Origin of the sequence: Klebsiella sp. 141153 (genome assembly GCF_032601995.1) — a bacterium.
Lineage (GTDB): Bacteria > Pseudomonadota > Gammaproteobacteria > Enterobacterales > Enterobacteriaceae > Klebsiella > Klebsiella aerogenes.
Genome location: NZ_JAQIRJ010000008.1, coordinates 57672 through 250885, shown reverse-complemented (window position 1 = coordinate 250885; position 193214 = coordinate 57672). Strand labels below are relative to the sequence as shown.

Here is a 193214-nt window from a genome sequence, read left to right as displayed (position 1 = left end):
ATTTCGGTCTACAACCTGTCTGCCGGGCTGTCGAACTTCCTCGCGCCGGCGATTGCGGTGGTGCTGCTGCCGCACTTCAGCACCATCGGCGTGGTGGTGGCCTATACCGCACTCTATATTCTCGCCTTCTTCCTGTGCCCGTTTATTCGCGTTGAACAGCCAGGGTTTGCTACCAGCGAAGCGGCTAAACCGCTGACCGTCAGCGCAGCAAAATCATAAAAAAACCCCGGAGACCGGGGTAAGTAAAAGAGTCAATCCGGGCCTCACGCCCGGATTTTTGCCTTATGCGATAGTGACTTTGCCGTCCAGATAGACATCCTGCACCGCATTGATCAGCTTCACGCCTTCGCTCATCGATTTCTTAAACGCTTTACGACCGAGGATCAGCCCCATGCCGCCGGCGCGTTTATTGATCACCGCTGTGCGCACCGCATCGGCGAGATCGGTTTCGCCGCCCGCCGCGCCGCCGGAGTTAATCAACCCGGCACGGCCCATATAGCAGTTTGCCAGCTGATAGCGCACCAGATCGATCGGGTTATCGCTGGTCAGCTTGCTGTAGACGCGATCGTCGGTATAACCGAAGTTCACCGCCTTATAGCCGCCGTTATTCTCGGCCATTTTCTGCTTCACGATATCAGCGCCGATGGTGGCGGCCAGATGGTTGGCCTGGCCGGTCAGGTCAGCGGAAACGTGGTAATCGACGCCATCTTTTTTGAATGCCGGGTTGCGCAGATAGGCCCACAGCACGGTGACCAGGCCGAGCTCATGCGCGCGCTCGAAGGCGGCGGAGATCTCTTCAATCTGCCGACGCGACTGCTCGGAGCCAAAATAGATCGTCGCGCCAACCGCAACCGCGCCCATGTTGAACGCCTGTTCAACGCTGGCGTACAGGGTCTGGTCATACTCGGTCGGGTAGCTCAGGGTTTCGTTATGGTTGAGCTTAACGAGGAATGGAATGCGGTGCGCGTAGCGGCGCGATACCGAGGCCAGTATGCCATAGGTAGAAGCCACGCAGTTACAGCCGGCTTCGATGGCGAGTTCCACGATATTCTTCGGATCGAAGTAGAGCGGGTTGGCGGCGAACGACGCGCCCGCCGAGTGCTCTACGCCCTGGTCGACTGGCAGAATGGAAAGGTACCCTGTTCCCGCCAGACGCCCGGTATTGTAGAGGGTCTGCATATTACGCAGCACCGCAGGCGGGCGGTTGTTATCCACCATCACCCGGTCGACGTAATCCGCGCCCGGTAAATAGAGTTGATCGGCTGGAATAGTCATACAACGGTGCTGTAAAAGGCTGTCGGCATCTTTGCCAAGCAACTGCGTAATATCAGTCATAGCTATCTCCCGTAAGTGCTGGCCGCAGCCAGCATGTTTTATCCCAACCCAAAAATTTTGGGCAGGTTAAGCCTGGTACCGAGTTAGCATATTTTCCAGCCGGGAGCGCATTTTTTCAGTAGATTCTGCTGTCTCGTTTCACTGCCATTTACCACCAGGCGTGGAAATGATGTACCGGGCCGATACCGTGCCCCACTTCCAGCGAATCGGCCTGCGCCAGCGCCGCCGATAGCCAACCCTTCGCTTCGGCGACGGTTTGTCCCCAATCGGCATAGCGAGGACGCAGCGCCGCCAGCGCGGCAGATAACGTACAGCCGGTACCGTGGGTATTTTTGGTCTGCACACGCGGCGCGGTAAAGCGCTGTTCGCCTTCGCGGGTGAACAGCCAGTCCGGGCTTTCGGCGTCGTCCAGATGTCCGCCCTTCATTAATACCGCCCCGCAGCCTAATGCCAACAGCGCCCTGCCCTGTTCCAGCATCTCGCGCTCGCTTTGCGCATGCGGCGCATCGAGCAGCGCCGCGGCCTCCGGCAAATTCGGGGTGATCAGTGAAACCTGCGGCAGCAGGCGCTGGCGCAGCGTCGCAATTGCCGAGTGGGATAACAGCGGATCGCCGCTTTTCGCCAGCATCACGGTATCCAGCACCACGTTGGCAATTTGATAGCGGGCAAGACGTTCCGCCACCGCTTCAACGATATCGGTTTCCGCCAGCATGCCGATTTTCGTAGTATCGATTCGCACGTCGCTAAACACCGAATCCAACTGCGCCGCCACGAAGTCCGGCTCAATGCGGTATACCGACTGCACGCCGCGGGTATTCTGCGCCACCAGCGCGGTGATCACCGAGCAGCCGTAAGCGCCGAGTGCGGAGAATGTTTTGAGGTCGGCCTGGATCCCGGCGCCGCCGCTGGGATCGGTGCCGGCGATGGTTAAGGCGTTAATCCGCTTCATGCCGCCACCTCCGCGTATAACGCGTCGAGGAATGCCGGGATAAAACTGCCGGGACCGCCGTGTCGCGCCGCTTCACCTCCCGCCATTTTCATCAGGCCGCAGGCGGCTGCTACGTTTTGCAGCCGATCGCCGGGCATCGCGGCGCTTGCCGCCACCACCGCGGATAACGCGCAGCCGGTCCCTACCACCCGCGTCATCAGGACATCACCGCCGCTCACGGCAAGCGTGCGCTCGCCGTCGCTGATGTAATCCACCTCGCCCGTCACCGCGACCACGGTATTGAGCTTGCGCGCCAGCACCTGGGCTGCGGGTAACGCCGCAGCTACGCTATCGGTCGTGTCCACGCCGCGCCCACCGCCGCTATTCCCCGCCAGCGCCATGATTTCCGAGGCGTTGCCGCGAATCGCCGCAGGCCGCAGTTCCAGTAGCTCGCGACAAAAATCGGTACGCAGCGTCAGCGCGCCGACGGCAACCGGATCCAGCGTCCAGGGTTTTCCCGCCTGGCGGGCGCTCTGCGCCGCCGCTCGCATCGCGTTGGCGCGCTCAGTGGTTAAGGTCCCGACGTTAATCAATAGCGCATCGGCAATGGCGGCAAACTGCGCGGCTTCCGTAGGATCAATCACCATCGCCGGCGAGGCGCCAATAGCCAGCAGGACGTTAGCGGTGAAAGTCTGGACCACATCGTTGGTCATACAGTGAACAAGCGGCGAAGAGGTGCGGAAAAGCTGCTGCAGGTGCGCGATATGCGCCGGATTTAGCGGTTCATGCATGGTTTGCTCCCGCCAGATGAGGAAGCAGCGCAGACCATGCGGTCTCTGACTTCCCTACGCTGGCATTATCCAGATCAGGTGGTACGGGTATTTCTCAGCCTTCACAAAGAAGGGCACCCCGAGTCATTTGGTACAAAATGGCGACTAACGTTCCGTTAATCTCTCTTCAGGATAGTAATGCCAGCGGTAAGTCTTGTAAACGGTAAAAGCGGTATGTCTCCCGGCGATATGTCCCTTAATCGTACAGCCATTCACCCGCTTTTGCGGACTCTACCAACATTTGTACTGTTAGCGGTTTAAGCGGCTTCTCTGGAGGCATGGAACCTAAAAACTCAGGTTCAAAGTAATAGATAATTTCGAAGCCATTCATTTTTACATTCCATTGTTTGAAATAGTAATCTAAAGTATCTTCTGCATCTTCCCAGATGATATTCAGCCCCCCCTTTGTTAATTCAGTATCTAACGTGACTTCTGGACGATCGCCAAAAAAACAGTATTTCTTATGGCTATGATGAGTATATATATAATCAATAATTTCTTGTTCAATGCTCATTAGAAGTATGTCCATAGTTTCATCATAATGGCTGATTGGCACACCGTCATTACTCGTCATTGTATCATCCCCGTACGCTTGCCACAGAGACGCTCTTTTCACCGCATTGTAAACGATTACACTATTGTTTAGTTATCCGTACGGCGGTTGATGTAGATCACAATTTTCTTAATCACCCTACGACATAGTTACCACGCGTTACGAATTAAGCACGCTAACGATCCCCGGACGATCGCCGCTGTCATGAATGTTCGTCGCATGTATAAAATAATATCTACGATAAGGTCGTTAATGATGAAAGTGAAACACGTCTCGATAATACTGCTGGCACTCAGCGCAGCCATCGCGGCCGGTTGCAGTTCGCCGGCGCAGCGTATGGCCGAGTGTGAAGCCCAGGGGGTCAGTAAAGACGCCTGTTATATTGCGGAACAAAACAAACAGGCTGCGGTGAACGCCGCAGCGGAGAAGCAGGCGCTGGAAAATGCACAGGCTTTATATCCCGTGCAGAAAGCGCAATCCAGCAAAAAAGTGAAGATCTTCAATGGCATGAAGCTGGTCACAAACTCAACCGGGCTGACAGTTGATGGCAAACCCGCGGCTTTAGACGAAAGCAATGCTGACGCGAAAACCTATTCACAGGGTTTATACGTTTTTATTGTCTACCAATCAGGAAAAATCGCCGTCATGCAGGACGGTAAATTTTTAGGCTACGCCAAATAGCGCCTTCCACCTTGTTAAGGTTAAAGCGGTCCCAGGGCCGCTTTTCTCGCCTTCCCCGCAGTAACCGACACGTCTGACACCGCGCTAAACAAGCGACATTAATCCCATTGGATAAATCTCATTTTACCTACGAGTGAGTGGTTTTTTAACTAATGTAGTTTTTTTTGTAACCATAACTTGCCCAATGTAAACAACTGGTTATAGTTCAAATAAGCGTTGCAAGTTGTAACACCACGTCAGATCGGAATTAACGAGTGAATTGCCATCATGGTAAGAGGATTCCAATGAAATTGACCCCCGTAGTGAAAGGTTTAGCCATCGCCGGCTTGCTGTCATCGTTAAGCCTGTCAGCATGGGCGGAAGTCGCCGCAAAAGAAGCGACCGCAGCCACCAAACAAGCCAACGACGCTCTCTATAACCAACTTCCCTTCTCAGATAACACCGATTTCACCAACGCCCACAAAGGTTTTATTGCCGCCCTGCCCACAGAGATCATTAAAGGCGAACAAGGTAACGTAGTATGGGATCCGCAGCAGTACTCCTTCATCAAAGAAGGTGAAAAAGCCCCGGACACCGTCAACCCGAGCCTGTGGCGTCAGTCTCAATTGATCAATATTAGCGGCCTGTTTGAGGTCACCGATGGCGTCTACCAGATCCGCAATCTTGATCTCTCCAATATGACCATCATCGAAGGTAAAGAAGGCATTACCGTCGTGGATCCGCTGGTGTCGGCAGAAACCGCCAAAGTGGGCATGGATCTGTATTACCAAAACCGCGGTAAGAAACCGGTCGTCGCCGTTATCTATACCCACAGCCACGTTGACCACTACGGCGGCGTGCGCGGCGTAGTTGATGAAGCGGATGTAAAATCCGGCAAAGTGAAAATTTACGCACCGTCCGGCTTTATGGAAGCGGCGGTCGCAGAAAACATCATGGCCGGTAACGTCATGAGCCGCCGCGCCAGCTACATGTACGGTAACCTGCTGAAACCATCGGCCACCGGACAGGTCGGCGCCGGCCTTGGCACCACCACCTCGGCGGGTACCGTGACCCTGATTGCGCCGACCAATATCATCGAAAAAGACGGGCAGAAAGAAGTCATTGACGGTCTGACCTATGACTTCATGCTGGCGCCGGGTTCGGAAGCGCCGTCGGAAATGCTGTGGTTCATCGAAGAGAAAAAACTGATTGAATCCGCGGAAGACGTGACACACACCCTGCACAACACCTATTCGCTGCGCGGCGCGAAAATCCGCGAACCGCTGCCGTGGTCGAAGTACATCAACGAAGCAATTGTACGCTGGGGCGACAAGGCCGAAATTATTATGGCTCAACACCACTGGCCGACCTGGGGCAACGAAAACGTGGTTAACCTGCTGAAGAGCCAGCGTGACCTGTATCGTTACATTAACGATCAGACCCTGCGCATGGCCAACGAAGGGCTGACCCGCGATGAAATCGCCGCTAAATTCAAACTGCCGGAGAGCCTTGCCAACACCTGGGCTAACCGCGGTTATTACGGCTCTGTCAGCCACGACGTGAAAGCCACCTACGTGCTGTATCTCGGCTGGTTCGACGGCAACCCGGCGACCCTCGACGAGCTGCCGCCGGAAGAAGCGGCGAAAAAATTCGTCGATTACATGGGCGGCGCCGATGCCATCATGAAGAAAGCGAAAGAGGATTTTGACCAGGGTAACTACCGCTGGGTTGCTCAGGTCGTCAGCAAAATCGTCTTCGCCGATCCGAAAAACCAGGATGCGCGTAATCTTGAAGCGGATGCGCTGGAGCAGTTAGGCTACCAGGCGGAATCAGGCCCGTGGCGTAACTTCTACCTCACCGGCGCGCAGGAACTGCGTAACGGCGTAGTGAAAGGGCCAACCCCGAACACCGCCAGCCCGGATACGGTGCGCGCGATGACCCCGGAAATGTTCTTCGACTATCTGGCGGTACATATCAATGGCGAGAAAGCGGGTAACGCGAAATCGGTGTTTAATATCGATCTCGGCAGCGACGGCGGCAAGTATAAGCTGGAGCTGGAAAACGGCGTACTGAACCATACCGCCAACGCGGAAGCGAAAGATGCCGATACCACTATCGCCCTCAACCGCGCCACCCTGAATAAGATCATCCTCAAAGAGGAGACGCTGAAACAGGCCGTCGATAACGGCGACGCGAAAATCACCGGTAACGCCGATAAGCTCAATGAAATGCTGGGCTATATGGACAAGTTCGAATTCTGGTTCGACATCGTCACACCATAATGCCCTGCTCCCGCGACCATCGGTCGCGGGAGTTTCCTTTCTGCTAGTAAGCTTCCGGCAGCGGTCGGTCGATCGAAACCAGTTTGCCGCGCTTCATCGTGATATAGCCCCCGGCTTTTAGATCCGCCAGTACGCGAAATACATGCGTGCGCGACAGATTAGTGCGCTTAATAATAAACAGCGCCAGGCCTTCATTTTCCCCCTGATGGGTACTCTGGCGATAAAGATAACGAAACAGCATCGGCCTGATGGTCTGGTAGCTGGTCATTTGCCGGCGTTCGTTGTGAAGGTCGATAGTAAAAATCGACATATAGGTCAGAATGGTCGCCAACTCCTGCACGCGTTCAGGACCGCCGCGTAAAAAGATTTGGTCAAAAACATCATAAGTGACTTTGACCAGCTTCACCGCCGCGCTGCCGCTATATTCAAACTTCGCCAGCGGGCAGTACCTTTCCATAAGTCCAATCGGCATATACTCAATGGAATTACCAATATGAAGGCCATTCTCCGGCATTAATATTGAAAGCGAACCTTCAGTGCAAAAATAAATATACCCTGGCTGAATTGCTAATTTTTTATTTGCCGCAACCGTCAGGGGCTCCCCTTGTGCCATTATTTGCGAAAAAAAGGCATCAATGTTGAGTTGCTGATAATAGCTATGGATATCCTGAAAATTCACGCTATACACCTTGCTACGCCGTCTGTTGTGATATCGAGTATAGCAGCGAAGTGATAGCAGATTCGAGGGCGATTATTTCTTTGAGAATGACCAGTCCCATATGGGACTATCAACGCAAAGTATTCGCTTTAAAATGGCCAGTAATTAGTCTGCATTTAAATTACCCGCTGATATTAAACACTGATAGCGGAACAAATAATCTAAGAGGCCATGCAATGAAATTAAATCAGATCGCTAAACATCTGGCTCTGGCCGGTGTTTTAACTTCACTGTCGCTTTCCGCCTTCGCTGCCGCCCAGCAACAGTACGCCACTCCGGCAACTCATCAGGCAAATAACGCGCTCTACAACAAACTGCCGTTTGCCGATAAAACCGATTTCGATAACGCGCATAAAGGCTTTATCGCCGCGCTGCCGCAAACCATGATTAAAGGCGAGCAAGGCAACGTTATCTGGAACCCGGCAAAGTATGACTTCGTCAAAGAAGGTGAAAAAGCCCCGGATACCGTTAACCCAAGCCTGTGGCGCCAGTCGCAGCTGATTAATATCGGCGGCCTGTTTAAAGTCACCGACGGGGTTTATCAGATCCGTAATCTCGATCTCTCCAACATGACTATCATTGAAGGTGAGAAAGGGATAACCGTTATCGACCCGCTGCTGAGCGCCGAGCCGGCGAAAGAAGCGATGGATCTCTATTACGCCAACCGTGGTAAAAAGCCGGTTGTCGCCGTGCTGTTCACCCACAGCCACGTTGATCACTACGGCGGTATCCGCGGCGTGGTTGATGAAGCCGACGTGAAAGCGGGTAAGGTGAAAATCTACGCCCCTGCCGGATTTATGGAAGAAGCGGTTTCCGAGAACATCATGGCCGGTACCGCAATGAGCCGCCGCGCCAGCTACATGTACGGCAACCTGCTGAAGCCTGACGCCAAAGGGCAGGTCGGCGCCGGTCTTGGCACCACCACCTCCGCAGGTACCGTGACGCTTATCCAGCCGACCAACTACATCACCAAAACCGGCCAGCAGGAAGTGATAGATGGTCTGACCTACGACTTCATGATGGCGCCGGGTTCCGAAGCGCCGTCGGAAATGCTGTGGTATGTCAAAGAGAAGAAAATGATTGAAGCGGCAGAGGATGTTACCCATACCCTGCACAATACCTACTCGCTGCGCGGCGCGAAGATCCGCGACCCGCTGGCGTGGTCAAAATACATCAACGCCGCGATCGACCGCTGGGGCAACGATGCTGAAGTCATTATCGCTCAGCACCACTGGCCAACCTGGGGTAACGACAACATTATCAAGCTGATGAAAGGTCAGCGCGACATGTATCGCTACATCAACGACCAGACCCTACGCATGGCCAACGAAGGCCTGACCCGCGATGAAATCGCCGCTAACTTCAAGCTGCCGGAATCGCTGGAGAAACAGTGGTCGAGCCGCGGTTATTACGGCTCCGTCAGCCACGATGTAAAAGCAACTTACGTTTACTACCTCGGCTGGTTCGATGGCAACCCGGCGACCCTCGACGAGCTGCCGCCGCAACAGGCTGCGAAGAAGTTCGTTGAATACATGGGCGGCGCCGATGCCATCATGCAGAAAGCCAAAGCCGACTATCAGCAGGGGAACTACCGCTGGGTGGCGCAGGTGACCAGTAAAATCGTCTTCGCCGACCCGCAGAATACCGATGCGCGTAATCTCGAAGCGGATGCCCTGGAGCAGTTAGGTTACCAGGCGGAAGCCGGTACCTGGCGCAACTTCTACCTGACCGGCGCGCAGGAACTGCGTAACGGCGTACAGAAACTCCCGACGCCAAATACCGCCAGCCCGGATACCGTGCGCGCGATGACCCCGGAGATGTTCTTCGACTATCTGGGCGTACATATCAACGGCCAGAAAGCCGGCGCGGCGAAAGCGGTCTTCAATATCGATCTGGGTACAGATGGCGGGAAGTATAAGCTGGAGCTGGAAAATGGCGTGCTTAACCACACCGCTAATGCGGTAGCAGACAACGCTGACGCCAGTATTACTCTGAACCGCGATACCCTGAACAAGATCATTTTGAAACAGGAAACGCTGAAGCAGGCTGAAGATAAGGGCGACGTCAAGATTAGCGGCAATGGCGCTAAGCTCGATGAAATGCTGAGCTACATGGACAAATTTGAATTCTGGTTCAACATTGTCACCCCGTAAGCGATAATCGCTGACATCCCCCGCACCGCTCTGACCACGGGGGATTTTTTTATCCATTCGACTCGCATGTTCTGATTTGCGTTCCCCTCGCCGCAGGCTCAAAATGAGTTCAGGACTGTTTTATTGCGCGGAGGTATATATGACCGTTTATCACCATGCGCTGGTACTGATTAATAGCAGCCTTGATGGTGTTCCGTTGCTACAACACGCCGCCAGGATGGCGCAGGAAAACGGGATGCGGATTACCATCGCCCACATCAGCACCGACTACCGGGCACTTAATTACGTGTCCGACAGCCTGCAGAATGATGAAGTATCGCAAGAGGTCATTCAGGCCAAAGCCCTGCTCAACGAGCTGGCGACGACCGTCGCCCTGCCGGTACAGACGCTATCGCTGGTGACGACCCGCCGTTTTGCTGATGTCGAAGAGTGCGTACAACAACGCCATATCGATTTAATTATCGCCGGACACCATAACCGGCTGCTGGGGGTGCTGTCCTCGCACTCGCTGGAGTACATCAACCATTTGACGGTGGACGTACTGATAAAACACCTGCCCTAGCGCAATGCGGACTGTAACAGAGAAAAACACTCTTCGATTAACGGTGCAAGCGCCTGCGGCCCACGCATCAGAGCCACAGTCCGCGTGAGCGCCGGCTGCTGCAGTTGCGCCACCTTTAACGCCGGATCGTGCAAATAGGTCGTATACAGCGCCGGGAGAATGGCCACCGCCAGCCGCGAACGTACCAGCCCATAAAGGGTTTCGATATAGTCTACCTGGTAACGCGTCGTTAAGGTCAAACGTTGGCTTTCCACCAGCGCCGCCACCAGCCGCTGAATATTCCCCTTTGAGAAAACGGCAATATCACGGCCTACCAACTGCTTCCACGGTAAATTTGGCTGCGCAGCGAGCGGATCGTCGCGGTGCAGTACCGCCACGAACGGATCCTCGCGTAGCGGATAAACCAGTAGCTCAGCCGGCAGCGAACTGTCGATCGCGCCGATACCAAAATCAATCTCACCGCTTTGCAGCGCCCGCATTAACGCATCGTTGGTCTGGTCATGAAATTCGATGCGCAGACGCGGAAAGGCCTGCGCCAGAGTCTGCGGCAGCAGCGGAAACAGCAGCGAGCTCACCGACGGCACCAGCCCGATACGCACCGTACCATCGCCGCCCGCTTCCACGATCTGCTGCATATCAAAAAAAGAAGCCTGGGCCACGCTCAGTATCCGCTGGGCATGGGGTAAAATCGCCGCCCCCAGTTCCGTCAGAGTCACCGCCGAGGCGGTACGATTGACCAGCTTGCCGCCGATCACACTTTCAATCTGCCGTAGCGCACTGCTGAGCGCCGGTTGGCTAATCGCCAGCCGATTGGCGGTATCGGTAAAATGGCGCAACTGAGCCAGGGTCACAAAATACTGCAGTTGTTTCAGTGAGAGCGCGGGCAGACGTTGCCAGGGTTCGTTCATTGTCAGGTTCGCTACCAATGGTCATACAGAATAACCCGAGCTTATCGGGCGATAAATTTATTCATCTGGGCAAACGTTTGCTGTGCCCCTAGAGTATCCGCATTATCCTTGTGGCGGAGTTGTTATGTCCAGCAATGCTGAAGTCCGTCGTCGCGCCGTACAGGCCGCGCGCGGCGAGTCCCCGTTTGATCTGTTGCTTATCGATGCGCAGATCGTCGATATGGCCACTGGAGAAGTCCGCGACGCTGACGTCGGCATTGTGGGTGAAATGATTGCCAGCGTGCATCCGCGCGGTAGCCGCGCCGACGCCCATGAAGTGCGCTCGCTGCAAGGCGGCTATCTGTCGCCCGGCTTGATGGACACCCACGTACACCTTGAAAGTTCGCATCTACCGCCCGAGCGCTATGCCGAAATCGTCCTGACGCAGGGTACCACCGCGGTATTCTGGGATCCGCATGAGCTGGCCAACGTACTCGGCGTCGATGGCGTGCGCTACGCGGTTGACGCCAGTCGCCACCTGCCGCTACAGGTGATGGTGGCCGCGCCGTCCAGCGTCCCCTCTACGCCAGGTCTCGAAATGTCCGGCGCTGATTTCGCCGGCGCTGAAATGGAAACCATGCTCGGTTGGCCGGAAGTACGCGGCGTGGCGGAAGTGATGGATATGCACGGTGTGCTGAACGGTAGCGAACGGATGCAGGAGATTGTTCAGGCCGGGCTTAACAGCGGCAAACTGATTGAGGGACACGCCCGCGGGCTTAGCGGTGCTGACCTGCAAGCGTACCTCGCCGCCGGCGTCACCTCCGATCATGAGCTGACTTCAGCGGCCGATGCGCTTGAAAAACTGCGCGCCGGGCTGACTATCGAAATTCGCGGCTCACACCCCTATCTGCTGCCCGATATCGTTACGGCGTTAAAAACGCTGCCGCATCTCTCTTCGCAAATCACCGTCTGCACCGATGACGTCCCGCCGGATATGCTGCTGGAGAAAGGTGGCATTATCGCCCTGCTCAACCTGCTGATTGAACACGGTTTGCCAACGGTCGATGTGCTGCGTTTCGCCACCCTCAATGCGGCTATTCGCCTGCAGCGTAACGATCTTGGGCTGATTGCCGCAGGACGGCGCGCGGATCTGGTGGTGTTTGATTCGCTGGAGAAACTCGAGGCTCAGGAGGTCTATGTCGGCGGCAAACTTATCGCTCGTAACGGCCGCCTGCTAACCCCCCTTGTCGCCGCGCCCGGCGTGACGCCACCGCGTGATACCTTGCAGTTAGCCCCCCTCGATGCAGAAGATTTTGTTCTGCGAATTAAGGGCATTCGCCATGGCGTCGCCCGCCTGCGCCACATCAGCGGCGCGCGTTTCACGAAATGGGGTGAAGTAGAAGTACAGATCCGCGACGGCGAAGTACAACTGCCCGCGGGCTTTAGCCTGATTTGGGTGAAACACCGCCATGGCCGCCATCAGGCAACGCCGCAAATCGCCCTGCTCGAAGGCTGGGGCGAGCTGCGTGGCGCCATTGCCACCAGCTACTCGCATGACTCACATAACCTGGTGGTGCTCGGGCGCGATGCGAATGATATGGCGCTGGCGGCAAATCAGTTGATCGCTTCCGGCGGCGGAATGGCGCTAGCGCAACAGGGCGAGCTCCTGGCCCATGTGGCAATGCCGATTGCCGGCATGCTCTCCGATCTTCCCGCCGCCGAGCTGGCGCGGCAGTTCCGCGAGCTGCGAGATTTAAGCAGTAAAGTCGCCGACTGGGAGCCGCCATACCGGGTATTTAAAGCGATTGAAGGCACCTGCCTCGCCTGTAATGCCGGGCCGCATCTAACCGATTTGGGTCTCACCGACGGCGGCAGTCGCCAGATAGTTGACCCGTTGATAGCCTGCCGGGAGACACCGGCGCCAACTCATCACAACAATAATCCTCAGGGAGCCTGAGCATGGCCGATAACACACTTCATACTTCTGCCCGTAGCCACTGGCTGGAGCGCCGCTTTGCGCTGCACTCACGGGGCGGTTCGCTACGCACCGAATGCCTGGCCGGGATCACCGGCTTTCTCGCCGCCGCCTATTTACTGGTGGTCATTCCAGGGCTGCTGGCGATTGGCGGAATGGATAAAGGCGCCGCCACCACCGGCACCATCCTGGTCTTTGTCGCCGGTTCGTTATTAATGGCGTTTTATGCCAACCTGCCGTTTATCGTCGGTCCGGGCATTGGCGGCTCGGTACTGGTGGGGGTGACGCTGGCGGGCAGCGAAGGTATTGGCTGGCAGATTGGCCTCGGGATTGCCTGCTGGTCGGGGATCCTCTTCTTCCTGTTGACCCAATTCGGCCTGCGCGAAGTGGTCACCCGCTCGGTACCGCAGTCAATTAAGCTGGGGCTGACGGCCTCGATCGGGTTGTTCGTCGCGGTGCTCGGCTTTCGCAATGCCGGGCTGGTGTTGGCGAATGCCAAAACCAACGCCCTGATGCTCGGCGATTTTCTTGCCCCCGGCGCGCTGGTGGCGCTGTGTGGCCTGTTTCTGGCGATAGCGTTACAGGCGCGTAAAGTGCCCGGCGCGATACTGTGGGCCATTCTGTTCGCCACCCTGGTGGGTATTCCGTTCGGGGTAACAAAACTGCCGGGCAGCTTTATTGATGTTCCGCACTCGCTGGCTCCGGTGTTCGGGCAAATCGATCTGTTGGGGGCATTAAATATCGCCTTCCTGCCGTTCCTGTTCGTCTTTTTTGCGTCCGAGTTTTTCTCGACCATGGGTACGACCCTGGCGGTCGGCGGCGAGGCGGGCTTACTGGATGAAGAAGGCAACATGCCGCAGATTAATCGCCCGTTTATGGTCGATTCGATTGCCGCCGCGCTGGGCCCGTGGGTCGGTATTCCGGCGGCCACGGCGCTGATTGAATCATCCGCGGCAGCGGAAGCCGGCGGCAAGACCGGCCTCACCGCGCTGGCGGCGGCGGTGATGTTCCTGCTGATGTTGCTGTTTACGCCGGTGGCGCTCATGATCCCTAAAGAGGCCACCGCGCCGGCGTTAATTTTGATAGGCCTGAACATGTTTAGCGGCCTGCGCAAAGTCGATCTGGGGAACTTTACCGACGGACTGCCGGTGTTAATGATGGTGATGATTACGCTCATCGCCAACAGCTTCGGCACCGGTATTGCCGGCGGGCTGCTGTTTTACATTGTCATTAAAGCGATCGCCGGCAAGTGGCGTGAAATTCCGATTGGCCTGTGGGTGCTGGCGATCCCGCTAATCTATTACTTCGCGACCTTAGTTAAGCACTAAGCGCTTCACAATGTGATTTCACCTCTTGATATAACAAACGCACCGCGGCAGAGAGCTGTTTGCGGTGCGGACAAATCATATTCAACGGCGTTAAATCGCCCTGATAGTCCGGCAGCAGCCGCACCAGTCTTCCTTCCCGCAGATCGTCGCTGACATCGAGAAACGATTTATATGCGATCCCCTCCCCGGCTACCGCCAGCCGACGGATCACCTCCGCATCATCGCTCATAATCGCGCCGTTCATCTCCACGGTATGTACTTCATTACCTGAAATCAGCGGCCAGCGGTCAAAAGGCCGGCCGCGTAATACATACAGTAGCGCACTGTGCCGGGATAACTCCTCCAGACTACTGATTTGACCGTGGCGGGCAATCCACTGCGGTGAAGCGACTAACACCCGGCGATTCTCCGGCGCGACCGGCAGCGAGATAAACGAAGCGTCTTCGTGGTAGCCGTAGCGAAAAGCGACATCCACCGGATCTTTAAACACGTCGGTCAGATGATCGGAAAAGTGCAGCCGCAGACTCAGCGCCGGATGACGTTCGCGAAAAGCGCAAAATACCTTGAGCAGCAGGTTGCGCCCAAGGTCGGATGGCACAGCGATTTGCAGCGTGCCGCGCACTTCATCCCCCGGCGCCTGAATTTTCTGTAACCCGGCCTGTAAGGTATCGAGCATCTGAGTGGCGTAGGGCAACCAGGTTTCGCCCTCCGGAGTCAGACGCAGGCTACGGGTCGAACGAGCAAAGAGGCGAATATTAAGCGTCGTTTCCAGTCGTTTGATCGCCGCGCTTACCTGCGCTGGCTGCTGCCCCGCTTCTCGTGCCGCCTCGCTAAAACTGCCTAACGCCGCCGCGCGGACAAATAAGGTCAGATCTTCCAGCCTGAACATGCCAATTCTCCAAAGCTTCAGAATGCTCCCAAAATAGCGATTTACCGCGTAACAACGCAAGCGGCACAAGACTTCAGCCGTGTTTTGCTTACACTTTTTAAAAAACCAGTGCTTGCCATTTCAGCAGCGCTTCAGGAATGATACGAGGCTGCTATTTTGAGTCCAGGTAATATTGAGGAAAATATGCGTAAAACAAAAATGATGCTTCTGGGCGTACTTCTTGCCAGCGCCAGCGCAAGCTGGGCGGCGCCGGCCTCCGGGATTGAACAGTATGCGATGAAAGAATTCACCGCTGATTTTACCCAATTTCATATTGGCGATACCGTGCCGGCGATGTACCTCACTCCTGAGTACAACATCAAGCAGTGGCAATTGCGTAACCTGCCCGCGCCGGATGCCGGCAGCCACTGGACCTACATGGGCGGCAACTATGTTCTGATCACCGACACCGAAGGCAAGATCCTGAAAGTGTATGACGGCGAGATCTTCTATCATCGCTAAGCTCTCACTATCGCCGCAGTTGCGTATTCGTCCTGGCCGCGACAGCGACTACCCTCGCCTGCGTCAGCTGTTTCTTGACGCGCGTCTTGCCTCGTGGACATGGCTTAACGGCGATCAATGGCGGTTGGAAGATTTTGATGCCGTAGTGCAAGACGAACAGCTATGGGTCGCCGAATGCGGCGATGTGCTGGCAGGATTCGCCTCGGTGTGGGTTATCGACAACTTCCTGCATAACCTGTTCGTGGATCCGCAGTGGCAGGGAAAAGGCGTCGGTAGCCTGCTGCTGGAACAGGTTCAGCGCTCATTTAAGCGCAGCGGCACGCTGAAGTGCCTGTCGAGAAATGAAAACGCCCTGCGCTTCTACCAGCATCACGGCTGGAAAGTCGAAGCGCAGGGCGCGTCTCCTGACGGAGATTATTGGCTGATGCGTTACACCCAGCCTTAAACGGCGCGGAAGGCAATCTCGCTCGGGATAACTTCGCCCTGCCAGTACATCTGCGCCGCCACGCGTCCCGCCAGCTGGCGGTAGATATCGGTAAACTCGCTTTCCGGACGCGCAATGACCGTCGGCGTGCCTTTATCCAGGTCTTCACGCAGCGTGATATGCAATGGCAACTGGCCTAGCAACTGGGTGTGATACTTCGCCGCCAGCTTCTCGGCGCCGCCGGTGCCGAAGATAGGCTCGTGGTGGCCACAGTTGCTGCAGATATGCATGCTCATGTTTTCCACGATCCCCACGACCGGCACTTCCACCTTCTCAAACATCACGATGCCTTTTTTGGCGTCGATCAGCGCGATGTCCTGCGGCGTCGTCACCACTACCGCGCCGGTCACCGGAATGTTTTGCGCCAGGGTCAGCTGGATGTCGCCCGTTCCCGGCGGCATATCCAGTACCAGGTAATCCAGATCCGGCCACAGCGTCTCTTGAAGCATCTGCATCAGCGCCTTGCTGGCCATCGGGCCGCGCCACACCATGGCGTTGTCGTCGGTCACCAGATATCCGATGGAGTTAGTCGCCAGGCCATACTTCATGATCGGCGCCATATGGGTGCCGTCCGGCGACGTCGGGCGGCTGTCTTCGGCGCCGAGCATGGTCGGAATCGACGGACCATAGATATCGGCATCGAGAATACCCACTTTGGCCCCTTCCGCCGCCAGCGCCAGCGCGAGGTTCACGGCGGTAGAGGATTTGCCCACCCCGCCTTTACCGGAACTCACGGCGATGATGTTTTTCACGCCATTAATGCCCGGCTGGTTTTTCACTCGCTTCAGGGTGGCGATACTGTGAGAGAGCTTCCAGTCGATGGCCTTCGCGCCGGTAATGCGCAGCAGCTCGGCGCTGCATTGCTCCTTCAACGCCTCAAACGCGCGGGTCCAGACGAACGGCATTTGGATCTCGATATGCACGGTATCGTCAAGCCAGGCAACATGATGCAGCGCCTTTAGCGTGGTGAGGTTATGCTTCAGGGTTGGGTGCTGGAAATTAGCCAGAGTCCCGGCGACCATCGCACGTAGACGTTCGGGGGATTTGGCCTGGGATTGCGAACTCATCCCGACTCCTTTGTTATTGTGAGTTGATTCTTGTCCGTTAAGTTTACCTGAAAGGGAATAATTCCCCCACAATAAGCTTTGGGCTTACCAAATTATTGCCTTTCAGGTAACATCAAAAGCCCTTTTTACAACAGAAGATGTAATGCCCACTATGACTCAAGTCGCGAAAAAAATTCTGGTAACGTGCGCGCTGCCGTACGCCAACGGCTCTATCCACCTCGGCCACATGCTGGAGCACATCCAGGCTGATGTCTGGGTCCGTTACCAGCGAATGCGCGGCCACGAAGTCAACTTCATCTGCGCCGACGACGCCCACGGCACCCCGATTATGCTGAAAGCGCAGCAGCTTGGCATCACCCCGGAGCAGATGATTGGCGAGATGAGTCAGGAGCATCAGACCGATTTTGCCGGTTTCGATATCAGTTACGACAACTACCACTCGACGCACAGCGACGAGAACCGCGAGCTGTCGGAGCTTATCTATACCCGTCTGAAAGAAAACGGTTTTATTAAAAACCGCACTATCTCCCAGCTCTACGACCCGGAAAAGGGCATGTTCCTGCCGGACCGTTTCGTCAAAGGTACCTGTCCGAAGTGTAAATCTCCGGACCAGTACGGCGATAACTGCGAAGTCTGCGGCGCGACCTACAGCCCGACTGAACTCATCGATCCGAAATCCGTGGTGTCCGGCGCGACGCCGGTGATGCGTGAATCTGAGCACTTCTTCTTCGACCTGCCGTCCTTTAGCGAAATGCTGCAGGCGTGGACCCGCAGCGGCGCGCTGCAGGAGCAGGTGGCGAACAAAATGCAGGAGTGGTTCGAATCCGGCCTGCAGCAGTGGGATATTTCCCGTGACGCGCCGTACTTTGGCTTTGAAATTCCGAATGCGCCGGGCAAATACTTCTACGTCTGGCTGGATGCGCCGATCGGTTACATGGGTTCCTTTAAGAATCTGTGCGATAAACGTGGCGACACGACCAGCTTCGATGAATACTGGAAGAAAGATTCCAGCGCCGAGCTATATCACTTCATCGGTAAAGACATCGTTTACTTCCACAGCCTGTTCTGGCCGGCCATGCTGGAAGGCAGCAATTTCCGTAAGCCGACCAACCTGTTCGTTCACGGCTATGTCACGGTAAACGGCGCCAAGATGTCCAAATCTCGCGGCACCTTTATCAAAGCCAGCACCTGGCTGAACCATTTTGATGCCGATAGCCTGCGCTACTACTACACCGCTAAGCTCTCTTCGCGCATCGATGATATCGACCTGAACCTGGAAGACTTTATCCAGCGCGTCAACGCCGACATCGTTAACAAAGTGGTGAACCTGGCTTCGCGTAACGCCGGCTTTATCAATAAGCGCTTCGACGGCATGCTCTCCGCCGAACTGGCTGACCCGGCGCTGTATAAAACCTTCACCGATGCGGCCTCCGCTATCGGCGAAGCGTGGGAAAGCCGCGAGTTCGGTAAAGCCATCCGCGAAATTATGGCGCTGGCCGACGTCGCTAACCGCTATGTCGACGAGCAGGCGCCGTGGGTGGTGGCCAAACAGGAAGGCCGCGACGCCGACCTGCAGGCAATCTGCACCATGGGGCTGAACATGTTCCGCGTGCTGATGACCTGGCTGAAGCCGGTTCTGCCGGGGCTGAGCGCGCGCGCTGAAGCGTTCCTCAACACCGAGCTGAGCTGGGACGCCATCCAGCAGCCGCTGCTGGCGCACAAGGTTAACGCCTTCAAAGCGCTGTACAATCGCATTGAGATGAAACAGGTCGAAGCGCTGGTGGAAGCCTCTAAAGAAGAAGTTAAAGCCGCCGCCGCGCCGGTGACTGGCCCGCTGGCCGATGATCCGATCCAGGAAACTATCTCCTTTGACGATTTCGCCAAGGTGGATATGCGCATCGCGCTGATTGAAAACGCCGAGTTCGTCGACGGTTCCGATAAGCTGTTGCGCCTGACCCTCGATCTCGGCGGCGAGAAGCGCAACGTCTTCTCCGGCATCCGATCCGCCTACCCGGATCCGCAGGCGCTGATTGGCCGTCTGACGGTGATGGTCGCCAACCTGGCGCCGCGTAAAATGCGCTTCGGTATCTCCGAAGGGATGGTGATGGCCGCCGGCCCTGGCGGGAAAGATATTTTCCTGTTAAGCCCTGACAGCGGCGCACAGCCGGGTCAGCAGGTTAAATAACCCTCCGCAAAAGCGCTGCTCCGGCAGCGCTTTTTTTATTCCCTTCACGCCTTCTGTTGCGACAACGTGTAATCGCCATAATAATCATTACTGTCTGCTCCTCTCTGGACGCGCAATACCACTCAACATAGGGAATCGTGATGAAATTTAACCGCAAGATGGCTGGCGTGCTGGCCGTATCCGTTCTGCTGGCGGCCCTCGCCGGCTGCGATAATAAAAAAGAAGAGACTAAAACCTTTGCGCTGAATACCAACGGCGTCGAACTTAGCTTTACCTACCACTATGACGGCGACAAAGTGCTGCGTCAGGATGCCGACAATACCATTCCCTATAAATCGATCGGCGCGGAAAATAAAGAACAGGCGCGGGCGATTATCGAGCCGATCAGCAGCGTCTATCGTAATCTGCAGGGCGTTGAGCAGACCATCGACTATAAAGACTCCTACGCGCTTGAACATCTGACCGTGGATTTCAGCAAAGCGAAAATCAGCGAGCTGTGCAAGCTGCCAGGCTCGATGTTCACCGACTGCTCACAGCAGTTTGTTTCGCTATCAGTATCGACTAAGCTGCTGGAATCGCAGGGTTTTAAAGAAGTGAAGAAGTAAAGAGATACAGGGCCCGGGCGCAGGCCCGGGTCAAGTCAGGCGCTTAGCCTTTGGCGTGCTCGCGCTCGGTAAGACCGCGCAGGAAATAGCGCAAAAACTGATCGCCGCATTCACGGTAGTTTTTATGGTCCGGCGCGCGCATCATGGCGGTAATTTCCGGCATCGACACGCGGAATTTTTGCTGAGTCAGGATCGCCAGAATGTCGTCGGTCTTCAGCGAGAAGGCGATACGCAATTTTTTCAGTACGATATTGTTATTCACCCGGCGCTCGACCGCCAGCGGCGGCGCCGACTCATCTCTGCCGCGCTTGTCGTAAATCAGACCGTTGAGGAAATTCGACAGTACGACATCCGGGCAGCGCGCAAACCCTTCTTCGTCTTCTTTTTTCAGCCAGGGTACCAGTTGTTCCGCGTTCACCGGCGCATCCGCCAGCGCAAAGATACGTACCAGACCGTTATTATTCGTTTTCAGGGTGTAGCGCAGGCTACGTAAAATGTCGTTACTGATCATAATGCCTTCATGATGAAAAATGCTGGCGCTAAGTCTACCACGATTCCGCGTTTTTACAGACCAATCGCCTCTTTCAGGCTTTTCAGATAACGACGGCTGACCGGCACCGTTTGCCCGGCGCGCATCAGTAGCTCCGCCTGGCCGTTCTCCTCAAGGCGGATCTCTTTCAAATGCGCCATGTTAACCAAATACTGACGGTGGCAGCGCAGCAGCGGCGTTCGGCTTTCCAGAGTACGCAGAGTCAGCTCGGTAAAACCTTCTTTGCCTTCGCTATCGGTGACGTAAATACCGCTCATTCGGCTGCTCACAAAAGCCACATCCTCCATTTGCAGTAGCCAGATGCGGCTGTGACCGGTGCAGGGAATGTACTTCAGCGCCTGCTGGGCATCCTCCAACAGTGATACATCCTGCAGACTGCGCTCCTGGCGCAGGCGGCCCAGCGTTTTCTCCAGCCGGACGTTCTCAATAGGCTTGAGGAGATAATCGAAAGCGTGCTCTTCAAACGCCTTCACCGCATATTCATCGAAGGCGGTTAAAAAGACGATATAGGGGCGATGTTCAGGATCGAGCATGCCAACCATCTCCAGCCCACTGATACGCGGCATTTGAATATCCAGAAACAGCACGTCGGGACGCAGCTTATGCACCGCGCCAATCGCTTCGACGGCATTGCCGCATTCGCCAACGATTTCTATATCGCTTTGCTCCTCCAGCAGGATGCGCAGGTTTTCCCGCGCCAGCGGCTCATCATCGACGATTAAAACTTTTAGCATGCATTTTCCTCCACAGGCAGTCGCAGCGTGATGCGGGTAAAATGTTCCGCTTCGCAAGCGACGCTAATTCCGCAGTCGGCGCCGAAGCGCGTGCGCAGTCGTCTGTCCACCAGACTCATCCCAAGCCCGCTGGCATTAGGGTTATCACGGTAAAGCCCGGCATTGTCTTCCACATCCAGCTGTAGCCAACGCTCATGCTGACTGGCACGAATGGTAATTTCGCCCACGCCAAGATGCTGAGAGGTGCCGTGCTTGATCGCGTTTTCGACTATCGGCTGTAACGTAAATGCCGGTAGCTGGAGATGCTCAAGCGACGCTGGCACCTGCATGCGTATCTGCAAATTATCCTGGAATCGCGCCTTCTCAATTTGCAGATAGGCATTCACATGTTCAATTTCGTCCGCCAGGGTGACAATCTCCGTTGGTCGCTTCAGATTTTTGCGAAAGAAGGTCGATAAATACTGCACCAGTTGCCCAGCCTGATCGCTATCACGGCGGATCACTGCCTTCAGCGTGTTCAGGGCGTTGAACAGAAAGTGCGGGTTAACCTGCGCGTGCAGCAGTTTAATTTCCGACTGGGTCAGCAACGCTTTCTGTCGTTCATACTGGCCGGCAAGGATCTGCGCCGACAGCAGTTGCGCTATCCCCTCCCCCAACGTGCGGTTAATCGAGCTGAACAAGCGGTTTTTCGCTTCATATAGCTTAATAGTGCCAATAACCCGTTGATTCTCACCGCGCAGCGGAATGACCAGCGTCGAGCCCAGTTTACAGCCAGGATGAATTGAACAACGGTATGGCACCTCGTTGCCGTCGGCATAAACCACTTCACCGGTATCAATCGCCTTTTGTGTATAGGATGAGGAGATAGGTTTACCTGGCAGATGATGATCGTCGCCGATACCGGTAAACGCCAGCAGCCTTTCGCGATCGGTAATCGCCACGGCGCCGATGTCGAGTTCCTGAATCAGCACCTGAGCGACCTTCATACTGTTCTCTTCGTTGAACCCCTGGCGCAGGATCCCCTCGGTGGAGGCCGCCACCTTTAACGCGGTGGCGGAAAAAGCCGAGGTGTATTTCTCAAACATCGCCCGCTTATCCAGCAGAATGCGCATAAACAGCGCGGCGCCGACGGTATTAGTGACCATCATCGGCGCGGCGATACTCTGCACCAGGTGCAACGCATCCTGGAATGGCCGCGCAATGAGCAGAATTATCAGCATCTGTACCAGTTCAGCGAAAAAGGTAATCGCCCCGGCGGTAAGCGGGCTGAACACTTTATCCGGACGTCCGCGTTTGATCAGAATGCTATGCACCAGGCCGCCGAGCAGCCCTTCGACAATGGTCGACACCATACAGCTTAATGCCGTCATGCCGCCCAGCGAATAGCGATGCAAGCCACCGGTCAACCCCACCAGACCGCCGACCACCGGGCCGCCGAGCAGGCCACCCATCACTGCGCCAATAGCGCGAGTATTAGCAATAGAGTCTTCGATATGCAGACCGAAATAGGTCCCCATAATGCAAAAAATCGAGAAGGTGACATAGCACAGCAGCTTATGCGGTAAACGCACGGTGACCTGCATCAGGGGAATGAACAGCCGCGTTTTACTCATCAGCCAGGCGATAACCAGAAACACGCACATCTGCTGGAGCAGCAGCAAGACCAGATCGAACTCGTACATACCCGCCAACCACACAACCTTTGAAAGCGCGTAACATACACTGCCCGTCCATAACTTTCTTTGAAGCGATACAAGAAAATGATAAATCATGGTGACGATCACACTTCCCACCGTCTCGCCGGCGCCGTAAAGCGCAAAAAATGAACAATTGATAAACCCCTTCTACAGTTAAATGAGGAGCACACGGCGGGAGGGGAAAATGGCGCTGTATACGATAGGCGAAGTGGCTCAGCTTTGTGATATCAATCCCGTGACGCTGCGAGCCTGGCAGCGACGTTATGAACTCATCAAGCCGCAACGCACCGATGGCGGCCATCGTTTATTCAATGACAGTGAAATCGATCGCATCCGCGAAATTAAGCGCTGGATTGATGCCGGCGTTCAGGTCAGCAAAGTAAAAAACCTGCTGCCCGATCGCGAAGCGGATGTCGAAGACGGCTGGCGCGAACAGCAGGAAATCTTGCTCGGTTTTCTGCAGGAAGGTCATTACCAACGCGTGCGGCTATGGCTCAAAGAGCGTAGCCACAGCTATAGCGCACAGATGCTGGTGCATCATCTGCTTAATCCGCTTCGCCACCGCCTGCTAAGCCCTCAGCCGACATTACTGGCGCTGCGTAGCCTGCTCGATGGTATCTTAATCAACCACATCGCCCAATGTCTCGCCCATGCCTGGAAGCGCCCCGGCCATCACGCGGTGGTGGTGGGCTGGAACACCGATGACACCACTCAATTATGGCTGGAAGGTTGGATCGCCTGCGAGCAGGGCTGGCGGGTGGATATCGTCGCGCACTCGCTTAATCAGATCCGCCCGCAGCTATTTCCTGACAGCACCCTGCTGGTGTGGTGCCCCGCGCCGCCGGGTAGCCCGCAGGCAGCGCAGCTCCGCGAATGGGAACAGCGGGAAAATCTGATCTGGCTAAATAGCAATTAATGTTTCATTAACACCTGCGCTTCACCGTATAATCCCTCCGTTAACAAAAGGAGCCTATCATGAAGCCTGCGAAAATCGCGGTCATTACCCTCTTCTTATGCATGGCCATCGGCGGGATCGGCGGCGTCATGCTGGCAGGTTACTCGTTTATTGTTCGCGGCGGTGTCGGCTGATCCACTGGTTCAGCCGTTCAAAAAAGCGGTCGATTATGATCGCGGCGAGCGCCACCAGCAGCGCCCCCTGTAGCACATAAGCGGTATTAAAGCCGCTGAGACCGATTATTATCGGCGTGCCGAGGGTGTTGGCGCCCACCGTTGAGGCAATGGTTGCCGTACCGATATTGACGATGGTCGAGGTGCGGATCCCGGCCAGCATCACCGGCGCCGCCAGCGGCAGCTCCACCTTGCACAACCGCTGCCAGCCGCTCATCCCCATCCCCTCGGCAATATTCAATACCCCAGGCGATATCGAACTTAATCCAGCCAGCGTCCCCTGCAGCACGGGCAATATTCCGTAAAGCGCCAATGCGATAAGCGCCGGCTGCCAGCCGAAGCCCATCACCGGTACCGCGATCGCCAGTACCGCTACCGGCGGAAATGTCTGTCCCATAGCGGCAATGGTTTCCACCAGTGGACGAAACTCTCGCCCGGCGGGTCGGGTGACGATAATCCCTGCCCCCACGCCGATAACCGTCGCGGCAATGCTTGAGAGCGCCACCAGCCAAAAGTGGACCAGCGTCAGCGCCAGAAAACTCTCCTGCTGATAAACCGGGCGCGGCAGCTCCGGAAACAGCCAGCTAAACAGCGGCGCGCTGTGGGGCAATACCAGCAGCAGCGTGATAAACAGCGCTACCAGCCACAGTAGCGGATCGCGAAGCGCCTTCACTTCGTGCCCCTATCGTGTAGCAGGTCTGCAAAGTGCAACGTACCGCACGCTTCGCCCTGTTCATCGACCACCGGCAAAACGTCGCGGCGGTGAGCGACAAACTGCGACAGCGCCTCGCGCAACGTCATCGAGACCTTCAGCGCATCGCCTGCCAGCCGTTCATCCCGGCGCAGGTAATCCCCAACGCCGCGTAGTGAGAGCAGCCGAACGCCCAGTTCGCTACGGCCAAAGAAGGTTTCAACAAAGGCGTTTTTCGGCTGCAGTAGCATCTGCATAGGTTCCCCCTGCTGCACCACTTCGCCACTGTCCATCAGCACCAGGTGATCCGCCAGGCGTAGCGCTTCGTCGATATCATGGGTGACGAGCACGATCGTGCGCCCAAACAGACGATGAATGCGCAGCATCTCCTGCTGCAGCGCTTGGCGGGTGACCGGATCCAGCGCGCCAAATGGCTCATCCATTAACAGCACCTCCGGATTGGCCGCCAGCGCCCGCGCCACGCCAACGCGCTGCTGCTGGCCGCCGGAAAGCTGATGCGGGTAGCGATCGCGTAGCAGAGGTTCCAGGCCAAGTAACGTCATGAGTTCATCAACCCGCTCGGTAATTTTTCCGCGCGGCCACTTTTGCAGCTGCGGCACGGTGGCGATATTCTGCGCCACCGTCCAGTGTGGAAACAGGCCGATAGACTGAATGGCGTACCCCATACGGCGGCGCAGCGCCAGCAGCGGCTGTCGACGGATATCCTCGCCGGCGAAGCGTATCACTCCACTATCCTGTTCCACGAGTTGATTAATCATCTTCAGAGTGGTCGATTTTCCGGAGCCGGAAGTACCAATCAGCACGGAAAACGCGCCTTCGCGCAGATGCAGATTAAGATCCTTCACCGCCGGCTGTCCGGCGAAGGCCTTGTTCACCCCGGCGAATTCAATCATGCGCCTCTCCTTTTAATAACGCGCCCCACAGCGAAAACAGAGCATCCACAACCACCGCCAACGCAATCGTCGGGATGACCCCCAGCAGCACCAAATCCAGCGCGCTGCTGAGGAGCCCCTGAAACACCAAAGCGCCGAAGCCGCCCGCGCCTATCAGCGCCGCCACCACCGCCATACCGACGGTCTGCACGCTGACGACCCGCAGGCTACGCAGCAGAATCGGTAGCGCCAACGGCATTTGGACCTGGCGAAAACGCTGTCCGCCGCTCATTCCCATCGCCATCGCGCTTTCCAGCGCCTCCCGCGGCACCTGCTGTAGTCCGGTCACCACCCCGCGCACCAGCGGCAATAACGCGTACAGCACCAGCGCGATCAGCGCCGGCGCCATCCCGGTTCCAGAAATACCTATATTCCCCAACCACGGAAAATGGCGGGTCAAACCGGCGAGCGGCGCGATCAACAAACCGAATAGCGCCACCGAGGGAATAGTTTGAATCACATTAAGGAAGGTAAATACTGGCGCCTGCCAGTGCGGTCGCCGCCAGAGGGCGAAGCCTATCGATAAACCCAATAATAATCCGGGTAGCAACGTCCCGAACAACAACCATAGATGCTGACGCAGCGCGTCATTAAAGACATCCTCGCGGTTAGCATATTCTTTCAGCAAAGAGAGTTGATCGAGGGCCCCATGCCACAGCAGCAGGCACGGTAGCAACCAAAGCTGCGCATTCAGAAGCCAACGCCATAAAGCGTGCGGAGTCAGTCGGCGGATAGTATCGCTGGCAAGCAGCAGGCATAGCGCGAGAGCAAGCCATAATCCGCTGCCGGGAGAGGTACGCGCCAGCGGGGAGCCCTGTTGCACCAGATGTCGCGCGATGTCTCCGGCGCCCCACATTAGTAGTGGCAGGAGCAAATCGGCAATCAGCAGGCTTCCTAACAGCGCCAGACGGCCAGGGATCCAGCACAATAACAACAGCAGCAGCCCGCCCGCCAGCTGCGCCGCCGCCAGCCACGGCATTTGCGTCCAGAGCCAGCGCGCTTCACCGGAGAGCAGACGATTAGGGGCATAAGTAACAAACGGCAGCGCCGCCACGGCCAACAGCAGTAGCGTGAGCAGCAGCGCCACACGGTTATAACAACGAATAGTCACCAGTCCTTACTTCAGCAGCCCTTTTTGTTGCAGGTAATCGGCGGCAACGCTCTTCGCGTCACGCCCTTCAACGGCAATACTGGCGTTTAGTTTCTGCAATGTTTTTTCATCGAGGCTAGCGAACACCGGCTCCAGCCACTGCGCCATCTGCGGATACGCCTTCAGCACCGCGTCGCGCACCACCGGCGCCGGCGCGTAAATGGGCTGTACGCCTTTTGGATCGCTCAGGGTTTGTAACCCCAGCGCCGCCACCGGCCCATCGGTACCATAGGCCATCGCCGCGTTAACACCGGAGGTTTGCTGTGCCGCCGCCTTAATGGTCACTGCGGTATCGCCGCCCGCCAGCGACAACAGCTGATTCTGATTAAGCTTAAATCCGTAAGCTTTTTCAAATGCCGGCAGGGCATCGGCGCGCTCGATAAACTCCGCGGAAGCCGCCAGTTTAAAGTCGCCGCCCTTCTGTAGATAGGCGCTAAGATCGGCCAATGAAGTAAGATGATTTTGCTCTGCCACTTCCTGTCGCACTGCGATAGTCCAGGTATTATTTGCGGGGGCCGGGGTCAGCCAGATCAGCTTGTTTTTTTCCGCGTCCAGCTTCTTAACTTTTTCATAGCCCTGTTTGGCGTTTTTCCACGCCGGGTCATTTTCATCTTTAAAGAAGAAAGCGCCGTTGCCGGTATATTCCGGATAGATATCCAGCTCGCCGGCGGTAATCGCGCCGCGAACCACCGGCGTGGTGCCGAGCTGGACTTTATTGACCGTTTTCACCCCATGGCTTTCCAGCACCTGCAAAATGATGTTGCCGAGCAGCGCCCCTTCCGTATCGATTTTCGAGCCCACCTTCACCGGTTCCGCCGCCTGCAGCGGCAGGCTAAGCAGGGCTGCAAGCGCCATTACACCTGACCATTTCATTGCCATCATCATCCCGCTTCCCTCATTTTTATACGCTTCGCTTACAGAAGCTTAAGAGAAAAGCGTAGTCCATTTGGCCATTTAACGAAAAAGAAAAGGCCGATTAATCGGCCTTTCAGGTGTAACACCCGGTTTATCCCTTTTTACTGGGCTCGCGACTACAGCAGCTCAAATTCGCTCTGCTTAACGCGGGCGGAATCGACGCCGATAAAGACGTTAAATTTGCCCGGTTCGGCAACGTATTTCATCTGCTGGTTCCAGAACTTCAGCGCTTCAACATCAATCGGGAAGCTGACAGTTTGTGTCTCGCCCGGCTTGAGATTCACCTTCTTAAAGCCGCGTAGCATTTTCACCGGCCGGCTCATCGACGCGGTCACGTCCTGCAGATAAAGCTGGATCACCGTCGCCCCTTCACGTTTGCCGGTGTTGGTCACCTGCACGCTGGCGGTCACGCTGCCGTCTCGCGGCATCGTCGGCGCCGACATTTTGACATCGGAAACGCTAAAGGTGGTGTAGCTCAGGCCATAGCCAAATGGATACAGCGGGCCGTTCGCTTGATCGAAATAACGCGAAGTGTATTTATTCGGTTTTTCCGGATTATACGGACGGCCGGTATTCAGATGGCTGTAGTAGGTCGGGATCTGCCCCACCGAACGGGGGAAGGACATCGGCAGCTTACCGGACGGGTTGTAATCGCCAAACAACACATCGGCGATCGCATGGCCGCCTTCAGTACCGGCAAACCAGGTCTCCAGCAGCGCATCCGCCTGCTGATCCTCTTTCACCAGCGCCAGCGGACGCCCGTTCATCAGCACCAGCACCAGCGGTTTACCGGTCGCTTTCAGCGCGCTAATCAGATCGCGCTGACTTTGCGGCAGGGTGATATCGGTACGGCTGGAAGCCTCATGCGCCATACCCTGCGCTTCGCCCACCACCGCAACGACCACGTCGGACTGTTTCGCCGCCGCCACGGCCTCATCGATCATCTCCTGCGGCGAGCGCGGGTCGACCTGCACCGCTTTCTCATACAGGTTAAGGAAATCGACAATGCCTTTATCGTCAGTAACGTTAGCGCCTTTGGCATAAATCACTTTGCCTTTATCGCCCAGCGCCTCTTTGATGCCGGTCAGCACGGTGACCGACTGGTCGGCCACGCCCGCCGCCGACCAGCTGCCCATCATGTCGCGCTTGCTATCCGCCAGCGCGCCCACCACCGCGATGGTGCCTGATTTTTTCAGCGGCAGCGTATCGAGACGATTTTTCAGCAGCACCAGGCTTTCTCGCGCCACTTCGCGCGCCTCTTTACGATGCAGACGGCTTTCGGCGTTGGTGTCCTGCGGGTCGGACGCTTTCGGCCCCAGATGGCTGTACGGATCGTTGAACAGCCCCATGTCATACTTGACGTTGAGCACGTGGCGGGTAGCGTCATCCAGTTCAGCCATCGTCACCTTGCCGGATTTCACCAGCCCCGGCAGATATTTGCTGTAGTACTCATCGCTCATGCTCATGTTGATACCGGACTTCAGCGCGACGCGCACCGCGTCTTCCGGGTCGGAGGCGACGCCGTGTTTAATCAGCTCTTTGATGGCGCCATGGTCGGAAACGGTGATGCCTTTGAAGCCCCACTGGTCGCGCAGGACGTCTTTCAGCAGCCAGGAATCGGAAGTGGCCGGGGTACCGTTGAGCGAGTTTAGCGCCACCATCACCGCGCCGCTGCCGGCATCGAGACCGGCTTTATACGGTGGCATGTAGTCGTTGAACAGGCGCTGCGGGCTCATATCGACGGTGTTGTACTCTTTACCGCCTTCAACCGCGCCGTAGGCGGCGAAGTGTTTAACGCTGGTCATCACCGAATAGCGGTCTGCCGGGCTCTTGCCCTGCATCGATTCCACCATCGCTTTACCCATCACGGTGGTCAGGTAAGTGTCTTCGCCAAACCCTTCAGAGGCGCGGCCCCAGCGCGGGTCGCGAGAAACGTCGACCATCGGCGCCCAGGTCATATTAAGACCATCGTCAGCCGCTTCGTAGGCCGAGATACGCCCGACGGTATTCACCGCGTCGAGATTAAAAGAGGAGGCCAGGCCGAGGCTTATCGGGAAGACGGTACGCTGGCCGTGCAGCACATCGTAGGCGAAAAACAGCGGGATCTTCAGGCGGCTTAGCTGCATCACCTGATCCTGCATCACGCGGATATCAGGCCGGGTCACGGTATTAAAAATCGCCCCAACCTGACCGTTTTTGATCATTTCCCGGATCGCTTCTTTCGGGTTATCCGGGCCAACGCTGATTAAGCGCAGCTGACCGATTTTTTCATCGACCGTCATTTTTTTCAGCAGTTCGCTAACAAACGCATCTCGCGCCTCAGGCGTCAGCGGATGGTTACCAAACAGTTCATCGGCCAGCGCGGGTTGCAGCGCCAGGCTCACGGCGACGCCAACAGTACACAACCATTTCATTATTATGTATCCCTCTTTGATTCGGTGCTAATAACCCAGCGAAAACGCAGCAAAAACCGCAGTTTGCCATATATATAAACAACGCGCCCGTAGAATGCTAAGGTTCTTATCTGATTTATAGAAACATTCATACACCAAATTGTCATACAAAGCGGTATGCTAACAGCGATATAGCTTTCCTGTGCCCACAAGGAGTGAATCATGTCATCTGCAACAACAATAAATAACCCTCCCTTTTTGGCGGAACTGGCGCGGCTGGTTGGCTCCTCGCATCTGTTAACCGATCCGGCGAAAACCCAGCGTTACCGAAAAGGTTTCCGCTCAGGCCACGGCGATGCGCTGGCGGTGGTGTTCCCCGGTACCCTGCTTGAACTATGGCGGGTGCTCAGCGCCTGCGTACAAGCTGACAAAATTATCCTGATGCAGGCGGCGAATACCGGCTTGACCGAAGGCTCCACCCCGAGCGGCAATGATTACGATCGCGAAATCGTCATTATCAGCACGCTGCGTCTGGACAAGCTGCACCTGCTGGATAAGGGCGAGCAGGTGCTGGCCTACCCTGGTACCACCCTCTATTCACTGGAAAAAGCGCTCAAGCCGCTGGGCCGCGAACCGCACTCGGTGATCGGCTCTTCTTGCATCGGCGCATCGGTTATCGGCGGTATCTGTAACAACTCCGGCGGATCGCTGGTGCAGCGCGGACCGGCCTATACCGAAATGTCGCTGTTTGCGCAGATTGACGCCGACGGCAAACTGAAATTAGTCAACCATCTGGGAATCGATTTAGGCGCGACGCCGGAACAAATCCTGAGCCGCCTCGACGACGATCGTATCACCGATGCCGACGTGCAACACGATGGCCGCCACGCCCACGATCACGATTACGTCACCCGCGTGCGCGATGTCAACGCCGATACTCCGGCTCGCTATAACGCCGACCCGGACCGCCTGTTCGAATCCTCCGGCTGCGCCGGCAAGCTGGCGGTCTTCGCCGTCCGTCTCGATACTTTTCCAGCGGAAAAACGCCAGCAGGTGTTCTATATCGGCACTAACCAGCCGGAAGTGCTCACCGAGATCCGCCGCCACATCCTCGCTGAATTCAATAATCTGCCGGTGGCCGGCGAATATATGCACCGCGATATTTACGATATCGCCGAAAAATATGGCAAAGATACCTTCCTGATGATCGATAAGCTCGGCACCGACAAAATGCCGTTCTTCTTCACCATGAAGGGGCGCACCGACGCGATGCTGGAAAAGGTTTCCCTGTTCAAGCCGCACTTCACCGACCGCTTTATGCAGAAGCTCGGTCATGCCTTCCCGGCGCACCTGCCGGAGCGTATGAAAACCTGGCGCGATAAGTACGAACATCATCTGCTGCTGAAGATGGCCGGCGACGGCATCGAAGAAGCGCAGAAGTGGCTTACGGACTATTTCCATCAGGCTGAAGGCGATTTCTTTGTCTGTACCGCGGAAGAAGGCAGCAAGGCATTCCTGCACCGCTTCGCCGCCGCCGGCGCGGCGATCCGCTATCAGGCGGTACATGCCGACGAAGTGGAAGATATTCTGGCGCTGGACATCGCCCTGCGCCGCAATGACACCGAATGGTTCGAACATCTGCCGGCGGAAATCGACAGCCAGCTGGTCTACAAGCTCTACTATGGCCACTTTATGTGTCACGTCTTCCACCAGGATTACATCGTGAAGAAAGGGGTCGACGCGCACGAACTGAAGGAAAAAATGCTGGATCTGTTGAAAGCGCGCGGTGCGCAGTATCCGGCGGAGCACAACGTCGGCCATCTGTATGAAGCGGCGGAGAGTTTAAAGCGCTTCTATCGCCAGAACGATCCCACCAACAGCATGAATCCGGGTATCGGCAAAACCAGCAAACAAAAATACTGGGGCGAGGCGCAGAAGCCGACGGAAGCACAATAATCGTTAACCAGGACTGTTCAGCCGCGGGGCTTCTGTATTACGCTGCATGCCGGAGAAAAAGACTCTCCGGCCAATTAGCTTGAGGAGCCCCCATGTCCGCCAAGGATAAGTTACAAGACGCCGACTTAGAGATCCGCGAAGCGCTGCCCGATGACGCACATGCGATTGCCGCGCTGTACGTCTGGCACGTGCTTAACGGCCGCGCCTCGTTTGAAGAGATCCCGCCTACCGTCGACGAAATGCGCAAGCGAATTAAAACCGTGCGCGATAACGGGCTTCCGTGGCTGGTAGCGCTGTGGCGCGGCACCATTGTCGGCTACTGCTATGCCACCTTTTACCGCCCTCGCCCGGCCTATCGCTATACGCTGGAAGAGTCGATTTACGTCGAGTCCGGTATGGGCGGGCGCGGCATCGGCAGCGCGCTGCTGACGCGCCTCATCGCGCAGTGTGAACAGGGGCCGTGGCGGCAAATGCTGGCGATTATCGGCGACGGCCACAACAACGCCGGCTCGATTGCCATTCATAAGAAATTTGGCTTTACCGTTGCCGGACAGTTGCGCAGCGTCGGCTATAAGATGGGCGACTGGCGCGATACCCTCATTATGCAGCGCCAGCTTGGCGACGGCGACTGGACGTTACCGGAGTGATATTAGAATTCCCGGATTGCGGCGCAATCCGGGGAAGGACAAATTAATCGTTCTGCGCGGTCTGCGTGCCGCCTTTCAGCATCGCTTCCGCCATCTGCGCTTCGCGCTGCTTTTTATAGCTCAATGCGGAGGCCGGAACCGGCATCACCTTGCCGGTTTCAATCCAGGTCCGTAAACGGCTGGCGTCGGCAAAATGGGTGTATTTGCCAAATGCGTCCATTACCACCAGCGCCACCGGGCGTTGATTAATCACCGTACGCATAATCAGGCAGTGGCCGGCGGCGTTAGTAAAGCCGGTTTTGGTCAGCTGAATATTCCAGTTATCGCGATACACCAGGTGGTTGGTATTGCGGAACGGCAAGGTATAAGCCGGATGCGCAAAGGTGGCGGTATCTTCTTTGGTGGTGCTTAGCTGGCCGATCAGCGGATATTGTTCGCTGGCGATCAGCAGCTTAGTCAGATCGCGCGCCGTGGAGACGTTATGCACCGACAGGCCGGTCGGCTCAACATAGCGTGTATGGGTCATCCCCAGCGCCTGCGCTTTGGCGTTCATCGCGCGGATAAAAGCGTTATAACCGCCAGGATAGTGGTGCGCCAGGCTGGCGGCGGCGCGGTTTTCCGAGGACATCAGCGCCAGCAGCAGCATATTGCGGCGGCTGATTTGGCTGTTAAGACGCACGCGGGAATAGATACCTTTCATCTCCGGCGTCTGGCTGATATCAACGGTCAGCATCTCGTCCAGCGGTAAATGCGCATCCAGCACTACCATAGCGGTCATCACTTTGGTAATAGACGCCATCGGGCGCACCAAATCGGGCTGGCTGGCGTAAATGATTTTCTTGGTCGCCAGATCGACGATCATCGCGCTACCGGAAGCGATATCCGGCTGTGAAGCGGCGGTTACCGCAGTGGTTTTTGCTATCGCCTGGGGCGCAAAAGGCACAGCCAGCAGCAAAGTCAGGCTGAGCAAAGAAATTCGAAAATTCGGCATCATGGGCATTCTGAAAAGTATTTTTGCACGTTATAGAACGTACGCCGCGGCGTAAAGTGGGCTACGCCGCTGGCAAACGCCATCATACCGCGTCATAACACCCTGAGGCCAATAAGAATCGTGAGTAAATGCTGCATTGCCGACATAATTATTCATTTCTGCCGGCAATGCATCTGATTAGAAGAGTCGGTACCCGTAGCCCCACAGCACGACGGTGATCGCCAGCAGCACTTCCAGCACCAGCACCCCGATAGCCAGGGTTGAGCTGGCGAAGCTGAGCCCCTCTTCCTTATTAATACTCAGGAAGGTCGGAATACCCAGATACAGCAGATAACCGGTGTAAAACAGCGCGATGGTGCCTATTAACGCGCACAGCCATACCAGCGGATAGAGCGCCACGATCCCGCTTAAAAACAGCGGCGTCGCGACGTAGCCGGCAAAAACCATACAGCGTTTCAGCGACGGCTGTTGCGGATAGCTCCTGGCCATCCACCAGATCACCCGCCCCATCACCGCCACCCCGGCCAGCATCACGGCATAAAACAGTACCGCTAATACCAACCCGGTCATCAGTGAAAGCTTAATCACCGTGCCGTCGCCGAAGTTCCAGCCGAGCTGCGTCGTACCGATAAAGGCGCAGATAACCGGAACCGCCGCCATCACCAGCACATGGTGGGTATAATGGTGCGAAATGGTTTCATTTTCACTCTTGATCACGCTCATCTCTTGATTAGGATGAGAGAAGAGTCCCCAGACATGGTTCATAGCGTCCCCCTTGTCACGGCTTCGTACAGCACTGATCCAAGTATAATTCACTCTGTAGATTATTTTGTGTACAGCGATAAAAATGCGCTTCAGACCGTTTTAATCATCAGGGTGTATGATTAAGGGACTGGTAATAGTAGGAGTTTATGTTTATATGGATATCAATCACCTGATTTCCCAATACGGCTACGCGGCGCTGGTTATCGGCAGCATCGCAGAAGGTGAAACCATCACCATCCTTGGCGGCGTGGCGGCGCATCAGGGTTTATTGAAGTTTCCTTTGGTGGTCGTTGCCGTAGCCTTAGGCGGCATGATCGGCGATCAGCTACTCTATTTTCTGGGGCGCCAGTTCGGCGGCAAGCTACTGCGTCGCTTCTCGCGGCAGAAGGCGCGGATCCGAAAAGCGCAGCGCCTGATTCAGCGGCATCCCTATCTGTTCGTTATCGGCACCCGCTTTATGTACGGCTTTCGGGTTATCGGCCCGGTCTTGATCGGCGCCAGCCGCTTGCCACCGAAAATTTTTCTGCCGCTGAATATTTTCGGCGCCATCGTTTGGGCGCTGATTTTTACCACCCTCGGCTACCTTGGCGGCGAGGCGATAGGCCCGTGGCTACATCATCTCGATCAGCACATCAAACACTGGGTCTGGCTGATCCTGGTGGTGGCGCTGGTAGTCGGAGCTCATCTGTGGCTGAAACGCCGGGAAGCGAAAAGAAAAGCGCAAGATACAGAGGATGATAATGAATAGCGGCGCCGCGCGCCGCTATTGACGCCGTTATTTCGTCGTCTGGTGATAACCGCCGCCCAGTGCGGAAGTCAGCTGAATGCTGGCGTCCAGCCACTGGCCGTGCAGGCGCAGCGCGGTAATTCGCTCCTGTAGCGCAGGTAGCTTCGCCATGCTCACGCGGGAGCCGGGTAAGATACCGGCGTTCATTCGCGCCTGGGCGAGATTGACCACCCGCTGCGCGTCTTTCTCCACCTGCTGCTGCTGCTGGTTTTTCTCCATCAGCGTCTCTACCTGGCTTGCGGTTTTCGCCACCTGGTTCACCGCATCGACTACGGCTTTGTTGTATTTAGCGATCGACAGGCCGTTCTGCGCGCTGGCGATATCGAGATTAGCGTTCAACCTGCCGCTATCAAAGATAGGCAGCGTCAGCCCGGCGGTCACGCCCATCTGCTGCGCCGAGTGACGGAACAGATCGCTTAAATGCAGCGCATCCTGCTGCAGGAACGCCATCAGGTTGATATCCGGATAAAACGCCGCTTTCGCCGCATCAATTTCGCTCAGCGAGGATTCGATATACCAGTGGGCTTCCTGCAGATCCGGACGGCGGGCCAACAGTTCATAGCCCAGTTCGCTCGGCATCTGCGCGCTGACCGCGGGCAGCGGCGCCGCTCGCAGATTGAGCGACTGGCTTTGGCTGTTGGTTAACGCCATCATCCGCGCCTCAATCTCTTTCATATTACCCGCCACGTCGGCCAGCTGCTGATCGGTTTTGCTGACGTTAATGTCGTTCTCCGCCCCTTCGGCGGAGTTGGTGATGCCACGCTGATAGAGCGCGGTATCGACGCTAACAATATTATTCTGTTCGCTTTTAACCTGCTGCAGCACCGTTTTTACCGCCGCTTCGGTCTGCCACTGCCAGTACAGGCGCGCCACGCTGCTGGCCAGCAGCTCGCGGGTCTGCGCCTCCTCGGCGAGCTGGGCTTTCACTTCGCCGATGCGCGCTTTCACCAGCGCGCGGTTTTTCCCCCACAGGTCCAGATCCCAACCGGCGGTCAGGCCAAAGGTACCGTTGGTATACCAGGGTCCGGTATTGCCGTCGGTGTCGGTGGCGAATGGCCCCATCAGGCCTTCCGCGGACATTTTCTGTCGTTCGATATCGGCGGAGAAATCCATCTCCGGACCGAGATTCGCCTGAGACATTCGCGCCTGCGCTTCGGCCAGCTTGATGCGCTGCGCGGCAATTTGCATATCCGGAGCATTAGCTAACGCGCGCTGAATCAGATTATCCAGTTGGGCATCGTGGTAATCTTTCCACCAGTCGGTATGCGGCCAGCCATTTTTTACGGCGGCGGGCAGATCCATCGAAACGTGAGATGCCGGGGTTTGCTGCTTTAAAGGGCCGCCAATGTCATGCGATGGCGCGCAGCCAGCCAGCGCGATGGCCAGTGGCAGTGCCGCCAGCACGCTTTTGCTCAGTGTAAGATTCATTCTTCGGGTCGGGTTACTTATAAAGGTTGGTCATCATAAATTAATTGAATGACGGTCGTTAAGTAAAGCGTGTGCATTGACAATGAGTCAGCTAAAAATAAACAAAGTTATTATTGGAGTTGCAATGAGTCAGAACATTTATGACGATCCCGGTTTCTTTGCCGGTTACGCCACCCTTGACCGCTCGGTGAAGGGGCTTGACGGCGCGCCGGAGTGGCCGGCAATTCAGCGCCTGCTGCCGGCGTTAGATGGCCTGCGGGTGGTCGATCTCGGCTGCGGATACGGCTGGTTTTGCCGCTGGGCGCAGCAACAGGGAGCAAAACAGATAATCGGTTTCGATCTCTCCAGCCGGATGCTGGAGCGGGCGCGGGAGATGACCACCGGCGAGACTATCGAATATCGCTGCGCCGACCTGCAAACCCTGACGCTGCCCGCGAATAGCTGCGATCTGGTCTACAGTTCGCTGGCGCTGCATTATCTGCCAGACGTCGCGCCGCTGTTCGCCATGCTCTATCAGGCGCTGGTTCCCGGCGGTACGCTGGTCTTTTCCGCCGAACACCCCATCTATACCGCGCCGCTGCAGCAGGGTTGGCAGGTAGATGAACAGGGGCAAAAACGCTGGCCGGTGAGCCACTATCAGCAGGAAGGCGAACGTATCAGCAACTGGTTTGCCGAGGGGGTGATTAAACAGCATCGCAAACTCTCAAGCTGGATTAACGCGCTTATCGCCGCCGGTTTTATGCTGGAGCAGCTTGATGAGTGGGGCCCGAGCGCCGAGCAAATCGCCGCCCAACCGGCGCTCGAGGAAGAGAAAGAGCGTCCGATGATCTTTTTACTGCGCGCCGGTAAACCGGCTTAAACGGCATGCGGCCCGGAAAAAACCGGGCCGCCGAACAGCTTATTCCTGCAGACTACCGCCGTTGCTGGCAATCACCGCCTGATACCAGGCGAAGCTTTTCTTCTTACGCCGTTCGAGCGTCCCCTGTCCGCGATCGTCACGATCGACATAGATAAAACCGTAGCGCTTGGACATCTCGGCCTTCGACGCGCTAACCAGATCGATTGGCCCCCAGCTGGTAAAGCCCATCAGTTCAACGCCGTCATCAATGGCTTCGCGCGCTTGCACCAGATGATCGTTGAGATAGCTGATGCGATAGTCATCGTTGATGCTGCCGTCGGCCTCGATTTTATCCTTCGCCCCCAGACCATTTTCAACGATAAACAACGGCTTCTGATAGCGGTCCCACAGTACGTTCAACAGCGTACGCAGCCCCAGCGGGTCTATCTGCCAGCCCCACTCCGAGCTTGCCAGATGCGGGTTCGGCACCATGCTGAGAATGTTGCCGCGCGCCTGCTGGTTCAGCGCTTCATCGGCGGTGACGCAGCCGGACATATAGTAGCTAAAGGAGATAAAATCGACGGTCTCTTGCAGCGCTTCCCGGTCGTCGTCGGTGATGGTCAGCGTTATATCGTTTTCGCGGAAATAGCGCTGCATGTAGCCCGGATAGGCGCCACGGCACTGCACATCGCCGAAGAACTGCCAGCTGCGGTTTTGCTGCAGCGTTTCAAAGACATCTTCCGGCTTGCAGCTCAGCGGATACATCAGCCCGCCGAGCAGCATATTGCCAATTTTCCCTTGCGGTACCAGTTCATGACAGGCTTTGACCGCCAGCGCGCTGGCCACCAGCTGGTGGTGGATAGCCTGATAGACTTCGCCTTTACTGCTACCGGCCGGCAGGCCGACGCCGGTCATTGGCGCATGCAGCGACATATTAATTTCGTTAAAAGTGAGCCACAGCTTGACCTGATTTTTATAGCGGCTGAATACCGTCCGGGCGTAGCGCTCGAAAAAGCCAATCACCTCGCGGCTGCCCCAGCCGCCATAGTTTTTCACCAGCGCCCACGGCATCTCATAGTGCGATAGCGTCACCAGCGGAGTGATGTTGTGCGCGGCCATCTCGGCAAACAGCTTGTCGTAGAAGGCCAGCCCGGCTTCGTTCGGCTCGGCGTCATCGCCGTTCGGGAAGATACGCGTCCAGGCGATCGAGACCCGCAGACAGTTGAAGCCCATCTCAGCAAACAGCGCGATATCCTGCGGGTAACGATGGTAAAAATCGATCGCCACATCTTTAATACCGCTGTCGCCGGCGACGCGCTCCACGACGTCGCCGAATACCCCCTGCGGCTGCACGTCGGAGGTGGATAAACCTTTGCCATCTTCCAGATATGCGCCTTCGACCTGATTTGCCGCGGTGGCGCCGCCCCATAAAAAGCCCTGCGGGAATGTTTTCATCGCTCTCTCCTGTGATTAATGGCTAACGGACAACAGCGGCTGGCCGGCATCCACGACGCTCGCGGACACAATCTCAACGCTGCGGTAATCATCGCTGTTGCTGATAATAATCGGGGTCGCCAGGTCGTAACCGGCGTCCAGAATGGCCTGACGATCGAACTCCAGCAGCAGATCGCCGGCCTGAACTTTGTCCCCCTCTTTGACATGGGCGGTAAACGGTACGCCGTCGAGTTTGACGGTATCAATGCCGACGTGGATCAATAGTTCAATGCCGCTGTCGCTCAGCAGGCCGATGGCGTGTTTAGTCTGAAACAGTGAGGCGACCTCGCCAGAAAACGGGGCAATGACCTTGCCCACCGCCGGAATAATGGCTACGCCTATGCCCAGCAGGCCGCTGGCGAAGGTGCTATCCGGCACCTGATCGAGGGCCAGTACGCTGCCGGACATCGGCGCCAGAATATCGTTTTCCGCCGCGGGCGCGACGACGACCGCCTGTTCTGCCTGGCTGCGCGGCAAGCCGGCGAAGAAGGTCAATACGCAGGCGAGAATGAAAGCCACGCCGGTGCCAATGAGACCGCCCCACACGCTAAAATCAATGCCGCCGGGCGGTATCATCTGCGCCGGAAAGAAAATGTTCGGCACCCCAAAGGAGTAGGCGTAGCTATTACTGAAGGCGGTAATCGCGCCGCCAATCGCGCCGGCGATACATCCGAAGATAAACGGGCGACGTAACGGCAGCGTCAGGCCATAAATGGCAGGCTCAGTGATGCCAAACAGCCCGGCGGAAAACGCGGAACCGGCCAGCATCCGCTGACGCGAATCGCGCGTGGCCAGCAGTATCCCCAGCACGGCGCCCACCTGGGCTATCACCGCCGGCAGAATGATCGGCAGCATAGAATCATGCCCCAACACGGTCATGTTATTGATCATCAACGGTATCAACCCCCAGTGCAGGCCAAAGATAACGCATACTTGCCATAGCGCGCCCAGCACTGCGCCTGCCAGCCATGGGGCAAAAACGTAGATAACCTGATAGCCATTGGCAATCATGTGGCTCAGCCAGGTCGCCAGCGGGCCTATCACCAGAAAGGTCAGCGGCACTACCACCGCAAGACAGATTGCCGGGGTAAAAAAGTTCTTCATCGCCGACGGCAGCACCGCGTTACTCTTCCGTTCCAGCCAGCAGCAGACCCAGGAGGCGAGAATAATCGGGATCACCGAGGAGCTATAATTGATATAGGTCACCGGTATACCGAGAAAATGCTCCACGGGCGCCCCCGTCTGACTGGCTTCAAAGGCCTGCATCATTAGCGGGTGGGTTAACGCGCCGCCGATCACCATTGAGATAAACGGGTTGCCGCCAAACTTTTTGCCGGCGGTGTAGCCAAGAAACAGCGGGAAGAAAAAGAACAGCGCGTCGCTGGCGGCAAACCAGATTTTATAGGTCCCCTGCTGCGGCGTGAGCCATCCGCAGGTTAGCGCCAGCGCCAGCAATCCTTTCAGCAGACCCGTCGCCGCCATCACGCCAATAAAAGGGGTAAAGATGCCGGAGATGATGTCGATCAGCTGACTTAATACCGAGCTTTTCGCCGCTTTCTCCTGCGGCACCGGTTCGCTGTCGTCACTTAACCCCGCCTGCTGGCGCACTGCCAGCCAGACATCGTGGACATGGTTACCGATGACCACCTGAAACTGGCCGCCGCTTTCGACTACCATGATCACACCAGGGTTCGCCTTCAGCCCTTCGGCATCGGCCTTCGCGTTATCTTTCAATTTGAAACGCAGACGTGTCGCGCAGTGAACCAGACTCACAATATTCTCTTTGCCGCCGACGCGGTGAAGAATATCCTGCGCGAGTGCTTTATATTCCATGCTCTTTTCCTTACTGCCGCTGCCCACAGACAACCGGCGACTGAGTAGTAAAAATAAAAAAACCCGAGAACCACGCCGGTTGGCGTCGCGCTCAGGTTTTGCCTGCATCATGCAGTAACAATCCAGTTTTGTTGGGGGATTAACGCCCCTCTTTTCTTACCCGCTCGATATGAATGGCAAGAAACATAATCTCTTCGGTGGTCAGCGCCCGTTGATAATTCTTTTGCAGGTGCTTCGCCACCGTTTCCGCGCACTTCCACGCTTTGGCGTAGTTATCTTTCACCGCGCTGTGCAGCGTGACGTCGTCATCCTGCACTACCGTTCGCGTTAACATGCGCTGGGCGAAAAACTTCAGATGGGTCACAAAGCGCTGGTAGCTGAGCGACTCTTCATCGTAGTTAAGCTGCAGCTGGTACTTCACCAGTTGCAGGATCTCCTGCATCACCCGCGTTACGTGCATCACTTCCGGCATTTCGCTGTTGAGCTGCGCCGTCACCAGATGCAAAGCGATAAACCCGGCTTCATCCTCGGCAAGCTCGACGTCCAGCCGGCGGGCGATGATGGCCCTCGCCTCCTGACCCAGTTCGAACTCCTTCGGATACAGCCGTTTAATCTCCCACAACAGCACGTTGCGAATCGCGACGCCGTTTTTCTGCCGCTCAATGGCAAAGTGGCAGTGGTCAGTTAAGGTGATGTATAAACTTTCCTGTAACTTTCCCAACCGCCCGCGGGCCAGCTCGATGATACGATCGCAGGTGGTCATCACTTCTAACGGTATCTGACTGAGTAATTCGCCTAAGCGGCCAACCAGTTCATCGCTTTGTAAGGCGAAGACTTTTTCAATTTTACTTTCGTCCAACGAGTCGCCCACGCGCTTTTGAAAGGCCAGCCCTCGCCCCATCACCACCTGTTCGCGCTGCTGCTCGTTGACCACTACCACCACGTTATTATTAAGTACTTTGGCGATTAGCATATGAACCCCAGAAACAAAAAAACCTGACCCCCGACAAATGCCAGGTAATCAGGTTTCGCCTGCCGAAGCAGTAGCAATCCAACTATTGCACTGTATCAACTTCTTGTGACGACTCAAGCGCGAGGGAATAAAAACGTGATACAGCTCGCGTCGTATCGTGCAGGAATAAGGGCTAATTAATAAAGTGCGTACGGAATAACACCGCCTTATCTAATAACGTGCAATCGCTTTCGCTATCTCTGCTGAGGTTTGCAAGGTGCGAATTTCATTAAAGAGGCCAAGCGCTTCCGTGTATTCTTTGCGTAAATAGCCCAGCCACTGCTTAATGCGCGCCACGTGATATAAACCGGTATCCCCCTGCTTTTCCAGCTGGGTATATTTTTTGAGTAACTCAACCACCTGCGGCCACGGCATACGCGGTTCATTGTATTTGATTACCCGGCTGAGATTCGGCACGTTGAGCGCGCCGCGGCCAATCATCACCGAATCACAGCCGGTAGCGGCCATGCACTCCTGCGCGCTTTGCCAGTCCCAGATTTCGCCGTTAGCAACCACCGGAATAGTCAGGCGCTGGCGGATTTCGCCGATGGCCTGCCAGTTGATGCGTTCAGCTTTGTAACCATCCTCTTTGGTGCGGCCATGCACCACCAGCTCGCTGGCGCCCGCCTGCTGTACCGCGTCGGCGATTTCGAAGCGCCGTTCGCCGCTGTCCCAGCCGAGGCGAACTTTCACCGTCACCGGCAGGTGATCGGGAACCGCTTCGCGCATGGCTTTCGCCCCGCGATAGATAAGCTCGGGATCTTTCAGTAACGTTGCGCCGCCGCCGCTGCCGTTCACCAGCTTCGATGGACAACCGCAGTTTAAATCCACGCCCCAAGAGCCAAGCTCCACCGCGCGGGCGGCGTTTTCCGCCAGCCATTGCGGGTATTGCCCCAACAATTGCACGCGCACGCGGGTGCCGGACGGAGTGCGACTTTGATGGTGCAGTTCCGGGCACAGTCTGTAGAACGATTTTACCGGCAGCAGTTGATCCACCACGCGCAGAAATTCGGTGATGCACAGATCGTAATCATTAACCTCGGTCAGCAGCTCGCGCACCAGCGAATCGAGCACGCCTTCCATTGGCGCCAGTAATACACGCATATCGTTACCCGGAAAAAAAAGAGGCGCTATGGTAGCGCCTCTGTGCGTCGGTTTAAAGATCTCAATATCAGACCTTAGCGTGGTGCGAGGCAGTTATCCTCTTTCCAGCCGTAAAGCCACTCGATACCGCGGTAAAATTCATCCTGCGTTTTGCCCTTCCATAGAAGATTACGTACCTGCCGTTCGACCCCCGCCGCGTGATAAATCCGCCCCATTTCACGGGTTGACCAGACAATTCGCGCGGTACGCGGAATACGCACCGACTCGTACAGCGCGAAGGCGCGAGCGGCGTCGCCGTCGCACTGCTGCAGCGCTTTACCTATCGTTACCGCATCCTCCAGCGCCATGCAGGCGCCTTGCGCCATATACTGCGCCACCGGGTGGGCGGCATCGCCGACCAGGGTAATGCGATCGTTACCCCACTTTGCAACCGGCTCGCGGTCGGCGGTAGACCAGCGGCGCCAGGACGTTGGTTTGTCGAGCATTTGCCGCGGGCGGGGATGAATCCCTTTAAAGTAAGAAAGCACCTCTTCTTTGCTTCCGTCGCGCACGCCCCACTCTTCGCTTTCGCGGCTATGGAAGGTGACCACCAGGTTGTACTGTTTGCCGCCGCGCAGCGGATAATGCACCAGATGACAATGCGGCCCGGCCCACAGCACCGGCGCGTTAATCCGCAGGTCTTCCGGCATGTCGGCCGCCTCGATCACCGCGCGGTACACCACGTGGCCGGTGACCCGCGGCGCATCGCCGAGCAGACTCTGGCGCACCACTGACTTCACGCCGTCGCAGCCCAGCAGAATATCGGCAGTCCAGCTATTGCCTTTGTCATCAAAGACCGTCACGTCATCGGCGGTCTGGCGGATATCCACCACCTGAGTTGAAGTCCGGTATTCCACGCCGGGATGGGTCAGCGCGGCTTCCCAGACGGTGGCGTGAATGTCCACCCGATGGATCACCGCATACGGGCCGCCGAAATGGTCACGGAAGGCCTGGCCGGTCTCGATACGCACCACCTCTTCCCCATTCACCGCATCCATCATCGTGATATGGTCGGTAAACACCGCGCGCTGGCGCGCCACTTCGCCGACGCCGAGGCTATCCAGCGCTGAAAACGCATTCGGCCCCAGTTGAATACCGGCGCCGATTTCACCGATTTCATGCGCCTTTTCCAGCAGCATCACTTTGATCCCCTGGCGCGCCAGAGAGAGCGCCGTCGCCGCGCCGCCAATGCCGCCGCCGACGATAATTGCTCGCGTCACTTTCGCCATTTTCCTTCCTCCCTAGGCCGGAATTTTGTCTTGTTGATTTTCCGGCGCGGCGGCAATAAACGCCGGGAGCCGGGTACAGGCGTCGTAAACCGCCTGGCAGCGCGGATAATGGCTCAGATCGCACCCCATTCGCTGCGCGTTGGCCCACTGCGGCACCAGGCAACAGTCGGCGAGCGTTGGTCTATCGCCGACGCAGAAAGCGCCGGATTTCGCCTGCCGCAGCAGTTGCTCCAGCGCGCTGAGCCCCTGCTGGATCCAGTGGGCATACCAGCGTTTTTTGTCCGCTTCGCTGACCTTCAGCTCGTCGCTAAGGTAGCGTAAAACCCGCATGTTATTAATCGGATGAATATCGCAGGCGATGGCGTAGACCATCTCCAGCACCCGCATCCGCGCCGGATCCTCCTGCGGCAGCAGCGGCATTTGTGGGTAGTGGCGGTCAAGCCAGTCAACTATCGCCAGCGACTGGCCCAGCGATTCACCGTCATCGGTGATAAGCGTCGGCACCAGCCCCACCGGATTGAGCCGCCGGTACTCCAGCGCATTCTGCGCCCCGATGCGGATATTCACCCCCACGCTCTGATAGTCGATACCCTTGAGGGCCAGCGCGATGCGCACCCGGTATGAGGCAGAGCTATTAAAAAAACTGTACAGCTTCATTGTTCACCTCACACCACGCGAACGGCGATAGGCGTCAGTCCGTCTACGTTGCCGGTAATCACATCGCCCTTCACCACCGCGCCGACGCCCTCCGGCGTGCCGGTGAAAATCAGATCGCCGGGCTGCAGTTCAAAAAAGCCCGACAGATAGCTGATGGTTTCATTTACTGACCAGATAAGGTGGCGTATATCGCTACGCTGATGATCTTCACCGTTCACCTGCAGCCAGATCCCGGCTTGATTCACCTCGCGCGCCTCGGCGGCTTTATGCAGCGGCGCGACAGGAGCGGAAAGATCGAATGCTTTACCTATTTCCCACGGGCGCCCCATCTGGCGCATCTCCATCTGGCGGTCGCGGCGGGTCATATCGAGTCCGGTGGCATAGCCCCAGATATATTCCTGCGCCTGCTCCAGCGGGATGTCGCGTCCCGCCTTGCCGATAGCGACCACCAGCTCAATCTCGTAGTGATAGTTGTCGGTCTGCGCCGGATACGGCAGATCCAGCGTTTCGCCAGCCGCCACCGGCACAACCGCATCCGCCGGTTTGCAAAAGAAGAACGGCGGTTCGCGATCCGGATCGAAGCCCATTTCACGGGCGTGGGCGGCATAGTTACGGCCTACGCAGTACACGCGGCGCACCGGGAACTGCTCATCGCTGCCAACAACGGGGAGACTAATCGGCGCCTGGGGAGCAAAAACGTATTGAGTCATGATGGTTTTCCTTCTTATTAATAACGCGCTTCGCGGAACAGGCCTAAGGCCTCCTGTACCGGACGGTCCGAGAAGCTAAATAACACGCACTCTTCGCAGGCGTTGAACGATACGCCGTGCCAGGTTGGCGCCACGAAGATGTCTTTCGGCTGGAATGCGAAGGTTTGTTCGCCAATCGTCACCTGGCCGCTACCTTCCACTACGTGGTAGATGGTGCTGTCGGTGGTTTTCGCCACCCGCGACCGGAACCCTTTCGGCAACAGTTGCAGGAAAGCGCCCATCGAGGGCATCGGATAGCCACCGGTGACCGGGTTGACGTAGCGCATCTTGTAGCCGTCCCATTCGTCGGCCTCGCCAAGATGGGTCAGGTCATGCAGCGCCTCGCGGCTACGGTCGTAGCGGTAGTTAAAGATCGGCGAGGAATTTCCCACCTGATGGCGCAGCGGCAACATGTTGGCAGCGTAGCGCGGCAGGTAGTCGCCCTCTTTACGCGTCACCGGCTGCTGCTCCTGCGGATAATCTTCAGCAAAACCGCAGCCGAGATAGTTGACCAGCGGTAAATCGAGACCATCGAGCCAGACCACCGGTTCATCGCCAGGATTGCCGTGATCGTGCCAGCGCCACTGCGGAGTCAGAATAAAATCGCCGGGGCGCATTGGCGTGCGCTCGCCGTCGACGGCGGTAAACGCGCCGTGGCCTTCCACGATAAAGCGCAGCGCCGACTGATTGTGACGGTGGCTCGGCGCCACCTCGCCCGGCATGATGAGCTGCAGGCCGGCATACAGCGACGCGGTAATGGACGACTGGCCGCGCAGCTGCGGGTTCTCCAGCACCAGTACCCGACGTACCGCCTCTTTAGCGCCGATTAACTGCCCGCTTTCCAGCAGCAGCGGGCGAATTTCCTGATAGTTCCAGTACGCCGGGGCGCAGTTGGCATTCGGCGTTTGCGGCACCAGATGGTGCAACGATTCCCACAGCGGCGTCAGATTCTGTCCAGCGATATGCTGATAGAACTGCTGACGATTGCGGTTCGATTGCGGAGTAGATGGCGTCATTATTATTCTCCTCATTTATTCGCGATACCGGCAGAGGGCAGCGCGTCGGGTACAGTTCCAGGGCGGCGAACCGCCAGCATCAGCAGGATGAGCATCACCGCGCCGATCGCCGCCGGTACCGCTATAACGTAAAACAGCGTGTCGAAAGAGAGATTCATCGCCATCATCATGCCGCCGGAGAGCGAACCAACGATGGCGCCGCAGCGGCCGACGGCGTTGGACCAGCTGACACCGGTCGCGCGGCTCTGAGTAGGGTAAAGCGTGGCGGTCAGCGCATTCAGGCCTACCTGCGAACCACTCACGCCGATTCCGGTGCCGAAAATCGCCAGCGCCATCAGCCACAAGCCGTTTTCGCTTAAACCGATCATCACAATGCACAACGCGCCCAGGCAGTAACTCATCGCCAGCACAAGGAAGGGATTGAAACGGTCCATCAGGATGCCGAGCAACAGTGCGCCGAGCGTGCCGCCCACCTGAAACGCGGCGGTCACCCACGAAGCGTGCTGCAAATCGATACCACGATGGTTAAGCAGCGTCGGCATCCAGCTGGAGAGCAAATAGATAATCAGCAGGCTCATAAAGAACACCACCCAGAGCATCAAGGTGATTGTCAACTGGCGGCCGACAAACAGCTGGCTAATGCTGCCTTTCGGCCCGGCCGCCGGTTCATCCAGCCAGAAATGGGTTTCGGAATAGCGCTCGCCGGTGATGGCGCTAACGGTTTTGGCGATGGTCGCCTGCGGCAGTCCGCGGCGAACCTGCCAGCGCGGCGATTCCGGCAGCGCCCACAGCAGCGCGACGGCCAGCAGCAGCGGCAGGATGCCGCCTAAGGCCAGAATGCCGTGCCAGCCGATATGCGCCACCAGTTGGGCGCTCACCACGCCGCCCAGCGCCGAACCCAGCGTGAAGCCGCAGAACATCAAGGTTACTAACGCCCCGCGGCGGCGAGCCGGCAGATATTCCGAAGTCATGGTAATGGTGTTGGGCATCGCCCCGCCCAATCCCAGACCGGTGAGAAAACGCAGGATCACCAGCATTTCAAGATTCGTCGAGAACGCGGAGAGCAGGCTAAATAAGCCAAACAACGCGACACAGAACTCAATCACCCGTTTTCGGCCAAAGCGGTCAGAAAGCGGGCCGCAGAGCAGCGCCCCGGCGGTCAATCCCAATAGTCCGGCGCCAAACAGCGGCGCGAGTTCGCTGGCGCTCAGTTGCCAGTGAACGCGGATATCGGGGGCGATAAAACCAATGGCGGCGGTGTCAAAACCATCAAGCATCACCACCAGAAAACAGCAAATAATCACACGCCACTGCAGGGCGCCAACCGGCGCTGCGTTGAGTAACGTCTGTAGTTCACGTCGTTGAGCCATAATGATGCCTCAGTGCAGGTCAGGGTAGATGTTGTATTTATTTCTTTTATGTTGCGATTTTGTAACCATGGCGATGAAATGTACAATGGCTTTTCGGGCATAGACATAACCTGGAGGTTATCGGCTGATGGCGAACTGGACGCAAAAGTTGAAGCTGCAGCATTTGAAAATGCTGGTGGCGCTGGGTGAGCAAGGCAATCTCACGCAGGTCGCGAAAATGATGAATATTACCCAGCCCGCACTCTCTAAGTGGCTGACGCAATTTGAAGAAGAAGTCGGCATGCCGCTCTTTGAGCGCCACAGTAAGGGCCTGCGCCCTTCGGAAGGTGGCAAACTGCTGCTTCAGCACGCCCAGCGGCTAATCAACGACATGTCGCGCTCGCAGTACGAGATCGAGCGCTTTAAACAAGGCGGGCTGGTCGGCAGCCTGATGATCGGCTGCTCGCCGGTGGCGACAGACTGCGTGGCGCAGGCGATCCTCGCCCTGCTTAAAGAGATGCCGACCCTGCATCTGAATATCGAAGAAAAAGTGATGACGCCACTGCTGCACGACCTGCTCTCCGGCGTGGTCGATGTGGTCGTTGGACGTGTTGGGGGGCGCGCGCTGGAACTGCCGCTCAACTACCGTGTACTCTATACCGAACCGGTATGCTTCGTCGCCCGTCCCGATCATCCGCTGGCCAGCAGGTCCCATCTGAGCTGGGCGGATCTTGCCGCCTGGCGCTGGATCGTCTGGCCTACAGGCACGCCCATTCGTCAGAGTATTGATAACGCGCTGGTCGATAACGGCGTCATGCTGCCGGAGAATACTATCGAGTCGGCCTCAATGAATGTCACCAGCAATTTGCTGCAAAGCAGCGATATGATCTCTATTCTTTCTTTGCGGCTGGCGCAGCATTACGCCGAACATGGGCAACTGGCGATTCTGAATTTGCCGCGTATTGAACAAAAAGGTAGCGTTGGGGTTTTCTGGCGCAAAAGCGAAGTGCCATCGCTGGCGCTCACTCGTTTTCTGCACTACCTCGCAGAATAAGGCCGCTGTTCCCATTTTCTATGCTGACGATGCGTAGAATTCATGATGTGATCGGTAGCACATTTCAGGGTTTAATTGTATGATGAATGGCAGTTCATCAAGGGTTATTACCATGAGTAAGTCGCTGAATATTATCTGGCAGTACGCGCGAGCTTTCGTCCTGATTTACGCCTGCTTGTATGCGGGCATTTTTATCGCCGGGCTACTGCCCATCACAATTCCCGGCAGCATTATCGGCATGCTGATTTTGTTCGTACTGCTGGCGCTGCAAATTATGCCGCCGCAGTGGGTCAACCCCGGCTGTAACATCCTGATTCGCTACATGGCGCTGCTGTTCGTGCCTATCGGCGTCGGCGTAATGCAGTACTGGGATTTGCTGCGCGCGCAGCTGGGGCCGGTGGCGGTCTCCTGCGCCGTCAGTACCTTATTAGTCTTTTTGGTAGTGAGCTGGAGCTCGCATCTGGTCCACGGTGAACGCAAAATCATCGGGCAAAAAGGAAGTAAAAAATGATCCATGAAATGTGGTGGTCGCTCCCGTTAACGCTGATTGTCTTTTTCCTTGCCCGCAAGCTGGCGGCGCGGTTTAAATTTCCGCTGCTCAACCCGCTGCTGGTCGCCATGGTGGTCATTATTCCTTTCCTGCTGGTCACCGGCATTTCTTATGAACGCTATTTTGCCGGCAGCAAAATTCTTAACGATCTGCTGCAGCCGGCGGTGGTTGCGCTGGCCTTTCCGCTGTATGAACAACTGCACCAGATCCGCGCGCGTTGGAAATCCATCATCACCATCTGCTTTATCGGTAGCTGCGTGGCGATGATCACCGGTACCACCGTCGCTCTGCTGATGGGCGCCACCCCGCAAATCGCCGCTTCCATCATGCCAAAATCCGTCACTACGCCGATTGCCATGGCGGTCAGCGGCAGTATTGGCGGTATTCCAGCGATTAGCGCCGTGTGCGTCATTTTCGTTGGCATCCTCGGCGCGGTGTTCGGCCATACGCTGCTTAACGCCATGCGTATTCATACTAAAGCATCCCGCGGCCTGTCGATGGGTACCGCCTCGCACGCCCTCGGCACCGCCCGTTGCGCCGAACTGGACTACCAGGAAGGGGCATTTAGCTCGCTGGCGCTGGTACTGTGCGGAATTATTACCTCGCTGGTCGCGCCTTTTCTGTTCCCGGTGATCGTCGCTGTTGTTGGATAAATGTGATATACATCACACTCATAAATGCAACAAATTAGCGTTGCACAAACAATGAGACTTATGTCACATATAGGGCCCGTACGGGCCCGTACACTAGCTTCCCATTACATTGTTATGAGGCAACGCTATGCACTCTCGTTTTCAAGCTGCTTTGACTAATCTGGCGGCAGACCTGCAGGCGGCCATCGCCCCGATGCTCGCAGACCCGCACTTCCCGGCGCTGCTCGAAGCCGATCAGGTGGCGATGCTACAACAAGCAACAGGTTTGGATGAAGACGCGCTGGCCTTTGCGCTACTGCCGCTTGCCGCCGCCTGCGCCCGTGCCGATCTTTCTCACTTTAACGTTGGCGCTATCGCCCGCGGCGTGAGCGGTCGCTGGTATTTCGGCGGCAACATGGAATTCCTCGGCGCCACCATGCAGCAGACCGTCCACGCGGAACAGAGCGCCATCAGCCACGCCTGGCTGCGCGGCGAAAAATCCCTGCGCGCCATTACCGTCAACTACACGCCTTGCGGCCACTGTCGCCAGTTTATGAACGAACTGAACAGCGGTCTGGCGCTGCGCATTCATCTGCCGGGTCGCGAAGTGCACTCCTTGCAGCACTATCTGCCGGACGCCTTTGGTCCGAAAGATCTGGAGATTAAAACTCTGCTGATGGATGAGCAGGATCACGGCTTCCCCCTCAGCGGCGATGCGCTCACGCAGGCGGCTATTCAGGCGGCGAACCGCTGCCATGCGCCGTACAGCAACTCCCCTTCCGGCGTGGCGCTTGAGCTGAAAGACGGCACCATTTTCTGCGGCAGCTACGCGGAAAACGCGGCGTTCAATCCGACGCTACCGCCGCTGCAGGGCGCGCTGAACCTGCTGAGCCTTAACGGTTACGACTATCCGGATATCCAGCGCGCGCTGTTAGCCGAGAAAGCCGACGCCGCGCTTATCCAGTGGGATGCGACCGTTGCAACCCTGAAAGCGTTGGGCTGTCAGAATATCGACCGCGTGCTGTTAGGTTAACTAGCCAGATAGCCTGAGCAGATTGCCGGATGCGCCTTTGGCTTATCCGGCCTGGATTCGGTAATCTGCCATATTGCTGAAAATCCCCGCAATTAAACGATGGTTTCTTGCGCTTACCCGGCGGGTAAAGTAGCCTGAAGCTTCCCTCGTCCACCATTGAGTCAAGTTCATGTTAAAGCGTGTGTTATACAGCCTGTTAGTCCTGCTCGGCCTGCTGCTGTTGACCGTGCTGGGTCTTGACCGCTGGATGAGCTGGAAAACCGCGCCCTATATTTACGATGAGCTGCAGGATCTCCCCTACCGCCAGGTTGGCGTGGTGTTGGGTACTGCCAAATATTATCGCACCGGCGTGATCAATCAGTATTATCGTTACCGGATCCAGGGCGCGCTCAACGCTTACAATAGCGGTAAGGTCAATTATCTGCTGTTAAGCGGTGACAACGCCCTGCAAAGCTATAACGAACCGATGACCATGCGCCGGGATCTGATCAAAGCCGGCGTCGATCCGGCGGATATCGTGCTGGACTACGCCGGTTTCCGCACCCTCGATTCGATCGTGCGCACCCGCAAAGTGTTCGATACCAACGATTTTATTATTATCACCCAGCGCTTCCACTGCGAGCGCGCGCTGTTTATCGCCCTGCATATGGGGATTCAGGCGCAGTGCTATGCGGTGCCTTCGCCGAAGGATATGTGGACCGTGCGTCTTCGCGAGTTTGGCGCCCGGTTTGGCGCGCTGGCGGATCTCTATATCTTCAAACGCGAACCGCGTTTCCTCGGGCCGCTGATCCCCATCCCGGCGCAGCAGCATGAAGTTCCGGAGGATGCGCAATCCTACCCGGCGGTCACGCCTGAGCAGTTGCTGGAGCTACAGAAAGAAAAATAACCTGCGTCGTTTCGTCAATTTGAGATATAAAAAAACCCGCGCCAGGCGCGGGTTTTGTATGCGTTCAATCTTATTTCTTGCGCGCGTATTTCAGTGAATCCAGCGCCACGGCGAAGATGATAATCGCCCCTTTAATAATGTACTGCCAGTATGGATTGACGCCGATGTAGGTCAGACCGTAGTTGATGACGGTAAAGATAATAACCCCGGTCACCACGCCGAAAACCGTACCCACGCCGCCGCTGAAGGAAACGCCCCCCACCACGCAGGCAGCAATCGCATCCAGTTCGTACATAAAGCCGAGGTTGTTGGTCGCCGAACCGATACGTCCGGCTTCCAGCAGCCCGCCGAAGGCATAAAACACCCCGGATAGGGCATAAATCATCAGCAGGTTCAGCGCCACGTTAACGCCGGAGACACGCGCGGCTTCGGGGTTACCGCCGATAGCGAAGATGTTTTTACCGAAACGGGTTTTATTCCACAGGATCCACACGAAGAAGATAGCGATCAGCGCGTAGAAAGTTATGTACGACAGGCGGAATGAACCTAAAGCGACAAAGCCCTGGGCAAACTGCGAGAAGTGGCTGTCGAAACCGGAAATCGGCGACGCGCCGACGAAGTCGTAGTACAGGGAGTTGATACCGTAAACGATAATCATCGTCCCCAGGGTAGTGATAAACGGCGTCACGTTGAGATAGGCAATGACGATACCGTTAATCAAGCCAATCACCGCGCCAATTGCGCAAACCAGCAGAATAACCAACGGGATCGGCATGGTCGCCATCTCCGGGAACACCTTGTTGGCGTTATCCACCGCCTGCAGCATGGTAGCCGCCACCACCGCCGCCAGACCCACCTGACGTCCGGCGGAAAGGTCGGTCCCTTGAGTAACAATCAGCCCGGCGACGCCGAGCGCGATGATAATACGTACCGAGGATTGCGTCAGGATGTTACTTAAGTTCAGCAGACTTAAGAAGGTCGGGTCCTGGAAAATAATAATGGCCAGCAAGACCAAAAGTACAACGTAAATCCCACCCTCTTTCAGGTAAGTGAGGAAACTCTTTTTATTTAACGCACTCATGGAAAGCCCCTGATCTCAAAGGTGCAATGATGCAAGACGCAGAATTTCATTTTGCGTCGTGGTTTTGGTCTCAACAATTCCGGCAACCAGCCCGTTGCTCATAACCAGAATACGGTCGGTAATTCCCAGCAGCTCCGGCATTTCAGAAGAGATAATAATGATGCCCTTATCTTTTTTAGCCAGTTCGGCAATCAGCTGGTAAATTTCAAATTTCGCGCCGACGTCAATTCCGCGGGTCGGTTCATCAAGCATTAATATTTCCGGTTGGGTTAATAACCAACGGCCGATAATAACCTTCTGCTGATTCCCGCCGGAAAGCGAACCGATTTGCGTTTGATGACCTGGCGTTTTTACACGCATGGAATCGATAACCCATTGGGTATCGCTTTTCATCCGTGAATTGTCCAACAGGCCGACCTTGTTTTTATACTTCTTGATATTTGATATCAGCGAGTTAAAACCAATATCGAGATAAGCATAAATCCCCGTCGAACGACGCTCTTCGGTTACCAGCGCAAAGCCGTGGTTAATCGCTTCGTTAGCGCTATGGTTATTAATTTTTTTACCATGCAGGGTAATAGTGCCGCTGGCCTTTTCGCGGATGCCAAACAGCGTTTCAACGATATCGGTACGCTTCGCGCCTACCAGCCCGGCAATACCGAGAATTTCGCCCTTATGCAGATCGAACGAGACATCGCGAATCGACGGCTGGCGCAGCGAGGTCAGGTTACGAACTTCAAGGATTACTTCGCCCGGTTTGTTTTGTTTATCCGGAAAACGCTGGTTCAGCGAACGGCCAACCATCATCGCAATGATCTTATCCATATCCAGCCCTTCCAGCGGCTGGGTGGCAATCCACTGACCATCGCGCAGGATAGTAATCTCATCGCAGAGCTGGAATATCTCCTCCATTTTATGGGAGATATAAACAATGCCGCAGCCACGCTCTTTCAGCTTGCGGATTATTTTAAACAGGTGATTGACCTCTTTTTCGGTCAGCGATGAGGTAGGCTCATCCATAATGACTATTTTGGCGTCATAGGAGAACGCCTTCGCAATTTCAATCATCTGCATCTGCGATACCGATAACGTCCCCACGCGAGCGCGCGGGTCAATATCAATATCCAGTTCATCAAATATCGCTTTGGTATCGCGATACATTTTATCCTGATCGACAAACATACCTTTGGTGGGGTAACGCCCCAGCCACATGTTGTCCATGACCGAACGTTGTAGAACCAGGTTTAACTCCTGGTGCACCATTGAAATACCGTTCTCCAGGGCTTCTTTCGCCGAATGGAAATCGATCTCTTTTCCCTGAAAAAGAATACTGCCGGAATCTTTTTGATAGATCCCAAATAAGCATTTTAATAATGTCGATTTACCCGCGCCATTCTCCCCCATTAATGCATGGATTGAGTGCGGACGAACCTTCAGGTTGACATTATCAAGAGCTTTCACGCCGGGGAAAGATTTGTTGATGTCGCTCATTTCCAACAAATATTCGCCCGACTGTACGCTATTATTGCTGACCATAGTTATACCTGGCTGCGTTCGTGCCGATCCGCGACGATAAGTTATATCGCAGCAAAATCGGCTTCGGTATCAGGAATAATCGGGCGCGCTGAACGCGCCCGCAATGCATGTAAAACTTATTTACCGATAAACTGGCTGAGGTTGTCTTTATCGACGCCTACGTATGGTACGCGGACAATCTTATTCTCAATTTTCCAGTTGGTGCCAGCAGCAGGCTCTTTGCCGTCAGCCAGGTTCTTCGCCAGATCGAAAGTCGCTTTCGCCTGGTTGTTGGCGTCGTTCAGCACGGTACCGGCCATCGCGCCGGATTTCACCAGCGCCAGCGCTTCAGGCAGAGCATCGACGCCGAACACCGGAATGCTGCTCTTGTTATGCGCTTTCAGCGCTTCTACCGCGCCCATCGCCATCGCATCGTTGTTAGCGATCACCACTTCGATTTTGTTAGCGTTCGGGCCGGAGAGCCAGGCGTCCATTTTATCTTTCGCTTGCGCGGTATCCCACATGGCGGTATCTAACGCCAGCTGCTGAGTTTTAAGACCTTTTTCATTCAGCTCTTTGATAACGTAGGAAGTACGCGCTTCGGCATCCGGGTGGCCCGGCTCGCCTTTCAACAGAACAAACTGAATCTGACCATCTTTATTCAGATCCCAGTTAGGGTTCGCTTTCCAGTGTTTGGCGATAAGATCGCCCTGGATAATCCCGGATTCTTTGGAGTCGGTACCTACATAGTAGGCTTTATCGTAGCTATCCAGCGCCTTGCGCGATGGCTCTTTGTTAAAGAACACCACCGGCACATTTTGCCCGCGCGCTTTGTCGATAACCGTACCCGCCGCCGCCGGGTCAACCAGGTTGATCGCCAGCGCCTTCACCCCTTTCGCCAGCAGCACGTCGATCTGATCGTTCTGTTTGGACTGATCGTTCTGCGAGTCATTCATCAGCAGTTTCACGTCTGGCGCAGATTTGCCGTCTTTTTCGATAGCTTTACGCACGACGGACATAAAGTTGTCGTCATACTTGTAGATCGTAACGCCGATACGGGTATCCGCGGCATGCGCTGCGGCGCCGAAAAGCATACCAGCCATGACGGCGGACAGAGCTAAGACCTTCTTATTCATGGAATCTCCGGTTTTATTATTTTGCATCGTTTTTTTTGGCGTGAAGATAGCTGGCGGGAGTTGTTACATTAGGGTTACCGCACAACGATATTCACAACGTTAATTCTGTCTTCCGTGTAGGGTAACGCTCCAGAAAAACGGCTTCATCAAGTGCCTAACCTATTGTTTAAGATGATGTTTAAACGCATCATCAGCACAGCCTGGTTCGGACTGGTCAACGCTGCCATCATAAACAGCGTAATGTTAATATACTGTGAATTTACTCACAGATTGAAAGCGGTTACATCGATGGATAGATTCAGTTAGTGATCGGCCCCACACTTTGCTTCTGCGTCACAGAATGGCGGCGCACCAGCGTGGGCATAAAACAGTGGCTGGCCTCACTATCGAGTTTTCCTGCCGCCCCTTGTAGCGCCAGTTCAGTAGCCAATTTGGCCATCGACATAATGGGATAGCGCACCGTGGTCAGCTGCGGATCGGTGTAACGGGAAATGGGAATGTCATCAAAGCCAATCAGCGAGAGATGCTGCGGCACAGCAATGCCGTTATCCTTGAGGGTGGTGAGCGCGCCAGCAGCCATACTGTCGTTATAGGCAAACACTGCCGTCAGGCCTAAATTACGCCCAAGCAGTTCCACCATCGCCGCTTCGCCGCCCTGCATATCCGGCGATCCCGAGCCAATCCAACTTTCCGGGGCGATAATACCCTGCTCCTGCAGCGCCTTACTCCACCCTTCACGGCGCAGTTCATCATCCTCAATGCCGTGGTTGGAAGAGAGATAGCCAATCCGCTGATGGCCGTGATTGAGCAGCATCCGCGTAGCCATGAGCGCGCCGCTGACGTTATCGAGACCCACACAGCGGTGCGCGAAGCCGGGTACAATGCGGTTAATCAGCACCATGCCCGGAATATGCTGCATAAAATCGCCGAGTTCGGCATCGCTTAACGCTTTCGAATGCACGATAAGCGCCGAACAGCGCTGGCGAATCAGCACCTCAATGGCGTTGCGCTCTTTTTCAGCTTCATGATAACTGTTGCCGATCAGGACATATTTCTGGTGCTGCTGCGCGACGGTATCCACCGCTTTCACCAGCGCGCCGAAAAAGGCGTCCGACACATCCATCACCACCACGCCGATGGTATCGCTAACCTGGGTCGCCAGCGCCTGGGCATTGGCATTGGGTCGATAGCCCAGCTGCGCGACCGCTTTCATCACCGCTTCCCGCGTATCCGGGCTCACCAGCGCGCTGTTGTTCAGCACCCGTGAGACCGTCGCTACGGAGACCCCCGCCTGACGGGCGACATCACGAATGGTGATCATGGAGACCCACCTTAATAGCATTACAATACGTCACACCCACCTCCTGTGTTCAGCAAGGTGGCTATTCTGGCAGTGACGCGCGCCGCGCTACGTGAGTGAGGTCACACCGCTGGAAACGGTTACATCCATTTTGTTAATGATTGTGATCGAGATCGTTATACGGATGTATCTCTTGTTGTTGTCCCTGAGGCTCTCAGGGTTAACTGACGCCATAGCCACTCAACGGGCCCCTGGCGGAAATGACGCAGCCAAAACTGCGAGAAGAGGAGATTAACCGCCCACACCGCCGGCACAAAGGCCAACAGCTGAAAACGGTCAAATTTCATAAACAGGCCGAGATGATAGAACAGCGTGGTGCAGATCAGGGTTTGCAGTAAATAGTTACTGAGCGCCATCCGCCCAACGCAAGCAATCGCGCCGACCAGACGGAAGCGGCATAATTGCGGCCAGAATCCCCACGCCAGCGCGGCATAGCCGATGGTTTGAAGCGGCGCGCCAAGTTCACGCGGCGCCTGCAGCAGAAAACCACACCAGCGGTAGTCCCATTGCAAGTACCACTGCGCGGCGATGGCCGGCACATTCACCGCCATCCCGGCAATAATCAGCACAAACCCGACGCGGCGGTAGTGACTAAGGCTAAACTGCCCTTTCAACCAGCCGCAGCGCATTAGCGCCGCGCCCATTAGCATCATCCCCGCCAGCTGCCAGCCGTACTGCACGCCCAGCGCCACCAGGTTATCGGACAGCATATCCGCGCGATTGCTCACCGCCTCCATACCGCCTTTGAGCTTCCAGAACTGTTCATACTGCACATTCGCGGCATCGGGCACCCATGACCGGCTGGCGCCGTTGGCGGAAATCAATCCCAGCAATACCAGCACCGCAATACCGATGAGATATAGCACTACGCCGGTATTAAATAGCGATTTAACGTGTTGGGCATCGCGTACCATGCGCCAGGCAATTAGCCCCACCAGCGCATAGGCCAGCAGAATATCGCCATCCCAGAAAAAGAGGCCGTGAATAAAACCAAGTAGGGCAAGCAGGGTTAGCCGTGACTGGATCCAGCGTTTACCGCGTACCAGCAGCATTTGTAATCCGGCGCCGAACAGCAGAGCAAACAGGGTGAGGAATTTCACCTGCGCAAACAGGTCGAGGATTGCCCAGCTCCAGGCGTCGCTCAGCGAAATACTCCCGGCCCATGCCGGATTAAGATAGGCCGCCTTCGGCAAGCCGAAGGCGGTGATATTCAGTAGCAGAATGCCGAGGATGGCGACGCCGCGAACGAAGTCCAGCGTGACGTTTCTCTCCATGCACCCTGCTCCGAATTAATTGTGGTGACGTACGGCGCGCAGGAACTCCTGGCGGGTATTCTGGCTGGATTTAAACAGACCGCCAAGCGAAGTGGTGGTCGTGGCGCTGGTCGCATCGCGGATGCCGCGCGCTTTCACACAGTAATGCACCGCGTCAATGGATACCGCGACGTTACTGGTACCGAGCAGGGTCTGCAACGCAGTGAGGATCTGCTGCGTCAGGCGCTCCTGCACCTGCGGACGCTGGGCAAAGAACTGCACGATGCGGTTAATTTTCGACAGGCCGATTACCGAATCTTTCGGGATATAAGCTACGGTCGCTTTGCCGTCAATCGTCACAAAGTGATGTTCACAGGTACTGGTCAGCGTGATATCGCGAACCGTCACCATCTCGTCAACTTTCATTTTGTTTTCAATAACGGTGATTTTCGGGAATCTGGCATAATCCAGACCGGAGAAAATCTCATCAACGTACATTTTTGCGATGCGATGCGGAGTCTCCATCAGGCTGTCGTCACTGAGATCAAGATTCAGCAGCTGCATAATCTCAGTCATGTGCCCGGCGATCAGACGCTTGCGCGTTTCATTATCAATTTCTTGTACTGGCGGACGCAGCGGCGTCTCCAGCCCACGAGCGACCAGCGCTTCATGAACGAGTATGGCTTCTTTACTCAATGATGACATTTAGGTTCTCCTGCAGGTGTGGCGCTCTTTGCTCTTCTGAGGGCAAAGTTTGCACTCATTGTGCGTGAGGTGGCGCACATAATCCAGTAGCCGTCACGATAATTATTGAAATTGGCGCAACCTTTCATTTTTACCGCTGCGGTTGGACGTTGTCGATGCGCCACGCCAGCGAGCCCCGCCGCTACCGCGCGCAATCATAAGTACTGTAGATGTTCTGAGATGTTCTTTATAACTCGTATTAATGATGCAATAGCTTTGCGCGACGGGAAAGTGAAAGTTGCTCACCGGTTAATGAAATATCTGTATTATTAAGCATTACACATAGATACCCGAGGAGCCCTGCATGGAACTGCTTGAAGAGCATCGCTGTTACGAGGGTCGACAGCAACGCTGGCGTCATCACTCCAGTACCCTGAACTGCGCCATGACGTTTAGCATCTTTTTACCGCCGGCGACGGAAACCGCCCCGCCGCCGGTGCTGTACTGGCTATCCGGTTTGACCTGCAATGACGAAAACTTTACCACTAAGGCCGGCGCTCAGCGGATAGCCGCCGAACTTGGCATTGCGCTGGTGATGCCCGACACCAGCCCGCGCGGCGATGACGTCGCCGATGATGCCGGTTACGATCTCGGTAAAGGCGCAGGTTTTTACCTCAACGCCACTCAGGCGCCGTGGGCGGCGCATTTTCGCATGTACGACTACCTGCGCGATGAGCTGCCGCAGTTAATTAACAACCAGTTTCAGGTCGCCGACCGTTGCGCCATCAGCGGCCACTCGATGGGCGGCCACGGCGCGCTCATCGTGGCGCTGAAAAACCCAGGGCGCTTTACCAGCGTCTCGGCCTTCGCGCCGATCGTCAACCCATGCAAAGTTCCGTGGGGACAAAAAGCGTTCAGCGCCTATCTCGGCGATGATGAGGCGACCTGGCAGGAGTGGGACAGCTGCGCGCTGATGCAGGCAAGCCAGGCCGGGGATGCCATTCCGACTTTAATTGATCAGGGTGACGCCGACCAGTTTCTCGGTACCCAGCTGCAGCCCGCGGTCCTTGCAGAGGTGGCGCGACAGAAACAGTGGCCGCTGAGCCTGCGTATCCAGCCCGGCTACGACCACAGCTACTATTTCATTGCCACCTTTATAGAAGATCATCTGCGCTTCCACGCGAAGCATCTGTTTAAATAGTCCCCCTTCCCCGCCTCGCCGGGCATCCTCCGCTTGCCCGGTTTTTTATCATCGTCAGGAACTACCTTGTCGCTACGGGCGATAATTTGTTATTTAAAACACAATACATATGATTTAGCATATATGTACTCCGATGATAATCTGGTCAACCATGATAAAACCTATCCAGCTGTTTAAAATTCTGGCGGATGAAACCCGTCTAGCCATCATCATGTTGCTACGTGAGTCCGGCGAACTGTGCGTCTGCGATCTGTGTGCCGCCACCGGGCAATCCCAGCCGAAAATATCGCGTCATATGGCGATATTACGTGAGTCCGGACTGGTGCTCGACCGTCGGCAAGGGAAATGGGTCCACTATCGCCTCTCGCCCCATATGCCGGCTTGGGCGGCGGAGATCATTGCCGCATCCTGGCAGAGCATGAGAGAAGATTTTGACGAATGGCGCACGAAATCAGCGTGTAGCACCTGTTGATACATATATATAAACGCATATATTGGAGTAGTGAATGTTGTTGGCAGGTAGTCTCTTTTTATTCACGCTGGTGTTGGTAATCTGGCAGCCCCGGGGCCTCAGCATCGGCTGGAGCGCGAGTATTGGCGCAGTGCTGGCGCTGGTCAGCGGCGTTATTCATCCCAGTGATATTCCTGTGGTCTGGAATATCGTCTGGAACGCAACTGCGACTTTTATCGCGGTAATTATCATCAGCCTGCTGCTCGATGAATCGGGCTTTTTTGAATGGGCCGCGCTGCATGTCTCCCGCTGGGGCAACGGGCGCGGTCGTCTGCTGTTTAGCTGGATTATCCTGTTAGGCGCGACCGTTGCGGCGCTGTTTGCTAACGATGGCGCAGCGCTCATTCTGACTCCCATCGTCATTGCCATGCTGCTCGCTCTGGGGTTCAGCAAAAGGACAACATTGGCCTTTGTCATGGCAGCCGGGTTTATTGCCGATACCGCCAGCCTGCCGCTTATCGTTTCTAATCTGGTAAACATTGTCTCTGCTGACTTCTTCCGGCTTGGTTTTACGCAATACGCCTCTGTAATGGTTCCTGTTGATATTGCTGCCATCGCGGCCACGCTGGGCATGCTGCATCTGTTTTTCCGCCGGGATATTCCGGCAACCTACAACGTCACTTTGCTGAAAACGCCTGCCAGCGCGATTAAAGATCCCGCAACCTTCAAAGCTGGCTGGGTTGTTCTGCTTTTGTTGCTGGTTGGTTTCTTTGTTCTTGAACCGCTGGGGCTGCCCGTTAGCGCTATCGCCGCTGTCGGAGCTGCTGTTCTGTTTGCCGTTGCGAAAAAAGGTCACGCCATCAATACCGGTAAAGTATTACGCGGCGCGCCCTGGCAGATCGTTATTTTCTCGCTGGGTATGTACCTGGTGGTCTACGGTCTGCGCAATGCGGGCTTAACGGAATATCTGTCGGGTGTCCTGAATATGCTGGCGGATAAGGGACTGCTGGCGGCAACGTTTGGCACGGGCTTCCTGACAGCTTTCCTGTCGTCGGTAATGAACAATATGCCAACGGTCCTGGTGGGCGCGCTGTCGATTGAAGGAAGCACCGCTTCTGGCGTTATCAAAGAAGCGATGATCTACGCCAACGTGATTGGGTGCGATTTAGGCCCCAAAATCACGCCAATAGGCAGTCTGGCGACCCTGCTGTGGCTGCACGTACTGTCGCAGAAAAGCATGACCATCAGTTGGGGATATTACTTCCGCACCGGCATCATCATGACGCTACCTGTGCTGTTTGTCACTCTGGCCGCGCTGGCGCTGCGGCTCTCTCTCACTCTATAACGAGACACTTATATGAGTAATATCACCATCTATCACAACCCGGCCTGCGGCACGTCACGTAATACGCTGGAGATGATCCGTAACAGCGGTAATGAACCCACCGTTATTCACTACCTTGAAACCCCGCCAACTCACGATGAGCTGGTTAAACTTATCGCAGAGATGGGGATCGCGGTGCGTACTCTGCTACGCGAGAATGTTGAACCTTATGCCCAGTTGGGACTCGCGGAGGATAAGTTCACCGACGAACAGTTAATAGAATTAATGCTCGCTCATCCCATCCTGATTAATCGCCCTATTGTGGTCACTGAACGGGGAACCCGCTTATGTCGACCTTCTGAAGTGGTACTGGATATCCTGCCCGATCCGCAGCAAGGCGCTTTTAGCAAAGAGGATGGAGAAAAGGTGGTGGATGAAAGAGGCAAGCGGCTGATACCTGGCGGATAGCGGCGTACACGTTTTATCGGGGCTGCCGCCACTGAAGTTACTTCAGCGGCGGCAGACAGTTTATCGCTATCAGAAGCGGTAATCGACGGCCATAAAGTAGCGACGGCCATCTTCGGTGTAGCTGTAATCGTCGCGGTTCAGATCTTTGTCGCCAACGTTAAGCACGCCGGAGCGCAGTTTCACGTTTTTACTGACCTGCCACGCGGCGCCGATATCGAACATGGTATAACCGCCTGGGGTTTTACCCGTCGCGCTTACCGCACGCTGCTCGCCGGTATAGTTGGCCGTGACGTAGAAAGACCAATCCTCCAGCGGTTTCCAGTCGAGGGTACCGTTAGCGGTATGGAACGGCAGCGTCTGCAGCGGTTTATTGCCGCCGTTGCTCAGATCGCGACCATCGTTATAGGTATAGTTGACCGTCAGTTTCCACTCTTCGCCGAACGGAACCTTCACTTCGGTCTCCACGCCTTTAATCCGCGCTTTGTTGACGTTGAAGTAGCGGAATACCGGCACGCGCTTACCGTTCACGGTCTTCCAGCCGACGAAGTTCGGGTAACCCGGCGCCTCGCTGGCGCTGGAGGTGCGCAGGATGTCGATCATATCGTCAACGTTGTTCTGGAAGGCGGTCACGCTGCCTTCAACACCTTCCAGCCAGCCCTCTTCACCGCTGTAATACAGACCAAGCTCAAAGCTTTCGCTGGTTTCAGGCTTCAGATTCGGGTTACCGATAATGCTGCAGCTACCGCGACAGGAGTTGGTGGTCCAGTCCGGGTTCAATTGCAGCAGCGAAGGCGCTTTAAAGGCCGTAGCCCAACCGCCTTTCACAGTCACGGTATCGGTGGCGTTATAGACCAGGTACGCACGCGGGCTCCAGTGATCGCCGTAAGTTTGGTGATCGTCCATACGGATGCCGGTGGTCAGCGCCAGCGGTTCAAAGATCCGCCACTCATCTTCGAGGAACAGCGCGTACTGGCTGGCGGAAGTCGATTTGCCGCCGCTACTCAGGTTTACCGGATCTTTGAGTTTATCGTGGCGCCATTCACCGCCGAGGGTGACGATCTGGTTGATCATACCCAGCGGCATCACATATTTACCATCGACCGCATTACTCTCAGAAGTAATAGTGCCCGCCTGCCCTGGATTTTTGTTATCCACTTTCTCGCCGTAGAATTTCACTTCGCTATTGCCGACATCCCAGCGCCCGTTATGGGTCAAAGAGTAGTTCTGACGTTCGAGGCGGTTTTTGTCGAGCGAGTCTGAATCGCGATCCTGGCGATCGAAACCGTAGCCGGCGGTAATGTCCTGATTCTCCGTTGGCGTCCAGGCGAACTCAACGTTGCCGTCGCGGCTGGTAAAACCTTCAATGCGCGGCGTTTCGCCCGCGGCGTTGCTGGAAGATTGCTGATCGTCTTTACTGCGTTTCGCCAGGCTGCCGTAGGCTTTCATGCCCAACACGCCGTCAATCAGCGGGCCGCTGGTGAAGAACTGGCCGTTATAAGTGTCACCGCGATCGCGGTGTTCCTGAATGGTGGCATCGCTGCTGAGGGTACCGGTCCATTTCTGGCCGATTTTTTTGGTAATGATGTTGACCACGCCGCCGAGCGCGTCGGAACCGTACAGGGAAGACATCGGGCCGCGCACTACTTCAATCCGTTCGATGGAGTCCACCGGGATCCAGTTCAGATCGAAATCGTTATGGCGGAAGACGGCGTTACGCGAGTTGACGCGTTTGCCATCGATCAGGATCAGCGTATAGCTGCTATCCAGACCGCGGATGCTGACACCCTTGCGGTTATCCCCTTCGTTGGTGAGCTGAACGCCAGGCACATCGCGCAACACGTCCTTCAGGTTCTGCACCGGCTTACGCTGCAAGTCCTGTTGGGTAATCACGCTGATACTGGCGGGCGCATCTTTGACGCTCTGTTCAGTCGCCGCGGCGGTGACAACCAGCGTTTCGTCATCATTTGCGGCCAGCGCCGGAAATGCCAATGCTACGACGGACGCGCACAGTCCCGCCCGGGCAAAAGGGTTTAACCTGAACATACCAAATCTCCATGAGGTCAACTACAAATCAAACAAAGGGTGCTGCTTGCACATCCTGTCGACACACGGCTCTGGCGGCCGCGCGCAATTTTTTTACAGTCGATGTGGCTGGTCACCCCTTGCCTTTCATGGTTGAGCGGCAAGATATGGAGATTGGCTTCATCCTGAATTTGCCGAAATGATAAGGATAATGATTACAATTATCAATACAATTATGAAGAAGTGTGTCCGTTTGTAAGTCTTGCAGGCATAAAAAAAGCCCTCTTTAAAAGAGGGCTTTATCGAAAGCGGCAGTGTATGAAGTTAGCCTTTAAAGCGTTCCGGGAACTTCATCTCGCTGTAGCGCACGAAGCGGGTACCTTTCACCAGCTTGTAACCAAACCAGATAACCAGGAACAGCGGAATGCCGATGTAGGTCGCCGCCACGCCGCCCCAATCAATGGTGTCCTTGAGGAAGGCTTCGTAGTTCTGGCCCAGCGTGATGATAAGGCACAGTACGAAAGCGAAGATCGGCCCCAACGGGAAGAAGCCGGAACGGTACGGCAGGTTATTAATATCGTTACCCTGCAATACGTAGCCACGACGGAAACGGTAGTGGCTGATCGCAATCCCCAACCAGGCGATAAAGCCGGTCATCCCGGAGGTGTTCAGCAGCCACAGGTAGACCGTCTGGTTGCCGAACATCGAGGTCAGGAAGCACAGCGCCGCAATCACGGTCGTCGCATACAGCGCATTACGCGGTACGCCACCTCTCGACAGCTTCGAGAAAATGCGCGGCGCTTTGCCGTCGCACGCCAGGGTATACAACATACGCGTAGAGGCGTACATCCCGGAGTTACCCGCCGACAGCACCGCCGTCAGGATAACCGCGTTCATGATAGCCGCCGCAGAGAGCAGACCGGCGTGCTCGAACACCAGGGTGAACGGGCTAACGGAAATATCTTTAACGTCGTTACGCAGCAGGCTCGGATCGGTATACGGGATGATCAGGCTGATAATCAAAATCGCGAAGACATAGAACAGCAGGATACGCCAGAACACCTGACGCACCGCGCGCGGAATGTTCTTCTCCGGATTTTCCGATTCGCCCGCGGCAATACCGATGAGCTCGGTGCCCTGGAAAGAGAAACCGACAATCATCGCCACGCCGATCATCGCCGCAAAGCCGCCGGCAAACGGCGCGTCATCAATGCCCCAGTTGCTCCAGCCCGCCGGCGTCGTGCCTTCGAAAATGCCAAAAATCATCATGATGCCGACGATGATAAAGATAATCACGGTGGCAACTTTAATCAGCGAGAACCAGTACTCCGCTTCGCCGAAGCCGCGTACCGAGATCCAGTTCAACAGGAACATGATACCAAGGAACAGCGCGCTCCAGATCCAGCCGGGGGTATCCGGGAACCAGTAGCTCATCACCAGCTGCGAGGCAACGAGGTCAACGGCGATAGTCACCGCCCAGTTGTACCAGTAGTTCCAGCCCAGCGCGAAACCAAAGCCTTCTTCTACGTAGTTCTGACCGTAGGTCGCAAAGGAGCCTGAAACCGGCATAAACGCCGCCAGCTCGCCGAGACTGGTCATCAGGAAATACACCATCAGACCGATCAGAATGTAGGAAAGCAGCGCGCCACCGGGGCCTGCCTGTGAAATTGTTGCGCCAGAGGCAACGAAAAGACCTGTACCGATGGAACCGCCAATAGCGATCATGGTCAAGTGGCGCGCTTTTAGCTCGCGGCGGAGCGTGGGCGCTTCTGTGGTTTTAGTTTCCGAAACCATGTGAAAATGCTATCCATCCAAAAAATGAGGCGCGATTGTAGCAGACGATCGTCCGTCCATCCGGTACAAATGCAAAGTTATAAGAGAGCTTCATGATCTGACACAAATTATTAGTAAAGCAGTAATCCTGCATTGGCGCATAAAAAAACAGACAAAAAATCGTGGCTTACGCCAGCGCTATACCTCGCAGTAGCGGATAAAACGCTGCAGCGCCTTGGAAACGTGTTTTTGCCGATGGCGAATACGCCACAACGTGCGCGTCAGGCGCGGTAACGGCAGCTTGAGCTCCACCAGCGTTCCAGCCTCCAGCTGCTCGGCAATCACCCGCCGTGACAGGCAGCTGATGCCTAACCCATGACGGACCGCATGTTTAATCGCCTCCGAGTTGCCAAGCTCCATGCCCAGTTGAAATGCGGGCAGATGCGACAACAGCACGTAGTCGACGATTTCCCGCGTGCCGGAGCCATGCTCGCGCAGGATCCACTGCGCTTCCGCCAGCCGTTGCAGCGTCAATTCGCCCTCTAAGAACGGCGAGTCAGGGGCGGCGAACACCACCAGTTCATCTTCAATCCACGGCTCGGCGATAATATCCGCCGCGTGGCACGGCCCTTCTATCAGACCAATATCGACGCGCAGATCGCTGACCGCATTAATCACGTCCTGGCTGTTGCCGACGCTCAGCTCCAGCGGTAGTTCGGGGAAATCGCGGCGGTAGCGGGCGATGATTTCCGGCAGAATATAGTTGCCAATGGTGCTACTGGCATAAACGCGGATAGCGCCATTATCGCCGCGAAACAGCTGTTCTATCTCTCCGGCGCGCTCCAGCAGGGCCAGCGCGCGCGGATAGAGCAAGCGGCCGTGCTCGTTGACCACCAGCCGTTTACCGACTCGGTCAAAAAGCTGAACGCCGAGTTGCCCCTCCAGGTCGGTCAGCGCCGCGCTCACCGCCGACTGCGACAGCGCCAGCATCTGTGACGCCTGAGTCGTCGACCCGCTTTTCAAAACCTCAGCAAAAACTTCCAGTTGCCGTAGCGTGATATGCATAACTCACCTTTGTATTAGCCCAAGCTGGATAACCGTCAACGCTATGTTGACATAAATCAGCAGGGCTGTGGCCTGAAGGATGAAGGGTTTATCACTTATTCCGATAGATTATAAATATATAATCAATTTTATTTTTAAACCAGCCAGTCGTATTCTTTGCCCAGACAAAGGAGAAGGTTATGACAGCACTCACTTTACCCACTAAACATCGCACCCTGTGGCATTTCGTCCCAGGCCTGGCGCTGACCGCCGCGTTGACCGGCGCCGCCCTGTGGGCAGGCAGTTTTCCTGCTATCGCCGGCGCGGGCTTCAGCGCGCTGACGCTGGCTATCTTGTTCGGCATGGTGGTCGGTAACACCGTTTATCCAAAGATTTGGCAGTCCTGCGATGGCGGGGTGATTTTCGCCAAGCAGCATCTGCTGCGCCTGGGGATCATTCTGTACGGTTTTCGTTTGACGTTCGCCCAGATTGCTGACGTCGGCGTCAGCGGGATCCTGATTGACGTACTGACGCTTTCCAGCACCTTCTTTATCGCCTGTTTCCTCGGGCAGAAGGTCTTCGGTCTCGATAAACACACCAGTTGGCTTATCGGCGCCGGTAGCAGCATCTGCGGCGCCGCGGCGGTTCTGGCCACCGAACCGGTCGTCAAAGCTGAAGCCAGTAAAGTGACGGTCGCCGTGGCGACAGTAGTTATCTTTGGTACCATCGCCATCTTCCTCTACCCGGCGATGTATCCGCTGCTGGCGCACTGGTTCACTCCGGAAACCTATGGCATCTATATGGGCTCCACCATGCATGAAGTCGCGCAGGTGGTTGCCGCCGGTCACGCGGTTAGCCCGGACGCCGAAAATGCCGCGGTTATCGCCAAAATGCTGCGCGTGATGATGCTGGCTCCGTTCCTGCTGTTCATCGCCGCTCGTGTGAAACAGCTGGCGCCAGCCGGTAACGGCGAAAAGAGCAAAATCACCATTCCGTGGTTTGCCATCCTGTTTATTCTGGTGGCGGTGTTTAACTCCTTCCACCTGCTGCCGAAAGCCGTCGTCGATATGCTGGTCACGCTTGATACCGTACTGCTGGCAATGGCAATGGCCGCGCTGGGCTTAACAACCCACGTCAGCGCGCTGAAAAAAGCCGGCGCTAAGCCGCTGCTGATGGCGCTGGTACTGTTCGTCTGGCTGATTGTTGGCGGCGGCGCGATTAACTTCGCTATCCACCACCTGATTGGCTAAGCAGTAAGTTTCTCGTCGATATTCATTCATTGCTGTAACTCTCCGGTTAAGCCGCTATCATTACCCTCCCCCCAGCGGCTTAACTGGAGTTTTTTTATGAAATACATTGGAGCGCACGTAAGCGCCTCCGGCGGGCTGGCCAATGCCGCCATCCGCGCCGCCGAAATCGAAGCGACCGCCTTCGCCCTGTTCACCAAAAATCAGCGTCAATGGCGCGCCGCGCCGCTCACCGATGACGCGATTGCCGAATTCAAAGCCGCCTGCGAAAAATATCACTTCGGCCCGGGGCAGATCCTGCCGCACGACAGCTACCTGATTAACCTCGGTCATCCGGTCGAAGAAGCGCTGGAGAAATCCCGCGAGGCGTTTATCGATGAATTAACCCGCTGCCAGCAGTTGGGATTAACGCTGCTCAACTTCCATCCGGGCAGCCACCTGCAGCAGATCCCGGAAGATGAATGCCTGGCGCGTATCGCTGAATCCATCAACATCGCGCTGGCGAAAACCGAAGGCGTGACCGCGGTTATCGAAAATACCGCCGGTCAGGGCAGCAATCTTGGTTTTAAATTTGAACATCTGGCCGCCATCATTGACGGCGTTGAAGACAAATCCCGCGTTGGCGTCTGCATTGATACCTGCCACGCTTTCGCCGCCGGTTATGACCTACGCAGCGCGGAGGAGTGTGAAAAGACCTTTGCCGAATTCGAACGGATCGTCGGCTTCCAGTATCTGCGCGGCATGCACCTCAATGATGCCAAAAGCACTTTTGGCAGCCGCGTCGACCGTCACCATAGCCTCGGTGAAGGCAATATCGGCCATGATGCTTTTCGTTGGATCATGCAGGATAACCGTTTCGATGGTATCCCGCTGATTCTGGAAACCATTAACCCGGATATCTGGGCGGAAGAAATTGCCTGGCTGCGGGCGCAGCAGACCGCCGAAGTGGCCTGAATTCAGGAACAAAAAAAGGGCCGATGAATCGGCCCTTTTCTATTGCGCTGATATTACGCCGCTTTTTCAACTTCCGCTGCCGGCGCTTCCGGGCGCTTCAGCACCGCGTAAGAGAGACCCGCGACCAGCGTACCGGCAATAATCGCCAGCAGATAACCCAGCACCGGAGTGATGGCGCCAGGGATCAGCAGGACGAACAGACCGCCGTGCGGCGCCATCAGTTTCGCGCCTACCGCCATCGAGATAGCGCCGGTCACCGCGCCGCCAACGATACAGCAAGGCAGTACGCGCATCGGGTCACGTGCGGCGAATGGAATCGCCCCTTCGGTGATAAAGCACAGCCCCAGAACCAGCGCCGCTTTACCGCCTTCACGCTGCGATTTATCGAACTTGTTACGAGCAATCAGCGTTGCCAGGCCAAGCGCCAGCGGTGGCACCATACCGGCCGCCATAATCGCCGCCATCGGAGCATAGGTTTGGGTACTCAACAGACCCACACCGAAAGCATAAGCCGCTTTGTTCACCGGGCCGCCCATATCGGTACACATCATACCGCCGAGGATCGCGCCAAGCAGCACCGCGTTCGCCGTCCCCATGGTTTGCAGCCAATGGGTCAGCCAGGCCAGGATACCCGCCACCGGTTTGCCAATCAGGTAGATCATTGCCAGGCCGACAATCAGGCTGGAAATCAGCGGAATGATCAGAATCGGCTTCAACGCTTCCATACTCTGCGGCAGCTTCAGCTTGGTGCTGATTAACTTCGCCACATAACCGGCAAGGAAACCGGCGATAATACCGCCGATAAAGCCGGAGCCGCCGCTGACGGCCAGCATACCGCCGATAAGACCAGGCGTCAGACCCGGACGGTCAGCGATGGAGAAAGCGATAAAGCCCGCCAGTACCGGCACCATCAGCGCAAAGGCTGAACCGCCGCCGATTTGCATCAACGCCGCCGCCATGGTGTCTTTCACTTCAAACGCTTTAATACCAAACGCGAACGACAGCGCAATACACAGCCCGCCCGCGACCACCATCGGCAGCATGTAGGAGACGCCGGTCAGCAGGTGACGATAGGCGCCAGCCGACTCTTTTTTACCTTCACCGGACGCCTGCGGTTTGCCGGATGGCTGGTACGGCTTCGCTTCCGCAACGGCTTTATCCAGCTCCTGCGCGGTTTTCTTCAGCGCCAGGCCGGTGGTGGTGCGATACATCGGTTTACCGGCGAACTTCGCCAGATCGACTTCGATGTCGGCGGCGACGATGACCAGATCCGCCTGCTCCACCTCTTCCGGAGTAATGGCATTACCCGCCCCCACGGAGCCACGGGTTTCCACTTTCACCCACCAGCCGCGTTTTTTGGCTTCGGTTTCGATGGCTTCCGCCGCCATAAAGGTATGAGCAACGCCGGTCGGACAAGCGGTAACGGCGACAATACGTTTCTGCCCCTGAGCGGCGGCCGGAACGGCTACCGCCGCTGGCGCAACGTACGGCTTAGCGTGGTCTTTCGCTTCGCCGAGGAACAATTCCGGATGAGCGACTGCACGGTTAATATCGCCCAGATAGACGTTTTTACCGTTCAGCGCGCTGTCAGCCGGCAGCGCGGTTCCCAGCACGATGGCCAGTTCAGCATCGTTCGGGTTATCAATCAGCTCAAGGTGCGCTTTCTGCGCCGCGGCGCTGAGCAGGGTCTTCGCCATGTAGGCGCGAGCCTGTCCAAGCCCGGCATCAATAATCAGCAGCGTTTTCATTATGCCTCTCCTGCTGTCAATTAAAGGGTTGTAAGTCGACGCGCGCCATCATTGCGGCCAACTGGGTACGATCGGTAATGCCAACGTTGCTCTGGCTGACGGCCAGGGCGGCGACGGCAGTCGCCAGACGCAGGGTATGCTCGCTGGATTCACGCATCAGCAGGCCGTAAATCAGGCCGCCGACCATCGAATCACCGGCGCCTACGGTGCTGACGACCTCGACTGAAGGCGGTTTAGCAATCCATTCGCCGGAGGCGTTGACCCACAGCGCGCCCTCTTCGCCCAGCGAAATCACCACGTGGGCGATACCTTGCTCGCGTAGCGCATGAGCGGCGTCGATGACATCTTTCATCTCCGGCAGCTTGCGGCCAGCCCAGATTTCCAGCTCGCGGCGGTTTGGTTTTACCAGCCACGGCGCGGCTTTCAGTCCGGCGACCAGCGCTTCGCGGCTGCTATCGAAAATAATGCACGGACACTGTCTGCGCAGGCGCGTCATCCAGTCGGTGAAGGCCTCCGGACTTACGCCGGACGGCAGGCTGCCGCTGACGCAAACCATATCGAACTGCCCCAGCCAGCTCAGAGAATCATTAACGAAACGCTCCCAGTCCGCCGGGGTTACTTCAAAACCGGAGAAGTTGAAATCGGTCACTTCGCCGTCTTTTTCCGTCAGCTTGACGTTAATACGGGTACGCCCCTGCACCACCTGGAAGCGGTTGGCGATGCCCAGCTCGCTGAACAGCTGCTGGAAGCCATCCTGGTTATCTTTTCCGAGGAAGCCGCCGACGGTGACGTCGATGCCGAGATCTTTCAGCACTTTCGCCACGTTAATACCTTTACCTGCCGCATGCAGGCCGGTGGTGCGCACGAGGTTCACTTCGCCACGTTCGATTTCCGGGGTGAAGCCCACCAGGTCGTATGCCGGATTTAAAGTAATCGTTGCTACACGTCTGCTCATTTATGCGCCCTCCCCAAGGCCTGCGGCGATCGCTTCGCCAATCGCATCCAGCGCTTGTTGCGCATCTTCACCCTGCGCGGTAAAACGCAGACGGTGACCTTTTTTCACACCCAGCGCTACGACCTTCATCAGGCTGCGGCCATTGGCCGGCGTGCCGGAACCGTCGAGGTTGGTGACGGTAATGTCGCTGGAGAATTGTTTAATCGTATTGACCAACATCGTGCCCGGACGCGCGTGCAGCCCGTGCTCGTTGCGTACTACAAATTCAGCATTCAGCACGTCTTCAGCAATGGCGTCGTCGCTGGTCAGCAGCGCCAGCAGCGTGGCGGCGTCGGCTTTCAGCAGATGCTCCGCTTTTTTATCAATGAGCAGATTGCTCAGGCGATTAAGCACCGCGGTCGGCTGCTCATCGGCCATCGCGACGGTGATCAGCAGCGCCACCGGCTGCCCGTCAGCGGTAAACACGTTGGCGGCGCGACTCACGGCGATAGCGCTACGCAAGTTGCCTTCCGCACAGTCGTTCAACCAGATCCCCTGACCCAGGTTGAGCGGCGCATCGTTAATGGTGCGGCTGACGAAATCGGCGTTTACCGCGCCCGCCTCTTTCAGCCGCGCGGCGTTCAGCGCCTGCAGCGTCAGCAGATCGTTGGCGACCACGTCCAGGCTCAAGGTTTCGTTGTCGAGCTTCAGCGCTTCGCTTTGCTTTTCGCCCATCAGCAGAGCGCGCAGTTCTTCTGCCGTAGTGGCGGTTCTCAGCTGTTCAGCCACCGAGTCGTCGCTCAGAACGTGCGTCAACTGACGCAGCAGACCAAGGTGCTCGTCGGAGCTGGCGGCAATGCCGATCGCCACATAAGCGGTTTGTCCTTCTCCCCAGGTCACGCCCTGCGGGAACTGATACACCTGTACACCCGTTTTCAGAACCTGGTCGCGGGTATCGGTGGTGCCGTGCGGGATGGCGATGCCATTGCCGAGGAAAGTGGAGGTCTGCTGCTCGCGGGCAAGCATACCGTTAACGTAGCCGTCAGCCACATTACCCGCGCTAACCAGCGCGCCAGCAATCTGACGTATTGCCTCTTCTTTATTCGCGGCCTGCTGGCCGGGATGAATATCCTGAACAGATAACTGGAACATAGTTCTCCTCTCCGCTGAAGTGAATCGTTTCAGCTAACATGAGAAAAAATACGCCACCCGATGATTGGATAATACTCTGATGACGCTGAAACGTTTCAATGAGTCTGTACCTTTATTGTGCACTGCGCAAGTAAACTCCGAAGGCTGATAACAGAATTTAGAGATACCGCACATTTTTGCTGAAGCTAATAGTGAAATCCGCCATTGGCTTCAGCATTTTGCTGAACGACATAATTTGAAACGCCTTTTTAATTTTTCGTGCCATACCACTATTTATTTTATGGGTGTCGGCGTAAACTTCGCCTCTTCTGAAACCAACGATATTCCAGCATGCAAAACAGTAGCGCCGCCCTTCCCCGCCGCGGGTTCGACTTAACCTCCTCCGCTTTTCTTATCGTCGCCTTTCTGACGGGGATCGCCGGGGCCTTACAAACCCCGACCCTGAGCCTGTTTTTGACCAATGAGGTGCACGTGCGCCCGGCAATGGTCGGCTTCTTTTTTACCGGCAGCGCGGTCATCGGTATTCTGGTAAGCCAGTTTCTTGCCGGACGTTCCGATCGTAAAGGCGATCGCAAGCAGCTGATTGTCGCCTGCTGCCTGCTGGGGGTGCTGGCCTGCGTGCTGTTCGCCTGGAACCGCAACTACTTTATTCTGCTGTTCGTCGGCGTCTTTCTCAGTAGTTTTGGCTCTACCGCCAACCCGCAAATGTTCGCCCTCGCTCGCGAACACGCGGACAAAACCGGGCGCGAGGCGGTGATGTTCAGCTCCATTCTGCGCGCGCAGGTCTCGCTGGCGTGGGTAATCGGCCCACCGCTGGCCTACGCGCTGGCGATGGGTTTTGGTTTTACCGTGATGTATCTCAGCGCCGCCGTGGCGTTTATTATCTGCGCGCTGATGGTCTGGTTTTTCCTGCCCAGCATGCGTAAAGAGAGCAAAACCGCCGTTGGTCATCTCGAAGCGCCGCGCACCAACCGCCGCGACGCGCTGCTGCTGTTCAGCATCTGTACGTTAATGTGGGGCACCAACAGCCTCTATATCATTAATATGCCGCTGTTTATCATTAATGAACTTCATCTGCCGGAGAAACTGGCCGGGCTGATGATGGGGACCGCCGCCGGGCTGGAAATCCCCACCATGCTGATTGCCGGGTATTACGCGAAACGCTTTGGTAAGCGCTTGCTGATGCGCATTGCCGCGCTTGCAGGGCTGCTGTTTTATATCGGTATACTGACCGTCCATACCCCGGCCCTGCTGCTGGGGATGCAGGCGCTGAACGCGATTTACATCGGGATCCTCGCCGGTATCGGTATGCTCTATTTTCAGGATCTGATGCCGGGCCAGGCGGGCGCGGCGACCACGCTCTATACCAATACCACGCGCGTCGGCTGGATCATCGCCGGCTCGCTAGCGGGCGTCGTCGCGGAAATCTGGAGCTATCACGCGGTATTCTGGATTGCGCTAGTGATGGGAATTATCGCCCAGGTCTGCCTGTGGCGTATTAAAGACGTTTAGGGCGCAGTCAGCGCTTCGAGATGAATGAGATAAGCCATCGCCTGCTGACGCGTGCTGCCGCACATTTCCGCCGTCGGTTGTAAACCCGCGCAGACTTTAGGGCGCAGCGGCGAGGCAAAAATCTTGCAACGCAGATGTTCATCCAGCTGCACGCACGGTGTATTTGCCGGCTTGCCGTCAGGCATTCCGGGAATGGGGCTTGAGATGGACGGCGCGGTGCAACAGGCTCCGCAGTCCGGGCGACATTCCATACCTGACTCCTTAATGAGTGGGAGGCGGACAGTAGCAAAATATCGGCTATCAGGAAAGCTGAAGCTGGCGAAACGGCTTTTTCAGCAGCGCCGATCGAAGATTTGCCAGGAGATAGCAAAAGTCGCGAATTCCGCTTGCCTGAAAGGCCCGGCGCGAGTAGTTTTACGCGATATTTTTGACCCTTTAAGTGACAGGATTACTGCAATGCCAAGAGCGAATGAAATTAAAAAAGGTATGGTGCTGAATTACAACGGCAAACTGCTGATTGTTAAAAATATTGATATTCAGTCGCCAAGCGCCCGTGGCGCAGCAACGCTGTATAAAATGCGTTTTTCCGACGTGCGTACCGGCCTGAAAGTAGAAGAGCGTTTTAAGGGCGACGATATTGTTGATACCGTCACCCTGACCCGTCGTTTCGTTGATTTCTCCTACGTCGATGGCAACGAATATGTATTCATGGATAAAGAAGACTATACCCCGTATACCTTCACCAAAGAGCAGATCGAAGAAGAGCTACAGTTTATCCCGGAAGGCGGCATGCCGGATATGCAGGTTCTGACCTGGGATGGCCAGCTGTTGGCGCTGGAGCTGCCGCAGACCGTTGACCTGGAAATCGTAGAAACCGCACCGGGTATCAAAGGCGCTTCCGCCAGCTCGCGCACCAAACCGGCCACTATGAGCACCGGGCTGGTCATTCAGGTTCCGGAATACCTGACCAGCGGTGAGAAAATCCGCATTCATATCGAAGAGTGCCGCTATATGGGCCGCGCGGACTAACCCCCCTCCTCTGACGGTTGCCCGGCCCCGCGTCGCGCAGGCCGGGTCTGTTCCCGGATGGCGGCGCTGCGCGCCTTATCCGGGCTACAGTTCGTGCCATTGTGAGCTTAAGATCTCTATTTTGTACCCATGGTTACTGAAACTGCCGGTGTTGGTGGCCTCAAAATCGCTGAGACGTTCCCGGAAGGCCGGGGCAGCCCGCATGGATGCGGGCTGAGGGCCGTGTTTTGCAAGGACGCTGCCTCGGCCCGACCCGAAGCCTTCAGGGATAAGTCGAAGGAACCACGAAGTGGCGATTTTGGCGGCCAGAGCCCGGGAGTACAGAGGGCGGCGGCGACTGGCCGCCCTCTGTGCGCTCCCTGCGCCACGGAAAACATATTGCAGAAAAATTAACCGGGAGCGCAAGATACTCTGGAGCGAAACGAGATAAACGCTTTTCTCAAGCTAAAAGTTTGCAAACCGATAACAGTATCTACTCGCTGCCGATATCAGGCACAAAAAAGGACAGCCGTTGGCTGTCCTTTTGCTTTCCCTCACGCCATGATTACAGCAGCTCAGGGTATTTGGTCATCTTCAGCGCCAGCTCAACCCCGCGCACTTCCGCCATGCCTTTCAGACGGCCAATCGCCGAATAACCGGGGTTGGTTTTCTTACGCAGATCGTCAAGCATCTGATGGCCGTGATCCGGACGGAACGGGATCGGGCGCAGATCGCCGGCTTTCTTACGACGCAGCTCTTCGCTCAGGATAGCATTGACCACCGCCACCATATTGACGTCGCCGTTCAGGTGCGCCGCCTCGTGGAAGGTTTTTGGATTTTCTTCACGGCAGGTAGAGCGCAAATGGGTAAAGTGGATACGATCGCCGAAGGTTTCCACCATCTTCACCAGATCGTTATCGGCGCGCACGCCGTAGGATCCGGTACACATGGTAAAGCCGTTATAAATGCTGTCTACCGTCTCTTTCAACCACTGCATATCGTCGATCGTCGACACGATACGCGGCAGGCCGAGGATCGGACGCGGCGGATCGTCCGGGTGAACCGCCAGGCGCACGCCGACTTCTTCGCACACCGGCACAATCGCCCGCAGGAAGTAGGCCATGTTCTCACGCAGCTGCGCTTTATCGATGTGGTCATACTCCGCCAGCCGCGCGCGGAACTGATCGAGGGTATAGCCCTCTTCCGCTCCCGGCAGACCGGCAATGATATTGCGGGTCAGCTTGTCGATATCCGCCGCGCTCATCGCCTTGAAGTAAACGTCAGCCTGCTGCTGCTCTTCAGCGCTGTAGTCAGCTTCGGCGCCCGGGCGTTTAAGGATGTGCAGTTCAAAAGCGGCGAAAGCAATCTGGTCAAAACGCAGCGCTTTGGAGCCATCGGCCAGCTGATATTCCAGATCGGTACGCGTCCAGTCCAGAATCGGCATGAAGTTATAGCACACGGTATCAATACCGCAGGCCGCCAGATTGCGGATGCTCTGCTGGTAGTTGGCAATCCACTTATCATATTGTCCGCTGTGGGTTTTGATATCCTCATGCACCGGGATACTTTCGACCACCGACCAGCTCAGGCCTTTTTCCGCCAGCAGCGCTAAACGCTGTTGAATCTCGTCTACCGGCCAGACCTGGCCATTCGGAATATGATGCAACGCCGTCACGACACCCGTGGCGCCCGCCTGGCGCACATCATCAAGCGATACCGGATCGTTCGGTCCATACCAACGCCAGGTTTGCTCCATCGCAATGCCCTCTTTAAGTTGTTATACCAATAATGTGAAACATCATGACGACTACCATACATGCTTCTGCTGAATGGTCAATTTCGCCCGTAGCATTGATTGATCCAGCTCACACTAAGCGGATAAATTCGGCTTACCAATTTAAATTGCTGTCATATAACTTTACACTGCGTGATGTTAATCATTGGTTAATCAGGTGTATAAAAATGACAACTATCGCTACCGCCGCGCTGCCAGCAGGCGTGCAACTTCCGCAGTACGATCGCCGCCAATTGCGCTCGCGTATCGTGCACCTTGGTTTTGGCGCGTTTCACCGCGCGCATCAGGCGCTGCTAACCGACCGGGTGCTTAACGCCGGCGGCGGCGACTGGGGAATTTGTGAAATCAGCCTGTTCAGCGGCGATAAGCTGATGAGCCAACTGCGTGCGCAGGACCACCTGTTTACGGTGCTGGAAAAAGGCGCTGAGGGTAACCAGCCGATCGTGGTTGGCGCAGTACATGAATGCCTGAACGCCAGACTGGATTCGCTGGCGGCGATTATCGAGAAATTCTGCGAACCGCAGGTGGCTATCGTTTCGCTGACGATCACTGAGAAAGGTTACTGCATCGATCCGGCGACCGGTAAACTGGATCCAACCCAGCCGCGTATCGTTCACGATCTGGAAAACCCGACGCTGCCGCAGTCGGCTCCCGGTATTTTAGTTGAAGCGCTCAATCGTCGCCGCGAACGCGGACTCGCTCCCTTCACCGTACTCTCCTGCGACAATATTCCCGACAATGGTCACGTCGTGAAAAACGCCGTTCTCGGCATGGCTGAGAAACGTAGTCAGGAGCTGGCCGACTGGATTGCTGAACATGTCAGCTTCCCCGGCACTATGGTTGACCGCATCGTACCGGCCGCCACCGAAGAATCGCTGGCGGAGATTGTCTCCGTGCTGGGCGTTGAAGATCCCTGCGCCATCAGCTGCGAACCGTTTATTCAATGGGTGGTGGAAGATAATTTTGTCGCCGGGCGCCCGGCCTGGGAAACGGCGGGCGTACAGATGACCCGCGACGTCCTGCCGTGGGAACAAATGAAACTGCGGATGCTCAACGGTAGCCACTCTTTCCTCGCCTGGCTGGGCTATCTGGCAGGGCACGCGCATGTGAGCGACTGTATGCAGGATGATGTTTTCCGCCATGCCGCACGCCGCCTGATGCTTGATGAACAAGCGCCAACGCTATCGATTACCGGCGTGGATTTAGTTGCCTATGCTGACAGCCTGATAACGCGCTTCGCCAATCCGGCGTTAAAGCATCGTACCTGGCAAATCGCCATGGACGGCAGCCAAAAGCTGCCGCAGCGCATGCTCGATAGTATTCGCGTTCATCTGGCAAACGGCAGCCGCTGGCCGCTGCTGGCGCTGGGCGTGGCTGGCTGGATGCGTTATGTAAGCGGCGTCGACGACGCCGGGCAAGCCATTGATGTGCGCGACCCGCTGGTCGACAAAATCAAACAGTTGGTTGACGCCAGCCAGCAAGAAGAGCGCGTCAGCGCCCTGCTCAGCCTCGAAGAGATATTTGGCAAGGATCTACCGGGCAATCCGCAGTTTGTTGCCGACGTCACTGCAGCCTGGCATCAGTTGGTTAAATCAGGCGCCCGCGAAGCTGTGGCTAAGGCGCTACGCAGTTAACAATTTCTGCTGTTTAGCGGACAGAATGCATTTCTGTCCGCAGTATCCCTTCTCTTTTTCCCCTTTTTTCGTCAGGATAGTCGCAACTGTTACAACATTACATTTCTGTGCTGGAGAAATTGTGACCAAAACTAACCTGATCACGGGCTTTCTCGGCAGCGGCAAGACGACCTCAATTCTTCATCTACTGGCCAATAAACCTGCGGATGAAAAATGGGCCGTGCTGGTCAACGAGTTTGGGGAAGTCGGCATCGACGGCGCCCTGCTGGCGGAAAGCGGCGCGTTGCTAAAAGAGATCCCCGGCGGCTGCATGTGCTGCGTCAACGGTCTGCCGATGCAGGTTGGGCTCAATACGCTGTTGCGCCAGGGAAAACCTGACCGTCTGTTGATTGAGCCTACCGGGCTGGGCCATCCGAAGCAAATTCTCGATATCCTCACCGCCGCCGTCTATGAACCGTGGATCGATCTGCGCGCGACGCTGTGCATTCTCGATCCGCGCCAGCTGTTGGAGGAAAAGATCGTGGCCAATGATAATTTCCGCGATCAGCTGGCCGCAGCCGATGTCATCGTCGCCAATAAAAGCGATCGGGCGACGCCGGAAAGCGATGCCGCTTTTGCCAACTGGTGGCGGCAGTACGCCGGGAAGCGCCTGCAGGTAAACGCCACCCAGGGGAATATCAAGCTCGCGCTGCTGGATCTCCCGCGCCGTAACACCACCCCGCTGCCGGCAAGCCCGGACCACGTGCATAGTCACGGGCAAAAGCAGGGTCTGGCGGCGTTGAATCTACCGGCGCATCAACGCTGGCGTCGCAGTGTTAACAGCGGCCAGGGATACCATGCCTGCGGCTGGATTTTTGATGCTGATACCCAATTTGACACCGTTGGGTTGCTGGAATGGGCGCGCCTGGCGCCGGTTGGCCGGGTGAAAGGCGTGATGCGTATTGCTGAAGGATTGGTGCGTATCAACCGTCAGGGGCTCGATCTACACATCGAAACCCAAAACGCGCCGCCGCCGGATAGCCGCATCGAACTGATTTCCGAGTCAGAAGTTGACTGGAATGCCCTGCAGTCCTCGCTGTTGAAGCTTCGTTTAAGTTAATGCGGCTATGTTTGGCCGCTGTTTAAAAAAATCGCATCTGTTATGACTAAAAACCGTATCCCCCTTATCTTGCTGCTGAACGTCGCGGGCGTAGCCTTATTTTGTTCCTGGTATCTACCGGCAAATCACGGTTTCTGGTTCCCGCTTGACTCGGCTATTTTTCACTTCTTTAACCAGGGCGTCAGCACCAACCGCGCGTATGCCTGGCTGTTAGCCATTATCAACAATCGCGCGTTCGACGCCTGCTCGCTGCTGGCGATGGGCTGTCTGATGCTCAGTTTCTGGATCAAAGCGCAGAGCGCTGAACGCCGTCGCATTATCCTTATGGGGCTGGTGATGTTGCTCGCGGCGGTGATTATCAATCAACTTGCCCAGCATCTGATGCCGGTACAGCGCGCCAGCCCTTCGTTGTTCTTTACGGATATTACGAAAGTCAGCGACGTGGTCTCACTGCCAACTAAAGACGCTTCAAAAGATAGCTTCCCGGGCGACCACGGCATGATGTTGCTCATTTTCGCCTCGTTTATGTGGCGATATTTCGGCCGCCGGGCATTTATCATTGCACTGGTTATTTTTGTGGTTTTTGCTTTCCCGCGAGTGATGATCGGCGCCCATTGGTTCACCGATATTGCCGTAGGGTCGCTCAGCGCGGTGCTGATAGGTGCGCCGTGGGTATTAATGACCTCGCTTTCCGATAAGTTGATCGCCTGGTTTGACCGTTCGCTTCCGGGTGGAATAGCAAAAAAATAAGATCATTTTTACATTTTATTAATATTATCCATAAGGGGTCGTTCTGACCCCTTTTTTTATATTTGCTGATGATTTATTCGCGACATCATCTTCCTGTCACATTAATCATCATTGAAATGAAGATATTGCATATTTTTCAGCCAAAAAAGGCGCTATTTTTCCCTTTGCCGATGATTCACTTTTTGTCGCAAAAATACTTATAAGAAATCGCGCAAAACCGCTCGCCATCCCACGTTTGATAGGGTAATCTCTTTCTCGTTTTGCCCTTCCAGGCAACACAATTCATCATTTGAATAAATTTGTGCGGTACTCCACATTTTTAGGCTTAAGGAATTGTCTCATTGCTTTCTGGAATCTAGGCTCTACCACGTTTGGCATTTTTTATAACGACATTGTCGTTAAGGACAACAAGGGAAAATAAACATAATGGTCAAATCTCAGCCGATTTTGAGATATATCTTGCGGGTCGTCCCCGCGATTGCAGTTGCGGTTCTGCTTTCCGCGTGTAGTTCAACAAGTACCGCCAAGAATATGCATTCTGAGACGCATGCTGTGGGTAGTGGAGATTTATCATCACTGCAAGCCTCTCAGGATGAATTTGAAAAAATGGTCAGCAACCTGGACGTTAAGTCCCGCTTGATGGACCAGTATGCTAGCTGGAAAGGCGTGCGTTACCGCCTTGGCGGCAGCACCCGGAAAGGGATCGATTGCTCGGCGTTCGTGCAGCGTACTTTCCGTGAACAATTTGGTCTGGAGCTGCCGCGCTCAACTTCCGAGCAGCAGGATTCCGGCAAATCGATTTCGCGCACTCAACTGCGTACCGGTGATTTAGTACTGTTCCGTGCGGGCTCTACGGGCCGTCATGTCGGTATCTACATCGGCAACAACCAGTTTGTACATGCCTCTACCAGCAGCGGCGTCACCATCTCAAGCCTGGATGAGCCATACTGGAAAAAGCGCTATAACGAAGCGCGTCGCGTTCTGAGTCGTTCCTGATACCTCTTCTTACCGTCGGTTATCCCTTGGCTGACGGTAAGAAATGAAAAAACACTGCCCCGGCAGTGTTTTTTTGCTTTTCCGCCGATGATCTCCGCAAAATAAGCTATGTCTTTACAAGCTATGCCTTTTAAAGGAAATGGAACCATACTCTTCTGGCACCCCATTGGCATGATTCAATTATACGGACAGATTCTGGCCTATGCTAACCCGCTACTTTTCACCCCGACGTAAAATCTGGCTCACCAGTATTTGCATTGGCGTTGCCGTCGCGCTACTGGCCGGCAGCATCCAGTTTATGGTTATCTACCACAACCGCTCTGAACGTTTCGATCAGATAATCAATAACGTCAGTCACTACCTTAATAGTTATTTCGCCGATTTAAGCGAAACCATCGAGGGCCTGCAGCCTCTGCTCGATCAACCCTGTGAGCATATTGACTCCGGCCTGGCTGCCAGCGCCGCCTTCAGTCCGAACGTACGCGCCTTCCTGCTGGTGAAAAACGGTAAAGCGTTCTGTTCATCCGCCACCGGCGCAATGAACACACCGTTTAAACAATTGATACCGCAGCTTGATATCAATAAACCCCTGGATATGGCCATCCTCCAGGGCACACCGATGATGCCGGACACCGCCGCGTTGGCAATGTGGGTGCAACACCCCGGCGATCGAGACAGCGGCATTTTTGTATCCATCAATGCTAATCTGACGCCTTACATCCTCTATACCGCACGGCAGAATGACTTCAACGGTATTGCGCTGGCCATCGGCCATACTGCGATTTCGACCTTCAGCAGCAAAATTATCGATCCGCTATCATTGCCCAATGAGCCGATACGCCAGATTCAGGTTCCGGGGCTACCGCTAAAAGTGTATCTCTTTTCCAACAGCTGGTTTGGCGAGAATACCCAGTTCGCCCTGCTGCTCGGCGTGGTATGCGGCATGCTTGCCGGCTTACTCAGCTACTACATCCTGACGATCAAATCCGATCCGCGGAAATCGATCCAACTGGGCATCAAAAACAACCAGTTCTACGTGGTCTACCAGCCGGTGGTAAAGGCCGATACCCTGCAGATTAGCGGCGTTGAAGTGCTGATGCGCTGGCGGCATCCGGTGGTGGGTGAAATCCCGCCAGACGTCTTTATTAATCTGGCGGAAACGCAGCAGATGATCGTGCCGCTCACCCATCACCTGTTAATGTTGATTGCCCGCGATGCGCCGACTCTGCAGCGCATTTTGCCGCGCGGCACCAAGCTTGGCCTGAATATCTCCCCCGCCCACCTGCATGCCGCCGAATTTCAGCAAGATATGCGACGTTTTGCTGCCGCGTTACCCGCAAACTACTTCGACGTCGTGCTGGAAATAACCGAGCGTTCGATGATCGATAAAAACCGGTCGATGGCTATTTTTGAGTGGCTGCACCAGCAGGGCTTCGAAATTGCTATTGATGATTTTGGTACCGGCCATAGCGCGCTAATTTATCTTGAGCGCTATAACTTTGATTATCTGAAGATCGATCGTGGTTTTGTGCAGGCGATCGGTACCGAAACCGTCACCTCTCCCGTCCTGGATGCGGTATTAACGCTAAGCCGCCGCCTGCAGTTGAAAACCGTGGCAGAAGGCGTAGAAACACCGGAGCAGGCGGAATGGCTGCGCGCTCACGGCGTGAAATATCTGCAAGGTTACTGCTTCAGCCGGCCGCTGCCGCTGGATAAACTGGTTGCCGCTCATGATGAACCGGCAAATTATTTCACAAGCCGCTAAGGGTCGCTTATGATGCGAAACCATCGGGGTTAATGGTCAGAGGATGATATTCCAACTATGTTTGCGCGCATCGGCCTGCTGCTGCTGGCTTTATTTAGCCTTAGTAGCCAGGCGCAAACCATTAAAGAGAGCGAGGCGTTCGCTATTATCGGCGAGCCAAAGTATGCCGTTGACTTTCATCACTTCGATTACGTCAATCCGGATGCGCCAAAAGGCGGTGGTATTACGCTTGCCGCCATTGGCACCTTCGACAATTTCAATCGCTATGCCCTGCGCGGTAATCCCGGCGTACGCACCGATGCGCTGTATGACACTCTGTTTACCACCTCGGACGATGAACCGGGCAGCTACTACCCGCTGATTGCCGATCGCGCGCGCTTTACCGATGATTTCTCGTGGATGGAAATTACCATCAACCCGCGGGCCCGCTTTCATGACGGTAGCCCGATTACCGCCAGCGACGTTGCTTTCACCTTTCAAAAATTTATGACCGAAGGGGTCCCGCAGTTCCGTCTTATTTATAAAGGGACGACCGTCAAAGCTATCGCCCCGCTGACGGTGCGCATCGAACTGGCCAAGCCGGGCAAAGAGAATATGCTCAGCCTGCTGTCCCTGCCGATAATGCCCGCGTCATTCTGGCGCCATCATAAGCTGAGCGACCCCCTTTCAACGCCGCCGCTCGCCAGTGGCCCCTATCGCATCAGCAGTTGGCGGATGGGGCAATATATTGTCTATTCGCGAGTCGAGAACTACTGGGCCGCCGACCTGCCGGTGAACCGCGGGCGCTGGAACTTCGACACGATTCGCTACGACTACTATCTCGACGATAACGTCGCTTTCGAAGCCTTCAAAGCCGGAGCGGTAGATATGCGCGAGGAGAGTTCGACAAAAAACTGGGCGACGCGCTATATCGGGCGCAACTTTAGCAACGGTTATATAGTGAAAGACGATCGCACGACTACCTCGGCAAAGGATACCCGCTGGCTGGCTTTTAATACTCAGCGCCCGGTCTTTGCCGACCGCCAGGTGCGTGAAGCCATCACCCTTGCATTTGATTTCGAATGGATGAATAAGGCGCTGTTTTACGGCGCCTACAGTCGGCCAAACAGTTACTTTCAGAATACAGAATATGCCGCTCGTGATTACCCGAAGGCCGATGAACTCACTTTGCTGGCGCCGTTGAAAAAAGATTTGCCGCCAGAGGTCTTTACCCGGATTTATCAGCCGCCCGTTTCCAACGGCGATGGGTTTGATCGCGCCAATTTACTTAAAGCAGATGCCCTGTTGAACCAGGCGGGATGGGTGCTAAAAAACCGTCAGCGGGTAAACCGTAAAACCGGCAAACCGCTGCGCTTTGAGCTGCTGCTCGCTTCCGGCGGCAACGTCAGTTGGGTACTACCGTTCCAGCATAATTTACAGCGTTTAGGCGTGACGATGGATATCCGTCAGGTGGATAACTCCCAGGCCACCAGCCGACTGCGGAGCCGCGATTACGACATGATGCCTTCGCTGTGGCGCGCCACCGCCTGGCCAGATACGGGTTTACAGGTTTCGTGGGCCTCGGACTATATTAACTCCAGCTATAACGCGCCGGGAGTGCAGAACCCGGCGGTCGACGCGCTGATTGCGCAGATCGTTCGCTGGCAGGGCAACAAACAGAAACTCCTGCCGCTGGGCCGCGCGCTCGACCGGGTGCTGACCTGGAACTATTACATGCTGCCGATGTGGTATATGGCGCAGGACAGGACGGCTTACTGGAATAAATTTTCCTTCCCGCAAACACGCCCGGCCTACTCCTCCGGTTTTGATGGCTGGTGGTACGATGTTAACAAAGCCGCCAGGCTTCCCGCGGACCGACGTTAAGGATTAAAGATGGGCGCCTACCTGCTCCGCCGACTATTACTGGTGATCCCGACGCTTTGGGCCATCATCACCATCAATTTTTTTATCGTGCAGATTGCGCCAGGCGGTCCGGTCGATCAGGCGATCGCCGCCGTGGAGTTCGGCGACCGCAGCGGGTTGCCCGGCGCAGGAGATAGCGGTATGGGCGCCAGTCATGCGCGTACCGGCGTTGGCAATATCAGTGAAGGTCATTATCGCGGCGGGCGTGGGCTCGATCCGGAAGTGATTGCCGAAATCACCCACCGCTACGGCTTCGATAAACCGATTCACGAACGCTACTTTAAGATGCTCGGCGACTATCTGCGCTTTGATTTTGGCGATAGCCTGTTTCGCAGCGCTTCGGTGCTGCAGTTGATTAAAGACAGCCTGCCGGTGTCTATTACCCTCGGCCTGTGGAGCACGCTGATTATCTACCTGGTGTCGATACCGCTGGGGATCCGTAAAGCCGTCAGTAACGGCAGCCATTTCGACGTCTGGAGCAGCACATTTATCATCATCGGTTACGCCATCCCGGCATTTCTGTTCGCGATATTACTGATCGTGATTTTCGCCGGCGGCAGCTATTTCGATCTTTTTCCGCTGCGCGGCCTGGTCTCCGCTAATTTTGATAGCCTGCCGTGGTATCAGAAGATCGCCGACTATCTCTGGCATATCACCTTACCGGTGCTGGCGACGGTGATCGGCGGTTTCGCCGCCCTGACGATGCTGACTAAAAACAGTTTCCTTGATGAGATCCGCAAACAGTATGTGGTGACGGCCCGCGCCAAAGGCGTCGGGGAAAAACAGATCCTGTGGAAACACGTTTTTCGCAACGCCATGCTGCTGGTGATTGCCGGTTTTCCCGCCACCTTCATTAGCATGTTCTTTACCGGTTCGCTGCTGATTGAGGTGATGTTCTCGCTCAATGGTCTTGGGCTGCTCGGCTACGAAGCCACCGTGTCGCGCGATTACCCGGTGATGTTCGGCACTCTGTATATCTTCACGTTAATCGGCCTGCTATTAAACATTGTCAGCGACATCAGCTATACGCTGGTCGATCCGCGTATCGATTTCGAGGGCCGCTAATGTCATTTCTCTCCCCCGTTAATCAGGCCCGCTGGGCGCGTTTTCGCCACAACCGCCGCGGCTACTGGTCGCTATGGATCTTCCTGGCGCTGTTTATTTGCAGCCTGTGCGCCGAGCTTATCGCCAACGATAAGCCACTGCTGGTGCAGTATCGCGGTAGTTTGTACGTACCGGCGCTGAAAACCTATAGCGAAACGACCTTCGGCGGTGATTTTGCCACCGCCGCCGACTATCAGGATCCCTGGCTGCAAAAACGGCTGGCTGAAAACGGTTGGGTGCTGTGGGCCCCGGTGCGTTTCGGCGCCACCAGCATCAATTTCGCCACCGACAGCCCCTTCCCTTCGCCGCCGTCCAGGCACAACTGGCTGGGTACCGACGCTAACGGCGGCGATGTATTCGCACGGATCCTCTATGGCGCGCGGATTTCATTATTATTCGGTCTGCTGCTGACGCTCTTCTCCAGCGTGCTTGGCGTGCTTGCCGGGGCGCTGCAGGGCTACTACGGCGGTAAGCTCGACCTGTGGGGGCAGCGTTTTATCGAAGTATGGTCCGGAATGCCGACGCTATTTTTAATTATTCTGCTCTCAAGCGTAGTGCAACCTGATTTCTGGTGGCTGCTGGCAATCACCGTTTTATTTGGCTGGATGACGCTGGTCGGGGTGGTTCGCGCCGAATTCCTGCGCACCCGTAACTACGATTATATTCGCGCCGCACAGGCGCTGGGGGTCAGCGATCGCCATATTATCCTGCGCCATATGCTGCCGAATGCGATGGTCGCCACCCTCACCTTCCTGCCGTTTATTTTGTGCAGTTCGATAACCACCCTGACCTCGCTCGATTTTCTCGGCTTTGGCCTGCCGCTAGGCTCGCCGTCGCTGGGCGAACTGCTACTGCAGGGGAAAAATAACCTGCAGGCGCCGTGGCTGGGGATGGCGGCATTTTTGTCGGTGGCGGTGCTGCTGACGTTGCTGATTTTCATTGGCGAAGCGGTCCGCGACGCCTTCGATCCGAGTAAGGCGGTATAACATGAGCCAGCCGTTATTAGACATTGACGACCTCTCTATCGCCTTCCGCCAGCAAGGGGCAAGCCAAACGGTAGTTAGCAACCTGACGCTGCAGATTGCCGCGGGTGAAACGCTGGCGTTGGTCGGCGAATCCGGCTCCGGCAAGAGCGTCTCCGCGCTGTCGGTACTGCGCCTTCTGCCCTCGCCGCCGGTTAGCTATCCCAGCGGCGATATCCGCTTTCACGGCCAGTCGCTGCTGCACGCCGATGAGCGTACCCTGCGCGGGATCCGCGGCAACCGCATCGCGATGATTTTCCAGGAGCCGATGGTCTCGCTCAATCCGCTGCATACGCTGGAGAAACAGCTGTACGAGGTGCTCTCGCTGCACCGCGGCATGCGCAAAGAGGCGGCGCGCGGCGAAATCCTCGACTGTCTGGATCGGGTTGGCATCCGTAACGCTTCACGGCGGCTTGCCGACTATCCGCACCAGCTTTCCGGCGGCGAACGCCAACGGGTGATGATCGCCATGGCGCTGCTGACGCGCCCGGAGCTGCTCATCGCCGATGAACCAACCACCGCGCTGGACGTCTCGGTGCAGGCGCAAATTCTGCAACTGCTGCGCGAACTGAAGCATGAGCTCAACATGGGGATGTTGTTCATCACCCACAATCTAAGTATTGTCCGCCAGCTTGCCGACCGGGTGGCGGTGATGCAAAACGGCCGCTGCGTCGAAGAAAACGGCTGCCGGGAGCTGTTTCAGGCGCCCGCGCATCCGTATACCCGCCGCCTGCTGGATAGCGAACCGACCGGCAAACCGGTGCCGCTATCCGCCGATGCGCCCATCCTGCTGCAGGCCCGCGATCTCAACGTCGCCTTCCCAATCCGCAAAGGGATCCTGCGCCGGGTGGTCGATCACAATCGGGTGGTCAACCATCTGACTTTTACCCTGCGGGCCGGAGAAACGCTGGGGCTGGTGGGAGAATCCGGCTCTGGCAAAAGCACCACCGGGCTGGCGCTGCTGCGGCTGATTAACTCCAGCGGAGAAATGCAGTTTGCCGGCGAGTCGATCCAGGGGCGAAATCGCCGCCAGATGCTGCCGCTGCGCCGACGCATTCAGGTCGTTTTTCAGGATCTGAATTCATCGCTCAACCCGCGCCTGAGCGTCCTGCAGATTATCGAGGAAGGATTACGCGTTCATCAGCCAACGCTGACGCCCGCGGAACGTGAACAGGCGGTGATTCAGGTGATGCAGGAAGTGGGGCTCGACCCCGCGACGCGACAGCGCTATCCGGCGGAATTCTCCGGCGGCCAGCGCCAGCGTATCGCCATTGCCCGGGCGCTGATCGTCAAACCGCAGCTGATTGTGTTAGATGAACCGACTTCATCACTGGATAAAACCGTGCAGGCGCAGATCCTGGCGCTGCTGAAGACGCTACAGCAAAAGCATCAGCTGGCCTATCTGTTTATCAGCCACGATTTACGTGTTGTACGGACGCTCTGTCATCAGGTGATAGTGCTGCGGCAGGGAGAAGTCGTCGAGCAGGGTGAATGCGAGCGCGTATTTACGGCACCGCTTCAGGAGTACACCCGCCAGCTGCTGGCGTTAAGCTGACGGTCAGAAGGGGTTGTTGCCAGAGAAAGGCTCGGCAATGGCCACGCCGAAATTTTTCAGTCGGCAGGTAGCGGCAAACTCATCCTGCATATTAACGAACAGGCACGGCTCGCCTTCACACTCAAGAATGGAACAATCCACTTCAATGTCGCTCAGCGCCTGGCTCAGCGTACGCATCACCGGCCACGCTTTCTCGCCGTCCGGGCTGAGCAGTTTTAATGCCACCAGGCTATTTTCACCCTGCGCGCCGTTTTGCGGAATCGGTTCAACTCTTGAACCCGCAAAACCGGCCAGCCAGCGATAGCTCTGCGGCAGTCGGTGTACGATAGAGAGTTGCTGTGTATTCACTTGGTTTCCCCGGAAGCAAAAGGCTTCACAATAAATTTACATCAATATTAACACATTGTTGACAAATAGTCCTGCAACAGCTTAGAAAACGCTTACACCCGCATCGGGCCAGGGCTAACAGCTTATTATCCAGAACTTTATAGTTGCCTTGCGGAAACAGTTCGCGGCTATATGTACCCGTTTCTGTGATCCAAAACAACTTTTTTATCGCAACATTGCGACTTTTTACACTAATTGATTTTACATAAAAGAAACAAATAGCTAAACAGGGAAGCCGATTTCGGTTGATATGTATCAAAAAAGGGGCGGAAATCGCCCCTGAAAATGTGACTTAATGTGCGACTTTTCGTCGCCGGCTGGCGTACAGATAGAAGAGAATGGAGCTCGCGGCGCAAAAAGCGATAGAAATCAGCATCGGCCAGGCGGTGGTAAAGGTGGCCATCGACAGCAACGCGCCGATAATCGCGCCAATCCCAAAACGAAATGTTCCGGCCAGCGACGATGCGGTTCCCGCCATATGCGGAAACTCGTCGAGGATCACCGCCATGGCGTTAGAGGAGACCATTGATACGCAGCCGACGAACGCCGCCACGCCCACCACCAGCGACCAGAAACCAACATCAAGCAGCGCGCAAACCACCATCCACACCGCCATCGCCAGCTGGATCCACAGCCCGGCGCGGAACATATTCAATGCGCCGACCCGGCGAACAAAGCGGCTATTAATGATGGTCATGATGAACAGGAACACGATATTCAGCGCAAAATAGTAGCCAAAGTGCTGCGGCGACACGTGATTAATGTTGATGTAGACGAATGGACCCGCGCTGAGAAATGAAAACATGCCGGCAAAACTAAAGCCGCTGGCCAACATATAGCTGAGTACCCGCTTGTGGCGGAACAAGGTGGCGAAGTTGCCAAGCGTGGTGCGAATATGAAATTTCTGCCGTCTTTCAACCGGCAGCGTCTCGCTAATAAAGAAAGCGATCATCGCCGACGCCAGCAGCGCCGCCAGCGCCAGGATCCAGAAAATCGCGTGCCAGCTGAACCACACCAGCACCGCGCCGCCGACCATCGGCGCCACCAGCGGCGCAATGGTGGTGACCAGCATGACAAATGACATCATGCGCGAGAACTCTTCTTTCGGGTAAATATCGCGCATCAGGGCGTTGATCACCACGCTGGCCGCCGCGGCCGCCAGGCCGTGGAAGAAACGCATAGTAATCAGCATCTCGATGGTCTGCGATAACGCGCAGGCCACCGCCGCCGCGGCGAAAATCAGCGTCCCGCCGAGGATCACCGGTTTACGGCCAATGCTGTCGGCCATCGGCCCGTACAGCAGCTGGCCCAGCGCAAAGCCCAGAATATAGGTGCTGAGCGTCATTTGCGCGCTGCCGTCCGGCACGTTGAACTGCGACGAGATAACCGGTAGCGCCGGCAGATACATATCAATCGACAGCGGCATTAACATGGCCAACAGGCCAAGAATAAACACAATCCCCAATGAAGAATTCTGCTTTGTCGTCACGTTTTACTCCGTGCTTGTGGGGCGCCAACGCTGGCGATTTCGTCAGCCGTCAGCGGGCGGTATTCGCCGGGCTCCAGCGACGCATCAAGGGTAATATCGCCGATACGTTCGCGATGTAATCCCACGACGTGGTTACCCACCGCCGCGAACATGCGTTTTACCTGGTGGTAGCGGCCTTCGCTGATGGTCAGGCGCACTTCTGTCGGAGTGATGACTTCGAGGACAGCAGGTTTGGTGAGATCTTTTTCATTATGCAGCTGCACGCCTTTGGCAAACTGCTCGGCGACGCCCTCTTCCAGCGGATTTTCCAGCTCCACCAGATAGGTTTTTTCGCAGTGATGGCGCGGCGAAGTAATGCGGTGCGACCACTGCCCATCATCGGTCATCAGTACCAGACCGGTGGTGTCGATATCCAGACGCCCGGCGGCGTGCAGCTTATGGGCAACCGGCTCATCGAGAAAATAAAGCACCGTTGGATGATCGGGATCGTCTGTTGAACAGACATAACCCTGCGGCTTGTTGAGCATAAAGTAACGGGGGCCGTGCTGCTGGGTCAGCGTATTGCCGTCATATTCCACCTCGTGCTCCGGCTGGAGCTTAAAAGAGGCATCTTTCACAATGTCGCCGTCCACGGTAACGCGGCTGCCGCGGATTTCACGCCCGGCAATAGCACGGCTGACGCCAAGCTGCTGAGCGATAAACTTATCAAGTCGCATGAGATTTTTTAGCCTGTAATAATGCTGGAGCGGGCATCTCGCCCGGAAAAGAAGAATTCCATTGGTTAGTATAACGGGCTCTTAACACCACTCAAGGGAAAAGATTCATGGCATACTATTTGCGAGTTAATTAACCCCCGAGAATTGATGACTTTTACACTACGTCCCTACCAAAAAGAGGCGGTCGACGCCACGCTCGCCTGGTTTCGCCGTCACCATGAGCCGGCCGCCATCGTGCTGCCGACCGGCGCCGGCAAAAGCCTGGTGATCGCCGAACTTGCGCGGCTGGCGCGCGGACGCGTATTGGTTCTGGCCCACGTTAAAGAACTGGTGGCGCAGAATCACAGTAAATACTGTGCGCTTGGCCTGGAAGCCGATATTTTCGCCGCCGGTCTGCAGCGTAAAGAGAGCCAGGGCAAAGTGGTCTTCGGCAGCGTGCAGTCGGTGGCGCGCAATCTTGAGCAGTTTCAGAGCGAATTCTCCTTACTGATCGTCGATGAGTGCCACCGTATCAGCGACGATGACGACAGCCAGTATCAGCAAATCATCAGCCACCTGCGGCAGGTGAATCCACAGCTCAGGCTGCTTGGCCTGACCGCGACCCCCTTCCGTCTCGGCAAGGGGTGGATCTATCAGTTCCACTATCACGGTATGGTGCGCGGAGACGAGAAAGCGCTGTTCCGCGACTGCATCTACGAGCTGCCGCTGCGTTATATGATTAAGCACGGCTACCTGACGCCGCCTGAGCGCCTCGATATGCCGGTGGTACAATACGATTTCAGCCGCCTGCAGGCGCAGAGCAATGGCCTGTTCAGCGAAGCCGACCTTAACCATGAGCTGAAAAAACAGCAGCGCATCACGCCGCATATCGTCAGCCAAATCGTTGAGTTTGCCGAAAGCCGTCAAGGCGTGATGATCTTTGCCGCGACCGTCGAGCATGCGCGGGAAATTACTGGCCTGCTGCCGCCCGCGCAGGCGGCGCTGATTACCGGCGAAACGCCGGGGCCGGAGCGCGATCGCATCATCGAAGCTTTTAAAGCGCAGCAGTATCGCTATCTGGTGAATGTCGCGGTACTGACCACCGGCTTTGACGCGCCGCACGTCGATCTTATCGCGATTCTTCGGCCAACCGAATCGGTAAGCCTTTACCAACAAATTGTTGGCCGTGGTCTGCGTCTGGCTCCGGGCAAAACCGACTGCCTGATCCTCGACTATGCCGGTAACCCTCACGACCTGTATGCGCCGGAAGTCGGCACGCCAAAAGGCAAAAGCGATAATGTCCCGGTACAGGTTTTCTGCCCGGCCTGCGGTTTCGCCAATACTTTTTGGGGGAAAACCACCGCCGACGGCACGTTGATTGAGCATTTTGGCCGTCGCTGCCAGGGCTGGTTCGAAGACGATGACGGCCATCGCGAACAGTGCGACTTCCGCTTTCGTTTTAAAAACTGTCCGCAGTGCAACGCCGAGAATGACATTGCCGCCCGCCGCTGTCGCGAGTGCGATACTATTCTGGTCGACCCGGACGACATGCTGAAGGCGGCGCTGAAGCTTAAAGACGCGCTGGTGTTGCGCTGCAGCGGCATGGCGCTGCAGCATGGCAGCGATGAAAAAGGCCCGTGGCTGAAAATCACCTATTACGATGAGGACGGCGCCGATGTGAGTGAGCGCTTCCGTTTACAAACGCCCGCGCAGCGTACCGCCTTTGAGCAGTTGTTTATCCGCCCGCATACCCGTACTCCGGGCGTGCCGCTACGCTGGATAACTCCGGCAGACATCATTGCCCAGCAGGCGCTGCTGCGCCATCCGGACTTTGTCGTCGCCCGGATGAAGGGGCAATACTGGCAGGTGCGGGAAAAAGTGTTCGATTATCAGGGCCGTTTCCGTCGCGCCAATGAGCTGCGTTAATCCGCCAAAAACTGAGGTTTTGATTGCCGCTGTGCCGATAGGCGGCTATAATGCCGCCCGCTTTTGCATTCGCAAAGCAGATAATCTGCCTGCTGCTGGGTCGCCTGTTGCAGGCTTTATATATAGAGAGACATCAATGTTTACTATCAACGCAGAAGTACGTAAAGAGCAGGGTAAGGGTGCGAGCCGCCGCCTGCGCGCAGCTAACAAGTTCCCGGCAATCATCTACGGTGGCGAAGCTGCTCCGGTTGCTATCGAACTGGACCACGACAAACTGTGGAACATGCAGGACAAAGCTGAGTTCTACGGCGAAGTTCTGACCCTGGTTGTCGATGGCAAAGAAGAGAAAGTTAAAGTTCAGGCTGTTCAGCGTCACGCGTTCAAGCCGAAACTGACCCACATCGACTTCGTTCGCGCTTAATCGCCGATAGCAAGTTGTATGGCAAACGCCCTGGTGTCTTCTGACCCGGGGCGTTTTGTTATCTGCACCGCCATAACCCTGGCGCGTCGTCAACAATCTCTCCCAGCGCGCGGTGTTTATTCATTCCCGGCAGCCACAGCATCACCATGGTAACGTTAAGCCCCTGATTACCGACCTCGGTGGCTATTTCAGCAACTCCTTGCCACTCGTCGGGCCGTAAATGGTCGGGTAAAAAACCCCAGCCCTGCCCCTGCTCCATTGCGTGGCGCAACATGGTGATTTCATTCATATACAGCGTATGGCCGGATATCTGCAACCGGCGGGCGATTTGATCGTCGCTGCGCCGGTGCATGACTAACTGCGGGGTGAGCGATAAATTCAGCAACGTCAGCGGCCTTGCGGCATCAGCGAACAACCGCTGCGCGGCGTAAAAGCGTAAATCAACGGTACCCAGCGCCCGCCACTCCATTTCGCTACCCAGCGTACGATTGTTAGCCTGGCAAATGGCCATATCCGCGACGTCATCGCTCAACGCCTGCTCGGCTTCGCGACGCGAAGCGCTCCAGCAGCTTAAACGGATCTGCCGCCGGGCAAGCGTATCGGCCAGCAAACAGAGAAATTCACGCGGCACGAACGGATCGTACACCAGGCGTAACTCCTGCCAGGCCGTTTGCGGCAGCGTTTGCGCAAAAGACTCGAAAGCCTGCGCCTGTCGCAACAACAGGTGCGCCTGGCGAAAAAGCTGCTCTCCCTCGGCCGTTAAAGTCAGGCTACGCCCTTCACGGCTGAATAGCCGGTAGCCCAACGCATCTTCCAGGTAATCCAGCAGATCGCGAAGCGTCGTACGGTCTTTCCCTAAACGGATCGCCGCCCGCGACAGGCTGCCGGTCTCAGCAATCGTCGCGAAGGCTTCAATCTGTGCAAATGAATACTGCAGGGTTTTCATCCTTCTCTCCCTTTCGGGGGAAAATCCCCCATAGAGTGATTTTAGCCGCCGCGCGCCGGTTTATATACTGCGATGCGAATCTATGGCAAACGAGGGAATGAAAATGATAAGAAAACCACTGGCTCTGGCGTTAATTTTGGCGGCGCTGCCGGCGGCGGCAATGGCGCAAAACTGCGGCGGCCTGACGCTGGATGTCTGCCCCACGCCTTACGATCAAACGCTACCCGCGGCCAAAGACATGCTCACCTGGGATCAGGCGTCACGCGTCGTTGGCTTTCGTAATGACTATCGCAACTATGCTGGCGATGTTTTCCGTCACGGCGACTCGGTCCCGCTGGAGCGCGCTAAAAAGCAGCTGACCGATGCCCGCTACACACTCAACGGCCACACCTGGAATTTGCAAGATTACCTGAAGCGCGAAAACGTCAGCGGTATGCTGGTGCTGAAAGATGGCAAAGTCGCCTGGAAATATCTCGCCGAAGGTAATACCGACACCACGCTGTGGACCTCGCGCTCGGTGGGTAAATCGGTCGTCTCGACGCTGGTCGGTATCGCTATTCAACAGGGTAAAATCCACTCCCTTGATGACCTGATTACCGTTTATGAACCCGAACTGAAAGGCACCGCCTGGGATGGCGTGACGCTCAAGCAGCTCATTCAACATACCAGCGGCGTGGAATGGAATGAAGATTACACCAATCCACAGTCGCACTTCGCCCGCCTGACCCAGTGTGAAGCGCAGCCCGGCGCCTATGATTGCGTGCGTAAAATTGTGTCGACGCTGTCGCGCAAACACCCGGCAGGCGAGCAGTGGTCCTACTCTTCCGGCGGCGCCTGGCTGCTGGGCGATGTGCTGGAACGCGCAACCGGTATGTCGCTGGCCGCCTGGCTTGAACAATCACTGTGGCAGCCTGCGGGCATGGCCCACGATGGCGTGTGGCACGCCTACAAAAAAGGACAACATGATGTCGGCGCCCACGGCTTTAACGCCACCCTCGAAGACTGGGGACGCTTTGGCGAGTTTGTCGCCCGCGATGGCCGCCTGAGCAACGGTGAACAGCTGGTGCCTGCAGGCTGGTTCGATCAAGCCGCGAGCTGGACAAAAGCGCTGAACTCGGTTTCAGCAGCGCATCCGGAAGGTATCTACGGCTATCAATGGTGGAATAACGCCATTCCGGCCAATGCGCAAAACGTGCAGCCGACGCCGCAGGAAGGGCTCAAAGGCTCGCTGTGGGCGCTGGGGATCTATGGCCAGGTGATAATGGTCAACCGTGCGGAACATCTGGTGATCGTGCAGTGGTCAACCTGGCCACAGGCGGAACCGTCCTTTAACGCGCAACCGCTGGAAGCGGCGCTGATGTACAGCGCCATTGCCCGCGAATTGCGCTAATCTTGCCGGCTCCTTGCCGCTTAACCGGCAAGGAGCGTGTCGGCATTTAACGCCAGGTGCTGCAGCAGCATAATGGTTTTCGCATCCACGATTTCGCCCTCGCGAATGGCCCGTAACGCCCGCGCCAGCGGCCACTCCAGCACTTCAATATCCTCTCCCTCCGCCGCCAGCCCGCCGCCATCGCCACGGCGATCGTCAGCGGAGTATTCGGCAATAAAGAAGTACAGCTTCTCGGTCACCGACCCCGGGCTCATAAACGCGGTGAATACCGGTTCAATACGGGTGACGCGAAAACCGGTCTCCTCTTCCGCTTCGGCGATAATGCGCTCTTCCGGCGAGGCGTTATCCAGTAACCCCGCGGCAGCCTCGATCAGAAAGCCGTCGTGACCGTTGATCCACACCGGAAAACGAAACTGGCGGATGAGCACCACGCTCTGCTTGTGGCGATTGTAGAGCAGAATAACCGCGCCGTTGCCGCGGTCGTAGGCTTCCCGGCTCTGCTCCTGCCAGCGTCCATCACGACGCAGCAGTTCGAAGGTATATTTTTTCAGCGTGTACCAGTTATCTGACAAGAGCGTTTCGCGAACGTGGCGAACGCGCGGTGCGTCTACATGCATGTTTTTCCCCTTCTAAGGTGACAGCGGGCAACATAACATGCATAATCGTGCATAAACAAGATCAATCGTGAAGTGAACAACATGCTCGCCAGCCAGAGAAAACAGCACATCCTGCAGATCCTTGCCGCAGAAAAACAGGTGATGTCGGGAGAGTTAAGCCAGCGCTTTAAAGTCTCCGAAGACTCCATTCGTCGCGATCTGCGCGAACTGGCGGCGGAAGGTAAACTGCAACGGGTCCACGGCGGCGCGCTGCCTGTATCCGCCGCTATCGCGCCAATCGAAAGCAGAAAAAGCGTGCAGATGGCTTCCAAACAGGCGATAGCCCGCCGGGCGGCGGCGCTTATCCAGCCAGGACAGGTGGTCATCGTCGACGGCGGCACCACCACCACGGCGATGATCGCCGCGCTACCCGCCGACCTTGCTTGTACCGTGGTGACGCACAGTCCAGGGATCGCCATGGCGCTGGTCGAGCATCCGCTGATCGACGTGATCCTGCTCGGCGGCACAATGTTTAAACATTCGGTAGTCACGGTCGGCGCCGAGACGCTGGCGGCGATGTCGCGGATTAATGCCGATCTGTTCTTTATGGGAGTAACGGGTGTGCACCCGCGGGTGGGCTTTACCACCGGTGATTATGAAGAGGCGGGCATCAAGCGCGCGCTGGCGGCCAGAGCCGCAGAAACCGTGGTGATGGCCTCTGCCGAGAAAATCAACTCCGCCTCCGCATTTGCCATCGGCGAGCTTAATCTTGCCAGCACAGTGGTTATCGACAGCGAACTGGATGACACGTTACGCCAGAAGCTTAAACAAAGCGGCGTCGGGATTATTCAGGTAGAAGGTTAACCCGGCGGCATCATGTTCCGCCGGGATAAGCAGCAGGGATTAATTACCGCCAGAAGTACGGCGCTGCAGCTGATCGCGCAGGTTCGGCGGCGTACCTTTGATGGTCAGCGTATCCGTTGCCGGATCCCAGAATACGCGTTCGCCTAACAGCATCGCATCAAAGTTAATGGTCAAACCGCCGCCGCTACCGGCAAATTTGGTCAGCTGGCGCAGCGTACTGCGGTCCGCCGGGAAGCTCTCTTCCAGCTCATAACCCTGTTCAGCGGTAAACTCCTGGAAACTCTTTTCGCTGACGCCGGAGAGCTCTTTAGACAGCGACTCCAGCTCGATCTCTTCGCCCGCCTGCAGCTGTTCGTTACAGTAGGCGTACACCTGCTGGCGCACGTTCTGGCGCTCGGATTTATCCAGCTGCGCGTCAGCGGCGAAATCATCCACCGCCTGCAGCAGACCGCGGTTCTGCGCTTTGGCGTTGAGCCCTTCGCTGGCGCCGAGGAAGTCCATGAAGAAATCAGCGACTTTACGCCCCACCCGCCCTTTCAGGAAGGTCAGGTAACGGGTCGATTCGGGATTGGTTTCCCACTCGGTCAGATCGATACGCGCCACGATGTCGGCATGGTTGATATCGAGGTAATGCGTGGAACTGATATCCAGCTCTTCGTTAACGCGCATGCTGCTCAGATTATTGAGCACCGCCACCAGCAGATACTCGACCGCCAGATAACGATACTGACAGAACAGCACAATGCCGCCTTCGGCAAACGGATACTTCGCCAGCTCATCGCGCAGGCGACCGGTTGCCGCACGGCTGAAAGGAAGAAATTCTTCTTCACCCTGACGCTGTAAACGCAACGCTTGCGCCAGCTCGCTCTCTTCATTAAAGAGGCCATAGGCTTTGCTTTTTGCGCTGTAGACACGATGCAGTTCAGCCATCATTTCCACGACAGTGGCATTTGGTTCCAGCAGCGACTCGCGCAGCACCAGTTCCAGATTCTGTTCATCACGTTTGATCAACTGATGCAGGGCAATCTGGTCGATATCCAGACTCATGTTAAACTCTCCTTTTAGACCGGGCGGTATTCAACCACCACCGGGACGATGACGCAACCGGCAGATGTCTGTTTCACGCTTGGGACTCGCGTTGCTGGGCGCTTTTACGCCGTGGCGAAAAAATGCGGAAAAAATGCTGCTGCTACGGTAATATGTTGCCCTTTCACGAACAAACAGATTTTGAGTTTATGCCACAAATATCCCGCTATAGCGATGAACAGGTCGAGCAGCTGCTCAGCGAGCTGACGAACGTCCTGGAAACACACAAAGCGCCGGTTGACCTGTCACTGATGGTGCTGGGCAATATGGTGACCAACCTGATTAACAGTAGCGTCGCGCCGGCGCAGCGTCAGGCAATCGCCCGTTCTTTCGCCCAGGCGCTGCAATCGTCCATTAACGACGATCCCGCGCACTAAGGATAACGAACAACAGTATATGGTGACTCTACGTCAGCCCTACCGAGAAAAAGTCTCCCAGATGGTCAGCTGGGGACACTGGTTCGCCCTGTTCAACATGTTGTTGGCCATGGCGCTCGGCAGCCGCTATCTTTTTGTCGCCGACTGGCCAACGACGCTTGCCGGGCGGGTTTTCTCGTATGTCAGCCTCGTTGGTCATTTCAGTTTTCTGGTGTTCACCAGCTATGTACTGATTCTCTTCCCGCTGACCTTTATCGTCGGCTCGCAGCGGCTTATGCGCTTCCTGTCGGTCATCTTCGCCACCGCAGGGATGACGCTGCTGCTGATCGATAGCGAAGTCTTCACTCGCTTCCACCTGCACTTAAACCCCGTCGTCTGGGAACTGGTGATTAACCCCGACCAGAACGAGATGGCTCGCGACTGGCAGCTGATGTTTATCAGCGTACCGATCATCTTCCTGATCGAGATGCTCTTCGCCACCTGGAGCTGGCAAAAGCTGCGCAGCCTGACGCGCCGCCGTCACTACGCGCGCCCCGTCGCCTGGTTTTTCTTTATTTCGTTTATCAGCAGCCACCTGATTTATATCTGGGCGGATGCTAATTTCTATCGCCCGATCACCATGCAGCGGGCCAACTTGCCGCTCTCTTATCCGATGACCGCTCGCCGCTTCCTTGAGAAGCATGGCCTGCTCGACGCTCAGGATTACCAGCGCCGTCTGGTTGAACAAGGCGCGCCGGAAGCGGTTTCGGTGCAGTATCCGCTGAGCGATCTACGCTATCGAGACCTCGGCACGGGCTACAACGTGCTGCTCATTACCGTGGATAATCTCAACTATTCACGCTTCGAGAAGAACATGCCGCAGCTGGCTGCTTTTGCAAAAGAGAGCGTCAACTTTAGTCAGCATATGAGCTCCGGTAATAGTACCGATAGCGGAATGTTCGGCCTGTTCTACGGCATATCGCCGGGTTATATGGATGGCGTGCTCTCGGCGCGTATCCCGGCGGCGCTGATTACCGCCCTCAACCAACAGGGTTACCAGTTGGGCCTGTTCTCATCTGACGGTTTCAGCAGTCCGCTCTATCGTCAGGCGCTGCTGTCGGACTTCTCGCTGCCGGCGGCCAAAACGCAAAGTGACGAGCAAACGGCAGACCAATGGATCGGCTGGCTGGATCGCTACGCCCAGGATGAGAACCGCTGGTTCTCGTGGGTATCGCTGAACGGCACTAATATTGATAACAGCCAGCAGCAGAATTTTGCGCGCACCTATGGCCGCGCCGCAGGCGACGTCGATACGCAAATTGGCCGCGTGCTCGACGCGCTGCGCAAAGCGGGCAAACTGGATAATACGGTGGTGATTATTACCGCCGGGCACGGTATGCCGCTGGATAACAAGCAGGGTAAATTCGACTGGTCACGGGGCAATCTGCAGGTGCCGCTGGTTATTCACTGGCCGGGAACCCCAGCGCAGGAGATCGCCACGCTCACGGATAACAAAGACGTGATGACGACGCTGATGCAGCGTCTGCTGCACGTGTCGACGCCAGCGAATGAATATTCGCAGGGCGAAGACCTGTTTAGCCCGGCGCGCCGCCGCAGCTGGGTCACCGCGGCCAATAGCGATACTCTGGCGATTACCACGCCAACGATGACCGTGGTGCTCGACCACAACGGCACCTATCACACCTGGAACAGTAACGGCGAGAAGGTGAAAGACCAAAAACCACAGCTCAGCCTGCTGCTGCAGGTGCTGACGGATGAAAAACGCTTTATCGCTAACTGATTGATTAATTTTGAATCAATCAGTTGTCGGTCGCTTGCATTCGATGGGGGAACGGGTAATATTATCCTCCACGCGTCGGCACGTAGCGCAGCCTGGTAGCGCACCGTCATGGGGTGTCGGGGGTCGGAGGTTCAAATCCTCTCGTGCCGACCAAAAACCTTCGAAAAACCAGCCTCTTATGGCTGGTTTTTTTGTGCCTGTTTTTTGCAGGGGGTGAAACCCCGTCGAAAAACTCGATCCTTCCTTCACTCCAGACCTGAAACGTGTCCCCCTGCCCGGCCTTTCTCTATAGATCATTCACCGCGTAACCGCCGGCTGTAACTACCCCTGCCCATCATGATGAAGCAGGACATCCGCCCCTCGCTCAGCGGAAATTCAACTCAGTAAATATACACTTCTTACTCAACCTGTTTTCCCATATTTGTTATATGACGGCAGGAAACTTATATGGCATAAGAGCAATAAACGCACATCGAAAGGAATGACGTTATGTCGCTTTATGACCTCAGAACCGAAGCGCATGCATTACCTGAAGCCTGGCACTCTCATGTATTAGGCCGTATTGGCACTGCAAATCTTAAAGTTGTACGAATGGATGAACGCTCAGTAGCTGAAGAAGTACATGAGTATGACGAGGGGTTACTGGTCATTAATGGACAACTGGAGCTGAGTGTGAAGGGAGAAAAAATCACTGTATCGTCTGGCCAGCTTTATGTGGCAAAAGCTGGCATTCCTCATACGGTAGATACGGGCAGCTTTGGTATACTGGTTATCATTGATTTACCCGAAACGGACGTTGTCTAAACGTTGATTGCAAGGATGTTAAAGACCGCTTTATGGATATGTTCAAGTTAACACCCTGGCTAAATTGCTGGAATCTCATTCCTGATGGCCCCCCATTTGTCACTCATACGTCACAGTTGTATCCGGTCAAAACAGCAACCCATGGTATTAAAGCCATGTTAAAAGTCACTGATGATCCTGACGAACAAGCCGGTAATGCACTCATGGTATGGTGGGAAGGGAACGGCGCTGCCCATGTGATTGCACATGAAAAGGAAGCTATTCTTCTCTCAAGAGCCACAGGTTCCGCGTCTTTATCAGCAATGTCTCGTGGAGATAGGGATGATATCGCTTGTCGTATTTTATGTATGACTGCGAACCGGCTTCATTCATTCGCCAAAAGACCGTTCCCCCGGCTAACCTCCCTGCGTGAATGGTTTTATCCTCTAAAACCAGCCGCCTTGCAGTATGGCGGTATCCTGACACGTTGCGCAGAAATTTCAGAAGAGTTGCTTTCTTCTCCACGAGATGTGGTTGTATTACATGGCGACTTACATCACGGTAACGTGCTTGATTTTGAAACGTCCGGTTGGTTAGCCATTGACCCCAAAGGGCTGATAGGTGAACGGGGATTCGACTTTGCTAATATTTTTACTAATCCGGATCTTGGTTATCCGGTACCTGCTGTTGCGACTGTACCAGAGACCTTTAAACAGCGTCTAAGCATCGTTACCAGGATGGCAGACATGGATAAAGAGCGCCTGCTCAAATGGATAATTGCGTGGTGCGGTCTTTCAACCGCCTGGTCACTCTCAAGTAACGAAACGACTTCAATAACAATAAAAATTGCCGAACTGGCGATTGCTGAATTGGAATCGTGAGTGGGATATCGCCACTGGGTATGGTGATTTCCTGCACGCCCGCTTCGCGTCAAGAGTAGATACATCAGGAAACAAGCCAACAAGCACCTGAATATGAGTGTTTGCCAGACAGATTTTATCCCTTGGTATAAATATCAGGCCTGGTAATAGTCCAGGCGTAGTTTTCCTGGTTTACTGGCTGGTAGCCGAACTTTTCGTAAAGCCAGGGCGCGGTGGTGGTGAATAACATAATTCTGCGAAGCTGTTCAAATAAAGGATGATTATGCAAACATTCCATCATCCACCTTCCAAGCCCTTCTCCCTGATATTCTTCGAGCACATACACATCACAAAGATAGGCAAATGTAGCAAAATCCGTAATCAGGCGAGCGAAGCCTATCTGAGTATCATGATGATAAATGCCAAAATTAAGGCTGTTTTCAATTGATGTAGCGACAGTGTCAAGATTGATACCCTTGGCCCAGGTCGACCTTGTCAGATACCGATGGATAGCCTTAACATCCAGTTTTTCTCTGTCTGTACTGACCAGGTAGCTATTCTTGCGCCACTCGTAGATCTCGGAAATATTCACTTTCGGCCATACCTCAAATAGTTAGATAAACCCAAGCCTATCACCTGACGAAAAAATGTATGATTTAAATTGCACGGACGGATCGCCACACATGATCATGTCGTCTTGTAGCACATCTTTTTAATGTTTGTACTCCCCTTCCCGCTAAGACTGCGATTATCCTGATGGCAAATTGTTAAATTCCATCTATTATTCGACTGTATTCGTTATCATCTGGAGCGGACCCAATGAGAGTTAAAGGACTTCCCAAAGGATTTTTTATCCTTATTTTACTGATCGTTACCCTGGCCTTTTTTGACGTACTCTCCCCTTACTATTCCGCTATCCTGTGGGCCGCAATCCTGGCGGTGATATTTAATCCGATAAAAAACAATATCCGTACGCGCATCGGTGAACGCAACGGCATCGCGGCGCTCCTGACCGTCGTCATTATCTGTCTTATTGTTTTCACCCCGTTGGCGATTATCATTTCGTCGCTAGCCTTCGAGCTGAACGTGGTCTACACCAAGCTACAGCATAATGACACCCAGTTTCCGACGGTGGTCGCCAACCTGTTTGCCCATCTCCCGAGCTGGGCCAGAAGTTTCCTCTCAGAGCACAATCTCGATAGCGCGGAACAGATTCAGCAGCAACTATCCGATGCCGCCCTGAAAGGCGGACAATATCTGGCCGGTAGCGCCTTCCTGATCGGTAAAGGGACGTTCGGCTTTACCGTCAGCTTCGGCATTATGTTATATCTGCTGTTCTTCTTGCTGAAAGATGGCCCTTATCTGGTGCTGTTAATCCTCGAATCTTTGCCGCTATCCAATTATGTCAAACAGCACCTGTTTGCCAAATTCGCCGCCGTCGCGCGGGCGACGGTTAAAGGTACCGTCGCCGTCGCGCTGGCACAGGGGGCGCTCGGCGGCTTTGCATTCTGGATCGTCGGTCTTGATGGCAGCATTCTATGGGGCGCTTTAATGGCCTTTCTGTCGCTCATCCCGGCGGTGGGCTCCGCCATTATCTGGGTGCCGGCGGCGATTTATCTGTTCGCCACCGGGCAATTGTGGCAAGGGGCGTTTATTGTCGGTTTCTTCGTCATTGTCATCGGCCTGGTGGATAACATTCTGCGTCCGCTGCTGGTGGGAAAAGATACCAAAATGCCGGATTACCTGATCCTGATTGCCACTCTTGGCGGCATGGAAATCTACGGTATCAACGGTTTCGTCATTGGCCCGCTGATTGCCGCCTTGTTTATTGCCTGCTGGAACCTGTTATCGGGGCGTGAACACGCCGGGAACGCCGACTTACTGGACGAAGAGTTTATTGAAGAAGCCAAAAACAGCCGCGATGAATAGCTGGCGCACGCTTCACTTTACTAGTGCATTTCACTATTCATATTGAAAATAATGGTAAATAACTCTTACCATTCAGGGCAATGATGTTAGTCTGTATTGGTTAGTAACGATAATAAAGGATGATCAACCGTGAAAAAAATCGCTACGCTTGCTGTTTCTCTGCTGGCCGTTGCCTGTGTTTCCACCAGCGCGTTAGCCGCTGAGCAGCCGTTGGAGAAAGTCGCCCCCTATCCGAAAGCGGAAAAAGGGATGAAGCGTCAGGTGATTCAGCTGCCGCAGCAGCAGGATGAATCCGCGTTAAAAGTTGAACTGATGATTGGCCAGACGCTGGAAGTCGACTGCAACCATCACCGCCTCGGCGGTCAACTGGAAAGCAAAACGCTGGAAGGCTGGGGCTATGACTACTATGTCTTTGATAAGCTGACGTCCCCGGTTTCCACCATGATGGCCTGCCCGGACGGTAAGAAAGAGAAGAAATTTGTTACCGCGGGTCTCGGCGATGCAGCCATGCTGCGCTACAACAGCAAGCTGCCGATCGTGGTTTATACTCCGGCCAACGTTGAAGTGAAATACCGCATCTGGAAAGCCGAAGAAACTATCGGTAATGCCGTGGAGCGTTAATCGCCAGCGGTAATACAAAACGGCAGCCCTCGGGCTGCCGTTTTTGTTATAGCGCGATATCCGCCATCGGTTTGCCGCCGGTCAGCGGCTTGAGTTCAGCCTGCGGCACGTCGTCTGCCGCGGTCGTCGGCTCGTAGTGTAGCCCCAGCACTTCACTGGTCCACGCCAGCGCCTGCTCAATAGCGGCCGGATTACCATCCAGACGCATGCCGTAGCTCGGCACGATCTCTTTCATCTTCGCCTGCCAGGCCGGCGTCTGTACTTTGTCTTTGAAGACTTTCTCCAACAGCTGCACCATGATCGGCGCCGCCGTCGACGCGCCAGGAGAAGCGCCCAGCAGAGCAGCTACGGTGCCTTCATCATCGCACACCACTTCGGTGCCAAGGCGCAACACGCCGCCCATCTTCTTATCACGCTTGATAATCTGTACACGCTGGCCGGCCTGCCACAGGCGCCAGTCTTCTTTGCGCGCCTCCGGGTAGTACTCGCACAGCGCGGCATGACGATCTTTATCTTTCTGCAATACCTGGCTAATCAGATATTTCACCAGGTCAAAGTTATCCATCCCGACGTTAAGCATCGGCAGAATATTCGAGGTATTGGTCGACGCCAGCAGATCCCAAAGGGAGCCGTTTTTCAGGAAGCGGGTCGAGAAGGTCGCGAACGGCCCGAACAGCACCACGCGTTTGCCGTCGATAATACGGGTGTCGATATGCGGCACCGACATCGGCGGCGCGCCAACTTCCGCCTGGCCATAGACTTTCGCCAGGTGATGATTAACCACTTCCGGGTTCTCACACACCAGGAACTGTCCGCCAACCGGGAAGCCCGCATACTCTTTCGCCTGCGGAATGCCGGTTTCCTGCAGCAGCGTCAGGGCAGCGCCGCCCGCGCCAATAAAGATGAATTTGGTTTTGATCGTCCGCTTCTGGTGACGATTGTTGGCATCCGCCAGCGTCACCGTCCAGCTGTTGTCCGCATTGCGCTTAAAGCGGCGAACGACGGTACCCAACTGGAGAGAGAAGTTATCATGCGTCTGTAGCCCGGCGATCAGCTGGCGAGTGATCTCGCCGTAGTTAACGTCGGTACCCATTTCGGTACGCGTTGCCGCGACTTTTTGCTGCGGATCGCGCCCTTCCATCACCAGCGGCGCCCACTCTTTGATCTGCTGATGATCTTCAGAATAACGAATACCGCGGAACAGTTCGCTCTGCTGCAGCGCCGCGTAGCGCGCGCGCAGGAAGTTAACGTTGTCTTCGCCCCACACAAAGCTCATGTGCGGCACGCTGTTAATAAAGGATTTCGGCTTAGTCAGGATGCCGCGGGTCACCTGGTGGGCCCAAAACTGACGAGAAATATGGAAGGACTCATTGATATCGACCGCTTTGTCGATATTGATCCCATTGGCGGTTTGCGGCGTGTAGTTGAGCTCCATCAACGCCGCATGGCCGGTACCCGCATTGTTCCAGCCGTTCGAGCTTTCCTCGGCAACGCTGGTCATCTGCTCGACCACGGTAATAGACCAATCCGGCTCCAGTTCCTGCAGCCAGGTTCCCAACGTGGCGCTCATGATACCGCCGCCAATCAACAATACATCCGTCTCTTGCTCATGGCGGGTGTTGGTCCGATTTGTATTGGAACCAACCGCCTGTGAGCTGGGTACGGCCATCTTTTTCTTCATCGGATTTGAGCCTTACTTTTACTCGCTTTTTTTATTTAGCGCAGGTGAAACGATTCTCGGGATCAAAGGTACCACCTGTACTCAAAAATTTAAATATTGTTTAAATTTTAAGTTGAGTTTTGAGATCTGTTATAAAAATGTTTAATAAATGTGTACACAAAATCACTTTTTGTACTGGTATGATGGCCCTTTCCGCGCTATCATCTCCCGTTCTGTGATGGAGCGCACGCCAACGGCGGCTTGTCTTCATTCAAATTTTTTATCATCCGCGAACTTTTATGCCCTCAACTTCCCGCACTCTCTCACCGGCGTTGATAACACGCGAGACCCTCGCTGGCGTGCTAACTGCCCTGGCGTTAATCCCTGAAGTCATTTCATTTTCGGTCATTGCCGGCGTGGACCCGCAGGTCAGCCTGATTGCTTCAGTGGTGCTCTGTCTGGCGATGTCGGTTCTCGGCGGGCGTCCGGCGATGGTGACGGCGGCGGCAGGTTCTGTCGCCCTGGTAATTGGCCCGATGGTACATCAGCATGGCGTAGGGTATATTCTGCCTGCTGTCATTCTGGCTGGTATTATTCAAATTTTGTTTGGGGTATGCGGTATGGCGCGGTTAATGCGCTTTATCCCGCCAGCGGTGATGACCGGTTTTGTTAATGCGCTCGGCATTCTTATTTTTTTCGCCCAGGTTCCCCATTTCTGGAGCAGGCAGCCGCTCATCGTTGGCCTGTTCGTTCTGACGCTGCTCATCGTGCTGTGGGCGCCGCGTTTTATCAAAGCCGTGCCGGCGCCGCTTATTGCTATCGTCCTCCTTACCGCTTATACCGTCACCAGCGGACAGTTGCTGCCGACCGTGGGTGATGAAGGCGCCATGGGCGGCGGTCTGCCGGGCTTCAACGCGCTGGCGGTGCCGCTGGATTTAAGCACCTTGAAAATTATCTGGCCCTGCGCCCTGAGTATCGCCTTTGTCGGCCTGATGGAATCGCTGTTGACGGCAAAGCTGGTTGACGATCTCACCCATACGCCGTCAAATAAGTCGCGTGAGAGCGCAGGACTGGGGGTCGCCAATATCCTCGCGGGCTGCTATGGCGGCATCGCCGGGTGCGCGATGATCGGCCAGACTATCGTTAACGTGGAAATGGGCAAGGCGCGTAGCCGCCTATCGACGATAGTGGCCGGTCTGGTACTGCTGCTTCTGGTGACGGCGCTTAGCCAGGTGATGGCCAAAATTCCAATGGCGGTGCTGGCCGGGGTCATGGTGATCGTGGCGGTGAAAACCTTCAGCTGGCAGAGTATTCGCCCAACCGCGCTGGCGCGCAATCCGTGGCCGGAAACGGTAGTCATGGCGGCAACCGTCGTCGTGACGGTCACGACCAGTAATCTGGCGATCGGCGTACTGGCGGGGCTTATCGCAATGGCGCTCATCCCTCGCCGCCTGCGCGTAAAAGCGCAGCTTACATCAGAAACAGCGTCGCCAGACCAAGGAAAATAAAGAACCCGCCGGTGTCGGTAATCGCGGTGATCATCACGCTGGAGCCGACCGCCGGATCGCGCCCCAGCTTGACCATCACCATCGGGATGATAACCCCCATCATCGCCGCCATCAGCAGATTGAGCATCATCGCCAACGTCATCACCCCGCCAAGCTGCGGGTCATCGTATAACCACCAGGTGATAGCCCCCATAATTCCGCCCCATACGAGGCCATTAATCAGCGCCACCCCCATCTCGCGCAGGATCAGGAAGGTAAAACTTCCCGGCTGGATCTTTTGCAGCGCCATCGCACGGACGATCATGGTGATCGTCTGATTGCCGGTATTTCCGCCTATCCCGGCGACGATCGGCATCAGCGAGGCCAGGGCCACCAGTTGAGAAATGGTATGTTCAAAGCCATCGATCACCCGTGAAGCGATAAACGCCGTACAGAGGTTCACCGCCAGCCACGCCCAGCGGGTTTTCACCGCTTTGCTTACCGGCGCAAAAACATCATCATCTTCGCTCAGACCGCCCATCCGGCGCAGATCGTTATCGGTCTCTTCGTACACCACATCGACGATTTCATCGATGGTCAAACGCCCCATCAGCTTGCCGTCGGCATCAATCACCGCAGCACTCAGTAAGTCATCACGTTCGAAGGTACGCGCCACTTTCTCCGCCTCTTCCTGCGGCTGGAAAGTCACCGGATCGCCTTCCATCACCTCGCCAACGCGCTTTTGCGCATCGTTGAGCAGAATAGTCTGCAGCTCCAGCTCGCCGAGCAGCAGTTTATTGCGCGTGGTGACGAACAGTTTATCGGTGTTTTCCGGCATTTTGCCCAACCGGCGCAGATAGCGCTGTACCGCCGCCAGAGTGGCTTCCGGGCGAACGGTAATCACCTCAAACTCCATGATCGCGCCGACGGTGTTATCGGCGTAGCGCATCATCTGGCGAATGCGCGCGCGTTTATCCGGCGGCAGCGTCGCCAGCAGGCGGCCGGTTAAGTCGCGCGGCAGGTGCTGCAACAGGTAAACCTGTTCATCAATATCCAGCGATTGCAGGGCAAATATCAGGTCGTGGTCGCTCATCTTGTCGATGAGATCGCCCCATACGCTCTCTGACGCCTCCAGCAGCACTTCGCCGCGCTTGTCATCGGCAACCAGCCCCCACAGCGCGGTACGCGCGTCATAAGGCAGCGCTTCCAGGGCATCGGCGAGATCCGGCGGCGGCAGATGCGACACCAGCACTTCCACTTCCGCCAGGTCATCGGCCAGCGTCCCTTCATCATAGCGCTCCGCGAGGGTGAGTTTCCCCAGCAGCGCGGAGGTGACGGCTTTATCAGTGCTCAATAGCCAAATCAGGCGGGCGCGTTCTTCATCGCGTAATCGGGCGCTTTTTTTATGCAAAACGGACATCGCTCAGGCAATCCTTGTGAGAATAGAAGTCGACCTGCATGGCCGCAGCCATAAGCATAGCGCGAGGAGGGGGAAATAATAACCGCCAGCAATTTATCTGCTGTAAAAACCAGCAATATGTCCCGAACGGACGAAAACGCCCGATCGGGTAACCAGCAAAAACGTTAAGCAGTACGTGCTACCGCGTCGCGGGTCGCCAGTTCGCGCTCAACGCCGGTGAGCTCGCTCAGCTTGCCGCTGCGCATCTCCAGCAGGCGATCGGCATGCTGGAAATAGTGATCATCGTGGCTGATGGCAAACACGGTTTTCCCCATTTGCTGCATCAGCGGCAATAGCACCTGATAAAACTCGCGCCGGAAATGCGGATCCTGATCCGCGGCCCACTCATCGAGCAAAATGATATCGCGCTCTTCGGCCAGCGCCAGCAGCAGCGCCACACGCTTTTTCTGCCCTTTAGACAGCTTCAGATCGAGGATTTTCCCCTCTTCCAGCTGCAGCTTGTGGTCCATCTTCAGATACGCCAGCCACTTCGCGACCAGCGCCGGATCGGCGCGTTCGCCTTTTGGCCCTAACAGACGATCAAATAGCCAGACATCGGTAAATACCGCCGAGAATAGCTTGCGGTAATCTTCTGGTTTTTCCGTCGCCAGAGGTTGACCATCGAGCAGGATCTGCCCGGAGAGCGGTTGATACAGCCCGGTCAGCAGCATCGCCAGCGTCGACTTGCCGCTGCCATTGCCGCCAATCAGAAACACCAGTTCGCCGCGTTTGAGAGTCAGATTAATCGGCCCGACGGCAAAACTGTTATCCGGGTAGCGGAACGAGACATCGCGCAGCTCCAGAGTCTGCCAGTGCGGATGCGCCTGCGGCTCGGGGAAACCGGGGCGGTAAGGCGCCAGCGCGAACTGATGCAGTTTATTGAATGCCACCTGGGCGCTGAGCAAGGTCGGCAGCGCCCCCACTGCCGACAGCAGCGGCGTACGCAGGAATAGCAGCGTCAGGGAATAGGTCGCCGCCACCGCGGTATTGGCCCACCCGAGGCCATTAGCCATCCAGAACACCAGACCGATGGCGCCAAGCATCATGATATTCGACCAGTTCACCGCGCTCAGGTGGAACGTATCGGCGCGAATGATGTGGTGGCGATAATCGCGGGCATCCGGCAGATACAGCTGATTAAAAACATATTCGGCGCGTTCGCGGTTCAGCGTCAGCTCTTTGCGCCCTTCCAGCACCGTCTGATAATCATGATACAGCTTATCTTCGGTCTCGCGCAGCGTCGCCATATGCTTATAGACGCGCGCCACCAACACAAAGCCGCCCCAGATGGTGACCGCCATCCAGACCGCGGTCACCAGCATCATTTTACCTGACAGAAAAGCCAGGTAGGCGGCGGACCCGAAGGTCAGGATAATCCCCTGCACCAGCTCCGGCAGGCGCACAAAGGCGATGGTAATGTTACGCACGTCGCTGGTTAAGCCCGCCAGCAGCGAAGCGCTGCCGATTTTTTCGATCTTTTCGATTTGGGTGTCGAGAATGCGTTTTATAAATTCGCCGCGCAGGCGATAGACGAAATGGTGGCCAAGGGTGGTTAACGCCAGCTGCGAGCCGAGCGTGACCGCCATCAACAGCAGCAGCAGGCCGAGAAACTCCGGCAGCACGGTGAGCGAGGTATCCACAAGGGAAATCAGGCGCAGGTTAATAAAGGCGATAAGCCCGATACCCAGCGCCGCGCTGAGCAAACTCAGCGCCATGACGGCAATGAACGGCCAGCGGTACTGGCGCCAAACAAGAACAAGTAATTCCATAAGCTACGATCCGGACAAGCAAACAGCCAGCAGTTTAAACGGCTTGCCGACGACAGCAAGAATAATTCTTATTTTTGTTTTTGCCGGCCTCCCGCGAGGCGAAACGTGAGGTTATAACGACAGGCGCCGGTCAGCGGGTGCTCCCCCGGTTTAAGCGGCTGGATGCCGTGGTAAAAGAGCCGTGATTCGCCGCCCCAAACCACCACATCGCCATGCTCCAGCAGCAGCCGACGCAGCGGATCGTTACGTTTCAGCCCGCCAAACTGAAACACTGCCGGCAGTCCCAGCGACACCGAAACGATAGGCGCACGCAAATCCCGCTCGTCTTTATCCTGATGCAGCGACAGCTTCGCGCCCGGCTGGTAGCGGTTAATCAGACAGGCGTCCGGGGAGAAATGCGCATAGCCCGCCTCCTGCGCTGCCTCCGCCGCCAGTTGCTGAAAGAGCGGCGGCATCGGCGGCCAATGTTCGCCGGTCAACGGATCGCCCGGCGCATAGAGATAGCCGTGCATATCGGTCGTCCAGCCGAGTTGGCCACAGTTGGTCATAGCCACCGACATGGTATAACCACCGGGGGTCACCATCTGGCGGAACGGAGAAGCGCTGGCCACTCCGGCGATGGCCTGCAGCAGCGCCGGCGCGCGCTGAACGGCAAAACGGCGTAACATCATCGCCCCGGGGGCCAGCGGCTCCTGCCAGGGTGGCGTATCGGCAAACAGATCGAGCATTATTTCTCCCGTATTTTTGCTTCGCGCGCCAGCAGCAGCGCTTTGCGTTCGCTGCCCCAACGATAGCCGGAAAGCGCCCCGCCCTCACGTACTACTCGATGGCAAGGAATGACTATCGCCAGTTTATTAGCCGCACAGGCCCCGGCAACCGCTCTGACCGCACGCGGTTGACCAATGCTGTGCGCCACCTCGCGGTAGCTGCGGGTTTCGCCTGGCGGGATCTGGCGCAAGGCTTGCCACACCCGTTGCTGGAAAGCGGTACCGCGAATATCCAGCGGCAAATTCACCGCCTGCTGCGGATTATCCAGATGGGCAACCACCTGCGCCACGCGTTCGGTAAACGTGTCATCACCCGGCTGTAATTGGGCGCCGGGAAACAAGCTCGCCAGCTGCGCATATAACGCCTTATCGTCATCGCCCAGCAACACGGCGCATACGCCACGTTCGCTGAACGCCACCAGGCACCGGCCAGAGGCGCTATCGCTGCAAACCCAGCGAATCACCACATCTTCGCCGCCGCGTTTAAACTGGCGGGCGGTCATGCCCAGCGTCTCGTTTGCCTGGCGATAATAGCTGGCGGAATCAGGGAAACCGGCGGCTAATGCCGCGCGGGTGACATTCTCGCCCTGGCTTAATGCTTCGCGTAGACGCCGCGCGCGCCACGCCTGCTGCCAGGCCTTGGGCGTAAGCCCGGTGACGGATTTAAAAATACGATGGAAGTGAAACGGGCTGACCGCCAGCTGCTGCGCCAGCGCCTCAAGGGTGATTGGCGCCTCTTGTTCCAGCAGGCGACAGGCGGCGGCCACCTTCTCGACCCGCTGTTGGTCGGGGTCGAGATTATCCGGCCGACAGCGTTTACAGGGGCGATATCCGGCGGCCTTTGCCGCTTCGACATCAGAATAAAAGCGGACATTCTCCCGTAGCGCGCGCCGTGAACGGCACGAGGGACGGCAGCAGACGCCGGTGGTCAACACGGCGAAGACAAACTGCCCGTCGGCGCTGGCGTCACGTTCGCAGACCGCCTGCCAGCGGCGGTCATCGTTAGTCATATCGGCAATCATCGGTTTCATAGCGGGCTCCTGCTGTAAGTGTATCCTTACTTTGCGCCTTGCTCCGATCTAAAAAACTGCGCTTCTTGCTTTTTAATTCTGCTCGCCGACCAGGAAGGTGCGGAACTGCGGCGACATCCAGGTCTTAAAGCCGTCGCCCTCTTTGACAATCATATAGACCGCCAGCCCCTGCTCGTGTGCCACCTGTTGGGCTTTTTCCGGCCCTAATACCATCAGCCCGGTATCCCAACCGTCGGCTTCCAGCGCCGTCGGCGCAATCACCGTCACCGAAACCAGCTTATGGTTGATGGGGTGCCCGGTTTGCGGATCGATAACGTGAGAAATACGTTTGCCGTCCAGCTCGTAGTAGTTGCGATAGCTGCCGGAGGTGCTGATGCCGTGGCCGTTGATATCGACTATCGCCTGGACGGCGTTTTCGCGGTCGGTTGGTTTTTGAATCGCCACTCGCCAGGGTTTATCGTCGCCGTTCATCCCGCGGCTGACCAGCGCGCCGCCAACCGATACCAGATAGCGGGCAATTCCTTCCTGCTCCATCAGCCGCGCCAGATGATCGGCGGCATAGCCCTCGCCGACCGTGGAAAGATCGACAAATAAATCGGCAATATCTTTTTGCAGATACTGTTGATCGGCGCGGTTAATCACCGTCAGATGCTGCAGCCCGGTACGCGCTTTTGCCGCCGCGATTTGCTGCGCCGTCGGCGTTTTTACCGGTTGCTTATCCGGGCCAAATCCCCATAGATTGACCAGCGGCCCGACGGTAACATCCATCGCTCCGGCGGTTTTTGCGCCAATACGCAGCGACAGAGTGACGATATCCGCCATCGCTTCGTTCACCGGCCACGGTTCGGTAGTGGCGGCATGATTGAAGCGCATCAGCGCGGAGTCGTTTTTCCAGGTCGAAAGCAGCAGATCGTCACCATCGAGCTGCGCCTGAACTTTATGGCGTAAATCTTCGGCTTTCGCCGGATCCAGCCCGACGACGCTAACGCGCCAATAGGTCCCCATCGTTTTGCCATCGAGCACGGTGGCGGCGGATTTTGGCGTGGCCGGGGAGGTCGCGGAATCACAGCCGGTAAGCAGAACGCAGAGGCCGATAAAGGCGGCGCGGAAAAAGGTGGTATCCATGAAAACGGGCTCCTGTTACAAAGGCAGCCAGAGTATACCAGCGAGGTTAAACCGGGCATAAAAAAAGGCGCCCACAGGCGCCTTTTTCAACACTTCAGCTTGCTTAGAACTGGTAAACCAGGCCCAGAGCAACGACGTTGTCGGTAGAGATACCGGCAGCGCGGGTGAAGTCGTTGTCGTCCAGCAGGTTGATTTTGTAATCAACGTAGGTGGACATGTTTTTGTTGAAGTAGTAGGTCGCGCCCAGGTCAACGTATTTCAGGATATCCTGGTCGCCATAGTTGATACCGGTGCCACGAATGGACAGGTCCTTACCTTTAGACTGCAGGTAAGCGATGGACGGACGCAGGCCGAAATCGAACTGGTACTGAGCAACCACTTCGAAGTTCTGCGCTTTGTCAGCAAAACCGATGTCGCCAGTGCGAGTTGCGTTGTAAGTCTGGGTGTACTGAGTCGCCAGGTATACGTTGTTAGCGTCGTATTTCAGGCCACCGGTATAGGTTTCAGCGTCGTCGCCGTGACCCATAACACCATTAACGTTCTGATCGTCAGTACGTTTAGAGTGGGAGTACGCGAAACCAGCGCTGATGCCGTCCCAGATATCATAAGTAACGGAGGTGCCGTAGCCTTCGCCGTTCTGTTTCTGGAAGCCGCGACCGTTGTTGGTCATGTCTTCACCGCTCGTGCTGCCGTTTTTACCCTGGTACTGCAGAGCAAAGTTCAGGCCGTCAACCAGACCGAAGAAGTCAGAGTTACGGTAGGTAGCAACGCCGTTAGCACGGGACTGCAGGAAGTTGTCGGAACCGTAGGTGTCGCCGCCGAATTCCGGCAGAACGTCGGTCCAGGAAGTCACGTCGTATACAACGCCGTAGTTACGACCGTAGTCGAAAGAACCCGCGTCGCCGAATTTCAGACCAGCGAATGCCAGACGGGTCCAGGACTGCTTGTCAGAACCTTCGGTGTTGTTAGCCTGAACGTTGTATTCCCACTGGCCGTAACCGGTCAGCTGGTCGTTGATCTGGGTTTCGCCTTTCACGCCGATACGCATGTAGGTCTGGTCGCCGTCTACGCTCTTGTCGTCAGAGAAGTAGTGCAGACCATCAATTTTACCGTACAGATCTAATTTGTTGCCGTCTTTGTTATAAATTTCAGCCGCATTTGCTGCGCCCGCTACCAGCAGTGCTGGTACCAGGAGGGACAGTACTTTAACTTTCATGTTATTAACCCTCTGTTTGTTATATGCCTTTTATTATTGCCACTGCTTACTGATTACCCTTCTAATCAGTCGGCTGTATTCATTGTGCTGCAAAATGCAGAATAATCCAACAAGAATATGATACGAAAACTTCTAAGGTGTTTCAAAATGCGCACAAGATGTTTCAATTTGTAAATATCAAGGAACTTTTCAGGCACGATAATGGTCGCCAAAATAAGCATCAAAAATCAAAAAAATAATATTTATCTTTAAAATCAAATTATTGAAAGCATGTAAATGTATAGCACTGAATGGTAAAACAAAATCTTCCCCGAAGACTAAAATAATCCTCGCTATCATCATTAACTTTATTTATTACCGTCATTCAGTTCTGAATGTCTGTTTACCCCTATTTCAACCGGATGCCTCGCATCCGGTTTTTTTTACCCTTCTTTACGTATCTTTAATTATGCTGTGCTATCGCATAAAAAAATAACGACTATTAATCAATCAATTCCGAATGAAAGTTAGCCTATTTCGCCAATTTCTTGTTTTTTCGTGCTATTTACCTGCAACAAATGCCAGTTAATTGTACAAGATCAATTCCACTGTACATATTCGTGGTCGCTATGGTTTTGAGACAAATCTCAGCATTAAAAGATCCCTCAGCGTCAATCTGTTGTATGGATTTCCCGTTTTAGCCTTTATACTTCCAGCCAGTATTCGTTGTGCTGCCCGTCACTATGGCGCAACATCTTGTTTACAAACACTACTGAGCAGCTCTGCTACGCGATGACCCAAAAAAAATTCTCCCTGATCCCAGGCAACATCACCCGCTTCTTCATTTTGATGGTTATCGTCTTGCTCGCGACGATGGGCGTGATGATCCAAAGCTCGGTCAATACGTGGCTAAAAGACAGAAGTTACCAGGTGGTTGATATCAGCCACGCGTTGCACAAACGCATCGATACCTGGCGTTACGCCACCTGGCAGATTTACGACAATATCGCAGCCACCAGTTCCAGTACTTCAAGCGATGGGCTGCAGGAAACCCGGCTAAAGCAGGATGTCTACTATCTGGAAAAGCCTCGGCGCAAAACCGAGGCGCTGATTTTCGGATCTCATGACAGCTCGACGCTTGAGATGACGCAGAAAATTTCTAATTACCTCGATATTCTATGGGGCGCGGAAACCATCCCCTGGTCGATGTATTATCTGAACGGGCTGGATAACAGCTTGATTCTGGTCTCGACCCTGCCGCTGAAAGATCTGTCTTCGAGTTTTAAAGAATCGACGATTAGCAGCGTGGTGGAATCCCGCCGCGCCGAAATGCTGCTGCAGGCAAATACGCTGGACGAACGGGAAACCTTTTCTTCGCTGCGCCATTTGACCTGGCAAAATGGCCACTACTTCACGCTGCGTACCACCTTTAACCAACCGGGCCACCTGGCAACGGTGGTGGCCTTCGATTTACCGATTAACGACCTCATCCCCCCGAGCATGTCGTTGGACAGCTTCCGTCTGGAGGCAGATCCGGCGCAGAATGCCGCCAACAGCCCTGATAAAGAAGCCGTTGATAACGTTAGCGTCAGCTTCAATGGCCTGCGTATTGAGATAACTACCGCCATCAATACCACCGGCATGCGGCTGGTGTGGGTCGTGCCGTTCAGCACTTTGCTGATGGAATCCCTGCAGAATATTTTACTGCCGCTGCTCCTCACCATTGGTCTGCTGGCATTAACCCTGTTTGGCTTTACCACATTCCGTCACTATAGCGGTCGCCGTAATCCTGGCAGCGTTAGCGCGGCCCCCGCCGCCAACAGCGAGCTTCGCGCTCAGCGCGCAATTAATGAAGAGATTGTCTCTTTGCTGCCGCTGGGCCTGTTGGTGCACGATCAGGAAGCCAATCGCACTATTATCAGCAACCCGATCGCCGATCATCTGTTGCCTCATCTGAACCTGCAGAACATCACCAACATGGCAGATCAGCATCAAGGGGTCATTCAGGCGACGATCAATAATGAACTTTATGAAATCCGCCAGTACCGTAGCCAGGTTGCTCCTCGCACGCAGATCCTGATTATTCGCGACCAGGACAGAGAAGTACTGGTGAACAAAAAGCTCAAACAGGCCCAGCGTCTGTATGAAAAAAATCAGCAGGGGCGTATCGCCTTTATGCAGAACATCGGCGCCGCGCTGAAAGAACCGGCGCAGGCGCTGGCGCATGAAGCGGCGGCCATCGGCATTAATGAGAGCCGTAAACTGGCGCAGCGCGCGGATGAACTGGTTCATCTGGTCGATGAGATTCAGTTGGCGAACTTACTGGAAAGCGACGCCTGGAAAACTACCCCCGGTTTATTCTCCATTCAGGGCTTAATAGATGAAGTGGTTCCTGAAGTCCTACCGATGGTAAAACGCAAGGGACTTCAGCTGTTAATCAATAACGCGCTGCCGGCCAACGAGCAGCGCTACGGCGATCGCGACGCGCTGCGCCGCACGCTATTACTGCTGATTCAGTACGCGATCACCACTACCTCTATCGGTAAAATCACCCTTGAGGTGAGCAAAGATGAATCTGCCGACGATCGGCTGACTTTCCGTATTCTTGATACCGGCAACGGCGTAAGCGCTAATGAAATCGATAATATGCACTTCCCGTTCCTTAACGAGACGCAAGCCGACCAGTACGGCAAGGCCAATGCCCTCACCTTCTGGTTATGCGACCGTTTAACCCGCAAGCTTGGCGGGCAGCTTAATATTAAGGCGCGAGAATCGCTCGGCACCCGCTACTCGCTACACCTTAAAATGGCGGCAAGCGAGGAAGAGAGCGACTCCGGCGAACACCTGTTAGACGATGTAGTCGTGATGATTGACATTACCGCCAATGAAGTACGCCGCATCGTGACGCGCCAGTTAGAGAGCTGGGGCGCAAGCTGCATCACCCCGGACGAAAGACTCGCAAGTCAAGAGTACGATCTCTTTTTAACTGATAATCCGTCTAATCTTACTGCTTCAGGCTTGCTTTTAAGCGATGATGAGGTTGGGATACGCAAAATTGGCCCTGGTCAGTTGAGCGTCAATTTTAATATCAGCACTGCCATGCAGGAAGCTATCCTGCAGCTGATTGAGCAGCAGCTGGCGCAAGAAGAGATTCAGCCCACCTCCACTGGAAATGAAGGGAATGCTGAACTCCATGCCAGCGGTTATTACGCGCTGTTTGCCGACACTGTTCCGGATGATGTTCAGAGATTGTATACTGAATTAACCATCAGCGATTTCGCTGCGCTGGCGCAGACCGCTCACCGCCTCAAAGGGGCGTTTGCGATGCTTAATCTGATACCCGGCAAGCAGTTATGTGAAGCGCTTGAGCATCTGATTCATGAAAGAGATGCTCAAGGTATAGAAAAATACATCAGCGACATTGACGGTTACGTCAAGAGCTTGCTGTAGCAAGGTAGCCTAATACATGAACAATATGAACGTAATTATTGCCGATGACCATCCGATCGTACTGTTCGGCATTCGTAAGTCACTTGAGCAGATCGAGTGGGTGAATGTTGTTGGCGAATTTGAAGATTCCACAGCTCTGATTAACAATCTTCCTAAACTTGACGCGCACGTCCTGATTACCGACTTGTCGATGCCTGGCGACAAATATGGCGATGGGATCACCCTGATCAAATACATCAAACGTCATTTTCCTGAACTGTCGATTATCGTTCTGACCATGAACAACAACCCGGCTATCCTCAGCGCAGTACTGGATCTCGATATTGAAGGGATCGTACTGAAGCAGGGTGCGCCGACCGATCTGCCGAAAGCGCTGGCCGCGCTGCAGAAAGGCAAAAAGTTTACTCCGGAAAGCGTCTCCCGCCTGCTGGAAAAAATCAGCGCCGGCGGTTATGGCGACAAACGCCTGTCGCCGAAAGAGAGTGAAGTTCTGCGTTTGTTCGCTGAAGGCTTCCTGGTCACCGAGATCGCCAAAAAGCTGAACCGCAGCATTAAAACCATCAGTAGCCAGAAGAAATCGGCAATGATGAAGCTGGGTGTCGAAAATGATATCGCACTGCTGAACTACCTCTCTTCCGTTTCTCTTACCTCAACGGATAAAGAGTAATTCACTTTTCCCGGATGGCGGCCAGCCGCCGTTTCCGGGCCATTCTGAAACTTTATTCCCGCCCCGGAGAGCATCGCGCGCCGGGGAGCTCTCAGCACCATTCCGTGCGGCCTCAGCTTGTTTTTCTGGCTTTACGTACCTGTGCGGCATAGGTGGCCAGCGTGTGCTTAAGGATATCCAGCGTCACCGGTTTTGACAGGCAGCTATCCATTCCCGATTCCAGACAACGCTGTTTTTCTTCCGCCAGCGCGTTAGCCGTCACGCCAATAACCGGCAACGTCATCTCCAGCTGACGGATCCGCTGCGTCAGACGGTAACCATCCATATTGGGCATGTTCACATCGCTGAGAACAATATCAATATGCTGTTTACTGAGGACGTTAAGCGCATCGATGCCATCATTGGCCGTTACGCATTGATAACCCAGCGAGCCAAGCTGATCGGCCAACAGGCGGCGGTTAATCGGATGATCGTCGACCACCAGAATCATCATGTCGTCATTGCTGGCCGTTGGCGCGTCATGGGCCGATAGCGCCGGACCATTCTCTTCCGCCGCCAGCGCCAGATGCAGCAGACGCCCCAGCAAGGGCAGGAGCTCATGCGGCGTGGTAACGCTATGTAGCCACTCTCCCGGCGCGCGCTCAACAGGAATGCCGATATGGCGGCGGCAGAAGATCACCGCAGCGCTTCCCGGCCAACCCTCATAGCCTTCATCATCGGTTAATAAAATATCGTCGGCGGCCGGCGTCTGACCAGCAAATTGACGTACCGTCAGGCCATGATATTGCAGCAGCGATTCGACAAAAAGCGCCAGTGACGTGTTATGAATCGCCAGCCAACAGGTGCTGTTGCTGTGCCGATCGGCCAGCAGCGGCGGCATCGGCTGCATGCCGTATAGCGGAATACGAATTGTGAAACGGCTTCCCATGCCGGGTTCAGTTTCCACGGCAATGTCGCCATCCATCATGCTGATAAGTTTTTCACAGATAGCCAGCCCCAAGCCGGTGCCCTGGAAATTACGCTGCACTCCGGTACCGACCTGGAAGAACGGGTCGAACAGGCGCACAACCTCTTTCGCCGGGATCCCCTCGCCGGTGTCACGTACGCTAATTTGCAGATAGTCGCCGGCGCGCTGGACGTGCAACACGATACAGCCGGTATCGGTAAATTTAATGGCGTTACTCAGCAGGTTGGAAATAACCTGCTGCAGACGCATCGGGTCGCCGATCATCGTTTGCGGGACATCCGGCTCGATGAAACAGTACAGCCCCAGCTGTTTGCGCACCACCAGCGGTAAATAGTTCGCCGAAATATGATTCATGACCTCGCGCGGCGAGAACTCTCGCGGTTCGATTTTTAGCTGCTCTGACTCAATCTTCGAGAAGTCGAGAATATCGCTGATAATCTTCAAGAGCAGGCTGGAGGAGTTATTCATCGCCGTCACCAGCCGATCGACTCCCTTCGGCAACGCTTTGGTCTGCAGCAGATCGAGGTTGCCAATAATGCCGTACAGCGGCGTACGCAACTCGTGGCTAACGGTGGCGAGGAACATCGATTTCGACTGGCTGGCCTGTTCCGCCGCCTGGGCCATCTCCTGCAGCGACTCTTCCATTTTCACACGGGCGGAAACATCCACCAGCACGCATATCGCTACGTTTTCATTACGATAGCGCGAGTGTACAAAGCTAATCTGCAGGTTGGTGTTGTTGCTGGTTAACACGTCGACGAAGTTGACCTGCTGGCCGCAGATAATCTGCGTGAGCCGCTGGCGGTCTTCGTGAGTCAGCATATTCAGATAGTTATGCGCCAGTTCGTTACTCAGTATGTTAGTGCCGTCCTGGGTACGCAGAATACAGATCCCTACCGGCGCGGAGGCGACGATTTTACGGTTGAACTGCTCATGCTCTTCCAGACGCTGGGCGTCGTTTTCCGCCGGAATAAATATCCGCCGTTCATACATGCGCGCCAGCGCGAACAGGATCGCGCCCGTCAGGATATTCAGCACGATAGCGTTGAGGATCAGCATCCTGATGCGCTCGAGCACCTGATCGACGGAAACCGAATAGACAATACTCAGCGATGACGGCAGCAGGCTCTTTTTCAGCACCAGTTCGCGGAAACCAGAGCTGTAGCCAAACCACATCCGCTCCTGCATCCAGCGGGTTTCCGGTTTAATACTGTTATCCGGCCCGGCAAGGGAAATGAGCTGCTGGCCGTTATCATCGAGGATCGTCACGCTCATCGGCAGGCTGCCTGGCGTAAAGAAGCTCTCCATGCGGATAGTCTGCTCGACGCCGAGCATCGCCTGCAGGCGGTTAGCCATATAGATTGGCGTCAGGGCATAGAAATAGCCGACGCCCGGACGCACGCCCTGGCTAATCCAGAACAGGTTATTGCCCCGCTCGTTTTGCGGCGCATCGCGATATTGTTCGATACGTTGATGCAGCACCTTCAGCGCCTGATCGCGCTCCAGCGGCATATCGCGCAGGCCGAAGTTAGCCATACAGAGGTTGTCGCTGCCAATTAAAAAGATACGGTTCAGGTCGTAGGCGGCGGAGAAATTATCGCGCCAGTAGCGCATGAACCACGCCAGCGATTGCAGCGAATTGCGCCAGGCGCCGCTCATTGCGCTGCAGTCGGAATCCGGATACAGCGGTTCAAAATTGGGGATAGTGATATTGCCGCTGTTGGCCAGCGCCGCGCTGCCCTCGCTCCCGGTCGCCGCGCGGTTGCCTGCGACGTACTTCAGCTCTTTAATGACATCCGCAGTCCGCTGGATATAGCGCTGCGCCTGGTCGGCGTTAAGATTCAGCTCCTGACGAATTTCCGATTCCCGTTCATGCAATGCGTTAACGATATAAAACACGGAGACAAAAGCAATCAGCATCCATAGCAGAACCGCCAGCGCTCTGAACAGATAACGAGAAACCTTTAAGGTCGTATGAAACGAGGCAAGATATTTCAATGGGGCAATGCTCGGTCGTCAGGGGCTCAACAGAATGGGGTTAAAGTAGCGGTAAATGGGCTCTGCCGCAATGTTAATGCAAAAAGGGCCGGGATAATACCCGGCCCTTTCAGAACATTTACCTGGGACGATTACTCTTCGTCTTCGGCGATGTCGTCGTCAGCATCGTTTTCCGGCGCGATATCATCATCGCCTTCCGCTACGCTGCCGTCGATGGCATCCAGTTCTTCGTCGTCAACCGGTTCAGCCACGCGCTGCAGGCCAACAACATTTTCATCTTCCGCGGTACGGATCAGAATCACGCCCTGAGTATTACGACCCACGATGCTCACTTCAGAAACGCGAGTACGCACCAGGGTGCCCGCATCGGTGATCATCATGATCTGGTCGCAATCATCGACCTGCACGGCGCCGACCACGGAACCGTTACGTTCGGTGACCTTAATAGAGATAACGCCCTGCGTCGCACGTGACTTGGTCGGATACTCTGCTGCCGCAGTACGCTTGCCGTAACCGTTTTGCGTCACGGTCAGGATAGCGCCTTCGCCGCGAGGAATAATCAGCGACACAACGCTATCTTCGCCCGCCAGCTTGATACCGCGTACGCCGGTTGCGGTACGCCCCATCGCGCGAACGGCGTCTTCTTTAAAGCGCACCACTTTACCAGCGGCGGAGAACAGCATCACTTCGTCCTGGCCAGAAGTCAGATCGACGCCGATCAGTTCGTCGCCTTCGTTCAGATTGACGGCAATGATACCGGCAGAACGCGGACGGCTGAACTCGGTCAATGCCGTTTTCTTCACGGTACCGCTGGCGGTCGCCATAAAGACGTTAACGCCCTCTTCGTACTCGCGAACCGGCAGGATAGCGGTGATACGCTCGTCAGCTTCCAGCGGCAGCAGGTTGACGATCGGCCGACCACGCGCGCCGCGGCTGGCTTCCGGCAGCTGATAAACCTTCATCCAGTACAAACGACCACGGCTGGAGAAGCAGAGGATCGTGTCATGGGTGTTGGCCACCAGCAGGCGGTCGATAAAGTCTTCTTCTTTAATACGCGCTGCCGATTTGCCTTTACCGCCACGACGCTGCGCTTCGTAGTCGGTTAATGGCTGATATTTCACATAGCCCTGGTGCGACAGGGTCACGACAACATCTTCCTGGTTGATCAGGTCTTCGATATTGATATCGGCGCTGTTGGCGGTGATTTCGGTACGACGCGCATCGCCAAACTGTTCTTTAACCAGCTCCAGCTCTTCGCGAATAACTTCCATCAGACGATCGGCGCTACCCAGAATGTGCAGCAGCTCGGCAATCTGATCCAGCAGCTCTTTGTACTCGTCGAGCAGTTTTTCATGCTCCAGACCGGTCAGTTTCTGCAGACGCAGATCCAGAATCGCCTGGGCCTGCTGTTCGGTCAGATAGTACTGGCCGTCACGCACGCCGAACTCTGGCTCCAGCCACTCCGGACGCGCGGCGTTATCGCCGGCGCGCTCCAGCATCGCGGAGACATTGCCCAGATCCCATGAACGCGCGATTAAACCCGCTTTTGCTTCCGCCGGCGTCGGCGCGCGGCGAATCAATTCGATAATCGGATCGATGTTAGCGAGCGCAATCGCCAGCGCTTCAAGGATATGCGCACGGTCGCGCGCTTTGCGCAGTTCGAAAATAGTACGACGAGTGACAACCTCGCGGCGGTGACGAACAAACGCCGCAATGATGTCTTTCAGGTTCATGATCTTCGGCTGACCGTGGTGCAGCGCAACCATGTTGATACCGAAAGAAACCTGCAGTTGGGTCTGGGAGTAGAGGTTGTTAAGAACCACTTCACCCACCGCGTCGCGTTTTACTTCGATAACGATACGCATACCGTCTTTGTCAGACTCGTCGCGCAGCGCGCTGATGCCTTCAACGCGTTTTTCTTTCACCAGCTCGGCGATTTTCTCAATCAGGCGCGCTTTGTTCACCTGATACGGAATTTCGTGCACGATGATGGTTTCACGACCGGTTTTCGCGTCAGCTTCGACTTCCGCGCGCGCGCGAATGTAAACTTTACCGCGACCGGTACGATAGGCCTCTTCAATACCGCGACGGCCGTTAATGATAGCGGCGGTCGGGAAGTCCGGGCCCGGAATGTGTTCCATCAGCCCTTCAATGCTGATGTCTTCGTTATCAACGTACGCCAGGCAGCCGTTGATCACTTCCGTCAGGTTATGCGGCGGAATGTTGGTCGCCATACCTACGGCGATACCGGAAGAACCGTTCACCAGCAGGTTAGGGATTTTTGTCGGCATGACGTCAGGGATTTTCTCCGTGCCGTCATAGTTGTCGACGAAATCAACCGTCTCTTTTTCGAGATCGGCCATCAGCTCATGAGCGATCTTCGACATACGGATTTCCGTATAACGCATCGCTGCGGCGGAGTCGCCATCGACAGAACCAAAGTTACCCTGGCCATCGACCAGCATATAACGCAAGGAGAACGGCTGCGCCATACGTACGATGGTGTCATAAACGGCGGTATCACCATGCGGGTGGTATTTACCGATTACGTCGCCAACGACACGGGCTGATTTTTTATAGGCTTTGTTCCAGTCATTGCCCAATACGTTCATGGCGTATAGTACGCGACGGTGTACCGGCTTCAGGCCATCTCGGACATCCGGCAGCGCACGGCCAACAATGACCGACATCGCATAATCCAGATACGAGCTTTTCAGCTCTTCCTCAATGTTGACCGGTGTAATTTCTCTCGCAAGGTCGCTCATCTAACCGCTATCCCTCTACTGTGTCCCGGATTCAAAGGTCGCAAATTATAACACAGCCGTCGTAATAGAGGTAAAGCAATACGGTTTATTCGTGGCAGTCTGCTGATATACTCGCAGGTCAGAACAGAAAAGGAGTAAAAGCGCCCATGAATGCCGAAAAACCGTCGGTGGCCCCCAACGTTGATCACAATGAAATCGCCAAATTTGAAGCCGTCGCCTCGCGCTGGTGGGATCTAGAAGGCGAGTTCAAACCGCTGCATCGCATCAACCCGTTGCGCCTTGGCTATATTGCCGAACGCTCCGGCGGCCTGTTCGGCAAAAAAGTGCTTGATGTCGGCTGCGGCGGCGGCATCCTCGCCGAAAGCATGGCGCGCGAAGGTGCGACAGTCACCGGTCTGGATATGGGCTTCGAGCCGCTGCAGGTCGCAAAACTGCACGCGCTGGAGAGCGGCGTTCAGGTGGAGTATGTGCAGGAGACCGTCGAAGAGCACGCGGCGAAGCACGCCCAACAGTACGACGTCGTCACCTGTATGGAGATGCTCGAGCACGTCCCTGATCCACAGTCGGTCGTGCATGCCTGCGCGCGACTGGTGAAGCCCGGCGGCCAGGTCTTCTTCTCGACCATTAACCGCAACGGCAAAGCCTGGCTGATGGCCGTGGTCGGCGCAGAATACGTGATGAAAATGGTGCCAAAAGGTACGCATGACGTTAAGAAGTTCATCAAGCCGGCGGAGCTCATCGGCTGGATCGATCAGACTTCTCTGAAAGAGCAGCACATTACCGGCCTGCATTACAATCCGCTCACTAATACCTTCAAGCTGGCGCCGGGGGTTGATGTTAACTATATGTTGCATACAACGGCGAAAAAAGCATAACGTCATACGTTTTTATGATGATGATTGCGCGGCATCAAGCTGCGCAATTTTCCCTTCCGACGAAGAAATCAGCACTCGATCAAATTTTGATTTTTTTTTCTGTTTTATTGACTTCTTCTCCAGGCCTTATACGGCGTGGACTTAGCGATTATTACGCCTGCGCAACCTCAAATTAACGTCAAAATCAACCCTTGTACTCAAAAGAATCCTTACTAAAATAACTCACCATATAGCGTTCTTTTTATCGACAACCCCCTACATATAGTATTTATCCACAGAGTTAGTCACAACGACTTGCTGTGGATAAATGGGGGGATATTTTTTCTCACGGACAGGTAAAAACCACATGAATCAGAGTCTGCTGGTGACAAAGCGCGACGGTAGCACCGAGCGTATCAATCTCGACAAAATCCATCGCGTACTAGATTGGGCGGCAGAAGGACTGAATAACGTTTCGATTTCTCAGGTAGAACTGCGTTCGCATATTCAGTTCTATGACGGCATCAAAACCGCCGACATCCACGAGACCATTATTAAGGCCGCAGCGGACCTGATCTCCCGCGATGCACCGGACTACCAGTACCTCGCCGCGCGACTGGCGATTTTCCACCTGCGCAAAAAAGCGTTTGGCCAGTTTGAACCGCCGGCGCTGTACACCCATGTGGTGAACATGGTCGAAAAAGGTAAATACGATCATCATCTGCTGGAAGACTACACGGAAGAAGAGTTCCAGCAGATGGACGGTTTTATCGACCACTGGCGCGATATGAACTTCTCCTATGCCGCCGTTAAGCAGCTGGAAGGTAAATACCTGGTGCAGAACCGCGTCAGCGGCGAAATCTATGAAAGCGCCCAGTTCCTCTATATTCTGGTCGCGGCTTGCCTGTTCTCTAATTATCCGCGTGAGACCCGTCTGGACTACATCAAGCGTTTCTATGACGCGGTGTCCACCTTTAAAATTTCGCTGCCGACGCCGATCATGTCCGGCGTGCGTACCCCTACTCGTCAGTTCAGCTCCTGCGTGCTGATCGAGTGCGGCGATAGCCTGGATTCGATCAACGCCACCTCCAGCGCGATTGTGAAATACGTTTCCCAGCGCGCCGGTATCGGTATCAACGCCGGCCGCATTCGCGCGCTGGGTAGCCCGATCCGCGGCGGCGAAGCTTTCCACACCGGCTGCATCCCGTTCTATAAGCACTTCCAGACCGCGGTGAAATCCTGCTCACAGGGCGGCGTCCGCGGCGGCGCGGCCACCCTCTTCTATCCAATGTGGCATCTGGAAGTCGAAAGCCTGCTGGTGTTGAAAAACAACCGCGGCACCGACGCCAACCGCGTTCGCCACATGGACTACGGCGTGCAGATCAACAAGCTGATGTACACCCGCCTGCTGAAAGGCGAGGACATCACCCTGTTCAGCCCGTCCGACGTTCCTGGCCTGTACGATGCGTTCTTCGCCGATCAGGACGAGTTCGAACGTCTGTACACTAAATACGAAAAAGACGACAGCATCCGCAAACAGCGTATTAAAGCCGTTGAGCTGTTCTCGCTGATGATGCAGGAACGCGCCTCCACCGGCCGTATCTATATCCAGAACGTTGACCACTGCAACACCCACAGCCCGTTCGACCCGGTTGTCGCGCCGGTGCGTCAGTCTAACCTGTGCCTGGAAATCGCCCTGCCGACCAAACCGCTGGACGATGTGAACGACGAAAACGGCGAAATCGCGCTGTGCACGCTGTCGGCGTTCAACCTTGGCGCCATCGATAGCCTCGATGAGCTGGAAGATCTGGCGGTGCTGGCGGTGCGCGCCCTGGATGCCCTGCTGGATTATCAGGATTACCCAATCCCGGCGGCCAAACGCGGCGCGATGGGTCGTCGTACGCTGGGCATCGGCGTTATCAACTTCGCTTACTATCTGGCGAAACATGGCAAACGCTACTCCGACGGCAGCGCCAACAATCTGACGCACAAAACGTTCGAAGCTATTCAGTATTATCTGCTGAAGGCCTCCAACGAACTGGCTATCGAACAAGGCGCCTGCCCGTGGTTCAACGAAACCACCTACGCGCAGGGTATTCTGCCGATCGATACCTACAAGAAAGACCTGGATGCGATCGTGAGCGAATCCCTGCATTTCGACTGGGAGCAGCTGCGCGAATCCATCAAAACCCACGGCCTGCGTAACTCCACGCTCTCCGCATTGATGCCGTCTGAGACCTCTTCGCAGATCTCCAACGCCACCAACGGCATTGAGCCGCCGCGCGGCCACGTGAGCATCAAAGCGTCGAAAGACGGGATCCTGCGCCAGGTCGTTCCGGATTACGAAAATCTGCAGAACGCCTACGAACTGCTGTGGGAAATGCCGAATAACGACGGCTATCTGCAGCTGGTCGGCATCATGCAGAAGTTTATCGATCAGTCGATTTCCGCCAACACCAACTATGACCCGACGCGTTTCCCGTCCGGAAAAGTGCCGATGCAGCAGTTGCTGAAAGACCTGCTCAACGCCTATAAATTCGGCGTGAAAACGCTGTACTATCACAACACCCGTGATGGCGCGGAAGACGCCCAGGATGACCTGGCGCCGTCAATTCAGGACGACGGCTGCGAAAGCGGCGCATGTAAGATCTAAGGTATTTTTGCCGGGTGGCGCGATGCCTACCCGGCCTACGGTTTTGTAGGCCCGGCAAACGCAGTGTTGCCGGGCGATACAATCTCAACAGGACCCACTCATGGCATACACCACTTTTTCACAGACGAAAAACAATCAACTGCTTGAGCCGATGTTTTTTGGCCAGCCGGTTAACGTGGCCCGCTACGATCAGCAAAAATATGACATCTTTGAAAAGCTGATTGAAAAGCAGCTTTCCTTCTTCTGGCGCCCGGAAGAAGTCGACGTTTCGCGCGATCGCATCGACTATCAGGCGCTGCCGGAACATGAAAAGCATATTTTCATCAGCAACCTGAAATATCAGACGTTGCTCGACTCCATCCAGGGCCGTAGCCCGAACGTCGCGCTGCTGCCGCTGATTTCCATCCCCGAACTGGAAACCTGGGTGGAAACCTGGGCCTTTTCCGAGACGATCCACTCGCGCTCTTACACCCATATTATTCGCAACATCGTCAACGATCCGGCGACGGTGTTCGACGATATCGTGACCAATGAGCAGATCCAGAAACGCGCGGAAGGCATCTCTCACTATTACGATTCGCTGATCGAAATGACCAGCTACTGGCATTTGCTGGGCGAAGGCACCCACACCGTCAACGGCAAAACCGTGACCGTGAATCTGCGCGAGCTGAAAAAGAAACTGTATCTGTGCCTGATGAGCGTCAACGCGCTGGAAGCGATCCGCTTCTACGTTAGCTTCGCCTGCTCCTTCGCCTTTGCCGAACGCAAGCTGATGGAAGGCAACGCCAAGATTATTCGCCTGATCGCCCGTGATGAAGCGCTGCACCTGACCGGCACTCAGCATATGCTGAACCTGCTGCGCTCCGGCAGCGACGATCCGGAAATGGCGGAAATCGCCGAAGAGTGCAAACAGGAGTGCTATGACCTGTTCGTGCTGGCGGCGCAGCAGGAAAAAGAGTGGGCGGACTATCTGTTCCGCGACGGCTCGATGATCGGCCTGAACAAAGATATTCTCTGCCAGTACGTCGAGTACATCACCAATATCCGCATGCAGGCGGTGGGCCTCGATCTACCGTTCCAGACCCGCTCCAACCCGATCCCATGGATCAACACCTGGCTGGTTTCCGACAACGTTCAGGTCGCGCCGCAGGAAGTGGAAGTCAGCTCTTATCTCGTCGGCCAGATCGATTCTGAAGTCGACGCTGACGATCTGAGCAACTTCCAGCTGTAATGAAGCGGATTTTCTTGAGGATTTCTGACACTCGCCTTGAGTGTCAGGATGAACATCCTTCCCTGTTGGCCGCGCTTGAATCGCATAACATCGACGTGGAGTATCAGTGCCGCGAAGGCTATTGCGGTTCCTGCCGCACGCGTCTGGTGTCAGGTCAGGTTGACTGGCTGACCGAACCGCTGGCGTTTATCCAGCCGGGAGAAATTTTGCCCTGCTGCTGCCGGGCGAAAGGCGATATTGAGATCGAGATGTAAGTGTTGTCGATGTGTGCGGCCTGATGCCCTCACCCCGGCCCTCTCCCACAGGGAGAGGGAAAAACATAAAAAAGGGCCTTACGGCCCTTTTGTTTTATTTCGCGTCCAGGAACTGCACCGCTTTATCCGGGAAATCGGTAAACAAGCCGTCGACGCCCGCCTGGTTATACAGCACGTCATAGAGCTGATTAACGTTAGTGGCGTACTCCGGCAACTGATCCGCGCGCACGGTGTACGGATGCACCTGCAGATGGCTGGCGTGCGCCTCTTTTACCATCGCCGTCAGCTTCACCGCGCCCGGCTTCGAGCCTTCCGCTACCAGCATATGGTAATCCGGGCCGATACCGTCGGCGTACTGCGCAATTTGCGTCATCGCCCCCGGCTTGAACATCCAGTCATAGCTGTAGTTCACCCATTTACCATCGGCCTGTTTCTGCTGCGTTTCATTCCAGTCGGTATAGGCGATGAGCTGCACCAGATTGAGATCCATCCCCATCTTCGGCTCCAGCTCATTCTTAATGCGTTTGAGCTCGTTGGCGTCAAAGCACTGCAGATAAACCTTATCCTGCTTGCTGGTGTAGCCATATTCCTTCAGCACTTTCAGCGTGCTGGCGGCAATATCTTTGCCTTCCTGATGGTGGAACCACGGCGCTTTGATTTCCGGGTAGATACCGATATTTTTACCCGTCGAATGGTTTAGCCCCTGTACAAACTCAATCTCTTCTTCAAAGGTATGAATACGGAAATCGGATTTACCCATCGGGAAACGCCCGGGATAGGTTTGCACGTTTTTACCATCTTTCGGCTCAAAACCTTCGGTGAACTTCAGCGACTTAATCTCGGCCAGGGTAAAGTCAATAGCGTAAAAACGACCATCTTTACGCGCCCGCTGCGGGAAACGCTGCGCTACGTCAGTCACCCGATCAAGATAGTGGTCATGCAACACCACCAGCCGGTCGTCTTTGGTCATCACCAGGTCTTGCTCAAGGTAATCCGCCCCCTGAGCGTAAGCCATCGCTTTCGCCGGCAGGGTATGTTCCGGCAGATACCCGCTGGCGCCGCGGTGGGCGATGACAATCTTCTCTGCCGCGACGGCGCTGAAGCACAGCGCCGAACTGGCCAAAATCATTCCGCTCATTAGCGCGGTAAGTTTCATTTTCATCGCCGCTCCTTAGGCTTGTTTCAGTTGTTGATGATGACGACGCTCGCCAAGCATAACGATAATCAGCAGCAGAACCGCCAGTACGCTACCGCCAATCATTACCATGAAGCCGCCGTCCCAGCCGAAGAAATCGACGGTATAGCCAACAATGGCGCTCGCGGCTACGGAACCGCCGAGATAACCGAACAGACCGGTGAAGCCCGCAGCGGTGCCGGCAGCTTTTTTCGGCGCCAGTTCCAGCGCATGCAGACCGATCAGCATCACCGGGCCGTAAATCAGGAAGCCAATGACGATCATACAGGCCATATCGACGCCCGGATTACCCGGCGGGTTCAGCCAGTAAACGACGGTGGCGATGGTCACAAGAGTCATAAAGAACACGCCGGTCGCGCCGCGGTTGCCTTTAAATACTTTGTCCGACATCCAGCCGCACAACAGGGTGCCCGGAATGCCCGCGTACTCATAGAGGAAGTAGGCCCAGGAGGATTTATCCAGCGCGAAGTGTTTGACCTCTTTCAGGTAGGTCGGCGACCAGTCCAGAATGCCGTAGCGCAGCAGATAAACGAAGACGTTAGCGATAGCGATGTACCACAGCAGCTTGTTCGGCAGAATGTACTGCATAAAGATCTGCTTCGCCGTCAGCTCTTCTTCGTGCTTTTCGCTATAGTCATCCGGATAGTCGTTTTTATACTCTTCGATCGGCGGCAGACCGCAGGACTGCGGGGTATCACGCATCATCGCAAAAGCAAAAATGGCCAGCAGAATCGCGCCGAAAGCCGGCATATACAGCGCCGCGTGCCAGTCGTTAAACCACGCCATCCCCAGCAGGAACAGCAGCGGCGGAATACCGCCGCCGACGTTATGCGCGCAGTTCCACACTGAGACAATCCCGCCGCGCTCTTTCTGCGACCACCAGTGCACCATGGTACGACCACACGGCGGCCAGCCCATCCCCTGGAACCATCCGCAAAGGAACAGCAATACGAACATGATCATGATGCTGGAAGTCGCCCACGGCACAAAGCCCATCACCAGCATCACCAGCGCCGCCAGAATTAACCCTGCTGGCAGGAAAATGCGCGGATTCGAGCGGTCGGAGACCGATCCCATGATGAATTTCGAAAATCCGTAGGCGATGGAGATACCCGAAAGCGCGAAACCGAGGTCGCCACGAGAGAACCCCTGCTCAATCAGATAAGGCATCGCCAGCGCAAAGTTCTTACGAACCAGATAGTAAGCGGCATAACCGAAGAAGATGCCAATAAAGATCTGCCAGCGTAATCGACGATACAACGGGTCGATTTCCGCCGCCGGCAAACGCGCTTTATGCGCTGCGGGTTTAAAAATACTTAACATATCAGCCTCCGTGGCCATTGCTGTTTCACTGACATCGACGCAAAAAATATAATTTATTCACGCACTTCTAATTAGGTCGCGATGGTAGGCAAAGCGTAGAACTAATACTGTGAAATATCGCACATTTTGTTACAGATATATGACAAAATTTTCCAATGTGAGCACAAAATCACAGCAAACGCTCGAATTGCGCGCAAATATGCTCGAAATCAAACATTCCACACTGTTGATATGGCTAAATGGTGTAAAACGAAAGTAGAGGGACCGGAAGATGGCCGAGACGCAAGAATTTGATGCGCTGATTATTGGCGGCGGCGCCACCGGCGCGGGAATCGCCCGCGACTGCGCCCTGCGCGGGTTACGCGTAGCGTTGATTGAGCGGCACGATATCGCCACCGGCGCCACCGGCCGTAACCATGGTCTGTTGCACAGCGGCGCACGCTATGCCGTCACCGATGGCGAATCCGCTCGCGAATGCATCAGCGAGAATCGCATTTTACGCCGCATCGCCCGCCACTGCATTGAACCCACCAACGGGCTGTTTATCACCCTACCCGAAGATGACATCGCCTGGCAGCAAACCTTTATCAACGCCTGTCAGCAGGCCGGTATCGATGCCAAACCGCTTACCCCCGCTGAAGCTTTGCGTCTGGAACCCGCGGTCAACCCGACGCTGCTTGGCGCCGTACAGGTACCGGACGGCACCGTCGATCCGTTCCGCCTGACGGCCGCTAATATGCTCGACGCCCGCGAACACGGCGCGCAGATCCTCACCGGCTGCGAGGTTACCGGCCTGCTACGTCAGGGCGATCGTGTGTACGGCGTACAGATCTACGATCATCAACGCCGTGAAGCGCGCAGTATGCGTGCACAGGTCGTCGTCAACGCCGCCGGGATCTGGGGCCAACGCATCGCGGAATACGCCGATCTGCGCGTCTCCATGTTCCCGGCAAAAGGCTCGCTGCTGATCCTCGATCACCGCATTAATAACCAGGTGATTAACCGCTGCCGCAAGCCGGCGGATGCCGATATTCTGGTGCCCGGCGATACCATCTCGCTGATTGGCACCACCTCGACGCATATTCCTTATGACGAAATTGACGATAACCGGGTGACGACGGAAGAGGTCGATACGCTGCTGCGCGAAGGTGAAAAACTGGCGCCGATCATGGGGCGCACCCGAGTACTACGCGCTTACTCCGGCGTCCGGCCGCTGGTCGCCAGCGATGACGATCCCAGCGGACGCAGCGTCAGCCGCGGTATTGTGCTGCTCGACCACGCCCAGCGCGACGGTATGGAAGGCTTTATCACCATCACCGGCGGTAAGTTGATGACCTACCGTCTGATGGCGGAATGGGCCAGCGACGCCGTCTGCCGCAAACTCGGCAATACTGAGCCGTGCCGCACCGCGGAGCGTCCGCTGCCGGGCTCGCAGGAAGCTACAGAAACCACGCTGAAAAAGATTATCTCGCTACCGACACCGCTGCGCGGGTCGGCGGTCTATCGCCACGGCGACCGCACCCCGGCATGGCTCGGCGACAGCCGCCAGCACCGCAGCCTGGTCTGTGAATGTGAAGCGGTCACCGCCGGGGAAGTGCAGTACGCGGTAGAGAATCTGGCGGTGAAGAATCTGCTCGACCTGCGCCGCCGTACCCGAGTCGGTATGGGCACCTGCCAGGGGGAACTGTGCGCCTGCCGCGCCGCCGGGCTGCTACAGCGCTTCAACGTCGCCACACCGGCGCAGTCGTTAACTCAGCTGTCGGAATTTCTTAATGAACGCTGGAAGGGCGTTCAGCCCATCGCCTGGGGCGACGCGCTGCGCGAAAGTGAATTTACCCGCTGGGTCTACCTCGGCTTATGCGGACTGCAAAAGGAGCATCAGGATGAAATTTGATTGCGCCATCGTCGGCGGCGGACTAGCCGGTCTACTGTGCGGGCTGGCGCTGAATCAATACGGCCTACGCTGCGTGATAATCAGCCGCGGGCAAAGCGCGCTGCACTTTTCCTCTGCTTCGTTAGACCTGCTCTCGGCGCTGCCGAACGGTGATACCGTCACAGACGTCGCACAAGGTCTTCAGCAACTGGCCGTTCAGCTTCCTGAACACCCTTACTCCCGCCTCGGCGCAGACGCGGTGCTCGAATACGCCAGGCAGACCGAAACGCTGCTGGCCGCTTGCGGCGCGAACATGCAAGGCGAAGCGCGCCAACCTCATCTGCGGGTGACGCCGCTGGGGACGTTGCGCCCGGCGTGGCTGTCGCCGGAAGAGGTTCCGCTGGCGCCCTTCGCGCAGCAACGGGTATGCCTGGTAGGAATTAGCGGTTTTGCCGATTTTCAGCCGCACCTGGCAGCCGCCGCCCTCGGGCAGAGCGGAGTGAATGCCACCGCCGCGGAGATTGATTTACCGCTGCTTGATGTGCTGCGCGATAACCCTACGGAGTTCCGTGCCGCCAACATCGCCCGCGTGCTTGATAATGAAAACCTGTGGCCTGCCCTGCAGTCCGCGCTGCTGCCGCTGGCGCAAGAGTACGAGCTGCTGATGATGCCCGCCTGTTTTGGGCTCGTGGATAATCGCCTCTGGCATTGGCTACAGGAACATCTGCCCTGCCCGCTGCGCCTGCTGCCGACGCTACCGCCTTCGGTGCCGGGGATGCGCCTGCATAGCCAGCTTCAGCGTCGGTTCATCCGCACCGGCGGTACCTGGCTTGCCGGTGACGAAGTGGTGAAAATCAGCCATCAGCAGGGCGCCGTCGAGGCCGTCTGGACGCGAAATCACGGCGATATCGCGCTGCGCCCGCGCTTTACCGTGCTGGCGAGCGGTAGCTTTTTCAGTAACGGTCTCGTCGCCACCCGTGATAGCGTGCGCGAACCGATTCTCGGCCTCGATCTGCAGCAAACGCTGGCGCGCGATAGCTGGTATCAGCGTGATTTCTTCGCGTCACAACCGTGGCAACGCTTTGGTTTAAAGACGGACCCCATGCTGCGCCCACACCTGCTCGGCCAGCCGCTGAGTAATCTTTTCGCTATCGGCTCGCTGCTCGGCGGTTTCGATGCCATTCAACTTGGCTGCGGCGGCGGCGTTTGCGCCGTCACCGCGCTGCATGCCGCCAGACAGATCCACGACCTTGCAGGAGGCCGGCCATGAACGATACCCGCTTTGAAAGCTGCATAAAATGTACGGTCTGTACCACCGCCTGCCCGGTGAGCCGGGTGAATCCGCGCTATCCTGGCCCGAAACAGGCGGGGCCGGACGGCGAACGTCTGCGTCTGAAAGATGGCGCGCTGTACGACGACGCGCTGAAATATTGTATTAATTGCAAACGCTGCGAGGTGGCCTGTCCATCTGATGTGAAAATCGGCGATATCATTCAACGCGCGCGTGCGCAGTACAGCCAGCAAACACCGACCCTGCGCGATGCTATCCTCAGCCATACCGACCTGATGGGTACCCTTTCCACGCCTTTTGCGCCGCTGGTCAACGCCACGACCGGTTTAAAACCGGTGCGCCGCCTGCTCGATGCGGCGCTGAAAATCGACCATCGCCGCACGCTGCCAAAATATGGCTTCGGCACCTTCCGCCGCGCTTACCGCCAGCTCGCCGCCGCACAGGCGCAGTACAGCGAGCAGGTGGCTTTCTTCCATGGCTGCTACGTCAACTATAACCACCCGCAATTGGGTAAGGATCTGATTCGCGTCGTCAACACGCTGGGTACCGGCGTGCAGCTCTTATCAAAAGAAAAATGCTGCGGCGTCCCGCTTATCGCCAACGGCTTTTTTGACAAAGCGCGCAAGCAAGCGCACAGCAACGTCGCCGCCATGCGCGAAAACACCTTGCCGATCATCGCCACCTCTTCAACCTGTACTTTTACCCTGCGCGATGAATATCCCCATCTCCTGGATATCGATAACAGCGATCTGCGGGATCGGGTGGAGTTAGCAACCCGCTGGATTTGGAAACAGCTCGATGCCGGCAAAACCCTTCCATTGCGCCCGCTGCCGCTGAAGGTGGTCTATCACACTCCATGTCACATGGAAAAAATGGGCTGGTCGCTATACACCCTTGAGCTTTTGCGCCAAATCCCGGGCCTACAGCTGGAAGTACTGGATTCGCAGTGCTGCGGTATCGCCGGCACCTTCGGCTTTAAGTCGGAAAACTATTCGTCGGCGCAGGCGATTGGCGCACCATTATTTCGCCAGATTGAGGAGAGCGGCGCGGACTTAGTGATTACCGATTGCGAAACCTGCAAATGGCAGATAGAGATGTCCACCAGCAAGCGCTGCGAACATCCCATTACTCTGCTGGCGCAGGCGCTGGGGGCGCCTGCCTGAATCAGTCGATAAACAGCGTCTCGACGACGTTGATCCAGCCATGCTCGCCGCTGACCGGCTTACCGTTGAGCCAGCGGCGCAGCATATTCAGCGCCATCATGGCGCACACTTCTTGTCGCACCGCCAGCCCGTGGCGATTCACGCTGAACTTAACCCGCAGCGCGTGCGTACCTTCCGGCGTCGCCAGCACAAAGTTCAGGTAATCGGCCTCCTGACCGCTGACCGACAATGCCAGTCCGGCAAAATGGTTTACGCGCCGCTCGGCGGCCCAGCGCGCCGATTGCGCCAACGTCTCCTCCTGCGCCGGCACCACTTCGCTGGCGAGAAGCGGCGCGTTCGCCCGCCTCAGCTGCAGCGCCAGCAGGCCGCTGGTGAACTGTTCGCTCAAGGTCAGGCTAAGCTGACGCTCCTGCAGGCAGCGCGCGATCTGCGCCGGTAACCCTTCCGTGCCCTCGAAGATAACGCTCTCCCCGGCCACTTTACGCACCTCTGGCCACAACGCCAGCATCGCATCGCGCTGCGTGGCAGGACCGGTCAGCTTCAGTTCGATAATCGGCATTGACGAGCGATAGCCCATCACCACACCCGGCGGTAGCTGCAGATGGTTGAGGCTCTGCGCCAACTCGCTTTCCGAACGTCCGAAGGTAGTTAAACGCAGACAAACCGGCGGCGACGGAAGCGTGAAGCGCGCACGTAAACGCGGTACGATCTCCTGCTCGACCATAACTTTGAATTCAGACGGCACGCCGGGGGTGAAAAACATCAGGCAGCGGTTGAGCTGTACGGCGAACCCGCAGGCGGTGCCCACCGGATTATTGATCATTTCGGCGCTGGCGGGGATTTCCGCCTGCTTGCGATTGCTTTGCGCCATTGGCCGACCGCGCTCGGCAAAGAATCGCGTCATCGTCTCCAGCCATTCAGCGTTGAGGACCAAACCTTCGCCTTTCGCCGTCGCCGCCGCCAGCGCGCTAAGATCGTCGCTGGTCGGCCCCAGACCGCCATTCACGATCAGCACATCCGCCTGTTCGCTGCGTTCGCGCAGAATAGCCACCAGCGCGTCGAGGTCATCGCCGACGGTATTGCGGCGCGTTAACGGTAAACCCTGATTAAAAAAGTAATCCGCCAGCCAGGCGGCATTGGTATCGACAATCTGCCCATGCAGCACTTCATCGCCGGTGGACAGCATTTCCACTTGTAGCATTATGAACTCCAGCCTGATAAGTCGAATTACTATAGCGCAAAGGCGCGGGCTGGCGACGAAGAAATTTGGCGCGGCGGCAGGCCGCGCCGGAGGATTAGAAGCTGGCGCTGGCGCCGATGTACGGACCGTCGGCGATAGTGTTATCACGGTTGCCGTCTTTACCCGCCAGGTTCAGATAGCGATAGCCTGCCTGGATGCTAAGCGGACGCATAATGGTCCAGCTGGCGCCGACGTTAGCTTCTTCATAGCTATCGATGCCGCTGGAGAGTGAATCAGGCGAGTAGTAATAGTCGCCGTACAGACGGAAGCTATCGCCGATTTTCCACTGCAGGCCGCCGCCGACCGCCGCCGCGTAACCTTCATCGCCCTGCTTCGGATTGGTGTAGATACCTTTGCCACCCACGGTCGCCAGGAATGGTCCCAGCGGAATATTCAGACCCAGACCCAGGCCCGCGGCGTCGCCGTCGTTATCGCTGTGCAGCCAGTTGCCGGAAATTGCCAGGCCGGTGGATTCGGTGCCAAAGCCAACGCCGAGGTTGGTATAGTGCTCGCCGGCTTCGCCGGTAACGCTAATAGCATGGGCCGCCGAGGAAACCATCATTACCCCGGCCAGGGCCATAAAAATGCTCTTTTTCATTATTTACTCTATCCAGAAAAGAAGAATCAAAGAAGTCCCGAAAAAACCAGAAAATTCTACTGCGCACCCGTCAGGAATCAATGACCTGGCGAAATGATTTTTCACAAGAGTGTAACCAGTTGCGTCTTTTTACATCAATACCGACGCGCATTTGCGAAAGAAAGTAAATTCCACCGAATTCAAATTCAGCGTAATTATATTTAATTAGGTCGTATTGATTAAATAAATCTATATAAACCTGCGCAATCAGCGTCGCGCAGGCCATTTGAAGGATGCAGAAAAATTAATGGGCGAGCAGGGCCAGACGCTCCGGCGCAAGCCCCGTCAGCTTCGCCACCAGCGCCAGGTCAAGCCCGTTTTCCAGCATCGCCTGGGCAATACGTTGCGCAGCCAATTGTTCTCCCTGTTCAAGACCTTGCTGCAGGCCCTGCTCAAGGCCCTGCTGATGGCCGCGTTGTTCCAGAAACTGGGCAATGTTCATTAGCGTCTCCTTATGCGGCCGTCTGGGGACATTTTGCGCAAGATTACGTAAAAAGGCGACCGGATCGGCGGCATTTCCTGCCTGCAATAAATAGTGAAGCAGCGTCCTGAGCTGTCTGCGGCTAGTGTATCCCAGCGCCAACAGGCTGGCTAGTTGCTCCTGCAGTTCCATCATATCGCGTTGCCGGATATGCTTTTGCAGCAACTCAAGCATCGCGACCCGTCGGTGCTGCATTATTGTATCGTCAGGAAGCACCGTGATATCGATTAAGTGAAAATCCTGATTGTATACCTGCCGCGCGGTTTGTGGATGAGCAAATCCTTCCAGCCAGCACATGGGATACGGCCAGGGCGAGACTTGCCCATGATAAAAAAGCAGCGGGATCACCAACGGCAGTTGCGTATGCCCTTTATCCAGATGCCGCTGCATCGCTGCTATCGCATAACGCATCAGGCGAAATGCCATATGACGGTCCACAGAGCTTTGATGTTCGATAAGCAGATAGATATATCCGTCTCCCGCCTGGGTTTGCAGCGAGTAAAGAATATCGGAATGGCTGGCGCGCAGGTCTTCATCGATAAAACTTCCGGACTCCAACTGCAGCGTTTGCAGATCGCATAATTCTCGCAAATGTTCAGGAAGGTGAATGTCCAGAAAATCCCGCGCCGTCGCCCGATGCGACAGCAGGTGTTTAAACACGGCGTCATGTGGGGAATGGGTGGTCCTTTCCATGGTGGCTCTCCATAAGATAATTTCGCTTAACTTAGCACTCTGTAGAGCCAGCGCCGTATTTCCCTTGCGGTTTGCCGAGGCGCCTCGCAAACTGTTTCCTCGATACCCGGCCCGACTCACTGCGAAGGAGAAAAATCATGCGTCAAAGGACGATTGTTTGCCCGCTCATCCAAAATGATGGCCATTATCTGTTGTGCAAGATGGCTGCCGACCGCGGGGTTTTTCCCGGACAGTGGGCGCTGTCCGGCGGCGGCGTGGAACCGGGGGAAAGTATTGAAGAGGCGCTGCGACGCGAAGTCCGCGAGGAGCTTGGCGAAAAACTGCAGTTGACCCACATCACGCCATGGAGCTTCCGCGATGATACCCGCGTGAAAACCTATGCCGATGGTCGCCAGGAAGAAATCTACATGATCTATTTGATTTTCGATTGCATAAGCGCCAACCGCGAGGTCACGATCAACGAGGAATTCGACGATTACGCCTGGGTGAAGGGCGAAGACCTGCAACATTACGATCTTAATGCCGCGACCCGCCTCACCCTCAGCCAGAAAGGGCTGCTTTAAGCCACGGTCAGCAGACGCAGCGTCACCTTTAATCCTCCCAGGCTTTCGCTGCGCGACAGTTGCGGCCGGCTACGATGCAGACGCGCGATATCGTTTACCAGCGCCAGGCCCAGCCCGGCGCCGGGTAGGCCGCCGCCATTCTCCAGCCGTCGAAACGGCGTCAGCGCCTGGTGAATCAGGTTTTCCTCGATGCCCGGGCCGCTATCCTCCACGCTCAGCGTGACGGCTTCGCCATCGCGATGCAGGCTCAGCGTCACCGTTCCGCGTTCCGGCGTGTAGCGAATCGCATTGTCGAGCAGGTTGGCGCACAGTTCGCCCAACAAAACGCCATCACCCAAAACGTACACCGGCGACTGTTCGCCCTCATAACCCAGATCGATGTTTTTACTGCGCGCCTGAGCAATACGCGAAAAACAGCTATGGTGCACGACCTCCTGCAGATCGACCGCGGCAAACGCCTGCTCGCCCTGCTCCCGGCGTTTCACCGTCGCCAGTTGCAACAAACGTTCGGTGAGTAAAATCGTATCATCCAGCGTCGCGCGCATGGCCTGCAAACTCTCGCGCCACAGCCGCGGATCGTCGCTGGCCAGCGCCACCGAAGCCTGGGTTTTCAGGACCGCCAGCGGCGTTTTCAACTGATGTGAAGCATCGGCGCTAAAGCGTTCCTGCCGGGAGATCATCACCCGCAGGCGGTCGATATAGCGGTTAAAAGCCACGATCAGCAGCCGCGTTTCCGACCACGGCAACAATTCCGGTAGCGGCGTCAGCAGGCCGGGTTCACGGCGCACCATCAGCGCCGAGAGCTGACGCATTGGCCGCAGAACGCGGCGCAGTAGCCACCCCGCCAGTACCAACGTCAACAGCACTAATAAGCCCTGCGACACCCAGGATGAAAACAGCAGTTGTCCGGCCAGCCAGCGCCGCGACTGCAGCGTTTCGGCAATATAAATCTCCGCCATACCAACGATACCGCCTTCGTTGACCGGCTGCAGCAGGCGCGCCACGCGGATGGCCTGACCGCGGTATTCGGTATGATAAAACCATGCCAGCGCCGGATAAAGTTGAGTTCGTGAAGTGGCCGGCGGCATCGCCGGCAGATCGTCAAAGCCGGAAATCACTTTCCCCTGCGGGTCGACCACCTTGTAATACAGCCGGTCGTTCATGTTGAGTTCAAAGCTGTCCAGCACCACCCAGGGCACATTGACCTCCAGATGGCCGCCGCGCACTACCAGCCGCTCCGCTACGGTACGCGCCGAGGAGAGCAGCGTACGATCGTAGGCCTGCGTCGCCGCCTGCAGTGCGCTCACGTAGCTATTGAATGCCGATAACCCCCATAACAGCGCCAGCGGCAGGCCGAGAAACAGCAGCAGTTGGGCATACAGCGATTGCGGTTTACCCCAGCTCATGCGGCTCACACTCCAGCAGATAGCCCAGCCCGCGTAGCGTAGTGACACGCACGTTACTCTGCTGGAGCTTCTTGCGCAGACGGTGAATGTAAAGTTCGATGCTTTCCGGACTGACGTCGTCGCTGAGGCTAAACACCTGTTCAAACAACTGCTGGCGGGAAACCGGACGGGTACGGCGAAACATCAGCACTTTCAATAGCGCCAGCTCGCGCGGCGTCAGGGGCAACATCTCACCGCGCAGCAGAAAATAGCCTTCATCGCGATATTCCAGATCGCCAAGCTGCTGCACCTCATGTACCTGCCCTTCGCTACGTCGCAGCAGCGCCCGCAGCCGGGCGTCGAGCTCCTCCAGCTCGAAAGGTTTAGGCAGGTAATCGTCGGCGCCGACGTTCAGCCCTTTCACCCGGTCAGCTACCGCGCTGCGCGCGGTCAACAGCAGCACCGGCAGCGTTTGTCCGCGCTTACGTAACCGCTGTACCACCTCGAGGCCATCTAAGCCCGGCATACCGATATCCAGCACCGCCAGCGCATATTTTTCGCTTTGCAGCAGGTGATCCGCCGCCCGGCCATCAAAAACGCAATCCACGGCAAAACCGCCCTGCACCAACGCTTTTTCCAGCCAGTGAGCCAGCTCACGGTTATCCTCGGCTAATAAGAGACGCATATCACATCCTGTAAAGTTGCTGCCGCATTGAAAGGGAAATGAAAGGTAACTGTTTTAACAATCACGCAACCGAATCGCCACATGTCGGTTCACATAATCAGAAAAACATTCCCTGTACCAACTGAGGAAGCCTATGAAAACGCCATTTTTCCGCCATCTTAGCGCCATCGCGCTGTGCCTCTGTACAACCACCGCTTTCGCGGCGCAAGCCCCGTCCCGCACCGAATGTATCGCGCCCGCCAAGCCCGGCGGCGGCTTCGACCTCACCTGTAAGCTGATTCAGGTGAGCCTGATGGAAACCGGCGCGATCGAGAAACCGATGCGCGTCACCTATATGCCCGGCGGCGTCGGCGCGGTAGCCTATAACGCCATCGTCGCCCAGCGCCCGGCGGAAGCCGGAACCGTGGTCGCCTTTTCCGGCGGCTCGCTGCTGAATTTGTCGCAGGGGAAATTCGGCCGCTACGGCGTTGATGACGTGCGCTGGCTGGCCAGCGTCGGTACCGACTACGGCATGATTGCCGTACGCGCCGATTCGCCATGGAAAGACCTGAAGTCATTCATGACCGCGATGGAGAAAAATCCCGCCACTATCGTCATTGGCGCCGGGGCCTCCATCGGCAGCCAGGACTGGATGAAAGCGGCGCTGCTGGCGCAAAAAGCCAACGTTGACCCGCACAAGATGCGCTACGTCGCCTTTGAGGGCGGCGGCGAGCCGGTAACCGCGCTGCTCGGCAACCATGTGCAGGCGGTCTCCGGCGATCTCAGTGAAATGGTACCGTACCTGCAGGGAAATAAGATCCGCGTCCTGGCGGTCTTCTCCAACGAACGTCTGCCGGGCGCGCTGGCCGATGTCCCTACCGCTAAAGAGCAGGGCTATGACCTGGTCTGGCCGATTATTCGCGGCTTCTTTATGGGCCCGAAAGTAAGCGATGCCGACTACCAGTGGTGGGTTGATGAATTCACTAAACTGCAGCAAACCGATGAGTTCAAAAAGCAACGTGAACTGCGTGGCCTGTTTGAATTCAACATGAACGGCAAGGAGCTCGATACCTATGTAAAACAGCAGGTCAGCGATTATCGCGAACAGGCGAAAGCCTTTGGCCTGGCTAAATAATCCGCGGAGGCGCTAATGAGCGATCGTATCTTTGCCGGAGTCTGGTTGTTGTTATGCATTGGCGGCCTGTTTATCGCCTGGCAGATCCACAGCGAATACTCGTATGAACCCGTCGGCCCACGCCCTTTCCCATTGGGTATTATCGGCCTGATGCTGCTGTGTTCGGCGCTGATGCTGCTGCGTCGCCCGGACGCCATCGAGTGGCCGGGACGACATGTCCTGCAACGGCTGTTAACCATGGTCGTGGTGCTGGTGATCTATGCCTGGGGATTTGAATGGCTGGGCTTTCCGCTAGCCACCGCGCTGCTGACGGCGGTGATCGGCCTGCTGTTCGGCGCCACGCTTCCGGCGGCAGGTATTGCCGGCGTGGTGATGGGCGTCTCGTTATGGTACGCCTTCGATACCTTACTTGATGTGACTCTGCCGCTTGGCGTCTGGTTAAATTAACGGAGAAGCTTATGGATACCTGGATCTATCTGTCGCAGGGTTTCGCCGTCGCCATGACGCCGGAAAATCTGCTTATCGCCCTCATCGGCTGCTTTGTCGGAACCATCGTCGGGCTGCTGCCCGGCCTCGGGCCGATTAACGGCGTCGCCATTCTGCTGCCGCTGGCCTTTGCCCTGCACCTGCCTGCGGAATCGGCGCTGATCCTGTTGGCGACGGTCTATATCGGTTGCGAATATGGCGGGCGTATTTCGTCTATCCTGCTGAACGTGCCCGGCGATGCCGCCGCCATCATGACGGCGCTTGATGGCTATCCCATGGCGCAGCAAGGGCGCGGCGGCGTCGCGCTGTCGATTTCCGCCGTCAGCTCTTTCTTCGGTTCGCTGATTGCGATCGGCGGTATTATTCTGTTCGCGCCGCTCCTCGCCCAGTGGTCGCTGGCGTTCGGCCCGGCGGAATATTTCGCGCTGATGGTGTTTGCCATCGCCTGCCTCGGCAGCATGATGGCGCAAAACCCGCTGAAATCGTTCCTCGCGGCGTTAATCGGTTTGGGCCTGGCGACGGTCGGCGTCGATGCCAACACCGGGGTTTACCGCTTCACCTTCGACAGCGTCCATCTCTCCGATGGCGTGCAATTTATTGTGGTGGTTATCGGTCTGTTCTCCGTTTCGGAGATTCTGTTGATGCTGGAGAGCACCAGCGGCGGGCAAACGCTGGTGCGTAAAACCGGGCGCATGCTGTTTAACACCAAAGAGGCCGCGCAGTGCGTCGGCGCGACCCTACGCTCTTCCGTGGTGGGTTTCTTCGTTGGTATTCTACCCGGCGCCGGGGCGACCATCGCCAGCGCCATCACCTATATGACGGAGAAAAAAATCAGCGGTAATAGCGATAACTTCGGCAAGGGGGATATTCGCGGCGTGGCGGCGCCGGAAGCCGCGAATAACGCCTCCGCCTGCGGTTCGTTTATTCCGATGCTGACGCTTGGCGTGCCTGGCTCCGGCACCACCGCGGTCATGATGGGCGCATTGACGCTGTATAACATTACGCCCGGCCCGGCGATGTTCACCGAACAGCCGGATATCGTCTGGGGGCTCATCGCCGCGCTGCTTATCGCCAACGTGATGCTGCTTATTATGAACATTCCGCTGATTGGCCTGTTCACCCGCATGCTGACGATCCCGCTATGGTTCCTGGTACCCGCCATCGCCGCCGTTTCCGCCGTTGGCGTCTATGCGGTTCACAGCACCACCTTTGACCTGTTGCTGATGGTTGGCCTCGGCGTGCTCGGCTACATCATGCGTAAAATGCACTTCCCGATGTCGCCGCTGATCCTCGGTTTTGTATTGGGCGAGATGCTGGAGCAGAACCTGCGCCGCGCGCTGTCAATCAGCAACGGTAATCTGGCTATCCTCTGGGAAAGCGGCGTAACCAAAACGCTGCTGATGCTGGCTGTCGCCGTGCTGGTGGTACCGCCGCTGCTGCGTCTGAGACGTAAACAGCGCCAGCGCCGCGCCGAGGCCAATATCGGCTAAACCGGCGAATTGACCCATTCGCGCAGCGCCCGGCGCGAAATCTTAATCCCGCCGTTCTTTAACGTTTCCGGCAGCCGTAGCCACTGTATCGGCTGCTGGAAACGCGCTAACCGTTCAGCACTCCATGCCGCCAGCGTGGCCATTTCGCAGCCATCCTCGCATTCAACCACCGCCACCGGGCGCTGGCCGTATTCGACATCATCCTGCGGCACAATAAACACCTGCTGAACCTGCGGATGGGCGAGTATCACGCGCTCAACCTCCTCAGGCTGAATGCCTTCGCCGCCGCTAAAAAAGAGATTATCCAGTCGCCCAATAACCGACAGTCGACCGGCACGTAACTCCCCGCGATCGCGCGTCGCAAACCAGCCTTCATCATTGGTTAATGACAACAGTTGACCATTCCGCCAGTAGCCGGCGGCCATGCTCGCCGCCCGCAGCCAGATCTCGCCGGCGACAATTTTCACCTCTCTTCCCGGCAGCGCCTCGCCCACATCCGCCTCGCCGTCGGCCTCTTTAGCGCAGACCGTGGAGGCGAATTCGGTGAGGCCGTAGCCGCAGAAGCTGCGTATCCCCTGCGCTCGCGCCCTTTCGGTCAGCTCGACGGGGATCGCCGCGCCGCCAAGCAGCACCGCCTTGAGTGAAACATCGGCATCGCCATTCAGCAGGCGCCATAGCTGAGTCGGTACCAGTGAAGCATGGGTACAGCCCAGCAGCGCTTGCTTCAGCGGTTGTCTATCGCGCACCGTCAGCCGCGCACCAGCCAGCAGCCAACGCCAGATGATCCCCTGCCCGGAGACATGGAACAACGGCAGCGACAGCAGCCAGTCGTCCTCCCCGGCAAACGGCATCAGCGCCAGCACGCCAGCGGCACTGGCCAGATGGGCGCTGGCGCTATGCACCGCCGCCTTCGGCAGGCCGGTTGAGCCGGAGGTTAACGTCATCGACACCAGCCGTTCGCCATGCCAGCAAACGGCATGGGCGGCTTCTGCCGCCTGCAGAGTTAACGCCGGTAAATTCCCCGGCAGCGTATCACCGTTAAGCACCAGTTGATGCTGTACGGTTAACGCAGGCAGCAGTTCCTGCAGCAATGCCATAGGCAGCTGCGGATTAAGCGGCAGCACCCGCGCCCCGCACTGCAGCAGCGCCAGCCAGGCGAGTAGCGTCTCCGGCTGGTTGTAGGCCCGTAGCGCCACGCCCTGACCTTCCATTACGCCCTGCGCGGCAAAACCAGACGCCAGCGCGTCAATCCGTGCGCATAGCTCACGCCAGGTCAACGCCTGGTCATTCAGGCGTAGCGCCTGCGACTCGCCGCGTAACTGACGCCAGTGGCGCCACGGCCAATCGGAAAACATCACAGCAGTTGCTCCAGTTCATCAGCATTGAATATTGGCAGCGTACTCTCCGGCCACGCTCGCACCAGCTGTGCGCCCATCAGCGCCAGCGTGTCGAGTCCGGGGATAGTCTGCGGGGTCAGCCAGGCGGCGATCCGCGCCAGCTGCGTTAACCCCAGGCTGGACTCGATCGACGAGCTAATCACCGCGGTCAGCCCCAGCGCATGCGCCGCGGCAACCTGTTGCTGAACCTTTTGCAAGCTGCCGGTCAGCGTCGGTTTGATCACCACCGCGCGCACGCCGGGCTCGGCGACAAAGCGGAAATCCGCCTCGCGCAGACTTTCATCCCAGGCGATAGCGATACCGCTCTGCTGGCTGAATTCGCGCGAATCGTCGCGGCTTTTGCACGGTTCTTCGAGAAAGGCAATGCGTTGGCGATACGCCGGATTAACGTATTTGGCGAACTGCTGCGCTTTGACCGGCGTCCACGCCCGGTTGGCATCCAGCCGCAGCTGCAGGTCGGGGATCGCTTCCAGCAGCAGATTCACCACCATGCCGTCGCGTACCGCCTCCCACAGCCCCACCTTCACCTTAGCGACTTTCTCGCCGGGCATCGCCGCCAGTTTGGCGAACAGTTCATCCGGGTCGCCGGAACAGAGCGGCGCCGCGCGATAATCCGCCGCCTGCGGTAGTTCGCCGCCAAGCTCCGCCTGCGCGCAGCTAATACCAAAAGCAACGGAGGGCTGCATGGGAAGCGGCGGCTCGGCGCCGTCGCGCCAGGCCCGCGCCCACGCCAGCAGCGTCATTTGCGCCTCTTCCAGCGTTTCGTCACTGAATCCCGGCAGGGGAGAAATTTCCCCCCAGCCTTCGCGTTCACCCTCCTGCAGGCGGATGAACAGCCCATCGCGGGTTTTTAACCGCCGTTCGCGCAGAACCACGCCCGCGTCCATCGGTATCTGCCAGCGGTAAACCTGCGAAACGCGCATTATGGATTCCGTTTAAATTTGCTGAAGTCCGGCTGACGTTTCTGGTTAAAGGCGTTACGTCCTTCTTGCCCTTCTTCCGTCATGTAGAACAGCATGGTGGCGTTACCCGCCAGCTCCTGCAGCCCGGCCTGGCCATCGCAGTCGGCGTTCAGCGCCGCTTTCAGGCAACGCAGCGCCATCGGGCTGTTTTGCAGCATTTCACGGCACCAGCGCACGGTCTCTTTTTCCAGATCCGCCAACGGGACCACGGTGTTCACCAGCCCCATATCCAGCGCCTGCTGGGCGTCGTACTGACGGCACAGGAACCAGATTTCGCGCGCTTTTTTCTGCCCGACGATACGCGCCATATAGGAAGCGCCCCAGCCGCCATCAAAGGAGCCGACTTTAGGCCCGGTCTGGCCGAAGATGGCATTATCCGCCGCGATGGTCAGGTCGCACATCATGTGCAGTACGTGGCCGCCGCCGATAGAGTAACCGGCGACCATCGCTACTACCGGTTTCGGGCAGGTGCGGATCTGGCGCTGGAAGTCGAGTACGTTGAGATGGTGAACGCCGGAGTCGTCCTGATAGCCGCCGTAGTCGCCGCGGACTTTCTGGTCGCCGCCGGCGCAGAAAGCTTTATCGCCTTCACCGGTCAGCACGATGACGCCGATATTGTCGTCATAGCGGGCATCCGCCAGCGCCTGAATCATCTCTTTAACGGTCAGCGGACGGAAGGCGTTGCGCACCTGCGGACGATTGATGGTGATTTTAGCAATCCCGTCAGTCGATTTTTGATAACGAATATCGGTATAGCCTTCTGAGCAATCGTGCCATTCAACGGGGGCATAGAGCATTGCTTCATCAAGAGAGATCATAGAATGTCCTTCAGTTAACTTGCCAGAATCTGCGCCAGACAGGCAATCACCGCCGCGGGGTTGTCCCGGTGCGCGTTGTGTCCGGCATGGTGAATGATATGGGTATCGGCGGCGAGCGCTTGCGCGATAGCGCGAAACTTCGCGTCGCGTTCGCCGCACAGGTAGTGAAAAGGAAAATCGCGAGCCTGCAGAGACGGGCGCAAATCGGCCTGCCGGGCAAGGGAGGTCGCCTCCAGCATCGCCGCCAGCGTAGCGCCGTTATTGTGGCGACGTAGGGCAACCAGCGACGCGCGCTGCGCCGCATTCAGCGAAGCGAAGACCGGCTGCTGATACCAGTCGGCGAAGACCTGCGCTAACGGCTCGCGGCGAAAGCGTTCCGCCCAGGCGCTATCATTGCCGCGCCGCGCCTGCCGCGACGCTTCATCCTGCAGGCCCGGATGTCCGCCCTCGACGATCAGGCCGCGCAGGCCCGCGCGCGGCTGGCAGGCGAAGTTCATCGCCACCCGGCCGCCCAGGGAGTAGCCAACCAGCCAGTAATCCAGGATGTTGTAACTATTTAGCGTAGATTGCAGTAATTCGCTGACCCCGGCAAAGCCATCGACCGCGATATCCGCCGATCCGCCGTGTCCCGGCAGATCGAGATACAGCCGCGGCCAGGCCGGAAACGCTTCGCCAACCGTACGCCACTCGTCGCGGTCTCCGGAAAAGCCGTGCAGGAATACCAGCCAGGGATAACCCGGTTGGCCGCTTTCAACCGCCGCGTTGAGCGTCACAGCCGGCTTACCTGCGCCAGCAGTTGCTGGAGAGTCTGCGTACCGTCGGTCTCGTTAACCGCCAGCTCAATCACCGTCGCCCCGGCGCGGCGCCACGCGCCTGCCATCGCCTCATCCAGCGACTGCCAGTCATCAGGGCGGTGATAAGCCAGACCGAACATCGCCGCCGCGTGGCTGAAATCCACGTCCTGCGGCATTAAATAGAACTGGCGGCGCTCGTCCTGCGGCGTCGGCAGCATAGAGAAAATCTGCCCGCCGTTATTATTGACCACGATCAGCACCAGCGGCGCCGACGCCTGGCGCAGCAGGGCCAGCGAGTTGAGATCGTATAACGCCGAAAGATCGCCGACGATCGCAAGCGTAGGCCGGGCGCTCGCGCGCTGCACGCCGGCGGCTGTCGCCAGTAGGCCATCGATGCCGCTGGCGCCGCGATTACTATAGACCGGATAACCCGCCGGCAGTTGCCCCAGCGCGTCTATCAGGCGTACCACTAAACTGTTGCCAACAAACAGCTGTCCCTGATCCGGCAAATAGCGCCGAATGCGCTGCGCCAGCTGCGCTTCGCCAAAGGGCTCGTTGCTGGCGACCGCGGCCTGCCACGCCTGCCCGGCAAGCTGCGGGATCACCGTCGCCCACGGCTGGCGTTTCTCCGCCGGATGCAGTTCGAGCCAGCGCTCAACGCTTGAGAGCAGACGGCGACCGCGGTGCTGCGCCGGATCGAGGCGACCGCGCAGATTATCCACCAGCCAGTATTCATCCGGCTCGCAGGTCGCCTGCCACTGGAGCACGCGTTTGCCGGTCAGACTGCTACCGAGTTGCACGACGATTTGCGCCTGCGCCAGTTCGCTTACCGCTTTACCGTTGCCCAGCCACAGGTCGGCGCACGGCAACGGCTGCCCGGTCTGCGACAGGACATCACCAATCAGCGGCCAGCCGAGGGTCTGCGCCCATTCAGCCACTTTTTTACCTTCCGCGGCGCTCATCCTGCCCGCGACCACTACGCCGCGCTTTTGCCGCCAGAAGAACCAGTCGCGCTGTTTCTCACTCTCCATCTGCAGCGCCTGACGCAACCAGGGTTTATCGCTCTGCCACCAGTTGCCGAGCTGCTGTTGCCACTCCAGCCCGCTATCGTCCATATCGCCATATAGCGGCTCAGCGAACGGGCAGTTGATATGCACCCCGCCGGCATGCAGCTCGCCCAGCGCCTGATCGATAGTCGAGACCAACCAGCGCGCGGAAATATCCTGCGAAGGACGCGGTAAAGAAACGGTCTGCGCAGGATGAGAAGCAAACATTCCCGGTTGGCGGATGGCCTGATTGGCGCCGCAGTCGATAAGCTCCGGCGGGCGGTCGGCGGTCAGCAGGATCAGTTTTTCACCCGTCAGGCCCGCTTCAATCAGCGCCGGATAGAGATTCGCGGTCGCGGTTCCGGAGGTGACAATCACCGCCACCGGCTGGCGGCTGGCCTTCGCCAGTCCCAGCGCCAGGTGGCCAAGGCCACGTTCGTCAAAATGAGTGTGATGAATAAAAGCGCGGTTTTCCGCCGCCGCCAGGGTTAAGGGCGTCGAGCGCGAGCCTGGGGCAATGCAAATGTGCTGCACGCCGTGGCGGGTTAAAGCTTCAAGGATCACCGCCGCCCAGCGTCGGTTAAATGCGCTTACTGACATGAAATTGTCCGGTATCAAATATTGATGCTAAGTATAGATAAGGCAGAGTTGCGCCGTTTTGATATACGTCGTCTCTCTACGTTTCTGAAAGTAATAACGTTCGTAGTCCCGCCGCTTTATTTTCTATTTCTTGCCACTCCTGCTGCGGGTCAGATCCGCTGACGATACCGGCCCCGGCATACAGCCGCAGGGTGTTGTTCTCGACTTTTGCCGAGCGCAGCGCCACGCAAAACTCGCTTTGCGCCAGTGAAAGATAACCTGCGGAGCCGGCATACCATTCGCGGGCGAAAGGCTCATGACGGCGGATGAAAGCCAGCGCCGCCTGGCGCGGCAGCCCCGCCACCGCCGCGGTAGGCTGCAGCTGCAGCAAGCAGCGGCTGTCGTCGGGCTCGGCCAGTTCGCTCCAGATACAGCGCCGCAGATGCTGTACCTTGCGCAGGCGTACGACCTGCGGCGGCAGAACGTCAAGCGTCGGCGACTCGCCCTGCAAACGCTGGCAGATATCCTCCACCACCAGCATATTCTCCCGCTGGTTTTTATCGTCTTTCATTAGCCAATCGGCTAACTGCTGCGCCCGGGCGTCATCGTGATGGTTAGCGACGGTGCCCGCCAGCGCTTCGGTGCGCAGCAGCGCGCCGCGTCGCCGCCACAGCCGTTCCGGCGTGGAGCCGAGAAACGCCTGCTGCGGGCTAAAGGCCATCAGGAAGTGGAAACAGTTAAGATTGCTGCGCCGACTGGCCGCCATAATGGCAAACGCCTGCAGCGGCGCGCTAAAGCGTAAATCCGTGACCCGCGCCAGCACAACCTTATCCATTTCGCCGGCGCCGATTGCCTGCGTCGCCTGCATAATCAGCTCGCGCCACTGCGGGTATTCCGGCGCATGCTGCTCGCTTCGCAGCGACGGCATCGATGCCGCCGTCGCCTGCTCGCTATTTAATGATTGAAGAAACGCCCGCGCGGCCACCGCGTCGTCAAGCAGCGAGGTCGCGCTATGTACCACCAGCCGTAAAGTCGCTTTACCGCCCAGGCGGCGCCACTCCAGCCGCGGCAGAAACAGATTACCCTGATGAGGGTCGAACGCGTTCAGCCCGCTGATGCGCAGATCTTCCCGCCCCTGCGCGCATAAAAAATCATGCGCCGCGGACAAAGAGGCAAAGGTGGTTACCGCCCCCAGCGCCGCCAGCTCTTCATCACCGTTACGCTGCTGCCAGTAGAATTGCGGCCAGCACGGCTGATGCGCGCACCACAGTAACGGGTCGAAGGCGTCGTTTAACGGGAAGGGGATATCAAAAATTCGCGTGCCGGGTGACGGAGGGAAATCTTCAGCCAGGCAACCCAACAGGCTTTCCAGCGCAGTGGAAACAGACAGCACGCGAACCTCCACGAAATTAAAAACCCCACATTATAAAGGGTAGCTGCGATAAATAGCAGTACCCATCATGAGGGAGCGAACCTTAACAGGCCCGGCGAACGCCAGCCACTGGATTCGCTACAGGAGGAAAAGTATAGATAATTGATAGCGATACGCTATTACTATTTAGCTTCTTAATGAGTTGTGATGTCACGCGCCATACCGATATGGGCAATCCCGTCTTCATCGTATACGTCCGTCACCGGCACAAAACCAAAGCTGGCATAAAATTTCTGCAGATGCGCCTGCGCCCCAAGATAAATCGCCTTCTGCGGCCAGTTCTGCCGGCAGCTGGCCAGCGCCTGCTCCATCAGCTGGTAGCCCAGCTTCTCGCCGCGCACGGTCGGGCTGACGATAACCCGGCCGATCACCACCGGTTCGAACTCCTCTTCGCTTTTGAGGATCCGCGCATAGGCCACCAGCTCGCCGTCGCGCCAGCCGAGCAGATGACGGTTCTCACCGACTAAATCATCGCCGTCGATATCCTGATAGACGCAGTGTTGTTCGACGACAAACACCGCGCTGCGCAGCTTCAGCAAGGCGTACAGTTGGGCAACGGTGAGCTCACTGTGATGTAAATCCTGCCAGGTCATCATTTGTTACTCCTTATTGATATACTGATGCTTTACCACTCGCCTGAGGACACTGGACGATGGAATTAACATTTTTGGGGACATCCGCCGGCGTGCCGACCCGTACGCGTAATATGACGTCGATAATACTGAATTTGCAACAACCCACCAGCGCTGAAATGTGGTTGTTTGACTGCGGCGAAGGCACCCAGCATCAGTTTCTCCACACCCCTTACCACCCAGGCAAACTGAATAAAATTTTCATCACTCACCTGCACGGCGATCATCTGTTCGGCCTGCCCGGCCTGTTGTGCAGCCGCTCGATGCAGGGAAATTCGCTGCCGCTGACGGTCTACGGACCAAAAGGGATTAAAGAATTCATTGAAACCGCGCTGCGCCTGAGCGGCTCGTGGACCGATTATCCGCTCAGTATCATTGAAGTCGGCCCCGGTCTGGTCTTCGACGAAGACGGCTATCGGGTCAGCGCGTACCCGCTCAGCCATCCGGTGGAGTGCTACGGCTACCGCATCGAACAGCATGACAAACCCGGCACCCTCGATGCCGCTCAACTGATTGCCGATGGCGTGCGTCCGGGGCCGCTGTTCCATCAGCTCAAGCTCGGCCAGCGCGTTGAGCTGGAAGATGGCCGGGTCATCGACGGTAGCCGCTATCTGGGGCCATCGACGCCGGGTAAAACGCTGGCCATTTTTGGCGATACCGCCCCCTGCCCGCAGGCGCTGGAGATGGCGCGCGGCGCGGATGTGATGGTCCACGAAACCACCCTTGAGCAGGCGATGGCGGAGAAAGCCAATAGCCGTGGCCACTCTTCCAGTCAGCAAACCGCGGCGCTTGCCAAAGAAGCGGGGGTCGGCACGCTAATCGCCACCCACTTTAGCTCGCGCTACGATGCCGAAGGCTGCCTGCGTATGCTGGCGGAATGCCGGGAGATTTTCGCTAATACGCTACTGGCGGAGGATTTTATGGTCTATCGGCTGGCGTAAACCGCAGGCATAAAAAAACCGCCGACAAGTCGGCGGTTTTTTATTTATAGCGCAGATTACATCAGCGGCGTCGCCAGCTGCACGATGCTAATCAGCGGCTGCGGCCACACGCCAAGCACCAGCACCAGCAGCGCGGAGATCAGCACCACGATACCGCCGGCGCTGTACTGCCAGTTTGACGGCGCATCGCGGTTCAGCTGCTCCGGGGCGCTCAGGTACAGGCTGACGGCAACGCGCAGGTAGTAGTAGAGACCAATCGCCGAGCCGATCACTACCGCGGCAACCAGCCACCACAGGTGCGCATGCACACCGACGGCCAGCACGTAGAACTTACCGATAAAGCCGAGGGTCATCGGAATACCGGCCAGCGACAGCATCATCACCGTCATTACCGCCGACAGGATCGGACGGTGCCAGAACAGACCGCGGTAGGAGAACAGCGAGTCAGCATCCGGGCCGCGGTACGGGCTGGACATCAGGCTGACCACGCCGAACGCGCCGAGGCTGCTGAACAGATAACCGGCCAGGTAGACGCCCACGGCTTCCATCGACATTTCGCCGCTCTGCAGGGCGATTAACGCCACCAGCAGATAGCCGAGGTGGGAAATGGAAGAGTAACCGAGCAGACGCTTAATGTTGGTCTGGCTCAGCGCCATCAGGTTACCGAAGATGATAGAGGCGAAGGCGATCAGGCCCAGCACCACGCGTACCGCTTCGCTGTCGCCCACCGGCATGTACAGGAACAGACGCATCACCACGCCGAAGATGGCAATCTTGCTGGCGGTCGCCAGGAAGGTGGATACCGGCGCAGGCGCGCCCTGGTATACATCTGGCGTCCACAGGTGGAACGGCACCAGCGACAGTTTAAAGCCAAGACCGACGATCATCAGACCGAGGCCCGCCAGCAGCAGCGGCTCGTGCAGCGCGTTGTCAGCCAGGCTCTTGCCCAGCGCGAGGAAGGACAGGTTGCCGGAGTTCGCATACACCAGCGCCATACCGAACAGCAGGAAAGACGAGGCTGCCGCGGAGAGGATGGTGTATTTGATGCTCGCTTCCAGCGAACGTTTCTGGCGGAAGGCGTAGCCGACCAGGCCGAACAACGGCAGCGAAATTAATTCGATACCGAGGAACAGCGAGGCCAGGTGATTGGCGCCGGCCAGCAGAATGCCACCCAGCGCGGCGATCAGCACCAGCAGGTAGAACTCTTCTTTATTGTCCTTGTAACCCTCAAGCCATGGGTAGGCGAAAGTACAGGTCGCGAGGCTCGCCAACAGCACCAGCCCGGTATAGAGCATCGAGTAACCGTCAACGCGGATCAGCGGGGTGACGTCCATCGCCCCGTTCTGACCGACAAACCAGAGCGAGACCAGCGCGGCGTTTAGTCCGAGAACCGACAACGTGGCATTGAGAAAATGATTGCGTCGCCACGCAATGGAGAGCATCACAACCACCACCGTCAAGCCGACGATCAGCAGCGGTAGCAGTGCGATCAGTTGTTGTGGAGTTATTGTCATGGCGAATTACGGCCTTGTAGTAGAAACAGAATTAACAAACCACTGCTGAATGTTGCTCATCGCAGCATGCGAGGTGTCGAGAATCGGCTGCGGGAAGAAGCCCAACAGCACCAGCAGCACCACCAGCAGCAGGATGATAGACAGTTCACGCAGGGACATCCCCGGCAGCTCTTTCGTCGCGATTTCGCTTTTCGCCTTACCGAAGTAGGCGCGATGCAGCATCGACAGCGAGTAAACGGAAGCGAATACCAGACCAAAGGTCGAGATAACGGTAATCACCGGCACCACTTTATAGCTGCCGAACAGAATCATAAATTCGCCGACAAAGTTACCGGTGCCCGGCATCCCCAGGGTGGCGACAGCGAAGAACATCGACATCGCCGGCAGCCATTTAATTTTGCTCCACAAGCCGCCCATCTGGCGCATATCGCGGGTGTGCAGACGTTCGTACAGCTGACCACACAGAATGAACAGACCCGCCGCGGACAGACCGTGGGCAATCATCTGAATCACCGCCCCTTGATAAGCCAGCTGGCTACCGGTGTAGATAGCAATCAGCACGAAGCCCATGTGGGAAACGGAGGTGTATGCAATCAGACGTTTGATATCGGTCTGGGCGAAGGCCATCCACGCGCCGTAGAAGATACCGACCACGCCCAGCCACATGGCGATTGGCGCAAACTCGGCGGAGGCGTTCGGGAACAGCGGCAGCGCAAAGCGCAGCAGACCGTAGGCTGCGGTTTTCAACAAGATGCCCGCGAGGTCGACGGAACCGGCAGTCGGCGCCTGGGAGTGGGCGTCCGGTAGCCAGCCGTGCAGCGGCACCACCGGCATTTTCACCGCGAAGGCGATGAAGAAGCCGAGCATCAGCATGTATTCCACGCCGTGCGACATCGGGGTTTTCAGCAGCTCTTCATAGTTGAAGGTCCACACGCCGGTGGCGTTGAAATGGACGAATGCCAGCGCCAGAATGGCGATCAGCATCACCAGGCCGCTCGCCTGGGTATAGATGAAGAACTTGGTGGCCGCCGTGATACGCGTTTTACCGTCAGAGGCTTTGTGACCCCACAGCGCGATCAGGAAGTACATCGGCACCAACATCATTTCCCAGAAGAAGAAGAACAGGAACATGTCGATGGCGAGGAATACGCCGATGACGCCGCCCAGGATCCACATCAGGTTGAGGTGGAAAAATCCCTGGTACTTTTCGATTTCGCGCCAGGAACAGAGCACCGCCAACACGCCGAGCAGGCCGGTCAGCACCACCATGAGCAGCGACAAACCGTCAATCGCCAGATGGATGCTAATGCCGAAACGTGGGATCCACGGCAGCACGAATTCCGACTGCCACTGCGGAATCCCCGCGGATTGCGTCAGAGAATAGCCGCCCTGCATCCACAGCTGCAGGCCAAGCACCAGCGTCAGTCCCATGGTAATCAGCGCAATCCAGCGCGGCAGTTTCACGCCAAAGCGTTCAGTCTGCCAGCACAGGAAGCCGCCAATAAAGGGGATTAATATCAACCAGGGTAATAACATAGCTAAGTATGTCCCTTATATTTACTCCTGCTCAGGCTATCTCACTCGTCAGCCCAAATCCCGGCAGTGCTCGCAATCCTCACGTACTTCAGTACGCTCCGGTTGCTCTGCGCTGGCGGTCTCCGGTCTGACTTCGCCGATGACGCCTGTACATCAGGAACAGATTTTCAACGAATTCTAAAAATTATTTTTGGGTTTGTAGGCCGGATAAGCGCAGCGCTATCCGGCAATCGTTCATCCAGCCAACAAACTCAACGCAGTACCATCAGCAGAGCCAGCACCACCACCGCGCCGATGCTCATTGAAGCCACATACCAGCGCAGATAGCCGTTCTCGCTCACCAGCAGACCTTTGCCTGCGAAGCGGGACAGAATCGCCGGGATATTCATCAACGAGTTCAGCGGATCGCTCTTCAGCAGCCAGGCAATACCGAGGAATGGTTTCACGAACACTTTGTCGTATAACCAGTCGAAGCCCCAGGCATGGAACCACCAGGTGCCGAAGAAGCGGCCAGGCGCGCTGTTGGCGATGGAAGTCACCAGCGTACGTTTGCCCAGCCACAGCCACGCGGCGATCAGGATGCCGGCAATAGCGATAATCCCGGAGGTCATTTCCAGCGTCATCACGCTACCGTGAGCGAGCTCAGTGGTCTGCGGCAGAACGCCTTCCAGCGGCGGCACAATCAGCGCGCCAACGAAGGTGGACAGAATCAGCAGCACAATCAGCGGCAGATGGTGGGTAATCCCCTTCCCTGCGTGCGCGTGAATTTGCTCTTTACCGTGGAACACGATGAAAATCATACGGAAAGTATACAGCGAGGTCATAAAGGCGCCGACCAGGCCCGCTATCATCAGATTGATATGGCCGTTGGCCATCGCGCCAGCCAGAATCTCATCCTTACTGAAGAAGCCTGCGGTGATAAGCGGCAGAGCGGACAGCGCCGCGCCCCCCACCAGGAAGCAGACATAAACCAGCGGAATGGATTTGCGCAGGCCGCCCATCTTGAAGATGTTCTGTTCGTGATGGCAGGCGAGGATCACCGAACCGGACGACAGGAACAGCAGCGCTTTAAAGAACGCGTGCGTCATCAGGTGGAAGATCGCCGCGTCCCATGCCTGCACGCCCAGCGCGAGGAACATGTAGCCAATCTGGCTCATGGTCGAGTAAGCCAGCACGCGTTTGATGTCGGTCTGCACCAGCGCGGCGAAGCCCGCCAGCACCAGCGTGATTGCGCCAACGATACCGACCAGATGCAGCACTTCCGGCGTCATCAGGAACAGGCCGTGGGTACGGGCAATCAGGTACACGCCCGCGGTCACCATGGTAGCGGCGTGGATCAGCGCAGAGACCGGCGTCGGGCCCGCCATCGCATCGGCAAGCCACGTTTGCAGCGGAAGCTGAGCGGATTTACCGACCGCGCCGCCGAGCAGCATCAGCGTCGCCCACTGCAGCGTGGTGCTGCCGTTAGCGAAGTGCTGCGGCGCCAGCTCAACCATTTCACGGAAGTTCAGGGTGCCCAGTTCGTTATAAAGAATGAACAGCGCGAAGGCGAGGAACACGTCGCCGACGCGGGTGACCACGAACGCTTTCATCGCCGCGGCGTTGTTCTTCGGAGCGGTGTAGTAGAAACCGATCAGCAGGTAAGAACAGAGACCCACGCCTTCCCAACCCAGGTACATCAACAGCAGGTTATCGGCCAGCACCAGAACGACCATGCTGGCGATAAACAGGTTGGTGTAAGCGAAGAAGCGAGAGTAGCCCTCTTCGCCGCGCATGTACCAGGAGGCGAACATGTGGATCAGGAAGCCGACGCCGGTAACCACGGAGAGCATGGTCAGAGACAGGCCATCCAGCACCAGGTTGAAGCCGATGTTGAAATCACCGACCGACATCCAGTTCCACAGCGGTACGCTGACCGCCTGTTTGCCGTTAGCGAAAAAGTCGACGCCGACGTACGCCGTCACCAGCGCCGCCAGGCCTACCGAGCCCATCCCAACGGTGGCGGAAAGATTTTCCGACCAGCGTCCGCGGGAGAAGGCCAGCAGCACAAAGCCAATCAATGGCAGAAGAATGGTTAAGGCAAGCATGTTCATCCACGCAACTCACTTACTGAATCGATGTTCAGGTTCTGGCGGCGACGATGGAGCTGCAGCAGCAGCGCCAGACCGATACTCGCTTCCGCAGCCGCGAGGCTGATAGCGAGGATATACATAATCTGACCATCAGTCTGGCCCCAGTAGCTTCCCGCGACCACGAATGCCAGCGCGGCGGCGTTAATCATGATTTCCAGGCTAATCAGCATAAATAGCAGATTGCGGCGGATCACAAGACCAGTCAGGCCGAGCACAAACAGGATGGCGGCGAGGATCAGTCCATGTGTTAAGGGGATCATGCGTGTTCCTCCGTTTTTCTTTTGTCGCTGTCGTTCACGCGGTTGCTCAGCACCTCACCGGCGCGCTCTTCGCGGCCAATGTGGAAGGCGACAACCAGGCCCGCCAGCAGCAGCATGGAGGCCAGCTCCACCGCCAGGACGTACGGCCCAAACAGCGCAATACCCACTTCTTTGGCGTTGATCGCCGCGCCGTCGATACCCTGGTCATTGATGCCCAGGATGGCGTAAACGATAACCACCAGCAGCACCGCGGAAAGGATGGCCGGGCCAATCCAGATCCCCGGCTGCAGCCATTTGCGTTCCTGTTCGATCTCGGTGCCGCCCAGGTTGAGCATCATCACCACGAACACGAACAGCACCATAATGGCCCCGGCGTAAACGATGATTTCCAGCGCACCGGCGAAGTAAGCGCCCAGCGAGAAAAACACCCCGGCAATCGCTAACAGCGAAATGATCAGGTACAGCAGCGCGTGCACCGGATTGGTGTGGGTGACGACCCGCAAGGTTGCGAGGATGGCTATCAGGCCACAGATATAAAAAGCGAATTCCATTGCCCCTCTCCTTACGGTAACAGGCTCTTGACGTCGATTGGCTTAGCTTCGTTTTCCGCTTCGCCCTTATCTTTGCCGTCGATTGCCATACCCGCCATCCGGTAGAAGTTATATTCCGGGTATTTGCCCGGACCGGAAATCAGCAGATCCTCTTTTTCGTACACCAGATCCTGACGTTTGTATTCGCCCAGTTCGAAGTCCGGGGTCAACTGAATCGCCGTGGTCGGGCACGCTTCTTCGCACAGGCCGCAGAAAATGCAGCGTGAGAAGTTGATGCGGAAGAACTCCGGGTACCAGCGGCCGTCTTTGGTCTCTGCTTTCTGCAGAGAAATACAGCCAACCGGGCAGGCTACCGCACACAGGTTACAGGCAACGCAGCGCTCTTCACCGTCCGGATCGCGCGTCAGCACGATACGGCCACGATAGCGCGGCGGCAGATATACCGGCTCTTCCGGGTACATCTGAGTTTCACGTTTGGCGAAGGCGTGCATCCCGATCATGCAAATACTGCGGACCTGGGTGCCGAACCCTACCAATAATTCTTTTAAGGTCATGTTCAATTCACCCCTTATTGCGCCTGCCAGAGAATGACAGCCGCCGTTACCAACAAGTTGACCAGCGTTAACGGCAGGCATACCTTCCAGCCAAAGGACATTACCTGGTCATAACGCGGACGCGGTAATGATGCGCGGATCAAAATGAACATCATCATGAAGAACGCGGTTTTCAGCGCGAACCAGATGAAAGGCGGTAACCACGGGCCATTCCAGCCGCCGAAGAACAGCGTAACGATCAGCGCTGAGACGGTGACGATACCGATGTATTCACCGACGAAGAACAGACCGAATTTCATACCGGAATATTCAATGTGGTAACCATCGGCCAGTTCCTGCTCCGCTTCCGGCTGGTCGAATGGGTGACGGTGACACACCGCCACGCCGGCGATAGCGAAAGTCACGAAGCCGAAGAACTGCGGGATGACGTTCCACAGATGCGCCTGGTTGTTGACGATATCGGTCATGTTGAATGACCCCGCCTGCGCCACCACACCCATCAGGGAGAGACCAAGGAACACTTCGTAGCTCAACGTTTGTGCGGAAGCACGCATCGCCCCCAGCAGCGAGTATTTGTTGTTGCTCGACCAACCGGCGAACAGGACCGCGTAAACCGCCAGGCCTGCCATCATCAGGAAGAACAGAATACCGATGTTCAGGTCGGCGACCACCCACGACGGGCTAACCGGCACGATAGCAAAGGCCAGCAGCAACGAGGTAAAGGCGATAACCGGCGCCAGAGTAAAGATCACGCGATCGGAGAAGCGCGGGATCCAGTCCTCTTTGAAGAACATCTTGATCATGTCGGCGACCAGCTGCAGCGAACCGCCCCAGCCCACGCGGTTAGGTCCGTAGCGGTTCTGGAACAGGCCGAGCAGACGACGCTCGCCGAAGCTCATGAACGCGCCGCAGGTGACGACCACCAGCAGAATGACCACGGCCTTCAGGATGCTTAACAGAATGTCGATAAGATCCGGCGTTAACCAACTCATGCTTGCGCCTCCTGCAGTGAATCAATACGCGCCCCGGCCAGTACCGGCGCGATGCCCGGCATGCCCATCGGTAAGCCAACCTGTCCCGCGGCCAGTCCTTCAGAAATAACCAGCGGCAGACTCAGCGTCTGGCCTTCTACGCTGAAGGAAACCATCGCTCCGGCGTTGACGCCAAGCTTTGCGGCATCCGCCGGGTTCAGCTTGATGTACGGCTCAGGCATCCGGCTCTGGAACACCGGAGAGCGCTGAGACAGCTCATCGCTGCCAAACAGGTGGTAGTAAGGCGCGATACGCCATTTGCCCTCTTCCGCGTGGAAGCTGGCCGGAACCGCCGTGAAGTACTCCAGCCCGCTGGCGGAAGCTTCAATCAGACGCACGCCCGGATCGCCGTGGCGCAGTTTACCGCCCACTTCATCCTGGAATTTGTTCCATGCCTGCGGGGAGTTCCAGCCCGGCGCCCAGGCGAACGGGATCTGCGAACGCGGCGCGGACGGCTGGTTGTTCCCTTCCATTGAGAAGGCGAACATGGTGTCTTTATCCTGCGGCTGACGCGGCTCGTGCACGCTGATGTTAGCGCGCATCGCCGTGCGGCCGCTGTAGCGGTGCGGTTCACGCGCCAGCTTCTGGCCGCGAATGCGGAAGGTCGCATCCGGCGCGGCATCTTTAATGCCCGCCAGCTGCGGCAGGGCGGCAATCGCCGCATCAATGACGTGGTCCAGCTGCGTCCAGTCAACCTGACGGTTGTTAACGGTACTGTGCAGCGAATGCAGCCAGCGCCAGCTTTCCAGCATCACGGTTTTCGCGTCGTAGTAAGCCGGGTCGTAAACCTGGAAGAAGCGCTGGGCGCGGCCTTCGTTGTTCACCACGGTACCGTCGCTTTCCGCAAAGCTTGCCGCGGAGAGCACCAGGTGCGCTTTGTCCATAATCGCGGTGCGCTGATGGTCAACCACCATCACCAGCGGCGCTTTCGCAAGCGCTGCGTCGACGCGCGCGGCGGAAGCATGACGGTGCAGGTCGTTTTCCAGCACGATAACCGCGTCTGCGGCGCCGCTTTCCAGTTCGTCCAGCGCCTCTTCAAGCGAGCCGCCGCCGATCATGCCCAGACCGACGCTGTTCACCGCGCGGGCAACCATCGTGATGCCAACATCGGCGCCGCGGCCTTTCAACGCTTTCGCCACGTTAGCGGCAGCCTGAATGATTTCCATGCTGCCGGCGTTAGTGCCGGAGATAATCAGCGGTTTTTTCGCCCCGGCCAGCGCCTGAACGATCACATCGACTTTACCCTGCAGGTCATGGCTCAGGCCATCAACCGCCGGCGCGCTGTCATCCAGCGCATGGGCGATAGCGAAGCCCAGACGCGCCTGATCTTCCACCGGCGCGCGGTAAGTCCACGCCGCGATGTCATCCAGACGCGTGTCGTCGATATTAGTGACAAATAACGGATGCTTGGCGCGCTGTCCGATGTTGAGAATTGCCGCAATCTGCCAGTCGGCCACTTTCTGCGCCGCCGCCATTTCACGTGCTTTCCCTTTCACCGCCTGGCGTACTGCCAGGGCAACGCGCGCGCCGGTCTGGGTAATGTCTTCGCCCAGCACCAGTACCGCATCGTAGGATTCGATATCGCGCAGCGTCGGGGTATGGATCCCGCCTTCACGCAGCACTTTAAGCATCATCTGCAGGCGCGCTTGTTCGCCTTTAGCGATGCCGGTATAGAAGTTTTCGCTACCGACCAGCTCACGCAGCGCGAAGTTGCTTTCAATGCTGGCGCGCGGAGAACCGATACCAATGACTTTCTTCGACTGACGCAGGATATCCGCCGCCCCCTGCATCGCCTGTTCGGCGTTGAGCGCGATCAGATCGTCGCCGCGGCGCTGAACCGGCTGACGCGGACGATCTTTGAGGTTTACGTAGCCATAGCCGAAACGACCGCGGTCGCAGAGGAAGTAGCGGTTAACGGTACCGTTATAGCGGTTTTCGATACGACGCAGCTCGCCATAGCGTTCGCCAGGGCTGATGTTACAGCCAATGGAACACTGCTGGCAGATGCTCGGCGCAAACTGCATGTCCCACTTACGGTTGTAACGCTCGGAGTGCGTTTTATCGGTGAAGACGCCGGTCGGGCAAACTTCAACCAGGTTACCGGAGAACTCGCTTTCCAGCGTGCCATCTTCCGGGCGGCCGAAGTAGACGTTGTCATGAGCGCCATAAACGCCCAGATCGGTGCCGTCGGCATAATCTTTATAGTAGCGAACGCAGCGGTAGCAGGCGATGCAGCGGTTCATTTCGTGAGAAATAAATGGCCCCAGATCCTGGTTGCGGTGGGTACGCTTGGTGAAACGATAGCGGCGGAAGCTATGACCGGTCATGACCGTCATATCCTGCAGGTGGCAGTTGCCGCCCTCTTCGCAGACCGGGCAGTCGTGCGGGTGGTTGGTCATCAGCCACTCCACCACGCTTTCGCGGAACTGCTTCGCTTCGCCGTCGTCAATAGAAATAAAGGTGCCGTCGGATGCCGGAGTCATACAGGACATCACCAGGCGACCACGCGTGTCTTCCGCGTTCTGATATTGCTTCACCGCACACTGGCGGCAAGCACCGACGCTCCCTAGCGCCGGGTGCCAGCAAAAGTATGGAATATCAAGACCAAGAGAGAGACAAGCCTCTAGCAGGTTGTCCGCTCCGTTGACCTCGTATTCTTTGCCGTCTACATGAATCGTAGCCATTTGCGTGCTTCCAAAAATAAAAAACCTTTAGATTACCAGCGCGTCTTAAGCAGGTTCGGCTGAATACCGTTAATTGCATGGGTATTGCTGAACTGCTGCTTAATGCCAGCCTCGAATTCTTCGCGGAAATATTTGATAGCGCTCTGCAGCGGTTCAACCGCGCCCGGCGCGTGCGCGCAGAAGGTTTTACCCGGCCCGAGGAATCGACACAGTTGCTCAAGGGTTTCGATGTCGCCAGGCTGGCCTTCGCCGCGCTCCAGGGCGCGCAGGATCTTCACGCTCCACGGCAGGCCGTCGCGGCAAGGCGTACACCAGCCGCAGGATTCGCGGGCAAAAAATTCTTCGAGGTTGCGCACCAGCGGAACCATGCCGATCTCGTGGTCGACGGCCATCGCCAGCGCGGTACCCAGACGGCTCCCTGCCTTACCAATGCTTTCAAACTCCATCGGCAAATCGAGGTGCGCTTCGGTCAGGAAGTCGGTACCGGCGCCGCCCGGCTGCCAGGCTTTAAACTTCAGGCCATCGCGCATGCCGCCGGCGTAATCTTCGAGGATCTCGCGCGCGGTGGTGCCGAACGGCAGTTCCCAGACGCCCGGATTCTTCACGCGCCCGGAGAAGCCCATCAGCTTGGTGCCGGCATCTTTGCTGGTTGAAATATTCTGGTACCACTCCACGCCGTTGGCGAGAATGGCTGGCACGTTGCACAGGGTTTCAACGTTGTTAACGCAGGTCGGTTTACCCCACACGCCAGAGCTTGCCGGGAACGGCGGCTTGGAACGCGGGTTCGCGCGGCGGCCTTCCAGCGAGTTGATAAGCGCGGTCTCTTCACCGCAGATGTAGCGCCCTGCCCCGGTGTGCACGAACAGTTCGAAGTCAAAACCGGTGCCAAGGATATTTTTCCCCAACAGGCCCGCCTCGGTGGCTTCGGCAATCGCGCGACGCAGATGCTGCGCCGCTTCGATATATTCGCCGCGCAGGAAGATGTAACCGCGGTAGGCCTTCAGCGCAAAGGCGGAGATCAGCATACCTTCCACCAGCAGGTGCGGCAGCTGTTCCATCAGCAGACGGTCTTTATAGGTGCCCGGTTCCATTTCATCGGCGTTACACAGCAGGTAACGGATGTTCATGGACTCGTCTTTCGGCATCAGGCTCCACTTCAGACCGGTGGAAAAGCCCGCGCCGCCGCGCCCCTTCAGGCCGGCGTCTTTTACCGCATTGACGATTTCATCCGGCGCCATGCCGCTTAAGGCTTTGCGCGCCCCTTCATAACCGTTTTTGCTGCGATACTCGTCCAGCCACACCGGCTGCTTGTCATCGCGCAGACGCCAGGTTAATGGATGCGTTTCGGCAGTACGAATAATGGTTTTCATTTATACCGCTCCAGGAGGTCAGGAATCGCTTCCGGCGTCAGATAACTGTGCGTGTCGTCATCAATCATCATGGTCGGCCCCTTGTCGCAGTTGCCAAGGCAACAGGTCGGCAGCAGCGTGAAGCGGCCATCAAAGGTGGTTTGACCCGGTTTGATGTCCAGCTTTTTCTCGATAGCCGACTGGATCCCCTGGAAGCCGGTGATATGGCACACCACGCTGTCGCAGTAGCGGATCACGTGACGGCCAACCGGCTGGCGGAAGATCTGGCTATAGAATGTCGCCACGCCTTCGACGTCGCTTGCCGGGATCCCCAGCACATCGGCGATCGCATAGATCGCGCCATCCGGCACCCAGCCGCGCTGTTTTTGAACAATTTTCAGCGCTTCGATGGACGCCGCACGCGGGTCTTCGTAGTGGTGCTTCTCGTGCTCAATAGCCTCACGCTCTGCCGCACTCAGCTCAAAAGCCTCGGTTTGTGGTTGTTGATTCTCGTGCATAATTAGCGGTCCACGTCTGACATAACAAAATCGATACTACCCAGATAGACAATAAGGTCGGATACCAGGCTGCCGCGGATCGCCGCCGGGATCTGCTGCAGGTGCGCATAGCTCGGGGTACGAATACGGGTACGGTAGCTCATGGTGCTGCCGTCGCTGGTCAGGTAGTAACTGTTAATCCCCTTCGTCGCTTCAACCATCTGGAAGGATTCGTTGGCCGGCATCACCGGGCCCCAGGAAACCTGCAAGAAGTGAGTAATCAGGGTCTCAATGTGCTGCAGCGTGCGCTCTTTCGGCGGCGGCGTGGTCAGCGGGTGATCCGCTTTGAACGGGCCTTCCGGCATATTATCGAGGCACTGCTGGAGAATGCGCAGGCTCTGGCGCAGCTCTTCCACTTTCAGCATCACGCGGGTGTAGCAGTCGGAAACGCCGCCGCCGGTCGGGATTTCAAAGTCGAAGTTTTCGTAGCCAGAATAAGGACGCCATTTACGCACGTCGAAGCCGATACCGGTCGCGCGCAGACCTGCGCCGGTGGTGCCCCACTCCAGCGCTTCTTTCGCGGTGTAGGCGGCAACGCCTTTCGAGCGACCAATCAGAATGGTGTTGCGCAGCGCGGCTTTCTCATAGGAATCCAAGCGCTTCGGCATCCACTCAAGGAATTCACGCAGCAGGCGATCCCAGCCGCGCGGCAGGTCGTGGGCGACGCCGCCGATGCGGAACCACGCCGGGTGCATACGGAAACCGGTGATCGCTTCGACCAGATCGTAGATTTTCTGACGGTCGGTAAAGGCGAAGAAGACCGGCGTCATCGCGCCGACGTCCTGAATAAAGGTCGAGATATACAGCAGGTGGCTGTTGATGCGGAACAGTTCGGACAGCATCACGCGGATCACGTTCACGCGATCCGGCACGGTGATCCCGGCCAGTTTTTCCACCGCCAGTACGTACGGCATCTCGTTGACGCAGCCGCCGAGGTATTCAATACGGTCGGTGTAAGGGATGTAGCTGTGCCAGGACTGGCGTTCGCCCATCTTCTCCGCGCCGCGGTGGTGGTAGCCGATATCCGGCACGCAGTCGACGATCTCTTCGCCATCCAGCTGCAGAATGATACGGAATGCGCCGTGAGCGGATGGGTGGTTCGGGCCGAGGTTGAGGAACATAAAGTCCTCGTTTTCGGTGCCGCGCTTCATGCCCCACTCTTCCGGCTTGAAGGTTAACGCTTCCATTTCCAGATCCTGCTTGGCTTTAGTCAGCTCAAACGGATCGAATTCGGTGGCGCGCGCCGGATAGTCTTTACGCAGCGGGTGGCCTTCCCAGGTAGGCGGCATCATGATGCGGCGCAGATTCGGGTGACCGTCAAAGGTCACGCCAAACATTTCCCAGGTTTCACGCTCATACCAGTTGGCGTTAGGGAAAAGTTTGGTGAAGGTCGGCAGATGCAGATCGTTTTCAGACAACGCCACCTTGAGCATGATATCGCGGTTGCGGTCTACTGAGATCAGGTGGTAGAAAACGGAAAAATCCGCGGCTGGCAAGCCATCGCGGTGCGTACGTAAACGTTCGTCCATGCCGTGCAGGTCAAACAGCATCACGTAAGGTTTTGGCAATCTCTTCAGGAAATCACCCACCTCAAGCAGCTGTTCGCGCTTCACCCACACCACCGGAACGCCGGTACGGGTAGGCTGAACGGTAAAGGCATCCGGCCCAAAACGGTTGCGCAGTTCGCCGATCACCGGGTCATCAAGGTGATCGCGGGTTTGCCAGGCTGGTGCGGCGTCATGCGCGGTTAAATCAGTCATATTGTTCACCATTGCAAAAGGTCCGTGGTGACTGCCGGGCGAGGCTTCGCTGCTTTTGTAGATTGATTTGCGAAGTCTGGTTCCCGCCCGCAGGCGCAAGTTAAATCTCGTCCGGAGTCCGCAGATTGGTCACCGCAATTCGTTCGCCGCGTTTACGCTCGCGCTCGGATTGCATGTTGGCGCGATAGACGCCCTGATCGCCAACCACCCAGGAGAGAGGACGGCGCTCTTTACCAATGGATTCCTGCAGCAGCATCAGCGCCTGCATATAAGCTTCCGGACGCGGCGGACAGCCCGGGATGTAAACATCCACCGGAATAAACTTGTCCACGCCCTGCACGACGGAGTAGATATCGTACATCCCGCCGGAGTTAGCGCATGCGCCCATAGAGATAACCCACTTCGGCTCCAGCATCTGATCGTACAGGCGCTGAATTACCGGGGCCATTTTGGTGAAGCAGGTGCCGGCGACCACCATCAGGTCGGCCTGACGCGGAGAGGCACGCAGTACTTCCGCGCCAAAACGCGCAACGTCATGCACCGCAGTGAATGACGTCACCATTTCTACATAGCAGCAAGACAGGCCGAAGTTGTACGGCCAAATCGAGTTCTTACGGCCCCAGTTCACCATGTCATGCAGCGCATGTTCGAGTTTCCCCATATACACGCTTTTATTGACTTCTTGCTCCAGGGGGTCGGTTACGATCTCCTGTTTTTGCAGGGGGTAACGGTCGTTCTCACCGTTAGGATCTATGCGGGTGAGCGTATAATCCATCTTATTGCCTCGCTTTTACTGCATATGACGGTTAGTGGGACTGTCTGTTTCCGGGTTAACCAGCGTGCGACGGGAACGCGCAGGCGTCCAGTCCAGTGCGCCGATGCGAACAAGGTAAACCAGACCAGCCAGTAGCACTAAAATGAAAATTGCGGCTTCCACAAAGCCAACCCAGCCGCTTTCGCGAATGGAGGTTGACCATGCGTAGAGATACAGGGCTTCCACGTCGAAGATAACGAAGAACATGGCGACCAGATAAAACTTCGCAGAAAGACGTAAGCGGGCCGAACCAACGGAGTCGATCCCCGATTCAAACGGCGTGTTTTTGCTACGCGCGCGCGCGCGACCGCCGAGGTACCAGCCGCCGACGAGCATCAGGCAGCACAGACCGATAGCGATGATGAGAAATATAGCGAATGCCCAATGATGAGCGATGACTTCAGTGGATGTTGACATACGCATTGCTTAACCAAAAAAGTGTAGCGCCAAAACCCTCTGCTCTTGATGGCAGATGAACGCCACAGCGTTTCACGGGAGGAATAAAAAAATGACCTTGCAAAAAAGCGTCCCTGGTTGATGAGGAAGCCCAAATGCCGTGGCTTTTTACCCCTTTCTTTAACCTTTTGTCAACTTTAACAAAAGTTTTAACTACATTAATTTACATTGGAATCTTTTCATTAACATTAAATGCCCTTTGTTGCGTAATAACCTTGCATATCATTCGGATTTAGTGTTGTTGAATCGTGTCCGTTTTAGACGTAAATCAGTTTCGCCAATCTATTTTGACAGGATTTGGCCGCGATTCCTCCCCCCAAGTAGGGGTATTTTCTTGATCTGTGACACGCTTTTGTTAATTACATCTGGAAAACGGCAACAATCCGTCCGGTTTTTTAACATTAGCAGGAAGTATTGAAACTGCAGCTAAAAACAGGGAAACAATGGCCACTTCCTGGCCAACCTATTGATTCATATATCAATAAATTATTAAACTGCTTAAAATCCTTGTAAAATATAAAAAAAAAGAGCCACTGACCTCATTTTGTCGATCGGCGGCTCTTTTTTACACTTACATTTTGTTACCGGATTATTGTGATCGATATATGATAATTTGGCTTTATGAAACCAGGGAGCCGTCTCCCCCTTCCGGGGTATAGAGCGTTTCTGTTTTCCACGGGTTATGGTCCTGGCTCAGCGACTGAAAAATTGCCTGCGCCAGCTCGTTTTCCCGCTGTGGATTACAGCTCAACACATAATGGGTATCCGGCAGGCCGGGCAAACCGTCGCTTTTACCCGGCACGCGCAGCTCAGGGCTCATCATTTCAACCGGTCGCGCGGTGACGCCAAGCCCCGCCTTCACCGCGGCTTTTACCCCGGCCAGAGAACTGGCGGCATGCGCCAGATGCCAGGGGACCTGCGCGGCATTAAGCGCGGAAATGATATCTTCACGGAACGGCCCGGACTCTTCGAGCAGCACCAGCGGAACAGATTCTCCGTGCGCCAGTACATAATCCGCGGCGCAGTACCACAGCGTCGGCGAGGTACGCAGCGTCAGGACATCAAATTCGCCGGTTTGATGAGTGGTTAACGCCAGATCGATCTCGCCGCTGCCTAACTTCGCAACGATATCGGCGTAATTCAGGACCTTAATTTCCAGCGTCAGTTTGGGATAGAAGCTGCCGATTCGATTGAGCAGATAAGGCAGGATGGTATCCGCCGTTTCATCGGCAGCGCCGATAGTCAGCGTCCCCTGCAGGCTGCCAAACATTAGCGACATGCAGGCTTCATCATTAAAACGCAGTATTTTGCGCGCGTAGCTGAGCAGTTGGATCCCCTGCTCGGTCAGTAATTTATTACGCCCATGTCGAGCGAAAAGCTCTTTGCCAACCAGTTGCTCCAGGCGCTGCATCTGCTGACTGACGGCGGACTGGGTACGACATACCGCGGCAGCGGCCGCCGCAAAGGTGCTCAGATCGGCGACGGCGACGAAGGTCCGCAGCAGATCGAGATCGAGATTCAGTATCGGACGATTTGCATTTATCATATTTCTTCACTTACAGGCGCTGATGCTGGCCTGCCTTGTTGATGCTGTATCCAGGTTTCCGGCTATTCCATGAGCCTCGTGCCGAGCGGACAATTGCCGCAGATGACAACTGGAAGAACGTCATTGCATGTGAAAGCACTCGTTCGCGACAAATGTGCGAAAAATTTGAGTAATATTTTGTTCGTAGCTCTACGCATTTTTAATTACTGAGACTTACGTTATGTGATGAATCTCAAACAAAGTCTGCAATAACAAATCTCGTTACGCCCGGAAGCCCGACACGCATAACAACGCCTGCTGGAACACAAACAAAAAAGCCTGCAATAACAATATATTAATAAAATCACGCCGTTAAACAGAGGTTTATACGTCGATATTAACCGTCATATCCTAACCGAAAACCACAATATTTATAAGCGCTAATCAGTATTATCTAAGGTAATTTTAAACATTTTTGCAGCACTATAATTAAATTAACAAAACCCGAAATAATCTATGCAATCAAATATACCTGATTCATTAATTGGCATGTTTTATTAAAAAAAATTAACATAGTTGCTACAGTTATCAGCACCCTCTTTCTTATTAGCATAGTGTCTTTTAGCGGTTAAAATTCAGGCAACCCGCTTTTTCCATCAGCAACAAACCAGATAAATATCCATGTATCTGCGCAATATGCGCAACATAAAACCATTCTAAAACCCATATCAGGCACATTATATAAAGAATAACGCCATTACACAGACAAATTCATTACTCTAAAAAAATACTATTCGCAAAATCTTCTCCTGTTAACCCTTCAAAACAGCGGGGATGCGGAGTACATTGTTCCGTGCTGACTTCCACGGCAGGGAGTGGCGATAACAGCTAAAAGGTCAAAGGTTCATGTCCCCTATCGAAAAATCCAGCAAGTTAGAGAATGTCTGTTACGACATCCGCGGTCCGGTTCTCAAAGAAGCAAAACGCCTTGAAGAAGAAGGCAACAAGGTACTCAAGCTGAATATCGGCAACCCGGCGCCGTTCGGCTTTGATGCGCCTGACGAAATCCTCGTCGACGTTATCCGCAATCTGCCGACCGCCCAGGGCTACAGCGACTCAAAAGGTCTCTATTCCGCCCGTAAAGCAATTATGCAGCACTACCAGGCGCGCGGAATGCGCGATGTTACCGTGGAAGATATCTATATCGGTAACGGCGTTTCCGAGCTGATAGTCCAGGCCATGCAGGCGCTGCTCAACAGCGGCGACGAAATGCTGGTTCCAGCCCCGGACTACCCGCTGTGGACCGCAGCGGTCTCGCTTTCCAGCGGCAAAGCGGTGCACTATCTGTGCGACGAATCCTCAGACTGGTTCCCGGATCTCGACGATATCCGCGCCAAAATAACGCCGCGCACCCGCGGGATCGTCATCATTAACCCGAATAACCCAACGGGCGCCGTTTATTCCAAAGAGCTGCTGCAGGAGATTGTCGAGATCGCCCGTCAGCACAACCTGATTATTTTCGCCGACGAAATCTACGACAAGATCCTGTATGACGACGCCGAACATCACTCTATCGCCGCACTGGCGCCGGATATGTTAACCGTCACCTTCAACGGGCTGTCGAAGACCTATCGCGTCGCTGGTTTCCGCCAGGGCTGGATGGTGCTGAACGGGCCGAAAAAGCACGCCAAAGGCTATATCGAAGGGCTGGAAATGCTGGCCTCGATGCGCCTGTGCGCCAACGTCCCGGCGCAACACGCTATCCAAACCGCGCTAGGCGGCTATCAGAGCATTAGCGAATTTATCATTCCAGGCGGGCGCTTGTATGAGCAACGTAACCGCGCCTGGGAGTTAATCAACGAGATCCCGGGCGTCTCCTGCGTCAAGCCGAAAGGCGCGCTGTATATGTTCCCGAAAATCGACGCCAAACGCTTTAATATCCACGATGACCAGAAAATGGTGCTCGATTTCCTGCTGCAGGAGAAAGTGCTGCTGGTTCAGGGTACCGCGTTCAACTGGCCGTGGCCGGATCACGTACGTATCGTCACCCTGCCGCGTGAAGATGACCTGGAAATGGCGATTTCCCGCTTCGGGCGCTTCCTCTCCGGCTATCATCAGCTTTAATCGCGCCGCCGCCGGTATTTGCATCCGGCGGCGATCCCTGCGCACAATGGAACCCGATGTTGTCACTGCTTAAGGGTTCCTATGAGTCAGAGTCATTTCTTTGCCCACCTCTCCCGCCTGAAACTAATTAACCGCTGGCCATTGATGCGCAACGTGCGCACCGAGAACGTCTCCGAGCACAGTTTGCAGGTGGCGATGGTCGCCCACGCGCTGGCGGCAATTAAGAACCGCAAGTTTGGCGGCCAGGTCAACGCCGAACGCATTGCCCTGCTGGCGATGTATCACGATGCCTCCGAGGTCCTCACCGGCGATCTGCCCACGCCGGTGAAATATTTCAATTCGCAGATTGCCCAGGAATATAAGGCGATTGAAAAAATCGCTCAGCAAAAACTGGTCGATATGGTTCCCGATGAGCTGCGCGATATCTTTGAGCCCCTGATTGATGAACACCATTACAGCGAAGAAGAGCAGTCGATTGTGAAGCAGGCCGACGCCCTGTGCGCTTATCTGAAATGTCTTGAAGAGCTTTCTGCCGGCAATAACGAATTTCTGCTGGCGAAAGGTCGGCTGGAAAAAACGCTGGAGTCGCGCCGTAGCCCGGAGATGGATTACTTTATGCAGGTATTTGTCCCGAGCTTCCAGCTGTCGCTCGATGAAATCAGCCAGGATTCACCGCTTTAATATTCAGGCCAGGCAGCCCCTGCCCGGCCTGAATGAATTAAAACGGAAAGAGTACCGGGATCAGCAGTACGCAGACCACCATCACCAGTACGGTGAAGGGCACACCGATTTTGACAAAATCACTGAACGAATATTTACCGGGTCCGAGCACCAGCGTATTAACCGGTGAAGAGACCGGGGTCATAAACGCCGCCGAAGCCGCCATCGCCACCACCATGGCAAAAGGATAAGGCGATACTCCCATCGATTTCGCCGCCGCCAGAGCAATTGGCGCCATCAGCACCGCCGTCGCGGTATTCGAGATAAACAGACCAATCGCCGCGCACATCACAAACAGACAACCCAGCATCAAATAGGGGCCTTTACTTCCGGCGACGTCCATTAATCCCTGCACCACTAAATCCACGCCGCCGGTTTTCTGCAACGCCAGGGCGAAGGGCATCATACCCACGATCAAAATGATGCTCGGCCAGTGGATCGCCTTATAGGCGCTCTCGGCGTTAATACAGCGAAACTTGCCCATCAACAGGCAGGCGATGATTGCGGCGATAGGGTTGGGGATTTCATCGGTAAGCATCAGCGCTACCATTAACACCAGGCAGAAAATGGCGTGCGGCGCCTGGCTGTGCGCGGGCGAAGCATCGTTGACCTCTACCGGCATATTCAGCACCACAAAATCGCGGCCGCGTTTTGCCAGCATGGCTATCTGCCGCCAGTTGCCAACTACCAGCATAATGTCGCCTAACTGGAGTTGTTCATCGACTACCGCGCCGTCGAGCGCTTTACCATCGCGCTTCAGGCCAACGATATTCAGACCAAAACGGGTACGGAAGGCCATCTCGCGCACCGTTTTGCCGATAAGCTCTGAGTCAGGGATTAACGAAACTTCCGCCATACCGACGTCCAGCGCCTGGTCGGAAAAGTATTCGCCGCGCAGCACCATCGGCTCAAGCATCTGCTCGCCGCAAAACTGCCGCAGATCGACGTCGGATGCCGACATATCGATCAGCAACACGTCGCGGGCGCGAAACTCCGACACCCCGTTAACGTTGACGATCACCCGGCGAAAACGCCGCCAGCGTTCGACGCCGATAACGTTGGCGCAGTAGCGTTCACGCAGCTTTAAATCATCAAGCCGCTGGCCGATCATCGGCGAGCCCGGACGAATCGCCAGCCGGCGCGCCCTACCGGTGAGGTGGTACTCTTTGATTAAATCGCGGAAGGTGCTTTTCTTGCGGCCATCGCGGGCGGCGCTGTCATCTTCGCCCTTCAGCATAAAGCGCATCACCAGCATATAGACGATACCCAACACCAGCACCACCAGGCCAATCGGGGTCACGCTGAAGAAGCTGAAGCCATGCAACCCCTCGCGCAGCAGCTCACTGTTGACCACCAGGTTCGGCGGCGTCGCCACCAGCGTCATCATGCCGCTAATCAGCCCGGCGAAGCTTAGCGGCATCATCAGCCGCGACGGCGAGGTATTCATACGCAGCGAGACGCTGAGCACTACCGGAATAAATATCGCCACTACGCCGGTTGAGCTCATAAACGCCCCCAGTCCGGCAACGGTGAGCATCAGGTAGACCAGCATTTTGGTTTCGCTATTGCCGGCAACCTTGACCAGCCAGGAGCCCATTTTAGTCGCCACGCCGGTGCGCACCAGGCCGTCGCCAATGATAAATAAAGCAGCAATGAGAATAACGTTCGGATCGCTAAAGCCGGAGAAGGCTTCGCTGAGGGTTAAGGTACCGCTAAGCACAAACGCAACTATCACCATCAGCGCGATGGCATCCATGCGCACCTTGCCGGTCGCAAACAAGACAACCGCGATGGCCAGTAGCGATAACACCCAAATCAATTCACCGTTCACAACTTATCCTTGTCTGAAGAGGGAGCCGAAATTGTGGCACAAAAAAGCCCCGGCAACGCGGGGCTAAGTCATGAGATTATGCTTTAAGATTCACCTGAACATTGCCATCCGCCTGCCGCTCAATGCGCAAGCTTTCGAGGGTCGTCAGCACCAGATCGGCCTCATCAAGGCGCGGCGCATCGGCCGGAACGTTGACGGCGATGGTGCGGCATCCGGCAGCCAGCCCGGAAAGCAGACCCGCCGGCGCATCTTCCACCACCGCGCACTGTTGTGCCGGTATTCCCAGCAGCTCGGCGCCGAGCAGATAGGCATCCGGCGCCGGTTTCCCCTTCTTCACCTGCTCGGCGGTAACGAACACTTTCGGCATCGGCAGACCTGCCGCGCGGTGGCGGGCGTGAGCAACCGGAATGGAACCCGAAGTCACGATAGCCCACGGGATCCCCGCTTCATTAAGCGTATTCAGCAAGCTTAACGCGCCCGGCAGTGCGACAATGCCGTCGATATCGGTGGCTTCAATCTGCTCAAGGAAGCGGAACTCGGCCTGAATATCCTCTTCGCTGCGCCCCGGCATAAAATGACGAATCGAAGTGATGGCCTGTTTACCGTGAATGAAACCGAGAATCTCATCGTGCGGAATGCCGAAACGATCGCCCCATTTACACCATGAACGCTCGACCACCGGCAAAGAATCCACCAGCGTCCCGTCGAGATCGAACAGGAAACCTTTACACTGCACGGGCACCTCCATCAGGCATTGATAATTTGGTTAATTTCGTTACTACTCAAGTGATACTGGCGCGGGCAGGAGTGCCAGGCGGCCAGCATACGCTGGTATTTTTCCCACATCGGCGTCTGCGAGTTAAAGCCGTGAGTACCGGCATCGAAGTGGCTATAGCGCCCTTCTACATTGACCATAAAGCGCACGTAGCCGAGATAGCGGGCCTCGGTGGCGACGTCAAAACCAAGGAAGGTCACCCGACGTTCATCGATAGCGGAGGCGTCCTTCAGGTTGGTCCACGAAACGTGCAGCGCGTGGTACATCTCCATGATATCGATAATGGTCCGGCAGGTTTCTTCCGTCAGTTGGCCAAATTCGCGGTCCAGCTCGCGCATTTGCAGCCCATATCCACGCTCGATGATGGTCTGTAGACGGCGGTAACGTTCGGCGTTGTCCGGGTCGAGCATAGTCATCATCTTGTACTGATTGGACAAAATCAGACGCTGCGCATTGGTCATTTCCATTTTTGACTCCTGTAGCACTTACGGCGTGAAATAAAGAAGGCGCATAAATCATGCGCCTTCTTTTATATGCGTTTTCCGTATGGAATTACAAATCATCAAGGAAAGTTTTATCCAGTTGTTTGAAGGCGCGCTTAAGCGTGTCAGCCAACGCCTGGTAATCCGGCTTGCCGTCAACCGGCGCTAACGCCTGCCCGGCCTCTTGTAATTTGCCGCGCACTTCATAAAACCAGTTCAATATTGATGGCGGTAATGGCGTCACGGAACGCTTGCCCAACCACCACAGTCCCTGCATCGGCAGGCTTAAGGCAAACAACGCGGTGGCGACGGCCGGGCCAAGCTGGCCGCCGAGCGCTATCTGCCAGCATAAGGTGAAGACCGCAACCGGCGGCATGATGCGAATCGCGTAGCGGGTAGCGCGAATAATGCGGTTTTCGACAAACACCGGCGCCAATCGCTTATCGAGGGGCCAGGTCTTCGCATAGTGCTGCCCGCGACGAAACAAGCTGAAAAAGCTAACGGGGCGATTCTCAGGGGTCGACATGGCTATACCTCAACTTTACATATAAAACTTAAAATTTTCGTGCAAAACACCAACTGTGCATGACAACGTTCAAAAGATTTTGGCAATGGATGCGGCAATCAGGTATCCTGTGCCCACCTGAGAGGGCGGTTAGACCCTTTTACCAGGTTAGTCAAATTATCGCATATTCTGCTGCTGGCGGAAAATTATGCAAAATGACATAAAATCATATGTACTTCCCTCATCGTGCCAGAAAACAGAACAAGGCATGATGTTAATCATAAATGTCGATGTCATCCTGCGCTACGCTTTGTGACACACTGATGTTTTTTTAGCCACGTATCATAAAAGGTACTTCCATGTCGAGTAAGTTAGTACTGGTTCTGAACTGCGGTAGCTCTTCCCTGAAATTTGCTATCCTGGATGCCGTTAACGGTGACGAATATCTCTCCGGTTTAGCCGAATGTTTCCATCTTCCTGAAGCCCGTATCAAATGGAAAATGGACGGCGGCAAACACGAAGCTGAGTTAGGCGCAGGCGCCGCTCACAGTGAAGCGCTGAACTTTATCGTTAACACTATTCTGGCACAAAAACCAGAACTGTCAGCACAGCTGACCGCAATTGGCCATCGTATCGTTCACGGCGGTGAAAAATACACCAGTTCCGTCGTCATCGACGATTCCGTTATTCAGGGCATCAAAGATTCCGCTTCCTTCGCACCGCTGCACAACCCGGCGCACCTGATCGGTATCGCTGAAGCGCTGAAATCCTTCCCGCACCTGAAAGACAAGAACGTTGCCGTGTTCGACACCGCGTTCCATCAGACCATGCCGGAAGAGTCCTACCTGTACGCCCTGCCGTACAGCCTGTACAAAGAGCACGGCGTACGTCGTTACGGCGCGCACGGCACCAGCCACTACTATGTGACTCAGGAAGCCGCTAAGGTACTGAACAAGCCGGTTGAAGAACTGAACATCATCACCTGCCACCTCGGCAACGGTGGTTCCGTTTCCGCTATCCGTAACGGTAAATGCGTTGATACCTCCATGGGTCTGACCCCGCTGGAAGGTCTGGTGATGGGTACTCGCTCTGGCGATATCGACCCGGCGATCATTTTCCACCTGCACGACGCGCTGGGTATGAGCGTAGATGCTATCAACAAAATGCTGACCAAAGAGTCCGGCCTGCTGGGTCTGACCGAAGTCACCAGCGACTGCCGCTACGTTGAAGACAACTACGCGGATAAAGCTGACGCTAAGCGCGCAATGGACGTTTATTGCCACCGCCTGGCGAAATACATCGGTTCTTACACCGCGCTGATGGACGGTCGTCTGGACGCGGTTATCTTCACCGGTGGTATCGGTGAAAACGCCGCGATGGTTCGTGAACTGTCCCTGGGTAAACTGGGCGTTCTGGGCTTCGAAGTTGATCACGAGCGTAACCTGGCTGCCCGTTTCGGTAAGTCTGGCTTCATCAACAAAGAAGGTACCCGCCCTGCCGTGGTTATCCCGACCAACGAAGAGCTGGTTATCGCTCAAGACGCACACCGTCTGACCGCTTAATTCCACACCGCCAGCGATAACCCTGACGTCTTCGAGTTGCCACTTGAAGTATGACGGTAAGCTGGCGGTGCTGTTTTGTATCCCGCCTAAAACTGGCGGTAACGAAAGAGGATATATCGTGTCCCGTACTATCATGCTGATCCCTACCGGAACCAGCGTAGGCCTGACCAGCGTCAGCCTCGGTGTTATCCGCGCTATGGAACGCAAAGGCGTTCGCCTGAGCGTCTTTAAACCTATCGCCCAGCCGCGTTCCGGTGGCGATACTCCAGACCAGACTACCACCATCGTTCGCGCCAGCTCTTCAACGACGACTGCCGCTGAACCGATGAACATGAGCCACGTTGAGTCGCTGCTGTCCAGCAACCAGAAAGACGTGCTGATGGAAGAAATCATCGCTAACTACCATGCCAACACTCAGGATGCTGAAGTGGTGCTGGTTGAAGGCCTGGTCCCGACCCGTAAACACCAGTTCGCTCAGTCTCTGAACTACGAAATCGCGAAAACGCTTAACGCGGAAATCGTCTTCGTGATGTCTCAGGGCACCGATACCCCGGAACAGCTGAACGAGCGTATTGAACTGACTCGCAACAGCTTCGGCGGCGCGAAGAACACCAGCATCACTGGCGTTATCGTTAACAAACTGAATGCTCCGGTTGATGAACAAGGCCGTACCCGCCCTGACCTGTCCGAAATCTTCGACGACTCGTCTAAAGCGAAAGTCGTGAAGATCGACCCGGCGCAACTGCAGAACGGCAGCCCGCTGCCGGTGCTGGGCGCGGTGCCATGGAGCTTCGATCTGATCGCCACGCGCGCTATCGACATGGCGCATCACCTGAACGCGACCGTGATCAACGAAGGCGACATCAATACTCGCCGCGTGAAGTCCGTAACCTTCTGCGCGCGCAGCATTCCGCACATGCTGGAGCACTTCCGTCCGGGTTCTCTGCTGGTGACTTCCGCAGACCGTCCTGACGTACTGGTCGCGGCCTGCCTGGCGGCGATGAACGGCGTAGAAATCGGCGCTATCCTGCTGACCGGCGGCTATGAAATGGACGCGCGCATCAGCAAACTGTGCGAACGCGCTTTCGCCACCGGCCTGCCGGTGTTCATGGTTAACACCAACACCTGGCAGACCTCTCTGAGCCTGCAGAGCTTCAACCTGGAAGTACCGGTTGACGATCACGAGCGCATCGAGAAAGTTCAGGAATACGTTGCCAACTACATCAACGCCGACTGGATCGAATCGCTGACCGCGACCTCCGAGCGCAGCCGTCGTCTGTCTCCGCCGGCCTTCCGCTACCAGCTGACCGAGCTGGCGCGTAAAGCGGGCAAACGCGTCGTTCTGCCGGAAGGCGACGAACCGCGTACCGTTAAAGCGGCGGCCATCTGTGCCGAGCGCGGTATTGCTACCTGCGTGCTGCTGGGTAACCCGGATGAGATCAACCGCGTTGCGGCCTCTCAGGGCGTAGAGCTGGGCGCTGGTATTGAAATCGTCGATCCGGAAGTAGTTCGCGAAAGCTACGTGGCGCGTCTGGTCGAACTGCGTAAGAACAAAGGCATGACCGAAGCGGTTGCGCGCGAGCAACTGGAAGATAACGTGGTTCTCGGCACCCTGATGCTGGAACAAGACGAAGTTGACGGCCTGGTATCCGGCGCGGTTCACACCACCGCCAATACCATCCGTCCGCCGCTGCAGCTTATCAAAACGGCGCCGGGCAGCTCGCTGGTCTCTTCCGTATTCTTCATGCTGCTGCCGGAACAGGTTTACGTTTACGGCGACTGCGCGATCAACCCGGATCCGACTGCAGAACAGCTGGCGGAAATCGCGATTCAGTCCGCTGATTCCGCGATTGCCTTCGGTATCGAACCGCGCGTGGCGATGCTCTCCTACTCCACCGGCACCTCCGGCGCAGGTAGCGATGTAGAAAAAGTACGCGAAGCGACTCGTCTGGCGCAGGAAAAACGTCCTGACCTGATGATCGACGGTCCGCTGCAGTATGATGCCGCAGTTATGGCTGACGTAGCGAAGTCCAAAGCGCCGAACTCTCCGGTAGCTGGCCGCGCGACCGTGTTCATCTTCCCGGATCTGAACACCGGTAACACCACTTACAAAGCCGTACAGCGTTCCGCTGACCTGATCTCCATCGGGCCGATGCTGCAGGGTATGCGTAAGCCGGTAAACGACCTGTCCCGCGGCGCGCTGGTAGACGATATCGTCTACACCATCGCGCTGACGGCGATTCAGTCTTCTCAGCAGCAGAAATAATCTCCCGCTGAGACAAAAAAGGCAGCCAAATGGCTGCCTTTTTTATGACGCTAACACGTAAAGGAAATTACGCTTCGTCTTCTTCCGGCTCGTCGCGATCGTGGCCGGTATTGCCCGCGTTACGGGTCATCCACAGCGCCAGCGCTTTCAGTGAATCGGCGGTGAACTCATCGCAGCGCGCGGTGATCTCTTCCGGCGTCAGCCAGCATACTTCGCTGACCTCTTCTTCCTGCAGGGCGAACGGGCCATGAGAAACACAGCTGAATAAGCTTCCCCAGACGCGGCAGTGTTTATCTTCGTAGTAGAATTGGCCGTGATCGGCAAAAGGCACGCCCGCAATCCCCAGCTCTTCTTCCGCTTCGCGGCGCGCGGAGTCCAGCAGCTGTTCATCCGCCTGCACCACGCCGCCGGCGGTCGCATCCAGCATGCCCGGCATGAAATCTTTGCTCTCGGTACGGCGCTGCACCAGAATCTTGCCCATCCCATCATGAACCACAATATAGGTCGCGCGGTGACGCAGACACTGCGCGCGCATCTGCTCGCGGCTGGACTGTGCTATCACCTCATTGTTTTCATTAACAATATCGACCCATTCTGTGCTTGCCAAATGCTTCTGTTCCGCCATCAGGAAACCTTACTTTTAAGCGCTCTCGCGGCGCGTCTTTACGATTGAGGGGTAAATTACGGGTAAATTGCGGCCTCTGCAATAACCTGATTATCTTTGAGTGCGAAAACCTGCAGCCGATCATCTTCCAGCATGCCGTAGCTGGCGGCAAAGCCGCCTTTCGGGATGCTCACAGAACCAGGATTGAAGAGGAAAATATCGCCGCGTTTCTCGGCAACCGGAATATGAGTATGACCATAAGCCAGTACATCGCCAGCGGCGAGCGGCGGCAAATTATCCGGACTATAGAGATGACCGTGGGTCAGAAACAGGCGGTAGCGTTCGCTGAGCACCTGCTGCCAGGGGGCGGTAATGGGGAAATGCAGCAGCATTTGATCGACTTCGCTATCGCAGTTACCGCGGACGGCGATAATCCGCTGCGCGACGCTGTTCAGCCGCTCGGCGACCTGCGCCGGCGCATACCCTTCCGGCAGCGCGTTGCGCGGCCCGTGATTAAGCACATCGCCGAGGATAACCAGCCACTGCGCCCCGCTCTGCGCGAAGCGTTCCAGAACGCGTTCGGTCGCAGGCAGCGAGCCGTGAATATCGGATGCGAACATCAGTTTCATATCAACCCCTTACCAGACAATACGGTCTGTCTATGATAACGGAACTGCCTGCGCTTATCAGCCGCTACGTTTAGCCGACAGTGCGGCATAACGCTGAACAGATGCCCGCTGCCACTGGAAGGTCGCGTAGTCCGCCAGCGCTTCCGGCACCTCGTCGCCGTTCAGCACCAGACGGTTTAGCATCAGTGCAAGATCGGCATCGGCGATACACCATTCGCCAAACAGATTCTGCCCGCCATGCGCCAAAAGCGCGCCGGCGGTAGCAAAGAGTTTAGCCGCACTGGTTTGCCCCGCGGCGCTGAGCGCCGGCTTCTTCGCGCCGCCAAACACCACATCGGTGGAACGTTCTTCGCGTATGGGCATCAGATCGCTGCGCAGCCAGGCCTGCACCTGCCGCGCCCGCGCGCGTTTTTGCAGGTCGTGCGGATACAAGCGCTCCCACTCCGGCGGCGCAAAGCGTTCATCAAGGTATTCGGTAATGGCCGAGGATTCGCTCAGCGAAAAATTATCCACTTCCAGCAGCGGCACGCGCCGTGTCGCGGAGTAGCCCTTCCAGCCTGGCTGCAGATGCTCGCCGCTGTCGAGATTGACGGTCTTAAGAGTGAACGGCAGGCTTTTTTCCTGCAGCGCCACGTACACGGACATCACATAGGGGGAGAAAAAATCGGCATCGGACCACAGGGTAATAACAGGCTGATTCATAACATCCTCAATGAAGCCAGGGGGAGATAAATCAACATAGCTGGTCTGCTATAAGATGTCACTGGCAGCCGCATGAGGATTTCGCAATATAATCTTTGCCCCGCGATTGCGCAGGTCGCCTATACTCGAAACGTTTGCGACCTTCGATGGCGGGAGACCTCATGATCGATCTTTACTACGCACCCACCCCCAACGGCCACAAAATCACTCTTTTTCTCGAAGAGGCGCAGCTGGCCTATCGCCTGATACGCGTCGATATCGGCAAAGGTGAACAGTTTCGCCCGCAGTTTCTGGCTATCTCGCCAAATAATAAGATCCCGGCGATCGTTGACCACGTTCCGGTCGACGGCGGCGCGCCGTTAAGCCTGTTTGAGTCCGGAGAGATCCTGCTCTATCTGGCGGAAAAATCGGGAAAATTACTGAGCGGCGAGCTGCGCGAACGGCATACTACCCTGCAATGGCTGTTCTGGCAGGTCGGCGGTCTGGGGCCGATGCTTGGGCAAAACCACCACTTTAACCATCACGCGCCTCAGGCTGTCCCCTACGCCATTGAACGCTATCAGGTCGAAAGCCAGCGTCTGTATGGCGTAATGAACCGGCGTCTTGAAGCCAGTCCATGGTTGTGCGGCGAGCACTACAGTATCGCCGATATCGCCTGCTGGCCATGGATTAATGCCCACCAGCGCCAACGCATCGATCTTAGCCAGTTCCCGGCGGTGCATAACTGGTTTGAACGCATCCGCCAGCGCCCGGCAACGCAACAAGCGCTACTCAAAACGCAACAGTATTAATCCCCTGCTCGCAGGGCGTGCTTTGATGTATGATTGCGGAAATTACTACACGGAGGAAGCCTGCAATGTCTCAGCCAGACGCCATTATTCGTATTAAGAACCTGCGCCTGCGTACTTTTATTGGAATCAAAGAGGAAGAGATCGCCAACCGTCAGGATGTGTTGGTGAATGTGGTGATTCACTATCCGGCCGATAAGGCTCGCGACAGCGAAGACATCAATGATGCCCTGAACTATCGCACCATTACTAAACGCATCATCAGCCATATCGAGAATAACCGCTTCTCGCTGCTGGAAAAATTAACCCAGGATGTGCTCAATATCGCATGCGAACATCACTGGGTCACTTATGCTGAAGTAGAGATCGATAAACTTCACGCGCTGCGCTATGCCGACTCAGTATCGATGACTATGAGCTGGCGGCGCTAAAACGTTTGTAAGGGAGGCGGTATGAAAATCCTGCTCACTGGCGGTACCGGGCTCATTGGTCGGCATCTTATTACCAGGCTACTGGAACTTGGGCACCAGCTCACGGTTTCCACCCGCAACCCTGAACGTGCGAAACCCCGTCTCGATCCCCGCGTCACGCTGTGGCGCGGTTTCGAAGGGCAAAACAACCTCGATGGCTTTGACGCCGTCATTAACCTTGCCGGTGAACCGATCGCCGATAAGCGCTGGACGGCAGAGCAAAAAGAGCGCCTGTGCCACAGCCGCTGGGACATCACCCGCCAGCTGGTCGCGTTATTTAAAGCCAGCGAAACACCACCTTCCGTGCTGATTAGCGGTTCCGCTACCGGCTATTACGGCGATCTCGGTGAAGTCGTGGTGACCGAGGAAGAGCCGCCGCACAACGAATTTACCCATAAACTTTGCGCCCGCTGGGAGCAAATCGCCTGTGAGGCGCAAAGCGATCGCACGCGCGTGTGCCTGTTGCGCACCGGCGTCGTCTTAGCGCCGCGGGGCGGGATCCTGGCCAAAATGACGCCCGCGTTTAAGCTCGGCCTGGGCGGACCTATCGGCGACGGTCGCCAGTATCTGGCGTGGATCCATATCGATGATATGGTGAACGGTATTCTGTGGCTGCTGGATAACGATCTGCGCGGCCCGTTCAATATGGTCTCGCCCTATCCCGTGCGTAACGAACAGTTTGCCCACGCGCTCGGCCACGCGCTCAATCGCCCGGCGATTTTCCGCGTTCCCGCCGCCGCCATTCGCCTGCTGATGGGGGAATCCTCGGTACTGGTGCTCGGCGGCCAGCGCGCGCTGCCAAAACGCCTGGAAGCCGCCGGCTTTAGCTTCCGCTGGTACGATCTGGAAGAGGCGCTGAAGGATGTGTTGGGCTAGGTAGATAAACGGGGAGCAATGGCTCCCCATTCTCTTCTCTGGGGCGGAAGCCGCCTCGCAAATCGTTAATTCCCTGTTCTCCTTGCTACGTTTCTTGTGAAGCACATTCCAACCGCAAAAATATTCTCCTGCCATAACGTCCTGACGAGGAATATATCCTCAAAACTCGTTGACACCCGTCAACACTCTTTTTATTCTGAGCAGGATTTAACGATGAAGGAACATCCGGACAAACATATCAGGATGGCGATTGCCACGGCGCTGGCGCGGGGGTGGATATTGCTGCCTGCAGGTAAAAGCGCTCATTGCTTTGGGCGTCTCGTCTGCGGCGTGGCGGAGCACCGTGAACATATGATGAGCATTTGGTCGACGCCCGCCGTCCCTGAAAACCACGCCCGGCAAATAATCAGAATGGTCGAACGGTGTCCCATCCCGGCTACCGCACGCATCACGCATAAGGAACGCTAAACGATGCCGATATTTAATTTTACGCTGACGCTATCCGGCGTCACCAGTCAAACGCCCGGACTGGAAGATGCGCTCTTTGCCGCAGGCTGTAGCGACGCTCTGGTCTGCTTTTACGGTACCGCGGTCTACCTCGAGTTCGATCGCGAGTGCCAATCGCTGGAACAGGCGGCGCTGTCCGCCATCCGCGATGTAGAAACCGCCGCGCTGCCAGATATCCGCGTGGAGTCCATCGATTCGACACTGGTCGGGCTGAGCGATATCGCCGAACTTATCGGCGTCTCCCGCCAGGCGATCGCGCTATTAAAAGAGGGCGCTCGCGGCAGCGGGCGGTTTCCCGGCCCCGTACAGCGTGTGAAAGGCAATTCCCCTCTCTGGCGCTGGAAATCCGTCGTTGAATGGTTAGTCGCGGAAAAGCGCATCGCCGCCGATTCGCCGTTGGTGGCTAACGCCCAACTGCTGGATAGCCTCAACCTGGCGCTACAGCTTCGCCGTTCACCTGAAAATCACCGCGTGCAGCGCTACCTGCAAAGTCTGAGCGCCACGTCACCCACGGGCTGATTCGCGAGGACGAGCATGTTACCCGGCGCAGCATAGTGGTAAAGTAGTCTTTCGTTTTAGCTGATTAATCGCTTTATGACTACGATAACAACGCCCCGCCTGTTGCTTTCCCGCTTCACTCCGGCCGATTGGCCCTTTTTTCTGCGTCTGCGTCAGGATCCTGACGTCATGCGTTACATGGGTGAGGTGTTAAGCGAAACGGCGCTACGCAGCGTGTTTGAATGCCGCTGCGAAGATACCGGCGTCTTTGTGTTGCGCGATTCGGCCGGCACGCCGCTGGGAGATATTGGTCTGCGCATCAGTACGAAAAATCCGCACGAGGCCGACGTCGGCTACGCGCTACTGCCGCAAGCGCAGGGCCAGGGCTACGCCAGCGAAGCGCTGCGCGCGATTTGTGATTACGGCTTTACCACCCTTGGCATCCACGCCATTAATGCCTGGGTGCTGGGAGATAACCTGGGGTCGTCGCGGCTGCTGGAAAAGCTGGGTTTTGTACGCATTCAGGTGCTGGAACAGGCCTACCACCTCAACGGCGTGGATTACGATGATTGGATCTACCGACTGGAGCGTTAAGTCATTCCCGGCGAGCAAACCCGCCGGGATAGAGGCGATTACTTCAGTGAACCTTTAAGGAACTGCTGCAGGCGCTGGCTTTTCGGGTTGCCGAACAGCTCGTCGGGATGCCCCTCTTCTTCGATTCTTCCCTGATGGAGGAAAATCACGTGTGAAGAGACGTGGCGGGCAAAGCCCATTTCGTGGGTGACGACCACCATGGTTTTCCCCTCTTCCGCCAGTTTTTGCATAATACGCAATACTTCGCCCACCAGCTCCGGATCAAGTGCCGAGGTCGGCTCATCAAACAACAGTACGTCCGGCTCCATCGCCAGCGCCCGCGCGATGGACACGCGCTGCTGCTGACCGCCGGAAAGATGTACCGGATATTTGATCTGCTGGCGTTCATCGATGCCGACTTTCGCCAGATACTTCACCGCCCGCTCGCGCGCTTCCTGTTTGTTGAGGCCGAGCACCTGAATCGGCGCCTCCATGACGTTTTCCAGTACCGTCATGTGGCTCCACAGGTTGAAGTGCTGGAACACCATCGTCAGTCGCGTGCGCAGCAGACGCAGCTGGTTTTTATCCGCTACCTTCAACTGGCCGTCTTTATCGCGCACCAGGCCAATATTCTGTCCGTTGACGATAATCGTTCCTTCGCTTGGCTTCTCAAGAAAGTTAATGCAGCGCAGGAAGGTACTTTTACCGGAACCCGATGAGCCGATAATACTAATCACGTCTCCGGCCTTCGCTTTCAGCGAGACGCCTTTCAGCACCTCGTGCTCGCCGTAACGTTTATGCAGATCGATAACGCTTAATTTATTGTCGGTCATGGCTTTCTCAGTGCGTCGAAGAAGGTTTGATATGCTGCAGCCAGCGCTTTTCCGCCTTGCGGAACAAGCTAATCAGCACATACGAAATAATTAAGTACAGTACCGCGGCGATACCGAAAGCGGTAAACGGCTGATAGGTCGCCGAGTTAATATCGCGCGCGATCTTCAGCAAATCCGGCACCGTGGCGGTAAACGCCAGCGCCGTCGAGTGCAGCATCAGAATGACTTCGTTACTGTACGCGGGCAGCGCAATACGTAGCGCAGAGGGCAAAATAATGCAGCGGTACAGCTTAACTGACGAAAAGCCGTAAGCCCGCGCGGCCTCAATCTCGCCCGGCGCCACCGAACGAATCGCCCCCGCAAAAATCTCGGTGGTGTAGGCGCAGGTATTTAAGGTCAATGCCAATACCGTACAGTTCAGGCCGCTGCGGAAAAACGCATTCAACAGATCGCTGCCTTTGACGATTTCCAGCGTATACATCCCGGAGTAAAACACCAGCAGCTGCACGTACAGCGGCGTGCCGCGGAAAATATAGGTAAACAGCCAGATCGGAAACTGAATGTATTTATTGCTCGATACGCGCCCGATGGCGAGAAACACCGCGAGGATGCCGCCCATCACCACTGAAGCAATCAACAGCCACAGGGTGATCGCCACGCCGGTAAAACGGTAACCGTCGGTCCACAGCAGGGATTTCCAGTACTCCTGAATAATTTCAATCACAGGTCAGCCCTCTTCACACCCACGGAGTAGCGGCGTTCAAGCAGCAGCAGCACACCATTGGAAATCGTGGTAAACACCAGATAGATCGCCCCGCAGACGATAGCGAAATAGAACGGCTGCCAGGTACTTTTGCCCGCCAGCTGCGTTGCCTTAACCACGTCTTCCAGACCGAGCAGCGACACCAGCGCGGTGGCTTTGAGAATCACCTGCCAGTTGTTGCCGATGCCGGGCAGCGCATAGCGCATCATCGCCGGAAACAGGATGCGGCGGAACGTCTGCCAGCCGCTGAAGCCAAATGCCGTCGCAGCTTCAATATGGCCTTTCGGCACCGCCAGAAACGCGCCGCGGAAGGTTTCAGTGAAGTACGCGCCATAGATAAAGCCGAGGGTGATAATACCGGCAATCATCGGATCAATATCAAATTGCGCCATGCCGAATGCATCGGTAATGCTGTTAAGGGCGATTTGTAGCCCATAGAAAATCAGCAGCATCAGCACCAGATCCGGCACCCCGCGGATCAGCGTGGTATAGCCTTCAAACACCAGCGCCATAGGCCGGTTGGCGGATAGTTTCGCCCCCGCGCCCACCAGCCCGATAAGGACCGCCAGCACCACCGAGCTAAGCGCCAGCTCAAGGGTGACCAGCGCGCCCTGAAAAATAACCTGTGAGAACCCGTACAGCATGCTGTCTGCCCTGTCTGTCATCGATCGCCGCACATGAAAACGCGTGCGGCGAGGTACTAACGATGATTAGTCGCCGTACACGTTAAAGTCGAAATATTTCTTCGCCAGCTTGTCGTAAGTGCCGTCTTTACGCATCTCGGCGAAAGCTTTATTTAGCGCCTCACGCAGCTCGGTGTCGTCTTTCCGCAGACCCATGCCGGTACCGACGCCAAACAACTTCTCATCCTTAATGGACGGGCCGCCAAACTGATAATCTTTGCCAATCGGTTGTTTGAGGAAACCTTCGCTGGCGGCGACCTCATCCTGGAACGCGGCGTCAATACGGCCCGCGGTCAGATCGGAATAGATATTGTCCTGGCCCTGATAGGAGACAATTTCAATGCCTTTCGGCGCCCAGTGCTCGTTGCCGTAGGTTTCCTGAGTCGTACCCTGCAGTACGCCAATGCGCTTGCCTTTCAGCTTGCTCAGGTCTGGCGTAATATCGCTGCCCTTTTTCACCACCAGACGGGAATCAGCGGCATAAAGTTTGTCGGTGAAAGCAATTTCCTGCTGACGCTTTTCGGTGATCGACAGCGAGGACATAATCGCATCGATTTTCTTCGCTTTTAACGAGGGGATCAGCGCATCCAGCGGGTTTTCAACGAAGGTACATTGGGTATTGATACGCTTACACAGCTCTTTCGCCAGATCGATGTCAAAACCAATCAATTGACCCTGCGCATTCTTCGATTCGAACGGCGCATAAGTAGGATCGGTACCAATACGGATTTTCTGTGGAATGGCTGCGAATACCGTGGAAACGCTGGAAAGGGCCAGCGCCAAAGAAAGAGACAACGCCAGTTTTTTCATAATTATCCTCAACAGACTGTCATTCTAACGGGTTTATTAGAAGCACTTACGCCAGTTATCGTGCCATTATTCGCCCTGCCAAGGCAAAGCAAAATGCGCATGAAAGCAGATTTTTTTGCATCAGAAACGCTTAACTATGCACTTTCTGAACAAAGAAAAACCGCTATCGCCCCATTCTGGTGCAAGCCATTAACCGCTTGCACCTATCAAGGGCAACAATAACCGCGTCGCAATGGAGCGGCCTGGCATAACCAGACCGCTACAGTCTTAATCGCCGTAGACGTTAAAGTTGAAGTATTTCTTCGCCATTTTGTCGTAGGTGCCGTCTTTACGCATCTCACCCAGCGCTTTGTCGAAAGCGGCTTTCAGCTCGCCATCTTCTTTGCGCAGGCCGATGCCGGTACCATCGCCGAAGTATTTTTTGTCTTTAACGGAAGGGCCGGCAAAGGCGTAATCTTTACCGGCAGGTTGTTTGAGGAAACCTTCGCTGGCCGCGACTTCATCCTGCAGCGCCGCATCGAGGCGCCCGGCGGCGAGGTCGGAATAGATCAGATCCTGGTTGGCATAGGCGACAACATCCACGCCCTGGCTGCGCCAGCGTTCGTTGGCATAGGCCTCCTGAGTAGAGCCCTGCAGTACGCCAACATGCTTGCCTTTCAGCGACTCCAGCGTCGGCTGAATCGGCGAGCCTTTTGCCGCGATCAGACGAGAGTCTGCCGCGTACAGCTTGTCAGAGAACGCAATCTCCTGCTGGCGTTTTTCGGTAATCGACAGCGACGAGATAATCGCGTCGATTTTCTTCGCTTTCAGCGAGGGGATCAGCGCGTCAAAATCGCTGCCCACCCAGGTGCACTTCACCTTGATACGCGAGCACAGTTCATTGCCCAGATCGATGTCAAAGCCAATAAAGTTGCCCTTCGAATCCTTCGACGAGAAAGGCGCATAGGTGGTATCGGTGCCGATGCGGATACTTTGCGGCAGCGCCGCAGATACGCTGGCGGCGCTACTGATTCCCATGATTAACGAGAGAGCCAGGATCGTCTTCTTCATAGAAAGCCCTTAAGTGTCGTGATGTTGTTATGTTGTGCGCTGTCTGGTTATGTGTGTTGCCGACGGTTCTTGCAGGTTTTATGCCATTTTCCCGGTGCGTGCCGGTAACAGCGTTAAATTTGTTAATATAAAGTTGCAAGATTGTCTTAGAAGGGAAGATACCAGCATTAACGGATAAACCGCAGCGGCAAAACGCAAAAAAACAAATTAAATGTCGAGGATTTGATCAGGACAACAAAAATGCACCAGTGGAAGGCAAAGGTAAATAAAATGCACCAAACGGGTGCATCAGGCGCCGCCCTGCCAGCGGGTAAACAGGTCCTGCGGCAGGTCAATATCAAACTGATCGATAACCCGGTTAACCGTCTGATTAATCACATCGTCCAGCGTCTGGGGACGATGATAGAAGGCCGGCACCGGCGGCATGATCACCGCGCCCATTTCCGCCGCCTGCACCATTAAACGCAGATGCCCAAGGTGGAACGGCGTCTCGCGTACGCAAAGCACCAGCGGGCGGCGCTCTTTTAACACCACGTCCGCTGCGCGGGTCAGCAGGCCGTCGGTATAGCTATTGACGATGCCGGAGAGCGTTTTCATCGAGCACGGTAGAATAACCATCCCGCTGGTTTTAAACGAGCCGGAGGAGATGCTGGCGGCGATATCGCGCGCGTCGTGTACCACATCGGCCAGCGCCTGCACTTCCCGCAGCGAGTAGTCGGTTTCCAGCGACAGCGTCTGACGCGCCGCCTGGCTCATTATCAGATGGGTCTCGACCTCCGCGACGTCACGCAGCACCTGTAGCAGTCGTACGCCGTAAATCGCGCCGCTGGCGCCGGAAATGCCGATAATGAGTCGTTTCACGATGTTATACCCCTTGCGCATAGTGCCGCAGACTTTGCCGGATTATAGTCTCCGACGCAACCTGGCGGGTAAAAATAAAAAGGCCCGCGGTCTTCGAAAGACGGCGGGCCAGCGACAAGGGACCAATTAGCCTTCGTTATGCATCTCTAAGTTTTCAACTTCGGTTTGCAGTTGCACCGCTTTCGC

173 protein-coding genes, 1 tRNA gene, 2 pseudogenes and 1 riboswitch (1 of these 177 only partly in view) are annotated in these 193214 nt (G+C 56.2%); of the genes and pseudogenes, 76 read left to right on the top strand and 100 right to left on the bottom strand.

What is annotated here, in order from left to right; all coding sequences use genetic code 11:
- A pseudogene (locus PGS10_RS17175) lies at positions 1-219 on the top strand (cytochrome C biogenesis protein CcdA); the annotation flags it as partial.
- 63 nt (positions 220-282) lie between these two features.
- On the opposite strand, the gene fbaB reads toward PGS10_RS17175, so the two are convergent.
- The 4 genes from fbaB to PGS10_RS17155 all read right to left on the bottom strand — a co-directional run bounded on the left by fbaB (position 283) and on the right by PGS10_RS17155 (position 3607).
- The gene (gene fbaB, locus PGS10_RS17170; protein WP_316423294.1) at positions 283-1335 is read right to left on the bottom strand and encodes a class I fructose-bisphosphate aldolase; all 1053 of its coding nucleotides are present in this window, start codon (positions 1333-1335) and stop codon (positions 283-285) included.
- 148 nt (positions 1336-1483) lie between these two features.
- Positions 1484-2284, bottom strand: a complete 801-nt coding sequence (gene thiD / locus PGS10_RS17165; protein WP_045391187.1) for a bifunctional hydroxymethylpyrimidine kinase/phosphomethylpyrimidine kinase — start codon at positions 2282-2284, stop codon at positions 1484-1486.
- Positions 2281-3054 (bottom strand): hydroxyethylthiazole kinase, encoded by a 774-nt coding sequence (thiM, locus tag PGS10_RS17160; RefSeq protein ID WP_316423293.1) that lies wholly within the window; start codon positions 3052-3054, stop codon positions 2281-2283. Before thiM ends, thiD begins: the two co-directional genes overlap by 4 nt.
- Positions 3055-3088: 34 nt before the next feature.
- Positions 3089-3185: riboswitch (TPP riboswitch) on the bottom strand.
- 104 nt (positions 3186-3289) lie between these two features.
- Positions 3290-3607: a DUF1493 family protein gene (locus PGS10_RS17155; protein WP_045391193.1), complete on the bottom strand. Its 318-nt coding sequence runs from the start codon at positions 3605-3607 to the stop codon at positions 3290-3292.
- Between the two features lie 294 nt (positions 3608-3901).
- Here PGS10_RS17155 and PGS10_RS17150 point away from each other — a divergent pair, with 294 nt between their 5' ends.
- Both PGS10_RS17150 and PGS10_RS17145 read left to right on the top strand, forming a co-directional pair.
- On the top strand, positions 3902-4327 hold the full coding sequence (locus tag PGS10_RS17150; protein ID WP_045391196.1) for a hypothetical protein: 426 nt from the start codon (positions 3902-3904) through the stop codon (positions 4325-4327).
- Between the two features lie 284 nt (positions 4328-4611).
- Positions 4612-6588 (top strand): alkyl/aryl-sulfatase, encoded by a 1977-nt coding sequence (locus tag PGS10_RS17145; RefSeq protein ID WP_047078262.1) that lies wholly within the window; start codon positions 4612-4614, stop codon positions 6586-6588.
- 43 nt (positions 6589-6631) lie between these two features.
- Here PGS10_RS17145 and PGS10_RS17140 read toward each other — a convergent pair whose 3' ends face one another.
- Entirely contained in the window at positions 6632-7267 is a 636-nt protein-coding gene (locus PGS10_RS17140; RefSeq protein ID WP_047078263.1) for a helix-turn-helix domain-containing protein, read from the bottom strand.
- A 215-nt stretch (positions 7268-7482) separates the two neighbouring features.
- Here PGS10_RS17140 and PGS10_RS17135 point away from each other — a divergent pair, with 215 nt between their 5' ends.
- Both PGS10_RS17135 and PGS10_RS17130 read left to right on the top strand, forming a co-directional pair.
- Complete coding sequence (locus PGS10_RS17135) at positions 7483-9459, top strand: alkyl/aryl-sulfatase (protein ID WP_316423292.1); 1977 nt, start codon at positions 7483-7485, stop codon at positions 9457-9459.
- Between the two features lie 139 nt (positions 9460-9598).
- The gene (locus tag PGS10_RS17130; protein ID WP_015365758.1) at positions 9599-10021 is read left to right on the top strand and encodes a universal stress protein; all 423 of its coding nucleotides are present in this window, start codon (positions 9599-9601) and stop codon (positions 10019-10021) included.
- On the opposite strand, the gene PGS10_RS17125 is transcribed toward PGS10_RS17130, so the two are convergent.
- Entirely contained in the window at positions 10018-10929 is a 912-nt protein-coding gene (locus PGS10_RS17125; RefSeq protein WP_032714954.1) for a LysR family transcriptional regulator, read from the bottom strand. The genes PGS10_RS17130 and PGS10_RS17125 overlap by 4 nt on opposite strands.
- A 124-nt stretch (positions 10930-11053) precedes the next feature.
- Between PGS10_RS17125 and PGS10_RS17120 the strand changes: the two genes are divergently transcribed.
- Together PGS10_RS17120 and PGS10_RS17115 are read left to right on the top strand one after the other, a co-directional pair.
- Positions 11054-12865, top strand: coding sequence for an adenine deaminase (locus tag PGS10_RS17120; protein ID WP_063415398.1), 1812 nt, complete (start codon positions 11054-11056; stop codon positions 12863-12865).
- Positions 12866-12867: 2 nt separating this feature from the next.
- Entirely contained in the window at positions 12868-14211 is a 1344-nt protein-coding gene (locus tag PGS10_RS17115) for an NCS2 family permease (RefSeq protein ID WP_032708742.1), read from the top strand.
- Here the strand turns inward: PGS10_RS17115 and PGS10_RS17110 are convergent.
- On the bottom strand, positions 14201-15100 hold the full coding sequence (locus PGS10_RS17110) for a LysR family transcriptional regulator (protein ID WP_047044861.1): 900 nt from the start codon (positions 15098-15100) through the stop codon (positions 14201-14203). The genes PGS10_RS17115 and PGS10_RS17110 overlap by 11 nt on opposite strands.
- Positions 15101-15283: 183 nt before the next feature.
- Between PGS10_RS17110 and PGS10_RS17105 the strand changes: the two genes are divergently transcribed.
- Together PGS10_RS17105 and PGS10_RS17100 are read left to right on the top strand one after the other, a co-directional pair.
- Positions 15284-15601 carry an RcnB family protein gene (locus PGS10_RS17105; RefSeq protein ID WP_015365753.1) on the top strand — a complete coding sequence of 106 codons (318 nt, stop codon included), beginning with the start codon at positions 15284-15286 and terminating at the stop codon, positions 15599-15601.
- The gene (locus tag PGS10_RS17100; protein ID WP_047051024.1) at positions 15573-16046 is read left to right on the top strand and encodes a GNAT family N-acetyltransferase; all 474 of its coding nucleotides are present in this window, start codon (positions 15573-15575) and stop codon (positions 16044-16046) included. The genes PGS10_RS17105 and PGS10_RS17100 overlap by 29 nt, the downstream gene beginning before the upstream one ends.
- Here PGS10_RS17100 and apbC read toward each other — a convergent pair.
- On the bottom strand, positions 16043-17152 hold the full coding sequence (gene apbC, locus PGS10_RS17095; protein ID WP_015365751.1) for an iron-sulfur cluster carrier protein ApbC: 1110 nt from the start codon (positions 17150-17152) through the stop codon (positions 16043-16045). The genes PGS10_RS17100 and apbC overlap by 4 nt on opposite strands.
- A gap of 151 nt (positions 17153-17303) precedes the next feature.
- Between apbC and metG the strand changes: the two genes are divergently transcribed.
- Both metG and PGS10_RS17085 read left to right on the top strand, forming a co-directional pair.
- Complete coding sequence (metG, locus tag PGS10_RS17090) at positions 17304-19337, top strand: methionine--tRNA ligase (protein WP_316423296.1); 2034 nt, start codon at positions 17304-17306, stop codon at positions 19335-19337.
- Positions 19338-19477: 140 nt separating this feature from the next.
- Positions 19478-19942, top strand: coding sequence for a YehR family lipoprotein (locus PGS10_RS17085; RefSeq protein WP_047066101.1), 465 nt, complete (start codon positions 19478-19480; stop codon positions 19940-19942).
- A 43-nt stretch (positions 19943-19985) separates the two neighbouring features.
- On the opposite strand, the gene PGS10_RS17080 is transcribed toward PGS10_RS17085, so the two are convergent.
- From PGS10_RS17080 to PGS10_RS17070, 3 genes are read right to left on the bottom strand one after another with little or no spacing between them, the layout of a single operon-like run.
- Positions 19986-20453 carry a DUF1456 family protein gene (locus PGS10_RS17080; protein ID WP_316423291.1) on the bottom strand — a complete coding sequence of 156 codons (468 nt, stop codon included), beginning with the start codon at positions 20451-20453 and terminating at the stop codon, positions 19986-19988.
- A 53-nt stretch (positions 20454-20506) separates the two neighbouring features.
- On the bottom strand, positions 20507-21226 hold the full coding sequence (gene btsR / locus PGS10_RS17075) for a two-component system response regulator BtsR (RefSeq protein WP_045391229.1): 720 nt from the start codon (positions 21224-21226) through the stop codon (positions 20507-20509).
- A complete protein-coding gene (locus tag PGS10_RS17070) occupies positions 21220-22908 on the bottom strand; it encodes a sensor histidine kinase (RefSeq protein ID WP_047066103.1) in 1689 nt (562 codons plus the stop codon). Before PGS10_RS17070 ends, btsR begins: the two co-directional genes overlap by 7 nt.
- A 199-nt stretch (positions 22909-23107) precedes the next feature.
- Here PGS10_RS17070 and PGS10_RS17065 point away from each other — a divergent pair, with 199 nt between their 5' ends.
- Positions 23108-23839: a MerR family transcriptional regulator gene (locus PGS10_RS17065; protein WP_045391234.1), complete on the top strand. Its 732-nt coding sequence runs from the start codon at positions 23108-23110 to the stop codon at positions 23837-23839.
- A gap of 59 nt (positions 23840-23898) precedes the next feature.
- Positions 23899-24012: a protein YohO gene (locus tag PGS10_RS17060; protein WP_015365743.1), complete on the top strand. Its 114-nt coding sequence runs from the start codon at positions 23899-23901 to the stop codon at positions 24010-24012.
- Here the strand turns inward: PGS10_RS17060 and PGS10_RS17055 are convergent.
- The 5 genes from PGS10_RS17055 to bglX all read right to left on the bottom strand — a co-directional run bounded on the left by PGS10_RS17055 (position 23987) and on the right by bglX (position 30174).
- The gene (locus tag PGS10_RS17055) at positions 23987-24724 is read right to left on the bottom strand and encodes an ABC transporter permease (protein WP_316423290.1); all 738 of its coding nucleotides are present in this window, start codon (positions 24722-24724) and stop codon (positions 23987-23989) included. The two genes, PGS10_RS17060 and PGS10_RS17055, sit on opposite strands and share 26 nt — an antisense overlap.
- Entirely contained in the window at positions 24721-25656 is a 936-nt protein-coding gene (locus tag PGS10_RS17050; protein ID WP_316423289.1) for an ABC transporter ATP-binding protein, read from the bottom strand. The genes PGS10_RS17055 and PGS10_RS17050 overlap by 4 nt, the downstream gene beginning before the upstream one ends.
- Positions 25649-26806 carry an ABC transporter permease gene (locus PGS10_RS17045; RefSeq protein WP_316423288.1) on the bottom strand — a complete coding sequence of 386 codons (1158 nt, stop codon included), beginning with the start codon at positions 26804-26806 and terminating at the stop codon, positions 25649-25651. Before PGS10_RS17045 ends, PGS10_RS17050 begins: the two co-directional genes overlap by 8 nt.
- Positions 26807-26812: 6 nt before the next feature.
- Entirely contained in the window at positions 26813-27730 is a 918-nt protein-coding gene (gene osmF, locus PGS10_RS17040; RefSeq protein WP_045391246.1) for a glycine betaine ABC transporter substrate-binding protein OsmF, read from the bottom strand.
- A 146-nt stretch (positions 27731-27876) separates the two neighbouring features.
- Positions 27877-30174 carry a beta-glucosidase BglX gene (bglX, locus tag PGS10_RS17035; RefSeq protein WP_074165378.1) on the bottom strand — a complete coding sequence of 766 codons (2298 nt, stop codon included), beginning with the start codon at positions 30172-30174 and terminating at the stop codon, positions 27877-27879.
- 201 nt (positions 30175-30375) lie between these two features.
- Here bglX and dld point away from each other — a divergent pair, with 201 nt between their 5' ends.
- On the top strand, positions 30376-32109 hold the full coding sequence (dld, locus tag PGS10_RS17030) for a D-lactate dehydrogenase (protein ID WP_316423287.1): 1734 nt from the start codon (positions 30376-30378) through the stop codon (positions 32107-32109).
- A 92-nt stretch (positions 32110-32201) separates the two neighbouring features.
- Positions 32202-32756 (top strand): GNAT family N-acetyltransferase, encoded by a 555-nt coding sequence (locus tag PGS10_RS17025; protein WP_015365736.1) that lies wholly within the window; start codon positions 32202-32204, stop codon positions 32754-32756.
- Positions 32757-32799: 43 nt separating this feature from the next.
- Here PGS10_RS17025 and pbpG read toward each other — a convergent pair whose 3' ends face one another.
- On the bottom strand, positions 32800-33750 hold the full coding sequence (pbpG, locus tag PGS10_RS17020; protein WP_161798740.1) for a D-alanyl-D-alanine endopeptidase: 951 nt from the start codon (positions 33748-33750) through the stop codon (positions 32800-32802).
- A gap of 174 nt (positions 33751-33924) precedes the next feature.
- The gene (locus PGS10_RS17015) at positions 33925-34512 is read right to left on the bottom strand and encodes a Yip1 family protein (RefSeq protein ID WP_045391252.1); all 588 of its coding nucleotides are present in this window, start codon (positions 34510-34512) and stop codon (positions 33925-33927) included.
- Positions 34513-34666: 154 nt separating this feature from the next.
- On the opposite strand from PGS10_RS17015, the gene PGS10_RS17010 reads away from it, so the two are divergent.
- The gene (locus PGS10_RS17010; RefSeq protein ID WP_045391255.1) at positions 34667-35260 is read left to right on the top strand and encodes a DedA family protein; all 594 of its coding nucleotides are present in this window, start codon (positions 34667-34669) and stop codon (positions 35258-35260) included.
- A gap of 27 nt (positions 35261-35287) precedes the next feature.
- Here the strand turns inward: PGS10_RS17010 and mdtQ are convergent, their stop codons facing one another.
- Entirely contained in the window at positions 35288-36727 is a 1440-nt protein-coding gene (mdtQ, locus tag PGS10_RS17005; protein WP_316423285.1) for a multidrug resistance outer membrane protein MdtQ, read from the bottom strand.
- 124 nt (positions 36728-36851) lie between these two features.
- Between mdtQ and PGS10_RS17000 the strand changes: the two genes are divergently transcribed.
- The gene (locus tag PGS10_RS17000) at positions 36852-37586 is read left to right on the top strand and encodes a class I SAM-dependent methyltransferase (RefSeq protein ID WP_316423284.1); all 735 of its coding nucleotides are present in this window, start codon (positions 36852-36854) and stop codon (positions 37584-37586) included.
- Positions 37587-37625: 39 nt separating this feature from the next.
- Here PGS10_RS17000 and PGS10_RS16995 read toward each other — a convergent pair whose 3' ends face one another.
- The 9 genes from PGS10_RS16995 to mhbT all read right to left on the bottom strand — a co-directional run bounded on the left by PGS10_RS16995 (position 37626) and on the right by mhbT (position 48068).
- Positions 37626-39020, bottom strand: a complete 1395-nt coding sequence (locus PGS10_RS16995) for a glycoside hydrolase family 1 protein (RefSeq protein WP_316423283.1) — start codon at positions 39018-39020, stop codon at positions 37626-37628.
- A gap of 15 nt (positions 39021-39035) precedes the next feature.
- A complete protein-coding gene (gene bglF / locus PGS10_RS16990; protein WP_196796501.1) occupies positions 39036-41003 on the bottom strand; it encodes a PTS beta-glucoside transporter subunit IIABC in 1968 nt (655 codons plus the stop codon).
- Positions 41004-41031: 28 nt separating this feature from the next.
- On the bottom strand, positions 41032-41865 hold the full coding sequence (gene bglG, locus PGS10_RS16985; RefSeq protein WP_316423282.1) for a transcriptional antiterminator BglG: 834 nt from the start codon (positions 41863-41865) through the stop codon (positions 41032-41034).
- Between the two features lie 210 nt (positions 41866-42075).
- Positions 42076-43008 (bottom strand): tRNA dihydrouridine(16) synthase DusC, encoded by a 933-nt coding sequence (dusC, locus tag PGS10_RS16980; RefSeq protein ID WP_045391272.1) that lies wholly within the window; start codon positions 43006-43008, stop codon positions 42076-42078.
- A 74-nt stretch (positions 43009-43082) separates the two neighbouring features.
- On the bottom strand, positions 43083-44276 hold the full coding sequence (locus tag PGS10_RS16975) for a 3-hydroxybenzoate 6-monooxygenase (protein WP_047066113.1): 1194 nt from the start codon (positions 44274-44276) through the stop codon (positions 43083-43085).
- Between the two features lie 12 nt (positions 44277-44288).
- A complete protein-coding gene (gene maiA, locus PGS10_RS16970; protein ID WP_221694766.1) occupies positions 44289-44933 on the bottom strand; it encodes a maleylacetoacetate isomerase in 645 nt (214 codons plus the stop codon).
- Positions 44934-44941: 8 nt separating this feature from the next.
- Positions 44942-45643: a fumarylacetoacetate hydrolase family protein gene (locus PGS10_RS16965; RefSeq protein ID WP_047044903.1), complete on the bottom strand. Its 702-nt coding sequence runs from the start codon at positions 45641-45643 to the stop codon at positions 44942-44944.
- 17 nt (positions 45644-45660) lie between these two features.
- Complete coding sequence (gene gtdA / locus PGS10_RS16960) at positions 45661-46698, bottom strand: gentisate 1,2-dioxygenase (protein ID WP_045391279.1); 1038 nt, start codon at positions 46696-46698, stop codon at positions 45661-45663.
- Positions 46699-46709: 11 nt separating this feature from the next.
- The gene (gene mhbT / locus PGS10_RS16955) at positions 46710-48068 is read right to left on the bottom strand and encodes a 3-hydroxybenzoate transporter MhbT (RefSeq protein ID WP_316423281.1); all 1359 of its coding nucleotides are present in this window, start codon (positions 48066-48068) and stop codon (positions 46710-46712) included.
- Between the two features lie 127 nt (positions 48069-48195).
- On the opposite strand from mhbT, the gene PGS10_RS16950 reads away from it, so the two are divergent.
- From PGS10_RS16950 to sanA, 5 genes are all read left to right on the top strand, one after another.
- Positions 48196-49101: a LysR substrate-binding domain-containing protein gene (locus tag PGS10_RS16950; protein WP_045391285.1), complete on the top strand. Its 906-nt coding sequence runs from the start codon at positions 48196-48198 to the stop codon at positions 49099-49101.
- 112 nt (positions 49102-49213) lie between these two features.
- A complete protein-coding gene (locus PGS10_RS16945; RefSeq protein ID WP_045376759.1) occupies positions 49214-49612 on the top strand; it encodes a CidA/LrgA family protein in 399 nt (132 codons plus the stop codon).
- Positions 49609-50304 carry a CidB/LrgB family autolysis modulator gene (locus PGS10_RS16940; protein ID WP_015365717.1) on the top strand — a complete coding sequence of 232 codons (696 nt, stop codon included), beginning with the start codon at positions 49609-49611 and terminating at the stop codon, positions 50302-50304. Before PGS10_RS16945 ends, PGS10_RS16940 begins: the two co-directional genes overlap by 4 nt.
- Before the next feature lie 127 nt (positions 50305-50431).
- A complete protein-coding gene (gene cdd / locus PGS10_RS16935) occupies positions 50432-51316 on the top strand; it encodes a cytidine deaminase (RefSeq protein ID WP_316423280.1) in 885 nt (294 codons plus the stop codon).
- Positions 51317-51485: 169 nt separating this feature from the next.
- Complete coding sequence (sanA, locus tag PGS10_RS16930) at positions 51486-52202, top strand: outer membrane permeability protein SanA (protein WP_015365714.1); 717 nt, start codon at positions 51486-51488, stop codon at positions 52200-52202.
- A 70-nt stretch (positions 52203-52272) separates the two neighbouring features.
- Here sanA and mglC read toward each other — a convergent pair whose 3' ends face one another.
- From mglC to folE, 6 genes are all read right to left on the bottom strand, one after another.
- A complete protein-coding gene (mglC, locus tag PGS10_RS16925; protein WP_015365713.1) occupies positions 52273-53283 on the bottom strand; it encodes a galactose/methyl galactoside ABC transporter permease MglC in 1011 nt (336 codons plus the stop codon).
- A 15-nt stretch (positions 53284-53298) separates the two neighbouring features.
- Positions 53299-54819: a galactose/methyl galactoside ABC transporter ATP-binding protein MglA gene (gene mglA / locus PGS10_RS16920; protein WP_015365712.1), complete on the bottom strand. Its 1521-nt coding sequence runs from the start codon at positions 54817-54819 to the stop codon at positions 53299-53301.
- A 116-nt stretch (positions 54820-54935) separates the two neighbouring features.
- A complete protein-coding gene (gene mglB, locus PGS10_RS16915) occupies positions 54936-55934 on the bottom strand; it encodes a galactose/glucose ABC transporter substrate-binding protein MglB (RefSeq protein ID WP_045391288.1) in 999 nt (332 codons plus the stop codon).
- Between the two features lie 298 nt (positions 55935-56232).
- Positions 56233-57255, bottom strand: a complete 1023-nt coding sequence (gene galS / locus PGS10_RS16910; protein ID WP_045391291.1) for an HTH-type transcriptional regulator GalS — start codon at positions 57253-57255, stop codon at positions 56233-56235.
- Positions 57256-57410: 155 nt separating this feature from the next.
- Positions 57411-58568 carry a DUF418 domain-containing protein YeiB gene (gene yeiB / locus PGS10_RS16905; RefSeq protein ID WP_049059510.1) on the bottom strand — a complete coding sequence of 386 codons (1158 nt, stop codon included), beginning with the start codon at positions 58566-58568 and terminating at the stop codon, positions 57411-57413.
- A 15-nt stretch (positions 58569-58583) separates the two neighbouring features.
- Entirely contained in the window at positions 58584-59252 is a 669-nt protein-coding gene (gene folE, locus PGS10_RS16900; protein ID WP_015365708.1) for a GTP cyclohydrolase I FolE, read from the bottom strand.
- A 343-nt stretch (positions 59253-59595) separates the two neighbouring features.
- On the opposite strand from folE, the gene fghA reads away from it, so the two are divergent.
- From fghA to arsC, 4 genes are all read left to right on the top strand, one after another.
- Positions 59596-60432 (top strand): S-formylglutathione hydrolase, encoded by an 837-nt coding sequence (gene fghA / locus PGS10_RS16895; protein WP_045391298.1) that lies wholly within the window; start codon positions 59596-59598, stop codon positions 60430-60432.
- Positions 60433-60583: 151 nt separating this feature from the next.
- Complete coding sequence (locus PGS10_RS16890; RefSeq protein ID WP_213797430.1) at positions 60584-60904, top strand: metalloregulator ArsR/SmtB family transcription factor; 321 nt, start codon at positions 60584-60586, stop codon at positions 60902-60904.
- A gap of 34 nt (positions 60905-60938) precedes the next feature.
- Positions 60939-62228 carry an arsenic transporter gene (locus PGS10_RS16885; RefSeq protein ID WP_047066123.1) on the top strand — a complete coding sequence of 430 codons (1290 nt, stop codon included), beginning with the start codon at positions 60939-60941 and terminating at the stop codon, positions 62226-62228.
- A gap of 12 nt (positions 62229-62240) precedes the next feature.
- Positions 62241-62675 (top strand): glutaredoxin-dependent arsenate reductase, encoded by a 435-nt coding sequence (gene arsC, locus PGS10_RS16880; RefSeq protein WP_047044933.1) that lies wholly within the window; start codon positions 62241-62243, stop codon positions 62673-62675.
- A 69-nt stretch (positions 62676-62744) separates the two neighbouring features.
- On the opposite strand, the gene cirA is transcribed toward arsC, so the two are convergent.
- The 3 genes from cirA to yieE form a co-directional block, all read right to left on the bottom strand.
- On the bottom strand, positions 62745-64718 hold the full coding sequence (cirA, locus tag PGS10_RS16875; RefSeq protein ID WP_047044936.1) for a catecholate siderophore receptor CirA: 1974 nt from the start codon (positions 64716-64718) through the stop codon (positions 62745-62747).
- 303 nt (positions 64719-65021) lie between these two features.
- Entirely contained in the window at positions 65022-66491 is a 1470-nt protein-coding gene (locus PGS10_RS16870; RefSeq protein ID WP_045376788.1) for an amino acid permease, read from the bottom strand.
- Between the two features lie 177 nt (positions 66492-66668).
- The gene (yieE, locus tag PGS10_RS16865; RefSeq protein ID WP_015365699.1) at positions 66669-67535 is read right to left on the bottom strand and encodes a DNA-binding transcriptional regulator YeiE; all 867 of its coding nucleotides are present in this window, start codon (positions 67533-67535) and stop codon (positions 66669-66671) included.
- A 179-nt stretch (positions 67536-67714) separates the two neighbouring features.
- Here yieE and PGS10_RS16860 point away from each other — a divergent pair, with 179 nt between their 5' ends.
- Complete coding sequence (locus PGS10_RS16860; protein ID WP_045391310.1) at positions 67715-68764, top strand: YeiH family protein; 1050 nt, start codon at positions 67715-67717, stop codon at positions 68762-68764.
- A 96-nt stretch (positions 68765-68860) separates the two neighbouring features.
- Complete coding sequence (gene nfo, locus PGS10_RS16855; protein WP_047078278.1) at positions 68861-69715, top strand: deoxyribonuclease IV; 855 nt, start codon at positions 68861-68863, stop codon at positions 69713-69715.
- Between the two features lie 53 nt (positions 69716-69768).
- On the opposite strand, the gene fruA is transcribed toward nfo, so the two are convergent.
- Genes fruA through fruB form a run of 3 tightly spaced genes read right to left on the bottom strand, consistent with a single transcriptional unit; the run spans position 69769 to position 73549 of the window.
- Complete coding sequence (gene fruA, locus PGS10_RS16850; RefSeq protein ID WP_045391316.1) at positions 69769-71463, bottom strand: PTS fructose transporter subunit IIBC; 1695 nt, start codon at positions 71461-71463, stop codon at positions 69769-69771.
- Between the two features lie 16 nt (positions 71464-71479).
- Positions 71480-72418: a 1-phosphofructokinase gene (gene fruK / locus PGS10_RS16845; protein ID WP_316423279.1), complete on the bottom strand. Its 939-nt coding sequence runs from the start codon at positions 72416-72418 to the stop codon at positions 71480-71482.
- On the bottom strand, positions 72419-73549 hold the full coding sequence (fruB, locus tag PGS10_RS16840) for a fused PTS fructose transporter subunit IIA/HPr protein (protein WP_316423278.1): 1131 nt from the start codon (positions 73547-73549) through the stop codon (positions 72419-72421).
- A gap of 330 nt (positions 73550-73879) precedes the next feature.
- On the opposite strand from fruB, the gene setB reads away from it, so the two are divergent.
- A complete protein-coding gene (setB, locus tag PGS10_RS16835; protein ID WP_047044945.1) occupies positions 73880-75061 on the top strand; it encodes a sugar efflux transporter SetB in 1182 nt (393 codons plus the stop codon).
- Here setB and PGS10_RS16830 read toward each other — a convergent pair.
- Complete coding sequence (locus tag PGS10_RS16830; RefSeq protein ID WP_045391329.1) at positions 75058-75312, bottom strand: YkgJ family cysteine cluster protein; 255 nt, start codon at positions 75310-75312, stop codon at positions 75058-75060. The two genes, setB and PGS10_RS16830, sit on opposite strands and share 4 nt — an antisense overlap.
- Before the next feature lie 205 nt (positions 75313-75517).
- Between PGS10_RS16830 and yeiP the strand changes: the two genes are divergently transcribed.
- Positions 75518-76090 carry an elongation factor P-like protein YeiP gene (gene yeiP / locus PGS10_RS16825; RefSeq protein ID WP_015365690.1) on the top strand — a complete coding sequence of 191 codons (573 nt, stop codon included), beginning with the start codon at positions 75518-75520 and terminating at the stop codon, positions 76088-76090.
- Between the two features lie 544 nt (positions 76091-76634).
- Here the strand turns inward: yeiP and uxuA are convergent.
- On the bottom strand, positions 76635-77825 hold the full coding sequence (gene uxuA, locus PGS10_RS16820; protein WP_045376800.1) for a mannonate dehydratase: 1191 nt from the start codon (positions 77823-77825) through the stop codon (positions 76635-76637).
- Between the two features lie 206 nt (positions 77826-78031).
- Here uxuA and PGS10_RS16815 point away from each other — a divergent pair, with 206 nt between their 5' ends.
- The 9 genes from PGS10_RS16815 (at position 78032) to yejF (ending at position 89691) form a co-directional block, all read left to right on the top strand.
- Positions 78032-79498, top strand: a complete 1467-nt coding sequence (locus PGS10_RS16815) for a mannitol dehydrogenase family protein (RefSeq protein ID WP_047044948.1) — start codon at positions 78032-78034, stop codon at positions 79496-79498.
- A 121-nt stretch (positions 79499-79619) separates the two neighbouring features.
- On the top strand, positions 79620-80597 hold the full coding sequence (locus tag PGS10_RS16810; RefSeq protein WP_316423276.1) for a CobW family GTP-binding protein: 978 nt from the start codon (positions 79620-79622) through the stop codon (positions 80595-80597).
- Positions 80598-80639: 42 nt separating this feature from the next.
- Positions 80640-81347: a phosphatase PAP2 family protein gene (locus PGS10_RS16805; RefSeq protein WP_047043195.1), complete on the top strand. Its 708-nt coding sequence runs from the start codon at positions 80640-80642 to the stop codon at positions 81345-81347.
- Positions 81348-81773: 426 nt separating this feature from the next.
- Positions 81774-82343 carry a bifunctional murein DD-endopeptidase/murein LD-carboxypeptidase gene (gene mepS, locus PGS10_RS16800; RefSeq protein WP_047043201.1) on the top strand — a complete coding sequence of 190 codons (570 nt, stop codon included), beginning with the start codon at positions 81774-81776 and terminating at the stop codon, positions 82341-82343.
- Positions 82344-82545: 202 nt separating this feature from the next.
- A complete protein-coding gene (locus PGS10_RS16795) occupies positions 82546-84108 on the top strand; it encodes a cyclic di-GMP phosphodiesterase (RefSeq protein WP_063414626.1) in 1563 nt (520 codons plus the stop codon).
- 57 nt (positions 84109-84165) lie between these two features.
- Positions 84166-85971, top strand: coding sequence for an extracellular solute-binding protein (locus PGS10_RS16790; protein WP_047078282.1), 1806 nt, complete (start codon positions 84166-84168; stop codon positions 85969-85971).
- A 9-nt stretch (positions 85972-85980) separates the two neighbouring features.
- Positions 85981-87075, top strand: coding sequence for a microcin C ABC transporter permease YejB (locus PGS10_RS16785; RefSeq protein WP_020078276.1), 1095 nt, complete (start codon positions 85981-85983; stop codon positions 87073-87075).
- Complete coding sequence (locus PGS10_RS16780; protein ID WP_047043209.1) at positions 87075-88100, top strand: microcin C ABC transporter permease; 1026 nt, start codon at positions 87075-87077, stop codon at positions 88098-88100. The genes PGS10_RS16785 and PGS10_RS16780 overlap by 1 nt, the downstream gene beginning before the upstream one ends.
- Position 88101: 1 nt before the next feature.
- Entirely contained in the window at positions 88102-89691 is a 1590-nt protein-coding gene (yejF, locus tag PGS10_RS16775) for a microcin C ABC transporter ATP-binding protein YejF (RefSeq protein ID WP_316423275.1), read from the top strand.
- 3 nt (positions 89692-89694) lie between these two features.
- Here yejF and PGS10_RS16770 read toward each other — a convergent pair whose 3' ends face one another.
- The 3 genes from PGS10_RS16770 to rsuA all read right to left on the bottom strand — a co-directional run bounded on the left by PGS10_RS16770 (position 89695) and on the right by rsuA (position 92283).
- Positions 89695-90039, bottom strand: coding sequence for a YejG family protein (locus PGS10_RS16770; RefSeq protein ID WP_045391356.1), 345 nt, complete (start codon positions 90037-90039; stop codon positions 89695-89697).
- Between the two features lie 331 nt (positions 90040-90370).
- Positions 90371-91567, bottom strand: a complete 1197-nt coding sequence (locus PGS10_RS16765; RefSeq protein WP_045391357.1) for a Bcr/CflA family multidrug efflux MFS transporter — start codon at positions 91565-91567, stop codon at positions 90371-90373.
- Positions 91564-92283 (bottom strand): 16S rRNA pseudouridine(516) synthase RsuA, encoded by a 720-nt coding sequence (gene rsuA, locus PGS10_RS16760; protein ID WP_047043216.1) that lies wholly within the window; start codon positions 92281-92283, stop codon positions 91564-91566. The genes PGS10_RS16765 and rsuA overlap by 4 nt, the downstream gene beginning before the upstream one ends.
- A 147-nt stretch (positions 92284-92430) precedes the next feature.
- Between rsuA and PGS10_RS16755 the strand changes: the two genes are divergently transcribed.
- The gene (locus PGS10_RS16755) at positions 92431-94188 is read left to right on the top strand and encodes a DEAD/DEAH box helicase (protein ID WP_316423274.1); all 1758 of its coding nucleotides are present in this window, start codon (positions 92431-92433) and stop codon (positions 94186-94188) included.
- A 136-nt stretch (positions 94189-94324) separates the two neighbouring features.
- Positions 94325-94609 (top strand): 50S ribosomal protein L25, encoded by a 285-nt coding sequence (rplY, locus tag PGS10_RS16750; protein ID WP_015365674.1) that lies wholly within the window; start codon positions 94325-94327, stop codon positions 94607-94609.
- Between the two features lie 58 nt (positions 94610-94667).
- Here rplY and PGS10_RS16745 read toward each other — a convergent pair whose 3' ends face one another.
- Complete coding sequence (locus PGS10_RS16745; protein WP_063414620.1) at positions 94668-95555, bottom strand: LysR family transcriptional regulator; 888 nt, start codon at positions 95553-95555, stop codon at positions 94668-94670.
- 103 nt (positions 95556-95658) lie between these two features.
- On the opposite strand from PGS10_RS16745, the gene PGS10_RS16740 reads away from it, so the two are divergent.
- Entirely contained in the window at positions 95659-96945 is a 1287-nt protein-coding gene (locus PGS10_RS16740) for a serine hydrolase domain-containing protein (protein ID WP_045391367.1), read from the top strand.
- Positions 96946-96965: 20 nt separating this feature from the next.
- Here PGS10_RS16740 and PGS10_RS16735 read toward each other — a convergent pair whose 3' ends face one another.
- Positions 96966-97562, bottom strand: coding sequence for an NUDIX domain-containing protein (locus tag PGS10_RS16735; protein ID WP_045391369.1), 597 nt, complete (start codon positions 97560-97562; stop codon positions 96966-96968).
- 81 nt (positions 97563-97643) lie between these two features.
- Here PGS10_RS16735 and PGS10_RS16730 point away from each other — a divergent pair, with 81 nt between their 5' ends.
- Positions 97644-98405 carry a DeoR/GlpR family DNA-binding transcription regulator gene (locus PGS10_RS16730; protein WP_316423295.1) on the top strand — a complete coding sequence of 254 codons (762 nt, stop codon included), beginning with the start codon at positions 97644-97646 and terminating at the stop codon, positions 98403-98405.
- 39 nt (positions 98406-98444) lie between these two features.
- On the opposite strand, the gene yejK is transcribed toward PGS10_RS16730, so the two are convergent.
- Entirely contained in the window at positions 98445-99452 is a 1008-nt protein-coding gene (gene yejK / locus PGS10_RS16725; protein ID WP_015365669.1) for a nucleoid-associated protein YejK, read from the bottom strand.
- 188 nt (positions 99453-99640) lie between these two features.
- On the opposite strand from yejK, the gene PGS10_RS16720 reads away from it, so the two are divergent.
- From PGS10_RS16720 to PGS10_RS16700, 5 genes are all read left to right on the top strand, one after another.
- The gene (locus PGS10_RS16720; RefSeq protein ID WP_045377048.1) at positions 99641-99868 is read left to right on the top strand and encodes a YejL family protein; all 228 of its coding nucleotides are present in this window, start codon (positions 99641-99643) and stop codon (positions 99866-99868) included.
- A gap of 19 nt (positions 99869-99887) precedes the next feature.
- Complete coding sequence (yejM, locus tag PGS10_RS16715) at positions 99888-101648, top strand: LPS biosynthesis-modulating metalloenzyme YejM (protein WP_045391375.1); 1761 nt, start codon at positions 99888-99890, stop codon at positions 101646-101648.
- Positions 101649-101724: 76 nt separating this feature from the next.
- A tRNA-Pro gene (locus PGS10_RS16710) sits at positions 101725-101801 on the top strand.
- Positions 101802-102137: 336 nt separating this feature from the next.
- Positions 102138-102452 (top strand): cupin domain-containing protein, encoded by a 315-nt coding sequence (locus tag PGS10_RS16705; protein ID WP_045391377.1) that lies wholly within the window; start codon positions 102138-102140, stop codon positions 102450-102452.
- 32 nt (positions 102453-102484) lie between these two features.
- Positions 102485-103312, top strand: a complete 828-nt coding sequence (locus tag PGS10_RS16700; protein WP_213797437.1) for an aminoglycoside phosphotransferase family protein — start codon at positions 102485-102487, stop codon at positions 103310-103312.
- A 115-nt stretch (positions 103313-103427) separates the two neighbouring features.
- On the opposite strand, the gene PGS10_RS16695 is transcribed toward PGS10_RS16700, so the two are convergent.
- On the bottom strand, positions 103428-103883 hold the full coding sequence (locus tag PGS10_RS16695) for a GNAT family N-acetyltransferase (RefSeq protein ID WP_045376845.1): 456 nt from the start codon (positions 103881-103883) through the stop codon (positions 103428-103430).
- 227 nt (positions 103884-104110) lie between these two features.
- Between PGS10_RS16695 and PGS10_RS16690 the strand changes: the two genes are divergently transcribed.
- Positions 104111-105220, top strand: a complete 1110-nt coding sequence (locus PGS10_RS16690) for an AI-2E family transporter (protein ID WP_045391382.1) — start codon at positions 104111-104113, stop codon at positions 105218-105220.
- A gap of 129 nt (positions 105221-105349) precedes the next feature.
- Entirely contained in the window at positions 105350-105841 is a 492-nt protein-coding gene (gene eco / locus PGS10_RS16685) for a serine protease inhibitor ecotin (protein WP_045391384.1), read from the top strand.
- Between the two features lie 46 nt (positions 105842-105887).
- On the opposite strand, the gene mqo is transcribed toward eco, so the two are convergent.
- Positions 105888-107522 (bottom strand): malate dehydrogenase (quinone), encoded by a 1635-nt coding sequence (mqo, locus tag PGS10_RS16680; protein WP_316423273.1) that lies wholly within the window; start codon positions 107520-107522, stop codon positions 105888-105890.
- A 278-nt stretch (positions 107523-107800) separates the two neighbouring features.
- Here mqo and PGS10_RS16675 point away from each other — a divergent pair, with 278 nt between their 5' ends.
- Positions 107801-109009, top strand: a complete 1209-nt coding sequence (locus PGS10_RS16675) for a SulP family inorganic anion transporter (RefSeq protein ID WP_213797438.1) — start codon at positions 107801-107803, stop codon at positions 109007-109009.
- Here PGS10_RS16675 and mgtE read toward each other — a convergent pair.
- The 6 genes from mgtE to PGS10_RS16645 form a co-directional block, all read right to left on the bottom strand.
- Positions 108972-110408 carry a magnesium transporter gene (gene mgtE, locus PGS10_RS16670; protein ID WP_045391390.1) on the bottom strand — a complete coding sequence of 479 codons (1437 nt, stop codon included), beginning with the start codon at positions 110406-110408 and terminating at the stop codon, positions 108972-108974. The two genes, PGS10_RS16675 and mgtE, sit on opposite strands and share 38 nt — an antisense overlap.
- 164 nt (positions 110409-110572) lie before the next feature.
- Complete coding sequence (locus tag PGS10_RS16665) at positions 110573-112216, bottom strand: multidrug ABC transporter permease/ATP-binding protein (RefSeq protein WP_047043236.1); 1644 nt, start codon at positions 112214-112216, stop codon at positions 110573-110575.
- Between the two features lie 68 nt (positions 112217-112284).
- Complete coding sequence (gene alkB / locus PGS10_RS16660) at positions 112285-112944, bottom strand: DNA oxidative demethylase AlkB (protein WP_045391394.1); 660 nt, start codon at positions 112942-112944, stop codon at positions 112285-112287.
- A complete protein-coding gene (ada, locus tag PGS10_RS16655) occupies positions 112944-114014 on the bottom strand; it encodes a bifunctional DNA-binding transcriptional regulator/O6-methylguanine-DNA methyltransferase Ada (RefSeq protein WP_045391396.1) in 1071 nt (356 codons plus the stop codon). The genes alkB and ada overlap by 1 nt, the downstream gene beginning before the upstream one ends.
- Positions 114015-114086: 72 nt before the next feature.
- Positions 114087-115139, bottom strand: a complete 1053-nt coding sequence (gene apbE / locus PGS10_RS16650) for an FAD:protein FMN transferase ApbE (protein WP_316423272.1) — start codon at positions 115137-115139, stop codon at positions 114087-114089.
- 103 nt (positions 115140-115242) lie between these two features.
- A complete protein-coding gene (locus tag PGS10_RS16645; RefSeq protein ID WP_045391399.1) occupies positions 115243-116355 on the bottom strand; it encodes a porin OmpC in 1113 nt (370 codons plus the stop codon).
- Positions 116356-117126: 771 nt separating this feature from the next.
- Between PGS10_RS16645 and rcsD the strand changes: the two genes are divergently transcribed.
- Entirely contained in the window at positions 117127-119784 is a 2658-nt protein-coding gene (gene rcsD / locus PGS10_RS16640; protein WP_316423271.1) for a phosphotransferase RcsD, read from the top strand.
- A 16-nt stretch (positions 119785-119800) separates the two neighbouring features.
- Positions 119801-120451 (top strand): response regulator transcription factor RcsB, encoded by a 651-nt coding sequence (gene rcsB / locus PGS10_RS16635; protein ID WP_015365624.1) that lies wholly within the window; start codon positions 119801-119803, stop codon positions 120449-120451.
- A gap of 112 nt (positions 120452-120563) precedes the next feature.
- Here the strand turns inward: rcsB and rcsC are convergent, their stop codons facing one another.
- Positions 120564-123416 (bottom strand): two-component system sensor histidine kinase RcsC, encoded by a 2853-nt coding sequence (rcsC, locus tag PGS10_RS16630; RefSeq protein WP_049061095.1) that lies wholly within the window; start codon positions 123414-123416, stop codon positions 120564-120566.
- Positions 123417-123547: 131 nt separating this feature from the next.
- The gene (gyrA, locus tag PGS10_RS16625) at positions 123548-126181 is read right to left on the bottom strand and encodes a DNA topoisomerase (ATP-hydrolyzing) subunit A (protein ID WP_045391405.1); all 2634 of its coding nucleotides are present in this window, start codon (positions 126179-126181) and stop codon (positions 123548-123550) included.
- 146 nt (positions 126182-126327) lie between these two features.
- On the opposite strand from gyrA, the gene ubiG reads away from it, so the two are divergent.
- The 4 genes from ubiG (at position 126328) to yfaE (ending at position 131173) form a co-directional block, all read left to right on the top strand.
- Positions 126328-127056 (top strand): bifunctional 2-polyprenyl-6-hydroxyphenol methylase/3-demethylubiquinol 3-O-methyltransferase UbiG, encoded by a 729-nt coding sequence (ubiG, locus tag PGS10_RS16620; RefSeq protein WP_045391407.1) that lies wholly within the window; start codon positions 126328-126330, stop codon positions 127054-127056.
- A gap of 346 nt (positions 127057-127402) precedes the next feature.
- Positions 127403-129688 (top strand): class 1a ribonucleoside-diphosphate reductase subunit alpha, encoded by a 2286-nt coding sequence (nrdA, locus tag PGS10_RS16615; RefSeq protein ID WP_015365619.1) that lies wholly within the window; start codon positions 127403-127405, stop codon positions 129686-129688.
- Between the two features lie 100 nt (positions 129689-129788).
- Positions 129789-130919, top strand: a complete 1131-nt coding sequence (gene nrdB / locus PGS10_RS16610; protein WP_015365618.1) for a class Ia ribonucleoside-diphosphate reductase subunit beta — start codon at positions 129789-129791, stop codon at positions 130917-130919.
- A complete protein-coding gene (yfaE, locus tag PGS10_RS16605) occupies positions 130919-131173 on the top strand; it encodes a class I ribonucleotide reductase maintenance protein YfaE (RefSeq protein ID WP_015365617.1) in 255 nt (84 codons plus the stop codon). Before nrdB ends, yfaE begins: the two co-directional genes overlap by 1 nt.
- 94 nt (positions 131174-131267) lie before the next feature.
- Here the strand turns inward: yfaE and glpQ are convergent, their stop codons facing one another.
- Together glpQ and glpT are read right to left on the bottom strand one after the other, a co-directional pair.
- Positions 131268-132335 (bottom strand): glycerophosphodiester phosphodiesterase, encoded by a 1068-nt coding sequence (gene glpQ / locus PGS10_RS16600; protein ID WP_047066185.1) that lies wholly within the window; start codon positions 132333-132335, stop codon positions 131268-131270.
- A gap of 9 nt (positions 132336-132344) precedes the next feature.
- On the bottom strand, positions 132345-133691 hold the full coding sequence (glpT, locus tag PGS10_RS16595; RefSeq protein ID WP_047066187.1) for a glycerol-3-phosphate transporter: 1347 nt from the start codon (positions 133689-133691) through the stop codon (positions 132345-132347).
- Between the two features lie 271 nt (positions 133692-133962).
- Here glpT and glpA point away from each other — a divergent pair, with 271 nt between their 5' ends.
- The 3 genes from glpA to glpC are packed head-to-tail and all read left to right on the top strand — an operon-like array spanning position 133963 to position 138018.
- Positions 133963-135585, top strand: coding sequence for an anaerobic glycerol-3-phosphate dehydrogenase subunit A (gene glpA, locus PGS10_RS16590; protein WP_316423269.1), 1623 nt, complete (start codon positions 133963-133965; stop codon positions 135583-135585).
- The gene (glpB, locus tag PGS10_RS16585) at positions 135575-136834 is read left to right on the top strand and encodes a glycerol-3-phosphate dehydrogenase subunit GlpB (RefSeq protein WP_316423268.1); all 1260 of its coding nucleotides are present in this window, start codon (positions 135575-135577) and stop codon (positions 136832-136834) included. Before glpA ends, glpB begins: the two co-directional genes overlap by 11 nt.
- On the top strand, positions 136831-138018 hold the full coding sequence (gene glpC / locus PGS10_RS16580; protein ID WP_316423267.1) for an anaerobic glycerol-3-phosphate dehydrogenase subunit GlpC: 1188 nt from the start codon (positions 136831-136833) through the stop codon (positions 138016-138018). Before glpB ends, glpC begins: the two co-directional genes overlap by 4 nt.
- A gap of 1 nt (position 138019) precedes the next feature.
- Here the strand turns inward: glpC and PGS10_RS16575 are convergent, their stop codons facing one another.
- From PGS10_RS16575 to PGS10_RS16565, 3 genes are all read right to left on the bottom strand, one after another.
- Positions 138020-139219, bottom strand: coding sequence for a nicotinamide mononucleotide deamidase-related protein YfaY (locus PGS10_RS16575; protein ID WP_045391423.1), 1200 nt, complete (start codon positions 139217-139219; stop codon positions 138020-138022).
- Between the two features lie 94 nt (positions 139220-139313).
- On the bottom strand, positions 139314-139856 hold the full coding sequence (locus tag PGS10_RS16570) for a YfaZ family outer membrane protein (RefSeq protein ID WP_015365610.1): 543 nt from the start codon (positions 139854-139856) through the stop codon (positions 139314-139316).
- Positions 139857-140139: 283 nt separating this feature from the next.
- Positions 140140-141069 (bottom strand): Rpn family recombination-promoting nuclease/putative transposase, encoded by a 930-nt coding sequence (locus tag PGS10_RS16565; protein ID WP_047078300.1) that lies wholly within the window; start codon positions 141067-141069, stop codon positions 140140-140142.
- Between the two features lie 137 nt (positions 141070-141206).
- Here PGS10_RS16565 and nudI point away from each other — a divergent pair, with 137 nt between their 5' ends.
- Positions 141207-141632: a nucleoside triphosphatase NudI gene (gene nudI, locus PGS10_RS16560; protein ID WP_047078301.1), complete on the top strand. Its 426-nt coding sequence runs from the start codon at positions 141207-141209 to the stop codon at positions 141630-141632.
- Here nudI and PGS10_RS16555 read toward each other — a convergent pair.
- Together PGS10_RS16555 and tctD are read right to left on the bottom strand one after the other, a co-directional pair.
- Positions 141629-143038, bottom strand: a complete 1410-nt coding sequence (locus PGS10_RS16555) for a sensor histidine kinase (protein WP_045391433.1) — start codon at positions 143036-143038, stop codon at positions 141629-141631. The genes nudI and PGS10_RS16555 overlap by 4 nt on opposite strands.
- Complete coding sequence (gene tctD / locus PGS10_RS16550; protein WP_047043263.1) at positions 143025-143702, bottom strand: transcriptional regulator TctD; 678 nt, start codon at positions 143700-143702, stop codon at positions 143025-143027. The genes PGS10_RS16555 and tctD overlap by 14 nt, the downstream gene beginning before the upstream one ends.
- 133 nt (positions 143703-143835) lie before the next feature.
- On the opposite strand from tctD, the gene PGS10_RS16545 reads away from it, so the two are divergent.
- The 3 genes from PGS10_RS16545 to PGS10_RS16535 are packed head-to-tail and all read left to right on the top strand — an operon-like array spanning position 143836 to position 146792.
- The gene (locus PGS10_RS16545; protein WP_045359580.1) at positions 143836-144816 is read left to right on the top strand and encodes a Bug family tripartite tricarboxylate transporter substrate binding protein; all 981 of its coding nucleotides are present in this window, start codon (positions 143836-143838) and stop codon (positions 144814-144816) included.
- A gap of 15 nt (positions 144817-144831) precedes the next feature.
- On the top strand, positions 144832-145263 hold the full coding sequence (locus PGS10_RS16540; protein WP_047043267.1) for a tripartite tricarboxylate transporter TctB family protein: 432 nt from the start codon (positions 144832-144834) through the stop codon (positions 145261-145263).
- An 11-nt stretch (positions 145264-145274) separates the two neighbouring features.
- Positions 145275-146792 carry a tripartite tricarboxylate transporter permease gene (locus PGS10_RS16535; RefSeq protein WP_015365603.1) on the top strand — a complete coding sequence of 506 codons (1518 nt, stop codon included), beginning with the start codon at positions 145275-145277 and terminating at the stop codon, positions 146790-146792.
- Here the strand turns inward: PGS10_RS16535 and menE are convergent.
- From menE to PGS10_RS16500, 7 genes are all read right to left on the bottom strand, one after another.
- A complete protein-coding gene (gene menE, locus PGS10_RS16530; RefSeq protein ID WP_047078302.1) occupies positions 146789-148150 on the bottom strand; it encodes an o-succinylbenzoate--CoA ligase in 1362 nt (453 codons plus the stop codon). The genes PGS10_RS16535 and menE overlap by 4 nt on opposite strands.
- Positions 148147-149112 carry an o-succinylbenzoate synthase gene (gene menC / locus PGS10_RS16525; RefSeq protein ID WP_047078303.1) on the bottom strand — a complete coding sequence of 322 codons (966 nt, stop codon included), beginning with the start codon at positions 149110-149112 and terminating at the stop codon, positions 148147-148149. Before menC ends, menE begins: the two co-directional genes overlap by 4 nt.
- Positions 149112-149969, bottom strand: coding sequence for a 1,4-dihydroxy-2-naphthoyl-CoA synthase (gene menB, locus PGS10_RS16520; protein WP_015365600.1), 858 nt, complete (start codon positions 149967-149969; stop codon positions 149112-149114). Before menB ends, menC begins: the two co-directional genes overlap by 1 nt.
- Before the next feature lie 14 nt (positions 149970-149983).
- A complete protein-coding gene (gene menH, locus PGS10_RS16515) occupies positions 149984-150742 on the bottom strand; it encodes a 2-succinyl-6-hydroxy-2,4-cyclohexadiene-1-carboxylate synthase (RefSeq protein ID WP_045391448.1) in 759 nt (252 codons plus the stop codon).
- Positions 150739-152409 (bottom strand): 2-succinyl-5-enolpyruvyl-6-hydroxy-3-cyclohexene-1-carboxylic-acid synthase, encoded by a 1671-nt coding sequence (gene menD, locus PGS10_RS16510; protein WP_045391450.1) that lies wholly within the window; start codon positions 152407-152409, stop codon positions 150739-150741. The genes menH and menD overlap by 4 nt, the downstream gene beginning before the upstream one ends.
- A 76-nt stretch (positions 152410-152485) precedes the next feature.
- Complete coding sequence (gene menF / locus PGS10_RS16505; protein WP_047078304.1) at positions 152486-153781, bottom strand: isochorismate synthase MenF; 1296 nt, start codon at positions 153779-153781, stop codon at positions 152486-152488.
- Between the two features lie 173 nt (positions 153782-153954).
- Positions 153955-154416 carry a GNAT family N-acetyltransferase gene (locus tag PGS10_RS16500; protein ID WP_047043277.1) on the bottom strand — a complete coding sequence of 154 codons (462 nt, stop codon included), beginning with the start codon at positions 154414-154416 and terminating at the stop codon, positions 153955-153957.
- 56 nt (positions 154417-154472) lie between these two features.
- Between PGS10_RS16500 and rnz the strand changes: the two genes are divergently transcribed.
- Positions 154473-155393: a ribonuclease Z gene (gene rnz / locus PGS10_RS16495; RefSeq protein WP_316423261.1), complete on the top strand. Its 921-nt coding sequence runs from the start codon at positions 154473-154475 to the stop codon at positions 155391-155393.
- A gap of 56 nt (positions 155394-155449) precedes the next feature.
- Here the strand turns inward: rnz and nuoN are convergent, their stop codons facing one another.
- The 14 genes from nuoN to PGS10_RS16425 form a co-directional block, all read right to left on the bottom strand.
- Positions 155450-156907 (bottom strand): NADH-quinone oxidoreductase subunit NuoN, encoded by a 1458-nt coding sequence (gene nuoN, locus PGS10_RS16490; RefSeq protein ID WP_015365594.1) that lies wholly within the window; start codon positions 156905-156907, stop codon positions 155450-155452.
- A 6-nt stretch (positions 156908-156913) separates the two neighbouring features.
- Complete coding sequence (nuoM, locus tag PGS10_RS16485) at positions 156914-158443, bottom strand: NADH-quinone oxidoreductase subunit M (RefSeq protein WP_316423260.1); 1530 nt, start codon at positions 158441-158443, stop codon at positions 156914-156916.
- Positions 158444-158694: 251 nt separating this feature from the next.
- Entirely contained in the window at positions 158695-160536 is a 1842-nt protein-coding gene (nuoL, locus tag PGS10_RS16480; RefSeq protein WP_316423259.1) for an NADH-quinone oxidoreductase subunit L, read from the bottom strand.
- Positions 160533-160835, bottom strand: coding sequence for an NADH-quinone oxidoreductase subunit NuoK (gene nuoK, locus PGS10_RS16475; RefSeq protein ID WP_004865088.1), 303 nt, complete (start codon positions 160833-160835; stop codon positions 160533-160535). Before nuoK ends, nuoL begins: the two co-directional genes overlap by 4 nt.
- A complete protein-coding gene (nuoJ, locus tag PGS10_RS16470) occupies positions 160832-161386 on the bottom strand; it encodes an NADH-quinone oxidoreductase subunit J (RefSeq protein ID WP_015365591.1) in 555 nt (184 codons plus the stop codon). The genes nuoK and nuoJ overlap by 4 nt, the downstream gene beginning before the upstream one ends.
- Before the next feature lie 11 nt (positions 161387-161397).
- Positions 161398-161940, bottom strand: coding sequence for an NADH-quinone oxidoreductase subunit NuoI (gene nuoI, locus PGS10_RS16465; RefSeq protein WP_015365590.1), 543 nt, complete (start codon positions 161938-161940; stop codon positions 161398-161400).
- Between the two features lie 14 nt (positions 161941-161954).
- Positions 161955-162932, bottom strand: coding sequence for an NADH-quinone oxidoreductase subunit NuoH (gene nuoH / locus PGS10_RS16460; RefSeq protein ID WP_015365589.1), 978 nt, complete (start codon positions 162930-162932; stop codon positions 161955-161957).
- Positions 162929-165655, bottom strand: coding sequence for an NADH-quinone oxidoreductase subunit NuoG (nuoG, locus tag PGS10_RS16455; protein ID WP_047078305.1), 2727 nt, complete (start codon positions 165653-165655; stop codon positions 162929-162931). Before nuoG ends, nuoH begins: the two co-directional genes overlap by 4 nt.
- A gap of 32 nt (positions 165656-165687) precedes the next feature.
- Positions 165688-167025 (bottom strand): NADH-quinone oxidoreductase subunit NuoF, encoded by a 1338-nt coding sequence (gene nuoF / locus PGS10_RS16450; RefSeq protein WP_015365587.1) that lies wholly within the window; start codon positions 167023-167025, stop codon positions 165688-165690.
- Positions 167022-167522: an NADH-quinone oxidoreductase subunit NuoE gene (gene nuoE, locus PGS10_RS16445; protein ID WP_015365586.1), complete on the bottom strand. Its 501-nt coding sequence runs from the start codon at positions 167520-167522 to the stop codon at positions 167022-167024. Before nuoE ends, nuoF begins: the two co-directional genes overlap by 4 nt.
- 2 nt (positions 167523-167524) lie before the next feature.
- Positions 167525-169333, bottom strand: a complete 1809-nt coding sequence (gene nuoC / locus PGS10_RS16440; protein ID WP_015365585.1) for an NADH-quinone oxidoreductase subunit C/D — start codon at positions 169331-169333, stop codon at positions 167525-167527.
- 88 nt (positions 169334-169421) lie between these two features.
- On the bottom strand, positions 169422-170096 hold the full coding sequence (gene nuoB / locus PGS10_RS16435; RefSeq protein WP_002913178.1) for an NADH-quinone oxidoreductase subunit NuoB: 675 nt from the start codon (positions 170094-170096) through the stop codon (positions 169422-169424).
- A 15-nt stretch (positions 170097-170111) separates the two neighbouring features.
- Entirely contained in the window at positions 170112-170558 is a 447-nt protein-coding gene (nuoA, locus tag PGS10_RS16430; protein ID WP_002913181.1) for an NADH-quinone oxidoreductase subunit NuoA, read from the bottom strand.
- Positions 170559-171210: 652 nt separating this feature from the next.
- Positions 171211-172137, bottom strand: coding sequence for a LysR family transcriptional regulator (locus PGS10_RS16425; protein ID WP_045391466.1), 927 nt, complete (start codon positions 172135-172137; stop codon positions 171211-171213).
- A gap of 885 nt (positions 172138-173022) precedes the next feature.
- On the opposite strand from PGS10_RS16425, the gene alaA reads away from it, so the two are divergent.
- Together alaA and yfbR are read left to right on the top strand one after the other, a co-directional pair.
- Positions 173023-174240, top strand: coding sequence for an alanine transaminase AlaA (gene alaA, locus PGS10_RS16420; protein ID WP_015365583.1), 1218 nt, complete (start codon positions 173023-173025; stop codon positions 174238-174240).
- An 81-nt stretch (positions 174241-174321) separates the two neighbouring features.
- Positions 174322-174921: a 5'-deoxynucleotidase gene (yfbR, locus tag PGS10_RS16415; RefSeq protein WP_032712094.1), complete on the top strand. Its 600-nt coding sequence runs from the start codon at positions 174322-174324 to the stop codon at positions 174919-174921.
- 37 nt (positions 174922-174958) lie between these two features.
- Here yfbR and PGS10_RS16410 read toward each other — a convergent pair whose 3' ends face one another.
- The 4 genes from PGS10_RS16410 to yfbV all read right to left on the bottom strand — a co-directional run bounded on the left by PGS10_RS16410 (position 174959) and on the right by yfbV (position 178574).
- On the bottom strand, positions 174959-176791 hold the full coding sequence (locus tag PGS10_RS16410; protein ID WP_045391469.1) for an SLC13 family permease: 1833 nt from the start codon (positions 176789-176791) through the stop codon (positions 174959-174961).
- A gap of 76 nt (positions 176792-176867) precedes the next feature.
- Positions 176868-177527: a sugar phosphatase gene (locus tag PGS10_RS16405; RefSeq protein ID WP_047043353.1), complete on the bottom strand. Its 660-nt coding sequence runs from the start codon at positions 177525-177527 to the stop codon at positions 176868-176870.
- Positions 177528-177538: 11 nt separating this feature from the next.
- Positions 177539-178033: a YfbU family protein gene (locus tag PGS10_RS16400; protein WP_045391472.1), complete on the bottom strand. Its 495-nt coding sequence runs from the start codon at positions 178031-178033 to the stop codon at positions 177539-177541.
- 85 nt (positions 178034-178118) lie between these two features.
- A complete protein-coding gene (gene yfbV, locus PGS10_RS16395; RefSeq protein WP_045391475.1) occupies positions 178119-178574 on the bottom strand; it encodes a terminus macrodomain insulation protein YfbV in 456 nt (151 codons plus the stop codon).
- A 338-nt stretch (positions 178575-178912) separates the two neighbouring features.
- Between yfbV and ackA the strand changes: the two genes are divergently transcribed.
- Together ackA and pta are read left to right on the top strand one after the other, a co-directional pair.
- On the top strand, positions 178913-180115 hold the full coding sequence (gene ackA, locus PGS10_RS16390; protein WP_045391478.1) for an acetate kinase: 1203 nt from the start codon (positions 178913-178915) through the stop codon (positions 180113-180115).
- A 118-nt stretch (positions 180116-180233) separates the two neighbouring features.
- On the top strand, positions 180234-182381 hold the full coding sequence (gene pta, locus PGS10_RS16385; protein ID WP_026612251.1) for a phosphate acetyltransferase: 2148 nt from the start codon (positions 180234-180236) through the stop codon (positions 182379-182381).
- A gap of 67 nt (positions 182382-182448) precedes the next feature.
- Here the strand turns inward: pta and yfcD are convergent, their stop codons facing one another.
- From yfcD to yfcF, 3 genes are read right to left on the bottom strand one after another with little or no spacing between them, the layout of a single operon-like run.
- Entirely contained in the window at positions 182449-183006 is a 558-nt protein-coding gene (yfcD, locus tag PGS10_RS16380; protein WP_015365574.1) for an NUDIX hydrolase YfcD, read from the bottom strand.
- Positions 183007-183062: 56 nt separating this feature from the next.
- Complete coding sequence (yfcE, locus tag PGS10_RS16375; RefSeq protein WP_047043293.1) at positions 183063-183614, bottom strand: phosphodiesterase; 552 nt, start codon at positions 183612-183614, stop codon at positions 183063-183065.
- 57 nt (positions 183615-183671) lie between these two features.
- On the bottom strand, positions 183672-184316 hold the full coding sequence (gene yfcF / locus PGS10_RS16370) for a glutathione transferase (protein WP_015365572.1): 645 nt from the start codon (positions 184314-184316) through the stop codon (positions 183672-183674).
- A 161-nt stretch (positions 184317-184477) separates the two neighbouring features.
- Here yfcF and yfcG point away from each other — a divergent pair, with 161 nt between their 5' ends.
- The 6 genes and pseudogenes from yfcG to PGS10_RS16340 all read left to right on the top strand — a co-directional run bounded on the left by yfcG (position 184478) and on the right by PGS10_RS16340 (position 188107).
- Positions 184478-185107 carry a GSH-dependent disulfide bond oxidoreductase gene (yfcG, locus tag PGS10_RS16365; RefSeq protein ID WP_316423257.1) on the top strand — a complete coding sequence of 210 codons (630 nt, stop codon included), beginning with the start codon at positions 184478-184480 and terminating at the stop codon, positions 185105-185107.
- A 65-nt stretch (positions 185108-185172) separates the two neighbouring features.
- Positions 185173-185535 carry a dihydroneopterin triphosphate 2'-epimerase gene (folX, locus tag PGS10_RS16360; protein ID WP_015365570.1) on the top strand — a complete coding sequence of 121 codons (363 nt, stop codon included), beginning with the start codon at positions 185173-185175 and terminating at the stop codon, positions 185533-185535.
- A 21-nt stretch (positions 185536-185556) separates the two neighbouring features.
- The gene (locus PGS10_RS16355) at positions 185557-186450 is read left to right on the top strand and encodes a TIGR01777 family oxidoreductase (protein ID WP_316423256.1); all 894 of its coding nucleotides are present in this window, start codon (positions 185557-185559) and stop codon (positions 186448-186450) included.
- 213 nt (positions 186451-186663) lie between these two features.
- A complete protein-coding gene (locus tag PGS10_RS16350; protein ID WP_063447805.1) occupies positions 186664-186918 on the top strand; it encodes a hypothetical protein in 255 nt (84 codons plus the stop codon).
- A gap of 3 nt (positions 186919-186921) precedes the next feature.
- Positions 186922-187476: a hypothetical protein gene (locus tag PGS10_RS16345; protein WP_047078307.1), complete on the top strand. Its 555-nt coding sequence runs from the start codon at positions 186922-186924 to the stop codon at positions 187474-187476.
- 75 nt (positions 187477-187551) lie between these two features.
- A pseudogene (locus PGS10_RS16340) lies at positions 187552-188107 on the top strand (GNAT family N-acetyltransferase).
- Here PGS10_RS16340 and hisP read toward each other — a convergent pair.
- From hisP to argT, 5 genes are all read right to left on the bottom strand, one after another.
- Positions 188088-188861, bottom strand: a complete 774-nt coding sequence (gene hisP, locus PGS10_RS16335) for a histidine ABC transporter ATP-binding protein HisP (protein WP_015365566.1) — start codon at positions 188859-188861, stop codon at positions 188088-188090. The pseudogene PGS10_RS16340 and the gene hisP overlap by 20 nt on opposite strands.
- A 7-nt stretch (positions 188862-188868) precedes the next feature.
- Complete coding sequence (locus tag PGS10_RS16330) at positions 188869-189585, bottom strand: ABC transporter permease (RefSeq protein ID WP_015365565.1); 717 nt, start codon at positions 189583-189585, stop codon at positions 188869-188871.
- A complete protein-coding gene (locus tag PGS10_RS16325; RefSeq protein WP_045391496.1) occupies positions 189582-190268 on the bottom strand; it encodes a histidine ABC transporter permease HisQ in 687 nt (228 codons plus the stop codon). Before PGS10_RS16325 ends, PGS10_RS16330 begins: the two co-directional genes overlap by 4 nt.
- Positions 190269-190334: 66 nt before the next feature.
- Positions 190335-191117, bottom strand: a complete 783-nt coding sequence (hisJ, locus tag PGS10_RS16320; protein ID WP_015365563.1) for a histidine ABC transporter substrate-binding protein HisJ — start codon at positions 191115-191117, stop codon at positions 190335-190337.
- Between the two features lie 267 nt (positions 191118-191384).
- A complete protein-coding gene (gene argT, locus PGS10_RS16315; protein ID WP_015365561.1) occupies positions 191385-192167 on the bottom strand; it encodes a lysine/arginine/ornithine ABC transporter substrate-binding protein ArgT in 783 nt (260 codons plus the stop codon).
- Between the two features lie 49 nt (positions 192168-192216).
- Here argT and PGS10_RS16310 point away from each other — a divergent pair, with 49 nt between their 5' ends.
- Positions 192217-192345: a hypothetical protein gene (locus tag PGS10_RS16310; RefSeq protein ID WP_161801912.1), complete on the top strand. Its 129-nt coding sequence runs from the start codon at positions 192217-192219 to the stop codon at positions 192343-192345.
- Between the two features lie 110 nt (positions 192346-192455).
- Here PGS10_RS16310 and PGS10_RS16305 read toward each other — a convergent pair whose 3' ends face one another.
- Complete coding sequence (locus tag PGS10_RS16305; RefSeq protein WP_047043317.1) at positions 192456-193028, bottom strand: UbiX family flavin prenyltransferase; 573 nt, start codon at positions 193026-193028, stop codon at positions 192456-192458.
- A 126-nt stretch (positions 193029-193154) separates the two neighbouring features.
- On the bottom strand, positions 193155-193214 hold the end of the coding sequence (gene purF / locus PGS10_RS16300; protein ID WP_047043320.1) for an amidophosphoribosyltransferase. It continues 1458 nt past the right edge of the window; only the last 60 of its 1518 coding nucleotides appear in the window; the start codon falls outside the window, past its right edge; its stop codon occupies positions 193155-193157.

Coding starts and splice junctions, on each gene's coding strand:
- mglB (WP_045391288.1), bottom strand. CDS start 55,934: ATGAATAAGAAGGTCTTAGCTCTGTCCGCCGTCATGGCTGGTATGCTT.
- PGS10_RS16745 (WP_063414620.1), bottom strand. CDS start 95,555: ATGAAAACCCTGCAGTATTCATTTGCACAGATTGAAGCCTTCGCGACG.
- nuoA (WP_002913181.1), bottom strand. CDS start 170,558: ATGCGTATGTCAACATCCACTGAAGTCATCGCTCATCATTGGGCATTC.
- nuoN (WP_015365594.1), bottom strand. CDS start 156,907: ATGACAATAACTCCACAACAACTGATCGCACTGCTACCGCTGCTGATC.
- PGS10_RS16805 (WP_047043195.1), top strand. CDS start 80,640: ATGACTAAAAACCGTATCCCCCTTATCTTGCTGCTGAACGTCGCGGGC.
- folE (WP_015365708.1), bottom strand. CDS start 59,252: ATGTCATCATTGAGTAAAGAAGCCATACTCGTTCATGAAGCGCTGGTC.
- glpA (WP_316423269.1), top strand. CDS start 133,963: ATGGCCGAGACGCAAGAATTTGATGCGCTGATTATTGGCGGCGGCGCC.
- menC (WP_047078303.1), bottom strand. CDS start 149,112: ATGCGCGTTTCGCAGGTTTACCGCTGGCAGATACCGATGGACGCGGGC.
- fruB (WP_316423278.1), bottom strand. CDS start 73,549: ATGTTCCAGTTATCTGTTCAGGATATTCATCCCGGCCAGCAGGCCGCG.
- mhbT (WP_316423281.1), bottom strand. CDS start 48,068: ATGGCTCAACGACGTGAACTACAGACGTTACTCAACGCAGCGCCGGTT.
- PGS10_RS16325 (WP_045391496.1), bottom strand. CDS start 190,268: ATGCTGTACGGGTTCTCACAGGTTATTTTTCAGGGCGCGCTGGTCACC.
- PGS10_RS16705 (WP_045391377.1), top strand. CDS start 102,138: ATGTCGCTTTATGACCTCAGAACCGAAGCGCATGCATTACCTGAAGCC.
- nuoM (WP_316423260.1), bottom strand. CDS start 158,443: ATGTTATTACCCTGGTTGATATTAATCCCCTTTATTGGCGGCTTCCTG.
- PGS10_RS17015 (WP_045391252.1), bottom strand. CDS start 34,512: ATGAACCATGTCTGGGGACTCTTCTCTCATCCTAATCAAGAGATGAGC.
- nudI (WP_047078301.1), top strand. CDS start 141,207: ATGCGTCAAAGGACGATTGTTTGCCCGCTCATCCAAAATGATGGCCAT.
- PGS10_RS16675 (WP_213797438.1), top strand. CDS start 107,801: ATGCCCTCAACTTCCCGCACTCTCTCACCGGCGTTGATAACACGCGAG.
- PGS10_RS17100 (WP_047051024.1), top strand. CDS start 15,573: ATGACGGCGAGATCTTCTATCATCGCTAAGCTCTCACTATCGCCGCAG.
- PGS10_RS16665 (WP_047043236.1), bottom strand. CDS start 112,216: ATGGAATTACTTGTTCTTGTTTGGCGCCAGTACCGCTGGCCGTTCATT.
- PGS10_RS16950 (WP_045391285.1), top strand. CDS start 48,196: ATGGCGAACTGGACGCAAAAGTTGAAGCTGCAGCATTTGAAAATGCTG.
- PGS10_RS16780 (WP_047043209.1), top strand. CDS start 87,075: ATGTCATTTCTCTCCCCCGTTAATCAGGCCCGCTGGGCGCGTTTTCGC.
- btsR (WP_045391229.1), bottom strand. CDS start 21,226: ATGCTAAAAGTTTTAATCGTCGATGATGAGCCGCTGGCGCGGGAAAAC.
- dld (WP_316423287.1), top strand. CDS start 30,376: ATGTCATCTGCAACAACAATAAATAACCCTCCCTTTTTGGCGGAACTG.
- PGS10_RS16740 (WP_045391367.1), top strand. CDS start 95,659: ATGATAAGAAAACCACTGGCTCTGGCGTTAATTTTGGCGGCGCTGCCG.
- mgtE (WP_045391390.1), bottom strand. CDS start 110,408: ATGTCCGTTTTGCATAAAAAAAGCGCCCGATTACGCGATGAAGAACGC.
- PGS10_RS16720 (WP_045377048.1), top strand. CDS start 99,641: ATGCCACAAATATCCCGCTATAGCGATGAACAGGTCGAGCAGCTGCTC.
- PGS10_RS17130 (WP_015365758.1), top strand. CDS start 9,599: ATGACCGTTTATCACCATGCGCTGGTACTGATTAATAGCAGCCTTGAT.
- galS (WP_045391291.1), bottom strand. CDS start 57,255: ATGATCACCATTCGTGATGTCGCCCGTCAGGCGGGGGTCTCCGTAGCG.
- PGS10_RS16730 (WP_316423295.1), top strand. CDS start 97,644: ATGCTCGCCAGCCAGAGAAAACAGCACATCCTGCAGATCCTTGCCGCA.
- PGS10_RS16535 (WP_015365603.1), top strand. CDS start 145,275: ATGGATACCTGGATCTATCTGTCGCAGGGTTTCGCCGTCGCCATGACG.
- PGS10_RS16885 (WP_047066123.1), top strand. CDS start 60,939: ATGTTGTTGGCAGGTAGTCTCTTTTTATTCACGCTGGTGTTGGTAATC.
- apbE (WP_316423272.1), bottom strand. CDS start 115,139: ATGGATACCACCTTTTTCCGCGCCGCCTTTATCGGCCTCTGCGTTCTG.
- yfcD (WP_015365574.1), bottom strand. CDS start 183,006: ATGGCGGAACAGAAGCATTTGGCAAGCACAGAATGGGTCGATATTGTT.
- glpQ (WP_047066185.1), bottom strand. CDS start 132,335: ATGAAAATGAAACTTACCGCGCTAATGAGCGGAATGATTTTGGCCAGT.
- argT (WP_015365561.1), bottom strand. CDS start 192,167: ATGAAGAAGACGATCCTGGCTCTCTCGTTAATCATGGGAATCAGTAGC.
- metG (WP_316423296.1), top strand. CDS start 17,304: ATGACTCAAGTCGCGAAAAAAATTCTGGTAACGTGCGCGCTGCCGTAC.
- PGS10_RS17085 (WP_047066101.1), top strand. CDS start 19,478: ATGAAATTTAACCGCAAGATGGCTGGCGTGCTGGCCGTATCCGTTCTG.
- PGS10_RS16860 (WP_045391310.1), top strand. CDS start 67,715: ATGACAGCACTCACTTTACCCACTAAACATCGCACCCTGTGGCATTTC.
- PGS10_RS16310 (WP_161801912.1), top strand. CDS start 192,217: ATGTGTGTTGCCGACGGTTCTTGCAGGTTTTATGCCATTTTCCCGGTG.
- PGS10_RS16795 (WP_063414626.1), top strand. CDS start 82,546: ATGCTAACCCGCTACTTTTCACCCCGACGTAAAATCTGGCTCACCAGT.
- yfbV (WP_045391475.1), bottom strand. CDS start 178,574: ATGTCGACCCCTGAGAATCGCCCCGTTAGCTTTTTCAGCTTGTTTCGT.
- setB (WP_047044945.1), top strand. CDS start 73,880: ATGCAAAACAGTAGCGCCGCCCTTCCCCGCCGCGGGTTCGACTTAACC.
- yfcG (WP_316423257.1), top strand. CDS start 184,478: ATGATCGATCTTTACTACGCACCCACCCCCAACGGCCACAAAATCACT.
- alkB (WP_045391394.1), bottom strand. CDS start 112,944: ATGCTCGATCTGTTTGCCGATACGCCACCCTGGCAGGAGCCGCTGGCC.
- dusC (WP_045391272.1), bottom strand. CDS start 43,008: ATGCGTGTATTACTGGCGCCAATGGAAGGCGTGCTCGATTCGCTGGTG.
- yieE (WP_015365699.1), bottom strand. CDS start 67,535: ATGCATATCACGCTACGGCAACTGGAAGTTTTTGCTGAGGTTTTGAAA.
- yeiP (WP_015365690.1), top strand. CDS start 75,518: ATGCCAAGAGCGAATGAAATTAAAAAAGGTATGGTGCTGAATTACAAC.
- yfbR (WP_032712094.1), top strand. CDS start 174,322: ATGAGTCAGAGTCATTTCTTTGCCCACCTCTCCCGCCTGAAACTAATT.
- rcsB (WP_015365624.1), top strand. CDS start 119,801: ATGAACAATATGAACGTAATTATTGCCGATGACCATCCGATCGTACTG.
- bglX (WP_074165378.1), bottom strand. CDS start 30,174: ATGAAATGGTTGTGTACTGTTGGCGTCGCCGTGAGCCTGGCGCTGCAA.
- nfo (WP_047078278.1), top strand. CDS start 68,861: ATGAAATACATTGGAGCGCACGTAAGCGCCTCCGGCGGGCTGGCCAAT.
- PGS10_RS17115 (WP_032708742.1), top strand. CDS start 12,868: ATGGCCGATAACACACTTCATACTTCTGCCCGTAGCCACTGGCTGGAG.
- PGS10_RS17110 (WP_047044861.1), bottom strand. CDS start 15,100: ATGTTCAGGCTGGAAGATCTGACCTTATTTGTCCGCGCGGCGGCGTTA.
- PGS10_RS16570 (WP_015365610.1), bottom strand. CDS start 139,856: ATGAAAAAGAGCATTTTTATGGCCCTGGCCGGGGTAATGATGGTTTCC.
- nuoB (WP_002913178.1), bottom strand. CDS start 170,096: ATGGATTATACGCTCACCCGCATAGATCCTAACGGTGAGAACGACCGT.
- PGS10_RS16830 (WP_045391329.1), bottom strand. CDS start 75,312: ATGGAATGTCGCCCGGACTGCGGAGCCTGTTGCACCGCGCCGTCCATC.
- nuoK (WP_004865088.1), bottom strand. CDS start 160,835: ATGATCCCCTTAACACATGGACTGATCCTCGCCGCCATCCTGTTTGTG.
- PGS10_RS16355 (WP_316423256.1), top strand. CDS start 185,557: ATGAAAATCCTGCTCACTGGCGGTACCGGGCTCATTGGTCGGCATCTT.
- nuoL (WP_316423259.1), bottom strand. CDS start 160,536: ATGAACATGCTTGCCTTAACCATTCTTCTGCCATTGATTGGCTTTGTG.
- folX (WP_015365570.1), top strand. CDS start 185,173: ATGTCTCAGCCAGACGCCATTATTCGTATTAAGAACCTGCGCCTGCGT.
- hisP (WP_015365566.1), bottom strand. CDS start 188,861: ATGACCGACAATAAATTAAGCGTTATCGATCTGCATAAACGTTACGGC.
- PGS10_RS17070 (WP_047066103.1), bottom strand. CDS start 22,908: ATGTACGAGTTCGATCTGGTCTTGCTGCTGCTCCAGCAGATGTGCGTG.
- PGS10_RS16565 (WP_047078300.1), bottom strand. CDS start 141,069: ATGGAAAGGACCACCCATTCCCCACATGACGCCGTGTTTAAACACCTG.
- PGS10_RS16690 (WP_045391382.1), top strand. CDS start 104,111: ATGAGAGTTAAAGGACTTCCCAAAGGATTTTTTATCCTTATTTTACTG.
- PGS10_RS17050 (WP_316423289.1), bottom strand. CDS start 25,656: ATGATTGAATTCGCCGGGGTGAACAAGGCCTTCGCCGGACAGCCGGCG.
- PGS10_RS16735 (WP_045391369.1), bottom strand. CDS start 97,562: ATGCATGTAGACGCACCGCGCGTTCGCCACGTTCGCGAAACGCTCTTG.
- nuoJ (WP_015365591.1), bottom strand. CDS start 161,386: ATGGAATTCGCTTTTTATATCTGTGGCCTGATAGCCATCCTCGCAACC.
- thiD (WP_045391187.1), bottom strand. CDS start 2,284: ATGAAGCGGATTAACGCCTTAACCATCGCCGGCACCGATCCCAGCGGC.
- PGS10_RS16345 (WP_047078307.1), top strand. CDS start 186,922: ATGCCGATATTTAATTTTACGCTGACGCTATCCGGCGTCACCAGTCAA.
- cdd (WP_316423280.1), top strand. CDS start 50,432: ATGCACTCTCGTTTTCAAGCTGCTTTGACTAATCTGGCGGCAGACCTG.
- PGS10_RS16645 (WP_045391399.1), bottom strand. CDS start 116,355: ATGAAAGTTAAAGTACTGTCCCTCCTGGTACCAGCACTGCTGGTAGCG.
- gtdA (WP_045391279.1), bottom strand. CDS start 46,698: ATGACGCCATCTACTCCGCAATCGAACCGCAATCGTCAGCAGTTCTAT.
- nuoI (WP_015365590.1), bottom strand. CDS start 161,940: ATGACCTTAAAAGAATTATTGGTAGGGTTCGGCACCCAGGTCCGCAGT.
- PGS10_RS17145 (WP_047078262.1), top strand. CDS start 4,612: ATGAAATTGACCCCCGTAGTGAAAGGTTTAGCCATCGCCGGCTTGCTG.
- PGS10_RS16790 (WP_047078282.1), top strand. CDS start 84,166: ATGTTTGCGCGCATCGGCCTGCTGCTGCTGGCTTTATTTAGCCTTAGT.
- maiA (WP_221694766.1), bottom strand. CDS start 44,933: ATGAAGCTGTACAGTTTTTTTAATAGCTCTGCCTCATACCGGGTGCGC.
- yejF (WP_316423275.1), top strand. CDS start 88,102: ATGAGCCAGCCGTTATTAGACATTGACGACCTCTCTATCGCCTTCCGC.
- mdtQ (WP_316423285.1), bottom strand. CDS start 36,727: ATGAATCTTACACTGAGCAAAAGCGTGCTGGCGGCACTGCCACTGGCC.
- uxuA (WP_045376800.1), bottom strand. CDS start 77,825: ATGGAGCAAACCTGGCGTTGGTATGGACCGAACGATCCGGTATCGCTT.
- bglG (WP_316423282.1), bottom strand. CDS start 41,865: ATGCTAATCGCCAAAGTACTTAATAATAACGTGGTGGTAGTGGTCAAC.
- PGS10_RS17155 (WP_045391193.1), bottom strand. CDS start 3,607: ATGAGCATTGAACAAGAAATTATTGATTATATATATACTCATCATAGC.
- nuoH (WP_015365589.1), bottom strand. CDS start 162,932: ATGAGTTGGTTAACGCCGGATCTTATCGACATTCTGTTAAGCATCCTG.
- yejM (WP_045391375.1), top strand. CDS start 99,888: ATGGTGACTCTACGTCAGCCCTACCGAGAAAAAGTCTCCCAGATGGTC.
- PGS10_RS17065 (WP_045391234.1), top strand. CDS start 23,108: ATGGCGCTGTATACGATAGGCGAAGTGGCTCAGCTTTGTGATATCAAT.
- apbC (WP_015365751.1), bottom strand. CDS start 17,152: ATGAGTTCGCAATCCCAGGCCAAATCCCCCGAACGTCTACGTGCGATG.
- PGS10_RS16940 (WP_015365717.1), top strand. CDS start 49,609: ATGATCCATGAAATGTGGTGGTCGCTCCCGTTAACGCTGATTGTCTTT.
- nuoF (WP_015365587.1), bottom strand. CDS start 167,025: ATGAAAACCATTATTCGTACTGCCGAAACGCATCCATTAACCTGGCGT.
- bglF (WP_196796501.1), bottom strand. CDS start 41,003: ATGATGCAGGCAAAACCTGAGCGCGACGCCAACCGGCGTGGTTCTCGG.
- PGS10_RS16975 (WP_047066113.1), bottom strand. CDS start 44,276: ATGGCGAAAGTGACGCGAGCAATTATCGTCGGCGGCGGCATTGGCGGC.
- PGS10_RS17080 (WP_316423291.1), bottom strand. CDS start 20,453: ATGATCAGTAACGACATTTTACGTAGCCTGCGCTACACCCTGAAAACG.
- yeiB (WP_049059510.1), bottom strand. CDS start 58,568: ATGGAGAGAAACGTCACGCTGGACTTCGTTCGCGGCGTCGCCATCCTC.
- PGS10_RS17010 (WP_045391255.1), top strand. CDS start 34,667: ATGGATATCAATCACCTGATTTCCCAATACGGCTACGCGGCGCTGGTT.
- PGS10_RS17150 (WP_045391196.1), top strand. CDS start 3,902: ATGAAAGTGAAACACGTCTCGATAATACTGCTGGCACTCAGCGCAGCC.
- PGS10_RS16500 (WP_047043277.1), bottom strand. CDS start 154,416: ATGATGACCTGGCAGGATTTACATCACAGTGAGCTCACCGTTGCCCAA.
- glpC (WP_316423267.1), top strand. CDS start 136,831: ATGAACGATACCCGCTTTGAAAGCTGCATAAAATGTACGGTCTGTACC.
- pbpG (WP_161798740.1), bottom strand. CDS start 33,750: ATGATGCCGAATTTTCGAATTTCTTTGCTCAGCCTGACTTTGCTGCTG.
- cirA (WP_047044936.1), bottom strand. CDS start 64,718: ATGTTCAGGTTAAACCCTTTTGCCCGGGCGGGACTGTGCGCGTCCGTC.
- PGS10_RS16785 (WP_020078276.1), top strand. CDS start 85,981: ATGGGCGCCTACCTGCTCCGCCGACTATTACTGGTGATCCCGACGCTT.
- glpB (WP_316423268.1), top strand. CDS start 135,575: ATGAAATTTGATTGCGCCATCGTCGGCGGCGGACTAGCCGGTCTACTG.
- mepS (WP_047043201.1), top strand. CDS start 81,774: ATGGTCAAATCTCAGCCGATTTTGAGATATATCTTGCGGGTCGTCCCC.
- PGS10_RS17105 (WP_015365753.1), top strand. CDS start 15,284: ATGCGTAAAACAAAAATGATGCTTCTGGGCGTACTTCTTGCCAGCGCC.
- mqo (WP_316423273.1), bottom strand. CDS start 107,522: ATGAAGAAAAAGATGGCCGTACCCAGCTCACAGGCGGTTGGTTCCAAT.
- nrdA (WP_015365619.1), top strand. CDS start 127,403: ATGAATCAGAGTCTGCTGGTGACAAAGCGCGACGGTAGCACCGAGCGT.
- menB (WP_015365600.1), bottom strand. CDS start 149,969: ATGATCTCTCTTGATGAAGCAATGCTCTATGCCCCCGTTGAATGGCAC.
- yfcE (WP_047043293.1), bottom strand. CDS start 183,614: ATGAAACTGATGTTCGCATCCGATATTCACGGCTCGCTGCCTGCGACC.
- fbaB (WP_316423294.1), bottom strand. CDS start 1,335: ATGACTGATATTACGCAGTTGCTTGGCAAAGATGCCGACAGCCTTTTA.
- PGS10_RS16555 (WP_045391433.1), bottom strand. CDS start 143,038: ATGAGCTGGGGTAAACCGCAATCGCTGTATGCCCAACTGCTGCTGTTT.
- nuoE (WP_015365586.1), bottom strand. CDS start 167,522: ATGCACGAGAATCAACAACCACAAACCGAGGCTTTTGAGCTGAGTGCG.
- thiM (WP_316423293.1), bottom strand. CDS start 3,054: ATGCATGAACCGCTAAATCCGGCGCATATCGCGCACCTGCAGCAGCTT.
- ackA (WP_045391478.1), top strand. CDS start 178,913: ATGTCGAGTAAGTTAGTACTGGTTCTGAACTGCGGTAGCTCTTCCCTG.
- arsC (WP_047044933.1), top strand. CDS start 62,241: ATGAGTAATATCACCATCTATCACAACCCGGCCTGCGGCACGTCACGT.
- yfcF (WP_015365572.1), bottom strand. CDS start 184,316: ATGAATCAGCCTGTTATTACCCTGTGGTCCGATGCCGATTTTTTCTCC.
- osmF (WP_045391246.1), bottom strand. CDS start 27,730: ATGATGATGGCAATGAAATGGTCAGGTGTAATGGCGCTTGCAGCCCTG.
- PGS10_RS17060 (WP_015365743.1), top strand. CDS start 23,899: ATGAAGCCTGCGAAAATCGCGGTCATTACCCTCTTCTTATGCATGGCC.
- mglA (WP_015365712.1), bottom strand. CDS start 54,819: ATGGTCAGCAATAATAGCGTACAGTCGGGCGAATATTTGTTGGAAATG.
- PGS10_RS16700 (WP_213797437.1), top strand. CDS start 102,485: ATGGATATGTTCAAGTTAACACCCTGGCTAAATTGCTGGAATCTCATT.
- PGS10_RS16870 (WP_045376788.1), bottom strand. CDS start 66,491: ATGGTTTCGGAAACTAAAACCACAGAAGCGCCCACGCTCCGCCGCGAG.
- nuoG (WP_047078305.1), bottom strand. CDS start 165,655: ATGGCTACGATTCATGTAGACGGCAAAGAATACGAGGTCAACGGAGCG.
- menD (WP_045391450.1), bottom strand. CDS start 152,409: ATGTCAGTAAGCGCATTTAACCGACGCTGGGCGGCGGTGATCCTTGAA.
- nrdB (WP_015365618.1), top strand. CDS start 129,789: ATGGCATACACCACTTTTTCACAGACGAAAAACAATCAACTGCTTGAG.
- PGS10_RS16965 (WP_047044903.1), bottom strand. CDS start 45,643: ATGACTCAATACGTTTTTGCTCCCCAGGCGCCGATTAGTCTCCCCGTT.
- rnz (WP_316423261.1), top strand. CDS start 154,473: ATGGAATTAACATTTTTGGGGACATCCGCCGGCGTGCCGACCCGTACG.
- hisJ (WP_015365563.1), bottom strand. CDS start 191,117: ATGAAAAAACTGGCGTTGTCTCTTTCTTTGGCGCTGGCCCTTTCCAGC.
- fruK (WP_316423279.1), bottom strand. CDS start 72,418: ATGAGCAGACGTGTAGCAACGATTACTTTAAATCCGGCATACGACCTG.
- PGS10_RS17025 (WP_015365736.1), top strand. CDS start 32,202: ATGTCCGCCAAGGATAAGTTACAAGACGCCGACTTAGAGATCCGCGAA.
- nuoC (WP_015365585.1), bottom strand. CDS start 169,333: ATGGTGAACAATATGACTGATTTAACCGCGCATGACGCCGCACCAGCC.
- mglC (WP_015365713.1), bottom strand. CDS start 53,283: ATGAGTGCGTTAAATAAAAAGAGTTTCCTCACTTACCTGAAAGAGGGT.
- PGS10_RS16890 (WP_213797430.1), top strand. CDS start 60,584: ATGATAAAACCTATCCAGCTGTTTAAAATTCTGGCGGATGAAACCCGT.
- rcsD (WP_316423271.1), top strand. CDS start 117,127: ATGACCCAAAAAAAATTCTCCCTGATCCCAGGCAACATCACCCGCTTC.
- PGS10_RS16400 (WP_045391472.1), bottom strand. CDS start 178,033: ATGGAAATGACCAATGCGCAGCGTCTGATTTTGTCCAATCAGTACAAG.
- yfaE (WP_015365617.1), top strand. CDS start 130,919: ATGAAGCGGATTTTCTTGAGGATTTCTGACACTCGCCTTGAGTGTCAG.
- PGS10_RS16755 (WP_316423274.1), top strand. CDS start 92,431: ATGACTTTTACACTACGTCCCTACCAAAAAGAGGCGGTCGACGCCACG.
- fruA (WP_045391316.1), bottom strand. CDS start 71,463: ATGAAAACGCTGCTGATTATTGATGCCGGGCTTGGACAGGCTCGCGCC.
- PGS10_RS17135 (WP_316423292.1), top strand. CDS start 7,483: ATGAAATTAAATCAGATCGCTAAACATCTGGCTCTGGCCGGTGTTTTA.
- PGS10_RS17000 (WP_316423284.1), top strand. CDS start 36,852: ATGAGTCAGAACATTTATGACGATCCCGGTTTCTTTGCCGGTTACGCC.
- PGS10_RS16945 (WP_045376759.1), top strand. CDS start 49,214: ATGAGTAAGTCGCTGAATATTATCTGGCAGTACGCGCGAGCTTTCGTC.
- PGS10_RS17120 (WP_063415398.1), top strand. CDS start 11,054: ATGTCCAGCAATGCTGAAGTCCGTCGTCGCGCCGTACAGGCCGCGCGC.
- rsuA (WP_047043216.1), bottom strand. CDS start 92,283: ATGCGACTTGATAAGTTTATCGCTCAGCAGCTTGGCGTCAGCCGTGCT.
- tctD (WP_047043263.1), bottom strand. CDS start 143,702: ATGCGTCTCTTATTAGCCGAGGATAACCGTGAGCTGGCTCACTGGCTG.
- yejK (WP_015365669.1), bottom strand. CDS start 99,452: ATGAGTCTGGATATCGACCAGATTGCCCTGCATCAGTTGATCAAACGT.
- PGS10_RS16575 (WP_045391423.1), bottom strand. CDS start 139,219: ATGCTACAAGTGGAAATGCTGTCCACCGGCGATGAAGTGCTGCATGGG.
- gyrA (WP_045391405.1), bottom strand. CDS start 126,181: ATGAGCGACCTTGCGAGAGAAATTACACCGGTCAACATTGAGGAAGAG.
- ada (WP_045391396.1), bottom strand. CDS start 114,014: ATGAAACCGATGATTGCCGATATGACTAACGATGACCGCCGCTGGCAG.
- PGS10_RS16425 (WP_045391466.1), bottom strand. CDS start 172,137: ATGATAAATGCAAATCGTCCGATACTGAATCTCGATCTCGATCTGCTG.
- ubiG (WP_045391407.1), top strand. CDS start 126,328: ATGAATGCCGAAAAACCGTCGGTGGCCCCCAACGTTGATCACAATGAA.
- PGS10_RS16545 (WP_045359580.1), top strand. CDS start 143,836: ATGAAAACGCCATTTTTCCGCCATCTTAGCGCCATCGCGCTGTGCCTC.
- rplY (WP_015365674.1), top strand. CDS start 94,325: ATGTTTACTATCAACGCAGAAGTACGTAAAGAGCAGGGTAAGGGTGCG.
- sanA (WP_015365714.1), top strand. CDS start 51,486: ATGTTAAAGCGTGTGTTATACAGCCTGTTAGTCCTGCTCGGCCTGCTG.
- PGS10_RS17125 (WP_032714954.1), bottom strand. CDS start 10,929: ATGAACGAACCCTGGCAACGTCTGCCCGCGCTCTCACTGAAACAACTG.
- PGS10_RS16350 (WP_063447805.1), top strand. CDS start 186,664: ATGAAGGAACATCCGGACAAACATATCAGGATGGCGATTGCCACGGCG.
- fghA (WP_045391298.1), top strand. CDS start 59,596: ATGGAACTGCTTGAAGAGCATCGCTGTTACGAGGGTCGACAGCAACGC.
- PGS10_RS16540 (WP_047043267.1), top strand. CDS start 144,832: ATGAGCGATCGTATCTTTGCCGGAGTCTGGTTGTTGTTATGCATTGGC.
- alaA (WP_015365583.1), top strand. CDS start 173,023: ATGTCCCCTATCGAAAAATCCAGCAAGTTAGAGAATGTCTGTTACGAC.
- PGS10_RS16995 (WP_316423283.1), bottom strand. CDS start 39,020: ATGAAAACATTCCCGCAGGGCTTTTTATGGGGCGGCGCCACCGCGGCA.
- PGS10_RS16815 (WP_047044948.1), top strand. CDS start 78,032: ATGACAACTATCGCTACCGCCGCGCTGCCAGCAGGCGTGCAACTTCCG.
- glpT (WP_047066187.1), bottom strand. CDS start 133,691: ATGTTAAGTATTTTTAAACCCGCAGCGCATAAAGCGCGTTTGCCGGCG.